At 70.2% G+C, this 224,303-nt stretch carries 219 protein-coding genes, 2 tRNA genes and 1 riboswitch (2 of these 222 running past the window's edge); of the genes, 138 read left to right on the forward strand and 83 right to left on the reverse strand.

What is annotated here, in order from left to right:
• The 33 genes from fusA to ACFVU2_RS15835 all read left to right on the forward strand — a co-directional run.
• Nucleotides 1–1,001: the final stretch of an elongation factor G gene (fusA, locus tag ACFVU2_RS15675; RefSeq protein ID WP_387876105.1), read on the forward strand. Its footprint begins 1,114 nt before the window's first position; the window shows 1,001 of its 2,115 coding nt (coding positions 1,115–2,115); its start codon lies beyond the left edge, outside the window; its stop codon occupies nt 999–1,001.
• Nucleotides 1,002–1,113: 112 nt separating this feature from the next.
• A complete protein-coding gene (tuf, locus tag ACFVU2_RS15680) occupies nt 1,114–2,307 on the forward strand; it encodes an elongation factor Tu (RefSeq protein WP_021759595.1) in 1,194 nt (397 codons plus the stop codon).
• A 464-nt stretch (nt 2,308–2,771) separates the two neighbouring features.
• Nucleotides 2,772–3,728, forward strand: coding sequence for a hypothetical protein (locus ACFVU2_RS15685; RefSeq protein WP_387876109.1), 957 nt, complete (start codon nt 2,772–2,774; stop codon nt 3,726–3,728).
• A gap of 445 nt (nt 3,729–4,173) precedes the next feature.
• Nucleotides 4,174–4,482, forward strand: coding sequence for a 30S ribosomal protein S10 (gene rpsJ, locus ACFVU2_RS15690; protein ID WP_005050520.1), 309 nt, complete (start codon nt 4,174–4,176; stop codon nt 4,480–4,482).
• Between the two features lie 11 nt (nt 4,483–4,493).
• Nucleotides 4,494–5,153 (forward strand): 50S ribosomal protein L3, encoded by a 660-nt coding sequence (rplC, locus tag ACFVU2_RS15695; RefSeq protein WP_387876111.1) that lies wholly within the window; start codon nt 4,494–4,496, stop codon nt 5,151–5,153.
• Between the two features lie 4 nt (nt 5,154–5,157).
• Nucleotides 5,158–5,811, forward strand: a complete 654-nt coding sequence (rplD, locus tag ACFVU2_RS15700) for a 50S ribosomal protein L4 (RefSeq protein ID WP_387876113.1) — start codon at nt 5,158–5,160, stop codon at nt 5,809–5,811.
• Nucleotides 5,811–6,110: a 50S ribosomal protein L23 gene (rplW, locus tag ACFVU2_RS15705; protein WP_021759587.1), complete on the forward strand. Its 300-nt coding sequence runs from the start codon at nt 5,811–5,813 to the stop codon at nt 6,108–6,110. Before rplD ends, rplW begins: the two co-directional genes overlap by 1 nt.
• 24 nt (nt 6,111–6,134) lie before the next feature.
• Nucleotides 6,135–6,974 carry a 50S ribosomal protein L2 gene (gene rplB / locus ACFVU2_RS15710; RefSeq protein WP_387876115.1) on the forward strand — a complete coding sequence of 280 codons (840 nt, stop codon included), beginning with the start codon at nt 6,135–6,137 and terminating at the stop codon, nt 6,972–6,974.
• 12 nt (nt 6,975–6,986) lie between these two features.
• Nucleotides 6,987–7,268: a 30S ribosomal protein S19 gene (gene rpsS, locus ACFVU2_RS15715; protein ID WP_018191964.1), complete on the forward strand. Its 282-nt coding sequence runs from the start codon at nt 6,987–6,989 to the stop codon at nt 7,266–7,268.
• Nucleotides 7,269–7,293: 25 nt separating this feature from the next.
• Nucleotides 7,294–7,686 carry a 50S ribosomal protein L22 gene (rplV, locus tag ACFVU2_RS15720; protein ID WP_021759582.1) on the forward strand — a complete coding sequence of 131 codons (393 nt, stop codon included), beginning with the start codon at nt 7,294–7,296 and terminating at the stop codon, nt 7,684–7,686.
• Nucleotides 7,686–8,453 (forward strand): 30S ribosomal protein S3, encoded by a 768-nt coding sequence (gene rpsC / locus ACFVU2_RS15725; RefSeq protein ID WP_387876118.1) that lies wholly within the window; start codon nt 7,686–7,688, stop codon nt 8,451–8,453. The genes rplV and rpsC overlap by 1 nt, the downstream gene beginning before the upstream one ends.
• Nucleotides 8,454–8,455: 2 nt before the next feature.
• Nucleotides 8,456–8,875 (forward strand): 50S ribosomal protein L16, encoded by a 420-nt coding sequence (rplP, locus tag ACFVU2_RS15730; RefSeq protein ID WP_387876121.1) that lies wholly within the window; start codon nt 8,456–8,458, stop codon nt 8,873–8,875.
• Nucleotides 8,875–9,213, forward strand: a complete 339-nt coding sequence (gene rpmC, locus ACFVU2_RS15735) for a 50S ribosomal protein L29 (protein ID WP_387876123.1) — start codon at nt 8,875–8,877, stop codon at nt 9,211–9,213. The genes rplP and rpmC overlap by 1 nt, the downstream gene beginning before the upstream one ends.
• Nucleotides 9,213–9,521, forward strand: coding sequence for a 30S ribosomal protein S17 (gene rpsQ, locus ACFVU2_RS15740; protein ID WP_387876125.1), 309 nt, complete (start codon nt 9,213–9,215; stop codon nt 9,519–9,521). The genes rpmC and rpsQ overlap by 1 nt, the downstream gene beginning before the upstream one ends.
• Nucleotides 9,518–9,886: a 50S ribosomal protein L14 gene (gene rplN, locus ACFVU2_RS15745; RefSeq protein ID WP_021759574.1), complete on the forward strand. Its 369-nt coding sequence runs from the start codon at nt 9,518–9,520 to the stop codon at nt 9,884–9,886. The genes rpsQ and rplN overlap by 4 nt, the downstream gene beginning before the upstream one ends.
• A 3-nt stretch (nt 9,887–9,889) precedes the next feature.
• Entirely contained in the window at nt 9,890–10,249 is a 360-nt protein-coding gene (gene rplX, locus ACFVU2_RS15750) for a 50S ribosomal protein L24 (RefSeq protein WP_021755778.1), read from the forward strand.
• The gene (gene rplE, locus ACFVU2_RS15755; protein WP_387876128.1) at nt 10,249–10,836 is read left to right on the forward strand and encodes a 50S ribosomal protein L5; all 588 of its coding nucleotides are present in this window, start codon (nt 10,249–10,251) and stop codon (nt 10,834–10,836) included. The genes rplX and rplE overlap by 1 nt, the downstream gene beginning before the upstream one ends.
• A gap of 117 nt (nt 10,837–10,953) precedes the next feature.
• Nucleotides 10,954–11,352, forward strand: a complete 399-nt coding sequence (gene rpsH / locus ACFVU2_RS15760; protein WP_021759569.1) for a 30S ribosomal protein S8 — start codon at nt 10,954–10,956, stop codon at nt 11,350–11,352.
• 6 nt (nt 11,353–11,358) lie between these two features.
• Nucleotides 11,359–11,895, forward strand: a complete 537-nt coding sequence (rplF, locus tag ACFVU2_RS15765; protein WP_387876130.1) for a 50S ribosomal protein L6 — start codon at nt 11,359–11,361, stop codon at nt 11,893–11,895.
• A gap of 2 nt (nt 11,896–11,897) precedes the next feature.
• Nucleotides 11,898–12,269 (forward strand): 50S ribosomal protein L18, encoded by a 372-nt coding sequence (gene rplR / locus ACFVU2_RS15770; RefSeq protein WP_021759565.1) that lies wholly within the window; start codon nt 11,898–11,900, stop codon nt 12,267–12,269.
• Complete coding sequence (gene rpsE, locus ACFVU2_RS15775; protein ID WP_021759563.1) at nt 12,266–12,973, forward strand: 30S ribosomal protein S5; 708 nt, start codon at nt 12,266–12,268, stop codon at nt 12,971–12,973. Before rplR ends, rpsE begins: the two co-directional genes overlap by 4 nt.
• Nucleotides 12,973–13,158, forward strand: coding sequence for a 50S ribosomal protein L30 (gene rpmD / locus ACFVU2_RS15780; RefSeq protein WP_271175700.1), 186 nt, complete (start codon nt 12,973–12,975; stop codon nt 13,156–13,158). Before rpsE ends, rpmD begins: the two co-directional genes overlap by 1 nt.
• A complete protein-coding gene (rplO, locus tag ACFVU2_RS15785) occupies nt 13,158–13,838 on the forward strand; it encodes a 50S ribosomal protein L15 (protein ID WP_387876134.1) in 681 nt (226 codons plus the stop codon). Before rpmD ends, rplO begins: the two co-directional genes overlap by 1 nt.
• A gap of 76 nt (nt 13,839–13,914) precedes the next feature.
• Entirely contained in the window at nt 13,915–15,237 is a 1,323-nt protein-coding gene (gene secY / locus ACFVU2_RS15790; protein ID WP_387876137.1) for a preprotein translocase subunit SecY, read from the forward strand.
• Entirely contained in the window at nt 15,234–15,845 is a 612-nt protein-coding gene (locus ACFVU2_RS15795; RefSeq protein ID WP_387876139.1) for an adenylate kinase, read from the forward strand. Before secY ends, ACFVU2_RS15795 begins: the two co-directional genes overlap by 4 nt.
• 7 nt (nt 15,846–15,852) lie before the next feature.
• The gene (map, locus tag ACFVU2_RS15800; protein WP_387876142.1) at nt 15,853–16,683 is read left to right on the forward strand and encodes a type I methionyl aminopeptidase; all 831 of its coding nucleotides are present in this window, start codon (nt 15,853–15,855) and stop codon (nt 16,681–16,683) included.
• 160 nt (nt 16,684–16,843) lie between these two features.
• On the forward strand, nt 16,844–17,065 hold the full coding sequence (gene infA / locus ACFVU2_RS15805) for a translation initiation factor IF-1 (RefSeq protein WP_021759551.1): 222 nt from the start codon (nt 16,844–16,846) through the stop codon (nt 17,063–17,065).
• A gap of 81 nt (nt 17,066–17,146) precedes the next feature.
• Nucleotides 17,147–17,260, forward strand: coding sequence for a 50S ribosomal protein L36 (gene rpmJ / locus ACFVU2_RS15810; protein ID WP_021759549.1), 114 nt, complete (start codon nt 17,147–17,149; stop codon nt 17,258–17,260).
• A 155-nt stretch (nt 17,261–17,415) separates the two neighbouring features.
• A complete protein-coding gene (gene rpsM, locus ACFVU2_RS15815; RefSeq protein ID WP_025156616.1) occupies nt 17,416–17,790 on the forward strand; it encodes a 30S ribosomal protein S13 in 375 nt (124 codons plus the stop codon).
• A gap of 38 nt (nt 17,791–17,828) precedes the next feature.
• Complete coding sequence (gene rpsK, locus ACFVU2_RS15820) at nt 17,829–18,227, forward strand: 30S ribosomal protein S11 (protein ID WP_018191944.1); 399 nt, start codon at nt 17,829–17,831, stop codon at nt 18,225–18,227.
• A 120-nt stretch (nt 18,228–18,347) separates the two neighbouring features.
• Nucleotides 18,348–19,343 carry a DNA-directed RNA polymerase subunit alpha gene (locus tag ACFVU2_RS15825; protein ID WP_025156617.1) on the forward strand — a complete coding sequence of 332 codons (996 nt, stop codon included), beginning with the start codon at nt 18,348–18,350 and terminating at the stop codon, nt 19,341–19,343.
• A gap of 55 nt (nt 19,344–19,398) precedes the next feature.
• Nucleotides 19,399–19,968, forward strand: coding sequence for a 50S ribosomal protein L17 (rplQ, locus tag ACFVU2_RS15830; protein ID WP_387876147.1), 570 nt, complete (start codon nt 19,399–19,401; stop codon nt 19,966–19,968).
• A gap of 73 nt (nt 19,969–20,041) precedes the next feature.
• Complete coding sequence (locus tag ACFVU2_RS15835; protein ID WP_387876150.1) at nt 20,042–21,085, forward strand: GNAT family N-acetyltransferase; 1,044 nt, start codon at nt 20,042–20,044, stop codon at nt 21,083–21,085.
• Here the strand turns inward: ACFVU2_RS15835 and ACFVU2_RS15840 are convergent.
• A complete protein-coding gene (locus ACFVU2_RS15840; protein ID WP_387876152.1) occupies nt 21,079–23,043 on the reverse strand; it encodes an acyltransferase family protein in 1,965 nt (654 codons plus the stop codon). The genes ACFVU2_RS15835 and ACFVU2_RS15840 overlap by 7 nt on opposite strands.
• 137 nt (nt 23,044–23,180) lie before the next feature.
• Between ACFVU2_RS15840 and truA the strand changes: the two genes are divergently transcribed.
• Entirely contained in the window at nt 23,181–24,047 is an 867-nt protein-coding gene (gene truA, locus ACFVU2_RS15845) for a tRNA pseudouridine(38-40) synthase TruA (RefSeq protein WP_387876154.1), read from the forward strand.
• Here the strand turns inward: truA and ACFVU2_RS15850 are convergent.
• The 5 genes from ACFVU2_RS15850 to ACFVU2_RS15870 form a co-directional block, all read right to left on the reverse strand.
• Nucleotides 23,941–25,320 carry a DUF6716 putative glycosyltransferase gene (locus ACFVU2_RS15850; RefSeq protein ID WP_387876157.1) on the reverse strand — a complete coding sequence of 460 codons (1,380 nt, stop codon included), beginning with the start codon at nt 25,318–25,320 and terminating at the stop codon, nt 23,941–23,943. The two genes, truA and ACFVU2_RS15850, sit on opposite strands and share 107 nt — an antisense overlap.
• A gap of 1 nt (nt 25,321) precedes the next feature.
• Complete coding sequence (locus tag ACFVU2_RS15855) at nt 25,322–26,194, reverse strand: N-acetylneuraminate synthase family protein (RefSeq protein ID WP_387876160.1); 873 nt, start codon at nt 26,192–26,194, stop codon at nt 25,322–25,324.
• Nucleotides 26,191–27,393 carry a cytidylyltransferase domain-containing protein gene (locus ACFVU2_RS15860; protein ID WP_387876163.1) on the reverse strand — a complete coding sequence of 401 codons (1,203 nt, stop codon included), beginning with the start codon at nt 27,391–27,393 and terminating at the stop codon, nt 26,191–26,193. The genes ACFVU2_RS15855 and ACFVU2_RS15860 overlap by 4 nt, the downstream gene beginning before the upstream one ends.
• A gap of 106 nt (nt 27,394–27,499) precedes the next feature.
• Nucleotides 27,500–28,147 carry a response regulator gene (locus tag ACFVU2_RS15865; protein WP_387876165.1) on the reverse strand — a complete coding sequence of 216 codons (648 nt, stop codon included), beginning with the start codon at nt 28,145–28,147 and terminating at the stop codon, nt 27,500–27,502.
• On the reverse strand, nt 28,144–29,364 hold the full coding sequence (locus ACFVU2_RS15870; RefSeq protein WP_387876168.1) for a sensor histidine kinase: 1,221 nt from the start codon (nt 29,362–29,364) through the stop codon (nt 28,144–28,146). The genes ACFVU2_RS15865 and ACFVU2_RS15870 overlap by 4 nt, the downstream gene beginning before the upstream one ends.
• A gap of 269 nt (nt 29,365–29,633) precedes the next feature.
• On the opposite strand from ACFVU2_RS15870, the gene rplM reads away from it, so the two are divergent.
• The 3 genes from rplM to glmM are packed head-to-tail and all read left to right on the forward strand — an operon-like array spanning nt 29,634 to nt 32,030.
• Entirely contained in the window at nt 29,634–30,080 is a 447-nt protein-coding gene (rplM, locus tag ACFVU2_RS15875; protein ID WP_387876171.1) for a 50S ribosomal protein L13, read from the forward strand.
• A 48-nt stretch (nt 30,081–30,128) separates the two neighbouring features.
• Complete coding sequence (rpsI, locus tag ACFVU2_RS15880) at nt 30,129–30,641, forward strand: 30S ribosomal protein S9 (protein WP_387876173.1); 513 nt, start codon at nt 30,129–30,131, stop codon at nt 30,639–30,641.
• Between the two features lie 27 nt (nt 30,642–30,668).
• A complete protein-coding gene (glmM, locus tag ACFVU2_RS15885) occupies nt 30,669–32,030 on the forward strand; it encodes a phosphoglucosamine mutase (protein ID WP_387876176.1) in 1,362 nt (453 codons plus the stop codon).
• 28 nt (nt 32,031–32,058) lie between these two features.
• Here glmM and ACFVU2_RS15890 read toward each other — a convergent pair whose 3' ends face one another.
• The 3 genes from ACFVU2_RS15890 to coaA form a co-directional block, all read right to left on the reverse strand.
• On the reverse strand, nt 32,059–32,367 hold the full coding sequence (locus ACFVU2_RS15890; RefSeq protein WP_387876178.1) for a helix-turn-helix domain-containing protein: 309 nt from the start codon (nt 32,365–32,367) through the stop codon (nt 32,059–32,061).
• 78 nt (nt 32,368–32,445) lie between these two features.
• Nucleotides 32,446–32,751 (reverse strand): helix-turn-helix domain-containing protein, encoded by a 306-nt coding sequence (locus ACFVU2_RS15895; RefSeq protein ID WP_387876180.1) that lies wholly within the window; start codon nt 32,749–32,751, stop codon nt 32,446–32,448.
• Nucleotides 32,752–32,840: 89 nt separating this feature from the next.
• Complete coding sequence (gene coaA / locus ACFVU2_RS15900) at nt 32,841–33,806, reverse strand: type I pantothenate kinase (RefSeq protein ID WP_387876183.1); 966 nt, start codon at nt 33,804–33,806, stop codon at nt 32,841–32,843.
• A gap of 42 nt (nt 33,807–33,848) precedes the next feature.
• Between coaA and glmS the strand changes: the two genes are divergently transcribed.
• The 8 genes from glmS to ACFVU2_RS15940 all read left to right on the forward strand — a co-directional run bounded on the left by glmS (nt 33,849) and on the right by ACFVU2_RS15940 (nt 40,737).
• The gene (gene glmS / locus ACFVU2_RS15905) at nt 33,849–35,699 is read left to right on the forward strand and encodes a glutamine--fructose-6-phosphate transaminase (isomerizing) (RefSeq protein WP_387876186.1); all 1,851 of its coding nucleotides are present in this window, start codon (nt 33,849–33,851) and stop codon (nt 35,697–35,699) included.
• Nucleotides 35,700–35,715: 16 nt separating this feature from the next.
• Nucleotides 35,716–36,072, forward strand: coding sequence for a holo-ACP synthase (locus ACFVU2_RS15910; RefSeq protein WP_387876189.1), 357 nt, complete (start codon nt 35,716–35,718; stop codon nt 36,070–36,072).
• Entirely contained in the window at nt 36,069–37,184 is a 1,116-nt protein-coding gene (gene alr / locus ACFVU2_RS15915; RefSeq protein WP_387876192.1) for an alanine racemase, read from the forward strand. Before ACFVU2_RS15910 ends, alr begins: the two co-directional genes overlap by 4 nt.
• Complete coding sequence (tsaE, locus tag ACFVU2_RS15920) at nt 37,181–37,717, forward strand: tRNA (adenosine(37)-N6)-threonylcarbamoyltransferase complex ATPase subunit type 1 TsaE (RefSeq protein WP_387876194.1); 537 nt, start codon at nt 37,181–37,183, stop codon at nt 37,715–37,717. Before alr ends, tsaE begins: the two co-directional genes overlap by 4 nt.
• A gap of 9 nt (nt 37,718–37,726) precedes the next feature.
• Nucleotides 37,727–38,347, forward strand: a complete 621-nt coding sequence (gene tsaB, locus ACFVU2_RS15925) for a tRNA (adenosine(37)-N6)-threonylcarbamoyltransferase complex dimerization subunit type 1 TsaB (RefSeq protein ID WP_387876197.1) — start codon at nt 37,727–37,729, stop codon at nt 38,345–38,347.
• Nucleotides 38,344–38,829 (forward strand): ribosomal protein S18-alanine N-acetyltransferase, encoded by a 486-nt coding sequence (gene rimI, locus ACFVU2_RS15930; RefSeq protein WP_387876200.1) that lies wholly within the window; start codon nt 38,344–38,346, stop codon nt 38,827–38,829. The genes tsaB and rimI overlap by 4 nt, the downstream gene beginning before the upstream one ends.
• Nucleotides 38,826–39,896 carry a tRNA (adenosine(37)-N6)-threonylcarbamoyltransferase complex transferase subunit TsaD gene (tsaD, locus tag ACFVU2_RS15935; RefSeq protein ID WP_387876202.1) on the forward strand — a complete coding sequence of 357 codons (1,071 nt, stop codon included), beginning with the start codon at nt 38,826–38,828 and terminating at the stop codon, nt 39,894–39,896. The genes rimI and tsaD overlap by 4 nt, the downstream gene beginning before the upstream one ends.
• Before the next feature lie 118 nt (nt 39,897–40,014).
• Entirely contained in the window at nt 40,015–40,737 is a 723-nt protein-coding gene (locus ACFVU2_RS15940; protein WP_387876204.1) for a hypothetical protein, read from the forward strand.
• 15 nt (nt 40,738–40,752) lie between these two features.
• On the opposite strand, the gene ACFVU2_RS15945 is transcribed toward ACFVU2_RS15940, so the two are convergent.
• Entirely contained in the window at nt 40,753–41,940 is a 1,188-nt protein-coding gene (locus ACFVU2_RS15945; protein ID WP_387876207.1) for an SAM-dependent methyltransferase, read from the reverse strand.
• A 136-nt stretch (nt 41,941–42,076) separates the two neighbouring features.
• Between ACFVU2_RS15945 and groES the strand changes: the two genes are divergently transcribed.
• From groES to ACFVU2_RS16000, 11 genes are all read left to right on the forward strand, one after another.
• Nucleotides 42,077–42,373 (forward strand): co-chaperone GroES, encoded by a 297-nt coding sequence (gene groES, locus ACFVU2_RS15950; protein WP_021763071.1) that lies wholly within the window; start codon nt 42,077–42,079, stop codon nt 42,371–42,373.
• Nucleotides 42,374–42,461: 88 nt separating this feature from the next.
• Nucleotides 42,462–43,388, forward strand: coding sequence for an EamA family transporter RarD (gene rarD, locus ACFVU2_RS15955; RefSeq protein ID WP_387876210.1), 927 nt, complete (start codon nt 42,462–42,464; stop codon nt 43,386–43,388).
• A gap of 4 nt (nt 43,389–43,392) precedes the next feature.
• Nucleotides 43,393–44,388: an Lrp/AsnC family transcriptional regulator gene (locus ACFVU2_RS15960; protein WP_387876213.1), complete on the forward strand. Its 996-nt coding sequence runs from the start codon at nt 43,393–43,395 to the stop codon at nt 44,386–44,388.
• 96 nt (nt 44,389–44,484) lie between these two features.
• Entirely contained in the window at nt 44,485–45,975 is a 1,491-nt protein-coding gene (locus ACFVU2_RS15965) for an aldehyde dehydrogenase family protein (protein WP_387876216.1), read from the forward strand.
• Nucleotides 45,972–46,694 carry a gamma-glutamyl-gamma-aminobutyrate hydrolase family protein gene (locus ACFVU2_RS15970; RefSeq protein WP_387876218.1) on the forward strand — a complete coding sequence of 241 codons (723 nt, stop codon included), beginning with the start codon at nt 45,972–45,974 and terminating at the stop codon, nt 46,692–46,694. The genes ACFVU2_RS15965 and ACFVU2_RS15970 overlap by 4 nt, the downstream gene beginning before the upstream one ends.
• Nucleotides 46,691–47,170, forward strand: a complete 480-nt coding sequence (locus ACFVU2_RS15975; RefSeq protein WP_387876221.1) for a DUF3830 family protein — start codon at nt 46,691–46,693, stop codon at nt 47,168–47,170. Before ACFVU2_RS15970 ends, ACFVU2_RS15975 begins: the two co-directional genes overlap by 4 nt.
• Complete coding sequence (locus tag ACFVU2_RS15980; RefSeq protein WP_387876223.1) at nt 47,167–48,066, forward strand: transporter substrate-binding domain-containing protein; 900 nt, start codon at nt 47,167–47,169, stop codon at nt 48,064–48,066. The genes ACFVU2_RS15975 and ACFVU2_RS15980 overlap by 4 nt, the downstream gene beginning before the upstream one ends.
• A gap of 10 nt (nt 48,067–48,076) precedes the next feature.
• On the forward strand, nt 48,077–49,039 hold the full coding sequence (locus ACFVU2_RS15985; protein ID WP_387876226.1) for an amino acid ABC transporter permease: 963 nt from the start codon (nt 48,077–48,079) through the stop codon (nt 49,037–49,039).
• Entirely contained in the window at nt 49,036–49,800 is a 765-nt protein-coding gene (locus tag ACFVU2_RS15990) for an amino acid ABC transporter ATP-binding protein (protein ID WP_387876227.1), read from the forward strand. Before ACFVU2_RS15985 ends, ACFVU2_RS15990 begins: the two co-directional genes overlap by 4 nt.
• An 88-nt stretch (nt 49,801–49,888) precedes the next feature.
• Nucleotides 49,889–51,391, forward strand: a complete 1,503-nt coding sequence (guaB, locus tag ACFVU2_RS15995; protein WP_387876229.1) for an IMP dehydrogenase — start codon at nt 49,889–49,891, stop codon at nt 51,389–51,391.
• 114 nt (nt 51,392–51,505) lie between these two features.
• Entirely contained in the window at nt 51,506–53,194 is a 1,689-nt protein-coding gene (locus ACFVU2_RS16000; RefSeq protein WP_387876231.1) for an ABC-F family ATP-binding cassette domain-containing protein, read from the forward strand.
• On the opposite strand, the gene ACFVU2_RS16005 is transcribed toward ACFVU2_RS16000, so the two are convergent.
• Complete coding sequence (locus ACFVU2_RS16005) at nt 53,191–54,336, reverse strand: MalY/PatB family protein (protein WP_387876234.1); 1,146 nt, start codon at nt 54,334–54,336, stop codon at nt 53,191–53,193. The two genes, ACFVU2_RS16000 and ACFVU2_RS16005, sit on opposite strands and share 4 nt — an antisense overlap.
• Nucleotides 54,337–54,414: 78 nt before the next feature.
• Here ACFVU2_RS16005 and ACFVU2_RS16010 point away from each other — a divergent pair, with 78 nt between their 5' ends.
• Both ACFVU2_RS16010 and ACFVU2_RS16015 read left to right on the forward strand, forming a co-directional pair.
• Nucleotides 54,415–55,533 carry a GuaB3 family IMP dehydrogenase-related protein gene (locus ACFVU2_RS16010; protein WP_387876833.1) on the forward strand — a complete coding sequence of 373 codons (1,119 nt, stop codon included), beginning with the start codon at nt 54,415–54,417 and terminating at the stop codon, nt 55,531–55,533.
• A 38-nt stretch (nt 55,534–55,571) separates the two neighbouring features.
• Nucleotides 55,572–57,401: a glycerol-3-phosphate dehydrogenase/oxidase gene (locus tag ACFVU2_RS16015; RefSeq protein WP_387876236.1), complete on the forward strand. Its 1,830-nt coding sequence runs from the start codon at nt 55,572–55,574 to the stop codon at nt 57,399–57,401.
• Between the two features lie 22 nt (nt 57,402–57,423).
• Here ACFVU2_RS16015 and ACFVU2_RS16020 read toward each other — a convergent pair whose 3' ends face one another.
• On the reverse strand, nt 57,424–58,743 hold the full coding sequence (locus ACFVU2_RS16020; protein ID WP_387876238.1) for a hypothetical protein: 1,320 nt from the start codon (nt 58,741–58,743) through the stop codon (nt 57,424–57,426).
• Nucleotides 58,744–58,784: 41 nt separating this feature from the next.
• Entirely contained in the window at nt 58,785–59,585 is an 801-nt protein-coding gene (locus ACFVU2_RS16025) for a metalloregulator ArsR/SmtB family transcription factor (protein ID WP_387876240.1), read from the reverse strand.
• Nucleotides 59,586–59,680: 95 nt separating this feature from the next.
• Here ACFVU2_RS16025 and ACFVU2_RS16030 point away from each other — a divergent pair, with 95 nt between their 5' ends.
• From ACFVU2_RS16030 to guaA, 6 genes are all read left to right on the forward strand, one after another.
• Complete coding sequence (locus ACFVU2_RS16030) at nt 59,681–60,142, forward strand: SRPBCC domain-containing protein (protein ID WP_387876243.1); 462 nt, start codon at nt 59,681–59,683, stop codon at nt 60,140–60,142.
• Between the two features lie 89 nt (nt 60,143–60,231).
• Complete coding sequence (locus ACFVU2_RS16035; RefSeq protein ID WP_025156655.1) at nt 60,232–60,762, forward strand: cation:proton antiporter regulatory subunit; 531 nt, start codon at nt 60,232–60,234, stop codon at nt 60,760–60,762.
• Nucleotides 60,763–60,766: 4 nt separating this feature from the next.
• Nucleotides 60,767–62,152: a cation:proton antiporter gene (locus tag ACFVU2_RS16040; protein ID WP_387876245.1), complete on the forward strand. Its 1,386-nt coding sequence runs from the start codon at nt 60,767–60,769 to the stop codon at nt 62,150–62,152.
• A 57-nt stretch (nt 62,153–62,209) separates the two neighbouring features.
• Nucleotides 62,210–63,025, forward strand: coding sequence for an SURF1 family cytochrome oxidase biogenesis protein (locus ACFVU2_RS16045; protein ID WP_387876248.1), 816 nt, complete (start codon nt 62,210–62,212; stop codon nt 63,023–63,025).
• A 4-nt stretch (nt 63,026–63,029) separates the two neighbouring features.
• On the forward strand, nt 63,030–63,479 hold the full coding sequence (locus tag ACFVU2_RS16050; protein WP_387876251.1) for a DUF3817 domain-containing protein: 450 nt from the start codon (nt 63,030–63,032) through the stop codon (nt 63,477–63,479).
• 22 nt (nt 63,480–63,501) lie between these two features.
• Nucleotides 63,502–65,103 carry a glutamine-hydrolyzing GMP synthase gene (gene guaA / locus ACFVU2_RS16055; protein WP_387876836.1) on the forward strand — a complete coding sequence of 534 codons (1,602 nt, stop codon included), beginning with the start codon at nt 63,502–63,504 and terminating at the stop codon, nt 65,101–65,103.
• 70 nt (nt 65,104–65,173) lie between these two features.
• Here guaA and ACFVU2_RS16060 read toward each other — a convergent pair whose 3' ends face one another.
• The gene (locus ACFVU2_RS16060) at nt 65,174–65,971 is read right to left on the reverse strand and encodes a Bax inhibitor-1/YccA family protein (RefSeq protein ID WP_387876253.1); all 798 of its coding nucleotides are present in this window, start codon (nt 65,969–65,971) and stop codon (nt 65,174–65,176) included.
• A 51-nt stretch (nt 65,972–66,022) separates the two neighbouring features.
• Nucleotides 66,023–66,568 (reverse strand): hypothetical protein, encoded by a 546-nt coding sequence (locus tag ACFVU2_RS16065; protein ID WP_387876255.1) that lies wholly within the window; start codon nt 66,566–66,568, stop codon nt 66,023–66,025.
• Nucleotides 66,569–66,632: 64 nt separating this feature from the next.
• Between ACFVU2_RS16065 and ACFVU2_RS16070 the strand changes: the two genes are divergently transcribed.
• The 3 genes from ACFVU2_RS16070 to ACFVU2_RS16080 are packed head-to-tail and all read left to right on the forward strand — an operon-like array spanning nt 66,633 to nt 71,300.
• The gene (locus ACFVU2_RS16070; protein ID WP_387876258.1) at nt 66,633–67,703 is read left to right on the forward strand and encodes a glycerophosphodiester phosphodiesterase family protein; all 1,071 of its coding nucleotides are present in this window, start codon (nt 66,633–66,635) and stop codon (nt 67,701–67,703) included.
• A 52-nt stretch (nt 67,704–67,755) separates the two neighbouring features.
• The gene (locus tag ACFVU2_RS16075; RefSeq protein WP_387876261.1) at nt 67,756–70,272 is read left to right on the forward strand and encodes an ATP-dependent helicase; all 2,517 of its coding nucleotides are present in this window, start codon (nt 67,756–67,758) and stop codon (nt 70,270–70,272) included.
• Nucleotides 70,269–71,300: an FUSC family protein gene (locus ACFVU2_RS16080; RefSeq protein WP_387876263.1), complete on the forward strand. Its 1,032-nt coding sequence runs from the start codon at nt 70,269–70,271 to the stop codon at nt 71,298–71,300. The genes ACFVU2_RS16075 and ACFVU2_RS16080 overlap by 4 nt, the downstream gene beginning before the upstream one ends.
• On the opposite strand, the gene ACFVU2_RS16085 is transcribed toward ACFVU2_RS16080, so the two are convergent.
• Both ACFVU2_RS16085 and ACFVU2_RS16090 read right to left on the reverse strand, forming a co-directional pair.
• A complete protein-coding gene (locus ACFVU2_RS16085) occupies nt 71,297–72,133 on the reverse strand; it encodes an oxygenase MpaB family protein (RefSeq protein WP_387876266.1) in 837 nt (278 codons plus the stop codon). The two genes, ACFVU2_RS16080 and ACFVU2_RS16085, sit on opposite strands and share 4 nt — an antisense overlap.
• A gap of 45 nt (nt 72,134–72,178) precedes the next feature.
• Complete coding sequence (locus ACFVU2_RS16090) at nt 72,179–73,663, reverse strand: hypothetical protein (RefSeq protein WP_387876269.1); 1,485 nt, start codon at nt 73,661–73,663, stop codon at nt 72,179–72,181.
• 243 nt (nt 73,664–73,906) lie between these two features.
• Between ACFVU2_RS16090 and sucC the strand changes: the two genes are divergently transcribed.
• The 11 genes from sucC to ACFVU2_RS16145 all read left to right on the forward strand — a co-directional run bounded on the left by sucC (nt 73,907) and on the right by ACFVU2_RS16145 (nt 88,818).
• Complete coding sequence (gene sucC / locus ACFVU2_RS16095; RefSeq protein ID WP_387876272.1) at nt 73,907–75,070, forward strand: ADP-forming succinate--CoA ligase subunit beta; 1,164 nt, start codon at nt 73,907–73,909, stop codon at nt 75,068–75,070.
• A 14-nt stretch (nt 75,071–75,084) separates the two neighbouring features.
• Nucleotides 75,085–75,972, forward strand: a complete 888-nt coding sequence (sucD, locus tag ACFVU2_RS16100) for a succinate--CoA ligase subunit alpha (RefSeq protein ID WP_387876273.1) — start codon at nt 75,085–75,087, stop codon at nt 75,970–75,972.
• Between the two features lie 144 nt (nt 75,973–76,116).
• Nucleotides 76,117–77,508, forward strand: coding sequence for a hypothetical protein (locus ACFVU2_RS16105; protein ID WP_387876276.1), 1,392 nt, complete (start codon nt 76,117–76,119; stop codon nt 77,506–77,508).
• A gap of 55 nt (nt 77,509–77,563) precedes the next feature.
• Nucleotides 77,564–78,814, forward strand: a complete 1,251-nt coding sequence (locus ACFVU2_RS16110) for a DUF6350 family protein (RefSeq protein ID WP_387876279.1) — start codon at nt 77,564–77,566, stop codon at nt 78,812–78,814.
• Nucleotides 78,811–80,133 carry a threonine/serine exporter ThrE family protein gene (locus ACFVU2_RS16115; RefSeq protein WP_387876282.1) on the forward strand — a complete coding sequence of 441 codons (1,323 nt, stop codon included), beginning with the start codon at nt 78,811–78,813 and terminating at the stop codon, nt 80,131–80,133. Before ACFVU2_RS16110 ends, ACFVU2_RS16115 begins: the two co-directional genes overlap by 4 nt.
• Before the next feature lie 31 nt (nt 80,134–80,164).
• Entirely contained in the window at nt 80,165–80,758 is a 594-nt protein-coding gene (gene purN, locus ACFVU2_RS16120; protein WP_387876284.1) for a phosphoribosylglycinamide formyltransferase, read from the forward strand.
• Nucleotides 80,755–82,335 carry a bifunctional phosphoribosylaminoimidazolecarboxamide formyltransferase/IMP cyclohydrolase gene (gene purH, locus ACFVU2_RS16125; RefSeq protein WP_387876286.1) on the forward strand — a complete coding sequence of 527 codons (1,581 nt, stop codon included), beginning with the start codon at nt 80,755–80,757 and terminating at the stop codon, nt 82,333–82,335. The genes purN and purH overlap by 4 nt, the downstream gene beginning before the upstream one ends.
• Nucleotides 82,336–82,422: 87 nt before the next feature.
• A complete protein-coding gene (locus ACFVU2_RS16130) occupies nt 82,423–83,502 on the forward strand; it encodes a Glu/Leu/Phe/Val dehydrogenase dimerization domain-containing protein (protein WP_387876289.1) in 1,080 nt (359 codons plus the stop codon).
• Nucleotides 83,503–83,527: 25 nt separating this feature from the next.
• Complete coding sequence (ddaH, locus tag ACFVU2_RS16135) at nt 83,528–84,751, forward strand: dimethylargininase (RefSeq protein ID WP_387876291.1); 1,224 nt, start codon at nt 83,528–83,530, stop codon at nt 84,749–84,751.
• Nucleotides 84,752–85,162: 411 nt separating this feature from the next.
• Complete coding sequence (locus ACFVU2_RS16140; RefSeq protein WP_387876293.1) at nt 85,163–87,007, forward strand: ABC transporter ATP-binding protein; 1,845 nt, start codon at nt 85,163–85,165, stop codon at nt 87,005–87,007.
• Nucleotides 87,004–88,818 carry an ABC transporter ATP-binding protein gene (locus ACFVU2_RS16145; protein ID WP_387876295.1) on the forward strand — a complete coding sequence of 605 codons (1,815 nt, stop codon included), beginning with the start codon at nt 87,004–87,006 and terminating at the stop codon, nt 88,816–88,818. The genes ACFVU2_RS16140 and ACFVU2_RS16145 overlap by 4 nt, the downstream gene beginning before the upstream one ends.
• 84 nt (nt 88,819–88,902) lie before the next feature.
• Here the strand turns inward: ACFVU2_RS16145 and ACFVU2_RS16150 are convergent, their stop codons facing one another.
• Complete coding sequence (locus ACFVU2_RS16150; protein ID WP_387876298.1) at nt 88,903–89,919, reverse strand: hypothetical protein; 1,017 nt, start codon at nt 89,917–89,919, stop codon at nt 88,903–88,905.
• A gap of 135 nt (nt 89,920–90,054) precedes the next feature.
• Between ACFVU2_RS16150 and ACFVU2_RS16155 the strand changes: the two genes are divergently transcribed.
• The 3 genes from ACFVU2_RS16155 to ACFVU2_RS16165 are packed head-to-tail and all read left to right on the forward strand — an operon-like array spanning nt 90,055 to nt 92,896.
• Nucleotides 90,055–90,402: a response regulator transcription factor gene (locus tag ACFVU2_RS16155; protein ID WP_387876300.1), complete on the forward strand. Its 348-nt coding sequence runs from the start codon at nt 90,055–90,057 to the stop codon at nt 90,400–90,402.
• 5 nt (nt 90,403–90,407) lie between these two features.
• Entirely contained in the window at nt 90,408–91,094 is a 687-nt protein-coding gene (locus ACFVU2_RS16160) for a LuxR C-terminal-related transcriptional regulator (protein ID WP_387876303.1), read from the forward strand.
• 5 nt (nt 91,095–91,099) lie between these two features.
• Nucleotides 91,100–92,896: a histidine kinase gene (locus tag ACFVU2_RS16165; protein ID WP_387876305.1), complete on the forward strand. Its 1,797-nt coding sequence runs from the start codon at nt 91,100–91,102 to the stop codon at nt 92,894–92,896.
• A 9-nt stretch (nt 92,897–92,905) separates the two neighbouring features.
• On the opposite strand, the gene ACFVU2_RS16170 is transcribed toward ACFVU2_RS16165, so the two are convergent.
• From ACFVU2_RS16170 to ACFVU2_RS16180, 3 genes are all read right to left on the reverse strand, one after another.
• A complete protein-coding gene (locus ACFVU2_RS16170) occupies nt 92,906–93,331 on the reverse strand; it encodes a hypothetical protein (RefSeq protein WP_387876307.1) in 426 nt (141 codons plus the stop codon).
• 84 nt (nt 93,332–93,415) lie between these two features.
• A complete protein-coding gene (locus ACFVU2_RS16175) occupies nt 93,416–93,784 on the reverse strand; it encodes an MGMT family protein (protein WP_387876310.1) in 369 nt (122 codons plus the stop codon).
• Nucleotides 93,768–94,220 (reverse strand): GNAT family N-acetyltransferase, encoded by a 453-nt coding sequence (locus ACFVU2_RS16180; protein ID WP_387876312.1) that lies wholly within the window; start codon nt 94,218–94,220, stop codon nt 93,768–93,770. Before ACFVU2_RS16180 ends, ACFVU2_RS16175 begins: the two co-directional genes overlap by 17 nt.
• Before the next feature lie 145 nt (nt 94,221–94,365).
• Here ACFVU2_RS16180 and ACFVU2_RS16185 point away from each other — a divergent pair, with 145 nt between their 5' ends.
• From ACFVU2_RS16185 to nrdF, 5 genes are all read left to right on the forward strand, one after another.
• The gene (locus ACFVU2_RS16185) at nt 94,366–95,580 is read left to right on the forward strand and encodes an NADP-dependent isocitrate dehydrogenase (RefSeq protein WP_387876315.1); all 1,215 of its coding nucleotides are present in this window, start codon (nt 94,366–94,368) and stop codon (nt 95,578–95,580) included.
• A gap of 205 nt (nt 95,581–95,785) precedes the next feature.
• Nucleotides 95,786–96,022: a glutaredoxin-like protein NrdH gene (gene nrdH, locus ACFVU2_RS16190; protein ID WP_387876316.1), complete on the forward strand. Its 237-nt coding sequence runs from the start codon at nt 95,786–95,788 to the stop codon at nt 96,020–96,022.
• 8 nt (nt 96,023–96,030) lie between these two features.
• Nucleotides 96,031–96,429 (forward strand): class Ib ribonucleoside-diphosphate reductase assembly flavoprotein NrdI, encoded by a 399-nt coding sequence (gene nrdI, locus ACFVU2_RS16195; RefSeq protein ID WP_387876839.1) that lies wholly within the window; start codon nt 96,031–96,033, stop codon nt 96,427–96,429.
• Nucleotides 96,417–98,573, forward strand: coding sequence for a class 1b ribonucleoside-diphosphate reductase subunit alpha (gene nrdE / locus ACFVU2_RS16200; protein WP_387876318.1), 2,157 nt, complete (start codon nt 96,417–96,419; stop codon nt 98,571–98,573). The genes nrdI and nrdE overlap by 13 nt, the downstream gene beginning before the upstream one ends.
• A 64-nt stretch (nt 98,574–98,637) precedes the next feature.
• Entirely contained in the window at nt 98,638–99,612 is a 975-nt protein-coding gene (nrdF, locus tag ACFVU2_RS16205) for a class 1b ribonucleoside-diphosphate reductase subunit beta (protein ID WP_387876320.1), read from the forward strand.
• 4 nt (nt 99,613–99,616) lie between these two features.
• On the opposite strand, the gene ACFVU2_RS16210 is transcribed toward nrdF, so the two are convergent.
• Both ACFVU2_RS16210 and ACFVU2_RS16215 read right to left on the reverse strand, forming a co-directional pair.
• Nucleotides 99,617–100,144, reverse strand: a complete 528-nt coding sequence (locus ACFVU2_RS16210) for a MarR family winged helix-turn-helix transcriptional regulator (protein WP_387876322.1) — start codon at nt 100,142–100,144, stop codon at nt 99,617–99,619.
• Nucleotides 100,141–100,488, reverse strand: a complete 348-nt coding sequence (locus ACFVU2_RS16215; protein WP_387876325.1) for a helix-turn-helix domain-containing protein — start codon at nt 100,486–100,488, stop codon at nt 100,141–100,143. Before ACFVU2_RS16215 ends, ACFVU2_RS16210 begins: the two co-directional genes overlap by 4 nt.
• A 118-nt stretch (nt 100,489–100,606) precedes the next feature.
• Here ACFVU2_RS16215 and ACFVU2_RS16220 point away from each other — a divergent pair, with 118 nt between their 5' ends.
• From ACFVU2_RS16220 to nagB, 7 genes are all read left to right on the forward strand, one after another.
• Nucleotides 100,607–101,890, forward strand: coding sequence for an ROK family protein (locus ACFVU2_RS16220; RefSeq protein ID WP_387876327.1), 1,284 nt, complete (start codon nt 100,607–100,609; stop codon nt 101,888–101,890).
• Nucleotides 101,891–101,989: 99 nt separating this feature from the next.
• Entirely contained in the window at nt 101,990–103,336 is a 1,347-nt protein-coding gene (locus tag ACFVU2_RS16225; RefSeq protein WP_387876329.1) for an extracellular solute-binding protein, read from the forward strand.
• A gap of 96 nt (nt 103,337–103,432) precedes the next feature.
• Nucleotides 103,433–104,401, forward strand: coding sequence for a carbohydrate ABC transporter permease (locus ACFVU2_RS16230; protein ID WP_387876330.1), 969 nt, complete (start codon nt 103,433–103,435; stop codon nt 104,399–104,401).
• Nucleotides 104,398–105,297: a carbohydrate ABC transporter permease gene (locus tag ACFVU2_RS16235; protein WP_387876331.1), complete on the forward strand. Its 900-nt coding sequence runs from the start codon at nt 104,398–104,400 to the stop codon at nt 105,295–105,297. The genes ACFVU2_RS16230 and ACFVU2_RS16235 overlap by 4 nt, the downstream gene beginning before the upstream one ends.
• Nucleotides 105,294–106,829 (forward strand): glycoside hydrolase family 3 protein, encoded by a 1,536-nt coding sequence (locus ACFVU2_RS16240; protein WP_387876334.1) that lies wholly within the window; start codon nt 105,294–105,296, stop codon nt 106,827–106,829. Before ACFVU2_RS16235 ends, ACFVU2_RS16240 begins: the two co-directional genes overlap by 4 nt.
• Nucleotides 106,826–107,728 (forward strand): ROK family protein, encoded by a 903-nt coding sequence (locus ACFVU2_RS16245; protein WP_387876336.1) that lies wholly within the window; start codon nt 106,826–106,828, stop codon nt 107,726–107,728. The genes ACFVU2_RS16240 and ACFVU2_RS16245 overlap by 4 nt, the downstream gene beginning before the upstream one ends.
• Nucleotides 107,721–108,506 (forward strand): glucosamine-6-phosphate deaminase, encoded by a 786-nt coding sequence (gene nagB, locus ACFVU2_RS16250; protein ID WP_387876338.1) that lies wholly within the window; start codon nt 107,721–107,723, stop codon nt 108,504–108,506. Before ACFVU2_RS16245 ends, nagB begins: the two co-directional genes overlap by 8 nt.
• Nucleotides 108,507–108,533: 27 nt before the next feature.
• On the opposite strand, the gene nagA (ACFVU2_RS16255) is transcribed toward nagB, so the two are convergent.
• From nagA (ACFVU2_RS16255) to purU, 3 genes are read right to left on the reverse strand one after another with little or no spacing between them, the layout of a single operon-like run.
• On the reverse strand, nt 108,534–109,688 hold the full coding sequence (gene nagA, locus ACFVU2_RS16255; RefSeq protein ID WP_387876340.1) for an N-acetylglucosamine-6-phosphate deacetylase: 1,155 nt from the start codon (nt 109,686–109,688) through the stop codon (nt 108,534–108,536).
• A complete protein-coding gene (locus ACFVU2_RS16260) occupies nt 109,685–110,047 on the reverse strand; it encodes a YrdB family protein (protein ID WP_387876343.1) in 363 nt (120 codons plus the stop codon). The genes nagA (ACFVU2_RS16255) and ACFVU2_RS16260 overlap by 4 nt, the downstream gene beginning before the upstream one ends.
• Nucleotides 110,048–110,069: 22 nt before the next feature.
• Entirely contained in the window at nt 110,070–110,945 is an 876-nt protein-coding gene (gene purU / locus ACFVU2_RS16265; RefSeq protein WP_387876345.1) for a formyltetrahydrofolate deformylase, read from the reverse strand.
• Nucleotides 110,946–111,045: 100 nt separating this feature from the next.
• On the opposite strand from purU, the gene ACFVU2_RS16270 reads away from it, so the two are divergent.
• From ACFVU2_RS16270 to ACFVU2_RS16280, 3 genes are all read left to right on the forward strand, one after another.
• Nucleotides 111,046–112,530: a purine-cytosine permease family protein gene (locus tag ACFVU2_RS16270; protein ID WP_387876348.1), complete on the forward strand. Its 1,485-nt coding sequence runs from the start codon at nt 111,046–111,048 to the stop codon at nt 112,528–112,530.
• The gene (locus ACFVU2_RS16275; RefSeq protein ID WP_387876350.1) at nt 112,527–113,075 is read left to right on the forward strand and encodes a cysteine hydrolase family protein; all 549 of its coding nucleotides are present in this window, start codon (nt 112,527–112,529) and stop codon (nt 113,073–113,075) included. Before ACFVU2_RS16270 ends, ACFVU2_RS16275 begins: the two co-directional genes overlap by 4 nt.
• 147 nt (nt 113,076–113,222) lie before the next feature.
• Complete coding sequence (locus ACFVU2_RS16280; RefSeq protein WP_387876353.1) at nt 113,223–114,440, forward strand: MFS transporter; 1,218 nt, start codon at nt 113,223–113,225, stop codon at nt 114,438–114,440.
• Here the strand turns inward: ACFVU2_RS16280 and ACFVU2_RS16285 are convergent.
• The 3 genes from ACFVU2_RS16285 to ACFVU2_RS16295 all read right to left on the reverse strand — a co-directional run bounded on the left by ACFVU2_RS16285 (nt 114,418) and on the right by ACFVU2_RS16295 (nt 119,042).
• Nucleotides 114,418–116,601 (reverse strand): sigma-70 family RNA polymerase sigma factor, encoded by a 2,184-nt coding sequence (locus ACFVU2_RS16285; protein WP_387876355.1) that lies wholly within the window; start codon nt 116,599–116,601, stop codon nt 114,418–114,420. The genes ACFVU2_RS16280 and ACFVU2_RS16285 overlap by 23 nt on opposite strands.
• 277 nt (nt 116,602–116,878) lie before the next feature.
• Nucleotides 116,879–118,039: an N-acetylglucosamine-6-phosphate deacetylase gene (gene nagA / locus ACFVU2_RS16290; protein ID WP_387876357.1), complete on the reverse strand. Its 1,161-nt coding sequence runs from the start codon at nt 118,037–118,039 to the stop codon at nt 116,879–116,881.
• A 31-nt stretch (nt 118,040–118,070) separates the two neighbouring features.
• Nucleotides 118,071–119,042, reverse strand: a complete 972-nt coding sequence (locus ACFVU2_RS16295) for an ROK family protein (RefSeq protein ID WP_387876359.1) — start codon at nt 119,040–119,042, stop codon at nt 118,071–118,073.
• 61 nt (nt 119,043–119,103) lie between these two features.
• Here ACFVU2_RS16295 and ACFVU2_RS16300 point away from each other — a divergent pair, with 61 nt between their 5' ends.
• The gene (locus ACFVU2_RS16300; RefSeq protein ID WP_387876362.1) at nt 119,104–120,345 is read left to right on the forward strand and encodes a hypothetical protein; all 1,242 of its coding nucleotides are present in this window, start codon (nt 119,104–119,106) and stop codon (nt 120,343–120,345) included.
• 22 nt (nt 120,346–120,367) lie between these two features.
• On the opposite strand, the gene ACFVU2_RS16305 is transcribed toward ACFVU2_RS16300, so the two are convergent.
• Nucleotides 120,368–121,879: a family 20 glycosylhydrolase gene (locus ACFVU2_RS16305; RefSeq protein WP_387876364.1), complete on the reverse strand. Its 1,512-nt coding sequence runs from the start codon at nt 121,877–121,879 to the stop codon at nt 120,368–120,370.
• Nucleotides 121,880–122,014: 135 nt separating this feature from the next.
• Nucleotides 122,015–122,113: riboswitch (ZMP/ZTP riboswitch) on the forward strand.
• Nucleotides 122,114–122,147: 34 nt separating this feature from the next.
• Between ACFVU2_RS16305 and glyA the strand changes: the two genes are divergently transcribed.
• The 3 genes from glyA (at nt 122,148) to ACFVU2_RS16320 (ending at nt 124,970) form a co-directional block, all read left to right on the forward strand.
• Nucleotides 122,148–123,488 (forward strand): serine hydroxymethyltransferase, encoded by a 1,341-nt coding sequence (gene glyA / locus ACFVU2_RS16310; RefSeq protein WP_387876366.1) that lies wholly within the window; start codon nt 122,148–122,150, stop codon nt 123,486–123,488.
• Between the two features lie 100 nt (nt 123,489–123,588).
• Entirely contained in the window at nt 123,589–124,470 is an 882-nt protein-coding gene (locus ACFVU2_RS16315; RefSeq protein WP_387876369.1) for a bifunctional methylenetetrahydrofolate dehydrogenase/methenyltetrahydrofolate cyclohydrolase, read from the forward strand.
• The gene (locus tag ACFVU2_RS16320) at nt 124,467–124,970 is read left to right on the forward strand and encodes a YbaK/EbsC family protein (RefSeq protein WP_387876371.1); all 504 of its coding nucleotides are present in this window, start codon (nt 124,467–124,469) and stop codon (nt 124,968–124,970) included. Before ACFVU2_RS16315 ends, ACFVU2_RS16320 begins: the two co-directional genes overlap by 4 nt.
• A 1-nt stretch (nt 124,971) precedes the next feature.
• On the opposite strand, the gene ACFVU2_RS16325 is transcribed toward ACFVU2_RS16320, so the two are convergent.
• The 4 genes from ACFVU2_RS16325 to galT are packed head-to-tail and all read right to left on the reverse strand — an operon-like array spanning nt 124,972 to nt 128,736.
• Nucleotides 124,972–125,484: a gamma carbonic anhydrase family protein gene (locus ACFVU2_RS16325; RefSeq protein WP_387876373.1), complete on the reverse strand. Its 513-nt coding sequence runs from the start codon at nt 125,482–125,484 to the stop codon at nt 124,972–124,974.
• Between the two features lie 9 nt (nt 125,485–125,493).
• On the reverse strand, nt 125,494–126,309 hold the full coding sequence (locus tag ACFVU2_RS16330) for an MBL fold metallo-hydrolase (protein ID WP_387876375.1): 816 nt from the start codon (nt 126,307–126,309) through the stop codon (nt 125,494–125,496).
• A 58-nt stretch (nt 126,310–126,367) separates the two neighbouring features.
• Nucleotides 126,368–127,528: a galactokinase gene (gene galK, locus ACFVU2_RS16335; RefSeq protein ID WP_387876377.1), complete on the reverse strand. Its 1,161-nt coding sequence runs from the start codon at nt 127,526–127,528 to the stop codon at nt 126,368–126,370.
• Nucleotides 127,525–128,736 carry a galactose-1-phosphate uridylyltransferase gene (galT, locus tag ACFVU2_RS16340; protein WP_387876380.1) on the reverse strand — a complete coding sequence of 404 codons (1,212 nt, stop codon included), beginning with the start codon at nt 128,734–128,736 and terminating at the stop codon, nt 127,525–127,527. The genes galK and galT overlap by 4 nt, the downstream gene beginning before the upstream one ends.
• Nucleotides 128,737–128,818: 82 nt before the next feature.
• Between galT and ACFVU2_RS16345 the strand changes: the two genes are divergently transcribed.
• Entirely contained in the window at nt 128,819–129,622 is an 804-nt protein-coding gene (locus ACFVU2_RS16345; RefSeq protein ID WP_387876382.1) for a DeoR/GlpR family DNA-binding transcription regulator, read from the forward strand.
• Nucleotides 129,623–129,631: 9 nt separating this feature from the next.
• Nucleotides 129,632–130,567, forward strand: a complete 936-nt coding sequence (locus tag ACFVU2_RS16350) for an aldose 1-epimerase family protein (RefSeq protein ID WP_387876384.1) — start codon at nt 129,632–129,634, stop codon at nt 130,565–130,567.
• On the opposite strand, the gene ACFVU2_RS16355 is transcribed toward ACFVU2_RS16350, so the two are convergent.
• Nucleotides 130,546–131,250: an SDR family oxidoreductase gene (locus tag ACFVU2_RS16355; RefSeq protein WP_387876387.1), complete on the reverse strand. Its 705-nt coding sequence runs from the start codon at nt 131,248–131,250 to the stop codon at nt 130,546–130,548. The genes ACFVU2_RS16350 and ACFVU2_RS16355 overlap by 22 nt on opposite strands.
• An 86-nt stretch (nt 131,251–131,336) precedes the next feature.
• On the opposite strand from ACFVU2_RS16355, the gene ACFVU2_RS16360 reads away from it, so the two are divergent.
• Nucleotides 131,337–131,918, forward strand: coding sequence for a TetR/AcrR family transcriptional regulator (locus ACFVU2_RS16360; protein WP_387876389.1), 582 nt, complete (start codon nt 131,337–131,339; stop codon nt 131,916–131,918).
• Between the two features lie 36 nt (nt 131,919–131,954).
• On the opposite strand, the gene ACFVU2_RS16365 is transcribed toward ACFVU2_RS16360, so the two are convergent.
• Nucleotides 131,955–133,064 carry a calcium:proton antiporter gene (locus ACFVU2_RS16365; RefSeq protein WP_387876391.1) on the reverse strand — a complete coding sequence of 370 codons (1,110 nt, stop codon included), beginning with the start codon at nt 133,062–133,064 and terminating at the stop codon, nt 131,955–131,957.
• Nucleotides 133,065–133,184: 120 nt separating this feature from the next.
• On the opposite strand from ACFVU2_RS16365, the gene ACFVU2_RS16370 reads away from it, so the two are divergent.
• The 3 genes from ACFVU2_RS16370 to ACFVU2_RS16380 all read left to right on the forward strand — a co-directional run bounded on the left by ACFVU2_RS16370 (nt 133,185) and on the right by ACFVU2_RS16380 (nt 137,207).
• The gene (locus tag ACFVU2_RS16370; RefSeq protein ID WP_387876394.1) at nt 133,185–133,817 is read left to right on the forward strand and encodes a DUF4232 domain-containing protein; all 633 of its coding nucleotides are present in this window, start codon (nt 133,185–133,187) and stop codon (nt 133,815–133,817) included.
• 22 nt (nt 133,818–133,839) lie between these two features.
• Entirely contained in the window at nt 133,840–135,117 is a 1,278-nt protein-coding gene (locus ACFVU2_RS16375) for a chloride channel protein (RefSeq protein ID WP_387876397.1), read from the forward strand.
• Nucleotides 135,118–135,182: 65 nt separating this feature from the next.
• Nucleotides 135,183–137,207 carry a beta-galactosidase gene (locus tag ACFVU2_RS16380; RefSeq protein ID WP_387876400.1) on the forward strand — a complete coding sequence of 675 codons (2,025 nt, stop codon included), beginning with the start codon at nt 135,183–135,185 and terminating at the stop codon, nt 137,205–137,207.
• Here the strand turns inward: ACFVU2_RS16380 and ACFVU2_RS16385 are convergent.
• The 3 genes from ACFVU2_RS16385 to ACFVU2_RS16395 all read right to left on the reverse strand — a co-directional run bounded on the left by ACFVU2_RS16385 (nt 137,194) and on the right by ACFVU2_RS16395 (nt 142,034).
• On the reverse strand, nt 137,194–139,254 hold the full coding sequence (locus ACFVU2_RS16385; RefSeq protein WP_387876403.1) for an HtaA domain-containing protein: 2,061 nt from the start codon (nt 139,252–139,254) through the stop codon (nt 137,194–137,196). The two genes, ACFVU2_RS16380 and ACFVU2_RS16385, sit on opposite strands and share 14 nt — an antisense overlap.
• A gap of 138 nt (nt 139,255–139,392) precedes the next feature.
• Nucleotides 139,393–140,733: a glycoside hydrolase family 30 beta sandwich domain-containing protein gene (locus ACFVU2_RS16390; RefSeq protein ID WP_387876405.1), complete on the reverse strand. Its 1,341-nt coding sequence runs from the start codon at nt 140,731–140,733 to the stop codon at nt 139,393–139,395.
• Nucleotides 140,734–140,735: 2 nt separating this feature from the next.
• Entirely contained in the window at nt 140,736–142,034 is a 1,299-nt protein-coding gene (locus ACFVU2_RS16395; RefSeq protein WP_387876408.1) for an MFS transporter, read from the reverse strand.
• A gap of 157 nt (nt 142,035–142,191) precedes the next feature.
• Between ACFVU2_RS16395 and ACFVU2_RS16400 the strand changes: the two genes are divergently transcribed.
• A complete protein-coding gene (locus ACFVU2_RS16400; protein ID WP_387876410.1) occupies nt 142,192–142,842 on the forward strand; it encodes a TetR/AcrR family transcriptional regulator in 651 nt (216 codons plus the stop codon).
• A gap of 35 nt (nt 142,843–142,877) precedes the next feature.
• Here ACFVU2_RS16400 and ACFVU2_RS16405 read toward each other — a convergent pair.
• A tRNA-Lys gene (locus tag ACFVU2_RS16405) sits at nt 142,878–142,953 on the reverse strand.
• A gap of 94 nt (nt 142,954–143,047) precedes the next feature.
• Between ACFVU2_RS16405 and ACFVU2_RS16410 the strand changes: the two genes are divergently transcribed.
• The 3 genes from ACFVU2_RS16410 (at nt 143,048) to ACFVU2_RS16420 (ending at nt 145,217) form a co-directional block, all read left to right on the forward strand.
• Complete coding sequence (locus ACFVU2_RS16410; protein WP_387876412.1) at nt 143,048–143,680, forward strand: DNA-directed RNA polymerase subunit beta; 633 nt, start codon at nt 143,048–143,050, stop codon at nt 143,678–143,680.
• A 206-nt stretch (nt 143,681–143,886) separates the two neighbouring features.
• Nucleotides 143,887–144,447: an ECF RNA polymerase sigma factor SigK gene (gene sigK, locus ACFVU2_RS16415; protein ID WP_387876414.1), complete on the forward strand. Its 561-nt coding sequence runs from the start codon at nt 143,887–143,889 to the stop codon at nt 144,445–144,447.
• A complete protein-coding gene (locus tag ACFVU2_RS16420) occupies nt 144,444–145,217 on the forward strand; it encodes an anti-sigma factor domain-containing protein (protein ID WP_387876416.1) in 774 nt (257 codons plus the stop codon). The genes sigK and ACFVU2_RS16420 overlap by 4 nt, the downstream gene beginning before the upstream one ends.
• Before the next feature lie 119 nt (nt 145,218–145,336).
• Here ACFVU2_RS16420 and pstB read toward each other — a convergent pair whose 3' ends face one another.
• The 8 genes from pstB to ACFVU2_RS16460 form a co-directional block, all read right to left on the reverse strand.
• A complete protein-coding gene (pstB, locus tag ACFVU2_RS16425) occupies nt 145,337–146,116 on the reverse strand; it encodes a phosphate ABC transporter ATP-binding protein PstB (protein WP_387876418.1) in 780 nt (259 codons plus the stop codon).
• Nucleotides 146,117–146,145: 29 nt separating this feature from the next.
• Complete coding sequence (gene pstA / locus ACFVU2_RS16430; RefSeq protein WP_387876421.1) at nt 146,146–147,243, reverse strand: phosphate ABC transporter permease PstA; 1,098 nt, start codon at nt 147,241–147,243, stop codon at nt 146,146–146,148.
• A complete protein-coding gene (gene pstC, locus ACFVU2_RS16435; RefSeq protein ID WP_387876423.1) occupies nt 147,243–148,190 on the reverse strand; it encodes a phosphate ABC transporter permease subunit PstC in 948 nt (315 codons plus the stop codon). Before pstC ends, pstA begins: the two co-directional genes overlap by 1 nt.
• A gap of 100 nt (nt 148,191–148,290) precedes the next feature.
• Nucleotides 148,291–149,385, reverse strand: coding sequence for a phosphate ABC transporter substrate-binding protein PstS (gene pstS, locus ACFVU2_RS16440; RefSeq protein WP_387876426.1), 1,095 nt, complete (start codon nt 149,383–149,385; stop codon nt 148,291–148,293).
• Nucleotides 149,386–149,530: 145 nt separating this feature from the next.
• Nucleotides 149,531–151,336, reverse strand: a complete 1,806-nt coding sequence (locus ACFVU2_RS16445) for a DEAD/DEAH box helicase (RefSeq protein WP_387876842.1) — start codon at nt 151,334–151,336, stop codon at nt 149,531–149,533.
• A 1,239-nt stretch (nt 151,337–152,575) separates the two neighbouring features.
• On the reverse strand, nt 152,576–153,514 hold the full coding sequence (locus ACFVU2_RS16450) for an NUDIX domain-containing protein (protein WP_387876429.1): 939 nt from the start codon (nt 153,512–153,514) through the stop codon (nt 152,576–152,578).
• Nucleotides 153,511–155,709, reverse strand: coding sequence for an RNA degradosome polyphosphate kinase (locus tag ACFVU2_RS16455; protein ID WP_387876432.1), 2,199 nt, complete (start codon nt 155,707–155,709; stop codon nt 153,511–153,513). The genes ACFVU2_RS16450 and ACFVU2_RS16455 overlap by 4 nt, the downstream gene beginning before the upstream one ends.
• 75 nt (nt 155,710–155,784) lie before the next feature.
• The gene (locus tag ACFVU2_RS16460; protein ID WP_387876433.1) at nt 155,785–156,477 is read right to left on the reverse strand and encodes a DNA-binding response regulator; all 693 of its coding nucleotides are present in this window, start codon (nt 156,475–156,477) and stop codon (nt 155,785–155,787) included.
• A 90-nt stretch (nt 156,478–156,567) separates the two neighbouring features.
• Here ACFVU2_RS16460 and ACFVU2_RS16465 point away from each other — a divergent pair, with 90 nt between their 5' ends.
• From ACFVU2_RS16465 to ACFVU2_RS16475, 3 genes are all read left to right on the forward strand, one after another.
• The gene (locus ACFVU2_RS16465; RefSeq protein WP_387876436.1) at nt 156,568–156,936 is read left to right on the forward strand and encodes a hypothetical protein; all 369 of its coding nucleotides are present in this window, start codon (nt 156,568–156,570) and stop codon (nt 156,934–156,936) included.
• 144 nt (nt 156,937–157,080) lie between these two features.
• On the forward strand, nt 157,081–157,677 hold the full coding sequence (locus ACFVU2_RS16470) for an FABP family protein (RefSeq protein ID WP_387876439.1): 597 nt from the start codon (nt 157,081–157,083) through the stop codon (nt 157,675–157,677).
• Nucleotides 157,677–158,810 (forward strand): YgfZ/GcvT domain-containing protein, encoded by a 1,134-nt coding sequence (locus tag ACFVU2_RS16475; protein WP_387876442.1) that lies wholly within the window; start codon nt 157,677–157,679, stop codon nt 158,808–158,810. Before ACFVU2_RS16470 ends, ACFVU2_RS16475 begins: the two co-directional genes overlap by 1 nt.
• Before the next feature lie 75 nt (nt 158,811–158,885).
• Here ACFVU2_RS16475 and ACFVU2_RS16480 read toward each other — a convergent pair whose 3' ends face one another.
• Nucleotides 158,886–159,704: a class I SAM-dependent methyltransferase gene (locus ACFVU2_RS16480; RefSeq protein WP_387876443.1), complete on the reverse strand. Its 819-nt coding sequence runs from the start codon at nt 159,702–159,704 to the stop codon at nt 158,886–158,888.
• 39 nt (nt 159,705–159,743) lie between these two features.
• Here ACFVU2_RS16480 and ACFVU2_RS16485 point away from each other — a divergent pair, with 39 nt between their 5' ends.
• Nucleotides 159,744–160,493, forward strand: a complete 750-nt coding sequence (locus ACFVU2_RS16485) for a phosphoglyceromutase (protein WP_387876446.1) — start codon at nt 159,744–159,746, stop codon at nt 160,491–160,493.
• Nucleotides 160,494–160,583: 90 nt separating this feature from the next.
• On the opposite strand, the gene phoU is transcribed toward ACFVU2_RS16485, so the two are convergent.
• Nucleotides 160,584–161,240: a phosphate signaling complex protein PhoU gene (gene phoU / locus ACFVU2_RS16490; protein WP_387876448.1), complete on the reverse strand. Its 657-nt coding sequence runs from the start codon at nt 161,238–161,240 to the stop codon at nt 160,584–160,586.
• A 193-nt stretch (nt 161,241–161,433) separates the two neighbouring features.
• Between phoU and ACFVU2_RS16495 the strand changes: the two genes are divergently transcribed.
• Together ACFVU2_RS16495 and ACFVU2_RS16500 are read left to right on the forward strand one after the other, a co-directional pair.
• Nucleotides 161,434–162,585 carry a sensor histidine kinase gene (locus ACFVU2_RS16495; RefSeq protein WP_387876449.1) on the forward strand — a complete coding sequence of 384 codons (1,152 nt, stop codon included), beginning with the start codon at nt 161,434–161,436 and terminating at the stop codon, nt 162,583–162,585.
• Nucleotides 162,582–163,265 carry a response regulator gene (locus ACFVU2_RS16500; RefSeq protein ID WP_387876451.1) on the forward strand — a complete coding sequence of 228 codons (684 nt, stop codon included), beginning with the start codon at nt 162,582–162,584 and terminating at the stop codon, nt 163,263–163,265. The genes ACFVU2_RS16495 and ACFVU2_RS16500 overlap by 4 nt, the downstream gene beginning before the upstream one ends.
• 81 nt (nt 163,266–163,346) lie before the next feature.
• Here the strand turns inward: ACFVU2_RS16500 and ACFVU2_RS16505 are convergent, their stop codons facing one another.
• Nucleotides 163,347–163,901 carry a hypothetical protein gene (locus ACFVU2_RS16505; RefSeq protein WP_387876454.1) on the reverse strand — a complete coding sequence of 185 codons (555 nt, stop codon included), beginning with the start codon at nt 163,899–163,901 and terminating at the stop codon, nt 163,347–163,349.
• Between the two features lie 179 nt (nt 163,902–164,080).
• Here ACFVU2_RS16505 and ACFVU2_RS16510 point away from each other — a divergent pair, with 179 nt between their 5' ends.
• From ACFVU2_RS16510 to rlmB, 5 genes are all read left to right on the forward strand, one after another.
• A complete protein-coding gene (locus ACFVU2_RS16510; protein ID WP_090040831.1) occupies nt 164,081–164,563 on the forward strand; it encodes a CarD family transcriptional regulator in 483 nt (160 codons plus the stop codon).
• A 212-nt stretch (nt 164,564–164,775) separates the two neighbouring features.
• Complete coding sequence (locus tag ACFVU2_RS16515) at nt 164,776–168,843, forward strand: glycoside hydrolase (protein WP_387876457.1); 4,068 nt, start codon at nt 164,776–164,778, stop codon at nt 168,841–168,843.
• A 79-nt stretch (nt 168,844–168,922) separates the two neighbouring features.
• Complete coding sequence (ispD, locus tag ACFVU2_RS16520) at nt 168,923–170,110, forward strand: 2-C-methyl-D-erythritol 4-phosphate cytidylyltransferase (protein ID WP_387876460.1); 1,188 nt, start codon at nt 168,923–168,925, stop codon at nt 170,108–170,110.
• 34 nt (nt 170,111–170,144) lie between these two features.
• Nucleotides 170,145–171,578, forward strand: coding sequence for a cysteine--tRNA ligase (cysS, locus tag ACFVU2_RS16525; protein ID WP_387876463.1), 1,434 nt, complete (start codon nt 170,145–170,147; stop codon nt 171,576–171,578).
• A complete protein-coding gene (rlmB, locus tag ACFVU2_RS16530; protein WP_387876465.1) occupies nt 171,575–172,588 on the forward strand; it encodes a 23S rRNA (guanosine(2251)-2'-O)-methyltransferase RlmB in 1,014 nt (337 codons plus the stop codon). The genes cysS and rlmB overlap by 4 nt, the downstream gene beginning before the upstream one ends.
• 79 nt (nt 172,589–172,667) lie before the next feature.
• Here the strand turns inward: rlmB and ACFVU2_RS16535 are convergent, their stop codons facing one another.
• From ACFVU2_RS16535 to ACFVU2_RS16550, 4 genes are read right to left on the reverse strand one after another with little or no spacing between them, the layout of a single operon-like run.
• Complete coding sequence (locus ACFVU2_RS16535; protein ID WP_387876468.1) at nt 172,668–173,450, reverse strand: amino acid ABC transporter ATP-binding protein; 783 nt, start codon at nt 173,448–173,450, stop codon at nt 172,668–172,670.
• Nucleotides 173,447–174,442 (reverse strand): amino acid ABC transporter permease, encoded by a 996-nt coding sequence (locus ACFVU2_RS16540; RefSeq protein WP_387876470.1) that lies wholly within the window; start codon nt 174,440–174,442, stop codon nt 173,447–173,449. Before ACFVU2_RS16540 ends, ACFVU2_RS16535 begins: the two co-directional genes overlap by 4 nt.
• Complete coding sequence (locus ACFVU2_RS16545; RefSeq protein ID WP_387876472.1) at nt 174,426–175,322, reverse strand: ABC transporter substrate-binding protein; 897 nt, start codon at nt 175,320–175,322, stop codon at nt 174,426–174,428. The genes ACFVU2_RS16540 and ACFVU2_RS16545 overlap by 17 nt, the downstream gene beginning before the upstream one ends.
• A 41-nt stretch (nt 175,323–175,363) precedes the next feature.
• A complete protein-coding gene (locus tag ACFVU2_RS16550) occupies nt 175,364–177,031 on the reverse strand; it encodes an amidohydrolase (RefSeq protein WP_387876475.1) in 1,668 nt (555 codons plus the stop codon).
• A gap of 182 nt (nt 177,032–177,213) precedes the next feature.
• Between ACFVU2_RS16550 and ACFVU2_RS16555 the strand changes: the two genes are divergently transcribed.
• A complete protein-coding gene (locus tag ACFVU2_RS16555) occupies nt 177,214–178,209 on the forward strand; it encodes a LacI family DNA-binding transcriptional regulator (protein WP_387876477.1) in 996 nt (331 codons plus the stop codon).
• Here the strand turns inward: ACFVU2_RS16555 and ACFVU2_RS16560 are convergent, their stop codons facing one another.
• Complete coding sequence (locus tag ACFVU2_RS16560) at nt 178,210–179,514, reverse strand: DUF4032 domain-containing protein (protein WP_387876480.1); 1,305 nt, start codon at nt 179,512–179,514, stop codon at nt 178,210–178,212.
• 106 nt (nt 179,515–179,620) lie between these two features.
• Nucleotides 179,621–180,715 carry an ABC transporter ATP-binding protein gene (locus ACFVU2_RS16565; protein ID WP_387876482.1) on the reverse strand — a complete coding sequence of 365 codons (1,095 nt, stop codon included), beginning with the start codon at nt 180,713–180,715 and terminating at the stop codon, nt 179,621–179,623.
• A 302-nt stretch (nt 180,716–181,017) separates the two neighbouring features.
• On the opposite strand from ACFVU2_RS16565, the gene ACFVU2_RS16570 reads away from it, so the two are divergent.
• From ACFVU2_RS16570 to ACFVU2_RS16585, 4 genes are all read left to right on the forward strand, one after another.
• A complete protein-coding gene (locus tag ACFVU2_RS16570) occupies nt 181,018–181,911 on the forward strand; it encodes a DsbA family protein (RefSeq protein WP_387876485.1) in 894 nt (297 codons plus the stop codon).
• 62 nt (nt 181,912–181,973) lie between these two features.
• Nucleotides 181,974–182,049: transfer RNA gene (locus tag ACFVU2_RS16575), tRNA-Thr, on the forward strand.
• A gap of 156 nt (nt 182,050–182,205) precedes the next feature.
• Nucleotides 182,206–184,107, forward strand: a complete 1,902-nt coding sequence (locus ACFVU2_RS16580) for an FAD-binding monooxygenase (RefSeq protein ID WP_387876487.1) — start codon at nt 182,206–182,208, stop codon at nt 184,105–184,107.
• A gap of 74 nt (nt 184,108–184,181) precedes the next feature.
• A complete protein-coding gene (locus ACFVU2_RS16585) occupies nt 184,182–184,358 on the forward strand; it encodes a hypothetical protein (protein WP_387876490.1) in 177 nt (58 codons plus the stop codon).
• On the opposite strand, the gene ACFVU2_RS16590 is transcribed toward ACFVU2_RS16585, so the two are convergent.
• Nucleotides 184,325–186,268: a cellulose binding domain-containing protein gene (locus ACFVU2_RS16590; protein WP_387876492.1), complete on the reverse strand. Its 1,944-nt coding sequence runs from the start codon at nt 186,266–186,268 to the stop codon at nt 184,325–184,327. The genes ACFVU2_RS16585 and ACFVU2_RS16590 overlap by 34 nt on opposite strands.
• A gap of 155 nt (nt 186,269–186,423) precedes the next feature.
• Here ACFVU2_RS16590 and ACFVU2_RS16595 point away from each other — a divergent pair, with 155 nt between their 5' ends.
• Nucleotides 186,424–186,957: a hypothetical protein gene (locus ACFVU2_RS16595; RefSeq protein WP_387876495.1), complete on the forward strand. Its 534-nt coding sequence runs from the start codon at nt 186,424–186,426 to the stop codon at nt 186,955–186,957.
• 93 nt (nt 186,958–187,050) lie between these two features.
• Here ACFVU2_RS16595 and ACFVU2_RS16600 read toward each other — a convergent pair whose 3' ends face one another.
• From ACFVU2_RS16600 to ACFVU2_RS16625, 6 genes are all read right to left on the reverse strand, one after another.
• Nucleotides 187,051–187,716, reverse strand: a complete 666-nt coding sequence (locus ACFVU2_RS16600) for a GntR family transcriptional regulator (protein WP_387876497.1) — start codon at nt 187,714–187,716, stop codon at nt 187,051–187,053.
• Nucleotides 187,717–187,836: 120 nt separating this feature from the next.
• Complete coding sequence (locus ACFVU2_RS16605) at nt 187,837–189,504, reverse strand: thiamine pyrophosphate-binding protein (RefSeq protein WP_387876500.1); 1,668 nt, start codon at nt 189,502–189,504, stop codon at nt 187,837–187,839.
• Nucleotides 189,505–189,635: 131 nt separating this feature from the next.
• Entirely contained in the window at nt 189,636–190,925 is a 1,290-nt protein-coding gene (locus tag ACFVU2_RS16610) for a serine hydrolase domain-containing protein (RefSeq protein WP_387876502.1), read from the reverse strand.
• Between the two features lie 82 nt (nt 190,926–191,007).
• The gene (locus ACFVU2_RS16615; RefSeq protein WP_387876844.1) at nt 191,008–191,658 is read right to left on the reverse strand and encodes a response regulator; all 651 of its coding nucleotides are present in this window, start codon (nt 191,656–191,658) and stop codon (nt 191,008–191,010) included.
• Nucleotides 191,646–192,851 (reverse strand): sensor histidine kinase, encoded by a 1,206-nt coding sequence (locus tag ACFVU2_RS16620; RefSeq protein WP_387876847.1) that lies wholly within the window; start codon nt 192,849–192,851, stop codon nt 191,646–191,648. The genes ACFVU2_RS16615 and ACFVU2_RS16620 overlap by 13 nt, the downstream gene beginning before the upstream one ends.
• A gap of 685 nt (nt 192,852–193,536) precedes the next feature.
• Nucleotides 193,537–194,592, reverse strand: coding sequence for a LacI family DNA-binding transcriptional regulator (locus ACFVU2_RS16625; RefSeq protein ID WP_387876504.1), 1,056 nt, complete (start codon nt 194,590–194,592; stop codon nt 193,537–193,539).
• A 144-nt stretch (nt 194,593–194,736) separates the two neighbouring features.
• Here ACFVU2_RS16625 and ACFVU2_RS16630 point away from each other — a divergent pair, with 144 nt between their 5' ends.
• From ACFVU2_RS16630 to ACFVU2_RS16645, 4 genes are all read left to right on the forward strand, one after another.
• On the forward strand, nt 194,737–195,669 hold the full coding sequence (locus ACFVU2_RS16630; RefSeq protein ID WP_387876507.1) for a carbohydrate ABC transporter permease: 933 nt from the start codon (nt 194,737–194,739) through the stop codon (nt 195,667–195,669).
• The gene (locus ACFVU2_RS16635; RefSeq protein WP_387876510.1) at nt 195,669–196,610 is read left to right on the forward strand and encodes a carbohydrate ABC transporter permease; all 942 of its coding nucleotides are present in this window, start codon (nt 195,669–195,671) and stop codon (nt 196,608–196,610) included. Before ACFVU2_RS16630 ends, ACFVU2_RS16635 begins: the two co-directional genes overlap by 1 nt.
• A gap of 57 nt (nt 196,611–196,667) precedes the next feature.
• Entirely contained in the window at nt 196,668–198,020 is a 1,353-nt protein-coding gene (locus ACFVU2_RS16640; RefSeq protein ID WP_387876513.1) for an ABC transporter substrate-binding protein, read from the forward strand.
• A gap of 73 nt (nt 198,021–198,093) precedes the next feature.
• Nucleotides 198,094–199,866 carry a beta-galactosidase family protein gene (locus ACFVU2_RS16645; RefSeq protein WP_387876516.1) on the forward strand — a complete coding sequence of 591 codons (1,773 nt, stop codon included), beginning with the start codon at nt 198,094–198,096 and terminating at the stop codon, nt 199,864–199,866.
• A gap of 14 nt (nt 199,867–199,880) precedes the next feature.
• Here ACFVU2_RS16645 and ACFVU2_RS16650 read toward each other — a convergent pair whose 3' ends face one another.
• Genes ACFVU2_RS16650 through ACFVU2_RS16660 form a run of 3 tightly spaced genes read right to left on the reverse strand, consistent with a single transcriptional unit; the run spans nt 199,881 to nt 202,827 of the window.
• Complete coding sequence (locus ACFVU2_RS16650; protein ID WP_387876519.1) at nt 199,881–200,816, reverse strand: hypothetical protein; 936 nt, start codon at nt 200,814–200,816, stop codon at nt 199,881–199,883.
• A gap of 24 nt (nt 200,817–200,840) precedes the next feature.
• Nucleotides 200,841–201,224: a PLD nuclease N-terminal domain-containing protein gene (locus ACFVU2_RS16655; RefSeq protein WP_387876522.1), complete on the reverse strand. Its 384-nt coding sequence runs from the start codon at nt 201,222–201,224 to the stop codon at nt 200,841–200,843.
• 49 nt (nt 201,225–201,273) lie between these two features.
• Nucleotides 201,274–202,827, reverse strand: coding sequence for a carboxylesterase/lipase family protein (locus ACFVU2_RS16660; RefSeq protein ID WP_387876525.1), 1,554 nt, complete (start codon nt 202,825–202,827; stop codon nt 201,274–201,276).
• 234 nt (nt 202,828–203,061) lie between these two features.
• Between ACFVU2_RS16660 and ACFVU2_RS16665 the strand changes: the two genes are divergently transcribed.
• On the forward strand, nt 203,062–203,913 hold the full coding sequence (locus tag ACFVU2_RS16665; RefSeq protein ID WP_387876528.1) for a DUF4190 domain-containing protein: 852 nt from the start codon (nt 203,062–203,064) through the stop codon (nt 203,911–203,913).
• Nucleotides 203,914–203,995: 82 nt separating this feature from the next.
• Here the strand turns inward: ACFVU2_RS16665 and ACFVU2_RS16670 are convergent, their stop codons facing one another.
• Nucleotides 203,996–204,325, reverse strand: a complete 330-nt coding sequence (locus tag ACFVU2_RS16670) for a YciI family protein (RefSeq protein WP_387876531.1) — start codon at nt 204,323–204,325, stop codon at nt 203,996–203,998.
• Here ACFVU2_RS16670 and ACFVU2_RS16675 point away from each other — a divergent pair.
• Entirely contained in the window at nt 204,315–204,911 is a 597-nt protein-coding gene (locus ACFVU2_RS16675) for a GbsR/MarR family transcriptional regulator (RefSeq protein ID WP_387876533.1), read from the forward strand. The two genes, ACFVU2_RS16670 and ACFVU2_RS16675, sit on opposite strands and share 11 nt — an antisense overlap.
• On the opposite strand, the gene ACFVU2_RS16680 is transcribed toward ACFVU2_RS16675, so the two are convergent.
• Genes ACFVU2_RS16680 through ACFVU2_RS16690 form a run of 3 tightly spaced genes read right to left on the reverse strand, consistent with a single transcriptional unit; the run spans nt 204,883 to nt 207,934 of the window.
• Nucleotides 204,883–205,902, reverse strand: coding sequence for an iron chelate uptake ABC transporter family permease subunit (locus ACFVU2_RS16680; protein WP_387876536.1), 1,020 nt, complete (start codon nt 205,900–205,902; stop codon nt 204,883–204,885). The genes ACFVU2_RS16675 and ACFVU2_RS16680 overlap by 29 nt on opposite strands.
• Nucleotides 205,899–206,909 (reverse strand): FecCD family ABC transporter permease, encoded by a 1,011-nt coding sequence (locus tag ACFVU2_RS16685; RefSeq protein WP_387876539.1) that lies wholly within the window; start codon nt 206,907–206,909, stop codon nt 205,899–205,901. The genes ACFVU2_RS16680 and ACFVU2_RS16685 overlap by 4 nt, the downstream gene beginning before the upstream one ends.
• The gene (locus ACFVU2_RS16690) at nt 206,906–207,934 is read right to left on the reverse strand and encodes an iron-siderophore ABC transporter substrate-binding protein (RefSeq protein ID WP_387876542.1); all 1,029 of its coding nucleotides are present in this window, start codon (nt 207,932–207,934) and stop codon (nt 206,906–206,908) included. The genes ACFVU2_RS16685 and ACFVU2_RS16690 overlap by 4 nt, the downstream gene beginning before the upstream one ends.
• A gap of 99 nt (nt 207,935–208,033) precedes the next feature.
• On the opposite strand from ACFVU2_RS16690, the gene ACFVU2_RS16695 reads away from it, so the two are divergent.
• Entirely contained in the window at nt 208,034–208,972 is a 939-nt protein-coding gene (locus ACFVU2_RS16695; protein WP_387876544.1) for a siderophore-interacting protein, read from the forward strand.
• Nucleotides 208,973–208,980: 8 nt separating this feature from the next.
• Here the strand turns inward: ACFVU2_RS16695 and lepB are convergent, their stop codons facing one another.
• Entirely contained in the window at nt 208,981–209,715 is a 735-nt protein-coding gene (lepB, locus tag ACFVU2_RS16700; RefSeq protein WP_387876547.1) for a signal peptidase I, read from the reverse strand.
• 154 nt (nt 209,716–209,869) lie between these two features.
• On the opposite strand from lepB, the gene ACFVU2_RS16705 reads away from it, so the two are divergent.
• Together ACFVU2_RS16705 and ACFVU2_RS16710 are read left to right on the forward strand one after the other, a co-directional pair.
• Nucleotides 209,870–211,285: a M23 family metallopeptidase gene (locus ACFVU2_RS16705; RefSeq protein WP_387876550.1), complete on the forward strand. Its 1,416-nt coding sequence runs from the start codon at nt 209,870–209,872 to the stop codon at nt 211,283–211,285.
• A 76-nt stretch (nt 211,286–211,361) separates the two neighbouring features.
• A complete protein-coding gene (locus ACFVU2_RS16710; protein ID WP_387876553.1) occupies nt 211,362–212,696 on the forward strand; it encodes a phosphotransferase in 1,335 nt (444 codons plus the stop codon).
• Between the two features lie 10 nt (nt 212,697–212,706).
• Here ACFVU2_RS16710 and ACFVU2_RS16715 read toward each other — a convergent pair whose 3' ends face one another.
• The 9 genes from ACFVU2_RS16715 to paaA form a co-directional block, all read right to left on the reverse strand.
• Nucleotides 212,707–213,921: an MFS transporter gene (locus ACFVU2_RS16715; RefSeq protein ID WP_387876555.1), complete on the reverse strand. Its 1,215-nt coding sequence runs from the start codon at nt 213,919–213,921 to the stop codon at nt 212,707–212,709.
• Nucleotides 213,918–214,538: a GntR family transcriptional regulator gene (locus ACFVU2_RS16720; protein ID WP_387876558.1), complete on the reverse strand. Its 621-nt coding sequence runs from the start codon at nt 214,536–214,538 to the stop codon at nt 213,918–213,920. The genes ACFVU2_RS16715 and ACFVU2_RS16720 overlap by 4 nt, the downstream gene beginning before the upstream one ends.
• 4 nt (nt 214,539–214,542) lie before the next feature.
• Entirely contained in the window at nt 214,543–215,967 is a 1,425-nt protein-coding gene (locus ACFVU2_RS16725; protein ID WP_387876560.1) for an LLM class flavin-dependent oxidoreductase, read from the reverse strand.
• Nucleotides 215,968–216,100: 133 nt separating this feature from the next.
• Nucleotides 216,101–216,871: an enoyl-CoA hydratase-related protein gene (locus ACFVU2_RS16730; protein WP_387876563.1), complete on the reverse strand. Its 771-nt coding sequence runs from the start codon at nt 216,869–216,871 to the stop codon at nt 216,101–216,103.
• 8 nt (nt 216,872–216,879) lie between these two features.
• Nucleotides 216,880–217,986: a 1,2-phenylacetyl-CoA epoxidase subunit PaaE gene (gene paaE / locus ACFVU2_RS16735; RefSeq protein ID WP_387876565.1), complete on the reverse strand. Its 1,107-nt coding sequence runs from the start codon at nt 217,984–217,986 to the stop codon at nt 216,880–216,882.
• A 10-nt stretch (nt 217,987–217,996) separates the two neighbouring features.
• On the reverse strand, nt 217,997–218,491 hold the full coding sequence (gene paaD, locus ACFVU2_RS16740; RefSeq protein WP_387876567.1) for a 1,2-phenylacetyl-CoA epoxidase subunit PaaD: 495 nt from the start codon (nt 218,489–218,491) through the stop codon (nt 217,997–217,999).
• Nucleotides 218,485–219,315, reverse strand: coding sequence for a 1,2-phenylacetyl-CoA epoxidase subunit PaaC (gene paaC / locus ACFVU2_RS16745; RefSeq protein ID WP_387876570.1), 831 nt, complete (start codon nt 219,313–219,315; stop codon nt 218,485–218,487). Before paaC ends, paaD begins: the two co-directional genes overlap by 7 nt.
• Nucleotides 219,312–219,599 carry a 1,2-phenylacetyl-CoA epoxidase subunit PaaB gene (gene paaB / locus ACFVU2_RS16750; protein ID WP_387876572.1) on the reverse strand — a complete coding sequence of 96 codons (288 nt, stop codon included), beginning with the start codon at nt 219,597–219,599 and terminating at the stop codon, nt 219,312–219,314. Before paaB ends, paaC begins: the two co-directional genes overlap by 4 nt.
• Nucleotides 219,596–220,594: a 1,2-phenylacetyl-CoA epoxidase subunit PaaA gene (gene paaA, locus ACFVU2_RS16755; RefSeq protein ID WP_387876573.1), complete on the reverse strand. Its 999-nt coding sequence runs from the start codon at nt 220,592–220,594 to the stop codon at nt 219,596–219,598. Before paaA ends, paaB begins: the two co-directional genes overlap by 4 nt.
• 89 nt (nt 220,595–220,683) lie before the next feature.
• Here paaA and ACFVU2_RS16760 point away from each other — a divergent pair, with 89 nt between their 5' ends.
• Complete coding sequence (locus ACFVU2_RS16760; protein WP_387876574.1) at nt 220,684–221,304, forward strand: TetR/AcrR family transcriptional regulator; 621 nt, start codon at nt 220,684–220,686, stop codon at nt 221,302–221,304.
• 141 nt (nt 221,305–221,445) lie between these two features.
• Here ACFVU2_RS16760 and paaZ read toward each other — a convergent pair whose 3' ends face one another.
• Nucleotides 221,446–223,509: a phenylacetic acid degradation bifunctional protein PaaZ gene (paaZ, locus tag ACFVU2_RS16765; protein WP_387876577.1), complete on the reverse strand. Its 2,064-nt coding sequence runs from the start codon at nt 223,507–223,509 to the stop codon at nt 221,446–221,448.
• A gap of 48 nt (nt 223,510–223,557) precedes the next feature.
• Between paaZ and ACFVU2_RS16770 the strand changes: the two genes are divergently transcribed.
• Nucleotides 223,558–223,971: a PaaI family thioesterase gene (locus ACFVU2_RS16770; RefSeq protein WP_387876579.1), complete on the forward strand. Its 414-nt coding sequence runs from the start codon at nt 223,558–223,560 to the stop codon at nt 223,969–223,971.
• On the opposite strand, the gene ACFVU2_RS16775 is transcribed toward ACFVU2_RS16770, so the two are convergent.
• On the reverse strand, nt 223,946–224,303 hold the end of the coding sequence (locus ACFVU2_RS16775) for a 3-hydroxyacyl-CoA dehydrogenase family protein (protein WP_387876581.1). The gene runs 572 nt beyond the window's last position; only the last 358 of its 930 coding nucleotides appear in the window; its start codon lies off the right edge, out of view; its stop codon occupies nt 223,946–223,948. The two genes, ACFVU2_RS16770 and ACFVU2_RS16775, sit on opposite strands and share 26 nt — an antisense overlap.

The raw sequence follows: 224,303 nt of genomic DNA on the forward strand, positions 1-224,303 counted from the left end.
ACCCGGTCGACTTCGTCACCGCCGGCAACATCTACGCGGTCATCGGCCTCAAGGACACCACCACCGGCGACACCCTGTGCGACCCGGACAACCAGGTCGTCCTCGAGTCGATGACGTTCCCGGAGCCGGTCATCGAGGTCGCCATCGAGCCGAAGACCAAGGCCGACCAGGAGAAGCTGGGCACCGCGATCCAGAAGCTCGCCGAAGAGGACCCGACGTTCCGCACCGAGCAGAACCAGGAGACCGGTCAGACGGTCATCAAGGGCATGGGCGAGCTCCACCTCGACATCCTCGTGGACCGCATGAAGCGCGAGTTCAACGTCGAGGCCAACGTCGGCAAGCCGCAGGTGGCCTACCGCGAGACGCTTCGTCGCACGGTCGAGAAGTACGACTACACCCACAAGAAGCAGACCGGTGGATCCGGCCAGTTCGCGAAGGTGCAGATCACTCTCGAGCCGATGGAGGTCACCCCCGAGACGTCCTACGAGTTCGTCAACGCCGTGACGGGTGGTCGCGTTCCGCGCGAGTACATCGGTTCGGTCGACGCGGGCATCCAGGACGCGATGCAGGTCGGCGTGCTCGCCGGCTTCCCGACGGTGGGCGTCAAGGCGACGCTCGTCGACGGTGCCTCGCACGACGTCGACTCCTCGGAGATGGCGTTCAAGATCGCCGGATCGATGGCCTACAAGGAGGCCGCTCGCAAGGCGAACCCCGTGCTCCTCGAGCCGCTCATGGCGGTCGAGGTGCGCACGCCCGAGGAGTACATGGGCGATGTGATCGGTGACCTCAACTCCCGTCGTGGTCAGATCCAGTCGATGGAGGAGGCGAGTGGCGTCAAGGTCATCCGCGCCAACGTCCCCCTGTCGGAGATGTTCGGATACATCGGCGACCTGCGTTCCAAGACGTCGGGCCGTGCGGTGTACTCGATGACCTTCGACAGCTACGCGGAGGTCCCGAAGGCCGTCGCCGACGAGATCGTTCAGAAGAGCAAGGGCGAGTGACCTCGGTCGCTCCCTTTCGGAACATCCCGTAACATAAGAAACCAATCCCGTAGGTCTGCCGGTCGAAATCCATCGACCGGGACATCTACACGAGAGTCCTGAGGAGGACCCAGTGGCTAAGGCCAAGTTCGAGCGGACTAAGCCGCACGTCAACATCGGAACCATCGGTCACGTCGACCACGGCAAGACGACGCTCACCGCGGCGATCTCCAAGGTGCTTGCTGACAAGTACCCGTCGGCGACCAACGTTCAGCGCGACTTCGCGTCGATCGACTCGGCTCCGGAAGAGCGTCAGCGTGGTATCACGATCAACATCTCGCACGTCGAGTACGAGACGCCGAAGCGCCACTACGCGCACGTTGACGCCCCGGGTCACGCCGACTACATCAAGAACATGATCACCGGTGCCGCTCAGATGGACGGCGCGATCCTCGTGGTCGCCGCCACCGACGGTCCGATGGCTCAGACCCGTGAGCACGTTCTGCTCGCCAAGCAGGTCGGCGTTCCGTACCTGCTCGTCGCGCTGAACAAGTCCGACATGGTCGACGACGAGGAGATCCTGGAGCTCGTCGAGCTCGAGGTCCGCGAGCTCCTCTCGAGCCAGGACTTCCCGGGTGACGACGCTCCGGTCGTCCGCGTCTCGGGCCTCAAGGCTCTCGAGGGCGACGAGAAGTGGGTCCAGTCGATCGTCGAGCTCATGGAAGCCGTCGACGAGTCCATCCCGGACCCGGTGCGCGACAAGGACAAGCCGTTCCTGATGCCGATCGAGGACGTCTTCACGATCACCGGTCGTGGAACCGTCGTCACGGGCCGCGCCGAGCGTGGCACGCTGGCCATCAACTCCGAGGTCGAGATCGTCGGCATCCGCCCGACGCAGAAGACCACCGTCACGGGTATCGAGATGTTCCACAAGCAGCTCGACGAGGCCTGGGCCGGCGAGAACTGTGGTCTGCTCCTCCGCGGCACCAAGCGCGAGGACGTCGAGCGCGGTCAGGTCGTCGTGAAGCCGGGTTCGGTCACGCCGCACACCAACTTCGAGGGCACCGCCTACATCCTCTCGAAGGAGGAGGGTGGCCGTCACAACCCCTTCTACACGAACTACCGTCCGCAGTTCTACTTCCGGACCACCGACGTCACCGGCGTCATCTCGCTGCCCGAGGGCACCGAGATGGTCATGCCCGGCGACACCACCGACATGACGGTCGAGCTGATCCAGCCGATCGCCATGGAGGAGGGCCTCGGCTTCGCCATCCGTGAGGGTGGCCGCACCGTGGGCGCCGGTACGGTGACCAAGATCATCAAGTAGTCGTTCCTTCGACTGACTCGAAAGAGGGTCGGGCCTTCGGGCCCGGCCCTCTTTCGTTAACGCGGGGTTTACCTGCGGGCGCCGGAGGCGCAGTATGGAGTCACCGTTCCAACCGGACGGATCCGTCGATGGAGGGAGACGCCTATGGCAACCACGTACCTCGCAAACCAGCCCAAGCCGCTGACCGGATCACGGACGGAGAGTTCGGACACCGCGTGAGCGGTCTTGAAACCAACTGAGCAGCGGCGCGAGGCGCTGCTGGAGCGGGGTCGGCGTATCGCCGGCCCCGCTCCCTCGTTCCCGGGCGACTGCTGCGCCTCGGTACGTCCGCCCCCGCTCGACGCAGCGCTCTCGTACCGCGACGCAGCAGTTACCGAATCGCTCCCAGGACGTCAAGCGAAGCCCCTGTCCACAGAACGCGTAAGCCGGGCCCGCGTGCCACCATCTGCCGGTAGACCGGACCGATGACGACCGACCGTACACACCTGCCTCTCGTTCTGACCCGCGAGCTGCGTGACCTGGCCGACACCCGCCACCAGCACGCACGGGCCGCCCTGTCGGGCAGTGAAGTCCGAGTCGGGAGAGGCGCGTACATCAGTCGAGGGGAGTGGGACGAACTGGGCGATCTCGATCGCTACCGCCTCCGGCTGGTCGCGTTCGCTCGGACCCGGAAACACTCGCCTCTGTTCTCGCACCAGTCGGCCGCCGTGTTGCACGGCAATCCCCTGATCGGCGCTGTCCCGGACCGCATCCATGTGACCGTCGGGAGCACGAGTGGCGGCCGCTCGGCACGCGGCGTGGTCGCGCATTCCCGCGAAGTCGGATTCGAGGACATCGTGGAGATGGACGGCCTCCGCTCCACTTCTGCCCTTCGCACGGCCATCGACCTCGCCGCAACGGCACCGCGGGCCGATGCGGTCGTAGCGGCCGACCACCTCGTCCGCAACGGTTCGCCGCGCCTGGCCTTGCTCGAAGCCTGGCTCCGCGCCCAACCGATGCGCGGTCATCGCCGGGCCCAGGAGGTGATCGCCTTCGCCGATGCGCGCGCGGAGTCGCCGCTCGAATCCGTGAGCCGAGTCAGCATGCATACCGGGGGAGTGCCGCAGCCCGCCCTCCAAGTTCCGTATTCCGACAGCGCCGGCCTGATCGGCCGCGTCGACTTCGCATGGCCGGCGCTCGGCATGGTCGGCGAGGCGGATGGCGACGCGAAGTACCTCAATGCAGATCTTCGCGGTGGCCGGTCGGCAGAGCGGGTCGTGCTCGACGAGAAGGTGGGAGAGGACCGGCTGCGAGCCCTCGGACTGCGGGTGGTGCGCTGGCGCTGGTCGACCGCGATCGACCCCACGGCCCTCGCGGGGCACCTGGCAGCTGCCGGTCTCCCGGTTGATCATCGCATCGGTTGGGGCGACTGCTGCGCCTAGGTACGATTGCCCCGCAGCGAGCGTGCGCAGACGTCCCAGAGGGCCGCAATCGACGCCGGCGGCGTGCGCGCCACGCCGTGCGACACGCCCGGGTTGCAGCATCGCTCGGGATCTGGCAAACTTGTCTAGTTCAACATTCCGGACGGCTGCGCTCACGCGCGTCTCGGCCGGATCACTGCCAGGCAGTGCATAGCCCACCGCGAGGCCTCCCAAGGCCGGCGGGCAGATGGTTAGGCCGCAGGCAGCAGGACACGCTCACATCGACCACCCTCGAGGACCAGGGGTTATCTCTGTCCTCGATTCAGGCGACACGCCCGAGCGCGGGGGTCGGAGAGTTGACAGAAGAATAGTGGCGTTCCCCAGCGATCGTCGCACCGCGTCCAATGCGAATCGGTTCCGAGAGGATCCGCCTCGTACGACGCCATAACAAGAGAGAGAGTCAGACATGGCGGGACAGAAGATCCGCATTCGGCTTAAGTCGTATGACCACGAGGTCATCGACACCTCGGCGCGCAAGATCGTCGACACGGTGACCCGTGCCGGCGCGACCGTCGTCGGCCCGGTGCCCCTTCCCACCGAGAAGAACGTGGTGTGCGTCATCCGTTCGCCCCACAAGTACAAGGACAGCCGTGAGCACTTCGAGATGCGCACGCACAAGCGGCTGATCGACATCATCGACCCGACCCCGAAGGCCGTCGACTCGCTCATGCGTCTCGACCTGCCGGCGGACGTCAACATCGAGATCAAGCTCTAAGGGGGAGTGCCATGTCCAACATCGATACCAAGACCTCCAAGGGCCTCCTCGGCAAGAAGCTCGGCATGACCCAGGTCTGGGACGAGAACAACAAGCTCATCCCCGTGACCGTCATCGAGATCACGCCGAACGTCGTGACCCAGGTCCGCACCCCCGAGGCCGACGGCTACAACGCCGTCCAGATCGCCTACGGCCAGATCGACCCCCGCAAGGTGACGAAGCCGGCCGCCGGCCACTTCGACAAGGCGGGCGTCACGCCGCGCCGTCACCTGACCGAGGTCCGCACCGCGGACGCGGCCGAGTACAGCACCGGCCAGGAGCTCACCGTCGAGGGCACGTTCGAGGCCGGCCAGTTGGTCGACGTCGTCGGCACCTCGAAGGGCAAGGGCTTCGCCGGTGTCATGAAGCGCCACAACTTCCAGGGTGTGTCTGCTTCGCACGGTGCTCACCGCAACCACCGCAAGCCGGGCTCCATCGGCGCCTCCTCGACCCCGAGCCGTGTCTTCAAGGGCATGCGCATGGCCGGTCGTATGGGTGGCGAGCGCGTCACCGTCCTGAACCTCAAGGTTCAGGCGATCGACGCCGAGAAGGGCCTGCTGCTGGTCAAGGGCGCCGTTCCCGGTGCTCGTGGCCGCATCGTTTTCGTCCGCAACGCAGTGAAGGGGGCCTAGGTTCATGGCTACCTCGATTGACGTCCTCGACCTCAACGGCAAGAAGGCCGGCTCCATCGAGCTCCCTGAGGCCCTGTTCGACGTCCAGACCAACATCCCGCTGATCCACCAGGTGGTCACCGCTCAGCTCGCCGCAGCGCGTCAGGGCACCCACAAGGTGAAGAGCCGTGGAGAGGTCTCCGGCGCCGGCCGCAAGCCGTTCAAGCAGAAGGGAACCGGTCGCGCTCGTCAGGGCTCGATCCGCGCCCCTCAGATGACCGGCGGTGGCATCGTCCACGGACCGACCCCGCGCAGCTACGCACAGCGCACCCCGAAGAAGATGATCGCCGCTGCTCTGCTCGGTGCTCTCTCGGACCGCGCCCGCGGCAGCCGCCTCCACTCCGTTCAGGCGCTCACGGCCGGCGAGACCCCCTCGACCAAGGCCGTCGTCGACCTGCTCGACGGCATCGCGACCTCGAAGCACGTCCTCGTCGTGCTCGAGCACGATGACGCCAACGGCTTCAAGAGCGTCCGCAACGTGGCCAACGTGCACGTGCTGACCTACGACCAGCTGAACGCCTACGACGTGCTGGTGAGCGACGACATCGTCTTCACCCAGGCCGCGCTCGAAGGCTTCATCGCCGCCAAGGCGCCGAAGAAGGAAGAGGTGGACGCGTAATGGCCGCCCTGAACAAGGACCCGCGCGACGTCATCATCGCCCCGGTCGTCTCTGAGAAGAGCTACGGCCTGATCGACGAGGGCAAGTACACCTTCCTCGTCGACCCGCGCTCGAACAAGACCGAGATCAAGCTCGCCATCGAGTCGATCTTCAAGGTCGAGGTCGCGTCGATCAACACCCTGAACCGTCAGGGCAAGACCCGCCGCACCAAGTTCGGTCTCGGCAAGCGCAAGGACACGAAGCGTGCGATCGTCACGCTGAAGTCCGGTTCCATCGACATCTTCACGGCCGTCGGCTGAGCGAAGGACTAGAGGAAAACAGACATGGCTATTCGCAATTACAAGCCCACGACCCCTGGTCGCCGCGGCTCCTCGGTCGCTGACTTCGCCGAGATCACCCGCTCGACGCCGGAGAAGTCCCTTCTCCGTCCCCTGTCGAAGACCGGTGGCCGTAACAACCAGGGCCGCATCACGACCCGTCACATCGGTGGTGGCCACAAGCGCCAGTACCGCGTCATCGACTTCCGTCGCAATGACAAGGACGGCGTGAACGCCAAGGTCGCTCACATCGAGTACGACCCCAACCGCACCGCTCGCATCGCACTGCTGCACTTCTTCGACGGCACCAAGCGCTACATCCTGGCGCCGCAGGGTCTGAAGCAGGGCGACGTCGTCGAGTCGGGCGCCGGTTCGGACATCAAGCCGGGCAACAACATGCCCCTTCGCAACATCCCCACCGGTACGGTCATCCACGCGATCGAGCTGAAGCCGGGCGGCGGCGCGAAGATGGCCCGTTCGGCGGGTGCCTCCGTGCGCCTCGTCGCCAAGGACGGCCCCTACGCCCAGCTGCGCCTCCCCTCGGGCGAGGTCCGCAACGTCGATGCGCGCTGCCGCGCGACCATCGGCGAGGTCGGCAACGCCGAGCAGTCGAACATCAACTGGGGCAAGGCCGGCCGCATGCGCTGGAAGGGCGTCCGCCCGACCGTCCGTGGTGTCGCGATGAACCCGATCGACCACCCGCACGGTGGTGGTGAGGGCAAGACCTCCGGTGGTCGCCACCCGGTCAGCCCGTGGGGCCAGAAGGAAGGCCGCACGCGTCACCCCAACAAGGAGAGCGACAAGCTCATCGTTCGCCGCCGCAACGCCGGCAAGAAGCGCAAGTAGGAGTTCGAGAAGATGCCACGCAGTCTCAAGAAGGGCCCCTTCGTCGACGAGCACCTGTTTCGCAAGGTGGTCGCCGCGAACGAGGCCAACAGCAAGAACGTGATCAAGACCTGGTCGCGCCGCTCGATGATCGTCCCGGCCATGCTGGGTCACACCATCGCGGTGCACGACGGTCGCAAGCACATCCCGGTGTTCGTCACCGAGACCATGGTCGGTCACAAGCTCGGCGAGTTCGCGCCGACTCGTACCTTCCGCGGTCACGTGAAGGACGACAAGAAGGGTCGCCGCCGCTAACGCGGAGGCGAAAAGGAGGAGAGAAATGGTGGAGTCGATCGCACGCGTGCGACACATCCGCGTCACCCCCATGAAGGCCCGCCGCGTCGTCAACCTGATCCGCGGCAAGCAGGCTCAGGAGGCCCTGGCCATCCTGAAGTTCGCGCCGCAGAGCGCGAGCGAGCCGGTGTACAAGCTGGTCGCCTCGGCTATCGCCAACGCGCGGGTCAAGGCCGACCAGTCGAACACCTACCTGGACGAGCAGGACCTCTACGTGAGCCGCGCCTTCGTGGACGAGGGCACCACCCTCAAGCGGTTCCAGCCGCGAGCACAGGGTCGGGCCTTCCGCATCAACAAGCGCACCAGCCACATCACGATCGTCCTCGCGACGCCGGATGAGGTCGAGGACGCCAAGGCTACGAAGAAGGCGAGCAACTAATGGGTCAGAAAGTCAACCCGTACGGCTTCCGTCTGGGAATCACCACCGACCACGTGTCGCGTTGGTTCTCCGACAGCACCAAGAAGGGTCAGCGTTACAGCGACTACCTTGCTGAGGACGTCAAGATCCGCACGCTGCTGAAGACGTCGCTCGACCGCGCCGGCGTGTCCCGCATCGAGATCGAGCGCACCCGCGACCGCGTCCGCGTCGACATCCACACCGCCCGTCCGGGCATCGTGATCGGTCGTCGTGGCGCCGAGGCCGAGCGCATCCGCGCCGACCTCGAGAAGCTCTCGGGCAAGCAGATCCAGCTGAACATCCTCGAGGTCAAGAACCCCGAGGCCGACGCTCAGCTCGTCGCTCAGGGCATCGCCGAGCAGCTCGCCGCCCGCGTGGCCTTCCGCCGCGCGATGCGCAAGGGCCTGCAGGGTGCTCAGCGCGCCGGCGCCAAGGGCGTCCGCATCCAGGTGTCGGGCCGTCTCGGTGGCGCCGAGATGAGCCGCTCCGAGTTCTACCGCGAGGGTCGTGTGCCGCTGCACACGCTCCGCGCCAACATCGACTACGGCTTCTACGAGGCCAAGACCACCTTCGGTCGCATCGGTGTCAAGGTGTGGATCTACAAGGGCGACATCACGAACAAGGAACTCGCTCGCGAGCAGGCGAACGCCAAGCCGTCGCGCGAGCGCAACGACCGTCCGCGTCGCGGTGGCCGGAGCAACGCTCCCGCCACGGAGACCGCGCCGGCCGCAGCAGGAGTTGAGGCATAACCATGTTGATCCCACGTAGAGTCAAGCACCGCAAGCAGCACCACCCCGGCCGTAGCGGCCAGGCGACCGGTGGCACGAAGGTCTCCTTCGGCGAGTTCGGCATCCAGGCCCTGACGCCCGCTTATGTGACCAACCGTCAGATCGAGTCCGCTCGTATCGCCATGACGCGTCACATCAAGCGCGGCGGCAAGGTGTGGATCAACATCTACCCCGACCGTCCGCTCACCAAGAAGCCGGCCGAGACCCGAATGGGTTCCGGTAAGGGTTCGCCCGAGTGGTGGGTCGCGAACGTCAAGCCGGGCCGCGTCCTGTTCGAGGTCTCGGGTGTTCCCGAGGACCTCGCCCGTGAGGCGATGACCCGTGCAATTCACAAGCTGCCCCTCAAGGCACGCATCATCAAGCGCGAGGAGGGCGACGCGTAATGGCGATCGGTTCCAAGGAGCTCGCCTCGAGCGAGCTCGACACTTTCGAAGACGAGCGTCTCGTCGACGAGCTGAAGAAGGCCAAGGAAGAGCTGTTCAACCTGCGCTTCCAGTCGGCGACCGGACAGCTCGAGAGCCACGGCCGCCTGCGTGCCGTGAAGCGCGACATCGCTCGCATCTACACGGTCATCCGCGAGCGCGAGCTCGGCATCCGCGCCACCCCGGCTCCGGCCGAGGTCGCTGACGCGAAGGCCACCAAGAAGAGCACAGCGAAGGCGAAGAAGGAGGCCCCCGTGGCCGCCGACACCGCCGAGAACGAGACTGAGGAGGCCAAGTAATGGCTGAGTCCGCCAAGGCCGCCAAGGCCGAGGAGACGGTGGCCGACGAGGCCCTCGTCCGCGGGTACCGCAAGGCCCGCCGTGGTTACGTCACCAGCGACAAGATGGACAAGACCATCACCGTCGAGGTCGAAGACCGCGTGAAGCACCCCCTGTACGGCAAGGTCCTCCGCCGCACCTCCAAGGTGAAGGCGCACGATGAGAACAACTCCGCCGGCATCGGCGACCTGGTCCTCATCAACGAGACCCGCCCCCTGAGCGCCAGCAAGCGGTGGCGCCTGGTTGAGATTCTGGAGAAGGCCAAGTGATTCAGCAGGAATCCCGACTCAAGGTCGCCGACAACACGGGTGCCAAGGAGCTCCTCACCATCCGTGTTCTCGGCGGTTCGAGCCGTCGCTACGCCGGCCTGGGTGACGTCATCGTCGCCACGGTCAAGGACGCGATCCCCGGCGGCAACGTCAAGAAGGGCGACGTCGTCAAGGCGGTCGTCGTCCGCGTGCGGAAGAACACCCGCCGTCCGGACGGCTCCTACATCAAGTTCGACGAGAACGCCGCCGTCATTCTGAAGAACGACGGCGACCCCCGTGGAACCCGCATCTTCGGACCGGTCGGTCGCGAACTCCGCGACAAGAAGTTCATGAAGATCATCTCGCTCGCTCCGGAGGTGCTGTAAGCCATGGCGAACATCAAGAAGGGCGACCTCGTCGAGGTCATCACGGGCCGTTCGCAGGCCCGCGGTGGCGACCGCGGCAAGCAGGGTCGTGTCATCGAGGTCCTGGTCGAGAAGAACCGCGTGATCGTCGAGGGCGTCAACTTCGTCACCAAGCACGTGCGCGTCGGCCAGACGCAGCGTGGCACGAAGACCGGCGGCATCGAGACCCACGAGGCCTCGATCCACGTCTCGAACGTGGCGCTGGTCGACCCCGAGACCAAGAAGCCGACCCGCGTCGGCTTCCGCACCGAGACCGTAACGAAGGACGGCGTCACCAAGACGGTCCGCGTCCGTTACGCCAAGAAGTCTGGTAAGGACCTGTAATGACGGACACTGCAACCGCTGCTGGCAAAATCCAGCCGCGCCTGAAGCAGAAGTACAAGAACGAGATCTCCAAGCAGCTGCTCGGCGACTTCGGTTTCACCAACGTGCACCAGGTGCCCGGTCTGGTGAAGATCGTCGTCAACATGGGTGTCGGCGAGGCGGCTCGTGACGGCAAGGTCATCGATGGTGCGGTCGCAGACCTCACCCTCATCACCGGCCAGAAGCCTCAGGTCACCAAGGCCCGCAAGTCCATCGCGCAGTTCAAGCTGCGCGAGGGTCAGCCGATCGGCGCGCACGTAACGCTGCGCGGCGACCGCATGTGGGAGTTCCTGGACCGTCTGCTCTCGCTCGCCCTGCCCCGTATCCGCGACTTCCGCGGTCTCTCGGACAAGCAGTTCGACGGCAACGGCAACTACACGTTCGGTCTCACGGAGCAGTCGATGTTCCACGAGATCAACCAGGACCGGATCGACCGCGTCCGCGGTATGGACATCACGGTCGTGACCACCGCCAAGAACGACGAGGAGGGTCGCGCGCTTCTGAAGCAGCTCGGCTTCCCCTTCCGTTCGGCCGAGACGGCGAACTAGCGAAAAGCTAGTAGCCTTGTCTCTTTGTGGGCCGGCCGTCCCGGCCGGCCCACTTCCACCACAGGTCGTCAGTCGTGTAACGGCTGAACGAAACCTGGTGTACGAAGGAAAACCGCAATGACAATGACAGATCCGGTCGCAGACATGCTGACCAGACTGCGCAACGCGAACTCGGCTCACCACGACACCGTGTCGATGCCGCACTCGAAGCTCAAGGCCCACATCGCCGAGATCCTCACCACCGAGGGCTACATCTCCGGCTGGGACATCGCTGACGCCCGCGTCGGCAAGACCCTGACCCTGCAGCTCAAGTTCGGCCCGAACCGCGAGCGTTCCATCGCCGGTATCAAGCGCGTCTCGAAGCCCGGCCTTCGCGTCTACGCGAAGTCCACTGAGCTCCCCAAGGTGCTCGGCGGGCTCGGCGTCGCCATCCTGTCCACCTCCTCCGGCCTTCTGACGGACCGCGAGGCTGAGAAGAAGGGCGTGGGTGGGGAAGTCCTCGCCTACGTGTGGTAACCCGCCATGTCGCGTATTGGAAGACTGCCCATCGACGTCCCCGCGGGCGTTGATGTGAAGATCGACGGCCAGGCCGTCACCGTCAAGGGGCCGAAGGGCGAGCTCAGCCTCACCGTCGCCACCCCGATCGAGGTCAAGCTCGAGGAGGGCCAGGTCCTGGTCACCCGTCCGGACGACGAGCGCGCTTCGCGTTCGCTCCACGGCCTGACCCGCACCCTGATCAACAACAACATCATCGGCGTCACCGAGGGTTACTCCAAGGGCCTCGAGATCGTCGGCACCGGCTACCGCGTCGCGCAGAAGGGTGCGGCGGTCGAGTTCGCGCTCGGCTTCTCGCACCCGGTGACGGTCGAGCCGCCGGTCGGCATCACGTTCACGGTCGAGGGCAACAACAAGCTCACCGTGGCCGGCATCGACAAGCAGGCCGTCGGTGAGGTCGCCGCCAACATCCGCAAGATCCGCAAGCCCGAGCCCTACAAGGGCAAGGGTGTGCGCTACGCCGGCGAGGTCGTGCGTCGCAAGGCCGGAAAGGCTGGTAAGTAATCATGGCTCTGGGTACCAGAGGAAAGAGCAAGGCGGCCGCTCGCGACCGTCGTCACACCCGCCTTCGCAAGAAGATCGAGGGTACCGCGGCTCGTCCGCGCCTGGTCGTGACGCGTTCCGCTCGCCACGTCTTCGTCCAGATCGTCGACGACGCGCAGGGTCACACCCTCGCGTCCGCGTCGACCATGGAGCAGGACCTGCGCGGCTTCGACGGCGACAAGACCGCCAAGGCCCGCAAGGTCGGTGAGCTCGTCGCCGAGCGCGCGAAGAGCGCCGGTGTCGAGGCCGTCGTGTTCGACCGTGGTGGCAGCAAGTACGCGGGTCGCGTCGCGGCTGTCGCCGAGGGAGCTCGAGAGGGTGGATTGAACCTGTGAGCGACGAAAACAACAAGGAGCAGACCGTGGCAGAGCAGGCCGTGGAGACCGCGCAGCCGGTCGAGACCGCAGCCTCGACCAAGAACTCGAACGAGCGTGAGCCTCGTCGAGGTGGCCGGGAGCGCAACCCGAACCGCGACCGCGGGAGCCGCGACGCGGACAAGAGCCAGTTCCTGGAGCGCGTTGTGACCATCAACCGCGTGTCGAAGGTCGTCAAGGGTGGTCGTCGCTTCAGCTTCACCGCTCTCGTCGTCGTCGGCGACGGGAACGGTCTGGTCGGCGTCGGCTACGGCAAGGCTCGCGAGGTTCCGCTCGCGATCTCGAAGGGTGTCGAGGAGGCGAAGAAGAACTTCTTCCGCGTCCCGCGCGTCGGCAGCACCATCCCGCACCCCGTGCAGGGTGAGGCCGCCGCTGGTGTGGTCCTCCTCCGTCCGGCCGCCGCCGGTACCGGTGTCATCGCCGGTGGTCCGGTCCGCGCCGTCCTGGAGTGCGCCGGAATCCACGACGTTCTCAGCAAGTCGCTCGGCTCGTCGAACACGATCAACATCGTCCACGCGACGGTGGAGGCCCTCAAGCAGCTCGAAGAGCCGCGTGCGGTCGCCGCGCGTCGTGGTCTGGACTACGACCGTGTCGCGCCCGAGAAGCTGCTGCAGATCGAGGCCCGTGCGGCTGAGGCCGCCGCTACCGCGAAGGCAGGTGCCTGATGGCTGCGCGTCTGAAGATCACGCAGATCAAGTCGAAAGTGAGCGAGAAGCAGTACCAGCGCGACACGCTGCGCAGTCTGGGACTGAAGCGCATCGGTGACGTCGTGGTTCGCGAGGACAACTCGCAGAACCGCGGTTACGTCAACACCGTCGCTCACCTGGTGAAGGTCGAGGAGATTGACTAATGGCTGACGACAAGCCGAAGAACGAGGCTGCCGAGAAGCCGGCCGCCAAGAAGCCCGCGACCACCAAGGCCGCGACCACCAAGGCTGCCGCCGACAAGCCGGCCGCCGCGAAGAAGGCTCCGGCCAAGGCTCCGGCGAAGGCCGCTGCCGACAAGGCCGCTGCCGCCACGAGCGACGACACCGTCGCCGCCAAGCCCGCCGCGAAGAAGGCCGTGCCCAAGAAGGATGTCGCGGCCCCCCGCGAGCAGGTCCTGAAGGTGCACCACCTCCGCCCGGCAGCCGGATCCAAGAAGGACAAGACCCGCGTCGGACGCGGTGAAGGTTCCAAGGGTAAGACGGCCGGTCGCGGTACCAAGGGTACGAAGGCCCGCTACCAGGTCCGCCCCGGATTCCAGGGTGGCCAGCTTCCGTTCCACATGCGGACGCCGAAGCTGCGCGGTTTCAAGAACCCGTTCCGCGTCGAGTACCAGGTCGTGAACCTGGAGAAGCTCGCCGAGCTCTACCCGTCGGGCGGTGACGTCACCGTCGCCGACCTGGTCGCGAAGGGTGCGGTCCGCAAGAACGAGAAGGTCAAGGTTCTCGGTAACGGGGACATTGCGGTTAAGCTGAACGTTGCGGTCGACAAGGTCTCCGGCTCTGCTGAGCAGAAGATCGTCGCCGCTGGTGGCTCCATCAAGTAACCACCCGTAAAGCAGCGCAGTCGGGTGGCCGGGAGATCGGCCACCCGACTGACTCTTACAGGAAGCAGGACGCACTTTGTTTAGCGCCGTCGCGCGGATCTTCCGCACCCCGGACCTCCGCCGGAAGATCGCTTTCACCTTGGGCATCATCGCCCTGTTCCGGCTGGGATCGTTCATCCCCGCGCCGTTCGTCGACTTCGGCAACGTGCAGACCTGCCTGAACGCGAACCAGGACACCTCGGGTCTCTACTCGCTGGTGAACCTGTTCTCCGGTGGTGCGCTCCTCCAACTCTCGGTCTTCGCGCTCGGCATCATGCCGTACATCACCGCGTCGATCATCGTGCAGCTCCTGCGCGTGGTCATCCCGCGCTTCGAGACCCTCTACAAGGAGGGTCAGGCCGGTCAGGCCAAGCTGACGCAGTACACGCGCTACCTCACGATCGCGCTGGGCGTCCTCCAGTCGACCACCCTCATCACCGTCGCCCGCTCCGGCGCACTCTTCGGCACCACCGCCGTGTCGCAGTGCACCCAGCTCATCACGGACGACTCGTGGTACGCGATCATGCTCATGGTCATCACCATGACCGCCGGCACCGGCCTCATCATGTGGATGGGCGAGCTCGTCACCGAGCGCGGCATCGGCAACGGCATGTCGCTCCTCATCTTCACCTCGATCGCCGCGCAGTTCCCGAACTCGCTCTGGGCGATCGCCCAGTCGCAGGGCGTCGAGATCCTGCTGGTCGTGCTCGCGATCGGGCTCCTGATCGTGATGGCCGTCGTGTTCGTCGAACAGTCGCAGCGGCGCATTCCCGTCCAGTACGCGAAACGCATGGTCGGCAGGCGGACGTACGGCGGCAACAACACGTACATCCCGATCAAGGTGAACATGGCCGGCGTCGTGCCCGTCATCTTCGCGTCGTCGCTGCTGTATCTGCCCGCCCTGATCGCGCAGTTCAATCAGCCGGCCGCGGGCAAGGCACCGGCGCCCTGGGTCACCTGGATCACGAACTACCTGACCAAGGGCGATCACCCGCTCTACATGCTCCTGTACTTCCTCCTCATCGTGGGCTTCACGTACTTCTACGTGGCGATCACCTTCAACCCTGAGGAGGTCGCGGACAACATGAAGAAGTACGGCGGCTTCATCCCCGGCATCCGTGCCGGGCGTCCGACCGCCGAGTACCTCGACTACGTGCTCACCCGCGTGACGCTGCCCGGCTCGATCTACCTGGGTCTGATCGCACTGATACCGCTCGCCGCATTCGCGCTGATCGGGGCGAGTCAGAACTTCATGTTCGGCGGCACGTCCATCCTGATCATCGTCGGTGTCGGTCTGGAGACGGTCAAGCAGATCGACTCGCAACTGCAGCAGCGACACTACGAAGGGCTTCTGCGTTGACCCGTCTACTGATCGTCGGACCTCCCGGAGCGGGCAAGGGCACTCAGGCCTCCCGCATCACCACCGTGTACGGGATCCCCGACATCTCGACGGGCGACATCTTCCGAGCGAACATCAAGAACGAGACGCCGCTCGGCAAGCAGGTCAAGGCCATCGTCGACGCGGGCGACTACGTTCCGGACAGCCTCACGAACCAGCTGGTCACCGACCGGCTGGCCGAGGACGACGCGGCGAACGGATTCCTCCTCGACGGATACCCGCGGACGCTGGCCCAGGTCGACTACCTGGACGAGATGCTCGCGGCGCAGGGGCAGAAGCTCGACGCGGTCATCCAGCTCGTCGCAGACCAGGACGAGATCGTCGCCCGTCTGACAAAGCGGGCACTCGAGCAGGGACGCGCCGACGACTCCGAGGAGGCGATCCGGCACCGCCAGGACGTCTACCTGCGTGAGACGTCCCCGCTGGTCGACGTGTACAGCCAGCGCGGCCTCTTGATCGAGGTCGACGGGCTGGGCGAGATCGACGAGGTCGCCGAGCGCGTGCGCACGGCTCTCGCGGCGCGCGGCATCGAGCCGGTCGTCGGCACCGCCGGCGAGTCGGTCGCGTAGCGTTCCGATGGTCTTCAAGCGGTCGATCTACAAGTCGCCCGCCCAGCTCCGCCTGATGGTGGCGCCGGGCCGGGCGACGTCCGCGTCTCTGGACGCCGTCGCCGGGGTCGTCGCGGCAGGCGTGACCACCCTCGAGCTGGACGCCGTCGCCGAGCAGGCCATCGAGGCGGCCGGCGGCAAACCCAACTTCAAGCTCGAACAGGGCTACCACCACACGATCTGCGCCTCCGTCAACGACGAGATCGTCCACGGCATCCCGGGGGCGCGCGTGCTGCAGCCCGGTGACATCGTGTCGATCGACAGCGGTGCCATCCTCGACGGGTGGAACGGCGACTCGGCACGGACGTTCGTGGTTCCGGACCCTGCGCGCCCGGAGGTCGTCGCCCAGCGGCAGACGCTCTCCGACGTGACCGAGCAGTCCCTCTGGCACGGCATCGCCCGTCTGGCGAGTGCGCGCCACTTGAACGAGGTCGGCGAGGCGGTCGAGGACTACATCATGTCGCAGGGCGACTACGGCATCCTCACCGACTACATCGGACACGGCATCGGGCGGCGCATGCACGAGGAGCCGCCGGTGTTCAACTACCGGGTGCGCGCGAAGGGCCCCGAGGTCAGGCCGGGACTGGTCGTCGCGATCGAGCCCATGGTGGTGCTCGGCGACCAGGAGACCTACGTGAAGGACGACGGCTGGACCGTCGCGACGGAGGACGGCTCGGCCGCCGCGCACTGGGAGCACAGCGTCGCCGTGCACGCCGGGGGCATCTGGGTGCTCACCGCCTCGGACGGCGGCGCAGCAGGGCTCGCGCCGTTCGGCATCACGCCGACGCCTCTCGCCTAGGATGCGTTCGCTCTCAGCGGGTGCAGATGATAGCCCAGAGTTGGCGAATCGGGTGAACATCCCATAAGATTGATCCTTGGTGTCTTGGGCACGTTTTTTGCATGCCTGACTCCATTCAACGCACGACCAGCAAACCACTACTTTTAGCGACAGTGAGGCTATGGCCAAAAAAGACGGTGTCATCGAGATCGAAGGATCTGTTGTCGAAGCGCTGCCCAACGCGATGTTCCGTGTTGAGCTGACCAACGGCCACAAGGTTCTTGCCCACATCTCCGGCAAGATGCGTCAGCACTACATCCGTATCCTCCCCGAGGACCGCGTGATCGTGGAGCTGAGCCCCTACGATCTGACCCGCGGCCGGATCGTCTACCGCTACAAGTAAAGGTCTGCTGTAAGTAACGGCCCCACCATCGGGTAGCCCCTGGTGAGGTACGAGGACAGCGAACAAAGGTAAAGAAACACTATGAAGGTCAAGCCTTCCGTCAAGAAGATCTGCGACAAGTGCAAGGTCATCCGTCGTAACGGACGGGTCATGGTCATCTGCGAGAACCCGCGCCACAAGCAGCGCCAGGGTTGATCGCAGCTCGCGCAGTCGAGCAGTGCCCATAACTGAAGAATGAACACAGGCGATCCCAGATCCTGCGCCGCACGGCGGCGCGGGGGACACCCTCGGAGGAGGCCGGGGCACCGGGATCGCTGCAGACCTCCACTCATCACAGGAGAAGCCAACACATGGCACGTCTAGCAGGCGTCGACATCCCGCGCGAGAAGCGCGTGGAGGTCGCACTCACCTACATCTACGGCGTCGGGCGCACGCGTGCGCTCAAGACGCTCGCCGAGACCGAGATCTCGGGCGACATCCGCGTCAAGGACCTGACCGACGAGCAGCTCGTCGCACTCCGCGACTACATCGAGGGCAACTTCAAGGTCGAGGGCGATCTCCGCCGCGAGGTCGCCGCCGACATCCGCCGCAAGGTCGAGATCGGCAGCTACGAGGGTATCCGCCACCGCAAGGGCCTCCCGGTCCGCGGCCAGCGCACCAAGACGAACGCTCGTACCCGCAAGGGCCCGAAGCGCACCGTGGCCGGCAAGAAGAAGGCGCGCTAAGGCCCGCGGCCCGAAGCTCTTAGGATTCAGGAGAAAAAATGGCAGCACCCAAGTCGGCCGCTCGCAAGCCGCGCAAAAAGGAAAAGAAGAACATCGCTGTGGGCCAGGCCCACATCAAGAGCACGTTCAACAACACGATCGTCTCGATCACCGACACCACCGGTGCGGTCATCAGCTGGGCCTCGTCCGGCGGCGTCGGGTTCAAGGGCTCGCGCAAGTCGACCCCGTTCGCCGCGCAGCTGGCAGCCGAGTCGGCCGCCCGCCAGGCGCAGGAGCACGGGATGAAGAAGGTCGACGTCTTCGTCAAGGGCCCGGGCTCGGGACGCGAGACGGCGATCCGCTCGCTCCAGGCCGCTGGCCTCGAGGTGGGCTCGATCAACGACGTCACCCCGCAGGCGCACAACGGTTGCCGCCCGCCCAAGCGTCGCCGCGTCTAGTTCTCTTCACGTCGCCCGTCAGGCGGCGGTCCACCCGGGCCGCCGCCTGTCGGCGTGACGAACCCCACCTCACTCAACGCAAGTGTCATATAGCGGACACTTAGCCGAAAGGAATCAACAGTGCTCATTGCACAGCGTCCTACGCTCACCGAAGAGAACATCTCCGAGTTCCGTTCGCGGTTCGTCATCGAGCCCCTGGAGCCCGGCTTCGGCTACACCCTCGGCAACTCGCTTCGCCGCACCCTGCTGTCGTCCATCCCCGGTGCCGCTGTCACCAGCATCCGCATCGACGGTGTGCTGCACGAGTTCAGCACCGTCCCGGGTGTGAAGGAAGACGTCACCGAGATCATCCTGAACATCAAGGGTCTCGTGGTGTCGAGCGAGCACGACGAGCCGATCACCGCCTACCTCCGCAAGACGGGCGCCGGTCAGGTCACCGCGGCCGACATCTCGGCTCCGGCGGGCGTGGAGATCCACAACCCCGAGCTGGTCATCGCGACACTCAACGACAAGGCGAAGTTCGAGGTCGAGCTCACCATCGAGCGCGGCCGCGGCTACGTGTCGGCCCAGCAGAACCGCAACGAGTACAGCGAGGCGGGCCAGATCCCGATCGACTCGATCTACTCCCCGGTCCTGAAGGTCACCTACCGCGTCGAGGCCACCCGCGCCGGCGAGCGCACCGACTTCGACCGCCTCGTGGTCGACGTCGAGAGCAAGCCCGCGATCACCCCGCGCGACGCGATCGCATCGGCCGGCCGCACGCTGGTCGAGCTGTTCGGTCTGGCGCGCGAGCTCAACAGCGCCGCCGAGGGCATCGAGATCGGCCCCGCGCCGGTCGACCAGGTCCTCAGCTCCGAGCTCTCCATGCCGATCGAGGACCTCGACCTGTCGGTCCGTTCGTACAACTGCCTCAAGCGCGAGGGCATCAACACCGTGAGCGAGCTGGTCTCGCTGTCGGAGACGCAGCTCATGAACATCCGCAACTTCGGTCAGAAGTCGGTGGATGAGGTCAAGGACAAGCTGACGGAGATGGGCCTGTCGCTGAAGGACTCGGTTCCCGGGTTCGACGGTGCCCACTTCTACAGCGGGTACGAAGAGGACGAGACCACCATCTGAGGCCTCGTCGTTCCCGACAAGCCTTTCGACTTTTCACAACTGGAGATAACCGATCATGCCTAAGCCCACCAAGGGCCCCCGCCTCGGAGGCGGTCCCGCGCACGAGCGCCTCATGCTCGCCAACCTGGCTGCCGCGCTGTTCACGCACAAGAGCATCAAGACCACCGAGACCAAGGCCAAGCGCCTGCGTCCCTACGCCGAGCGTCTCATCACGTTCGCGAAGCGCGGCGACCTGCACGCGCGTCGTCGCGTGCTCGCCGTGATCGGCGACAAGTCCGTGGTCCACGAGCTCTTCACCGAGATCGCGCCGCTGGTCGCCGAGCGTGAGGGCGGCTACACCCGCATCACGAAGCTCGGTTACCGCAAGGGTGACAACGCGCCCATGGCGCAGATCGAGCTCGTGCTCGAGCCCGTCACCCCCAAGGCGAAGCCGGCCAAGGCTGCGAAGACCGCTGCTCCCAAGGCCGCTCCGGCCGAGGAGGAGGCCCCGGTCGAGGAGACCGCGGCTGACGCCGCCGCCGAGGAGACCGCGGCCGCTGAGGCCGAGGTCGTCGAGGAGACGACCGGCGACGCCGAGGTCAGCGCCGAGGACACCACCGCCGAGGCGGAGGCCGAGAAGGCGTAAGTCTCTCGCATCCTGTACGGAAGACCCCGCATCCCTCTGGGAGGCGGGGTCTTCCGCTTTGTAGGCTGACGGAATGCAGCAGAACGAGCAGTCCCTGCCTCCGCTGAGCGAACGCGTGTCCGCTCCGCCGACGTATTCGCCGCGGCATCCCCTGATCGCCCGCTGGCGCCCGGCGACGCTCGACGACGTCGACGCGGTCTGGGAGGTCATGAAGGCGATCGACGCCCTCGATCACCCGAACTACATCACCACGCGCGAGGAGGTCGCCGAAGACCTCGGTTACAGCTTCGTCGACCTCAAGCGGGATTCGCTGGTCGGCGTGGCGGAGGACGGCCGCCTCGCGGCGGTGGGGCTCGTGGTCGAACCTCCGAGGAAGCAGACGCTGGTGCGCGAGTTCTTGAACGGCGGCGTCCACCCGGACTTCGCGGGGCGGGGGATCGGGCGAGAGCTGCTCGCCTGGCAGATCTCGCGCGGCGAGCAGAAGCTGGCCGACTCGAGCGAGCGTCTCCCGGGGTGGTTGGTCGGATACGCGGACGAGCGAGCGCCGCGGCGGGAGCAGCTGCTGCGGGCGGGCGGCCTCGAACCTGTCCGCTACTTCCTCGGTCTCGAGCGCGATCTCGCGCAGCCCGTGCCGACGGTGGAGCCGGCGGAGGGCGTGCGCATCCAGCCATACACGCCCGATCTGTCGGAGGCGGTGCACCGGGCTCGTGACGCCTCCTTCGCCGACCACTGGGGCAGTCAGCCCATGAGCGACGAGCAGTGGGAGGCGTTCCTCGACGGGACGTTCCGTGCAGACCTGTCGTTCGTCGCGCTCGCGCCGGGGGACGAGGGCGTCGAGGTCGCCGGGTTCGTCCTGAGCCAGGTCAACGAGGAGGACTGGACGAGCCAGGGCTTCACGGGCGCGTACGTGGCGGCCCTCGGCACGGTCCGCGCTCACCGAGGCCGCCGGATCGCACCCGCGCTCCTCTCCGCGACACTCGCCGCCTGTGTCGGTTACGGCTGGGAGAAGGTCACCCTCGACGTGGACGCGGAGAATCCGACGGGCGCACTCGGCCTCTACACGCGCCTCGGCTTCGAGACGGCGACGCGGGAGACGGGTCTGGTCCGGGCCTACTGAGGGCGCGGGCCGGCCTGGTCCCACGGGTTCGCGGGCCGGACCGTGGAGTGCTCGGCGAGGGTGTGCAGAGCATCGCCGAGCGCTTGCGCGTAGAGGAGTCCTCCACGATGCCCGGGATGGATCTGGTCGTCGGCGAGCAGGTCGAGATGCCCGGAGATCGTCCGCTTCCAGTCGGCGACGACGACGCGGCCGGGATGGGCGGTCGCGAAGGCGTCGAGCGTGCCGTTGACCCCGTCCGTCCAGCTGCGCGGCGCCTGGACGTTCACGAGCACGAGCTGCCGCCGTGGACCGATCGCATCCAGCACGCCCTCGAGCGTGTCGCGCGAGATCGAGCCGTTGGTGCCGAGGCCGAGGACCACGACGTCGCGCAGCCCGCCGGCGGCGACCGCCCCGGCGATCATCTCCGGCGCCTTGCTCATCTGCCGGGAGACCACCGCGTCGACGGCGATGCCGGGGTAGGTCTCCTGAAGCGCGGGCGCGGAGGCGAGCATCACCGAGTCGCCGAAGGCCGAGATGTCGGGGCCCGTGGCGATCGGGTGCGGGTCGGGCGGGATGCGCAGCGGTGACGAAGACGACGGAGGCGCCGTGGGTGTGCCGCCCTGCGCGGAGCCGTTCAGCGAGGCGGCCCCCTGTTCGATGAGCCGCTGGGCACCGGTCGCAACAGGGGCCACGATCATCGCGGCCACGGTCGCGGCGGTGAGAAGCCCGGCGATCGTCGCGCCCGTGATCCCGGCGATGCGGAGAGGCTGCGAGGCGCGCATCCGGACGCGGGCACGGCGCAGCGCGCCCAGGAGTCCGTGCGTGCGGATCGGCTGTTCCAGATAGCGGTACGACAGGAACGCCGCCGCCGCGGTGACCGCGAGGGAGCCGGCGCCCACGAGGAGGGCGGCGACCGGTTCGTTCTCGTCCGGGACGAACGCGCAGGCGAGGACGAACACCGGCCAGTGCCAGAGGTAGAGTCCGTACGACCGGGCGCCGATGAAGCGCAACGGTCCCAGGTCGAGGGTGCGGCCGAGGGAGGAGCGGGGGACGATCGCCGCCCAGATCGCGACGGCGCTGAGCAGGCTGACGACCACGAGGCCGCCGCGATAGGTGAAGGCGGCGTCGGCGTCCATGGCGTAGGCGCACACGACCAGGCCCAGGACGGCGAGAGCGCCGAGGGAGGGAAGAGCGCGCCGCACGAACGCCTGGAGCGCGCTCTCGCCGGCGTCGAGATCCAGGGGACGCATCCGCACCGCGAGGAGGGCGAGGGCCGCTCCGAGAGCCAGGCCGAAGCTGTGGGTGTCCGAGCCGAAGTAGACCCGCGTCGGGTCCTCGCCGGGGACGTAGAGGACGGCCATCCAGATGGCCGACGCGGCGGCGGAGGCCAGGACGATGGCGAATCGCGCCCACCACGGGCGGAGGAACGCGAGTGCGAGCAGGATCAGCGGCCAGACCAGGTAGAACTGCTCTTCGACCGCGAGCGACCAGAGATTGCGGAAGAGTTCCGGCGCGCCTTGCGCGAAGTAGCTGGAGTCCGCCGCGATCGAGAGCCAGTTGGCGCTGAAGGTGAAGGCGCCGAGGATCTGCCGCGGGAGACCGACCAGCACGTCGCCGCCGAGGACCAGGGCGACGCTCGAGCACACGATGACGAGCACGGCGATGGCGGGGAGGAGTCGCCTGGCTCTCCGGATCCAGAACCGTCGCAGATCGATGCGCCCGCTCCCGCGCCGTTCGCGCACCAGCAGGCTCGTGATCAGGAAGCCGCTGATCACGAAGAACACGTCGACGCCGATGAATCCGCCGGGCAGCACACCGGGGAACAGGTGGTAGACGAGCACCACGGCGACCGCGAACGCGCGCAGGCCGTCCAGTCCGGCATAGCGGACCGGGGCCGAACCGGAACGGCCGGAGACGGGCGCCGCTGTGGGCTGGACGACCACGGCGGGCTGGACGGTGAGGAGAGGCAAGGCGATCACAGAGGCGGTCGAGAGGCGGGTGCGGGTGAGTCCGTGCCGGTGCAGGCACGGAAGCGCCCACGATAGCAATCGCGCCTGACAGTCGGCTCATGCGGGCGGGCGCGCCGCGTGGCCGGTCGGCTCCTTAGAATCGAAGGATGACCGACCTGGTGACGCGCTTCAGGCTCGACATCGCCTATCAGGGCACCGAGTTCAACGGGTGGGGCCGGCAGCCCGGCCTCCGGACCGTCCAAGGGGTTCTCGAGGAGGCGCTGGCGACGATCTTCCGCCGGGCAGGGACGGCTCCCTCCCTCACGGTCGCCGGTCGTACCGATGCCGGAGTCCATGCGATGGGCCAGGTCGCGCACGTCGATCTCGCGCCGGACCAGGTCGCCCTCTTGCGGAAGCCGCACGGGAAGCGTCCGCCTCTCGCCCCCCACGAGGCGTTGGCCCGCCGCCTGAACGGCGTGCTCGGTCCGGTGGCGGATGTGATCGTGACGCGCGCGACGGAGGCGCTGCCCGGCTTCGACGCCCGGTTCTCGGCCGTGTGGCGCCGCTACGAGTACCGGGTCGCCGACCGCACGTCGTTCCGCGACCCGTTGCAGCGGCACCGGATCGCCTGGGTGTCGTCGGAGCTCGACGAGACGCGGATGGACATGGCCGCCCACGGGTTGCTCGGGCTCCATGACTTCGCGAGCTATTGCAAGGCGCGCGAGGGCGCGACGACGATCCGCACCCTGCAGGCCTTCTCGTGGCGGCGCGAGGACGACGGGGTCCTCGTGGGGCATGTGGTCGCCGATGCGTTCTGCCACAGCATGGTGCGGGCGCTCGTGGGCGGTTGCGTCGAAGTGGGCGAAGGGAAGCTCGAACCGGGCGACCTCGTCGACCTCCGCGACGGGCAGCGCCGTACGAACGCGTTCAAAGTGATGCCGGCGCGCGGTCTGACCCTGCTGGAGGTCGGCTACCCCGAACCGGCGCAGCTGTCCCTGCGGGCGGAGCAGACACGGGCGATGCGCTCGCTCTGAGGCGGCGGATCCGTCGGACGACACGCTTCGACGACCGGATCGGGAGGCCGATGGCCAGCGCGACGCCGCCCAGAAGGCTGCGGTCGAAGGGCCCGAGTGCGATCTTGCGCTCCCACGCGCGCCGGAGTGCCCCTCCCCGGCTCCGGCGGACGGCCGGACGGTCGAGGAGGAGGCCGGCGTCGCGCGCAGTCATCAAGGTCTCGGTGCGTTCGGCCCAGTCGTCGTCGGCGCGGGGATGGAAGTAGTTGTCGTCGCGCCAGTCCGCTCGCACCGTGCCGAAACGCCCGGCGATCAGGTCCTCCGACGAACCCTCTGTGCCGCTGCCGACGAAGACCTCGTTGATGAGGCCGCGGGAGACCCCGAAGTCGGTGAGGGTCAAGGCGGGGACGCCGCGCCCCAGGGCCTCGATCATCGCGGTCGAGCTGACGGTGACGAGGGCGACGGCACGGTCGAGGTGCGCGTCCATCGGACCCGTCTCCACCGTCAGGTTGGCGGGTGCGCTCGGCGGGAGCAGTTCGGCGTACGGGAAGGCCTCGCGGTGCGTCTGCTGCTCGCCCCGCACCGCACGCGTCTTGATGACGACGCGCCACTCCGGATGCGCGACGGCGGTGTCGGACAGCCAGCCGACCAGCGCACGGCGGTCCTCCTCGGTGGCCGGGACGCTGGGCTGAGCCGCGAAGACGATCGCGTCGCGGCGGGTCGCACTCGACGACTCGGCGGCGCCCCGCTCGGCGGCGCCGCGGTCTGCGGCGCCGCGGTCCGCCCGGAGGAAGGGCAGCGTCGCGAGCGCGAAGTGCGGGGCGACTCCTCCCTCCTCGGCCAATGCGGCGTACTCCCGCACCTCGCGGCGGCTGTGGAGGACGAAGACATCGGCCCGGGCGCGCAGGAAGAGCCCCTTCCACTTCGCCGGGTACGAGATCCCGGGGAGCCCGGTGATGATGACCGGCCGTCGTCGCACCCGCCGGTGGAGCTGATCGATGAGCAGTTCCGCGACCGGGCCGAGGGTGGCGACGAGCACGGCATCCGGCGGATCGGCTCGCACCGCCTCGACGACGGCGTCGACGGTGACGGCGGCCGGCGGGTCGGCGGCCACCGCGGCGAGGCGTCGATCGATGCCGTGGAACGCCGAGCGCAGCTGCTCGGGGCTGGCGGCCGTCGGCGTCGCGATCGTCACGAGGTCGAGCTGCCACTCCGCAGGCGCGGCGGAGAGCAGGTGGGCGCCCCACTTGGCGAACGAGTCCGTGTCGACGACGCCCAGGACGCGCCGGGTCACCTCACGCACCCACCCGGCGCAGCTTCGACAGCGGGGCCAGCTCGCCGGGGAAGACGCGCTTCACGCCGTCGCCGAGCGCGGTCTCGATGATCCGGATGTCGCGGGCGAGGGTCTGCACGCCGTGCGGCTCGAGAGACGCCGCGTGATCGGAGCCCCACATCGTCCGGTCGAGGGTGATGTGCCGTTCGACGGCCGTTGCACCGAGGGCGATCGCGGCCAGCGAGATCTGTAGCCCGGGCTCGTGACCGGAGTACCCGATCGGCACGCCGGGGTAGCGCGCCGCCAGAGTCCCGATCGTCCGGAGGTTGGCCTCCTCGGCCGGCAGCGGGTAGGTGGAGGTCGCGTGCAGGATGACGAGCCGGTCGGTTCCGAGGGTCTCGACGGCGCGGTCGACATGCTCCAGAGTCGACATCCCGGTCGACAGGATCACCGGCTTTCCGGTGCCGGCGACGGCGGACAGGAGCCCGAGGTCGGTCACCGACGCGGACGCGATCTTGTACGCCACGACGTTGAGATCTTCGAGGAACTCGACTGCGGGCTCGTCCCACGGGGAGGCGAACCAGTCCAGGCCGCGCATGGTCGCGTAGTCGCCCACCTCGATGTACTGGTCGCGGTCGAACTCGACCCGGTAGCGGTACTCGAGGTAGGTCATGTCGCCCCACGGCGTGCTACGCGGCACGGCCTTCATGTGCTCGGGGGTGGAGATCTCCGGGGTGCGCTTCTGGAACTTCACCGCCTGCATGCCGGCGTCGGCGGCCACATCGATGAGCTGCTTGGCGATCTCGACGTCGCCGTTGTGGTTGAGCCCGATCTCGCCGATCAGGTAGGCGGGGTTGCCGTCGCCGATGTGCGAGCGGCCGATGTGCACGGTCATGATGCTCCGTTCCGTTGGGTGAGGACGAGGTCTGCGAGCTCGCGCACGGCGCCGTCCCCGCCGCGGCGGGCGAGGACGTGGCGGGCTGCGGCGAGCACGGCGGGATGGGCGTCTGCGACGGCGATGGGCCAGCCGACCGCTCCGAGTGCGCCGAGGTCGTTGACGTCGTTGCCGAGGTAGGCGACGCGGTCGAGCGGGATGCCGGTCGTCTCCGACCAGGCCCGCAGCGCCGCGGCCTTGTCGTCGATGCCGTGGAGCACGTCGACCCGCAGCTTCGCCGCGCGGGCGGCGACGACGGGATTGGTCTCGGTCGAGAGGATCAGCAGGGGCACGCCGGCCTCCCGGAGCAGGCGAACGCCCATCCCGTCGCGCCGGTTCACGACCACGCTCTCCGTGCCGTCGGTGCTGACGGTCGCCCGGTCGTCCGTGTGGACGCCGTCGAAGTCGGTGACCACGGCGTCCACGTCGATCGCCACGGCGTCATCCAGCAGCGGGTCAGCCTGCAGCGATACGTCCAAAAGCGGAGCGACGGCCTCGGCGGCGACGAGGTCGGCCGGGTCGTCGATGTCGATCGCGCCCCGCGGGTCGACCTCGGCGAGCTCGATGCGCCCGTAGAAGCGGTGCCCGGCTGCGCGGAACCCGTCGGCGCGCAGCGCGTAGAAGGCGCCGGTCTCGCGGTATTCGGCTGCACGGTCCTGGCGGCGGGGACGAACCGTCGCATCGTGGTTGACTGCTGCAGCCGTGCCGTCAGGCGCCACCCGCCAGAGGAACGCGTGCGAGGCGGTCGCCGCGAAGACCACGTCGGCGCCACCGGAGAGCACCCGCGACACGGCCGCGTCGAGATCGGCCGGGTCGACGAACGGGGACGTCGCCTGCATGAAGAGGAGCACCTCCGGGCGCACCCCGCGCTCGGCGAGCGTGTCGAGAGCATGCAGCAGGGCGGCTTCCGAGGAGGCCTCGTCTCCCGACAGCGCAGCGGGCCGCTCGATCGTCTCCGCTCCGGCCTGGACGGCGGCAGCTGCGATCGCGGCCCCATCGGTGCTGACGTAGACCGCGTCGACGAGTTCCGCGGCGACGGCCGCGTGAACGGCACGCGCGACCAGGCTGCGTCCGGCGACCGGCGTCAGGTTCTTGCCGGGGATTCCTTTGGAGCCGGCGCGGGCCGGGATCACCGCGACCACGCGGACGGGGGAGTGCATGCCGGCACGCTACGGAGACGGCGTGACCGGGCGGGGGACGGGACGCGAACGCGCGCCGTCCGGCTGTGGAACCGTTCAGGAACGTTCGAGGACGCTCAGGCGGGTGTCAGCGCACGAGACCGTTCTCATACGCGAACGCCACCAGCTGAACGCGCGAGGCGAGACCGAGTTTCTGCAGGATGCTGCGCATGTGGCTCTTGACGGTCGTCTCCGAGATGAAGGCGACCTGACCGGCCTCGGCGTTGCTGAGGCCTCGGGCGGCCAGGAGGAACACCTCCTTCTCCCGGGCCGAGAGGGCGGCGATCGCCTCGGTGCGCGGGGGCCGCACGCGCTCGCCGCCGAAGAGCGCGGCCGTCTCCTTCGGTGCGATCACGGAGTGGCCGGCATGGACCGTGCGGATGGCGGCGAGCAGGAAGTCGGGCGTCGTGTCCTTCATCACGAAGCCGTCCGCCCCGGCGCGCATCGCCCGGGCGACCGCCTCGTCGCGTTCGAAGGTGGTGAGGATGACGATGCGGGGCGCGTCCTCGCCCGTGACCGTCTCGCGGATGCGCGCCGTCGCGTGGATGCCGTCGAGCAGGGGCATGCGCAGATCCATGAGCACGACGTCGGGGCGGTCGCGCACGACCAGCGCGACACCCGCCTCGCCGTCGTGCGCGGATCCGGCGAACTCCAGATCGGGCTGCGCCTCCAGGAGCATGCCGATGCCGGAGCAGAACAGCGGCTGGTCGTCGACCACGGCGACGCGGATGCTCACGCGCTCACCGCCTGCACGCGGGGGATGAAGGCCGTGACGAGATAGCCGTGCCCGTCGTCGCTACCATCACCGTCATCCGGCCCCGCCTCGAGCCACCCTCCCGCGAGCCGTGCCCGCTCCCGCATCCCGTGGAGGCCGCGGCCGCCGTCCGCCGTCCCTCCGGCGTCCGGAGGAGCGGCGGCGCACGACGACGCGACGGAGATCGTCATGCCACCGCCGCGCGCGTCGAGCACCACCCGCGCGGTCGCATCGGCACCGCCGTGCTTCAGCGCGTTCGTCAGCCCCTCCTGCACGATCCGGTAGACGGCGAGCTCCTGCACGGCGGTCAGGCCGTCCGGTTCTCCGTACCGCTCGACGGAGACGGACAGCCCGGCATCGCGCATCCGGTCGATGAGCGGTTCGAGGTCGTCGACGGCCGGCGTCGATCCGCCGTCCGGCTCCGCGACGAGCGTCTCGATCAGCATGCGCACCTCGGTGAGCGAGGTGCGGGCCGCGACGGCGATGGTCTCGAGCGACTGCGACATCGCCTGAGGCCGTTCGCCGGCCAGAGCGCGTGCGCCGTCCGCCTGCGCCAGGATCACCGAGAGGGAGTGGGCCATGATGTCGTGGACGTCCTGAGCGATCCGCTCGCGCTCCTCCGCGATGATCGTCTCGCTCTCCGCCACCCGGAGTTCGGCCGTCGCACGGGCGAGCTCGTGCTCGCCGTCGCGCTTCCTTCCCCAGACCCCGATGAGCGTGCCGATGAGCCACGCGACCGCTCCCGCGGCGGCGCAGAGGACGAAGAACGAGGCCCGGGCAGACCCATCCGCCCGCCCGACCCCCAGCCACCAGGCGAGCAGACCGGCGATCGAGAGCCCGGCACCGACGGCGAAGACCAACGCGCCGACCCGCATCCTCCCCTCGACCGTCGCGGAGACGACCAGGATGACGACGGCGTAGCCGAGATAGGCGAGCGGCTCGTCGAAGATCCCGGCGGGGAAGAGCAGCTGGCCGAACAGCACGGCCGTCGCGACGGCCATCGCGACGATCGGCTGGAGTCGTGAGAGACCGATGGCGACGGCGACGAGCAGAAGAGCCGTCCAGAAGGGCACCGTGGTGCGGAGTGTGCCCGGGCCCAGCTGGTGCCTGCCCACTTCGGCCATCGCCCAGAACGTGAAGTAGACCACGGCGATGACGGGCTCGAGCAGCCAGCGGCTTCGGAGGAGGAACGATCTCATACCGGTCACGCTAGGGGGAGGCCGGCGCCCGAACGGCCGAATCGCACCGAAATCCTCCCCAGGGCGGAGACGCCCCGCCCGCGGGGAGCACCGGTTTGACCGGCCCCGGGCGTGTCGCGTAGTATTGACCCTTGGTGTCCGCGCCTCCTGCGGCGCGGCATGCGAACGTGAGCCCTCCACCGGCACGGTTCCCGCCTCATCGAGACGAGAACCCCCATCGGAGTGGGATTCACGAACTCCTCCGTTCGATACAGAAAGCAGCCACTACTGTGACGCGCACTTATTCCCCGAAGGCAGACGAGATCCAGCGCGACTGGGTCGTCATCGACGCGACCGACGTCGTGCTCGGCCGTCTGGCCAGCCACACCGCCGCCCTCCTGCGCGGCAAGCACAAGGCGACGTTCGTCCCCCACCTGGACTCGGGCGACTTCGTCATCATCATCAACGCGGAGAAGGTCGCCCTGACCGGTCAGAAGGCCGTTCAGAAGAAGGCCTACCGTCACTCGGGCTACCCGGGCGGGCTCAAGGCGACCACCTACGCCGAGCTCCTCGAGAAGAACCCGATCCGCGCCGTCGAGAAGGCCGTCCGCGGCATGCTCCCGAAGAACTCCATCGGTCGCGCCCAGCTTCGCAAGCTGAAGGTCTACACCGGAAACGAGCACCCCCACGCCGCCCAGCAGCCGAAGCAGTACACGCTCGGCCAGGTCGCCCAGTAGGCGATTCCAGACCTTCACGACTGACAGAGACAAAGGATTATCACCATCGTGGCGAAGATCGCAGACAGCATCGACTCGGCTCAGGCCGAGAACGTCCAGGCCGAGAACGTCGAGTCCTACTCGACCGAGACCCCGGCCACCGAGGCCCCGGCCGCCCCGCGCGCCGTCCTCTCCGTTTCCGGCGGAGCCGTCGGCCGCCGCAAGGAGGCCATCGCGCGTGCGCGCCTGGTCCCCGGCTCCGGCACCATCACGGTCAACGGCCGTGAGTTCGCCGACTACTTCCCGAACAAGCTGCACCAGCAGCTGATCAACGACCCGTTCAAGGTGCTCGACCTGCTCGGCTCCTACGACGTCGTCGCCCGCATCACCGGTGGCGGCCCCTCGGGTCAGGCCGGCGCCCTGCGTCTGGCCATCGCGCGCGCTCTGAACGAGATCGACCGCGACAACAACCGCCCGTCCCTCAAGAAGGCCGGCTTCCTCACTCGCGACGCCCGCGTCACCGAGCGCAAGAAGGCCGGACTCAAGAAGGCCCGCAAGGCGTCGCAGTTCTCCAAGCGCTAACGACTCCGAGCGTTTAGGCTGCCGATCATGCCACGTCTTTTCGGAACCGATGGAGTCCGCGGACTCGCCAACGGTAGCCTCACCGCCGACCTCGCGCTCGGCCTCGCTCAGGCAGCTGCTGCTGTCCTGACGCGAGGCCGCAGCGCGGAGGCGCGGCGTGCCGCCGGCAAACGGCCGACGGCGATCGTCGCCCGCGACCCACGCGTCTCGGGCGAATTCCTGTCTGCGGCCGTCGCCGCGGGCCTCGCCAGTTCCGGAATCGACGTGTTCGACGCGGGAGTCATCCCGACGCCGGCGACCGCCTTCCTCATCGCCGACTTCGACGCCGACTTCGGCGTCATGGTCTCGGCCTCGCACAACCCGGCCCCGGACAACGGCATCAAGATCTTCGCCCGCGGCGGCACGAAGCTCCCCGACCAGGTGGAGAACCGCATCGAGGAGCACCTGGGCCTCGACAAGCTGACCCCCACCGGCGGGGATGTCGGACGCATCCGCCGCTTCGCCGACGCGGAGGACCGCTACGTCGTGCACCTGCTCGGCAGCCTCCCGCACCGCCTCGACGGCATCCACGTCGTCCTCGACTGCGCCCACGGCGCCGCCGCCGGCATCTCGCCCGAGGTCTTCACCGACGCGGGCGCCCGCGTCACCGTCATCGGGGACTCCCCGGACGGCATGAACATCAACGACGGAGTGGGCTCGACCCACCTCGACAACCTCGCGAAGGCCGTCCTGGCCGCCGGCGCCGACGTCGGGATCGCCCACGACGGCGATGCCGACCGCTGCCTCGCCATCGACGCCGACGGCAACGTGGTCGACGGCGATCAGATCATGGCGATCCTCGCGCTCGGCATGAAGGAGCGCGGCAAGCTCAAGGACGACACGCTCGTCGCGACCGTCATGAGCAACCTCGGGCTGAAGCTCGCCATGCGCGACGCCGGGATCCGCATCGTCGAGACGTCGGTCGGCGACCGCTACGTGCTCGAAGAGATGAACAAGAACGGCTACTCCCTCGGTGGGGAGCAGTCCGGCCACGTCATCATGAGCGAGTTTGCCACGACGGGCGACGGGATCCTCACGGGCCTGCACCTCCTCAGCGAGATGGCCCGTCAGAACAAGCCGCTGTCCGAGCTCGCGAAGGCGATGACGATCTACCCGCAGGTGATGGTCAACGTCAAGGGCGTGGACCACCACGCGGTGCACACCGACGAGGAGCTGCAGGCGGCCGTCGCGTCCGTGGAGAAGACGCTCGGGGACAGCGGACGGGTGCTCCTGCGCCCCTCCGGCACCGAGCCTCTGGTGCGCGTGATGGTCGAGGCGGCGGACCAGCCGACGGCCGAGCGCCTGGCCCAGGAGCTCGCCGACGTCGTGCGCGATCGACTGACGGTCTGATCCGCCGAGCGGTTCGCGGCGTTCCGCGTCAGCGGCCTTCTTGCTGCCGGCGTGCCGCGATGTAGTCGAGCGCCGAGTACGGTCGCTCGGTCTCCGGGAGCATGCCCGCGTCGGCGAGCCCGGACATCAGGGTGCCGACATCGAGCGAGAGCGTCATCGCGAGCTGGACGATCGTCGTCAGGGTCGGATTGCCCGCCCCGCGCTCGAGGCGGCCGTAGTTCGCCAGATCCACACCGCTGAGGTGGGCGATGTCGTATTGGGAGCACCCGAGTTCGATGCGGCGTGCGCGCAAGCGCTCCCCGAAGACGCGGGAGGCCTCGGAGCGTTGGCGCGACATGCTCTCAGCATCCGCTCCCCGGATCTATCAGGCCAGTGGGTGAGGGCGTCAGGCATCAGAGCATGAGGTGCACATGCCTCATGACTCCTGCGCCCGCCGGGCCGCGATGAAGTCGGCGACGGAGTAGGCGCGCTCGCGCTCCGGAAGCATCGTCTCTCCGTAGAGGCCGGCGAGGAGCCGTGCGGGATCCGTGTCGAGCGCAGTCGCGAGACGGACGATCGTGTGCAGCTCGGAGTTCGCCTCGCCGCGCTCGATGCGACCGTAGTTCGTCACGTGCATGTCGGCGAGGTTCGCGATGTCCTCCTGGCTGACGCCCAGGGCGATGCGCGCCGCCCGAACCCGTTCGCCGAACAGTCGTGCGGCCTTCGATCGCGGTGTAGCCATGCCTCATGACTACGGGAGTGACGATTCGCAGACCAGAGTCCCGGCACGTGAGCCGCACGCGCCAGAGGCATGAGTGCCTCAGGATCGCCTCAGAGCTTGCGCAGCAGGACCGAGCTCACCGTGTGGTCGGCGTCCTTGCGGAGGACCAGCTTCGCTCGCGAGCGGGTCGGCCGGATGTTCTGGAGCAGATTGGGCTCGTTGATGCGCGACCAGATCGAACCGGCACGCTCCCTCGCCTCCTCCTCCGTGAGGTCGGCGAAGCGGTGGAAGTAGGACTGCGGGTTGGCGAATGCTCCGCGCTGGAGCTTCAAGAACCGCTCCTGGTACCAGCGGGCGATGTCCTTGGTCCGGGCGTCGACGTAGACGCTGAAGTCGAAGAGATCGCTCACGGCGAGACGGTTGCCCCCGCCGGCCGGCTGGAGGACGTTGAGGCCTTCGACGATCAGCACGTCCGGCCGCCGCACCACGACCTCCGCGTCGGGCACGATGTCGTAGCTGAGGTGCGAATAGAACGGTGCGCGCACCTCGGGTGCGCCGCTCTTGATCGCCGTCACGAACCGCAGCAGGGAGCGCCGGTCGTACGACTCGGGGAACCCCTTGCGCTCCATCAGGCCGCGTCTCTCGAGCTCGGCGTTCGGGAGTAGGAATCCGTCCGTCGTGACGAGTTCGACCCGGGGGGTGTCGTCCCAGCGGGACAGCAGCTCCCGCAGGAGTCGGGCGATCGTCGACTTGCCCACGGCGACCGATCCGGCGACACCGATGACGAAGGGGGTGCGCTCGGCTCGCTCGCCGAGGAAGTCGCTCGTCACCCGGTGCAGCTGCCGTGCCCCGCCGACGTAGAGGTTGAGCAGGCGGCTAAGCGGAAGGTAGACCTGCTCGACCTCGCGCATGTCGAGCGGGTCGCCCAGACCGCGCAGCTGCACGATCTCGGTCTCCTTCAACGGCAGTTGCGTGTTCTGCGCGAGTTCGGCCCAATCCGCCCGGTCCAGCTCGACGAAAGGAGTGCTGGAGTCGCCGCCTGTGGGTTCGCCGCGACCGGCGCCGTTGTCACGCATAGGCGACAAGTCTAGGCGGTGCCCCAGGTTAGAATCGGGTCCATGTGTGGAATCGTGGGGTACGTCGGTACCGATAAGAGCGTCGAGGTCCTTCTCGGTGGGCTGAAGCGCCTGGAGTACCGCGGGTACGACTCCGCCGGCATCGCCGTGATCGGTCCGGACGGACGTCTCGGCACCGCGAAGAAGGCGGGCAAGCTCGCTGCTCTGACCGGCGAGCTGGAGGCCAACCCCATCCCCAACGGGAGCACCGGGATCGGGCACACCCGCTGGGCGACCCACGGCGGACCGACCGATCGGAACGCGCACCCGCACCTCGGCGACGACGGCAAGCTCGCCGTCATCCACAACGGCATCATCGAGAACTTCGCGACGCTCAAGGACGAGCTGCTCGCCGACGGTTTCGAGTTCGAGTCCGAGACGGACACCGAGGTGGCCGCCGTGCTGCTCGGCCGCGAGTACCGCACCACCGGCGACCTCGGAGAGGCGTTCCAGCGCGTCGTCTCGCGGCTCGAGGGCGCCTTCACCCTCCTCGCCCTCCACAAGGACCAGCCGCACGTCGTCGTCGGCGCGCGCCGCAACTCCCCGCTGGTGATCGGCCTCGGCGAGGGCGAGAACTTCCTCGGCTCCGACGTCGCGGCCTTCGTCGAGCACACCCGCCGCGCGATGGCGATCGGGCAGGACCAGATCGTGACCATCACGCCCGACGCCGTCACCGTCACCGACTTCGCCGGCGCACCGGTGGAGGTCGAGCCCTTCGAGGTCGCCTGGGACGCCTCCGCGGCCGAGAAGGGCGGCTGGTCGTCGTTCATGGCGAAGGAGATCGCCGAGGAGCCCGACGCCGTGGCGAACACCCTGCGGGGCCGGGTCGCGGACGGCGAGGTGCACATCCCGGAGCTCGAGGCCCTGGGCGATGCGTTCTTCACCGGCATCGACCGGATCACGGTCGTCGCCTGCGGCACCGCGGCGTACGCAGGCCTCGTCGGTTCGTACGCGATCGAGAAGTGGGCGCGCGTTCCCGTCACGGTCGAGCTCAGCCACGAGTTCCGCTACCGCGAGCCGGTCATCACGGACGGCGCGCTCGTGATCTCGATCAGCCAGTCCGGCGAGACGATGGACACCCTCATGGCCGTGAAGTACGCCCGTGATGCAGGGGCCAAGGCGATCTCGGTCTGCAACACGCAGGGTGCGACCATCCCGCGCGAGTCCGATGCCGCGCTGTACACGCACGCCGGCCCGGAGGTCGCCGTCGCCTCGACGAAGGCGTTCGTGGCGCAGATCACCGCCCTGTACCTCTTCGGACTGCACCTGGCCCGCGTGCGCGGTACCCTCTCGGACGCGCAGCAGCGCGACGCGGTGGAGGAGCTGGCCGCCGTCCCCGAGAAGATCGCCGCCGTGCTGGAGTCGCACGAGACCATCGCCCAGCTGGCCCGCTGGATGTCGGACACCCGATCGGTGCTGTTCCTCGGCCGTCATGTCGGCTACCCGATCGCGCTCGAAGGCGCGCTCAAGCTCAAGGAGCTCGCGTACATCCACGCCGAAGGGTTCGCCGCCGGCGAGCTGAAGCACGGCCCGATCGCCCTGATCGAGCCGGGTCAGCCGGTCTTCGTGGTCGTGCCCAGCCCGCGCTGGTCGGACGAGCTGCACAAGAAGGTCGTCTCGAACATCCAGGAGATCCGCGCGCGCGGCGCCCGCGTGATCGCGATCGCCGAGGCGGGCGACGCTGCCGTCCTGCCGTTCGCCGACGAGGTCATCCGCATCCCGCTGGCCGCGCCGCTCTTCGAGCCGCTGCTCGCCGTCGTGCCGCTGCAGATCTTCGCGATGGAGCTGTCGGCCGCCAAGGGCCTGGACGTCGACCAGCCGCGCAACCTCGCCAAGTCCGTCACCGTCGAGTAGCAGAAGGCGTCGCGACGTGATCGCTGGCATCGGCGTCGACGTGGTGGACCTGGCGCGGTTCGCCCGGTCGCTGGAGCGGACGCCGAAGCTGCGCGAGCGGCTCTTCACCGCGGCCGAGCGCGGCCTGCCGGTGCATTCGCTCGCAGCGCGCTTCGCGGCGAAGGAGGCGCTGATCAAGGCGCTGGGAGGCTCCGAGGGCGTGCGCTGGCACGACATGGAGATCGTCCCCGATGAGGAGAGGAACCCGGGTTTTGTGCTGCACAACGTGGTCGAACGTCAGGTGCGCGAGCGCGGCATCGCGCACATCCACGTCTCGATGTCGCACGACGCCGGGATCGCGACCGCGTTCGTGATAGCGGAGACCGCCCCGTGAGCGCCTTCCGCGAGCTCGAGGTCGATCTGGATGCGCTCGCCTCCAACGTCGAGCGGATGCGCGCCCTCGTCGGCACGCCGCACGTCATGGCCGTCGTCAAGGCGAACGCCTACGGCCATGGCGCCGTCGCTGCGGCGCGCGCCGCGCTGGCGGGCGGCGCCGACTGGCTGGGCGTCGCCGACCTCGACGAGGCGATGCAGCTGCGCCGGGCCGGCATCGACGCTCCGGTGCTGGCCTGGCTGCACTCCCCGGACGAGGACTTCCGGCTGGCGGCCGAGGCCGGCGTGGACGTCGGGATCTCCTCCCTGGCGCAGCTGGAGGCCGCGGCCCGTGCGGCACGCACCGTCACGCCGCTCGCCGTGCACATCAAGGTCGAGACCGGGTTGAGCCGCAACGGCGTCGCCGAGGAGGACTGGGATACGGTCTTCGGCCGGGCCCGTGAGCTCCAGGACGACGGGACGATCCGCGTCCGCGGCATCTTCAGCCATCTCTCCAACGCGTCGGACGACGACGATCGCGCGGCGATCGAGGTCTTCGAACGCGGGCTCGCCCGTGCAGCGTCGGCCGGTATCGAGCCCGAGTTGCGGCACATCGCGGCCAGCGCCGCCGCCATCGCGCTCCCCGAGTCGCGCTACGACCTGGTGCGGCTCGGCCTGTCGATCTACGGGCTCTCGCCGTACGGCGCCGATTCCGCGCGCGAGATCGGCCTGCGCCCGGTCATGACCGTCCGTGGTCGTGTCGCAGCCGTGCGCCGCGTACCCGCGGGCAAGGGCGTCTCGTACGACTACACGTACCGCACCGATCGGGAGACCACTCTGGCGCTCGTGCCGCTCGGGTACGCGGAAGGCGTTCCGCGGAGCGCCTCGAATACGGCGCCCGTCTCGATCGGGGGCCGCACCTTCCGCATCTCCGGTCGGGTGGCGATGGACCAGTTCGTGGTCGACGTCGGCGACCACGAGGTGGCCGTGGGCGACGAAGTCGTGCTCTTCGGGGATCCCGACTCCGGGGTCCCGTCGGCGTACGACTGGGCCGAAGCGTGCGGGACGATCAGCTGGGAGATCGTGACCCGGCTCGACGGACGCGTGGAGCGGACGTTCCGAGGGGAACGATGAGCGGCATGCCACCCCTCGTGCCGCCGATCACGCGGACCGTCGCCACGCGGGAGGACATGCACGTCTTGGGAGTCGAGCTGGCCGCGATCCTGCGCCCGGGCGACCTCCTGGTGCTGTCCGGACCGCTCGGTGCGGGCAAGACCACTCTCACCCGGGGGATCGGCGAGGGTCTCGGCGTCCGCGGACCGGTCACGAGCCCGACCTTCGTCCTGGCGCGCACCCACCCGAGCCTGGTCGGCGGCGCCCCACTCGTCCACGTGGACGCCTACCGTCTGTCGAGCGCGCTCGAGCTCGACGACCTCGACATCGACTACGCCCGCTCGGTCGTCGTCGTGGAGTGGGGCAGCGGGATGCTCGACGGCGTCGCCGAATCCTGGCTGGAGGTCGCGATCGAGCGTCCGACGGGGGCGGACGCGTCCGCCGGAGCCGACCTGGGGAGCGGCGACGAACACGACGACGAGCTCGACGCGGACGAGCCCCGCACCGTCGCGATCACGGGCTTCGGGCCGCGCTGGACGGCTCGACCCGCCTAGGCTGGAGACATGCTTCTCGCCATCGACACCTCCTCCGGGACGAGCGTCGCCGTGGTCGACCGGGACGCCGGTGTGCTGTCCGAGGTCGTCGAGGCCGACACGATGCGCCACGCCGAGGTGATCGGGACGCTCATCCGCGAAGCCCTCGACCTCGCGGGGGTCCCGGTGTCCGCGCTCTCGGGCGTCGTCGCGGGCATGGGCCCGGGGCCGTTCACCGGACTCCGCGTCGGCATCGCCGCGGCGAAGGCCTTCGCGATCGGTGCCGGGCGGCCGCTCGTCCCCGTGGTCAGCCACGACGCGATCGCCGCCGGGCACTATCGCACGGGGGCCGGAGGGCCGCTTCTCGTGGTGACCGACGCGCGCCGGCGCGAGCGCTACTGGACGGCGTACTCCGGCATCGATGAGCTGGGTCTGCCGATCAGGTCGGACGGACCCGGTCTCGGCCGGCCGGACGAGCTCCCGCATCCGGGGATCGCTCGTGTCGACGCGACGGTGGTCGATGCCGGGCTGCTCGGGATGATCGCCGAGATCCGTTTCGCCAACAAGCGTCCGTTCGACCCGGACGAGCCCCTCTATCTGCGTTCTCCCGATGTGACGCTGTCGGCCGGCCCGAAGCGGGTGACCGCGTGACCGCCTGGGAGTTCCGGCGCGCTGCGGACGCCGACGTGCCGGCGATCATGGAGCTCGAGCACGCCCTGTTCGTCAACGACGCCTGGTCCGAGCGGTCGATGCGCTCCGAGGTCACCGGCCAGCACGGTTACTACCTCGTCGCCTTCCCTCCGGGCGAGCCGGAGAGGATCGATGCCTACGCCGGTCTCCTCGCGCCGCAGGGCGCGGGCGAGGGCGACATCCAGACCATCGCGGTCGCGCCGCATGCACGCAGGCAGGGGCTCGCGCGCGCACTCATGAACGCGCTCATCGGGGAGGCCCGCTCGCGCGGGGCGCGCGAGATCTTCCTCGAAGTGCGTGCGGACAACCCGGGTGCGCAGGCCCTGTACGTCTCCCTCGGCTTCGAGGAGATCGGCGTGCGTCCCCACTACTACCAGCCGGACGGAGTCGATGCCATCGTGATGCGGCTGACCGTCCCGACCCCGGAGACGACGATCGCATGAACCGCGACGAACCCCTGGTCCTCGGTATCGAGACGTCCTGCGACGAGACGGGTGTCGGGATCGTGCGTGGCACCACCCTGCTCGCGAACACGATCGCCTCCTCGATGGAGGAGCATGCGCGGTACGGCGGCGTCGTGCCCGAGGTCGCCGCGAGGGCGCACCTGGAGGCCCTCGCCCCGACCCTGCGCACCGCGGTCGCCGACGCGGGGATCGACCTGTCGGACGTGGACGCGATCGCCGTGACCAGCGGACCCGGCCTCTCCGGCGCCCTGATGGTGGGGGTCGGTGCTGCGAAGGCGCTCGCGGTCTCCCTCGGCAAGCCGCTCTACGCCGTCAACCACCTGGTGGGCCACGTCGGCGCCGACCTCCTCGACGCGTCGGGAGGCCCGGGCCACCCCGTGGAGCTGCCGACGATCGCCCTCCTCGTCTCGGGCGGTCACACGTCGCTGCTCCTCGTGCGCGATCTCGTCTCCGACGTGGAGCTGCTCGGCGAGACGATCGACGATGCGGCCGGGGAGGCGTTCGACAAGGTCGCGCGAGTGCTGGGCCTGCCCTACCCCGGCGGCCCGCAGATCGACCGGGTGGCCGTCGACGGCGATCCGCGGGCGATCCGATTCCCGCGCGGGCTGACGAAGCCGAAGGATCTGGAGCGTCATCGCTACGACTTCTCGTTCTCGGGGCTGAAGACGGCGGTGGCCCGCTGGGTCGAGCAGAGGCAGGACGCCGGCGAGGAGGTGCCCGTCGCCGACGTCGCCGCCTCCTTCCGCGAGGCCGTGGTGGACGTGCTGCTGACGAAGGCGGTCGCCGCGTGCCGCGACCACGACGTGCCGCGGCTGCTGCTCGGCGGCGGAGTCGTCGCGAACGCGCGCGTGCGCCAGCTGGCCGCCGAACGCACGCGCGATGCAGGAATCGAGCTGCGCATCCCGGCGCTGTCGCTCTGCACCGACAACGGCGCGATGATCGCGGCCCTCGGCGCGCAGCTGGTGATGGCGGGGCACGAGCCCAGCGAGCTCACCTTCGCCGCCGATTCGACGCTTCCCGTCACCGAGATCCAGGTGGCCCGCTAGCCGCCGACCGCTGTGTCGTCGCGGGCGCTGCGTCGTTGACACCCCGCAGCGGCGCTGGGACGATGGGATGGCCCAGGGAGTTCCCAGAAACTCCCGTAGCTAGAAGGAGATGCGGAACATGACCGATCCGAACGCGCCCGCCGGCCCCACGGACCCCGACGCCCAGAACGGAGCGGTCCCGCCCGCGGAGCCCGTCGTCCCGGCCGCGCAGGAGCCCGCTGCGCCCCCTGTTCCCCCCGCCGCTCCGGCTCCTGCCGCTCCCGCCGCTCCGGCGCCCGACGCCGGCGCCGTGCCGCCGGTGGCGCCTCCCGCGCCGCCCGCCGCTCCCGTCTACGGCCAGCAGCCTCCTGCGCCCTACGGCCAGCAGCCCCAGGCTCCGTACGGCCAGCAGCCGCAGGCGCCCTACGGTCAGCAGCCGCAGGCGCCGTACGGTCAGCAGCCGCAGGCGCCGTACGGTCAGCAGCCGCAGGCGCCGTACGGCCAGGCTCCCTACGGCCAGCAGCCCGCGGCGCCGGGATACGGCGCGCCCGCCTACGGTCAGCCGGCGCCGGGGTACGCGCAGCCGTACGCGGCTCCCGCCAAGTCGCCGATCCTGAGCATCCTGTCCCTCATCGGCGGCATCCTGGGCATCGTGCTCAACATCGCCTGGGGCGTCGGCGTGCTGTTCGGCATCGCGGCCGTCGTCCTCGGATTCCTCGGGCGCAGCAAGGAGCCGCAGGCGAAGGGCTTCTGGCTCACCGGACTCATCCTCGGCTTCGTGAGCATCGCGATCGCCATCATCGTGTGGATCGGCCTGGCGATTCTGTTCGCGAGCTTCAGCGCCAGCTACAACACGTACTGACGTTCCCCGGCGGCCTCAGAGCCGCTCGGCCAGCAGCGCGGTGTGCCGGCCGGCGATCCTGGTGAGGATCAGGGTCGCCGACCGGTGCCCGCTGAGCGCGAGGCGCTTGCGGAGCGCGGCAGGGTCCACGTCGACGCCGCGCTTCTTGATCTCCAGAGTCCCGATGCCGCGTTCCCGCAGCGCGCGCTTCAGGTCGCGTTCGCCGTACGGCAGCGCCTCGAGCACGCGGAAGCCCGACGCGAAGGGCGTCTCGACGGCGGTGTCCGCTGTGATGTATGCGATCCCATCCGCGACCATGCGGCCCCCGAGTCCGCGGGCGAGATCTCCGATCAGGCGGGCGCGGATGACCGCGCCGTCCGGTTCGTAGACGAATTCGCCGAGCTCGCCCGTCTCGGCGTCCTCGCTGTCGGCGTCGGCCGTCAGCTCGTGCGACTCGTCGCCGCGGAGCACGAGGGCCGCACGGCGCACGCCCGGTCGTGCCAGGGCGCCGAACCACAGGCCGAGCTCGACCACCTGGCCGTCCGACGAGATCCACTGGGCCTCGGCGGTGGACGGGATGAGGTCCCGGTCGAACCCGGGACCGAGCTTCAGGCCGACCGATCTTCCCGTCGCGATCTCGTAGGCGAAGCCGAGCGACGGCGTGTAGTCGTCGGGGTCCGTGAGCCGTTCCGTCTGCGCGTGCCCGGCCGTGCGGCGGGCCGGATCGAGGAAGACCCCGTCGACGTTGCGGAGGTCGGTCTGCTCGGCGCGGCCGTGGACCACCTCTGCGGTGGGGAACGGGGCGAGGTTGTACGCGGCGATCGCAGCGGTGACCTCGTCGGCCTCGACCGCGGTGACCTCGAGGTCGATCGCGGCGAACGCCAGCGCATCGCCGCCGATCCCGCAGCCGAGGTCGGCGACGCGGGTCAGGCCTGCGTTCCGGAAGCGGCCGGCGTGCCGTGCGGCGACGGCCAGCCGGGTCGCCTGCTCGAGGCCGGCCTCCGTGAAGAGCATCCGGGAGGCGAAATCGCCGAACTTGGCCACGGCCTTGCGGCGGAGCTTCGACTGGGTCAGGACGGCGGCGACGAGGCCGGGGGAGTGCCCCTTCTTGCGCAGATCGGCGACGAGGCGCACGATGTCCTTCTCGGTCCGATACGGGGGCAGGGAATCGAGCAGCCGGAGCCCTTCCGGGCTCAGCAGTTCGACGAATTCGGACCGTTCCATGACCCTCACGCTACCTCTTGGCACTCACGTTGCGGGACTGCTAACGCACCCTCTAGACTCTCGTTAGCACTCGCAGTGCGAGGCTGCTAACTCACGTCTTCTGTCAAGACACCGTTCGTCAAGGAAAGGGGTCAACGTGTCGGTCTCCATCAAGCCGCTCGAGGATCGCATCGTCATCAAGCAGGTCGAGGCTGAGCAGACCACTGCGTCCGGTCTGGTCATCCCCGACACCGCCAAGGAGAAGCCGCAGGAGGGCGAGGTCGTCGCCGTGGGCCCCGGCCGCATCGACGACAACGGCAACCGCATCCCGCTCGACGTCGCCGTCGGCGACAAGGTCATCTACTCCAAGTACGGTGGCACCGAGGTCAAGTTCGGCGGCGAGGACCTCCTCGTCCTCTCGGCCCGCGACGTGCTCGCGGTCGTCGTCCGCTGACGCACCCCGCTTCACTTTCGGCCCGGTCGCCTGATGGCGACCGGGCCGAAAGTCTTTTACGTCGCACCCAGTGGCTAGAGTCGGTCGGGTGGCACCCCATCCCCCCTCGACCGACCAGCGCTCTTCCGGGCTGATCTTCGCCCTCTCCGCGCATGTGCTGTGGGGAGTGCTCACCCTCTACTTCATCGCGCTGGCTCCGACCACGGCGTGGGAGATCGTCGCCTGGCGGGTCGTGTTCTCGCTGGTGTTCTGCGCCGTGCTGCTGACAGTCACCCGGGCCTGGCGTCCCTTCGTCGGCCTGCTCCGCACGCCGCGTGTCCTGTTCACGATGGCGCTCGCCGGAGCGCTGATCTACGTCAACTGGCAGACGTACGTGCTCGCCACCGTCACCGGCCATGTCGTCGAGGCGGCCCTGGGTTACTTCATCAACCCCATCGTGACGATCCTGCTGGGAGTGCTGGTGCAACGGGAGCGCCTGCGTCCCGCCCAGTGGGTCGCGGTGGGCCTGAGCGCCGTGGCCGTGATCGTGCTGGCGGTCGGGTACGGCGCCTTCCCGTGGATCGCGCTCGTGCTGGCCTTCTCGTTCGGGTTCTACGGGCTCATCAAGAAGCGGGTCGGCCCCACCGTCGACGCCGTCTCCGGCCTCACCCTCGAAACCATGTGGCTCACGCCCGTCGCCGTCGTCCAGCTCGTCGTCGTCGGCATGACGACCGGGATCACCCTCGGCGAGTACGGGGTGTGGCACACGGTCGCGCTCGCCGGAGCGGGAGTGGTCACCGCGGTGCCGCTGCTGTTCTTCGCCGCGGCGTCGCGCCGGCTGCCGCTGGTCTACATGGGGTTCGTGCAGTACATCACCCCGCTCATCCAGTTCCTGGTCGGCGTGTTCGTGCTCCACGAGGCCATGCCGCCCGAGCGCTGGCTCGGGTTCGGGATCGTCTGGCTCGCACTGATCGTGCTCAGTACCGACATGATCGCCTCAGCGCGCGCCACGCGGCGGGATGCGCGGCTAGCGTAGGGCCGTGGCCATCTCCACCGACTTCGACGAACTCGACTCCCGTATCGCGGCGGCGCTCCAAGCGAACGGCCGGGCGAGCTGGGGGCTCATCGCCAAGGTGCTCGACGCACCCGTCCGCACGATCGCGCGCCGCGGTCAGCGGCTGCTCGACGGCGGAGCCGTGCGCGTCTCGACCTACCTGGACACCACGATGGTGGGGGATGCGCGACCGCTCGTCATCCAGATCGGGACGCGGCCCGGCCACGCCCTGGCCGTCGCGCGTGCGCTCGCCTCCCGCCCGGACGCGTCGAGCGTCTCGGTGCTCGAGAGCGGCGCGGATGTGATCTGCCAGCTCATGCCGCGCACCCCGGAGGACAGCGCCCGATTGGTCGTCGAGGACCTCCCCGAGCTCGACCACCTCGTGTCGGTGCGGGTCGGCACGGTGCTCAAGTTCTTCCGATCCGGGTTCGACTGGACGGCCATCCCGCTGCCTCCCGCCGTGCTCGCGCAGCTGCGCAACGGCGACGAGGAGGTGCCGCGAGCCAGTGGCCGGGTGACCCTCTCGGCCGACGACGACCGTCTCGTGGCCGTCCTGGCGGAGGACGGCCGGGCCACGGCCAGCGATGTCGCCGAGCGGATCGGCGTCACGCCGCCGACCGTGAAGCGTCGGCTGGATGCGCTGCTCGCAGCTGGGGTGCTGCATGTGCGCACGGAGATCAGCCCTGCTCTCCACGGGCTTCGGGTGGAGGCGCTCACCTGGCTGCAGGTCTCGCCGGACAGGGTCGAGGAGGTGGGGGAGGCGCTCGGCAGGCACCCGTCCGTCCGCTTCTGCGCAGCCTGCACGGGAGCCACGCAGGTGCTGGTGGACTGCGTCGTCGAGGACGAGCACGCCCTGTACCGCTTCCTCACGGAGGACGTCGCGGCGCTCGGCGTGACACAGGCGCAGACCTCGGTCGTCTTGCAGCCCGTCCGACGCGGTCCGATGCTCGTCGCCGAGTTAGCGAATGTGGCTGATTTGTAAACATCTTGTTGCAGAAGTGGCCGAAACCTTAATTTGTGATTGCGATAGTGGCCGTTAACGCATAACCTCACTTCAACCAATGGAGAGAGGGCGGACATGCGAGACACCTGGCAGCACGAGGCGGAGGACCTGGACTGGGACACGGCGCCGCTCGTCGGCGGGCGCCGTCTCCTCTCCGACGCCGCGGCCGGGTTCGACCTCGTCAGTCCTCGCGACGGAGCCGTCCTCGCGGTCGTCGCCGACGGGACCGCATCCGACATCGATGCCGCCGTCCGTTCGGCACGATCCGCCTTCGACAGCGGCGTCTGGTCCCGCCGATCCGCCATCGAGCGCGGGCGCACGATGATCCGCTTCGGCGACCTCGTCGAGGCCAACGCCCGGGAGCTCGCCCTGCGCATCTCGCTCGAGATGGGGAAGCCCGTCCAGGACGCCCTCGGCGTCGAGCTGCGCGCCGTCGCGCAGTGCCTGCGCTGGTACGGCCAGCTCGCCGACAAGCTCCCGGACGAAGCCCCGCAGGCGACCCAGGACGCCCTCGCCCTCGTCACGCGCGAACCGGCCGGAGTGGTCGGAGCGGTCGTGCCGTGGAACTTCCCCCTGACGATGACCGCATGGAAGCTCGGCCCGGCGCTCACCGCGGGAAACAGCGTCGTGCTCAAGCCGGCCGAGCAGACCACCGTGTCCGCGCTCCGGCTCGGCGAGCTCGCACTCGAGGCCGGGCTCCCCGCGGGCGTCCTCAACGTGGTCCCCGGTCGTGGCGACACCGTCGGCGAAGCGCTCGGCCGGCACCCGGGCGTCGATGTGCTGACCTTCACCGGCTCCGTCGGCGTCGGCCGCCGCTTCCTCGTCTACTCGGCCGAGTCGAACGGCAAGCGCGTCTGGCCGGAGCTCGGCGGCAAGTCGGCCTCGGTCGTCCTGAGCGACGCCGACATCCCGGCGGCCGGGCGCACGAGCGCCTGGGGCGCCTTCTACAACCAGGGCCAGATGTGCAGCGCATCGTCGCGGATGGTCGTGCTGCGCGACGTGCACGACCAGGCGGTGGAGGCCGCGGTCGCCCAGGCCGCCGCGATGGCGCCCGCGGACCCGTTGAGCGGCGACGCACCGAGCGGCGCGGTGGTGAGCGAGCGGCAGCTCCAGCGCATCCTGGGGTTCGTCGAGCGTGCACTGGCCGACGGGGCCGTGCTCGCGGCCGGGTCGGCATCCCGCTACGACATCGGCACCGGGCGCGGCAGCTACGTCGCGCCGATCGTGCTCACGGATGTGCGCCCGGAGATGGAGATCGCCCAGGTCGAGGTGTTCGGCCCGGTGCTCTCCGTGCTCGCGGTCGACAGCGTCGACGAGGCGGTCTCCGTCGCCAACGGCACGCCCTTCGGCCTCGGAGCCGGGCTCTGGACGCGTGATCTCTCCACCGCGCACCGCGTCTCGCGGCGGCTTCGAGCGGGCACCGTCTGGGTCAACTGCTACGAGGAGGGCGACATGTCCATGCCCTTCGGCGGCGTGGGCGACAGCGGGTTCGGACGCGACAAGGGTGCGCACGCGATCGACAAGTACACCGACGTGAAGAGCACGTGGATCGAGCTGGGCGCATGACCGGCCCGATCATCGCCGTCACCGTCTGGCGCCGCGCACTCGCGACCGGGCTCGGTGCGCAGACGGACCTCTACACGCTGGGCGGCGAATACGCCGACAGCGTGCAGGCCGCCGGCGGCATCCCCCTGCTCGTCCCCGACGTCGTCGAACCGGATGCGGCCGCCCTCCTCGGGCGGGTCGACGGGCTGCTCCTCTCGGGCGGCCAGGATGTGGCGCAGGGCGCACGCGACTCGACCGAACGCGCCCTCCTCGCCGAGGCCCAGCGCATCGGGATGCCTGTCTTCGGCATCTGCCGGGGCCTCCAGATCGTCAACGTCCACCGCGGCGGCACGCTCGTCGACGACCTCCCGCACACCCAGGACCACCCCGCTGTCGGGAACGGGGAGGAGCGGCTCAGCCGGCATCGGATCGTGGACGCTGCCGGCTGGGTCGCGGATTCCCTCCCCGCCGACGGCATCGTCAACTCGATCCACCACCAGGCGATCGACCGGCTCGGAGCCGGCCTCGCCGTCGCGGCGCGTGCCGATGACGGCACGATCGAGGCCGTGGCCGGCACGGACACCTCACGCTTCCTCCGGGCGGTGCAGTGGCACCCGGAGAAGATGCCCGGCGTCGACGGGCGCGCCCACGCGACGCGTCTGCTCGCGCCCTTCATCGCGGCCGCCGACGCCTATCGTCGGCGCACCGCATCCATCCCACCCAGAAAGGAGTTCGTGTGAGCACGACCCCCAAGCGCATCTTCCTCGAGTTCGAGGGAGGTCCGCGCGCCGAGGCCACCCTGCTGCTCGACGCCGCCCCGAAGACCGCCGAGGCGATCTGGAGCGCCCTCGAGTCGCCCGTGAGCGACGACGTGATGCACGCGATGTACGCCGGTCCCGAGATCATGTTCGGGCTGCCGCAGAGCGCGCAGACGTTCGACCCGACCGCCCTCCCCGCCGAGAACCAGCAGGTCATCCCGGCAGCGGGCGACCTGGTCTGGTTCTTCCAGCCCAAGGAGCTCATGGCCGGGCTGGACTTCGAGCTGTGGGAGGTCGGCATCTTCTACGGCAAGGGCGGCCGGATCTTCGGCCCGCTCGGCTGGACACCCTGCACCATCTGGGCGTCGATCACCAGCGGACTCGAGGAGTTCGCCGCGGCGTGCCAGGAGACCCGCACCATCGGATTGAAGCGACTCACCATCGGGAGAATCGAATGACGATCACACGTTCACGGCTTCGCGGCCCCCTCGCCGCGGGCATCGGCATCGCGGCCGTCACGGCCGCCGTGCTCACCGGATGCAGCAGCACCCCCGCCTCTTCGTCGGACTCCGCATCCTCGACCCCTTCGAAGGCGACGGTCCAGCTGCCGTCGTCCTTCGCGGGCAAGGACCTGGTGGCGCCGGCCGTCACCGGCTACCCGCCGTACGCCTACCTCGACGGAAGCAAGATCGTCGGCATCAGCACCGACCTCGCCACCGCCGTCGGAGGCCCCTGGGGCACCACGGTGACCCTCAAGCAGGATTCGTTCGAGAACGCCCTCCTCGGCGTCAACAGCGGGACCTACTTCGGCGCCTTCGGGGCCGACGTCACCGCGGAGCGCGAGAAGACGTTCGACCAGGTCTCGTTCCTCGAGGACCACTACCAGTTCATGGGCCTCAAGGGCGCCGACCTCGGGTCGAGCCTGGACGACCTGTGCGGTCTGAAGATCTCGGTGGTCGCCGCCGACAGCGCCATCCCGGTGCTCCAGGCGCAGTCCGCGAAGTGCACGGCCGCGGGCAAGAAGGAGATCAGCGTGCAGACGTTCGCCGACCAGGGCGCCGCGACGCTCGCGGTCAGCAGCAAGCAGGTCGACGCGACCACCGCGACCCTGACCAACCTCGGGTACATTTCGAAGCAGTCCTCCGGCCAGTTCACGATCGGCGGCCCGAAGTACCAGTTCGTCCTCATCGGCATCGCCACGAAGAAGGGCAACGGGATGGCGCAGGCGCTCGCCGACTCCATCAACGAGCTCATCGCCAACGGCGAGTACAAGAAGATCCTCGAGAAGTACGGGGTCGAGGGCGACGCCATCGACAAGGCAGAAGTCAACCCGGACCCCAACGTCGGAGAGTAACAGTCCCATCATGCCCGAACACGAACAGGGATCGGCGGCCCTCGCGCCGCACATCCCCAACCGCCATATCGCGCGCTGGGTGGTCGCCGCCCTGCTCGTGCTCCTCCTGCTCGGCTGGCTCCAGGGCCTGGCGTTCAACCAGGCCCTGGACTGGCCGACCATCGGGCAGTACTTCCTGAACTACGACGTGCTGGCCGGTCTCGGCCGCACGCTGCTCATCACCGCGGTCTCGATCGTCGTCGCCGTCGTCCTGGGGGCGCTGCTGGCCACCATGCGGCTCTCCGACAACCCGGTGCTGCGCGGGCTCGCGTGGCTGTACGTCTGGTTCTTCCGGTCGATCCCGCTGCTGGTGCTGCTGGTGCTGACCTTCAACCTGTCCCTGCTGTGGCCGACGATCGACATCGGCATCCCGTACGGGCCGGTGTTCTTCTCGATCAACACGCAGGAGCTCATCAACCCGATGGTCGCCGCCATCGTGACGTTCTCCCTGCAGCAGGCGGCGTACACATCGGAGGTGCTGCGGGCCTCCATCCAGTCGGTTCCCACGGGACAGCGCGAGGCGGCCGTCGCCCTCGGGATGACGCGCACCCGGACCATGATGAAGATCGTGTTCCCGCAGGCGTTCCGGGTCGCCCTCCCGCCGATCGCCAACGACACCATCAACCTGCTGAAGTCGACGTCGCTCGTCGCCTTCATCGCCGTGCCGGACCTCATGTACTCGGTCCAGCAGATCTACTCGTCCAACTTCCGCATCGTCCCGCTGCTGATCGTCGCGACCCTCTGGTACATGATCGTCGTCTCGATCCTGTCGGTCGGGCAGTTCTTCATCGAGCGCGCCCTCCGTTCGTCGCCGTCGCGCGTCGGCCGGCGCGCGATCGACGTCGACCCGATCCTCCCGGACTCCGCCACCCCGGACGACACCGCCGCCGAGAGCGCGCAACCCGACACGACGACGAAGGAGAACCGCGCATGAGCCCCTTCCTGCAGGTGACCGACGTCACCAAGCGATACGACGACGTGAGCGTCATCGACGATGTGAGTCTGGAGGTCGAGCGGGGGGAGACCGTCGTCCTCCTCGGCCCGTCCGGCGCGGGCAAGAGCACCCTCCTGCGCTGCATGAACATGCTCGAGCGGATCGACCGCGGGCGCATCGTGCTCGACGGCGAGGAGCTCGGCTGGAAGCCGCGCAAGGGCGTCATGCGCGAGCTCTCCGGTCGTGCGGAGGCCCGCCAGCGTCAGGACATCGGCATGGTGTTCCAGAGCTTCAACCTCTTCGCCCACCTCACGGTGCTGCAGAACGTGATCGAGGCGCCGGTCGGGGTCCTGAAGCGCTCGAAGGCGGATGCGCTCGCCGAGGCGCACGACCTGCTCCGCCAGGTCGGGCTCGACCACAAGGCAGACGCCTACCCGGCGCAGCTCTCGGGCGGTCAGCAGCAGCGTGTCGCCATCGCCCGCGCCCTGGCCATGCACCCGAAGCTCATGCTCTTCGACGAGCCGACCAGTGCGCTCGACCCCGAGCTGGTGAGCGAGGTCCTTGACGTGATCAAGGGGCTCGCGACGACCGGCATGACCCTGGTGATCGTCACGCACGAGGTCGGTTTCGCGCGGGAGGTGTGCGACCGATTCGTGTTCATGGAGAACGGGCGCATCGTCGAGACGGGCGCCTCGGACCGGCTCACGGTCGACGGCGCCACCAACGCGCGCACGCGCGACTTCCTGTCCCGCGTGCTCTGACGGCCGACGTCCAGCCGATTCGGAATAGAGCGCCAGGCTGAGCCGTTACCATGGGACATCCACATACGCGCATCTTGATAGGGGTGAAATGGACCAGGCGGATCCGTTCGGATTCATCGGTTTGACCTACGACGACGTCATGCTGCTCCCCGGGCACACCGACGTCATCCCGAGCGAGGCTGACACCTCGACGCGCCTGACCAAGCGCATCTCACTGGCCGCCCCGCTGCTCTCGAGCGCGATGGACACCGTCACCGAGTCCCGCATGGCGGTCGCGATGGCACGTCAGGGCGGCATCGGCATCATCCACCGCAACCTCTCGATCGAGGACCAGGCGGCGCATGTCGACAAGGTGAAGCGCTCCGAGTCGGGCATGATCACCAACCCGGTGACCACCACTCCGGACGCCACCGTCGAAGAGGTCGACCTGCTGTGCGGTCAGTTCCGCGTGAGCGGTCTGCCCGTGATCGAGAGCGACGGCTCCCTCGTCGGCATCATCACCAACCGCGACATGCGGTTCGTGTCGCCGTTCGAGCGCTCGACGACGCTGGTGCGCGACGTCATGACGCGCCAGCCGCTCATCACGGCGCCGGTCGGGATCGACCCGGACTCCGCGGTCGCGATCTTCGCCGAGCACAAGATCGAGAAGCTGCCGCTGGTGGACGCCGACGGCAAGCTCCGCGGTCTCATCACCGTGAAGGACTTCGACAAGAGCGAGAAGTACCCGTTCGCCACGAAGGACGACGAGGGCCGGCTGCGCGTCGGCGCCGCGATCGGGTTCTTCGGCGACGGCTGGGATCGGGCGATGACGTTGATCGACGCGGGGGTGGACGTCATCGTCGTCGACACCGCGAACGGCGACAGCCGCGGCGTGCTCGACATCATCAGCCGACTCAAGCACGAGCCTCGCGCCTCGCACGTCGACGTGATCGGCGGCCAGGCCGCGACCCGCTCGGGCGCCCAGGCACTGATCGACGCGGGGGCGGACGCGATCAAGGTCGGCGTCGGCCCCGGCTCCATCTGCACCACCCGCGTCGTCGCCGGCGTCGGCGTGCCGCAGGTCACGGCCGTCTACGAGTCGTCGCTCGCCGCCCGCCCCGCCGGTGTTCCGCTGATCGCCGACGGCGGGCTCCAGTACTCCGGCGACATCGCGAAGGCGCTCGTCGCCGGCGCGGACAGCGTGATGCTCGGCTCCCTGCTGGCCGGCACCACCGAGTCGCCCGGCGACCTGGTCTTCGTCAACGGCAAGCAGTACAAGAACTACCGGGGGATGGGATCGCTCGGTGCGATGCAGACCCGCGGCAAGAAGACCTCGTATTCCCGCGACCGGTACTTCCAGGCGGACGTGCCGAGCGACGAGCAGCTGATCGCCGAGGGCATCGAGGGTCAGGTGCCGTACCGTGGCCCGCTCTCCGCCGTCGCGTACCAGCTCCTCGGCGGGCTGCGCCAGTCGATGTTCTACGTCGGTGCGCGCACCATCCCCGAGCTCAAGGAGAAGGGGAAGTTCGTCCGCATCACGCCCGCCGGCCTGAAGGAGTCGCACCCGCACGACATCCAGATGGTCTCGGAGGCGCCGAACTACCGCCGCTAGACCGAGCACTTCGAAGCCGCCGCCTGCCCTCGACGCAGGCGGCGGCTTCGTCTATCCTGGAAGGCTTTGCCCACCGGCGAGGCGTATCGCCACCAGTCCTCCAGGAGTTCCACCGTGGGTCACATCGACGTCTCCGGCGTCTCGTACACGCTCGCAGACGGCCGTCCGCTGCTCGACGACGTCTCGTTCCGCGTCGGCGACGGCACCGTCTCCGCTCTGATCGGTGCGAACGGCGCCGGCAAGTCCACCCTCCTGCGCATCATCCGCGGCGAGGTCCGCCCCGAGTCGGGCGGCGTCGTGATCGACGGCGGGCTGGGTGTGATGGATCAGTTCGTCGGCCACGTGCGCGACGACCGCACGGTGCGCGACCTGCTCGTCGGCGTCGCGCCTGCCGCCGTGCGCCGCGCGGCCGAATCGCTCGACGCCGCCGAAGAGGCCATCATCGAGCGGGACGAGACCGACACCCAGCTGCGCTACGCCAACGCCCTCGCCGAATACGCCGACGCAGGCGGGTACGAGCAGGAGGTCGTCTGGGACAACTGCACGGTGACGGCGCTAGGACTGCCCTTCGAGCGGGCCCAATACCGTTCCGTCCGAACGCTCTCGGGCGGCGAGCAGAAGCGCCTCGTGCTAGAGGCCCTGCTGCGCGGCCCGGAGCAGGTGCTCCTACTGGACGAGCCGGACAACTACCTCGACGTGCCGGCGAAGCGCTGGCTGGAGGAGCAGTTGCGGGCGACCCCGAAGACGGTCCTTCTCGTCTCGCACGACCGCGAGCTGCTCGCCAACGCGGCCGATCGCATCGTGACCCTGGAGCTCGGGGCAGCGGGCAACAGCACCTGGACCCACGGCGGCGGCTTCGGCGGCTACCACCAGGCACGGGAGGAGCGCATGGCGCGCCTCGAGGAGCTGCGCCGGCGCTGGGACGAGGAGCACGTCAAGCTGAAGGCGCTCGTGCTGCGGTTCAAAGAGAAGGCGAAATACAACTCCGACCTCGCGAACGCGTACCAGGCGGCTCAGACCCGTCTGGCGAAGTTCGAAGCCGCAGGTCCGCCCGAGGCGCGCTCGCGCGAGCAGAACGTGCGGATGCGCCTGACCGGCGCGCGCACCGGCCGCCGGGTCGCCGAGTTGCACCGCCTGGAGCTGACCGGGCTCATGCGGCCGTTCGACGGCGAGATCTGGTTCGGCGAGCGGGTCGCGGTACTCGGCTCCAACGGCTCCGGCAAGTCGCACTTCCTCCGCCTCCTCGCCGCGGGCGGCACCGATCCGGATCCCGGGGCCGGCCATCTCGCCTCCGCCGAGCACGCGGGCGCGCGGGTCCCGCACACCGGCGTGGCGAAGCTCGGCGCACGCGTGGCCCCCGGGCTCTTCGCCCAGGCCCACGAGCATCCCGAGCTCGTCGGTCGAACGCTGCTCGATATCCTGCATCGCGGTGACGACCGCCGCGACGGGATGCCGCGGGAGGCGGCCAGTCGGGTGCTCGACCGGTACGGCCTCGCTGCGTCGGCCGAGCAGAATTTCGAGTCGCTCTCGGGTGGCCAGCAGGCGCGCCTTCAGATCCTGCTCCTCGAACTGTCGGGCGCGACGTTGCTGCTGCTCGACGAGCCGACCGACAACCTCGACCTCGTGTCGGCGGAGGCGCTCGAGGAGGGCCTCGCCGAGTACGAGGGCACCGTCATCGCCGTGACGCACGACCGTTGGTTCGCGCGCGGCTTCGACCGGTTCCTGGTGTTCGGCGCCGACGGCGAGGTCTACGAGGCGGACGAGCCCGTCTGGGACGAGGCCCGGGTCGCGCGGGCGCGCTAGTCGCGCATCCGCCCGATCCGGGTCACGGCCTCGGTCAACACCTCGGGGGAGCACGCCAGGTTGACCCGTGCGTGCCCGATGCCCGGCCGGCCGAACGCCGGGCCGTTGCCGAGCGCCACCTTCGTCTCGGCGAGGATCCGCTGGGCCGGATCGTCGCCCCAGCCGAGTGCACGGAGGTCGACCCAGGCGAGGTAGCTGGCGCGCGGTTCGCGGTAGCGCGCCTCGGGGACGTGCTCGGCGAGCAGGGCAGTGAGGAGGCGGCGGTTGCCCTCGATCGCGTCGAGCGCGCCGTCGAGCCAGGGCAGCCCCTCGCGATAGGCGGCCTCGGTCGCGATCCGGCCGAACAAGCTCGTGCGCTCCTCGATCTCGATGGGGAGGTCGCGGACGAGTGTTGCCATCTCGTCGCCGGCGGTCACGAAGAAGGCGCATTTCAGTCCCGCGAGGTTCCAGGCCTTGCTGGCCGAGTGGGCAGCGATGCCGACACGGCGCGCGGCGTCCGACACGCTCAGGAACGGGGTGAATGCCGCGTCCCCGTGCGTCAGCGAGGCATGCACCTCGTCGCTCACGACATGGACACCGTAGCGGCTCGCGAGGTCGGCGACCGCGACGAGGTCCTCCCGCGGGTGCACCAGGCCGAGCGGGTTGTGCGGGTTGCAGAGGAGGAGCGCACGCGCCCCCTCCGCGAATGCCCGTTCCAGCCCCGGCAGGTCGAGCGACCACGTGGCGCCGTCGTCGACGAGCGGGACCTCTTCGACGACCCCTCCCGCCTCCGGCACGTAGGCGAAGAACGGTGGATAGACCGGAGGCGTGATGACGACCCGGTCGCCGGGGGCGATGAGCCGGCGCAGTGCCTCCACGACGACCACGCCGATGTCGGTGGACGTGCGCACTTGTGCCTGAGCGACATTCCAGCCCCAGCGCTCGCGCGCGTGCTCGGCGAACGCGGACTCCATGCCGCGCTCCGGTCCGACGTATCCCGTGTCGGAGCGGTCGACGGCCGCGTGGAGCGCCGCGGCGATCGGCTCGGCCAACGGGTAGTCCATCTCGGCGACGAACAGCGGCAGGACGTCGGCCGGATACGCGCGCCACTTCTCGCTGGTGCGCTGGCGGAGGCGGTCCAGGGGCTCGGCGTCGACACTCATCCCTCCACTCTGCCAGGCCTGTCCCGGAGGCGACAGGTGGGCCGGTCGAGGGGCGGGCCATAGACTGGGCTGGTGAGCATGGAGATTGAGATCGGGCGCGCCAAGCGCGCCCGCCGCGTGTACGCCTTCGACGACATCGCGGTGGTGCCCAGCCGGCGCACCCGCGACCCCGAGGACGTCTCGGTGTCCTGGGGCATCGACGCATACCAGTTCTCGATCCCGTTCCTCGCGGCCCCGATGGACTCGGTCGTCTCGCCCACCACGGCGATCATGATGGGCCAGCTCGGCGGTCTGGGCGTGCTCGACCTCGAAGGCCTCTGGACCCGCTACGAGGACCCGGAGCCCCTGCTCGCAGAGATCCGCGAGCTCCCGGCCGCGAAGGCGACCGCCCGCATGCAGGAGATCTACGCCGAGCCGATCAAGCCCGAGCTCGTCACCCGCCGCCTCGCCGAGATCCGGGAGGCGGGGGTCACCGTCGCGGGCGCCCTGTCGCCGCAGCGCACCCAGGACCTCTACGAAACCGTCGTCGCGGCCGGCGTCGACCTCTTCGTCATCCGCGGCACGACCGTCTCGGCCGAGCACGTGTCGAAGAACGTCGAGCCCCTGAACCTCAAGAAGTTCATCTACGAGCTGGACGTGCCGGTCATCGTCGGCGGTGCCGCCACCTACACGGCCGCCCTGCACCTGATGCGCACCGGCGCGGCCGGCGTCCTCGTCGGCTTCGGCGGCGGTGCGGCCTCCACGACGCGCTCGACGCTCGGCATCCACGCACCGATGGCGACCGCGGTGGCGGACGTCGCCGGCGCGCGCCGCGACTACATGGACGAGTCGGGCGGCCGTTATGTGCACGTCATCGCCGACGGCGGCCTCGGCAGCTCCGGCGACATCGTCAAGGCGATCGCGTGCGGCGCCGACGCGGTGATGCTCGGCTCCACGCTCGCTCGCGCGACGGACGCGCCGGGCGGCGGCTGGCACTGGGGCGCCGAGGCGCACCACCCGCACCTCCCGCGCGGCAACCGCGTGCACGTCGGCCAGGTCGCTCCCCTGGAGGAGATCCTGTACGGCCCGGCACCTGTGGCCGAGGGGACTGCGAATCTGGTGGGAGCCTTGCGCCGCAGCATGGCGACGACGGGATACTCGGACTTGAAGGAGTTCCAGCGCGTCGAGGTGGTCGTCGCACCGTACCAAGCGCACTAGACCCGCGGCCGATGGCGGCCGAGGAGAGGGAGGCAACGATGGTTGAATCACGATCCACGTCCGACCCCGCTGTGGCATACCCGTCACGGCTCGGACCGGCCGAACGAGCCGCGGCGATCGCCGCGCTGAAGGAGACCGAACTCGACATCCTCGTGGTCGGCGGGGGCATCGTCGGCACGGGGAGTGCGGTCGACGCGGTCACCCGGGGGCTCTCGGTCGGGCTGGTGGAGGCGCGCGACTTCGCTTCCGGCACCTCCAGTCGTTCCTCGAAGCTGGTGCACGGCGGCATCCGCTACCTCGAGCAGCTCGATTTCCGCCTGGTGCGGGAGGCCCTCATCGAGCGCGGCCTGCTGCTGCAGCGCGTCGCCCCGCACCTGGTGAAGCCGGTGCGGTTCCTGTACCCGCTGCACAAGCGCGTGTACGAGCGGCTCTACATCGGTGCCGGCATGATGCTCTACGACATCTTCTCCTACACGGGCCTGCGCCCGCCGGGCGTCCCGCACCACCGCCACCTGAGCCGGCGCCAGGTGCTCAAGGCCATCCCGAGCATCGCGCCCGACGCGCTCGTCGGAGGCATCACCTACTACGACGCGCAGGTCGACGACGCCCGGTACGTGGCGAACCTCGCCCGCACGGCAGCGCACTACGGGGCTCACGTGGCCCCCCGGGTGCGCGTCGAAGGGTTCCTGAAGGTCGGCGAGCGCGTCGTCGGCGTGCAGGCGCGCGACCTCGAGACCGACGAGCGGTTCGAGATCCACGCCAAGCAGGTGGTCAACGCGACAGGAGTCTGGACCGACGACACCCAGTCGATGGTGGGGGAGCGGGGCCAGTTCAAGGTCCGGGCGTCCAAGGGCATCCACCTCGTCGTGCCGCGCGATCGCTTCCAGTCGAAGATGGGCCTGCTGCTGCGCACGGAGAAGAGCGTGCTCTTCGTCATCCCGTGGGGCCGCCATTGGCTGATCGGAACGACGGACACCGACTGGCACCTCGACAAGGCGCACCCGGCGGCGACCGCGGCTGACATCGACTACCTGCTCGCGCACGTCAACGAGGTGCTGAACGTGCCGTTGACCCGGGAGGATGTGGAGGGCGTCTACGCCGGTCTGCGCCCGCTGCTCGCCGGCGAGTCCGAGCAGACCTCCAAGCTCTCGCGCGAGCACCTCGTGGCCCACTCCGTTCCGGGCCTCGTCGTCATCGCGGGCGGCAAGTGGACGACCTACCGCATCATGGCCAAGGACGCGATCGACGCTGCGGTCGATGCTCTCGACGGCAAGATCCCGGAGAGCACCACGGACGAGATCGCTCTCGTCGGCGCCGAGGGGTATCAGGCGGCGTGGAACCGTCGCGGCCGGATCGCCGCCGACAACGGCCTCCACATCGCGCGGGTCGAGCACTTCCTCAACCGGTACGGGACGATGACCGAGGACATCCTCGCCCTCATCCGGGACGACCGCTCCCTGGCGGAGCCGTTGCCCGGTGCGGACGACTATGTCGGTGCCGAGGTCGTCTATGCGGCGACTCACGAGGGCGCGCTCCACCTGGAGGACGTGCTCGCCCGCCGCACCCGCATCTCCATCGAGGCCTGGGACCGCGGGGTCTCGGCCGCGCCGGTCGCGGCCTCCCTCATGGCGGGGGTCCTCGGCTGGGACGCGGCGCGCGAGGAGCGCGAGGTGCAGACCTATCTCAAGCGGGTGATCGCGGAGCGCGAGAGTCAGCTGCAGCCGGACGACCAGTCGGCGGACCGGGTGCGGCTGGAGGCGCCCGACATCGTCGACGTCGACATGGCCGCCCTCGCCGCGACCGCTGCGGCTCCCGCTCCGAAGGCGCCGCGGACGCGAGCGCCGAAGGCGACGCCGACGGAGAGCTGACCAGCGCGGTCGGATAGTCGGGTCACCGCCGGTTCGGCGAACGGCCGAACCGGCGGAACACCCCACCGATGCGCGGCATCGGTTCGGGAGGAGCGACAGGCGGGAGCCCGATCGCCGATCGCAGGTCGGACTCCCTACGCGCTGCCAGGCCGTGGGTCCCGAGCGCCAGGAGCTCGCTCGCCCGGGCGACCTCCTTCGGCTCGAGGTGCAGGTAGGAGCGCGGAAGGTCGACTTCCACGAAGGTGCGCAGGTCGTCGCGCGCCCGATCGCCCAGGAGTGGGTCGCCGGTCACGGCGAGGTCGGTGAGGAGCCGGGTGACATGGTCGCGCGCGACGAGCAGGCGGAGCGCCGCCCGGCGCGTCGGATCGGGGCGGGATGCGTCGAGCAGTGCGTGCAAGTCCCGTGTCTCGAGTTCGCGTGCCCGCGGTCGGAGGAGGCGTGCGGAACAGGAGACGACGCTCGGTGACGGGTCGGTCAAAAAGGCCGACAGGGTGCCTGCGTCGGCGGCGCCCAAGGCGACGAGGCAGCGGAGCGCAGCCGATCTGACGCGCGGAGTGGGATGTGTGAGGAATCGCCGCACGAGAGGCGCGTCGTCAGGCGAGCCGGTCTCTCCCACACCGGTGATCGCCTCGGGAAGCGCGACGCGGCCCTGCAAAGCGACCCGGTAGCACGGGGCCGGTGACTCGCCGGCCCTTCTCAGCGCCACTCGTGCACTGTTGCGGACCACGTTCGTGCGGTCCAGGAGCGCGGCGCGGGCGGCGTCGAGTTCGCCGACCTCTGCGAGCGCTGTGACTGCACGTGAGCGCAGGCCACCCGCGCGACTGCGGAGGAGCCAGCGCGCATCGTGAGCGCTCGGGAGTCGATCGAAGACGCCCGATGCCGCGCCTTCCCGCACCCGCGAGTCGGGATCGCGCTCGGCCAGGAAGACGAGGTCATCCCCTTCGAGGCGTCCCGTGTCGACGACGATCGAGACGACGAACCGACGGAAGGACGTATCGACACTTGCCAGGGCTCTGCGCAGGCCGGCGTCGTCGAGCTGCGGCACCGACGCGGTCACGCGATCGACCAGCCAATCGCCTCGCGCCCGTGCGGAGAGCGCCATCGCCGCTGGTCCGGCGATCAACACGGTTTCGGCATCGCGCTCGAACCGCGCCGTGAGAGCCTCGCGTGCCAGGATCCTGACCTCGGGGACCCAGTCGGCCGTCCGCTCGGCGAGCGCGGGCACGGCGACATCGTCCGGCATCGTCATCAGGTGCCGCACGGCCGCCTCGCGGGTGTACCCGGATGCCGCTCGGGCGGCGCGCAGCACATCGGCTATCGGGATGGCGGCGGCGTCGGACATAGCCGATCAGTATGACACCTTCGTGGGCGGTTTCGCCGCCCCTATGCGCGACCGACCAACGCGACGAGCCGGTCCAGGAGCTGATCCCAACCGGGTCGGAGCCCGGCGACGGCGGGCGCTGCCGCGTCGGTGATCCCGGTGACGTCGATGTCGAAGACGAGGAGAGTGGCCGCGCCATCGGATGCGGGTGCGAGTCCTACGGTGTGGACCGCACGGAACAGGGGAGTGCCGGCGGCGTCGATCGGCGCGAGCTCGAAGACGAACCGGGCGGGGGCGGCCGCCTCGACGACGTGCCCGGTCGAGGTGTACTCCGCGCCCCCGCCCTCGCGGAGGACCAGTCGCACGTCGGCACCCGGGGTCGGGGCGACGCGCGTCTCGACGACCTCGAAGTGCCGGGGCGCCCACCAGGTCGCCGCCACGGCAGGATCGGTCCACGCCGTCCAGACCCGGTCAGGCGCAGCGGGCAGCAGCCGCTCGAATCGGACGCGATGCTCCGTGGCATCCGTGCCCTCCTCCGTCGTGATCGCCCGCTCGTAGTCGGTGAGCGTCGCGTCGTCGGTGCGGGTCGCGGTGGTCGCCTGGGCGAGGGCGTGCAGGTGCGCGGCGAGCTGCGCGAGGGCGTCGCGGTCGAGGCGGGCGACGCGGCGGCGGCCGAGCCGGTGGATGCGCACCACACCCGCGGCCTCCAGCGCCTGCAGGTGCTTGGTCGTCTGCGGTTGGAGCGCGCCGAGCTGCTCCGCGACCTCGCCGACGGTGCGGGGCGCCTCCGCGAGCAGCAGGACGATGCGGTAGCGCGTCGGCTCGCCGATGACCGCGAGGGCCTGCTGCACATCCATCGTCATGCCTCCAGAATAGTGGTTGACACATTCGTCTAGACGAATATAACGTGTGGATATCCGCACCGTTGCGGTGCACACGTATTCAGAAGGAGACGATCGTGGAGACCATCGAACGAACCATCAGCGCCGACCCGGCCCGCGTCTGGGAGCTCTGGACCACCGCCGAGGGCATCTCGTCGTGGTGGGCTCCGGACGGCTTCCGGACGGACGTCACCCAGCTCGACCTCCGCCCGGGAGGCGACCTCGTCTACACGATGACCGCGGTCGCCCCCGAACAGATCGCGTTCCTGGAGCAGTACGGGATGCCGCTTGCGACGGAGTCCCGCAAGGTGTTCACCGAGCTCGACGCGCGTCGGAGGATCGCGTACCGTTCGCTCGTGGACTTCGTGCCCGACCACGCGCCGTACGAGCAGCTCACGATCGTCGATCTCGAGCCGGTCGAGGGCGGCACCCGAGTGATCATGCGGGTGGAGCCGATGCACGATGCCGTATGGACCGAGCGGCTGCTCGCGGGACGCGGCAACGAGCTGGACAATCTGGAGGCCCTCGTCGCCGGCTGAACCGGCGTTCGCTCTCCGCGACCTCGGGCGGCCGCGCCGGAAGCCTCCGGTAGGCTGGAAACATCGCCTCAGACGGATGGAGACGGACGATGGTAGACGTTCGACGGGTCAAGTTGCCCGGGGTCGGGGTGCTCCACACCTTCGTGACCGACGACGGCGGCAAAGTCGGCGTCATCGCTCACCGCTCGGGGCACAGCGACCTCATCACGTTCTCGGACGACGAGGACGGCGCGGACGTCACCAAGGTGTCCCTCCGCCTCAACGAGGACGAAGCGCACACGCTCGCGGAGCTGCTCGGCGGCACGCAGATCACCGAGTCGCTCACCGCACTCGACCAGATCCCGGGCCTCAGCATCGACTGGTTCACGGTCGACTACGAGGACCACATCGCCGGCCAGCAGCTCGGCGCGCCCGGCGACCGCGGCTTCGTCGGTCTCACCGTCGTCGCCGTCGTGCGCGGGGACTCCGCCAACCCGGCACCCGCCCCCGACTTCAAGGTCTTCCCGGGCGACACCCTCGTCGTGGCGGGGACTCCCGAGAAGGTGGCGAAGGCGTTCGCGTTCTTCCGCACCGGCGAGATGCCCGTCCGCGTGACCGCCGACGCTCCGCCGGGAGGCTGATCCGATGCATCTCGGCGAAGACCTCATCGTTCTCGGCCTCCTCCTGCTCGTCGCGTACGTGCTGGGTCGCCTCGGCAAGCTGGTGGGTCTCCCCGCGATCCCCATCTACATGATCGTCGGGCTGCTGGCCAGCCCGCACACCGGATGGTTCCCGCTCGACTTCGAGAGCCACTACATCGAGCTGATCGCCGTATTCGGGCTCATCCTCCTGCTGTTCAACCTGGGACTCGAGTTCGACCAGGACGAGTTCTTCGGCAACTTCGGCAAGCTGATCATCTCCGGCGGTTCGTACATCCTCATCAACATGGGAGTCGGGCTCGCGTTCGGCTTCTGGGTCGGCTGGGGCACCCGCGAAGCCCTGATCATCGCGGGGATCACCGCCACCTCCTCGTCGGCGATCGTCACCAAGCTGCTCATCGAGCTGCGGCGACTGCCGAACACCGAGACGCCGATGATCCTCGGCGTGACGGTCGTCGAAGACATCTTCATCGCGATCTACCTCGCGATCGTCTCGGTGGTGCTGAGCGGCGAGACGGACTTCTGGCCGGTGGTCGCCAAGCTCGCGATCGCCTTCACCTTCCTCGTGGTGATGTTCACGCTCGCCCGATGGGGCGGCAAATACGTCTCGCGACTGTTCCGGACCAAAGACGACGAGCTCTTCACCATCCTGTTCTTCGGGCTCGCGGTCCTGTTCGCCGGTGTGGGCGAGATCCTCGGCGTGACCGACGCGATCGGCGCATTCCTCATCGGCCTGGTGCTCGGCGCGACGAAGTACCGCAACAAGATCGAGCACATCGCCATCCCGCTCCGGGACGTGTTCGCGGCGTTCTTCTTCCTCAACTTCGGCCTCGAGCTGGACCCGGCGAAGTTCCCCTCGGTGCTCGGGCCCGTGCTGATCGCGGTCGCGATGACGATCGTGCTGAACGTGCTCGCGGGCCAGTTCGTCGCCCGCATCAACGGGATGGGCGCGCAGGCCGGCATCAACACCACCGTGATCCTGCAGAACCGCGGCGAGTTCGCGCTCATCCTCGCGACCCTGTCGCTCAGCGCGGGCCTCGATGCGCGCATCCAGCCGTTCGCCGGCCTCTACGTGCTCATCATGGCCGTGCTCGGCCCCATCCTCGCAGCGAACTCCGAGCGGATCGGTGCGATGATCCTACGGACCGGGAAGAAGTCGAAGCGACGCGACCGGAAGAAGAAGCGCGATCCCATGCTCGACGAGGAGATCGCGCTCGTGGAGGCGGCCACCGCCGACCTCGACTCCGACACGCGACGCGACGACACGAGCGCGGGACACACCCGCGCCGCTGTCGACCGGATCGTCGAGCAGGCCATGCAGCAGCAGGCCATGGGACAAGAAGACACGAGCGGCGACCGAAAGCGGGACTGACCCATAGACACGACCCCCGGCCGCCCGTCGACGACGGGCGAGACCACGCTGTTCCGGATGATGCTCCGACCCCGCTGGATCGGTGCGCTCGTCTTCGCCCTCGCACTCGCCGCAGGCTTCGCCGCGCTCGGCCAGTGGCAGCTCGAGCGCGCCCTCGAATCGGGCAAGGCCGTCGAGGCGCCGAGCGAGACGGTCCTCCCGCTCGCCGACATCGCGAAGCCCGGCGGCCCCATCACAGACAAGGCCGTCGGACAGCTCGTCGAGTTCACGGGCACCTTCGTCCCCGGCGACTACCAGATCCTCGACGGCCGGCTGAACGAGGGCAAGACCGGCTGGTGGGTCATCGGCCACGTGAACCTCGAGGAGCCGGACGGCACCGAGGTCGCGATGGCGGTCGCCCGCGGCTGGGCGCCCGACGAGGCCACGGCGAAGTCGGCCGTCGCACGCCTCTCGGCCGAGCCCGAGAGCGCCGCCGGCATCGTGGGCCGCATCCTCCCGGACGAGCAGCCCGAGGTCCCGCAGGACAAGAGCGACCCCACGCAGATGCGCACCGTCGGCATCGGCGCCCTCTACAACCTCTGGACCGGCGTCGACGGGATGGACGTCTACTCCGCGTACGTCGTGCAGCGCGGCGGGGTGGACGGCCTCGACGCGATCTATTCGCCGCCGCCCATCGCGGAGACGGAGCTCAACTGGCTCAACATCTTCTACGCCGCCGAGTGGATCATCTTCGCCGGGTTCGCGATCTTCCTCTGGTACCGGCTGGTGAAGGACGCCAAGCAGCGTGAGGACGAGCTCCGCGAGCTCGCGGAGGAGGAGGCCGCAGCCTCCGCATCGGCCGGGTCGGCAGCCGTCACGGGCAAAGTAGAATAGCCCCATGCCCCTCGCTCCCAAGCTCGAAGACTTCCCGAAGATCCGGGGGGCCCTTCGGTTCTACCAGGTGTTCGCGTACGTCACCGGCATCATGCTCCTGCTGCTGTGCGCCGAGATGATCGTCAAGTACGGTCTCGGCTACGAGCTCTTCGCCTTCAGCAACTACGGCGTGCTCACCTTCGTCCCGGTGAAGACGGCGGTCGCCCCGACGGGCGTCGACCTCAGCACCGGCATCCTCATCGCGCACGGCTGGCTGTACGTGGTGTATCTCTTCTCCGACTTCCGCCTGTGGAGTCTGATGCGCTGGTCCTTCACGAAGTTCGTCATGATCGCCCTCGGTGGCGTCGTGCCGTTCCTCTCGTTCTTCGTGGAGACCCGCATCACCAAGCAGGTCAAGACCTATCTGGCCGGCCGTGAGGCCGAGGCCGCGAACCTCGTGGAGGCGACAAATTAGCACCGACGCACCATTCACCGATCTGCTCGGAGCGGCCGACGCCGCGAACCCGACCGGTCCCGTCCTCGTCGTCGACTTCGGTGCGCAGTACGCGCAGCTGATCGCGCGCCGCGTGCGCGAGGCGAACGTCTACTCCGAGATCGTGCCGCACACGGTCACGGCCGCCGAGATCGCGGCCAAGCGCCCTGCCGGCATCGTCCTCTCGGGCGGTCCGTCGAGCGTCTACGAAGAGGGCGCCCCGCGCCTCGACGAGGAGATCCTCGAGCTCGGCGTCCCCGTGCTCGGCATCTGCTACGGCTTCCAGGTGATGGCCACGGCGCTCGGCGGCGAGGTCGCGAAGACCGGCCGCCGCGAGTACGGCTCCACCGCGGTGCGCGTCTTCGACGGCGCGGCGGAGCAGGCGAACGGCCTGCTCTCGGGCCAGCCCGACGAGCAGACCGCGTGGATGAGCCACGGCGACTCCGTCGCCCGCGCCCCCGAGGGCTTCGAGGTGCTCGCCTCGACCGACGACACCCCGGTCGCGGCGTTCGCGAACGAAGAACGCAAGCTGTACGGCGTGCAGTGGCACCCCGAGGTCAAGCACTCCCAGCACGGCCAAGCCGTGATCGAGAACTTCCTGCACCGCGCCGCCGGCATCCCGGCCGATTGGAACAGCGGCAACGTGATCGCCGACCAGGTGGCCGCGATCCGCGCCCAGGTCGGCACCGGCCGCGTGCTCTGCGCGCTCTCCGGCGGCGTCGACTCCGCGGTCGCCGCGGCACTCGTCCACAAGGCCATCGGCGACCAGCTCGTCTGCGTGTTCGTCGACCACGGCCTCCTGCGCAAGGACGAAGCGAAGCAGGTCGAGGTCGACTACGTCGCCTCGACCGGAGTCCGCCTCGTCACCGTGAACGCGCAGAAGCAGTTCCTCGACGCGCTCTCCGGCGTCAGCGACCCCGAGACCAAGCGCAAGATCATCGGCCGCGAGTTCATCCGCGTCTTCGAGCAGGCGCAGGCCGACCTGATCGCCGAGGCCGCGGGCGAAGGCGACCCCATCCGCTTCCTCGTGCAGGGCACGCTCTACCCTGATGTGGTGGAGTCGGGCGGCGGCACGGGCACCGCGAACATCAAGAGCCACCACAACGTCGGCGGCCTCCCGGAAGACCTGCAGTTCGAGCTCGTCGAGCCGCTGCGCACCCTCTTCAAGGACGAGGTGCGCGCCATCGGGCGCGAGCTGGGCCTGCCCGAGGTCATCGTCGGCCGCCAGCCCTTCCCCGGCCCGGGCCTCGGCATCCGCATCGTCGGCGAGGTCACCCAGGAGCGTCTCGACCTGCTGCGCGACGCCGACGCGATCGTCCGCGCCGAGCTCACCGCGGCCGGCCTCGACGCCGAGATCTGGCAGTGCCCCGTGGTGCTGCTGGCCGACGTCCGCTCGGTCGGCGTGCAGGGCGACGGCCGCACCTACGGTCACCCGATCGTGCTGCGCCCCGTCTCCAGCGAGGACGCCATGACCGCCGACTGGACGCGCCTGCCGTACGACGTGCTCTCCAAGATCTCCAACCGCATCACCAACGAGGTGGACGGTGTCAACCGTGTGGTGCTCGACGTCACGTCGAAGCCGCCGGGAACCATCGAGTGGGAGTGATCCCCGCGACATGAGAAGAGCCCGGGATGCTGTCGCATCCCGGGCTCTCTCGTTGTCGCGAGGGTGTGGGTCAGTCGCGGCTGATGGCGAGGAGGCGCAGGATCTCGAGGTACAGCCAGATGACCGTGACCATGATGCCGAACGCGCCGGACCAGCCGAAGATCCGCGGGGCGCGGTTCTTGACGCCGCGCTGCACGAAGTCGAAGTCGAGGACCAGCGAGTAGGCGCCCATGATGACGACCAGCACGCCGATGAAGACGCCGAGGGGGATGCCGAAGATCTTGACGTCGCTGCTGAGACCGAAGCCGCTGCTCGTGACGCCGGTCCAGACCAGGATGACGTTGACGATCGAGTACGCGAGGTAGCCGAACATCGCGATGAGGAAGATCTTGGTGGCCTTCTTCGAGGCGCGGATCTTGCCGGATGCGAAGAGCGCGAGCGTCACGCCCACGACGGCCAGCGTGCCGATGACCGCCTGCAGAACGATGCCGGGCCAGCTCGCCTCGAACACCATCGAGATGGCACCGACGAAGACGCCCTGCACGGCGGAGTAGCTGAGGATCAGCGCCGGACTCGGCTGCTTCTTGAAGATGTTGACGAGTGCCAGCACGAAACCGATGATTCCGGCCGGAAGGGCGAGCGCCGGGACGATCCAGCCCACGACGGCACCGGCGACGAGGAGCGCGAAGCAGATCGCCGTCTTGTTGATCGTGTCTTCGACGGTCATGCGGTCGGTGTGGGTCGACGTCGCTGACGGCGCGTCGTACATCTGCTCGAGGTTCTCAGCGCTCAGGGTCGCGGCCGTCTGGGCCTGGCCGTTTTCCTTGAACGCCGGGTTCGTCGAGAACGCCGGGTTGGTGAGTGCCATGGGGTTCCTCGCTTGATCGGGGAGTGGGGCGAAGATCGCCGTCCATCTAATCTAGTCGGTGGATTTTCTGAGAGTTCTGACAGATTGCCATGAATCCCATCCGACGGCGATGCCTCGGGCGGCCCAGGCGCCGGCGACGACCGCCGCCGTGCTGACCAACACCGTGATCCAACCCTGCTCGTAGGTGGTCACGAAGAGCGGGATCACGATGCTCGACGCGATCGGCAGCAGCAGGGCGGCGAAGCTCACCAGGGGGCGCATCCGGACGAGGAGCCAGGCGGTGAGGGTCACCGCGTAGCACCAGGCGAACCCGGAGCCGCCGAGCATCAGCCAGGTGAAGCCGAGCACGGGGACGGCCACGGCGACACGACGGCCGATCGTCGACGGGAGGACGGCCCAGGCCGCGGGCTGCAGGAGCGAGCCGAGCAGGAGGAAGGGCAGGCTGTACGCGGTCGTGATGAGGATGCAGCCCGTACCGACGAACAGCATGGCGAGCCCGGCGACCACGCGGGGGCGGTACGAGCCCCAGCGCAGCGGGAGCAGGGAGGCGGGCTCGCGCCAGACGGCGGTTCGGGGAGCGCTCTCGGCAGCGGGCACCCGACGATTCTGTCATCCGCAGTGGGGTCGCGGGCAGCCCCCGACCGCGGGCTAGGATCGCTCCATGCGTGCTCGTCCCGCCCCACTCGTCATCGGACATCGGGGAGCGCCCGGGTACCGTCCGGAGCACACGCGTGCGGCGTACGAGCTCGCTTTCGCCCTCGGCGCCGATGCGGTCGAGCCGGATCTGGTCGCCACGAAGGACGGCGTCCTGGTGGTGCGTCACGAGAACGAGATCTCGGGCACCACCGATGTCGCCGACCGTGCCGAGTTCGCCGGGCGCCGCACGACGCGGGAGGTCGACGGTGCCGCTCTCACAGGATGGTTCACCGAGGACTTCACCTGGGCCGAGCTCTCCACCCTGCACGCGCGTGAGCGCCTGCCGCAGCTTCGGCAGGCGAGCGCCACCTTCGACGATCGGTATCCGATCCTCCGGTTCCGCGACCTGCTCGACCTGGTCGATCGCGCCTCCGACGATGCCGGCCGGCCGCTCGGGGTCGTCGCCGAGGTCAAGCACGCGACGCACCTGGCGGCTGCCGGCCTGCCGCTCGACGAACTCCTGGTGGCCGAGCTCGCTGAGGCGGGCTGGAGCGATCGGCGAGGGCTCGTCGTGGAGAGCTTCGAGCCCACCGTGCTGCGTCAGCTCCACGACCGCGGCTACGCGGGCAAGCGGGTCTACCTGCTCGAAGACGTCGGCGCTCCCGCGGATCGCGTCGCCAGCGCAGGGGCGGAGGCCGCGGGCTACGACACCGATCTCACACTCCGGGGTCTCTACGCCCTCGGGTCGGGAGCGGCGTCCGATGCTGCCCGCGTCGACGGGATCAGCGTGGAGACCGGGCTCGTCCTCTCGTCCGGGTCGGTCTCCGTCTCGCTCTTCGACGAGGACGACGGGAGCATCGACATCGGCGCGGTGACGTCCGACCTGGTCGACCTCGCGCACTCGGCGGGCCTCGGCGTCTACACGTGGACTCTTCGGCCGGAGAACGCCATGCTCCCCCCGCAGTTCCGCAGCGACGGTCGGGAGGACGAGTGGGGGGACTGGCGCCGGCTCTTCTCGATCCTGCTCCATTCCGGGGTCGACGGGGTCTTCGCCGATCATCCGGATCTGGCCGTCGCGGTCCGCGACGGCCTCTGAGGGCCATCGGCCGCTGCGGATGACGGTGGCGGCGGCTAAAATCGATGAAGACATGACGAGCCTTCCCGAAGCCCACGCCGGCACCACCTCCTCCGTGCCGATCATCCTCGACGGCTGGGAGGGAGACGACCGCTCCGGCGGCGCTCGCAGCGGCGCGGGCGGCACCGCGAACGGCGGCCCGTCTACAGCTGACGACCGCCTGTTCGCGGGGCTGAACCCGCAGCAGCGCGAGGCTGCGGAGTACCGCGGCCCCGCCCTCCTGATCCTTGCCGGGGCCGGCTCCGGCAAGACGAGCGTGCTCACCCGCCGCATCGCGGGGCTGATCGAGAGCCGCGAGGCGTGGCCGAGCCAGATCCTGGCGATCACGTTCACCAACAAGGCGGCGAACGAGATGCGCGAGCGCGTCGAGGGGCTGCTCGGCGGTCGTGCGCAGGGCATGTGGATCTCGACCTTCCACTCCGCGTGCGTGCGCATCCTGCGCCGCGAGGCCGAGACCATCGGCAAGACGCAGAGCTTCACGATCTACGACTCGGGCGACTCGCGTGCTCTGCTGAAGCGGATCATCAAGGAGCTGTCCGCGGACACGCTGGGCTTCACGGTCGCGGGAGCGGCGGGACGCATCTCCAAGCTCAAGAACGAACTGACCGACATCGAGGCGTACGCCCGCTCGGCCAACCTGAGCGACCCGCAGGAAGTCATGTTCCTCGAGATCTTCCGGCAGTACACCCGCGCGCTCCGCACGGCGAACGCCTTCGACTTCGACGATCTGATCGCCGAGACGGTGTTCCTGTTCCGCGCCTTCCCGAAGGTCGCCGCGCTGTACCAGCGGCGCTTCCGCCACCTCCTGGTCGACGAGTACCAGGACACGAACCACGCGCAGTACTCGCTCATCCGCGAGCTGACGATGCCGATCGCCCCGGACATCGCCGACGAGCTGGAGGCGCAGGGTCACCACGTCGAGCGCATGCGCGACGCGGTCGGCGTCATCCCGGGTGCCTCCCTGACCGTCGTCGGCGACTCCGACCAGTCCATCTACGCGTTCCGTGGCGCGGACATCCGCAACATCGTGGAGTTCGAGCGCGACTTCCCCGGTGCGAAGGTCATCCTGCTCGAACAGAACTACCGCTCGACGCAGAACATCCTGAGCGCTGCCAACGCCGTCATCGCGAACAACTTCGACCGCAAGGACAAGAACCTGTGGACCGCGGTCGGCGACGGCGAGAAGATCGTCGGCTACACGGGCTACTCCGGGCACGACGAGGCCCAGTTCGTCGCCGACGAGATCGAGAAGCTCCACGGCGCCGGCATGGACTACAAAGACATCGCGGTCTTCTACCGGACCAACGCTCAGACCCGGGCGCTGGAGGAGATCTTCATCCGGTCGGCGCTGCCGTACAAGGTGATGGGCGGCACGAAGTTCTACGAGCGTGCGGAGATCAAGGACGCGATGGCGTACCTCGTCACCGCGGCCAACCCGCACGACACGCTCGCACTGCGCCGCGTTCTGAACACGCCCAAGCGCGGCATCGGCCCGGCGACGGAGACGCAGCTCGCGAGCTACGCCGAGGACAACGGGATGACGTTCCGGGATGCCATGCGCGACGCGGGCTCCCTCGGCCTCGGCCCGAAGGTGACCGCGGCCATCCTGCAGCTCTCCACGCTGCTCGACGAGGCGGCCGCGAAGACCGACCCCGAGAACCCGGCCGGAGTCTCGCCGGTGGCGGACGTGCTCACGTTCCTGCTCGACGGCAGCGGGCTGCTGGAGGTGCTGCGCAACAGCCGGGACCCGCAGGACGAGGCGCGTGCGGAGAACGTGGAGGAGCTGGTCGCGGTGACGCGCGAGTTCGCGCGCAACAACCCGGACGGAACCCTGATCGACTTTCTCACCGAGGTGTCGTTGGTGGCGGCGGCGGACGAGATCGACGATTCGAGCGGTTCCGTCTCGCTCATGACGCTGCACACGGCCAAGGGGCTCGAATACGACGCGGTCTTCCTGACCGGAGTGGAGGAGGACCTCCTGCCGCACCGGATGTCGGCCAATGAGCCGGGCGGCCCCGCCGAGGAGCGTCGCCTCTTCTACGTCGGGATCACCCGTGCGAAGAAGCGCCTCTTCCTCTCGCTGGCGATGACGAGGGCGCAGTTCGGCGAGACCGCTGTGGCCATGCCGAGTCGTTACCTGCAAGAGATCCCCGCCGATCTGGTCGATTGGCGGCAGTCGCCCGGCACGGCGAACGGTCGCGGGGGCACGCAGTCCCGTGCGCTCAACGCGCGCAAGCCGGGTCTGGGCTCGGGCTCGGGCGGTGGACGCTGGAACGAGAGCTTCGGTTCCGGCGGGTTCTCGGCGCCGGAGCGTCCGAAGGCGGAATGGCCCAACCGCGTGACCGGCAAGGTGCGCGACAACGGAGACCTGGAGCTGGCACCCGGTGACCGGATCAACCACGCCGACTTCGGTGAGGGACGCGTGACGGCCGTCACCGGCGAGGGCGCCAAGCGGGTCGCCCATGTCCAGTTCGAGAAGGTGGGCGCGAAGAAGCTCCTCATCAAGATCGCGCCGATCGACAAACTGTGAAGCCCTCGCGGCTCGCCTCGGTGAGCGTCGAGGTCGGGTTCCGGGCGGCGGCAGCCGTCGCGTTTCCGCTGCTGATCCTGTGGTGGGTGGGACGGCTGGACCTGGCGGCCTATGCCACCTTCGGCGCGTTCACCGCGCTCTACGGTCGCAACGAGCCGTATCGGCTGCGCCTCCGCAGCGTCTCTGCCGCCGCCGTCGCGCTGCTCGCGAGCATCGCTCTCGGCGTGTGGCTGGCCGTGCTCGGCGAGCCGCTGGCGCTCGTGGCCGTCGCCCTCGTGATCGTCGTGGCGGGCGGCACGATGTTCGTCACCTCCCTCCAGCTCCTGCCGTCGCAGCCGCTCTTCTTCGTGTTCGCCCTCCTCGTCTGCGCGAATGTCCCGACGACCGTGGCGGACGCGTGGCCCCGGATCGGTCTCGCAGCGCTCGTCGCCGTCTTCTCCTGGCTGCTGACGATGTCCGGCTGGTTGGTGCGCCGCCTGGCGCGTGACCGGACGTCGCCGTTGCTGAAGGAACTGCGCAGGCGTCCGATGGTCGACAGGACCGCCATCGGCGATCCTCGCGTCTGGCTCACGGTCGCGCAGAACGTCGTCGGCGTGCTGCTCGCCGGCGGCGTCGCCCTGCTCTTCGGACTCGGTCACGCGTATTGGGCCGTCGTCAGCCTTGTGGCTGTCATCCCACCCGCTCGGGCGGCGCACTCCATCTCGCGCTCGTTGCACCGCATCTTCGGCACGGTCGCCGGGGTGGTCGTCGCCGCTGCGGTGCTGGTCTGGTCCCCGCTGTCGCTCGTCGTCATCCTGGTCATCGTCGTCTGCCAGTTCTTCGCGGAGATGCTCGTCGGTCGCCACTACGGTTCGGCGCTCGTGTTCATCACTCCGATGGCGCTCGCGGTCTCGCATCTCGCGAGTCCCGCACCGATCGGCGTGCTGGTGGTGGATCGGGTGCTCGAGACCGTGCTGGGCGCGGGGATCGGCATCGTGCTCGTGCTTCTCGCCCGGGGTGTCGAGCGTGCGCGCGGCATCACCGCTTAGCGGTTCGCGCCTGCTTCCTCCCGCACCAGGCGCCGGACGCGTCGCAGGTACGCGTCGCGCGGCGCGTGCCGGAGCCGGCGCGGCATTCGGGGGTACCACCGCGCGAGGCGTCGCATCCACCGGTCGTACTGCCGCTGCTGCCGCTCGCCCCAGGGCAGGCGGTACTGCTCGCGCACCGCGGTCGGCAGCAGCCCGGCCGTGACCAGTCGTGCATCCGGGAGCAGCAGGCGGACCCAGCCCGGGACGTTCCTCGGGTAGAGGATCTGCTTCGCGAGTGTTCGCGTCGCGTTGCCGACCCTCAGCCGCTCCAGCATCGACTCCCAGTACGCGTCGAAGGCCTCCCTGCTCGCGGGCCAGCTCGACGGGGGCACCTGGAGATTCGCGCCCAGCCGGGTGTACTCCTGGTACACACCCTCCTGCTCCGCGGGGGAGAGGGGGCCGAAGACCGTCTCGTGGAGGTCGGTCATCGTTCGGTACAGCGTCGCCGCCACCCAGAGCTGCAGCTCGGGGTCGTAGGCGTTGTACGCGGGTGCGGCCGCGGTCGCCTCCGCTCGCACCGGGGCGTGCGCCCGATTCACCCGACGCCGGACGACCGCGAACTCCTCCGGTGTCGCGAACACGGCCGCGCACATGAAGGTCATGGTCGCGTGCAGGCGGTCCATCGCCCGCTCGGCGAAATCGCTGTGCTCGACGACGCCACGCCCGACGGACGGGAAGGCGACCTGCAGGAGCAGTGCGCGTCCGCCCCCTACCAGCGGAAGCGCCTCCGCCGCCACCGTCCGCAGGTCGACGGGCGGACGCACCACGCGATCCCTCCGTGTTCTCTTCGCCACGACGACATCCTGCCGGGTCTGCCTGCGAGGGAGCGGGGGAGGCACTCATGCGCCGGGAAGCTCGCGGCCGGCGCGATGCAGGGGTGCCGGGCGTCGCGTCCGGCGCGGCCCCAGGAGTGCGACGAGTCCGAACCCCACGGCGGCGAGACCCGCAGCACCCCACCCGAGGAGGACGCCGGAGTCGGCACCGGTCGCGGCGAGGGTCGTGGCGGCGGATGCCGGAGCGACCACGGGCATCGCCCGGGTGATCTCGGAGGCGACACCGAAGCTCGAGTGCCAGGGCCGCATTCTCGTCCCGCCGAGTTCCGGGCTGAGGCGCTCGGGATCGATCTGCTCGATCCACACGTAGTAGCCGGGCTCGGACAAGACGCACGAGGGGGTCTCGTACTCACCGACCCCGGTCACGACGGTCTCGACCGTGCACACCACGGGCGCATCCGCCGGCGCGGATTCGGCCGGCTCGATGGGCTCCGCGAACGGTCCGAGCAGGCTGCTCTCCACTACCGCCTCGACAGGGAGGAACCCCTCGTCGGACGCGTGGACGCCCCAGGTGGGCAGCAGCCCCTCCCCGCCGTCGACCGACACCCGGAGGCGATCCGAGATCCGGTCGCCGACGGTGACGACGGGAGCGCTGGTGACGGTCTCGACCCGTGGCTGGAACGGCAACGGCGACGGCCCGGAGGTACTGGCCCCCGCGCTGGCCGTCGTGCTCGCGGGGACGGCCATGAGCAGCGATTGCGCGTCCCCGTGCGGGACGGCGATCCGCAGACCGGTGCCGTACGGGAGGCCGTCCAACGTCGCCGTCGCCAGCACGGCGACGCTGGACTCCTCGCCGCTCGGGATGATCGGGACGTCGCGGCCCGTCTCGATCGTCGCGGTCGTGGTGCCGTCCGAGAAGCTGGCGCCGTCGAGGGCGACGGTGGCGGAGTGGGCGGCCGCCGGCAGCAGCTCGCTCCCCGTCAGGCGTTCGGCCGTCACCTCGACGCGCACCCGCCCCGGCCCCGTGGTGGCGAGCTCGACGACGGCTTCCGCCCGAACGGCGGTCGACGCCAGGCGCGCGGACTCGTCGGCCATCGAGTGGGCCAGCGCCAGGACGGCGCCGGCGTCGCTGCCGGCGCGGGCCGCATAGCTCTCGGGAGTGCGGCCGCCCAGTCCGGCGACCATCCACGTGGCGATCTGGCCGGCGGCCGCCGTCAGACGATCGTCGGTGCCGGCCCAGGTGCGCGAGATGTACGCGAGGCGGGCCGCCTGGTCCGCCGAGAACCAGCCCAGAGCGTCGCCGTCGGCGTACTCGAGCGTGTGGCCCGTCGGGCTCGGCCTGCCCGCGTGCAGGCAGAAACCCTGGGCGCCGTCGTCGAGACGGTACGTGCCGAGCCACCAGCCGTCCTGGGACAAGTAGCCCGGTCCGTGCCCGATGCCGCTGAGTGCCTGCGCGCTCGCGGCCGGGACGAGCGCCTGAAGGACGCCGATGAAGACGGCGAGGCCGGTCAAGGCCATCGCGGTCATGAAATGCGTGATCCGGTGTGTCATGGCCCCACCCTCGCCGTGGCGCGGCGTCGACGAGGCCGTTCTCCGGGACCGGTGGAAAGAGGAGCTCCGTCAGCGGTTGGGGAGAACCCGACGCCTCCCGTTTACGGGACGCACAGTCGGAGGCGCTAAGGTTTTCACTGGCGAATTTATCTCGGCGTCGAGCTATTCTCTCGCGTCGACCGCCCAGCAGATGACAACCGGAATCGCCACAGCGAGCCCGGCCCAGCAGCGGATTGGATAACCGTGGATCTATACGAGTACCAGGCCAGAGACCTGTTTGAGAAGTACGGGGTCCCGGTCCTTCCGGGCATCGTCGCGGACACACCGGAGGAGGTGCGCGCGGCCTCGGAGAAGCTCGGCGGGGTGACCGTCGTGAAGGCTCAGGTGAAGGTCGGCGGCCGCGGCAAGGCCGGCGGCGTCAAGGTCGCCAAGAACCCGGACGAGGCCGAAGCAGCGGCTCAGGCGATCCTGGGCCTCGACATCAAGGGCCACGTGGTCCGTCGTGTGATGGTCGCCGGCGGCGCCCGCATCGCACGCGAGTTCTACTTCTCCGTGCTCCTCGACCGGGCCAACCGCTCCTACCTGTCGCTCACGAGCGTCGAGGGCGGCATGGAGATCGAGCAGCTCGCCGTCGAGAAGCCCGAGGCGCTCGCGCGCATCGAGGTCGACCCGGGTGCAGGGCTCGACACCGCGAAGGCCACCGAGATCGCGAAGGCCGCCGGGTTCCCGGACGAGCTGGTCGCGAAGGTCGCCGACGTGTTCGTCAAGCTGTACGCGGTCTACACCGGCGAGGACGCGACCCTCGTCGAGGTCAACCCGCTGGTCCTCACCGAGGAGGGCGACATCATCGCCCTCGACGGCAAGGTCACCCTCGACGAGAACGCCGCGTTCCGCCACCCCGAGCACGAGGCGCTCGAGGACAAGGACGCCGCCGACCCGCTCGAGGCCAAGGCCAAGGCGTCCGACCTCAACTACGTCAAGCTCGACGGCGAGGTCGGCATCATCGGCAACGGCGCAGGTCTGGTCATGTCGACCCTCGACGTCGTCGCCTACGCCGGTGAGAACCACAAGGGCGTCAAGCCCGCCAACTTCCTCGACATCGGCGGCGGCGCCTCGGCCGAGGTCATGGCCGCCGGCCTGGACGTCATCCTCAACGACCCGCAGGTCAAGAGCGTGTTCGTGAACGTCTTCGGCGGCATCACCGCCTGCGACGCCGTCGCGAACGGCATCGTCAAAGCCCTCGAGATCCTGGGCGACGAGGCCAACAAGCCGCTGGTCGTCCGTCTCGACGGCAACAACGTCGAGGAGGGCCGCCGCATCCTCGCCGAGGCGAACCACCCGCTGGTCACCCTCGCACTCACCATGGACGAAGGCGCCGACAAGGCCGCCGAGCTGGCTGCGAAGTAAGGGCGCGATACAGAATGTCTATCTTCCTCAACAAGGACTCCAAGGTCATCGTCCAGGGCATCACCGGCGGCGAGGGCACCAAGCACACCGCGCTCATGCTGAAGGCGGGCACCAACGTGGTCGGCGGCGTGAACGCCCGCAAGGCGGGCACCACGGTCACGCACGGCGACGTCGAGCTGCCGGTCTTCGGCACCGTCGTCGAGGCGATCGAGAAGACCGGCGCCGACGTGTCGATCATCTTCGTGCCCCCGGCGTTCGCGAAGGACGCCATGGTCGAGGCCATCGACGCCGAGGTCCCGCTGCTCGTCGTGATCACCGAGGGCATCCCGGTGCAGGACGCGGCCGAGGCCTGGGCCTACGCCAAGGAGAAGGGCAACACGACCCGGATCATCGGCCCGAACTGCCCCGGCATCATCACCCCGGGCGAATCGCTCGTCGGGATCACCCCGGCGACGATCACAGGCAAGGGCCCGATCGGTCTCGTCTCCAAGTCGGGCACGCTCACCTACCAGATGATGTACGAGCTCCGCGATCTGGGCTTCTCCACCGCCATCGGCATCGGCGGCGACCCGATCATCGGTACGACCCACATCGACGCGCTCGCCGCGTTCGAGGCCGACCCGGAGACCAAGGCGATCGTCATGATCGGCGAGATCGGCGGCGACGCCGAGGAGCGCGCAGCCGACTTCATCAAGGCCAACGTCACCAAGCCGGTCGTCGGCTACGTGGCGGGCTTCACCGCGCCCGAGGGCAAGACGATGGGCCACGCCGGCGCGATCGTCTCGGGCTCGGCCGGCACCGCGCAGGCCAAGAAGGAGGCCCTCGAGGCCGCCGGCGTCAAGGTCGGCAAGACGCCGTCCGAGACCGCGGCACTGCTGCGCGAGGTCTACGCCGCGCTGTAAGCGACGACGCACGACGCAGGAGGCCGGATCCCGACGGGATCCGGCCTCCTGCCGTCTCGGAGCGAAACGGCCTCTGACGCCGGGCGCGCCCCGACGCTACAGTGAGCAGCATTCGAGCTGTACCTGAGCGCACAAGGGGACCTCATGCCGCGATCGACCAACGCCGAGCTGCTGGAGCGCATCGCCGCGCTCGAGGCCGAGAACGCCGCGCTCCGCGACGGGCTCGGCGACGCTGCGACGGGGGCCTCGGACTCGAACGCGCCGGTGCCGGCTCCGGCGCGTAAGCACACGCGCAGCTGGGCATGGACCCTCCTCGCGACGGTCCTCATCGTGATCGGTGCGATCCTCGCTCCTGTCGCCGTGGTCGCCTCCTGGGCGAAGGTGCAGCTGACGGACACGCAGAGCTTCGTCGACACCTACGCCCCTTTGGCGAGCAATCCGTCCGTCCAGGCGTACGTCACGGACCAGGCCGTCACGATCATCCAGGAGAACGTCGACATCCCCGAGGTCACCTCGCAGGTCGTGGACGGGATCACGGAGCTCGGAACCGGGCCGGTGGCGACGAAGGCGCTCGAAGCGCTGAAGGGGCCGCTCGCCCAGGGCATCGTCTCGCTCATCCACACGACGGTGGGCAACTTCGTCTCGTCCGACGCCTTCGCCCAGGTGTGGCAGGAGGCATTGCGTGCCACGCACACCCAGCTCGTCGCGACGATGCAGAACGATCCGAAGGCCGCGGTCGCGATCGGCGCAGACGGGTCCGTCGGCATCCAGCTCGCCCCCATCATCGAGCGGGTCAAGCAGCTGCTCGTGGATCAGGGGCTCACGTTCGCCTCGCAGATCCCGACGATCGACCGGACGATCACGATCGCGCAGAACTCCTCGATCCCGACGATCCAGCTGTTCTACGGGGTCGCCGTCGCCGCGGGCGCGTGGCTGCAGTGGATCGCGCTGGCCTTCCTCGTCCTCGGCGTGGTCGTGGCGCGACGCCGGTCGCTCGCCCTCGTGTGGGCGTCGGTCGCCCTCGCCCTGTCGATGGTGGTCGTCGTCGCGGGGATCGGGATCGGGCGCCTGGTCTTCGTCGGATCCGTGTCGCCGTCGCTGCTGCCCGCCGGGGTCGCGAACACCCTCTACGCCACGCTGACGACGGCGATGCAGAACACGGGGGTCGCCGTCCTCGTCCTGGCGATCGTCGTGGCCGTCGTCGGGTGGTACGCCGGACCGTTCGCGGTGCCGCGCAAGCTGCGCGGGTTCTTCGGCGCCGGCGTCACCTGGATCCGGGAGTCGGCGGAACGGCACGGAATCAGCACGGGCCGGACCGGCGAGTGGATCTATGCCCAGCGCGTGCTGCTCCGCGCCCTCGTTGCCGTGATCGCCGCGGCGCTGGTGCTCTTCGTGCGTCCACTCACCACCCCGCTGATCGTCTGGACGCTCGTGGTCGCCGCTCTCGTGATCGCGGTGCTGGAGCTCGTGCAGCGCCCGGTCATCACGGTGCCCGAGAACGCGGACGAGGACACGCCGGTGATGACCGTCTCCTGACCGCCGAAGTGTCGCGACGGGGCGGCGACGCGCGCCCGGTAGGCTCCATCCGGTCATGAATCGCACAACCGTCGCCCTGCTCGCCGCGCTGGAGGCGGTCATCGTGGCCGCGATCGGGCTCGGGATCGCCGTCGTCCCTCTGACCATCCTCTGGGCTGCGCAGTATCAGCTCGGCGCCGATTGGCTGGTCGTCTGGCGTGCCGCGGCGGACATCTGGCTGGTCGGGCATGGCACCAACCTCACCGTGACGCTCGATCCGCAGACGGTCGCGACCCTCGGGCTGCCGGGAGCGGCCGCACCGTTCCAGGTGACCATCGCGCTCCTCGGCTTCGCCGTGCTGACCGCCGGACTCGGTGTGCGCACGGGATCGCGGGCCGCCGAGACCCCCTACCGACTGACGGGAGCGCTGAGCGCTCTCGCGGCCTTCGCCGCGATCGCGATCATCGTGACGCTGACCGCCGGAAGCGCCCCGGTGCGGCCGTCGGTGTGGCAGGGGATCCTGCTCCCGCCCTTCGTCTACGCCGTCGGGATCGCCGTCGGCTTCGGTTTCGCGGCGCTGCGTTCGGCCCGGCCGGCATCCGGCGACGACGCGGGCGCACCCCTTCCTGCGGCGGTTCCCGCGGTGGTGGCGGCCGTACGCGACCGCTTCCGGTCCGTGCCCGACGCGGTGCGCTCCGGAGCTCTGGCCGCGGCCAGGGCAGGATCGGCGGCGACCGCGGTCGTCATCGGCGGCGCGGCGCTGATCCTCGCGCTCCTCATCTTCGGCAACTACGGCACGATCATCACGATGTACGAGCAGCTCCAGGCGGGCGCGCTGGGAGGCGTCGCGCTCACGCTGGGCCAGCTGGCCTTCCTGCCCAACCTCGTCATCTGGATGGCCTCCTGGCTCGTCGGCCCCGGCTTCGCCATCGGCACCGGATCGTCCGTGACCCCGATCGGCACCGAGCTCGGTCCGCTGCCGGCGCTGCCGCTGTTCGGCGTCATCCCGCCGGGCGGCTTCGCGTTCGGTCTGGTGGGCGTGGTGGTCCCTCTCCTCGCCGGGTTCCTCGCCGCGGTGCTGCTGCGCTCCCGCGTCCGGTTGCGGCTTCCCGAGGGAGTGCTTCCGCTCTTCCTGACGGCGGTCGGGATCGGTATCGTTGCGGGCATCGAGCTCGGACTCCTGGCCTGGTGGTCCTCCGGAGCACTCGGCCCCGGCCGGTTGCACGACGTGGGACCGAACCCGTGGCTGGTCGGCGCGGTCGCGGCGGCGGAGGTCGCGGTGTCAGCGGCCATCGGGCTCCTGACGGGAGGGCGGGCGCGCAGATGAGCTCGTGGCTGACGCGCTTGCACCTGCCGAAGGTCACCCTCCGCCGACGGTCGATCGACGCGCACCAGCTCGTCGAGACGCCGTCCGCCCAGCTCCAGGAGTTCCTGGTGCTGCTCGGCAGTGCACTGCTCGCCATCGGAACGGCGTCGACCGACATCCAGCACACCCTCACCCGTGTCGCCGTCGCCCTCGGATCGCCGAAGGCCAGCCTCATCGTCTTCCCGACCCTGATCTTCGTCGGCATGCCGGGGGAGTCGCAGACCCGGTTCGAGGTGGCGATGCCCACCGGAGGAGAGGTGCGGTTCGACCGCGCCGCGCGCATCTACGGCATCGTGGATCTCGCGCTGGAGGGCAAGATCACCGCAGCGGACGGCATCGCGGCGGTGAAGGAGGTCATCGCGACGAAGCCCCGCTTCAACCGGCTCGTGCGGGTGGCAGGGCACGGCGTCGCCGCGGCCGGGGTCGCTCTCGTGCTGCTCGGCGCCGAGACGACGAGCATGCTCTACGCACTCGTGCTCGGGATGCTGGTCGGCGCGGCGAAGCTGCTCGTCCGGCCGGGCACCTATGCCGCGATCCTGCTCCCGGTCGCGACAGCATTCGCCCTCGCGCTCCTGGTCTTCGCCCTGGGCAACACCGTCGTCGTCGGCGAACCGCTGCAGGTGCTCATCCCGCCGCTGGTCACCCTGCTGCCGGGTGCCCTGCTGACGACGGGCATCCAGGAGCTGGCCGCCGGAGACATGGTGGCCGGCTCCAGCCGACTCGTGTCCGGGATCGCGCAGCTCGGCTTCCTGGCCATCGGGATACTGGCGGCGCTCACCATCACGGGCGTCCCCGCCTCCGCAGCGCTGCTGAGCACGCAGCCTCCGCTCGGGGCTTTCCAGCCGTGGATCGGGGTGCTGCTGTTCTCGGTCGGGATCTTCCTCTACTACTGCGGCCCGCGGCGCTCGGTGTACTTCCTGACCCTGGTGCTGCTGGTCGCCTACGGCGCGCAGCTGGTCGGCGCCCTCCTGATGGGCAACGTGTTCAGCGGCTTCTTCGGTGCGTTCGCCCTCACGGTGGTCGCCTACCTCGTGCAGTCGGTGCCCGGCGCCCCTCCGGCCGTCGTCTGCTTCCTGCCCGCCTTCTGGCTGCTCGTGCCGGGCGCCACCGGGCTCATCCGTCTCACGCAGAGCGCCAGCGGCGTCGACTTCGACGCCAGCAGCGTCCCGAACCTGCTCGGCTCGATCGTGTCGATCGCGCTCGGCGTGCTCGTCGGGACGGCCGTGTTCCGCCAGATCTACACGATCGCTCCCGCCAAGTGGAGGCTGCGGCTGGTCTGACTGCTCATCCGAGCGCCGGTAGGCTGGTCGCGTGCTCTCGATTGTCGTGCTGATCTCCGGTGGAGGATCGAACCTCCGCGCACTGCTCGACGCGTCCCAGGACGCGGAGTTCCCCGCCCGGGTCGTCGCCGTCGGGGCCGACCGCGACGCGGACGGGCTCGCCCACGCCGAGGAGTTCGGCATCCCGTCGTTCACGGTGCCGTTCTCGTCGTTCGACGACCGCGAGGACTGGGGCGACGAACTGCTCGCCCAGATCCGGCAGTGGGAGCCCGACCTGGTGATCCTGTCGGGCTTCATGCGCCTCGTGCCGCCGCGTGTGGTGGAGGCATTCTCGCCGAACCTCATCAACACCCACCCCGCCTACCTGCCGGAGTTCCCCGGCGCGCACGGCGTCCGCGACGCCCTCGCCGCCGGTGCGACGCAGACCGGGGCGAGCCTCATCGTCGTCGACGACGGTGTGGATGCCGGGCCCATCATCAGCCAGGAGCGCGTGCCGATCCTGCCGGGCGACACCGAGGCCGCCCTGCACGAACGCATCAAACCCGTGGAGCGACGGCTTCTCATCGACGCCGTCCTCGACATCGCCAACGGACACATCGATCTCAAGGAGCTTTCCCGAGCATGAGCGGACCCCGCCACGACGCCAGCCTCTACCGCGAACGGGACGTCGTCCCCATCCGTCGCGCGCTGATCTCGGTCAGCGACAAGACCGGGCTCCTCGACCTCGCGAAGACGCTCGCCGACGCGGGCGTGGAGATCGTCTCGACGGGATCCACCGCCCAGACGATCCGGGATGCCGGGCACACCGTCACCGATGTCGCGAGCGTCACCGGCTTCCCCGAGTCGCTCGACGGCCGCGTGAAGACCCTGCACCCGGCCATCCACTCCGGCCTGCTCGCCGATCTGCGTCTCGCGTCGCACGAGGAGCAGCTGAAGGATCTCGGCATCGAGCCCTTCGAGCTCGTCGTCGTCAACCTCTACCCGTTCGTGGAGACGGTCGCCTCGGGCGCCGTCGCCAACGACGTGGTCGAGCAGATCGACATCGGCGGACCCGCGATGGTCCGCGCGTCCGCCAAGAACCACGCCAACGTCGCGATCGTCGTGTCGCCCGCGGACTACGCGGGCATCGCCGACGCGATCGCCGCCGGAGGGACGTCGTTCGAGCAGCGCCGGGCGCTCGCGGCGCAGGCGTTCGCGCACACGGCGTCGTACGACGGCGCGGTCGCCGCCTGGTTCGCCGGCGAGGCGCCGAGCACGGACGACTTCGCGGAGCGCTTCGAGGTGCGCGCCGAGCTGGCGCACACCCTGCGGTACGGCGAGAACTCCCACCAGGCCGCGGCGATCTACACCGACCCCACCGGCCGCGGAATCGCGCAGGCCACCCAGCTCGGCGGCAAGGAGATGTCGTACAACAACTACGTCGACGCCGACGCTGCACTCCGCAGCGCCTACGACTTCGCCGAGCCCGCCGTCGCGATCATCAAGCACGCCAACCCGTGCGGCATCGCCGTCGCCGGCGACATCGCCGACGCACACCGCAAGGCGCACGAGTGCGACCCGGTCTCGGCGTACGGCGGCGTGATCGCGGCCAACCGCACCGTGACCCTCGCGATGGCCGAGACCGTCAAGGGCATCTTCACCGAGGTGCTCATCGCCCCGGGCTACGAGCCGGCGGCGCTGGAACTGCTGCAGACGAAGAAGAACCTCCGCATCCTCCAGCTGCCCGAGGCCTACACCCGTGCGACCACCGAGTTCCGCCAGATCTCGGGCGGCGTGCTGGTGCAGGATGCGGACCGCTTCGACGCGTTCGACTCGGCCGGCTGGACGCTCGTCTCGGGCGAGGAGGCCGATGCGGCCACCCGCGCGGACCTCGAGTTCGCCTGGAAGGCCTGCCGTGCCGTCAAGTCCAACGCCATCCTGCTCGCGAACGACGGCGCCTCGGTCGGCGTCGGCATGGGTCAGGTGAACCGGGTCGACTCGTGCCACCTGGCCGTGAGCCGTGCAGGGGAGCGCGCCTCCGGATCGGTTGCCGCGTCCGACGCGTTCTTCCCGTTCGCCGACGGCCCCGAGATCCTGATCGCCGCCGGCGTGCGGGCGATCGTGCAGCCGGGCGGTTCGATCCGCGACGAGGACGTGATCGCGGCGGCGACGGCGGCCGGCGTCACGATGTACTTCACCGGAGAGCGTCACTTCTTCCACTGACGTTGCGCCCCTCGTGGGGTCACGGGAGAATGGTTGGCGGTCCACAAGACCGCACAGATTCCACCGCGATCCCACGAGGAGACATCGATGTCCGTCCTGCCCGCCGCCCTGGTCGAAACCACCGGAACCGACCTGCCGCACGAAACACTGCACGTGGTGAAGGGGAGGCGGAGCGGTCTCACGATCAGCATCGCGGTCCACTCCACCGTGCTCGGCCCCGCCCTCGGCGGGTGCCGGGTGTGGACGTACGACTCCTGGCTCGACGCCGTCGCGGACTCCCTGCGCCTCGCCGAGGGGATGACGCTCAAGAACGCAGCCGCGGGACTGAACCGCGGCGGTGGCAAGACCGTCGTCTACGTGCCGCGCGACGTCGAGCTGACCCCGACGCTCCGGTACCAGGCCATGCTCGACCTCGGCGACGCGATCGAGAGCCTGGGCGGCAGCTACATGACGGCGGAGGACGTCGGAACCAGCGCCGAGGACATGGCGGTCGTGGCCACGCGCACGGCGCACGTCTGCGGGCTCCCGTCGGCCGACGGCGGCGTGGGCGAGCCGAGTGACGCGACCGCCGCCGGGGTCTATGCCGGTCTGCTGGCGACCCTCGAGCGTGCTGTCGGGACGCGGTCGGTCGCCGGACGCCGCATCACGGTGCTCGGCCTGGGCCACGTCGGATCGCTCCTGGCGATGCGGCTGGCGAGCGAGGGCGCCGTGCTCACCGTCACGGACGTGAACCCGGCGAAGCGCGCGCTCGCCGACGCGCTCGGCGCGACGTGGGTGGAGCCCGCGGAGGCGCACCGTGTCGAGGGCGACCTGTTCGTGCCCGCCGGCGTCGGCGGGGTGCTCACCGACGCCGTCATCGACGAGCTGCGGGTGAAGGCCGTCGTCGGACCGGCGAACAACCAGCTGGCGAGCCGGTCGGGTGCGGGGAGGCTCGCGAGCCGCGGCATCCTCTGGGCGCCCGACTTCGTCGTCAACGCCGGCGGGGTGATCTTCCTCGCCATGATGAACGGGGAGCACCCGTCCGCAGAGGCGACCGCCCAGCGAGTGGAGCGGATCGGCGACATCGTCGCCGAGGTCTTCGCCGTCGCCGACGAGCGCGGGATCACCACGCTCGAGGCGGCCGACGAGCTCGCTCTCGCCCGCCTGCGCGAACCAGCCAACGCATAGAAACGCTCCGATAGGGTTGGTTCCCATGACGTCTTCGTGGGGCCGCCGGCTCATCGCATCCCTTGTCGCCGCCTTCGTGGTGGCCCTCGTCGTGCACGCGGCGATGATCGCCGCGTTCTACGTGGGGAGTCTCGCCGGGTCGTCGGCCCCATCGGGGGCGTTGATCGTCGCCGTCAGCAACTACTTCTCGCTGACGAGCGTGATCGCATTCGTGCTGCTCTTCGTCGCGGGCGCCGTCGGCGCCTACGACCGCTGGTGGACGGCGCTGATCGCGGGCGTCGTGGCCGCCGTGCTGTCGCCGACGCTCGGGACCTTCGTCACGGCGATCTCGGCCGGCCAGCCGTTCAGCTGGCCGTTCGTCAGCGCCGTGCTCGGCACGCTGCTCGGCATCAACCTGCTCTACGCCATCGCGATCGCCGCCCTGACCCCGACTTTCGGCCGCTGGCTGTTCCGCATCCTCGAGGGCGTCCGCAGCCGCTTCGAGTCCGAGCGCAAGGTGGCGCTCGTCCGCATCCCGGCCAAGAACCTCCAGGACGGCCTCGTCACCCACCTCGAGCGGTCCTCGGTGGACGCGGAGCTCGCGGACACCCAGTGGGACGGCTACGTGAACGCTCTCTCGCAGGCCGGCTGGCAGACCGTCGAGGTCGCCTCGGCGGACACTCTCGCCGACTCCGTCTTCGTGGAGGACACGGCCGTCGTCTTCGGCGACACCGCCGTCATCACCCGCCCGGGAGCGGACTCCCGTAAGCCCGAGGTCACCGGAACCGAGGCCGCCCTGCGTGCCCAGGGCCTCCGGCTCGAGCGCATCGAGGAGCCCGGCACGCTCGAAGGCGGGGACGTCCTCAAGATCGGCTCGACCGTCTACGTCGGCCGTGGCGGCCGCACCAACGGCGAGGGCATCCGCCAGCTGCGCGCGATCGTCGCGCCGCTCGGCTACACCGTCGTCGGGGTGCCCGTCACGAAGGCGCTGCACCTGAAGACCGCGGTCACCGCTCTGCCGGACGGCACCGTCATCGGCTACGAGCCCCTCGTCGACGAGCCGCGCCTGTTCGAGCGCTTCCTGCCCGTCCCCGAGGCGCACGGCACCGCCGTCGTCGTCCTCGACGACGAGACCCTGCTCATCTCGTCCGCGGCGCCGCAGACCGCCGCCCTCCTCGAGGACCTCGGCTACACAACGATCCCGGTCGACATCTCCGAGTTCGAGAAGCTCGAGGGCTGCGTCACCTGCCTGTCGATCCGGATCCGCTGAGGCACGTCCGCTCGAGCCGACTCGTGCCGAGGGGTGCATCCATGCGCTCGAATGAATGCTTGCGGATCACGCGAGGCTGGCAATAAGCTGTAGGGCTGCCTTGTCGCGGCACAACGTGAACGCATCGAGGCCGGGAGGACGCAATGAAAAAGACTGGATACGCACGAATCGTGACGGTGTTCGGGCTTGTCGCGCGCACGTCCTCCGAGCCGGCTCTTCCCTGGTAGGTCCCAGGAAGGATCGCGTCTCCGGCTGACTGTCGCCGGCCGTCCTCTGACGGCACTGTTCCCGAGGGTCGAGCACACATCGGTGTGCCTTCGGCGACCCTCGGCGGCGACCTCTCAGCACTGTTCCCCGGGTCTACGGTGACCCGTCGCAGAAGTCGGAAAATCACAAGAAATCGGAAGTCTCATGTCTGTCGCTGAAACGCATCAGCATCCCCCTCAAAGAGAAACCACGAAGCGCGCGGGCACCATCCGCACGCTGCTGCGCATCCTGCCGTTCGCCAAATCGGCGGCACCGCGCATCGTGCTCGGCATGGTCGCGGCACTGCTGGCCAGCCTCGTGGCGCTGAGCATCCCGCAGGTGCTCGGGTGGCTGGTCGACGGTCCGCTGTCGACCGGCGACCCCGCAGCCGTCTGGCCGGCGGCCCTGCTCGTCGTCGGGCTCGGCGCCGCCGAGGCCGTGTTCATCTCGCTCCGCCGCTGGTTCGTGCTCACCCCGGGCACGCACGTGGAGGCGCGCATGCGCAACAGCCTGTACGCCAAGCTCCAGGACCTGCCCGTCGCCTTCCACGACCGTTGGCCGAGCGGACAGCTGCTGTCGCGCGCGGTCAGCGACCTCGGGCTGATCCGCCGCTGGCTGTCGTTCGGCATCGTGCTGCTCGTCGTCAACATCGTGACGATCGTCGTCGGCTTCGCGATCCTGATCAGCTGGAACTGGATCCTCGGCCTCATCTTCCTGGTCTGCTCCATCCCGCTGTGGATCTACGGGTTCGTGTTCGAGGCGAAGTACTCGATCATCGCCCGCCGCAGCCAGGACCAGGCCGGCGACCTCGCGACGGCCGTGGAGGAGTCGGTGCACGGCATCCGCGTGCTCAAGGCGTTCGGCCGGGGCAAGCACGCCCTCAAGAACTTCGAGTCGCAGGCGGAACAGCTGCGCGGCACCGAGATCGAGAAGGCGAAGGCCATCGCGGGCATCTGGCTCTGGCTGCTGCTCATCCCCGACGTGGCGTTCGGCATCAGCCTCGTGGTCGGCGTGTGGCTGGCCTCGCAAGGGCAGCTGTCCGTCGGCGAGCTGGTCGCGTTCTTCGCGACTGCCACGGTGCTGCGGTTCCCGATCGAGTCGATCGGCTTCCTGCTCTCGATGACGTTCGACACGCGCACCGCGGCCGACCGCTTCTTCGAGGTGATGGACGAGGTCAACGCGATCACCGACCCGGCCGAACCCAAGCGGATCACCGATCCGCGCGGCGAGCTCGTCTTCGACGACGTGCACTTCCGCTACCAGGACTCGCCCGAGCGGTTCCCGGACCTGCTCGACGGCGTCCGCCTGACGGTGGAGCCGGGGGAGACCATGGCGCTCGTCGGACTGACGGGCAGCGGCAAGTCCACGCTGACCGCGCTCACCACGCGCCTGTACGACGTGACCGGCGGCGCCGTGCGCGTCGACGGCGTCGACGTGCGCGAGCTCACCCGGTACGACCTGCGCAAGGCGATCGCGATGGCGTTCGAGGATGCGACGCTGTTCTCGGCGTCCGTCCGCGACAACGTGCTGCTCGGCCGCGACGACCTCGACCCCGCTTCCCCGGAGGCGGAGCGTGTGCTCACCGAGGCGCTCGAGATCGCACAGGCCGGCTTCGTGTACGACCTGCCCGACGGACTGGAGACGAAGGTCGGCGAGGAGGGGCTGAGCCTCTCCGGCGGACAGCGGCAACGACTCGCGCTCGCGCGTGCCGTCGCCGCGGCGCCCAGCGTGCTCGTCCTCGACGACCCGCTGTCGGCACTCGATGTCGACACGGAGGCGCTCGTCGAAGCCGCGCTGCGGCGCGTCCTCGCCTCGACCACGGCGCTGATCGTCGCGCATCGCCCGTCGACGGTGACGCTCGCCGACCGGGTGGCACTCCTCGAGGAGGGGCGCATCACCGCCGTCGGGACCCACCACGACCTGCTCGCCTCGAGCGAGCACTACCGATTCGTCATCTCCAGCCTGGAGGACGGCGAGAACGAAGAGATCCTGCAGGAGGTGAACCTGTGAGCACCGCAACCGTCCTGGGTGTCGAAGGCGAAGAGCGCAACGACCTCACCAAGGAGGAGAGCCGTCAGGTCCGGCGGCGTTCGCTGCGCCTGCTGGGCTCCCTGATGCAGCCCCTGCGCGTCCGGCTGATCCTGACGGCGATCGTCGTCGTGGTCAGCACGGCCGGGCAGGTGGCGGGACCGGCGATCATCGCGTTCGGCATCGACAACGGCATCACCGCCCTGAAGTCTCAGGACTGGATGCCTGTCGCTGCCGCCGGCGTCGCCTACCTGCTGACCGGCATCATCGGGGCGATCCTGATCGCCTGGTACACGATCCTGAGCGCGCGGATCAGCCAGGCCATCCTGATCGACCTGCGCAAGCGGGTGTTCCTGCACACGCAGAAGCTCTCCCTCGAGTTCCACGAGTCGTACACGTCGGGCCGCATCATCTCGCGGCAGACGAGCGACCTGGACTCGATCCGCGAGCTCCTGGATTCCGGCATCAACCAGCTCGTGCAGGGCTTCCTGTACATGCTGTTCATCGCGATCGCCCTGTTCGTCATGGACTGGGTGAGCGGTGTCGTGCTGCTGGTGTCCCTGGTGCCGCTGTACCTGCTCACGCGCTGGTTCCAGAAGCGGTCGCAGGTGCTGTTCCGGATCTCGCGGGTGGCGTCGGCCAAGCTGATCGTGCAGTTCGTGGAGACCATGACCGGTATCCGCGCGGTGAAGGCGTTCCGCAAGGAGAAGCGCAACGAGAAGGAGTTCGGCGACCTCGTCGAGGACTACCGCGACGTGAACGCGCGGGTCATCCAGCTGTTCGGGATCTTCGACCCCGGACTCGTGATGATCGGCAACCTCACCGTCGGCATCGTGCTCCTCGTCGGAGGCTTCCGCGTCGCCGAGGGCCAGCTCGCGATCGGTGTGCTGCTGGCCGCCCTGCTCTACACGCGGCGCTTCTTCGACCCGATGGAGGAGATGGCGATGTTCTACAACTCCTACCAGTCGGCCGCGGCCGCGCTCGAGAAGATCTCGGGTGTGCTGGAGGAGGAGCCGAGCGTGCCCGATCCGGTGAAGCCGGTCGACCTCTGGACGGCCGAAGGGCACGTGCGGTTCGACGACGTCACCTTCGCCTACAAGGAGGACCGCGTCATCCTGCCGGAGTTCAGTCTGGACATCCCGGCGGGGCAGACGATCGCCCTCGTCGGCTCGACGGGTGCGGGCAAGTCGACCCTGGCCAAGCTGATCTCGCGGTTCTACGACCCGAGCGACGGCGAGGTCTCGATCGACGGCGTCGACCTGCGCGATCTGCACCCGAAGGATCTGCGCCGGGCGATCGTGATGGTCACGCAGGAGGCGTACCTCTTCAGCGGATCCGTCGCGGACAACATCGCACTCGGCAAGCCCGAGGCGTCGCGCGAGGAGATCGTCGCGGCGGCGAAGGCCGTCGGGGCGCACGAGTTCATCGAGGGTCTGCCGGGCGGGTACGACACCGACGTGAACAAGCGCGGCGGCCGGGTGTCCGCCGGTCAGCGTCAGCTGATCTCGTTCGCCCGTGCGTTCCTCGCGAACCCCGCCGTGCTGATCCTCGACGAGGCGACCAGCTCGCTCGACATCCCGAGCGAGCGCCTGGTGCAGGAGGCCCTGCAGACGCTGCTGGCCGACCGCACCGCGGTGATCATCGCCCACCGCCTCTCGACCGTCGCCATCGCGGACCGCGTGCTCGTGATGGAGCACGGCCGGGTGGTCGAGGACGGGACCCCCGACGATCTGATCGCCGGGACGGGCCGGTTCGCCCAGCTCCATGCCGCGTGGCGGGATTCGCTGGTCTAGCCGGGGCGGCTGGTGATGTTCCGGAGGGGCGGCGCGTATCGGTACGCGTCGCCCCTCCGCCGTGATCCCCCGCGGTAGGGGTTGTCAGCCCGCGGGTGACCAGGTCGTGCGTGCGCGGCGCGGGCGGAGGACGCGATGTCCCCGCTCGGCTCCGCCACGGAAGAAGGAGAGGCGCTCCCGGAGACCGGGGCGCAGGTCGTGCGTGAGTACGAGGACGTCGGCGCCGGCGTCGATGCACTCGCTGGCGTACGCGGGCTCGGCCTCGTGCTCGGTCGTGCCCGTGACGACGCTCAGACAGCCGGCGGTCACCGCCCGCGAGGCGGCGGCGACGATGGAGACGTGCGAGGTGGCCGGGGCCACGATCGCCCGGATCGCCCGGGCGAGCTCCGCCTGCTCCGCCGCCCGTGCGGCCGCACGTCCCGGGAACCCCGCACCGAGGTCGAGCAGGTCGAACCGCACCCCGGTCGCGGCGCGGACATCGGCCGTGATCGCTGCGGCGTGGACGATCTCAGCGACGTATGCGGCGGGGGACGAGTGCGCCGGCGGCTGGAGGGACAACCCGCCGACGCACACGCCCAGGGCCGACGCCGCGCGCACCGCGCGGACGACGTCGACGGGGAGGAGACCGCGCGGCGCGCGGTCCGTGGATGGCGCTCCGCCGAGCGGTCGTACCCGCAGGAGCAGGCGGACATCGTCCGGAGCGCCGGCGAACGCCTCCAGCTCCTCACCGCCGTCGACCACGAAGCGGCGGACCCCCGCGCGGTACGCGGCCGCCACATCGCGGGATTGCGTGATCGGAGCCGTGTGGAGGAGCCTCGGGCGCCCCTCCCGGGCGACGATCGCGTCGAGTGCCGGCGGCAGCGCGATCTCGAACGCCCCCTGGGCGACGGCGATCGCGTCGAGCAGCGCGGGGTGCGACAGCGCGCTCACGTCGTAGTGCACGTCCACCCACGGGAACGCCGTGCGGAGGTCGAGGTAGCGGCCGACGGCTCGTTCCACGTCGATGACGACGAGCGGGAGCTCGAGGAGGTCGCCCGCCGTCTCCGCCGCCGGCGCCGCAGCGGCGCCGGTCGGGTCGGCGGTTCGGGTGACGGCGGGCATCGGGTTCTCCTCGGTTTGTTGAGCTTGCCTCAGATCATCCTCGGGGGTTCATGCACCCCGCATCCGGGGGGCCACTCGAACCGATTGCGTGCGTCCACGGATGAAGTACGGGACGCGCCGGGTGAGGATTGACGCATGTACCTCCGCGTTGTGATCGTCGACGACCACGCGCGCTTCCGTGCACAGGCGGCGGAGCTGCTGCAGTTGGAGCGGTTCGCCGTCGTCGGCGACGCCGACACCGGAGCCCGCGGCGTCGAACTGAGCAGACGGCTCGCGCCGGACGTCGTCCTGCTCGATGTCGGGCTGCCCGACGCGAGCGGATTCGACCTCGTCGCGGACATGCACGCCACCGGCGCCGCCGTGGTGCTCACCTCCAGTCGATCCTTCCGCGATTACGGCCGCCGGGTGGCCGACAGCGGAGCAGAGGGATTCATCACGAAAGGCGACCTGACCGGCCCGGCGATCCGCAGTCTGCTACGGTAAGCCCCGTGGTAGCGGGAGAGAGTGCTTCGGTTTCCCGCCCGCTACGGGTCGCGATCGCCGACGACGCGGTCCTGCTCCGCGAAGGCATCGGTCAGATCCTGCGCGCGGGCGGTGTGGATGTCGTCGCCTCCGTCGACACAGCCGAGGAGGTCCTCGACGTGGTGGCGGGCGACAACGCGATCGACGCTGTCGTGCTCGACATCAAGATGCCGCCCACACACACTGATGAGGGTCTCCGCGCGCTCGAGGCGCTCCGGGCCGAGGGCTCCACGGTCGGGGTCCTGCTGCTGTCGATGTACACCACGGCGACCTATGCGATCCGGGCGATGACGGCCGGGAGCGGCACCGGCTACCTCCTCAAGGAACGTGTCGCCGACGGCGAATCCCTGGTGAACGCGGTGCGCACCGTCGCTTCGGGCGGCTCGGTCGTCGATCCGGAGGTCGTGCAGCTCCTGGTCTCGTCCCGTGCGTCCGAGCACACGGTGGAGGCGCTCTCGGCTCGCGAGCGGGACGTGCTGAGCCGGATGGCCGAGGGCAAGTCGAACGTCGGCATCGCCTCCGAACTGCATCTCAGCCTCCGGACGGTCGAGTCGCACATCGGGCACATCATGGCCAAACTCGGCGTCGAGGACTCCGCAGAAGGGCACCGCCGGGTGCTCGCCGTGCTGCGCTTCCTCGGCAAGGACGGCTGAACGCCGTGAGGGTCGCGCGCACCTGGCTCCGTGCGCTCGCGGTGACGGTCACGATCGCGTCGAACGTCCTCGCCCAGGTGATCAGCGGGGTGACCGGCGATTACGGCCCGAGGCCGGAGGGGCTGGGCTGGGCGATCGTCTTCATCGCCGTCGCCCTCGTCTACGTGGTGTGCGCCGTCGTCGCCTGGCGGGTGGTGCGCAGCCCCGTGCCGGGCTGGCTGATGGTCGGCGCGGCGCTGTTCTGGTCCGCGGGAGCCTGGTATCCGCTGGCTCGCGGCATCGGCTGGCTGTGGCCGCCGCTGGCGGGAGTCACGGATCTGTGGGCGATCTTCGTCGGCGCCGTCGTGCTGTGCTATCCGACCGGGCGGTTCTCCCGGTTCGATCGGGTCGTGCTCCTCGCCGGCAGCGCCGCCTTCCTGGTCCGCTTCATCGGCACGCTGCTGTTCACGTCGCCGTCCCCCGCGGAGTGCGGCTGCGTGCAGAGCGCGTATGCGGTGCTTCCCAGCGACGACGTCGACTTCTGGCTCGGCGTCGCCTGGCGCGCTGCAGGGCTCGCCCTGATGCTGACGATCGCCGTCCGTCTGGCCGTGCGCTGGTTCACCAGCTCCCTGCCCGCCCGCCGCGTCTCGTTCGTGATGCCGCTGGCCATCGTCCTGTGGTGCTACGGAACGGTGCAGGACTCCCTGAGCTTCACCCTCGGGTGGGATGGCGGCTGGCTGCAGTTCATCCCGCCGTTCGCGATCGCGCTGATCCCGCCGGCGTTCATCGGCGGCGTCTTCTATGCGCGCGGGCTGCGCTCCCGCGTCGCCGACCTGGTGATCGTCGCCCGGGACAAGGTGGACAGGGCGCTGTGGGAGTCGAGCCTCGCGCGCACGCTCCACGACAGCTCCGTGCGCGTGTACTGGTGGGACGAACAGGGCGGCGGATTCCTCACCAGCGACGGGGAACGCATCGACGCTGACGGCGAGACCGAGCGGCCCGGCCGGTCCACCCTGGCGATCGACTCCGACCAGGGCCCGATCGCCCTCATCGAGCACGACATCGCCCTCAGCCAGGACGACCGCCTGCTCGACGCCGTCTCCTCCGCCCTCCTGCTCTCGGTCGACAACGATCGCCTGCGTGATCGGCTGGAGCGCACCATCCAGGAGCTCCGCCAGTCGCGTCTGCGCATCGTCGAAGAGGGGTACCTCGCCCGCAGGCGACTCGAACGCGATCTGCACGACGGCTCGCAGCAGCAGCTCGTCTCTCTCGCGATCAGTCTGCGGATCGCCACGGCGAAGGCGGAGGCGGCCGGTGCCGTGGAGGTCGCCGGCGACCTCGAGCGCGCGTCGACGCAGCTGGCGGACGCGCTGCGCGAACTGCGGGAGCTGGCGCGTGGCATCCACCCGACGGTCCTGACCGACGGCGACCTGACATCGGCGCTGGAGGAGCTCGGGCAGCGCAGCCACCTCCTGGTCGAGGTCCACGTCGAGACGACCGACCGGTTCGCCAACGTGATCGAGGAGACGATCTACTACTCGGTCTCCGAGTGCCTGGCCAATGCGGCCAAGCACGCCGGCGCCCGCAACTGCGCGGTGCTCGTGACCCGCCGCGACGACACGGTCTCGGTCGTGGTCAAGGACGACGGGAAGGGCGGCGCCCGGTTCGAGCCGGGCGGCGGGCTCGAGGGGATCCGCGACCGGGTCGAAGCGGTCAACGGCCGCGCGGAGCTGCGTTCGGTGGACGGGCTCGGCACGATCCTCGAGCTGACGATCCCCGTGCCTCACGCCGACGCGGCGATGGCGGAGGAGCCCGCTTCCTGAGGGAGTGCTCTACTTGCTCTTCGCGGGGAGTGCGGCATACACCTGCTGGCCGATGGCGAACGCGGACCAACCGCCCGGGCACTTCGAGGACTTCTCGGGGAGGCCGTCGACCGGCCACCAGCTGTCCTGGATCGCAGGCTTGGGCGTCGTCGTCTCGCCGGAGCAGACGTCCTTCGCGAGAAGGGTGGGGGAGGCGTACGTCAGGATCGCCGCACCGCTCTGAGTGTCGTAGTCGACACGGATGATCGTCGCGTCGTCGGGCACGAACGCCGGAGAGCCGAACGCGGCGGTCTTCACGGCCTTGAACTCCTTCGCGGAGTCGTAGATCTGCGCGTCGACGTGCGGCGAGAAGGCTTCGACGACCGAGCAGCCGGACAGGGCGAGGGCGGCAGCGGACGCCGCGACGACGAGGCCGACGGTTCGGGAACGGGGCACGGAGAGCTCCTGGGGCTGTGACGAATGCGATCCGAGCCAGTCAACACCATCAAGCTGGGCGCTTCATCGGCCGGAAGGATGATGTTAGCGCGCCTCGTGCCGCGCGGCGCGCAGATCCACGCGGTAGCTCGTGGCCGAGCCGTCCGCGCGCGGACCGCCGAGCAGCGGAGTCCCCTCGGCCCGATAGTGCTGGAGCGCGATGTGCTCGTGGTCGGCGGCCGGATGACCGCTCGCCCGCACGACGCGCCACCAGGGGACGGTCGAGCCGTAGTACGCCATGACCTGTCCGACCATGCGAGCCGCCCGTGACCCGAGCACGGCCGCCACGTCGCCGTAGGTCATCACCCGGCCTGGCGGGATGGAGTCCACGACGGCGAGCACCCGTTCCACGAAGGAGTCGGCGCCGTCGCGCGCCTCATCGTCCGCGGAGGCCCCCTCAGAGCGCGAGGGCACCGATCGTCTCGCCGTACTGCGTCTCGCCGGTCGGCTGGAAGCCGCTGCGCAGGAAGAACTGCTCGGGACCGAGCTCGCCCGACTCCCAGATCACGTAGAGGCGGTCATGACCACGCAGCCGGGCCTCGTCGGCCAGGCTGCGCACGGCGAACGTTCCGATGCCGCGGCCCTGGTCGTCCGCGTCGACGTTGATACGCCAGAGGATCGCTTTGAACTCGTCGTGCTCCGACTCCGGGTTGAAGTCGCCCATGATGAATCCGACGACCTCGTCGCCGTCGAGCACGACGCGCTGCCAGGACGTGCTGGGATCGGCGACGGCAGCCGCGGCCGAGTAGGAGACCGGAGCGATGAACTGCTCCTGCCCCGGCTTCAACGTGAGTGCGTTCGCCGCGACGACGGTGCGCGCACTCAACTCTTCCAGTCTCAACTCAGCCATAACGAAAGGGTAACGTGCGCGGGCGACAGGGCATAGTCGCTCGTAGCGGACATCGCCGCACCGGCAAAGTGTCTCGATGTCAAGATAGTTACCGGGCTCAGGTAAGCTGTATCCGGCTGAAAACGGCAGAGAAGCAGGAGAACCAGTGGACAAGATCAAGGTTGAAGGAACGGTCGTCGAACTCGACGGCGACGAGATGACCCGCATCATCTGGAAGGCGATCAAGGACTCGCTCATCCACCCCTACCTCGACGTGGACCTCGAGTACTACGACCTGGGCATCCAGAAGCGCGACGAGACCGACGACCAGATCACGATCGACGCGGCCCACGCCATCCAGAAGCACGGCGTCGGCGTCAAGTGCGCGACGATCACACCCGACGAGGCGCGCGTCGAGGAGTTCGGGCTGAAGAAGATGTGGCGGAGCCCGAACGGCACCATCCGCAACATCCTCGGCGGCGTGGTCTTCCGCGAGCCGATCATCATCTCGAACATCCCGCGCCTGGTCCCGGGCTGGAACAAGCCGATCATCATCGGCCGTCACGCGTTCGGCGACCAGTACCGCGCCACCGACTTCACGTTCGACGGCCCGGGCACGCTGACCCTCAGCTTCCAGCCGAACGACGGCGGCGAGGCGAAGAGCTTCGAGGTCTACCAGGCTCCGGGCGCCGGCGTCGCGCTCGCGATGTACAACCAGGACGAGTCCATCCGCGACTTCGCCCGTGCGTCGTTCAACTACGGCCTCGACCGCAACTACCCGGTGTACCTCTCCACCAAGAACACCATCCTGAAGGCCTACGACGGCCGCTTCAAGGACCTGTTCCAGGAGGTCTTCGACACCGAGTACAAGGGCAAGTTCGACGCGGCCGGGCTCACCTACGAGCACCGGCTCATCGACGACATGGTCGCCTCCAGCCTCAAGTGGGAGGGCGGCTACGTCTGGGCCTGCAAGAACTACGACGGCGACGTGCAGTCCGACACCGTCGCGCAGGGCTTCGGCTCGCTGGGCCTGATGACCTCGGTGCTGACCACGCCGGACGGCAAGGTCGTCGAGGCGGAGGCCGCGCACGGCACCGTCACGCGCCACTACCGCCAGCACCAGCAGGGCAAGCCGACCTCCACCAACCCGATCGCCTCGATCTTCGCCTGGACGCGCGGTCTCGCGCACCGCGGCAAGCTCGACGGCAACCAGGAGCTCATCGACTTCACGCACACCGTCGAGGACGTCGTCGTGAAGACCGTCGAGGAGGGCAAGATGACCAAGGACCTCGCGCTCCTGGTCGGCCCGGAGCAGTCCTACCTGACGACCGAGGAGTTCCTCGAGGCGATCAGCGACAACCTGAAGGCGCGCATGGCGTAGCCTGCACGTCGCTCCCGGGGAGGCCCGGCGGACTTCGGTCCGCCGGGCCTCTCTGCGTTCCCGGGCCGGTTCCGCGCGCCCGATGTTGCCGATCTGCGCACATCCACGCCGGAAATAACCACATCATCTAGTGCTCGGCGTGTCGCCATGCCCCTATATGTAGTGTTAACGCTCCGGCATCCCATTGACCTGAAAGGCGGAGGACATGAGCATCGTCGTCTACAGCAAGCCCGCGTGCGTGCAGTGCACGGCCACGTACACCGCGCTGGATCGGAAGGGCCTCGACTACCGGGTCGTCGATGTCACGACCGACGTCGAAGCGCTCGAACGCGTGCGGGCCCTGGGGTATGCGCAAGCCCCCGTCGTCGTGGCCGACGACGAGCACTGGTCCGGATTCCGCCCGGACCTGATCGGACGGGTCGCGACGAAGCTCGGGAAGTGACCAGGGCCGTGAGCCGCCTGATCTACTTCTCGTCCGTGTCGGAGAACACGCACCGCTTCGTGACGAAGCTCGGCGTGCCGGCGCAGCGCATTCCGCTCCGGGGTCGGGATCCCGAACTGCGTGCCACGGAGCCGTTCGTGCTCGTGCTTCCCACCTACGGCGGGGGAGAGGATCGCGCGGCCGTGCCCAAGCAGGTCATCCGCTTCCTCAACGACGCCGGCAACCGCCGTCTCCTGCGCGGAGTCATCGGCGCAGGCAACACCAACTTCGGGGCCGCCTACGGGATCGCCGGCGACATCGTCGCGGCGAAATGCGGCGTGCCCCATCACTACCGCTTCGAGCTCTTCGGCACCGCTGAGGATGTCGCGGCGGTCCAGAACGGATTGGAGACACTGTGGCGACACTGACCGCCGACCACGCGACCGAGGTCGCCCGCCAGGCACAGCCCGACTATCACGCCCTCAACGCGATGCTGAACCTCTACGACGAGGACGGCCGCATCCAGTTCGAACGCGATCGGGAGGCGGCGCGCGAGTACTTCCGCCAGCACGTCCTGCCGAACAGTCCGCGATTCGGCTCCCGGGCGGAACGGCTCGCCTTCCTCGTGGAGAACGACTACTACGACCCCGAAGTCCTGGGCAGGTACTCCAGCGACGCGATCGAGCGCCTCACCGAGCGGGCGGAGAGCCACGGCTTCCGGTTCCCGACCTTCCTCGGCGCGTTCAAGTTCCACACCTCGTACGCGCTCAAGAGCTTCGACGGCGACGCGTATCTCGAACGGTTCGAGGACCGCGTCGTCATGGTGGCCCTGACACTCGCCGCCGGCGACGAGTCGTTCGCCGGTCGCCTGGTGGACGAGATGATCACGGGCCGGTTCCAGCCGGCGACCCCGACCTTCCTCAACGCGGGCAAAGCTCAGCGCGGGGAGCTGGTCTCCTGCTTCCTGCTGCGCATGGAGGACAACATGGAGTCCATCGGCCGCGGGATCACCTCGGCGCTGCAGCTCTCCAAGCGCGGCGGCGGCGTCGCGCTGCTGCTCTCCAACATCCGCGAGGCCGGAGCACCGATCAAGCGCGTTCGCAACCAGTCCTCGGGTGTCATCCCGGTGATGAAGCTGCTGGAGGACTCGTTCAGCTACGCCAACCAGCTCGGTGCGCGACAGGGTGCCGGAGCGGTCTACCTCAGCGCCCACCACCCCGACATCCTGCGCTTCCTCGACACCAAGCGGGAGAACGCCGACGAGAAGATCCGCATCAAGACGCTGTCGCTCGGGGTCGTGGTGCCCGACATCACCTTCGAGCTGGCGCGTGACAACCGCCCGATGCACCTGTTCAGCCCCTACGACGTCGAGCGCGTCTACGGGGTGCCGTTCGGCGACATCCCGGTGAGCGAGAAGTACGACGAGCTGGTCGCCGATCCGCGCATCCGGAAGACCACGATCGACGCGCGCGCGTTCTTCCAGACGCTCGCCGAGATCCAGTTCGAGTCGGGATACCCCTACATCGTCTTCGAAGACACGGTGAACCGTGCGAACCCCATCGCCGGGCGCATCAACATGTCGAACCTGTGCTCCGAGATCCTGCAGGTGAACAGCGCGAGCACCTACTCCGACGATCTCTCGTACCAGCACGTGGGCACCGACATCTCGTGCAACCTCGGCTCCCTGAACATCGCGATGGCGATGGACTCGCCCGACTTCGGCCGCACAGTGGAGACGGCGGTGCGGGCGCTCTCGGCGGTCTCCGACCAGAGCCGGCTCTCGGCCGTCCCCTCGGTCGAGCGTGGGAACTCCGGAGCCCACGCCATCGGCCTCGGCCAGATGAACCTGCACGGCTATCTGGCGCGCGAGCGCATCCACTACGGCAGCGAGGAGGGGATCGACTTCACGAACATCTACTTCTGCACAGTGCTCTTCCACGCGCTCCGCGCATCCAACCGGATCGCGGCCGAGCGCGGTGAGACGTTCCGCGGCTTCGCGGACTCGGCGTACGCTTCCGGCGCCTTCTTCGAGAAGTACACCGACCGGGCGTGGGAACCGGCCACGGACCGGGTCCGTGGACTCTTCGCGGAGGCGGGCGTCGACATCCCGACGATCGCGGAGTGGGAGGCGCTTCGGGAGAGCGTGCGCGAGCACGGTCTCTACAACCAGAACCTGCAGGCGGTGCCGCCCACCGGATCCATCTCGTACATCAACAACGCGACATCGTCGATCCACCCGATCGCGTCGAAGATCGAGATCCGCAAGGAGGGGAAGCTCGGCCGGGTCTACTACCCCGCGCCGTTCCTCACGAACGACAACCTCGAGTACTACCGCGACGCGTATGAGATCGGCCCCGAGAAGATCATCGACACCTATGCCGCGGCCACCCAGCACGTCGATCAGGGGCTGTCGCTCACGTTGTTCTTCCCGGACACCGCGACGACCCGCGACGTGAACCGCGCGCAGATCCACGCCTGGCGCTCGGGACTGAAGTCCATCTACTACGTGCGCATCCGCCAGCTCGCCCTGGAGGGCACCGAGGTCGAGGGCTGCGTCAGCTGCATGCTCTGAGCCGCCGGCCGGAGCACCCGAATCGCACGAAGCATACGAAACACCAGAAGCAGCGAGGAGAACCATGACAGAGAAGGTCGCGCTCATCCGGCGCGTCGACGCGATCAACTGGAACCGTGTGGAGGACGAGAAGGACGTGGAGGTGTGGAACCGGCTGACGGCGAACTTCTGGCTGCCCGAGAAGGTCCCGCTGTCCGGGGACGTGCAATCGTGGGCCGCGCTCTCGCCGGAGCAGCAGACCCTGACGATGCGGGTGTTCACGGGGTTGACCCTGCTCGACACGATCCAGGGCACGGTCGGCGCGGTCTCGCTCATCCCGGACTCACTGACGCCGCACGAGGAGGCCGTCTACACGAACATCGCGTTCATGGAGTCGGTGCACGCCAAGAGCTACTCGTCGATCTTCTCGACCCTGGCCTCCACTCCCGAGATCGATGCCGCGTTCGACTGGTCGACCGAGAACACGGCGCTCCAGAAGAAGGCCCGGATCGTGCTCGACTACTACACCGGCGACGACCCGCTGAGGCGCAAGGTCGCCTCGACCCTGCTGGAGTCGTTCCTGTTCTACTCCGGCTTCTACCTGCCGATGTACTTCTCGAGCCGGGCGACGCTCACCAACACGGCGGACCTGATCCGCCTGATCATCCGGGACGAAGCGGTGCACGGCTACTACATCGGCTACAAGTACCAGCGCGGGCTGGAACGGGTGGAGGAGCGCAAGCGGCAGGAGTTGAAGGACTACACGTACTCGCTGCTGCAGGACCTCTACGAGAACGAGCTCGAGTACACCGCCGACCTCTACGACGGCGTCGGGCTCACGGAGGACGTCACGAAGTTCCTGGCCTACAACGCGAACAAGGCGCTGATGAACCTGGGGTACGAGGCGCTGTTCCCGGCTGCTGCGACGGCCGTGAATCCGGCCATCCTGTCCGCCCTCTCGCCGAACGCCGACGAGAACCACGACTTCTTCTCCGGCTCGGGATCGTCGTACGTCATCGGCACCGCCGTCGAGACGGAGGACGAGGACTGGGCGTTCTGAGGTGTCAGTCCTCGCCGGCGAGCGTGCGCAGGAGGCCGATCAGCCGGGGGCGATCGGCCTCCGGCAGCGGCCGTACACCCTCGTGCTCGGCGTCGAAGAAGGCGTCCAGGAAGTCTTCGACGAGTCGCCGGCCGGCCGGGGTGAGGCGGATGAGCAGCCGCCGTGCGTCGGCGGAGTCGACCGAGCGGGAGATGACCTGCCGTTCGAACAGGCCGTCGAGCCGCTTCTTCATGCCGGGAGGGCTGACCATCATGCTCTGGGCGAGCTGCGCCTGGGTGATGCCCGCATCGCCGGCCGGTGCCCGGTGCAGGGCGGCGAGCACGTCGAACTGGCCGCGGGAGAGGCCGTGGTCCTCCAGGACGCGGTCCGGGCCGGCAGTCGTCGCCACCACCGCGCGGCGCAGGAGGGTCACCAGCTCGATCGACACGGGATCGCGACCGGCCTCGGCCCAGCGCGCGGCCAGAACGCGGGCGGTCGGGGCTGCGGGCCGGTCGGTCGGCGCTGCAGCGTCGTCGGTCGTCTCGTCCGTCATCGCTGGAACTGTATCCCACCGACGATGCGCCGGTACGCCGTCGGCAGCATCCCCCAGTGCCGATGGAAGCGTTTGGTCGCATTGCCCGGGTCCGTCCAGCCGACCCGGGCACCGGCCGCCCGGACGGACAGCGAGGTCGTGCGCAGCAGTTCCGCCATGCGCTCGGCGCGAAGCTCGTGCAGCCGGACGAGGGGCGTGCGGCCGGTGTCGGCCACGAAGACGCGGTTGAGCTGCGACGGGGAGAGGTGGACGAGAGCGGCCAGCCCGGCGAGCGTCCAGTCCCCGGCGACGTCCGCCTCGAGCAGTGCGAGGACCGTGCGGGTCGCGGGGGCGAGAGCGGACATGGCAATCAGTTAACCGGGTTAACTGATTGCAGGCAAGTTCGAGGGCGAGAGAACGGCACGTGAATTCCGTCGGAAGAACTGCTTGCAATTCTTTTGTTCGTAAGCTTTACTAACAAACATGACCACGACGAAGACGCAGGGAATGGAAGCCGCTACCGCCGCTCCCATCGCCGCCGATGCGACCGTGGTCCCGAGCGTCGTGGCCGTGCACGGTGCGACCGTCGCCGGCACCGCGACCGGCGCGACCGGTGCCGGCGTCACCGGCGCGGCGCTCGTCCCCGGGCGGGCGCTCCGACCGCGTGCCAAGGTCCTGCCGGAGCACGCCCGCAGCCACAACCGATCGCTCGTCCTGCAGACCCTGTACCGCTCGGGGGAGCTCAGCCGCGCCGACATCGCCCGCGAGACCGGCCTCACACGCGTGACGGTGTCTGACCTGGTCGCCGAGCTGATCGGCGAAGGGCTCGTCGTCGAACTCGGCCAGCGCGAGTCCGCGCGACCGGGCAAGCCCGCGGTGCTCCTCGACATCAACCGGACCGCGCATCAGATCGTCGGGGTGGACCTCAGCGACCACGACCGCTTCCGGGGGGCTGTGATGGACCTCGACGGCGCCATCCTCGCGTCCGCGGAGGTTCCTCTGGAAGGAGCCGTCGGAGAGGCCGCCACCGCGAAGGTGCAGCAGCTCGTCGACGACCTCGTCCGCCTCGCGTCCGCGCCGATCCTCGGCATCGGCGTCGGATCGCCCGGCGTCGTCGACCTCGCGGGCACCATCCTCACCGCGCCGAACCTCGGCTGGAACGGGCTGCGACTCCAGGAAGAGCTCCAGGCCCGCACCGGCCTCCCCGTGATCGTCGCCAACGACGCCAACGCCGCCGTCCTCGCCGAGCACAGCTACGGCGGTGCGGCAGGCGACCTCATGCTCATCCGCATCGGCCACGGCATCGGCGCCGGATTGATCGTCGCAGGCGCCCTCGTCTACGGCAGCCATTTCGCCGCGGGCGAGATCGGTCAGGTCATGGTCGGGACGGACCTCGGCCTCGAGGCCACCTACAGCCGCGACCAGGTGCTCGAACACTGGCTCAGCGTCCCGCAACTGCGCAACGGCATCGCCGAAGCCCAGGCCTCCGGTGCGGACGTCACGCCGGCCCTCCGCGAGGCCGGCCAGCGGCTCGGCATCGCCCTCGCCCCCGTCGTGGGCGCCCTCAACCTGTCGGAGATCGTGCTCAGCGGTCCGACGGACCTTCTCGATGGCCCCCTCGCCGAGGCGACCATCCACACGCTCCGGAGCCGGACGATGGCCGAGAACCATGCCGACCTCGCGCTCCGGATGACCACGCAGGGGCAGGACATCGTCCTGCGCGGCGCGGCCGTACTCGTCCTCTCCGGACGGCTCGGGGTCTCGTAACACAGCACTTTCGTCACCCATCGACCCCTGCACCACGGTGTGGCAACCGCACACACTGACCACCTGAACAAAGCCCGATCATTATGAAAGGACAGTGCAATGAAGAGAAAGCTCGTCGGCCTCGCCGCTGTGGCTACAGCTTCCGCTCTCGTGCTCGCGGGATGCGCCTCCGGCGGATCATCGGCGCCCAGCACCGACGGGAAGGGCAAGACGGTCACCCTGTGGCTCGTCGGCTCGGACACCCCTGATGCGCTGCGCACCTATCTCAAGACCGAGTTCAACAAGGAGACCGGCGCGACGCTCAAGATCGAGCAGCAGGACTGGGGCGACATCGTCACCAAGCTCACCACGTCGCTCCCGGACGCCAACAACACGCCCGACGTGACGGAGATGGGCAACACCCAGTCGCCGACCTTCACCAACGTGGGCGCCTTCCTCGACGTCTCCGACATGTACAAGGACCTCGGCGGCGACAAGCTGCTGCAGTCGTTCGTGGACGCCGGGAAGGTCGACGGCAAGAACTACACGCTGCCGTACTACTTCGGCTCGCGCTACATGTTCTACCGCAAGGACGTCTACGCGGCCGCCGGTGCGACCGTCCCGACGACGCTGGACCAGTTCAACACCACCGTCGCCGACATCACCGCCAAGAACCCGAAGGCGATCCCGAACTTCTCCGGCTTCTTCCTCGGCGGTCAGGACTGGCGCGACGGCATCTCCTGGATCTTCGCCAACGGCGGTGACATCGCCAAGAAGCAGGGCGACAAGTGGGTCGCGACCCTGGACTCCGAGGGTTCGCTGAAGGGTCTGCAGCAGCTTCAGGACATCTACAAGAACGCATCCAAGGCGCCGAACGACGCCAAGGACTCGAACCAGTACATCTACCTGAACGACAGCGACCAGACGCTCGACGCCGACGGCAACAAGTCGGGCGACACGTCGCTCGCCGCGGCGACGATCATGGCTCCGGGCTGGGCGCACTGGTCGATCGGCGACCTGTCCCAGAAGGACGGCAAGCCGGTCCGCACCTGGAACGACCAGACCTTCGGCACCTTCGTCCTGCCGGGCAACGACGGCAAGCCCGCTCCGGTCTTCGCCGGCGGCTCGAACATCGGCATCTCGGCCAAGACGAAGAACCCGGGCCTGTCCAAGACCCTCCTGAAGATCATCTTCTCGAAGGAGTACCAGGAGATGCTCGGCAAGAACGGCCTGGGCCCGGCGAACTCGGACTACATGTCCTCGCTCGGCGACGACCAGTTCGCGAAGGCGCTCATCGAGTCCGCATCCAACTCGAAGCTCACCCCGGCGGCGCCGGGCTGGGCCAAGGTCGAGGCGGCGAACGTCATGGAGGAGTTCTTCTCCAAGATCCGCGACGCGTCCGACCTGAAGGCTCTCGCCCAGGAGTACAACACCAAGATCGACGCTCTCCTCAACGAGAAGAACTAGTCGTTCACCCTCGCAACACCTAGCAGGTGAGGGCGCGGAAGGCACCCCTTCCGCGCCCTCGCTCCTGCCCCCATGATTCTCGGAAGGAGGACCGACGTGACCACCACCCAGCAGACCCCCGCTGCGACCGGCCGCCCGGCCCGTCCGGCGCGCCCCCCGAAGCCGGGCGCACCCCGCCCCCGCAAGCGCCAGCTCGCGCCCTACATGCTCCTGCTGCCGGCCATCGCCATCCTGCTGCTCGCCCTCGGCTACCCGATCGTGTGGCAGATCATCACCTCGATGCAGCACTTCGGCCTCGCGCAGCAGTTCGGCCAGCCCGCCCCGTTCGTCTGGTTCGAGAACTACGTCACCCTGTTCTCCGACCCCTACATGTGGATCGTCGTCGGCCGTTCGATCGCGTTCTGCCTCGTCACCGCCGCCGTGACCGTGATCATCGGCGTCGGACTCGCCCTGCTGATGACCGGCGTGCACGCGGTCGTGCGCGTCATCCTCCAGATCGCCCTCCTGCTCGCCTGGGCCATGCCCGTCGTCGCCGCCATGACCGTCTGGAACTGGCTCTTCGACTGGCGGCGCGGCCTCGTCAACAACGTCTTGAGCTCCTGGGGCCTCGACTTCCAGGGCCACAACTGGCTGCAGAACCCGCTCTCGTTCTTCTTCGTCGCCATGATCATCGTGGTCTGGATGAGCGTCCCGTTCGTCGCCTTCTCCGTCTACGCCGGCCTGACCCAGGTCTCCGGCGAGGTGCTGGAGGCCGCCCAGATGGACGGGGCCCGCGGCTTCCAGCGCCTGCGCTACATCATCCTGCCGATGATCCGTCCCGTGCTCGGGATCGTGCTGCTGCTGCAGATCATCTGGGACCTGCGCGTCTTCACCCAGATCAAGCTCCTGCAGGACAAAGGCTCCATCGCCAGCGAGACCAACCTGCTCGGCACCTACATCTACCAGCTCGGCGTCGGGTCGAGCGACTTCGCGATGGCCAGCGCCGTCTCGGTGTTCGTCCTCATCCTGACCGTCGCCCTCAGCTGGTTCTACGTCCGCTCGCTGATCAAGGAGGACGAGTCGTGACCACCGCATCCACCGCATCCGCCACCGCCGCCCCCGCGGCACCCGCCCGCAAGCTGCGCCAGACGGTGCGCCCCTCCCGCGTCGTGCTCGGCGTCGTCGCCGTCGTCCTGGCGCTGATCTGGGTGTTCCCGGTCTACTGGATGGTCAACTCGTCCCTCCTGCCGAACGTGGTGCTGCAGAACAGCAACCCGACCTGGCTGCCCTTCGGCGGATCCTTCGACAACTTCACGGCCGTGATCGACGGCGGGACGTTCTTCCCGGCGCTCGGGATGAGCCTCACGATCGCCCTGATCACGGTCGTCGTGTGCCTCGCCTTCGCGTTCCTGGCCGCCCTCGCGATCAGCCGGTTCCGGTTCCGCGGCCGCACCTCGTTCGTGCTCGCCGTGCTGCTCATCCAGATGCTGCCCGCCGAAGGGCTCTTCATCGCCCAGTACAAGCTGATGGGGAGCCTCGGCCTGCTCAACTCGGTGATCGGCGTCAGCATCCTCTACATCGCCGCCGTCGTGCCCTTCACGATCTGGATGCTGCGCGGCTTCGTCGCCGGCATCCCGGCGGACCTCGAAGAGGCGGCGATGGTCGACGGTCTGAGCCGCACCCAGGCGTTCCTGCGGATCACCTTCCCGCTGCTCGCCCCGGGACTCGTCGCCTCCGGCGTCTACGCGTTCCTCCAGGCGTGGAACGAGTTCACGGTGGCCCTCGTCATCCTGCAGGAGAACAGCAGCCAGACGCTGCCGCTGTGGCTGCGCGGATTCATCCAGCAGTCGGCCTCCCGCGCGACCGACTGGGGCCAGGTCATGGCGGCGTCGACGCTCGTCGCCGTCCCGGTGATCATCTTCTTCCTCATCGTGCAGGGACGGATGACCAGCGGACTCGTCAGCGGGGCGGTGAAGGGGTGACCGGCACGGCCGCCGCCGAACCCCGCCTCATCGACCCCCGCCTCTCCCGCAGCATCGCCGCGACCCTGCTCCCCGGGTTCGTCGGCACCACGCTGCCGGACTGGCTGGCACGGCGGCTGCGTGACGGGCTGGGCGGCGTGTGCGTGTTCGGGCCGAACATCGTCTCGGCCGAGCAGCTGCGCGCGCTGACGGACGCGATCTACGCGGCCAACCCCGATGCGATCGTCGCGATCGACGAGGAGGGCGGTGACGTCACCCGGCTGCACTACGCGACGGGCTCGCCCTACCCGGGCAACGCAGTGCTCGGGCGACTCGGCGACGCCGGGCGCACCGAGAGCGTCGCACGCCGCGTCGGGACCGAACTGCGCGCCGTCGGGGTGAACCTCGATTTCGCACCGGACGTCGACATCAACTCCAACCCCGACAACCCGGTGATCGGCGTGCGCAGCTTCGGCACCGCGCCGGAGGTGGTGGCCGAGCACGGGGCCGCCTGGGTGCGAGGACTCCAGTCGGCCGGCGTCGCCGCGTGTGCGAAGCACTTCCCCGGACACGGGGACACGGCCCAGGACTCGCACCTCGCGCTTCCCGTGGTCGACTCGTCCGTCGCCGAGTTGCGCCGCCGTGAGCTGCTGCCCTTCCAGGCGGCCGTCGCAGCGGGCACACGATCGGTGATGACCTCGCACATCCTCCTGCCGCAGCTCGACGCGGCCCTTCCCGCGACCTTCAGCGCCCCGATCATCGAGGGGATGCTGCGCGGAGAGCTCGGGTTCGACGGCGTCGTCGTCACCGATGCGCTCGACATGCTCGGCGCGAGCGGCGAGCGGGGCATCCCGGAGGCCGCCGTGCTCGCGCTCGCCGCCGGCTGCGACCTGCTGTGCCTCGGCACGGAGAACACCGACCAGCAGCTGACGGACATCGTGGCCGCCGTGGCGTGCGCGATCGACGCCGGCCGGCTCGACGCGACGCGCGTCGAGGAAGCGGCGGCCCGCGTCCTGCGGCTCGCCGCGGACGTGCGCGCAGAATCGTCACCGGACACCGCCGGTGCGCGTGTGCCGGACGCCCTCGCGCCGCTCGACGCGGACGAAGCCGACTCCGTCATCCCCGCCTTCGAGATGACTCCGGCCGCGCGTGAGTGGCTTCGATCGGGTCAGCCGGACGCCGCCGTCGTCCGGCTCGACACCGTCGCGAACATCGCCGTCGGCACCGCTCCCTGGGGACCGTTCGCCGAGATCGCCACGGGCGCGACCGACGATGCCGCCGCGACCTTCCGCGCGCGCCCGGCCGTCGTCCTCACCGAAGCCGACTCCCCGGCGGAACTGCCCGCCGGTCCCGTGATCGTGATCGGCAAGGACAACCACCGGCACGCGTTCGCGCGCACGGCGATCGACCGGCTCCGTGCCGCGGGCGGCGACGTGCTCGTCGTCGACATGGGCTGGCCCGGCGACGACCGCCGCTACGCCGACGTCGCGACGTTCGGCGCCTCCCGGCTGCTCGGGCGCGCCCTCCTCGACCTCTTCCTCCGCGGCTCATGAGACTCGGGATCGACATCGGCGGAACCAAGACCGACGCGGTCGCCGTCGACGACACGGGAGTCCTCGCTCACCGCATCCGCCTGGCAACGGGGTTCGGCCGCGAGGCCGTGGTCGAGACGGCGCTCACGGCCGTCTCGCGCATCGGCGAGCTCACGGGCATCGCGGCGCCCGGGTTCGCATCGATCGGCATCGGGATCCCCGGCCTCGTCGATCCGGCGTCGGGAGAGGTCGCGCATGCCGTCAACCTCGGCGTCGACCGGCTGCCGCTCGGCGGCGAGCTCGCCGACCGCCTCGGAGTCACTGTGCGCGTCGAGAACGACGTCAAGGCCGCCGCCCTCGGCGCCTACGACGTGCTCGGACTCGACGGGACGATGGCCTACCTCAACCTCGGCACCGGGATGGCCGCCGGCATCGTGGTCGACGGCCGGCTCTGGCGCGGATCCTCCGGGATCGCCGGCGAGATCGGGCACATCCCGATCGACCCCTCCGGTGCGGTCTGCGCGTGCGGGCAGCGCGGCTGCCTTGAGACGGTCGCCAGCGGATCGGGCATCGCGCGCCAGTGGCGCACCGACGACCCGCTGCCGGCACGCTCCCTCTTCGCGGCCGCGGCGGCGGGCGACTCCGGAGCGCAGGCGATCACGGCTAGGCTGGCCGAGGGCATCGCTGCCGCAGTGCGCGTCCTGGTGCTGACCGTCGACGTCGACACCGTGGTGATCGGTGGCGGCCTGAGTCACCTGGGCGAGCGGCTGCTGGGCGATGTCCACGAGGTGCTCGAGGTCTGGGGGCGGACATCCCCGTTCCTGGCCTCGCTCGCGCTGCCGAAGCGCGTGCGCCTCGTCCCACCAGGATCACCCATCGCCGCCCTCGGGGCCGCGATCGTAGGAGGAACGAATGGCTGAAGTCGTCGTCGTCAAGGATCAGGCCGCCGCGGGCGCCCTGGCCGCGCAGAGCATCGTCGACCTGATCTCCGGCAAGCCGGACGCGGTGCTGGGACTCGCGACCGGCTCGACCCCGCTGCCCGTCTACCGGGCGCTCGCCGCACTGATCCCGGAGCGCGGCGTGGACGTCTCGCACGTGCGCGGCTACGCGCTCGACGAGTACGTCGGCCTGCCGGCCGGTCACCCGGAGTCGTACCGCTCCGTCATCCACCGCGAGGTCGTCGAGCCGCTCGGCCTCACGCCGTCGCTCATCCACGTGCCCAACGGGGCGCGGGAGACGATCGAGCACGCCGGTGCGGACTACGAGAAGGCGATCACCGAATCGGGCGGGGTCGACGTGCAGATCCTCGGGATCGGCACGGACGGGCACATCGGCTTCAACGAGCCGGGCTCCTCCTTCGCCTCGATCACGCGCGTGAAGACGCTGACCGAGCAGACCCGCAAGGACAACGCCCGCTTCTTCGACTCCGAGGACGACGTGCCCATGCACTGCATCACGCAGGGGCTCTCCACGATCCTCAAGGCACGGCACCTGCTCCTCCTGGCCTTCGGCGAGGGCAAGGCGGAGGCCCTGGCCGGTGCGGTGGAGGGTCCCGTTTCGGCCTCGAACCCGGGCTCGGCCATCCAGCTCCACCCGCACGTGACGGTCCTGGTCGACGAAGCGGCGGCCTCGGGCCTGCGCAACCTCGACTACTACCGCTACGCCTACGCGAACAAGCCCGCCTGGCAGACGCTGTAGGGCCCGAGGAGGCCTCGTCCCGACCGGTCAGCTCAGGAGGCGGCCGTCGGCGACGACGGTGCGCACGTGCCATTCGTGGTCGAGTACGACCGCGTCCGCGGCGTATCCGGGGCGCAGGCGCCCGAGGCGGTGGTCCTCGCCGAGGACCTTCGCGGGCGTGTGCGTGAGCGCGGTGACCGCGTGCACGGGGTCGAGGCCCACCTGGGCGACGGCGATGCGAAGCGCGGCGTCCTGCGTCAGGGTCGAGCCGGCGATGGTCGACGTGCCCGACAGCACGGCGAGCCCGTCCCGGACGGTCACGTTCAGACCGCCGAGGCGGTAGTCGCCGTCGGAGGCTCCCGCTGCGGCCATCGCGTCGGTCACCAGCGCGACGCGTCCCGGGGCGGTGGTGAACAGCAGACGGGCGACGGACGGATGCACGTGGAGGCCGTCGAGGATGAGCTCCAGGGTCACCTCGGGGTTGTCGATGGCCGCCATCACCGGACCCGGGGCGCGGTGGTGGATGCCGTTCATGGCATTGAACGCATGCGTGAGCAGGCGCGCGCCGACCTCGAACGCACGCGCCGCCTGGTCGTAGTCGGCGGCGGTGTGGCCGACGCCGACCACGACGCCCGCCTCGATCAGCACGCCGATCGACTCGAGGGCGTTCGGAAGCTCCGGGGCGATGGTGGCCGTGCGGAGCGTCCCCCGCGCGGCACCGATGAGCTCCTCCACGGCCGCAGGCCCCGGCTCGCGCAGGAACGCGGCGTCGTGCGCGCCCCGACGCTCCACGGCGAGGAACGGGCCCTCGAGATGCGAGCCGAGCACGAGAGGGTCCGCGTGCGCGAGATCGGCGACGATCGACAGGCTCTCGCGCAGCGAGGCCAGCGGGTTCGCGACATGCGAGACGAGGGAGCGCGTCGTGCCGTGCGCGCGATGCGTCGCGAGCGCGGCCAGCATCTCCTCCGGCCCGTCGTCGTACGGGTGCCCGCCGCCGCCGTGGCAGTGCAGGTCGATGAAGCCGGGGGTCAGCCAGTGCCCGCCTGCGTCGATCGCCGTCGCGCCCGGCGCCCGGGCCGCCTCGTGCCACCCGGTGCCGGAGCCGGTCGCGACGATCGTGCCGCCCTCGGCGACCAGCCAGAACTCGTCGACCAGCCCGTCCGCATCGATCTTGCGGGCGTCGTGGACGACGAGCGTGCTCACGAGAACTCGCGTCGTCCGTTGATCACGCCGCTGACGGTCGCGATCACGGCGAAGACGATGGCCACGACCGGCTGACCGAGATCCCACCAGGCGAACGCCGCCGCACCCATCACGAGCACCTCGACCAGGGCCTTCACGAAGGCGTCGACGTGCAGGACGGCCTTGGGGGAGCGGAAGAGCGCCCAGAGCAGGATGGCGACGGCCGGCGTCGCGATGCCGAACACGATGTTCCACGGCAGCGGCCAGGCGAGGAACCCCCAGATGCCGAGCGTGACGACGGCGAACAGCTCGAGGACGAACCGGAGGATGTCGTTGGGTCCGATCCGGAGGGCGGCCTGCTGGTCTTGCACGGGAGTCACCGCGCCATTCTACCGACCGGCGTCAGCGGAAGATGATGGTCCGGGCGCCGTCGAGCAGCACGCGGTCCTCGGCGAACCATTTGACCGCCTGGGTGAGCGTGCGGCTCTCCTCGTCCTGACCGATCGCGACGAGCTGCTGGACGGTCTGGGCGTGGTCGACGCGCACGACGTTCTGCTCGATGATCGGCCCTTCGTCGAGGTCGCTGGTCACGAAGTGCGCGGTCGCACCGATGAGCTTGACCCCGCGCGCGTGCGCCTGCCGGTAGGGGTTGGCGCCCTTGAAGCCGGGAAGGAAGGAATGGTGGATGTTGATGGCGCGACCGCTGAGCGCCTCGCACAGTCCGGGCGAGAGGATCTGCATGTAGCGGGCCAGGACGACGAGTTCGATGTCGTGCTCCTCGACGGCGGCGAGCACGCGCTCCTCGAACGCCGCCTTCGACGCCGCATCGGTCACCGGCTGCGATTCGAACGGGACGCCGTAGAAGCCCGCGAGGTCGCGCAGTGTGCCGTGATTGGAGAGGACGAGCGGGATCTCGACGGGGAGCTGCCCCGCGCGCTGCCGGAAGAGGAGGTCGTTGAGGCAGTGCGCGGCCGTCGAGGCGAGCACGAGGGTGCGCAAGGGGCGGCCGACGTAGTCGACGCGGTGGGTCATCCCGAACCGCTCGACGACGGGCGCGAGGGCGCTCTCGAACTCGTCACGGCTCGCGCCCGACTCCACCTGGAGCCGCATGAAGAAGCGGCCGGTGTCGAGGCTCGCGAACTGCTGGCTCTCGGTGATGTTGCCCCGGGCGGACACGATCGCCCCGCTGACGGCGTGCACGATCCCCGGTCGGTCGGCGCAGCTGAAGGTCAGCACCCAGTGGTTGGCCTGGCCGGGGGTCTCGGGGGTCGCGGTCATCGGCTCAGGATATCGTCCTGCGGGAGCGCCGTCGTCCGCCGGGCGTCCGCGACGCCCCGGGAGTGTTGACGGGCCGCGGCGCGTGCACTTGGATCGGTGCATGACCAGCACCGGCGAGGACGCGCCCGAGACGGCGCCCGCCTCCCCTCCCGCACCCGCTTCGACGTTCGGCGTCGAGCTCAACGGGCTGAACACGATCGACGAGAGCGAGCGGAAAGGGCGCGCGAGCGGTCTCTTCTGGCCGTGGTTCGGAGCGAACGTCTCCGTCTTCGGACTCAGCTACGGCTCGTTCCTGCTGGGCTTCGCCATCTCGTTCTGGCAGGCGACCCTCGTCGGGGTGGTGGGGATCATCGCCTCCTTCCTGCTCTGCGGCGTGATCGCGCTCGCCGGGAAACGCGGCTCGGCGCCCACGATGGTCCTCAGCCGGGCCGTCTTCGGAGTGCGCGGCAACCGCGTCCCCTCGCTGCTCTCCTGGCTGCTCACCGTCGGCTGGGAGACCGTGCTCACGGCGCTGGCGGTGCTCGCGACGGCGACCGTGTTCGAGCGGCTCGGCTGGGAGGGCGGCGTCGCTACGAAGATCGTGGCGCTCATCGTGGTCGTCGCCCTCGTCGTCGTGGGCGGCGTGATCGGGTTCCACCTGATCATGCGCATGCAGATGGTCATCACGATCGTCACGGGAGTGCTGACGCTCTTCTACATCGCGCTTGTGCTCGGGCACATCGACCTCCGCGCGGTCGGCGCGCTCCCCGCCGGCGATGTGCCGCACGTGGTCGGCGGCTTCGTCTTCATGCTGACGGGGTTCGGCCTCGGCTGGGTGAACGCGGCGGCGGACTACTCGCGGTACCTGCCCCGCTCCACGCGCAGCGGCGGGGTCGTGGGATGGACCACGTTCGGCTCGTCGTTGGCCCCGGTGATCCTGCTGGTCTTCGGGATCCTGCTGGCCGGCTCGTCGCCGTCGCTGTCCGAGAAGATCGCAGCGGACCCGATCGGCGCGCTCGCGTCGCTCCTGCCCACGTGGTTCCTGGTGCCGTTCGTGATCGTGGCCGTGCTGGGCCTGGTGGGCGGGGCGGTGCTCGACATCTACTCCTCCGGTCTCGCGCTCCTGAGCGTCGGGGTGCGCGTCCCCCGGTACGTCGCGGCCGGGATCGACGGGGTGATCATGACGGCGGGTGCGATCTACGTCGTGTTCTTCGCCGGCGACTTCCTGGTGCCGTTCCAGGGCTTCCTGATCACGCTCGGCGTCCCGATCGCCGCCTGGTGCGGCATCTTCGTCGCCGACATCGCGCTGCGCCGCCGGGACTACACGGAGGCCGACCTCTACGATCCGCGCGGCCAGTACGGCTCCGTCCGCTGGCTGCCGATCGCGCTCATCGTCGTGGGCACCGGCGTCGGGTGGGGCCTCGTGACGAACAGCGCGGCCCCCTGGCTGGGCTGGCAGGGCTATCTGCTCGGTCCCCTCGGCCTCGGCGGGACGCAGGGCGACTGGGCGTTCGCCAACCTCGGGGTCCTGGTCGCGCTGGTCGTCGGGTTCGCCGGCACGGCGCTCTTCTCCCGCCGGTCGATCCGGGCGCAGGAGGAGAGGTGACGGCTCCCGTGCTGGTCGCGATCGACCTGCAGCAGGTGTTCGCGGATCCGGCGAGCGGCTGGTGCGCGCCGCGGTTCGCCGATGCGGAGACGGGTGTCGCGAGGTTGCTGCAGGCCTTCGGCGAGCGTGCGGTCTTCACCCGGTTCACGGCGCCCGCGCGGCCGGACGGCGCCTGGGTCCGCTACTACGAGGAGTGGCCGTTCGCCCTCGTGCCGCCGGACGACGCGCTCTACGACCTCGTGCCCGCCTTCCGGGACACCGGTCATCGGGTGGTCACCGAGACGACGTTCGGCAAATGGGGGCCGGGGCTCCGGGAGGCGATCGGCGACGCCGACGAGATCGTGCTCGCCGGCGTCTCCACCGACTGCTGCGTGCTCTCGACGGCCCTGCCGGCCGCCGATGCGGGCATCCGGGTGCGGGTGGCGTCCGACGCCTGCGCCGGGGCATCCGACACGGACCACCGCCGTGCCCTCGACGCCATGGCCCTCTACGCGCCGCTCATCGAGATCGAGACCACCGAGGCGATCCTCGCCTCGCTCCGGTAGACTCGTCCGCGGTCGGCGGTTCCCGCGCGGCCCTGGGCGCGCACATCAGCGCGTAGTCGACCCGCTCGTCCTCCAGCGAGGATCGCCCTCATCGCCGCTCGACCGGCCGGACTGGGCGGGGAACGCCGTTCGTTGGACAGCACCGTCATGACTGCCTCTTCAACGTCGCCTCTGGCAACCGTTCCGAAGTTCCCCTGGGTGGGCCTCCTGGCCCTCGCCGCCGCCGTGTTCCTCTCGGTCACGAGCGAGATGATCCCGACCGGGCTCCTGCCCGACATGAGCGCCTCCCTCGGCGTGAGCGAGGCGCAGATCGGCCTCCTCGTCACCGTCTTCGCCTTCACCGTCGTCGTCACCAGCACCCCGCTCACCGCGCTCACCAAGCGCTGGCCGCGGCACGGGATGATCGTCGGCGTGCTCGTGGTGCTCGGGCTCTCGAACCTGCTCACCGCTTTCTCGCCCGACTACGCCTGGGTGGTCGCGTCCCGCATCCTCGGCGGCATCGCCCACGGCATGTTCTGGTCGATCGTCGGCGCGTACGCGGGCCATCTCGTTCCCAAGGAGCAGATCGGCCGCGCCGTCTCGATCACCCTCGGCGGCGGGACGCTCGCGTTCGTGTTCGGCGTGCCCCTCGGCACCTTCGCCGGGCACGTCTTCGGCTGGCGTCTCTCGTTCGGGATCCTCGCGGGGCTGATGTTCGTCGGCGCCCTGCTGGTCTGGCGGCTGCTGCCCTCCGTCGAGCGCGACGAGGACACCGGCGGACGCCGGGACCGCAGCGTCCCCCGCCCCCGGGACCGCACGATCTCGGCGGTGATCATGGTGTGCCTCATCGCCGCTGTGACGATGATCGGGCACTACTCGTTCTACACGTTCGTCGTGCCCTTCCTCACCGGGCCCATGGGCGTCGCCGCGGGGGATGTGGGCGCGCTGCTCTTCATCTACGGGATCGCGGGAGCGGTCGGCCTGGTGCTGGCGGGATCGGTCCTCGGCCCGCGACCGCAGTTCGGCCTCCTGCTCGCCCTCGTCGTGACCGGGGCGGCGGTGGCGGGTCTCGCGGCCTTCGCCGGGCAGCCGGTGCTCGCGATGATCGCCTTCGTGCTGTGGGGGCTGGCCTTCGGAGCCCTGCCGCCGCTGCTGCAGACCCGACTGCTGCACACGTCGTCCGCGGCCTTCCGCGACACGGCCAGCGCCCTGTACACGACCTCGTTCAACATCGGGATCGGCGGCGGCGCCCTGCTCGGCTCGCTGGTGTTCGACGCCGGCGGGCTGATGCTGCTGCCGGTGCTCTACATCGTGCTGCTGGCGGTCTCGCTCGTGCTCGTGCTGATCGTCGGGCGGATGTCCGTCACAGCAGACCCGGCAGCGTGACGGGGGCGTCCATCACGATCCCGTGACGGGCGCCGAAGTCGTAGCCGAAGCCGAGGCGGTGCACTCCGGGCGCACCGGTCCAGAGGTACGTCTGCGCGGCGGTGCCGTCCGCCGCCGTGTCCAGCCACTGGTCCGTCGTCTGACCGTCCATGTAGAGGAGAAGGCGTGAGCCGGGCCGGCCGTACGCGGTCATCGCGATGGTCATGACCGACGACGTGGCGGTCACGGAGGGCGCCAGGACGGTTCCCGATACGGCGGCGGACGGTTCCGAGACGTTGCCCAGTGCGTCCGTCTGGCGGGCGCTGAGTGCGAACGAACGCCCGGCGGACACCAGTTCGGAAGTGGTCCACGATCCGTCGGCGGCGGCCGTGACGGTCGTCAGCAGCCGGTCGCCGTCGGAGACGTCGACCGAAGCACCCGGCTCCGCCGTGCCGGAGGTGATGGGTGCCGCGTAGCCCGCGATCTCTCCGGATCCGGTGTCGACGGTGTCGATGACAGGGGGGAGTGCGGTGCGGTCGACGAGCAGCGTGCGCGTGACCGGGTCCGACGTCCCGTCCGCCGTGGTCTGCGCGAACGACACCGCCCAGCTCCCATCGGCGAGTGCGGCCAGGTCGAGCGCCAGACCCCACGAGCCGGTCCGGTCCACCGTCGCGGCTCCGAGCGAGACCGTCACGGCAGGGGATGCCAGGCGGCCCGAGGTGCCGGACGGGGCCGCCGTCACGGCGAGGGAGGCGCCGGGGGCTCCGGTGCCCGAGGCGTCCAGCGCCAGGGCGTTGGTGGTGAAGCCGTCGGCGGGGAAGGCGCCCGAGAGGACGGGGGCCTGCGGCCGTGGTGCGGTCGGCGTCGTGGGGTCGGTCGGCGTGATGGGCTCGGTCGGCGTCGTGGGCTCGGTCGGCGTCGTGGGTGCGTCCGCTCGCGGTGCCGTGGGGGCTGTCGCGTTCGGGGTGGCCGGTGGCGCGTCCGATGCCGGCGGAGACGGGGGAACGGGCGGTGCGGCAGCAGGCGGTGCGGCGGGCGCGGACGGAGCCGCCGGCGTGGCCGCCCCCGGCGCGAGCGGCGTCGACGGGTCGGCGACGGCGGCGCTGGTCGGAGCCGGAGTGGGCGCGAACAGTGCGGGGCCGAGGACGAAGGCGGCGGCGACCGCGGCGGCCACGAGCACTCCGCCGACCGCGATGGAGACGACGGTGGCGGCACTCGCGCCCGCGCCGCCCGCCGATCCGCCACCCGCCGATCCGCCGGAAGCCGCGCCGGAACCTGCGGAGCCGGCAGCGCCCGATCCCGCTGCACCCGTTGCTCCCACGACCGTCGTTCCCGCACCGCTCGTCGCGGCCGCCGGCATCGCCGCGCCCGCGGCGCCCAACGCGTAGGGAACCGTGTGCGCGCCATCCTGCATCCACGCGGTGTAGGCGGTGGCGCCGCCCACCCCGGCGACGAGGGGGAGGAGCACCAGGGCGATCCGCGACCCGACGTCCTTCGCCTCGGCGGCGACGATGGTGCAGCGTGCGCAGTCGAGCAGGTGCGCCTCGACCTTCGCGGTCTCGCGTTTGCCGAGTCCGTTGCGCGCGTACGAGCCCAGCCGCTCGGTGGTCCACCGGCAGTCGGAGCCCTCCGGCACCGCGGCCAGATGTGCCTGGATCCACGCCTGACGCAGACCTTCGCGCGCGCGATAGGCGAGCGCGGCGACAGCGTTCGCCGACATCCCGAGCAAGGGTGCGACGTCGGCCGGCTTCATCCGCTCGACCTCGCAGTACCAGAGCACCTCCTGCCAGCGCGTGGGAAGGCTGCGGAAGGCGTTCGCCGTGAGGGAGCGGTCCAGAGCCTCGAGCCCGGCGGCCTCGCTCGACGCCGGATCCTCCAGCGCGTCGGCATCGTCGATGGGGGACTCCCGCGAGCGGCGGCCCCACGAGGCCGCAACGCTGCGCACCGTGGTGAAGAGGTAGGCGCGGAACCCGGAGGTCGGGCCGTGGCCGTTCGCGATCGCCTGGTAGATCTTGGCGTAGGCCTCGGCCACCAGGTCGTCGGCGTCGAGGTCGCTGTGCGCCCGAGCGACGGTCAGGCCGGCGCGGGCGTGCCGCCGCCAGAGCTCGGCGAAGGCGTCCCGGTCGCCCGCGCGCGTCGCCTCGACGAGGTCGATGTCGGAGAGGGCGGAGGCGTCGGACATCCCATGATTCTCTCGTATGCCGCCCGCAAAACCGCTGTGGAGGCGCCCTCCGCGAGGACGTCGAAAAAATTCCGGCGAACCCGCGTCATGGAATCGGGGAGACGCGGTCTCTCAAGACGTGGCCGCCGCACAGGGGGCGTACCGCCACGCCCGTGCCGGACCCGAACCGGCACGACACGAGGACGACCGACGACCCGAACGCCGATCGACCTCGTCGAGGGGATCCTCGAGGGCCGGATCCGTACCCACGGATCCGGCCCCGGGACACCGGCTGAGCTCAGCGCTCGACGGGCACGCCCTCCGCGAAGACCTGCAGGATGCGGAGGTCGTCGTCGAGCAGGACCGCGTCCGCGGCGTATCCCGGCGCGAGCCGACCCAGATCGTGGCCGCGACCCACGGCCGCCGCCGGACTCTCGGTGAGCGCCCGCACGGCGTCCTCCACGGTGACGCCGACGTCCTGGACCGCGCGGCGGAGAGCGTCGTCGAGGGTCAGCGTGGAGCCGGCGATCGACCCTCCCTCGGCGAGGCGGGCCACGCCGTCGCGCACCTGGACGGCGAGCGAGCCGAGCAGGTAGTCGCCGTCGTCGGCACCCGCCGCGGCCATCGCATCGGTGATCAGCGCGATGCGTCCCGGAGCCGCGGCGAACAGCATGCGGACGACCTCGGGATGCACATGCACCCCGTCGTTGATGACTTCCAGCGTCACCCCGGGGGTCCTGGTCGCGGCCGCGACCGGGCCGGGAGCGCGATGGTGCACGCCGTCCATCCCGTTGTACGCGTGGGTGAGGATGCTCGCCCCGGCCGCGAACGCCTCCATCGTCTGGGCGTAGTCGGCGGCCGTGTGACCGACGGCGACCGCGACTCCGGCGTCGCTGAACGCGCGCACCGCGTCCATCCCGCCCGGCAGCTCCGGAGCGAGGGTGATCTGCCGCAGCGTTCCCGCGGCGGCCTCCAGCAGCAGGTCGATGTCATCGCGCGTCGCCGGGCGCAGCAGGCCCGGTTCGTGCGCACCCTTGTGCCCGACGTCGAGGAACGGGCCCTCGAGGTGCGAGCCGAGCACCCGGGCGTCCGTGCGGGTGAGCGCAGCGATCTCCCGGACGCTCGCGGCGAGCCGCCCGACCGGAGCCGTGACCAGCGAGACGACCGCGCGGGTCGTGCCGTGCCGCAGATGCAGGTCGAGTGCGCGGCGGATGCTCTCGGCACCGTCGTCGAAGCTGGCGGTGGCGCCGCCGTGGCCGTGGATGTCGACGAAGCCCGGCGTGAGCCACGCGCCGTCGGCGTCGGTGATCGGCACCTGATCGCTGCCGGCGACCCCGGCACGCCAGTCCTCGCCGGTCCCGGTCGCGGCGATCGTTCCGCCCTCGAACCGGACCCAGGCGTTGTGGGCGACGCGGCCGTCGCTGACGAGACGGGCCGAATGGATCACATGCGCGGTCATCCCATCGACGATACCGTCGTCCGCCCTCTCGTCAGGCCACGGGCTGCGGCACCGCCGCGTCGAGCAGATCCCGCGCACGGAGAGCCGCGCCGATGACCCCCGCGTTCTCTCCGATGCTGGCCGGCAGGAGCGCGGGGCGGCGCTGGAAGGTGAGGATGCCCTCGAGGCGTTCCGCGAGCGGGACGAACAGCGCGTCGCCCGCCTGGGAGAGTCCGCCGCCGATCACGACGGCCTCGGGCGACAGCAGCGCCACCGTGTGCGAGATGTCGAGCGCGAGGGCGTCGAGGGCGCTCTCCCACACGGCGACGGCAGCGGGGTCTCTCGCCTCCGCGCGCTCGAGCACCTCGCGCGCTCCGGGCACCGTCGCGCCGGTGGACGCGTTGTACCGGCGCGCGATGGACGCGGCGGAGGCCACCGCCTCCAGGCAGCCGAGGCCGCCGCAGGCACAGAGCGGGCCGTCCGCCACGCGGGAGTGGCCCATCTCGCCGACCAGGCCGCCGCCGACGAGGAGCCGGCCGTCCAGGAAGACGGCACCGGCGATCCCCGTGCCGATCGCCATGAACACGACGTCCCGGTACGGGGCGGCCGCGCCCAGCCGCTTCTCCGCCTGCCCGGCGCCGCGCACATCGTGGCTGAACGACACCGGCACCCCGAGCGCTGCCGCTGCACGGTCGCGGAAGGGGTACTCGCGCCAGCCGAGGTTCTCGGCGAAGACCCCCACGCCGCGCTCGTCGTCCACATGCCCGGGCACCAGGAGCCCGAGCGCCGCCGGGGAGGTCCCCGGGTGGGCCGTGCGGAATCCGTCGGCGATCGCGACGACCGCGTCGACGACCGCGTCCGCCGTGCGGTCGCCTGCGTGCGGGGTCGGCCGGCGCACGATCTCGACGATCCGGCCCTCCGCATCGATCAGGGCGGCCTTCATGTCCGTGCCGCCGACGTCGACGGCGAGCACCGGCGCTCCGGGGCCCAGCGGAGCGGAGGAGGGGTCGGTGAGTAGGTTCACATGTACAGGATCCCATCCCTCGGACCCGGACAGGATCACCCGGAGTAGGATCCGGCTGAGCATGTCAGCGGGAATCACGACCACAGCGCCCACGCCGGGAGCCGGGACGCGCGTACGCGGAGACCGGGTGCGGCTGGCCGGCCGCGACCTCCCGTGGTGGGGCGCGACCCTGATCGTCTACGCCTCCTCGCGGATCCTCACGACGGTCTTCATGCTGTCCCTCTACGTCGCGGCCACGGTCGGGCACTGGTCGTTCGCCAGCTCCCGGCACGATCCGACCTTCTTCACCTTCTCGTCGTCGTGGGACGGCTCGTTCTACCAGCGGATCGCCACCGGCGGGTATCCCACGACGCTTCCGGTCGACGGCGGCGGAGACGTGCAGCAGAACCCGTGGGCCTTCCTGCCGCTCTACCCGGTCGTCGTCCGCGGGCTGATGGCGGTGACCGGCCTCCCGTTCGCTCCGGCCGGCGTCGCCGTCGCGACGCTGTTCGGTGCCGCAGCGGCTCTCGTCCTGTTCCGCATCGTGCACGCCAGGGGCGGCACGGTCTCCGCGTTGTGGGCCACGGTCTTCTTCTGCTTCGGCCCGCTCTCGTTCGTGCTGCAGATCACCTACGCCGAGAGCATGTTCTTCTTCCTGATGTTCGCGGCGCTCCTCGCGATGATCCGGCGGCGCTACTGGCTGGTGATCCCCTTCACCGTCGCCGCGGCGTTCGCGAAACCGGGCGCGCTGGCGATCCCGCTCGCCCTGGCGGTCGTCTTCGTCGTCCGCCTGATCCAGAACAGGAGGGGCACGGACGTCTTCGGCCTCCGCGAGCGCATCGCCGTCCTCGCCGCCGGAGCGATCACCGCCGTGGCCGGGCTGGCCTGGCCGCTCGTCGCCTCGCAGGCGACCGGGACGCCCGACGCCTACGTCTCGACCGAGCTCTCCTGGTGGACCGGATTCGTGGGGCACGTGTCGTTCGTGCCGCTGACGCCCTGGTTCCTCTTCACCTGGAAGTACGCCGGCGTCGCCGGGGTCCTCCTGGTGGTCGCCGCCATCGCCGGGTTCGTCTGGCTGCTGCGGCGTCCCGGCGTGCGCGCACTGGGCACGGAGGTCGTGGCGTACTCGGCGAGCTACGGGCTCTACCTCGTCGCCGTCTTCCTGCCGCAGCAGAGCCTGTTCCGGCTCCTGCTGCCGCTCGCGCCGCTCGGAGGCGCCCGCGGGCTCACCCACAGCCCGCGCGCCCGGACCATCGTGTTCGCCGTGGGGGTCGCGTTGCAGCCGGTCGCGCTGATCCTGCTGTGGTTCCTCGGCTACCCGTGAGCGGCGCCCTCGGACGGGCGCGTCAGCGTGAGGCGTTCTCCGGCCAGGGGACCTCGGCCGTCCGGCGGTAGACGGTCCCGGAGGCGTCCCAGTGCTCCGCCAGCGCCGCGAGACGGCCGGCGAACTCCGGGAAGTCGCGTACGGCCTCCACCGGCTCGGTGTCGGCGGGCGCGGGCGACCACCCGATCTCCGCGATCGCCGCGAGCCGGGGGAACACCATCTCCTCGGCCTCCTCGATCGTCGTCACCGTCTCCGTCCAGAGCGGGGCCTCGACGCCGAGGATGTGCGCGTCGCCGAGCCCGGGGACGATGCGGGCCGGGTCCCAGGACAGGGCGTCCACGACGGTCGTGGGGCCGTCCGCCCAGTCCTGGCCGATCGGCTCGCCCTTCTCGTACACGATGTCGAGATACGTGACATCGGCAGGGGACAGGATGGCCGCGCCGCCCTGGCGCACGAAGGAGAGGATGTCCTCCGCCGCGGTGCCGCGCGGTCGGCGGAAGTCCCAGTACTGCCCGACGGAGCCCTCCGGAAGCGTGTCGCACGCACCCATCTCGTGCCAGCCGACGGGGATCTTGCCCGCATCGGCGACCAGGCGCGCCGCGTGCGCGATGAAGGCCAGGAAGTCCTCGCGCGATGTGCTGAGGCATTCGTCCCCGCCGATGTGCAGGAACGGCCCGGGCGTCAGCGCGGCGACCTCGCCGATGACGTCCGCGAGGAAGCGCTCCGTCGTCGCGTGCCCGGTGAGAAGGGTGCTGAACCCGACAGTCGTTCCCGTGTACAGGGCCGGCGCGACGCCACCGGGATTCAGCTCGGGATACGACGCGAGCGCTGCGTTGGTGTGCCCCGGCATGTCGATCTCGGGGACGATGGTGATGTGCCGTTCGGCCGCGTACGCGACGATGCCGCGGTACTCGTCCTGCGTGTAGAAGCCGCCGGCGCCGCCTCCCGCCGCGGTCGAGCCGCCGATGCCCGTCAGCTCCGGCCACGAGGCGATCTCGATGCGCCAGCCCTGGTCGTCGGTGAGGTGCAGGTGCAGGTGGTTGATCTTCAGCAGCGCGATCGCGTCGATGAACCGCTCGACGTCGCGCACGGGGAAGAAGTGGCGGGCGACATCCAGCATCGCCCCGCGGTAGGAGTACCGGGGGTGGTCGCGCACCCGCACGGCCTCGATGGTCAGCGGATCGTCGGAGCAGGAGGCCGGGACCAGCTGGCGGAGCGTCTGGACGCCGCGGAAGGCGCCGGCGGCGGTGGCGGCGCCGATGCGCACGCCCTCGGGAGCCACATCGAGCGAGTAGCCCTCCGCGTGATGCCCGTCCGGCCCTTCGTGGTCCGCGACGACGATGGCGATGTCGCCGTACTCCGGCGGTTCGATGACGACGACGAGCTCGCGGTGGCAGTCGCTGCGCAAGGCGTCGCGGAGGAGCGCGGCGACGCCTTCCGCCCCGGCGCCGGCGACGCTGATCCGGGCGGTCGGCCCGAGGATGAAGGGCGCATCGGTCGTGCTCTCGAGCTCGACAGGGCGGGGTACGACCACGGAGGCTCCTAACGCGGCTGGGGACTGCTCGGGCGGCGGCCGCATCCGTCCACCCCGCCGGGCGGCCATCAGCGAGTATCGCAGCCCTCCTAACTAATGGGCAAGGGCACGCCCCTCAGTCGCCTTTGCTATGCTTGCCCACGTCGCGACTGGCGCTCAGATGGTCACCATCGGGGAGCGACGACGGTACCTCGAAAGCATGGGTGGATTCGGCCGCGCGCCTGGGTCGATACGTACGAATGTCCATCCCTGTCCGAAGGAGACCGTTGTGACCGACACCCTGCCCTCGACCGCCTTTCCCTCTACGTTTGGCGCACCGCTCGCGGAGGTCGACCCCGAGATCGCCGAAGTGCTGCAGCTCGAGCTGGGCCGCCAGCGCGACTACCTCGAGATGATCGCCTCCGAGAACTTCGTGCCGCGCGCGGTGCTGGAGTCCGTCGGCTCCGTCCTCACGAACAAGTACGCCGAGGGATACCCGGGCCGTCGCTACTACGGCGGCTGCGAGTACGTGGACATCGCGGAGCAGCTGGCGATCGACCGGGCGAAGAGCCTGTTCGGCGCTGAGTACGCCAACGTCCAGCCGCACTCCGGTGCCTCCGCCAACGCGGCCGTCCTCTCCGCGATCGCGACCCCGGGCGACACCATCCTGGGTCTCGAGCTCGCCCACGGCGGTCACCTCACCCACGGCATGAAGCTCAACTTCTCGGGCAAGCTCTACAACGCCGTCTCGTACGGCGTCGACCCCGAGACCTTCCTCGTCGACATGAACGTCGTCCGCGACAAGGCGCTCGAGCACAAGCCGCAGGTCATCATCGCCGGCTGGTCTGCCTATCCCCGCCACCTCGACTTCGCCGCCTTCCGCGCCATCGCGGACGAGGTCGGCGCCAAGCTCTGGGTCGACATGGCCCACTTCGCCGGGCTCGTCGCCGCAGGCCTCCACCCGTCGCCGGTCCCGTTCGCCGACGTGGTCAGCTCGACGGTGCACAAGACCATCGGCGGTCCGCGCTCCGGCTTCATCGTGAGCCGCGACACCGAGCTCGCCAAGAAGCTCAACTCCAACGTGTTCCCCGGCCAGCAGGGCGGCCCGCTCATGCACGTGATCGCCGCCAAGGCGACCGCGTTCAAGCTCGCCGCGACCGACGAGTTCAAGGACCGCCAGGCCCGCACCATCCGCGGAGCCCAGATCCTCGCCTCGCGCCTGACCGCCGACGACTCGCGTGCTGCGGGCGTGGACGTGCTCACCGGCGGCACCGACGTGCACCTGGTGCTCGCCGACCTCCGCAACTCGGAGCTCGACGGCCAGCAGGCGGAGGACGTGCTGCACGCGGCCGGCATCACGGTCAACCGCAACGCCGTGCCGTTCGACCCGCGCCCGCCGATGGTGACCTCCGGTCTGCGCATCGGCACCCCGGCGCTCGCGACCCGCGGCTTCGGCGACACCGAGTTCGTCGAGGTGGCCGACATCATCGCTGCGGCGCTCGTGCCCGGAGCCGACACCGCAGCCCTGCGCACCCGCGTCGACGCGCTGACGGCGGCCTTCCCGCTCTACCCGGGCCTCACGCCGTCCGGCCAGGACGCCTTCCCGGTCGAGCTGCCCTCCTCCATCTGACCCCTCCCCGCACCATCGAGTCCGGACTTGTGCACGCGACACGCCGTCGGCGGGCGTGCATAAGTCCGGAGGCGATGGCTTCATCACGTAAGGAGCGCAGATGAGCGCACAGATTCTGGATGGCAAGGCGACGGCCGCGTCGATCAAGAAGGAACTGACCGAGCGTGTGGCACGCCTGCGCGAGCAGGGCGTCGTCCCGGGTCTCGGCACCATCCTGGTCGGCGACGACCCCGGATCGCAGTGGTACGTCGCCGGCAAGCACCGCGACTGCGCAGAGGTGGGCATCGCCTCCATCCGCCGGGACCTCCCGGCCGACATCTCGCAGGCCGAGCTGGAGGCCGTGATCGAGGAGCTGAACGCCGACCCCGACTGCACCGGGTTCATCGTCCAGCTGCCGCTGCCGCCGCACCTCGACACCGACGCCATCCTGGAGCTCGTCGACCCCGCAAAGGACGCCGACGGTCTGCACCCGACGAATCTCGGCCGTCTGGTGCTCAACGTCAGCCGGCCCATCACCACGCCGCTGCCCTGCACGCCGCGCGGCGTGATCGAACTGATGGAGCGGCACGGCATCGAGCTGAACGGCAAGCACGTCGTGGTCGTCGGCCGCGGGGTCACCGTCGGTCGGCCGATCGGCTCGCTGCTGACGCGTCGCGAGTACAACGCGACGGTGACGCTGACGCACACCGGCACCGTCGATCTCGACGAGCACCTGAAGCGGGCCGACGTGATCGTCGCCGCAGCCGGCGTCGCCGGGCTCGTGTCCGCCGACAATGTGAAGCCCGGTGCGATCGTGCTCGACGTCGGCGTGAGCCGTGTCGAGGACCCGATCACCGGCAAGAGCGTCGTCGCGGGCGATGTCGCGGCCGATGTCGCGGAGGTCGCGGCCTGGGTCTCCCCCAACCCGGGTGGAGTCGGCCCGATGACCCGCGCGCTGCTCCTGCAGAACGTCGTCGAGTCCGCGGAGCGGGCTCTGGCATGAGCGACGAGCGCGCCGACCGCACCCATCCCGCCGTGGAGCGGGTCGAGGCGGCGCTGCTCGCCGCCGGCGTGGAGCCGCGGGTCCGCTGGTTCGAGGCGGCGACGCCGACGGCCGTCTCCGCCGCAGCGGAGCTGGGCATCGAGGTGGGCGCCATCGCCAACTCGCTGGTCTTCACCATCGACGGCGAGCCACTGCTCGTCATGACCTCCGGTGCACACCGCGTCGACACCGCCTACCTCGGGGAGCGGCTGGGCGGGCGCATCCGCCGTGCCGATGCCGAAACGGTGAAGGCGGCGACGGGTCAGACCATCGGCGGCGTCGCGCCGGTCGGTCACCCCGCCCCGCTGCGCACGGTGGTGGATGTGTCGCTGGCGGGCTACCCGGAGGTCTGGGCGGCTGCCGGGCACCCGCACACGGTGTTCCCGACCACCTTCGCCGAGCTGGTGCTCCTGACCGGCGGAGAGCCCGCGAACGTCGAGCCCGGCGCCGTCGAGAGCTGACTCAGCCCCGTGGATGGGCCTCGGCGAGCCGCAGGTAGGCGGCCGAGTTCGCGACGAGACCGGACCGTTCCTCGGCGCTGAGCTCGCGGCGCACCTTTCCCGGGACCCCGGCGACCAGGGAACCCGGAGGGACGATCGTGCCCTCGAGCACGACGGTACCGGCCGCCACGAGCGATCCCGCCCCGACCACCGCGCCGTTGAGGACGGTGGCGTGCATCCCGATCAGCGCGCCGTCTTCCACCGTGCAGCCGTGCAGCACGGCGTTGTGGCCGACGGAGACGTCCGTGCCGATCGTCAGCGGGAAGCCGGCGTCGACATGGCAGGACACGTTGTCCTGGATGTTGCTGCGTTCGCCGAGCACGATGTCCTCCGCCTCGGCGCGGAGCACGGCATTGTACCAGACGCTGGAGCCGGCGGCCAGGCGCACGCGGCCGGCGAGGACGGCCCCGGCCGCGACGAAGGCGTCCGGGGAGACCTGGGGTGCGGAGCCGTCGGAGAGGGTGACGAGGGTCATCCCGTCAGCTTAGCCAGCGCGCGTGGCCCGATCCCGGCTCTCGTCGACGACGATGAAGCGCTTGCGGACCACGCGACCGTCCGGTGATTCGGCGAGGTCGTCCAGCGCCGCGCGGACGCGGTTGAGGATGCGCGGAGGCAGCTCGAGCGGAGGCTCGTCCGGCTGGTCGAGAGTGCCGGGCGGGTAGGCGACGCCGGGCTCCTGCGACATCTCGATGTGGGCGCCGCGCAGTTCGCGCACCCGCGTGGGGGCGGTGTCGCGGAAGCGGACCAGCCGGTCGATGGTCGCGGTGTACTGCGCACGATCCCGGATGTAGAGATGCGCGGGCAGCACCGTGTCGCCGGTGAACAGGATCCCCGTGGCGCGGTCGAAGAACACGACGGCGGACGGCTCGTGGCCCGGGCCGCCGATCACATCGACAGTCCGCTGGCCCAGATCGAACTCGACGGTCTCATCCGGCCAGGATCGGAAGCCGAAGAACGAGATCACCTGGGCCCCCGTGGTGCCGACCACGGTCGTCGCGGGGCGCGCCGCCAGCAGCGGGTCCCCCGCGATGTGGTCGCGATGGGCGTGCGTGTGCGCGACGACCAGCGGGTAGGGGCGCAGGAACACCGCCGGGTTGCGTCGCAGCCACACATCGGTGAGGCGGTCGACGGTCGCTCGCAGGGGGAAGACGGACTCGTCTGCGGTGGCACCGGTGTCGAGCAGGAGCGCGCGCCGCCGGCCGAACAGCAGGAAGAGGAACGGCGCCTCCCAATGCGACGACTTCGGCTGCCGGAGCTGCACGGTGTCGGCGTCCAGCCAGGTGATCTCGGGGTCCGTCATCCCCACCATCTTCCTCCCGGGGGGTTGCCGGGAGGTTAACGGCGGGGATGCGGGCTGCTCAGCTCTCGCGGCGCGAGCCTTCGGACGGGACGACGGTGAAGAGGTTCGGCTGGCCGAAACCGTGCTCGGCGAAGGCGCCGTCGAGGGCGACCAGCACACGGCTGACCGCGTGCGACGGCACGAGGGCGATCGCCGAGCCGCCGAAGCCGCCGCCGGTCATGCGGGCGCCGATGGCGCCGTTGGCCTGCGCGGTCTCGACGGCGAGGTCGAGTTCGGGCACGGAGATCTCGAAGTCGTCGCGCATGGAGGCATGGGAGGCGTCGAGCAGTTCGCCGATCGCGGTCGGGCCCTGCTCGCGCAGGGTGCGGACGGTGTCGAGCACCCGCTGGTCCTCGGTGACGACGTGGCGCACGCGGCGGAACGTCACGTCGTCGAGGAGCGTGCGCGCGCGGTCGAGGTCGGCCACGGAGACGTCCCGCAGCGACTCCACTCCGAGTGCGGCGGCGCCGGCCTCGCAGGAGGCCCGGCGCTCGGCGTAGCCGCCGGTCGCGTGGGCGTGCTCCACCTGGGTGTCGATGACGACGATCTCGAGGCCGGCCTCGGCGAGACCCAGCGGGACGATCTCGGAGTGCAGCGTGCGGCAGTCCAGGAAGACGGCCGCATCCGGCTCGCCGAGCAGCGATGCCGACTGGTCCATGATCCCGGTGGGCGCGCCGACGGCGACGTTCTCGGAGCGCTGGCCGACGCGGGCGAGGGTTTTGCGGTCGAGGCCGAGCTGCCAGACGTCGTTCAGCGCGAGCGCGACCGCGCCCTCGATGGCGGCCGACGACGACAGCCCGGCGCCGACGGGGACGTTCGAGTCGATCAGGAGGTCGAAACCGGGCACGGCGGCCAGGTCGGCGCCGAATTCGCCGAGCGCCCAGGTGACGCCGAGCGGATATGCGGACCAGCCGGAGAGGGCATCGGGCGTGAGGGCGTCGAGGTCGATCTCCACGAGCTCGTCGGCGAAGGTGCTGCCGACGCGCACGGTGCGGTCGTCGCGGAGGCCCAGGGCGGCGACCGTGCGACGGTTGATGGCGAACGGGAGCACGAAGCCCTCGTTGTAGTCGGTGTGCTCGCCGATGAGGTTGACACGGCCGGGGGAGGACCACACGCCGTCCGGCTGGCGGCCGAACACCTCGGCGAAGTCGTCGCGGACGCCGGAGCGCAGGTCTGTCATCGGTCGGCCTTTCGGGCGGAAGGGGCGGGGCGGTCGGAGGGGACGGGCGGGGCTGTGACGAGGCCGGAGATGCCGGAGGGGAGCTCCCCGACCGGGTTCTCGCGGTCGGCACGGGCGACCGCCTCGCGGAGGGCTTCAGCCGCCTTCTCGGGTGGGACGTCGCCGATCCAGGCTCCCATCGCGGCTTCGGAGCCGGCCAGGAACTTCAGCTTATCCGCGGCGCGGCGCGGCGACGTGATCTGCAGCATGAGCCGGATCTCGTCGCGGCGCACATCGACCGGCGCCTGGTGCCAGGCGGCGATGTAGGGGGTGGGGGAGTCGTACAGCGCATCCACTCCGCGCAGCACCCGCAGGTAGAGGGTGGCGAGCTCGTCGCGTTCGGCCTCGTTCGTCTCGGCGAAGTCGGCGACGTGGCGGTGCGGGAGCATGTGGATCTCGATCGGCCAGCGCGCTGCGAACGGCACGAAGGCCGTCCAGTGCTCCCCGGCCAGGACGACGCGCTCGGAGGCGCGCTCGCGCTCCAGGATGTCGGCGAACAGGGTCGGACCGTAGGAGCCCAGCGAGCGCAGGAGCGCATTCGTACGCGGGGTGATGTACGGGTACGAGTAGATCTGACCGTGCGGGTGGTGCAGGGTGACGCCGATCGCCTCCCCGCGGTTCTCGAACGGGAACACCTGGCGGACGCCGGGAAGGGCCGAGAGCACGGCGGTGCGGTCGGCCCACGCCTCGATGACGGTGCGGGCGCGGGACGGGGTGAGGCTGCCGAAGGAGCCGCTCGTCGCGGGGCTGAAGCACACGACCTCGCACCGGCCGACGGAGGTGCGGGTGCGGCCGAGGCCGACCTCCGCCAGGTCGTCGAGGCCGCGGGGGGCGTTTGCGTCCTCCAGCAGAGGGCCGAACGACGGTGACTTGTTCTCGAAGACCGCGACGTCGTAGACGCTGGGGATCTCGGAGGGGTTGCTGGGCGTGGCGGGCGCGAGCGGATCCAGCTCGGCCGGAGGCAGCATGACGCGGTTCTGGCGTGCGGCCGCGATCGAGACCCACTCGCCGGTCAGCGGATCCTGCCGCATGGTCGCCGTCGCCGGGCGCGGAGCGGCCTCGCGGAGGTCGGGGGCGCGGTCCGGGGCGAGCGTCGTGTCGGCGTCGTCGTAGTAGATGAGGTCCCGGCCGTCGGAGAGGACGTGCGGGCGCTTGGTGATGGAAGCCATGCCAGCCTTTCGTTTCCGAAAGCAAATCTACTCAAATGCTTTCGTATTGACAAGCAAACGCAAGCGGAACACGATGGGGCGTATGAGCGAACCGCTGCGCGAACCGCTGCCCGTCGCCCTCCGGCGCGACCGGATGCTCGAGCTGATCGGTCGTGCCGGTTTCGTGCGGGTCAGCGAGCTGAGCGAAGAGTTCCAGGTCTCCGACGTCACGGTGCGCAGCGACCTCGACGCCCTGGACGAGCGGCAGGCCATCCGGCGCGTGCACGGCGGCGCGGTGCTGCGGGGGACGGGCATGCGCGAGGCGAGCTTCGAAGAGGCCCTCGAGGCCTCGGCGGACGAGAAGCGGGCGATCGGGCTCGCCGCTGCGACCCTCGTCGTCTCGGGGAGCAGTGTCCTGCTCGACGTGGGAACGACGACGGCCGCGATCGCTCGCGCCCTCGCCGACCGCGACGACCTGACCGACGTCACGGTGATCACGAACGGATTGACCATCGCCCTCGAACTCGAGCGGGCCATCCCGCGCTTCCAAGTGGTCGTCACCGGAGGCACCCTGCGACCGCTGCAGCATTCGCTCGTCGAGCCGCTGGCCTCCAACCTGCTCGAACGGGTCCACGCCGACCTCGCCTTCATCGGCTGCACGGGCGTGCACACGACCGGCGGCGTCACCAACGTGAACCTCCCGGAAGCCGACCTGAAGCGCGCGATGGTGACCACCGCAGAGCGCGCGGTGGTCGTCGCAGACGGCTCCAAGCTCGGTCGCACCCACCTCGGCCGGATCGCCGGCATCGACGAGGTCTCGGCGCTGATCACCGGCGCCTCCGCCCCCGCGGACGAGCTGGCCGCACTGCGCGAAACCGGTCTGCCGGTCACCGTCGCCGGGGCCTAGGCTGTCGCCATGCGAGCACCCACCGGCGACCAGTACGACCTCGAATTCGGCGACCTGAGCGCGACCATCACCCAGGTCGCGGCCGGGATCCGCACCCTGCGCTACGCGGGAGTCGACCTGACCGAGCCCTTCGCGGAGGACGCCACCCCGCCCTCCGCCGACGGTATCGTGCTCGTCCCGTGGCCCAACCGCGTCAAGGACGGGCGGTGGGAGCTCGACGGCGCCCCTCAGCAGCTCGCCCTGACGGAGCCGCAGCTCGGGAACGCCAGCCACGGGTTGCTGCGCTTCCAGCCGTACACGCTGGTCGCCCGCACGGACTCGTCGGTCACGCAGGCCGCGAGCATCTACCCGCAGGCGGGCTATCCCTTCCTGCTCGACACCACGGTGGAGCATGAGCTCGACACCGAGGGGCTCACGGTGACCCACACGATCGTCAACCGGGGCGGTCTCCGTGCCCCGGTGGCGGTCGGAGCCCACCCCTACCTCCGGATCGGGGACGTCCCCGCCGAACAGCTCACGCTGACGGTCTCCGCGCGCACGCGCTTCGAGACCGACGACCGGCTCAACGTCACCGGGGAGACGCCGGTCGCAAGCACCCGCTACGACCTCTCCGCGGGTGCCCGCGTCAGCGACCTCGACGTCAACGACGGGTTCGGCGGTCTCGCCGAGCGTCCCGAGCATGTGCTCTCGGCCGACGACGGACGCCGTGTGGTGCTCTGGAGCGATCCGGCCTTCGCCTATGTGCAGCTGTTCACCCATCGCTCGTTCGCGACGAAGCCGGCGGGCGAGGTCGCGCTCGCGGTCGAGCCCATGACCGCCCCGGCCAACGCCCTCAACAGCGGGCAGGGCCTCCGGTGGCTGGAGCCCGGCGACGAGTGGACTGTGCGCTGGGGCATCCGCCCGGAAGGCTTCGCCGCCTCGTCCTACCTGGCCAGCTGGGGGTAGAGGGCGCGCACGTCCTCGTGGAGCTTCGACTTCACGTGGCGGGCGACGTCGCCGACGATCGCCTCGGCGTCTCCGGCTGTGACGGCGTCGAGCGCTTCGGCGACGACCTGCGCGGGCGGCACCTTCACGCCGTCGGCTCCCGCCGCCATCTCGGTGTCGACGTAGCCGACGTGCACGCCGACGACCTGGATGCCCTGCGGCGCCAGTTCGACGCGCGCCGAATTGCTCGCGGACCAGAGCGCGGCCTTGGTCGCGCTGTACGAGCCGAGGGCGAGCCAGCTCAGGGCCGAGTGCATGTTGACGACCGCTCCTCCGCCGCTCTGCGCGATCGCGGGAGCGAAGGCGCGGGTGACGAGCACCGGCCCCCAGAAGTTGGTGTCGAACTCCCGATGGATCTCGTCGAGGTCCCCGGAGACCAGGGACTGGTTCACTGCGATACCCGCGTTGTTGACGAGGACGGTGACGTCGGAGGCGATCTCGGCGGCACGGCGAATGCTTTCGGCGTCGGTCACGTCGAGAGCCAGCGGAACGACCCGCGGGTCGTCGATCATGACGGTCTCAGGGCGGCGGGCGGCGGCGTAGACCGTGGCGACGCCGCGCTCGAGCAGGCCGCGGACGAAGGCGGCGCCCAGTCCGCGGTTGGCTCCGGTGACGAGGGCGGTGCGCCCGGTGAGGTCGGTCATGGTTCCTCCAAAAGTAAACAGATCGGTGTACTCGCAATGTACACAGATCGGTTTACTTTGTCCACCGCCGGCCCTAGAATCGACCAATGACCACAACTCCTGTCGAGCCCCGGCCCAAGCCGCGTGAGCGCGTGCTCGCCGCCGCTGCCCGGCTCTTCATCGGGGAGGGCGTCAACGCCGTCGGGGTCGACCGCATCGCCCAGGAGGCGGCGGTATCGAAGCGCTCGATCTACCAGCACTTCGACGGTAAGGACGCCATCGTCGCCGAGATGCTCCGCGAGTACGGCCCTCGCGTCGTCGCCGGCTACTTCACCGAGAGCGACGACAGCACCCCGCGGGAGCGGGTGCTCCACGTCTACGACGCCCTGCATGCCGCGGCGCAGGCGAGTGACTTCTACGGGTGCCCGTTCGTCAACGTCGCCACCGAGCTGCGCGACCGCGAGCATCCCGCGGCCCGGGTGGCGCAGCACTTCAAGAACGAGCTCACCGGCTTCTTCGAGCGGCAGGCGGTGGCCGCCGGTGCAGCCGACCCCCACGTGCTGGCCGTGCAGCTCACGTTGCTCTTCGACGGTGCCTCCGCCAGTGCCGCGCTCTGCGGGGGCACCCCGCTCGCCGCGCGTCTCGCGGCCGAGCAGCTCTTCGACGCGGCGGTCGCCGCCGGCCGGTGATCGCTCGCAGGCCTCCCGCGCGGCCGGGCGTTCCGGTTACGGCGCGATCGACAGGAAGATGAAGGCCGCGAACAGGATCAGGTGGATGCCGCCCTGCATCCGCACCGCACGCCCCGGCATCAGCGTCAGGATGCTGACGGCGACGGTGAGCGCCAGCAGCACGATCTGACTCGCGCCCAGACCCAGGTGCAGCGCGCCGGGCAGCCAGATGGACGCGACGGCGATCACGGGGATGGTGAGGCCGATGCTGGCGATGGCCGAGCCGAGCGCGAGATTGAGGCTCGTCTGCATGCGATTGAGCTTCGCCGCCTTCGCCGCCGCGATGCCTTCGGGCAGCAGCACCAGTAGCGCGATGATCACGCCGACGAACGACTGCGGCAGGCCGGCCCCGGTGACCGCGCGCTCGATCGGCGTCGACTCGAGCTTGGCCAGTCCGACCACCGCGACCAGCGCGACGAGCAGCAGGCCGACGCTGATCAGCGCGGTGCGGGTTGACGGCCGTTCGGCGTGCGTCTCCTCGTCGTCGCTGTTGCCGTTGCCCTCGTTCGCCTTCTGAGCCACGGGGAGGAAGAAGTCGCGATGCGCGAAGGTCTGCGTGAACACGAACATCGCGTAGAGGGAGATGGAGGCGAGCGCCGCGAAGACGAGCTGGCTCGGCGAGAACTGCGGGCCGGGCGTCTCGGTGAAGGTCGGCACCACCATCGTCAGGGTCGCCATGGCCGTCACGGTCGCGAGGGCAGCGCTGCTGCCTTTGGCATTGAACGACGTCATGGTTCCGCGGCCGGAGCTGAGGAGGAGCGAGAGGCCCACGATTCCGTTCATCGTGATCATCACCGCGGAGAAGACGGTGTCCCGGGCGAGCGTCTCGGAGTCCTTGCCCGTCGTCATCAACGTGACGATCAGCGCGACCTCGATGACGGTGACGGCGACCGCGAGCACCAACGAGCCGAACGGCTCGCCCACTCGGTGAGCGACGACCTCCGCGTGCTGGACAGCGGCGAGAACGGTCCCGCCGAGCACCAGTGCGATCAGGACGACCGCCCACGGCTGAAGCTCGACCGTCCAGAACGCGACGAGCGCGATGACCCCGATGACCGGGACGACGACCGCCCAATAGTGAACGAGCCAGGATGCGATCGGTTTCATGGGTCCATCCTGCCAGCCATGGTCTCCGCATCACATGGGCGCTTTCGGGTCGGCGGCCGATCCGCGCGACATCCGGCGCGCTGCCACGCCGGCGGCCGCCGGTGCTGGTGGGATGGGGTGATGGCCCGTTCACGGATTCGCTCGTCCCGCTTCGTCGCCTCCCGCGTGGCCGCTGCCGCGCTCGCCGCAGGCGCTCTGGTGCTCGCGGTCGCCGGCTGCGCCGCCGGCGGCTCGCCGACGTCGAGCCCCGTCTCCTCCACGTCCACGTCGACAGCCACCTCCACTCCGCGGCCCACCGGCACGAGCACGTCGACGCCGATCGACGGGCAGTGCGACACGGGATCGCTCACGGGCAGCATCCAGCCCGGTGAGGGCGGTGCCGCCGGCAGCGTGGAGGTCACCCTCGTGCTGACGAACGGCGGCAGCTCGGAGTGCTCCCTGCAGGGCTGGCCCGGCGTCTCCTTCGTCGGCGACGGCAACGGCACGCAGCTGGGTGCCGCGGCCGACCTCGACCGGAGCTCGCCCCACCCGACCGTGACCCTGCAGCCGGGCGGCAGCGCGCAGGCGCCGCTGAAGATCGTGCAGGCGATGAACTACTCGGAGTCGGACTGCAACCCGAAGCAGGCGGACGGCTTCCGCGTCTACCCGCCGGGGTCGACGGAGTCCCTCTTCGTCAAGGACGCCGACGTGACCGCCTGCCAGTCGACCTCCGTCTCGCTGCTCACCGTGAAGGCGCTCGTTCCGGCCTCCTGACCTGCTCCGTTACGCTGGGGGCGTGCCTTACGCCCGAGCCGCGAGCCGTCCCGGCGCCCCGTCCTGGGTGATCCGCCTCATCGTCGTCACCGCCCTCGTCGGCATCGGCGGCGGCATCGGCGGCGCGCTCGTCTATCTCGCCCTGCATGCGATCCAGCACCTGGCGTTCGGCTATTCGGAGGGCTCCTTCCTCGAGGGCCTGCTGGAGGCTCCGCCGGTCAGCAGGGTCGTCGCGCTCGTCGTCGCCGGAGTCATCGGCGGCGTCGGCTGGTGGCTGCTGCGGCTGTGGGGGCGGCGGCGCCCCGATCACGCCGTGGTGTCGGTGGAGGCCTCCGTCGGAGGCCGGCGGATGCCCGGAGTGGTGACTCTCGTGAACGCGGGTCTGCAGATCGTGATCGTCGGGCTCGGCGCCTCGATCGGCCGCGAGGTCGCGCCGCGGGAGGTCGCGGCGCTCTGGGCCGGCTGGCTCTCCGATCGGGCGGGGGTCACCGCGCGCGAACGTCGGATCCTGGTCGCCTGCGGCGCCGGCGCCGGTCTCGCAGCGGTGTACAACGTGCCCCTCGGCGGTGCCGTCTTCGCCGTCGAGATCCTGCTCGCCGAGGTGAGCTTCGCGACCGTGCTCCCCGCGCTCGCGACCTCGGCCATCGCCGCCCTGGTCGCCCGGGTCGTCGTGCCGGCCAACCCGCTGTACGCGGTCGAGCAGGTGCCGCTCACGCCGACGATCGTGCTGTGGTCGGTGCTGGCGGGCCCGGTGCTGGGTGTGGCCGCCGTCGGGTTCGTGAAGCTCGTGGGGTTCGCTCAGCGGCACCGGCCGAGGTCGTGGGGCATCCTGATCGTGATGCCCGTCGTGTTCGCCGCCGTCGGGGTGGTGTCGCTCTGGCTGCCGGCGATTCTGGGCAACGGCCGCTCGCTCGGCCAGCTCGCGTTCACCGCGGCCCTGCCGGTGCTGCTGATCTTCGCGATCACGTTGGTCAAGACGGCGTCGACCGTCGGCACGATCGGCGCGGGAGCGGCCGGCGGGACCCTCACCCCGTCGCTCGCCATCGGTGCCGGGCTGGGACTGGCTGTCGGCGCCCTCTGGGACGTCGTCTGGCCGGGCGCTCCGCTGGCAGGATTCGCCCTCATCGGCGCCGCGGCCTTCCTCGCCGTCACGATGCGGGCGCCTTTCACCGCGCTGGTCCTGGTGCTGGAGTTCACCAACCAGGGCCTCCAGATCCTCGCCCCTCTCATGCTCTGCATCGCCGGGGCGGTCGCGGTCGGCTACCTGATCGAGCGCGGGCGCGTGACGGGTGTCGCGTAGGCGGCCGGACCACTATCTAGTAACCATTAGGTAAGCTGGGGTCACCGACGACGAAGGGGTGGCCCGTGGACAAGCTGCTGTACGGATCCGCGTATTACGACGAGTACATGCCGGTGGACCGGATCGATGAGGACGTCGCGATGATGACGGCGGCCGGGCACACGGTCGTCCGCATCGCGGAATCCACGTGGAGCACGCTGGAGCCGCAACCGGGGGTCTTCGACTTCCGCCACGTCGATCGCGCGCTCGACGCGATGGAGGCGGCGGGGATCGACGTGATCATCGGCACCCCCACCTACGCGGTGCCGTCGTGGCTCGTGCAGTCGCACCCCGACGTGCTCGCGGAGACGCGCAGCGGTCCGGGGCACTACGGCGCACGACAGATCATGGACATCGCCAATCCCGCCTACCGCTTCTACGCCGAGCGCGTCATCCGCCGGCTCCTGGAGCACACGGCCGGCCGGCCCGCGGTCATCGGCTTCCAGATCGACAACGAGACCAAGTACCACGAGACCGTTTCGCCCGCTGTCCAGCGCGGATTCGTCAAGCACCTGCGGGCGCGCTTCGGAGACGACCTCGACGCCCTCAACCGGGCGTTCGGGCTCGACTACTGGTCCAACCGCATCGACGCCTGGGAGGACTTCCCGGATGTGCGCGCCACCATCAACGGATCGCTGGGGTCGGCGTTCGACGGCTACCGGCGGTCGCTGGTCGAGGAGTTCCTCGGCTGGCAGGCGGGGATCGTGCGCGAATACGCCCGCACCGACCAGTTCGTCACCCAGAACTTCGACTTCGACTGGGGCCCGGGATGGTCGTACGGCATGCAGCCCTCGGTCGACCACTTCTCGGCGGCGACGACCGTCGACATCGCCGGCGTCGACATCTACCACCCCACCCAGTCGAAGCTGACCGGCACCGAGATCGCCTTCGGCGGCGACATGATGCGCTCGGTGAAGGGCGGGGCGAACTACCTCGTGCTCGAGACGCAGGCGCAGGGTCAGCTGGGCTGGCTGCCGTACCCCGGTCAGTTGCGGCTGCAGGCCTACAGCCATCTCGCCAGCGGCGCCGACGGCGTCATGTACTGGCACTGGCATTCCATCCACCACTCCTTCGAGACCTACTGGAAGGGCCTGCTCTCGCACGACCTGGAGCCGAATCCGACCTACGAGGAGTCGGGGACGGTCGGCCGCGAGTGGGCCGAGCACGGCGCCTCCCTGCTGCACCTGCGCAAGCGGAACCGGGTCGCGATCATGGTCTCGAACGAGGCCCTCACCGCGCTGAAGTGGTTCGCCCTCGAGACCGGGTTCATCGACGGCGTCTTCCGGCCCTCCATCGGGTACAACGACGTGCTGCGCTGGGTGTACGACGCGCTGTTCGCGCTCAACGTCGAGGTGGACTTCGTCCACGCCGAGAGCGAGGACCTCGACCGGTACGCACTCATCGTCGCCCCCGCCCTCTACAGTGCTCCGGAGTCGACTCTCGGCCGTCTGCGCGCGTACGTGGCCGGGGGCGGCCGGCTCTTCTCCACGTTCCGCACCGCGGTCGCCGACGAGAACCTCGAGGTGTGGCACGACCGGGCGCCGCACCTGCTGACCGAGGTGTTCGGGGTCACCTACAACCAGTTCTCCACCCCCGACGGCGCCCGGGTCGCCTTCGCCGCCGACGACATCCCGGACTCCCCGGCCGAGGCCGTCCTCGAGCTGCTGCGACCGCTCGGCGCGGAGGTACTGGCGGCGTACGACCACCGGGCGTGGTCCGGGTATGCGGCGGTCACGCGCAACGCCTTCGGCGACGGCGAGGCGACCTATCTGGCCACGAGGGTCGGGTCCGAGGCGGTGCGCGCCCTCCTCGCCGATGCCGTGCGCCGGGCCGGGCTCTGGTCGTGGCCGCAGGAGCTCGCCGGAACGATCACCGTTCGCCGCGGCACCAACGGTCGTGGCCGCCCCGTGGTCTACCTCCTCAACTACACGGATGCCGAGGTGATCATCGACGCGCCCGTGTCGGGCGACCTCGTGCTGCGCGGTGCGTCCGTCGTCGCGGGCGACACCGTGACCGTCGAGCCCTGGGGCGTGGAGGTCATCGAGAGTTGACCGCGGCGGCCCGCGACCGACGGCGCACGGCCCCGATCGTCGCAGCGGTGAGGCCGCCGAGGAGCAGGACGCCCGCGCCGGTCAGCGGCAGGGCGACGCTCGAGCCCGTGCTGGCGAGCGAGCCCGCGGAGACCGTCGAGGCTCCGGCGGATGCGGCCGCCGTGCCGTCGCCCGCGTCGTCGCCACCGGTCGCCGGGTCGCCGGATCCCGGAGCGCTGCCGCCGTCGCCGCCGGTCCCTGGCTGGCCGATCGCCGCGGAGCGGAACGCGACGGTGAAGGGGGAGGGCGCCTTCTTCGCGTCCATGCTCGCACCGGTCGAGTACCACCACGAGCGCATCGACGGGTCGAACCAGTCGATGAACTCGGCCGGGAAGGACGCGGTACCGGCGCCGTATGAGCGGCCGGCGTAGTCCGGCGCCACGGTGAGGGTGACGTCGCCGCCGCTGCGGGCCACGGAGACGCCCGAGAAGGTCGCGACCGTCAGACGGCGGTATCCGTCGCTTGCGGTGTCCGCCGAGACCGACCAGGCGACATCCATCGTCAACGTCCCGGTGCCGTCGGGCGCCACCGTGAGGACGGGGTTGCCGAGCGTCGAGACGACCTCGGGTGCGAGCGCCGCATAGTGGCGGAAGCGGAAGCCGTCGCCCCACGCGACGGATGCCGCACCCGTCGCGGGATCCGTCCAGCCCGTGCCGCCGGTGAACGTGAAGTCGTCGCCGTCGAGGCTCACGCCGCCGAGGCCCTCACGGGTCCAGGCCTTGGCATACTCGTTGAACGACCAGGCGAAGCGGGCGGAGTCGATCGCCGTCGCTCTGGAGGGAGCGGCTGTGGCACTGCTTGTGGCCGGCCCCGCCCACGGGTCGTTGGCCGGCGTCTCCGGAGGGGTCGTGTCGTCCTGGCCGGGCGTGACCGGCTGCGCGGTCACGGCGGGCGCGGCGCCGGTGCGGGAGATCACACTCATGCGCGCCTGGCCGTAGGGGTGGGTCGCGTACAGCGTCGTGCCGTCGCCGCTCACACCCAGTGCCCAGACGTTCGCGTTCGCGGTGCCGGTGCCGGAGGTGACGCCGAGCGCGGTGAAGTCGAGGGTGTGCGACACCTGCCAGGTGTCGGGGCTGATCACGGAGAGGGTGTTCGAGAAGCCGTTCAGCGTGTAGACCTCGTGCGTGACCGGGTTGACCTCGACCGAGCGTGCCGTCTCGCCGACGACGATGGGGGAGCCGAGACGCTTCGTGGTCTTCGTGTCGATCGCCACGACGCGGTCCTCGTCCCAGCTGTCCGTGAGCGTCGACTGGACCACGACGTAGAGGGTGGAGAGCTGCTCGTCGACGGCGAGCAGGGCCGGCCGGCCGCCGAGCGGGCTGCCGTCGTAGGCGAAGGAGCTGATCGGGATGCCGAGCGTGTCGATCCAGCGCCCGGAGACGGTGCTGAAGCCGGTGACGACCTTCGCGCGCCCTTCTGCGATCCAGATCATCCGGTTGGTGGAGTCGTACACCGCGTCTTTGAGGAGTGGGTACGCCTGGGTCGAGATCCGGATCTCGGCGCCGACCGTCCCCGTCGTCGGGTCCACGGGCGTCAGACCGTCGTCGAGGACGTAGAGCATGCCGCTGTCGGTGTCCTGGACCAGGCCGCCGGCGTAGGCGGGGAGTCCAGTGATCGTGCGTGTGACGGCACCGCTGGCAGCGTCGAGGACGGAGAGGGTGCCGTTGCCGTAGTGGAGGACGTAGAGGGTCGATCCGTCGCGGCTCAGCACGACGTTCTCGGGGCTGGCCGTGCCGAGCGGGTATGCGTCCGCGGCGGCGGTGCGGGTGGAGCTGTCGAGCCACGTGACGGCTCCGGGATCGCTCGAGACGGGCACGTAGACGCGACCGCGCTGGTCGTCGACCGCGAGGTCGCGCGTGGTGGTGCCGACCGGGACGGTCGTCTCGAGCGTGTAGGTTCCGGGGTCCGCCGAGGCGGCCGTCGCGGCGGTGGCGCCGGCGAGTGCGCCGGCAGCTGCGATTCCGAGTGCCGCGACGGCGGCGCTCCACAGACGGGTGGTTCGTGACATGGGGATGGTGAGCTCTCGCTTAGGGATGGAGGGCCGGGTTCGGCCCGACTAAGAACTTAGGTAAGCCTAAGTATGGTTAGCCTATCCTTAACAAAACGAGTTCGTCCATGCCTCGGCCCGCTGGGCCGGCGGCCTCCCTCAGCGCGGTGCGACGGTGAAGGAGTTCAAGGAGCGCGGTTCCAGGGTCGCCGTGAACGCGTCGTAGCGGCCGGCCGGGTCGCTGAAACTGAACCGTTCCGGCCGGTCGAGGGCGTTCTGGACCACGATCGCCAGCGTGCCGTCGGTGTTCTCGTACGCCGACCCCTGTGCGCTGAACCGTCCGGTGACATCCAGGCGGGTGGCATCCCGCCGTACCACCGCCGAGTAGTGCTTGAGCACGTAGTACTCCGGGTTGCGCGTGACCGTGCTCGCATCGGGGTCGATCGTGAACAGCGAGTTCTGCGGCCAGCCCCAGGTGCTGAGACCGCCCGGACGCAGTGCCATGTTCCAGTAGGTGTAGCCGGTCGCGCCGTGCTGCAGGTAGTGGCGGACGAGGTGGAACACGTACTCGGCGTCGTCCCACGAGTTGGAGCCGAAGCCGCACTCCGACTCGGTCTGCATGATCTCCAGCTCCGGCCAGGCCTCGCGGGTGCGCGCGATGGCGTGCTGACCGGCCCATTGGTACCCGATCCCGGCGATGTGCTTGCGTGCTTCGTCGTCGAACAGGATGTGGTCGACGAACCGGGCGTAGTTCGTCAGGGTCTGGCCGGCGGCGGTGAACGCCATGTCCTCCGGGCCGTTGAGCGTCCCGAGGAAGATGCGCGTCGTGAGCCCCGCCGCCTCGACCGCCGGGCCGAGGTGGTCGCGGATGAAGACGCGCAGCTGCTCGGCGCTCCACACGCACGACGGGAACTTCTGGTCGGCGAAGACCTCGTTCTGCACGTGGATCTGATCCACCCGGATGCCCCGTGCGGCGTACTCCTGGACGAAGCGCACGAAGTACTGCGCGTAGGCGTCGAGGTTCTCCCGCTTCATGACGATCCGGCCGTTGTTGTACGCGGGCGGGTCCTTCATCCAGGTCGGCGGGCTCCAGGGGGAGCTGTGCAGGATCATGTCGTCCTGATAGCGCTGCGCCTGGCGGATGTACGGGATGACCGCCTCCTCGTCGCGCGCGACCGAGAAGTGCTCGAGCGCGTAGTCGCCCGGGGTCTCGTCGTAGCTGTACCAGGAGGAGGCGAAGTCGTTGGCTCCGATCGCCGAGCGGTTCACCCGCAGGTCGAGCTCGTCGGGATGGAACAGCTCACGGTAGACCGTCCCCTGTTCCGCCTCGGGCAGGCCGGAGATGGCGAGCTGCCCCAGTTCGTTGAACGTGCCGCCGAAACCGTGGATGCGCTGGCCGCGCCCGCCCGTCAGTGCGAGCCCGCGGTCGTGCTTCGCGCCGGGCTCGGTCGCACCGCCGTCGATCCAGCGCGATGCGGCGGTGGAGACTTTCCAGCTCATGGTCACTTCACCTTCTTGATGAACAGGATGAAGACCGAGCCGAGCACGGCGGCCACGATCGAGACGAGGAAGACGAGCGAGTAGCCGCCAGTGGCGACGACGATCGCGGAGGTGATCAGCGGGCCGAGCGTCTGTCCGGCGGTCGTCGAGAGGTTGAGGATGCCGAGGTCTTTGCCGAACTCCTTCTCGTTGGGCAGGACGTCGACGTTCAGGGCCTGATCGACGGAGGTGTAGACGCCGTAGCCGAAGCCGGCGATGCCCGCGTAGAGGAACATGCCCATCGGCGTCGGCCAGATCCACGGCATCGCGACACCGACCGCGAAGAGGATGCTCGCTGCGACGACCGGCACCTTGCGCCGCCCGATCAGGTCGGAGATCGGGCCGGAGACGACCGAGCCGATCAGGGAGACGACGAGCAGGATGACGGACATCGTCGCGATCGTCGCCGCCGTCTGGCCCTCGTCGAGGCCGATGTGGTCCTGGACGATGTAGAGCTGGTAGGCCATGACCATCTGGTAGCTGACGAGCATGAACAGGCGGCCGGCGAAGGCGAGGTAGAAGTCGGGGGCCTTGCGCGGCGGACGGAACGAGCGGAGCAGGTCTGCGATCCCTGCGGCGACCGGGGGGAGGTCGCGGGCCGAGCGCTCGCGCGGCCAGACCAGCAGCGCGACGATACCGCCGGCGATCATCAACGCCCCGCCCAGCACGAAACCCGGTGCCGAGGTGGTGAGGAAGGCGGCGCCGATCAGGCTGCCGAGAGGTGCGCCGGCAGCGAGGCCGCCGCCGTAGAAGGCGGACATCGTGCCGCGGAGGCGCTGCGGCACCCGGTCGGCCAGGACGGCGACCGCCGGCGCGAGCATCATGTTGAGGCCGACCATCGAGAGGCAGTAGACGACGGTGATGGTGAACGGATCGGCGACGAAGCCGATGGCCGTCAGGGTGACGCCCGCGATGATCGCGCCTGCCAGGATCCACGGCGCCCGGCGTCCGAACCGGCTGCGCGAGCGGTCCGAGAGGGTGCCGAAGACCAGGTTCGAGACGAGCGAGACGATGGCGGTGACCGCGCTGATGGTGCCGAGCAGCGACTCGGGCGAGGCGACGCCGATGTCCTTGAGGCGCTGGGGGAGGAGCACGGCCGCGACGATCTGGAGGCCGACGATCCAGAGCAGGCCGAAGGCGAGGAATCCTGCTCCGAAGCGGACGGTGCGCGCCGTGCTGAACGGTGCACCGGTGTCGGGGGCGATGTTCGGGTCGGAGACCGTCTCGGCCTCCCGGGTGACTGCGATGTCGGGCGATGCCATCTGTAACCTTCCTTGGTCGTTCACGCCGCCGGTGAGCCGGACGGCCAGGCGCCCGAGCCCGAGTTATCTACTACTTAGTAACCACTAGGTACGGAGACTAGCCGGAACCTCCCCGAACGGCAAAACCGGTCGCGCCGGGTGCTGTACCGTGGGGCGGATGGACGACGACGCGACGATCGAGGCGGTGCCCCGCAAGCGGATCCGCCTCTCCCGCGAGGAGCGCCTGGCGAGCATCCTCGAGGTCGCCGCCCGTCAGGTCGCAGCGCGCGGGTACTTCGGGCTCTCCCTCCAGGGCGTCGCCGACGAGGTCGGCATCACCCAGCCGGGCCTGCTGCACTACATCGGCAGCAAGGAGGGGCTGCTGCGCCTCCTCGTCGAGCAGCGGTACGACCGCCGGTTCGACCCGGACGGGTTCCTCGCCTCTGGCGCGCCGGGCTCCAGCGAGCCGCACGGGCCGTCGTTCCCCGCCTACCTGCGCTACCTCGTCGAGAACAACGCGAAGGATCCCGAGCTCATCCGCCTCTACATGGTGCTGGGCACCGAGGCCAGTTCACCGGGTCATCCCGCACACGACTACTTCGACGTGCGACCGGACCACGTCTGGCAGCTGTACTCGCAGACGCCCTGGCGGATCCCCCCGCAGCTCGGCGGGTGGGAGATCATGCGCGACCTCGTCGAGCTGAGCATCGAGGCGATGGACGGCGTCCAGATCCGGTTCTTCCGCAGCCCCGGCATCGACATGGTCGACGAGTGGGCGAAGTTCGAACGCGTGCTCTTCCCGTCGCCGCTGTGGGACGACTACCGCTAGCTCCGGCGCGGCCGCGGCACGAAGTCGAGGAACGATGGTGGGCCCGGTGGGGCTCGAACCCACGACCCGCGGATTAAAAGTCCGATGCTCTGCCAACTGAGCTACAGGCCCGATCGCTGACTAATCTACCGTGCTCGCGAGGTCGTCGAGGACGACGGCCCGGGCGGCACACCGATCATGCCCGGGCGCGGGGGAGAATGGGGTAATGGCTGAACGACACCACAAGCCGGTCACCGTCCCCGGGGCGATGTTCGAGGCGTTCATGGGCGGCGAGGATCCGGCGCAGATCAGTCGCGTCGCACACGAGACCGCGCGGGCGCTGCTCGCCCGGGTGCGCGAGAATCCCGACCCCGAGGTCGTCGACCGGCTCATCGCCTATACCGACGCGAACGGGATCGACGCGCTCGCCGAACTCTGGTCGCGCTCCAACCCGAAGAGCCTGCCCGGTGCACTCTGGCGCATCTACCTGCTGCGGCTGTTGATCCGTCAGGATGCCGAGGGCACGGCGCTGCTCTACCAGCGGGGCACCGAGGTGCTGACGTCGATCGACCCGGTCGTCGCCGGCGCGCCGACGCCCGCGGGGCCGGCCGAGATCACCGAGCTCGCCGACCGCATCCTCCGCGGACTGTTCGAGGGCGACTTCGCGGGAGCGCTGGACCGGGCTGCCGCGTTCTGCCGCGTCACCGCGGCCGGTGCGGCTGCGGTCGCCGACGACCGCGACGTGGTGCTCGACACCGAACGCGCCGCCGAGCTGACGACCCGGGCACTGCGATTCACGACGACGGCGGAGGAGTTGACGGCGTGCGCGCGTCTCTGGCGGTCCGACTCCCTCGACTGACAGCATCCACTCAGCGAACTCACCGTTCTCGGGCCGCGAACGCCACGCCGTAGAGCTCCGCCGAGCCTTGTGTACTATTGGTGGAGCCGGGCCGCAGTAACCCCGGGCTCCAAAACTTGCCGCTCCGAGCGGCCTCGCGCCGAGAGGCGTTCTGCGGCCCGGCACTACTGTCCCCCCGACCGGGCAGCCGAAAGAGCGGAGACGACGTGGACGACGCCGCGGCGCCGGATCTGGACGCCCTCCTCGCCCGCACCGCCACGGGCGACCAGCAGGCGTTCTCCACCTTCTACGACCAGACCGCATCGCGCGTCCTCGGCCTGATCCGCCGCGTCCTCATCGACTCCGCGCAGTCCGAAGAGGTCGCGCAGGAAGTCTTTCTCGAGGCATGGCAATCCGCTTCGCGTTTCGATCCGAACAAGGGTCGAGCGATGACGTGGATCATGACGATGGCCCACCGACGCGCGATCGACCGGATCCGGGCGTCCCAGGCGTCCCGTGACCGGGACACCGCTGTGGGCATCCGAGATCTTCCCACGGCATACGACCAAGTGGCCGAGACGGTCGAGGTCCGAGTGGAGCACGAAAGGGTGGAGGTGGCCATGGCGACGCTGAGCGAAGCGCAGCGGCAGGCGATCGCGCTCGCCTACTACGGCGGCCTCAGCCAGAGCGAAGTCGCGGCCGAGCTGGGCATTCCACTGGGCACAGCCAAGACACGGCTGCGCGATGCGATGATACGGCTGCGAGAGGAACTGGGGGTGACACGATGACCGACGAGACCCGACGCGGTCCCGCGCGCCTCGGCACCGAACTGGGTGCCCAGGACGAGCAGGAGGCCCGCGACTTCGAAGAGGTCGCCGCCCAGCTCGGACTCGCCGCCGAACCGGTCGCACCGCGGCCGGAGCTGAAGGCTGCACTGTTCGCGGCCATCCAGACGACCCCGCAGCTGCCTCCCGCCCCCCGTGCGGTCGAGACGCCTGCACCGGCAGCGACCCCTGCGCCGGTCGAGACCACCGCGCCCGCCGCCGTCCCTGCGGCCGAGCCGGTGACGTCCGCCGAGCGGAAGGCCCAGCGCCGCTGGTTCGCGCGACCGGCGACCATCGCCGCGTCGGCTGCGGCAGCGGTCGTGCTCTTCTTCGGCGGAGCCGTCGTCGGCGGTGCGCTCGCCGGCCACGACTCGACCCAGCAGCAGCAGGCGTCCGCGCTCGCCTCCATCAACGCGGCCCCCGACGCACAGCGGGCGACGGCGGCCGTGACCGGGGGAGGGACGGCGACACTCGTCTGGTCGGCGCAGCTCGGCACATCCGCGCTGATCGCCAGCGACCTCCCGAACCTGCCGAACGACAAGACCTACGAGCTCTGGTACATCCGCGACGGACAGGCCACTCCGGCTGGCACGATGAACGCATCCGGCGCCGGTTCGACGTGGAAGGTGCTCGCGGGCACCATGAAGGCGGGCGACACGGTCGGCGTGACGGTCGAGCCCAGCGGCGGCTCGCCCAAGCCGACGACCGACCCGATCGTCGCCATCCCCTCCTGACGCCAGCGTCGCCAGCAGTCTCCCGCGGCCTCCCGCAGACACGAAAAAGTGCGCCGATTCCCCTCGAATCGGCGCACTTCTCGCATGCGCGGCGGCCGGTCAGCCGGCCGGGCGACGGATCAACCGAACCGGCCCGAGACGTAGTCCTCGGTGGCCTGCACGCTCGGGTTGGAGAAGATCTGGTTGGTGTCGTTGTACTCGATGAGCTTGCCCGGCTTGCCGGTTCCCGCGATGTTGAAGAAGGCGGTGCGGTCAGAGACGCGCGAGGCCTGCTGCATGTTGTGGGTCACGATGACGATCGTGTAGTCGTTCTTCAGCTCCTCGATGAGGTCCTCGATGGCGAGCGTCGAGATCGGGTCGAGCGCCGAGCACGGCTCGTCCATCAGCAGCACGTCGGGGGAGACGGCGATCGCGCGGGCGATGCACAGGCGCTGCTGCTGGCCGCCGGAGAGCCCGGAGCCCGGAAGGTTCAGGCGGTCCTTGACCTCGTTCCAGAGGTTCGCACCCTGCAGCGACTTCTCGACGAGGTCGTCGGACTCGCTCTTCGACATGCGGCGGTTGTTGAGCTTGACGCCGGCCAGCACGTTCTCGCGGATGCTCATCGTCGGGAACGGGTTGGGACGCTGGAAGACCATGCCCACCTGGCGGCGCACGAGCACCGGGTCGACGCCCGCGCCGTAGAGGTTGTTGCCGTCGATGAGCACGTCGCCCTCGACATAGGCGCCGGGGATCACCTCGTGCATGCGGTTCAGCGTGCGGAGGAAGGTCGACTTGCCGCAGCCGGAGGGGCCGATGAAGGCGGTGACCGTCCGCGGTTCGATGGTGAGGGAGACATCCTCGACGGCGTGGAACTTGCCGTAGAAGACGTTGAGGTCGTTGACTTCGATGCGCTTGGACACGTGTATGTTCCTTGTCTCGGGTAACCGGATCAGCGGCCGTACTTGGGGGCGAAGACCTTGGCGATGATGCGACCGACGAGGTTCAGCAGCATCACGATGATGATGAGCGCGAGGGCGCCCGTCCAGGCCCGGTCGATCGAGTCCTGCGCGTGCAGTCCGGCGGCCTGGGTGTACTGGGTGTAGACGAACACCGGAAGGGTCATCATCCGGTCGCTGAACAGGTCGTAGTTCATGCTGGTGGTGAAGCCGGCGACGATGAGCAGCGGTGCCGTCTCGCCGATCACGCGGGCGATGGCGAGCATGACGCCGGTGACCAGGCCGGCGAGCGACGTCGGCAGCACCACCTTCAGGACGGTGAGCCACTTCGGCACACCGAGGGCGAGGGAGGCCTCGCGCAGCTCGTTCGGGACGATCCGGAGGATCTCCTCGCTCGAGCGCACGACCACCGGGATCATCAGCACCGAGAGGGCGATCGAGCCCATGAAGCCGTTGCGCACGGCCGGGCCGAAGATCAGGGCGAAGAGGGCGTAGGCGAACAGGCCGGCGACGATCGAGGGGATGCCTGTCATCACGTCGACGAAGAAGGTGATGCCGCGCGCCAGCATCCCGCGGCCGTACTCGACCAGGTAGATCGAGGTCAGGAGGCCGATCGGCACCGAGATGACCGCGGCCATCGCCGTGATGAGCAGCGTGCCGATGATGGCGTGCAGGGCACCGCCGCCCGCGCCGATGACGTTGCGCATCGACTCGGAGAAGAACTGGATGTCGAAGCGGGCGAGGCCCTGCGCGATGACGGTCCAGCCGAGCGAGATCAGCGGGAGCAGCGCGATGATGAACGCCGTGGCCACGAGCGAGGTGACCAGGCGGTCCTTCGCCTTGCGGTTGCCCTCGACGAGGAGCGAGGTGACGTAGATCGCGACGTCGAAGAGCACGGTTCCGAAGAACACGGCCCCGACGATGTTGAAGTCCTTGGTGGCGCCGCTGGCCGCGAGGATCGCGAAGATCGCGACGAAGACGACCCAGGAGCCGATGAGCATCGCCCACGGACTCCATCCGGGCAGCTTGCCGGCTGTGTAGCTGTTCGCCAGCGGGCGCGGCCCCGCGGCGGTGGCGGTGGTGGCGGCCATCAGTTCGCTCCCGAGAAAGCCTTGCGGCGGTTGACGATGTAGCGGGCGAGCATGTTGATCAAGAGGGTCACGACGAAGAGCACGAGGCCCGAGGCGACGAGCGCGTTGACGCCGACGCCGGTGGCCTCCGGGAACTGGAGGGCGATGTTCGCGGCGATCGTGTTGGGGCTCTGCGCCTGGAGGACCGCGAACTTGACGACGAGGGCGGGCGAGAGCACCATCGCGATCGCCAGCGTCTCGCCGAGCGCACGGCCGAGGCCGAGCATGATCGCGGAGATGATCCCGCTGCGTGCGAAGGGAAGGACCGACATGCGGACCATCTCCCACTTCGTGGCACCGAGGGCGAGCGCCGCCTCTTCGTGCAGGCGCGGGGTCTGGAGGAAGATCTCGCGGCAGATAGCCGTCATGATCGGGATGACCATGACCGCGAGCACGAGGGCGGCGGTGAGGATGGTGCGGCCCGTACCGGAGACCGGCGGAGCGAAGAACGGGATCCAGCCGAGGTACTCGCCCAGCCAGACGTAGAACGGCTGGACGAAGGAGGCCAGCGTCGCGATGCCCCAGAGGCCGAAGACGACGGAGGGGACCGCGGCGAGCAGGTCGATGATGTAGCCCAGCGTCTGCGCAACGCGGCGGGGCGCGTAGTGCGAGATGAAGAGGGCGATGCCGATCGACAGGGGCGTGGCGATGAGGAGCGCGATGACGGCGGCCCAGATGGTGCCGAACACGAGCGGCCAGACCCACGCCCAGAAGTTCGAGGCGTTGTTGGGCAGCTCGCCGGCGCCGGCGAAGAGCGCCGGGATGCTCTGGATGATGAGGAAGAGGGCCACGGCGGCGAGCGTGGCGAGGATGAGCGATCCCGCGACGACGGTGCTCGTGGAGAAGACGCGGTCGCCGAGGCGGGTCTTCGCCCTCGGCCTGATTGCTCCTGCGGTTCCGGCGGTCATTCGTCGCTTTCTCTCATCGGGTTTCCCGTGGGTGCGGGTGAGGGGAGACGTACCGCTCGGCCCGGGCTGCAGCTGCAGCCCGGGCCGAGCGGCCGGGGTGTTACTTGATGGTGGCGGCGGCCTTGCTCACCTTGGCGGCGAGGTCGGTCGCGAGCGGAGCGGAGCCGGCCTGCTCGGCGGCGGCCTTCTGCGCGTCCGCGCTGACGATGTAGTCGACGTAGCCCTTCACCAGGTCGGCCTTGGCGGAGTCCTTGTACTCCTGGCAGGCGATGATGTAGGAGACGAGGACCAGCGGCCAGTCGCCCTTCTTGTCGGCCTTGCGGTCGATCGCGATGGCGAGGTCGTTGGCCTCACGGCTGTCGGCGATCGGCGAGGCGGCGACGACCGCGGCAGCACCGTCGGCGCTCAGCTTGGTGTAGGTGTCGCCCACCTTGAGCTGCGCGATGGAGAGACCGGCCGAGCCCGACTCGTCGATGTACGTGATCGAGTTCTTGGCGTTCTTCGTGGCGTCCGCGACACCCGAGGTGCCCTTGGCGGCGTCACCGACCTGGAAGGGGAACGTCTGGGAGGCGGGAGCCGTCCAGACGTCGGCAGCGTTCGCCGCGAGGTACTCGGTGAAGTTCTGGGTGGTGCCCGAGTCGTCGGAGCGGTGCACGACGGTGATCGGAGCAGACGGGAGCGTGGCGCCCGAGTTCTGGTCCTTGATCTTCGCGTCGTCCCACGTGGTGATCTTGCCCGAGAAGATGCCGGCGATCGTGGCGGCGTCGAGCTTGAGGTCCTTCACGCCGTCGACGTTGTACGCGATGGCGATCGGGGAGATGTAGACGGGGAGGTCGATGCCCTTGCTGCCCGCGGCGCAGCCCGCGAAGTCGGAGGCGAGTTCCTCGGTCTTGAGCGCGGCGTCGGAGCCGGCGAAGTCGGCAGCGCCCGAGATGAAGGACTTGCGTCCGGCGCCGGAGCCCTGCGGGTCGTAGTTCACGGTGACCTTGGGGTTGGCCTCCTGGAAGCCGGCTGCCCAGACGGTCTGTGCGGCGCCCTGAGCGGACGAGCCGATGCCGTTCAACGTGCCGGAGAGGTTCGAAGGCGCGGCCGACGTGGTCGACGGGGTGCTGCCCTCGTTCGACGCGCACGCGGTCAGAGAGATGGCGGCAGCGGCCAGGATGGCCAGAGGAGCGCCAAGACGCTTCAGTTTCACAGTTGTCCCTTCCGGGGATCAGTAACAACAGGACGGGGTCGGTGCGACCCGCGTGAGACGCTATTCCCGGTGTCTGACCAGCGTCCCCCGCAACGGTAAACGGAAGGTGAACGAGGGGTGTTGTCTTGGATGCTGCGGGGACCGATCAGGCGAGGAGCCCGCGGATGTCCTCCGCAGTCAGCGCCGCGTCGAATCCGGATTCGCCGTCGAGCACCGCCCCGAACAGCCGTGCCTTCTCGGCCTTCAGAGCCATCACCTTCTCCTCGATGGTGTCGGCGGCGACCAGCCGGTACACCATCACCGGCGAGGTCTGGCCGATCCGGTGCGTGCGGTCGATGGCCTGCTGCTCGACCGCGGGATTCCACCACGGGTCGAGCAGGAACACGTAGTCGGCCTCGGTCAGGTTCAGGCCGAACCCACCCGCGCGGAGGCTGATCAGGAAGACCGGGGCGGACCCTGCGCGGAAGCCGTCGATGACCTCCGCACGGCGCCGCGTGGCCCCGTCGAGCATCGCGAACGGGATGCCCGCCGCGGTCAGCCGCTCGGCCGCTTTCGCGAGGTAGCTGGTGAACTGGCTGAACACCAGCGCGCGGTGGCCCTCGGCGAGGACGTCTGCGAGCTGCTCCAGCAGGGCGTCCAGCTTGGCCGACGGGATGTCGTCGAACTCCCCGTGCGGGTCGTCCGGGGCGTCGATCAGGGAGGCGTCGAGGCTCAGCCGCCGCAGCAGCGTGAGCGAGCGGAGGACGTTGAACCGCTGGCGGTCGAGGTCGTCCACCAGGTCGAGGATCTTCTGGCGCTCGCGCTGCAGGTAGGCGTCGTAGACGCGGCGGTGGCTGGGGGAGAGCTCGACCGTCAGCACCTGCTCCTGCCGCGCGGGCAGCTCGGGTGCGACCTGCTCCTTGGTGCGGCGGAGCAGGAGCGGGCGCACGCGGCGCCGCAGCGTCTCCAGCCGCGCGGCAGCGACGTCGTCCCTCGCCGCGATCGGCTGGGCGTAGTGCTGGGTGAACCGGTGCGCCGGCGGAAGCAGTCCGGGCGCCACGATCGCGAAGAGCGCCCACAGCTCCAGGAGGTCGTTCTCGAGCGGCGTCCCCGTGATCGCGAGTTTGAACGGGACGGGGAAGTCGCGGGCGCAGCGGTGCACGAGGGACTGCCGGTTCTTCACGACCTGCGCCTCGTCGAGCACGAGGCCCGCCCAGGCCAGCTCCGTGTACCGGTCGGCGTCGAGGCGGAAGAGGGCGTACGAGGTGACGACCAGGTCTGCGTCCGCCACCGCCTCCCGCAATCGCGACGTGCTCCGCACACCGGCGGTGAGGGTGACGACCTTCAGGCCGGGCGTGAATCGACCGGCCTCAGCGCCCCAGTTCGAGACGACGGAGGCGGGCGCGACGACCAGGAACGGCGGGGCGGGCTCGCCTTCGGTGCCGGCGGCGACCGCGTCGGCGATGAGGCTGAGCGTCTGCACCGTCTTGCCGAGCCCCATGTCGTCGGCGAGGATCCCGCCGAGCCCGTGACGCCAGAGGAAGTGCAGCCAGCGCCGGCCGTGCTCCTGGTACGGCCTCAACGTGGCGGTCGTGGCGGGCGCGGGAGGCGGCGCATCGCCGAGCGGGTCCGCGCCGTCGGCCAGGGCCAGCAGCCCCGCGACCGTCTCGCGCCAGGCGTCGTCCTGCTCGGTGTCGTCGGCGAGCTCGTCGAGCTCCTCCCAGACCGCGGCCTGATGGCGGTTGAGCCGCAGCACGCCGGTCTCCCATTCGGGGAAGGTCGAGGCGTCCTGGATGATCTCGCGCAACCGGTCGAACACCGGTGTGTCGAGGGGAAGGTACGTGCGGTCGATGAGGAGCAGCTTCTTCGCGCCGCGGCTCAGCGCTGCGAAGAGCGGGGTGAACGGGATGTCACGGCCGTCGACGCGGACGATCACGCCCAGGTCGAACCAGTCCGGCTCCGCGCTGGGCATCGCCGTGATGGTCAGCTCGGGGGCGTCGGTGATCGCCCGGAACGCCGGGCGCTCACCCACCTCCCGGATGCGGAGATCGCCGCGGCCCGCCAGCCGGGGGAGCGTCTCCTCCACGAACTCGAGCGCGTCGAGGCCGCGCAGCGCCAGTGGGACCCCGGCGACGAGGGAGCCGGGGAGCGGGTTCCGGCCGATGAGGGCCAGTCGCTGTGCTTCGGCCTCCGGATCGCTGTACTGACCGGGCGCGGGATCGAGGTCGGTCGGCCGCCGGGTGCGAGCGGATCCGACGTGGTAGAGCCACTCCCAGTGCAGCTCGACCGACTCGCTCGGACGGTGCTCGACCACGAGTGCGAGGACCGGCGGTTCGATGCGCGGGAAGGTGACGCTGTCGTCCGCGCTCACGATCGAGATCGCCTGGCGCAGCAACGGGTAGGCATCGTGCAGGAAGTCGTCGGACTCCGCCGCGGGTACGCGGGGAAGCGGGTGCTCGAGCACCGACCGCTGCTCGGATGTCAGCGGCGCAGTACTGGGCGCGAGCAGGATGCGCGGCGCCGGAGACCAGTGCACCGCGTAGAGGCCGTGGTCGCCGATGCGGCCCACCGACTCGGGAGGGTGTCGCTCGCCGTCGAACAGCACGACCGTCTCCAGCTCGAGCCCGTCGTCGCCGGCGCTCGCGTCGAGCAGCACCTCGGCGACCTGACCGATCTGCACCGACCCGTCCGCGGCGCCGGTGACCAGACTCACCCCGGCGTCGCCGGCCTGAGCGAGCAGCTCCCAGAGCAGAGGGCTCTCGTAGTCGTCGAGGAGGATGCGGTCGGGGTCGTCGCCGAGAGGGACGGGCGTCGAGCGCTGCAGTGCCGACACCTGGTGGAACCAGCGGATCTGGCGGCGTGAGAGGGACAGGCGGTGCACATGGTGCTGGATGGTGGCCCAGCTGATGCCGGAGGTCTTCCAGCGTCCCGACGGGCCGAGCACTGCCGGGCGCACGGCCAGGACGACGGGGGCGCCCGACCCCGGCTCGGCCGGGACGGTGCGGGAGCTCGGTCGCTGCCACCGATCCGTCGGCCGCCGTTCGAGCTGCCGCACCTCGAAGTGGAGGGCGGTCGTCGCCTCGCCCGCGGCCTCCTCGGTGGTCGGGCGCGACAGGCGGGCGACCGCGTCCCGCCAGGGCGAGCGCGGGGCAGGATCGGCGGGAGTCATCGCGTCACGTTCTCACGGACCTGCGACACCGGGCGGGTGCCGTCACGCCACAGCGGGTGCGTACGTCTCGATGGAGATGATCCCGGATGCGGGATTCGATGCCGAGAGATGCACCACCGAGAACCCGCCCGTGTCGAGGTCGGCAGCGTCGGTGAGGTAGGAGCCGGGCATCGTGCCGGTCGCGAGGGCGATCTCGCGGAGGATCTCGGGCAGGACGGGCCCGTGGCTGCAGAGCACGGCGTTCTTGCCGGCGCGTACGCGTTTGCCGACGACCGTGCGGACGTCGCCGCGGCCCTCCTCGTACGCCTCCTGGCTGATGTCGTGGGTGCGGTGCGGCTGGATCCCGGTCGCGGCCGCGAGCGGTGCGACGGTCGCGACGCAGCGGACCGCGTCGCTCGTCACGATGCGCTTGGGCCGCCAGGCGACCAGGGACGGCACGTCGCCCGCCGCCTGCTTCACGCCGCGGTCGGTCAGCGGGCGGGAGGCGTCGGATCCGTTCCACCCTCCGCGCGGCTCCGCCTTGCCGTGACGCAGAGCGATGAGCGAGAACGTCGACGTGATGCCCTGGCGCACGAACCCGTCGAACGCGTCGAGGATCTCGACATCGCGCTCGTAGGTCAGATAGCCGCGCGCCTTCTTGATGGTCACCCACTCGACCGCGGCGATCTCGTTGTTCGGGACGAAGGTCGATTGCGCGATCGCGCGCGCGGACACCTCCGCCGCCCAGTAGTGCACGATCTTCTCGCGCCCGCTGCTCAGGGGGTAGGTGGAGACGCCGAGGGGGAGGCCGAGTCCGATCTTGAGCCCGGTCTCCTCCTGGATCTCGCGCACCGCGGTCTGGGGGAGCGTCTCGCCCGGATCGACCTTGCCCTTGGGGATGGTGACGTCGCCGTACTTCGTGCGATGCACGACGAGCACGACAATACGGTCGTCCACCACCCGCCAGCACAGGGCCCCGGCGGCGTAGATGGCCTGACTCACCGCCTGCTTCCCGTGCGCTGGCTCCGCGGCCGGTGACTGATCTGCTGCATGAGTTTATTCTGCAGGTCGATCAGCGGCTTGCCGTCATCGTCCAGGTGGTGGCGCGTCCAATCGCCGTCCTCACCGAGCGCCCAGGCCGCGGTCCGCGGGTCGAACGCGAGGTCGAAGAGGTCGTCGAGCTCGGTCAGGTGATCGGGCGAGGTCAGGCGCACGAGCGCCTCGACGCGCCGGTCGAGGTTGCGGTGCATCATGTCGGCGCTGCCGATGTAGACCTGGGGGTCGCCGTCGTTCACGAAGGAGAACACGCGGGAGTGCTCGAGGTAGCGGCCGAGCACCGACCGCACGCGGATGTTCTCGGAGAGCCCCTCGCGCCCGGGGACGAGGCCGCAGATGCCGCGCACCCACAGGTCGATCGGCACACCCGCCTGGCTCGCACGGTAGAGGGCGTCGATGATCGCCTCGTCGACGATCGAGTTGAGCTTGATCCGGATGCCCGACGGCTTGCCCGCAGCCGCGTTCGCGCGCTCGGTGTCGATGCGCTTCAGCAGGCCCTTGCGCAGGTGGAGGGGCGCGACGAGCAGTCGCTTGAACTTCTTCTCGATCGCGTAGCCCGAGAGCTCATTGAAGAGACGGGTGAGGTCTTTGCCGACCTGGTCGTCGGCGGTCAGCAGGCCGAGGTCCTCGTAGATGCGCGACGTCTTCGGGTTGTAGTTGCCCGTCCCGATGTGGCTGTAGTGCTTGAGCACGCCCTTCTCCTCGCGGATGACGAGCGCGAGCTTGCAGTGCGTCTTGAGCCCGACGAGGCCGTAGACGACGTGCACACCCGCCTTCTCGAGCTTGCGGGCCCACGAGATGTTGTTCTGCTCGTCGAAGCGCGCCTTGATCTCCACGAGGGCGAGGACCTGCTTGCCGGCCTCGGCGGCGTCGATCAGGGCCTCGACGATCGGGCTGTCGCCCGACGTGCGGTAGAGCGTCTGCTTGATGGCGAGCACGTGCGGGTCGGCGGCGGCCTGCTCGAGGAACGCCTGGACGCTCGTCGCGAAGGACTCGTAGGGGTGGTGGAGCAGGATGTCGCCGCGCGACACCGCCGCGAACACGTTCGGCGTGGCGTTCGGCTCGCTCGGCATGAGCTGCGCTGCCGTGGTGGGGACGTGGTTGGGGTAGTGCAGATCGGGCCGGTCGATGCGGGCCAGGTCGAAGAGTCCGCCGAGGTCGAGCGGCGCGGGCAGACGGTAGACCTCCTGCTCGGTGACGTCGAGCTCGCGCACGAGCAGCCCGAGCGTCACGTCGTCCATGTCGTCGGTGACTTCGAGGCGGATGGGAGGGCCGAACCGGCGGCGCAGCAGCTCGCGTTCGAGCGCCTGGATCAGGTTCTCGGTCTCGTCCTCGTCGACCTCGACGTCTTCGTTGCGGGTGACGCGGAACACATGGTGGTCGAGGATCTCCATGCCCGGGAACAGGTCGCCGAGGTGGTTGGCGATGAGGTCTTCGAGGGGGATGAAGCGCACCTCGCCGAGTCCCTCACGCTGATCGATGCGCACGAAGCGCGGAAGCATCTGCGGGACCTTGAGGCGGGCGAACTGCTCCTTGCCGGTGCGGGAGTTGCGCACGCGCACGGAGAGGTTGAGCGAGAGCCCCGAGATGTAGGGGAACGGGTGCGCCGGGTCGACGGCGAGCGGCATCAGGACCGGGAAGATCTGCAGCGAGAACACCTCCCGCATCTGCGCCCGGTCGGCTTCGTCGAGCTGGTCCCACGGGACGACGGAGATGCCGGCGGCGTCGAGGTCCGGCTCGACCAGCTCGCGATAGGCACGGGCGTGCCGCTCCTGCAGCTCGTGGGCCTTGAGGGAGATGTCGGCGAGGACGTCCTGCGGGGCGCGGCCGACATTCGTCGGCACGGCGAGCCCGGTCGCGATGCGCCGCTTGAGGCCGGCCACGCGGACCATGAAGAACTCATCCAGGTTGCTCGCGAAGATGGCGAGGAAGTTCGCCCGCTCGAGGACCGGGAGCAGCGGATCCTCCGCGAGCTCCAGCACGCGCTGATTGAACGCCAGCCAGCTGATCTCGCGGTCGAGATACCGGTCGTCGGGCAGATCGGGGTCGGGCTCGTAGATGAAAGGCGCGAAGTCGTCGTCGAAGTCGCTGCCCAGGCTTCCGGTCAGCCCGCTGTCGAGGAGGATGTCATCGGCGTCCATCCCCCCATCTTGGCACTCGCCCGCGACGTCGGGGACGGAGCCGGGTTAACGGTGGATAAACGCGTACCCCACACCTCAGCTGTGGACGCTGGAGGGCACCCGGTCGTTGTCGTCGTCGTAGACGTTGAAGCGGTAGCCCACGTTGCGGACCGTGCCGATCAGCGACTCCAGGTCGCCGAGCTTGGCCCGCAGCCGCCGCACGTGCACGTCGACCGTGCGCGTGCCGCCGAAGTAGTCGTAGCCCCACACCTCGCTGAGCAGCTGCTCGCGGGTGAAGACCCGCGACGGGTGGGTGGCGAAGAAGCGGAGGAGCTCGAACTCCTTGAAGGTGAGGTCGAGCTGGCGGCCGTGCGCCTTGGCCGAGTAGCTGGCCTCGTCGATGGTGATCCCGGAGGCCTGGATCTTGCTCTGCGAGTGCTCCTGCGTCTGGCGCCCGATCGCGAGCCGGATCCGGGCGTCGATCTCGGCGGGCCCGGCGTTGTCGAGCACGACGTCGCTGGCGCCCCAGTCCGCGCTCACGGCGGTGAGGCCGCCTTCGGTGAGGACGAGCAGAAGCGGCACGGTCACACCGGTGGTGGTGAGGATCTTGCACAGGGATTTCGCGCTGGCCAGGTCGCGCCGCGCGTCGACGAAGATCAGGTCGCAGCTCGGAGCGTTGACGAGAGCCGCCGGCTCGGCCGGGATCTGGCGCGTGCGGTGGCTGAGGAGGGCGAGCGACGGGAGCACCTCCGCGTCGGGCGCAGAGGTGAGGATCAACAGCTGCGCCACCCAGGTCCTCCACCCTCTCGGTGCCGCAATGCTACCCGAAATGCATGCGCCGGCCGTCCGCGGGTCCCTTCCGCAGGGCACAATGGGTCCATGAGCGACATCGCCAACGGCGCGCCCGGGCCGGATCTGCCGGGGCCCGGTCCGCACCCGCAGGGCCCCGCCGCGGCCGCCGAGCCGCCGGAGCCCATGCCCCGAGCCGTGCTCTACGGAAGCGTCGGATCGGTCTGGGCCGTCTCGATCGTGCTCGCCGTGCTGATCGGCGCGCTCTCCCCGCACTCCGCGTACGCGTCGTGGCTCTCCCTCGCGCTCGGTGTGAGCGTGCTGCTGGCCTTCGCCGCCCAGCTGGCGACCCAGCGCAAGGACGGCTTCGTCAACCGGCTCGCGGCGACGCTGACCGGCAGCTTCGTCATCCTCGGCATCACCGGCGCGGTCCTTGCCCTCGTCGCGGCCGCGAGCTGACATAGACTCTGTACATGCTCGTCGCTCTCGAACTCTTCTTCGTCGGCCTGCTGGGCCTGGCCACGCTCGCGATCCTCGGCGTCTCCGGACTGGTCGTCTACAACCTCTTCCGCGGCCAGCGCTAGGCGGGGGAGCGGTCACGTCATGATCGAGATCCCGACCGACCTCCCCTCCGAGCTCGTTCCGCTCTCCTGGCTCATCGGCGTCTGGGAGGGCACCGGCGTGCTCGACTACGCCATCGAGGACGAGCACACCGAGCTCGAGTTCGGGCAGTGCGTGAGCTTCAGCCACGACGGGCAGGCGTACCTCAACTACTCGTCGACCTCGTGGATCCTCGACGAGGAGAAGACGCCGCTCGCCGCCGAGACGGGCTACTGGCGGCTGAGCCGCAAGCTCATCGAGGGCGACCAGGGGCCGGCGATGCTCCCAGGCACGGGACCGCGCCCGTTCGGCACCGCGCAGGCGGTCGAGACGCTGCGCAACGCCAACGGCGCCTTCGACATCGACGTCTCCGTCATCCACCCGGACGGCGTCAGCGAGCTGTACCTGGGCCAGGTGAAGGGCCCGCGCATCGACCTCGCGACCGACGCCGTGCTCCGCACCGCGGGGGCCAAGGAGTACACCGCCGCGACGCGTCTCTACGGCCTGGTCGAGAACCACCTCCTCTGGGCGTGGGACATCGCCGCCCTCGGGCAGGAGCTGCGCACGCACGCCTCCGCCCGCCTCGCCAAGGCGGAATGATGACCTCCTCCCCGTTCCTCCGGCTTCCGGGGGCCGTCGATGCGGCGGCCGTCCCCACCGTGACGGCCGAGCCCGGCGTGCCCGCCCACTACGGCAACCCGCTCGGCGAGCAGCGCGCCCTCGCCGAGGGCCGGGCCATCGTCGACCTCTCGGACCGCGCCGTCCTCACCGTCACCGGCCCCGACCGGCTCAGCTGGCTCAACTCGATCACCAGCCAGGCGCTGGGCCGTCTGCAGCCAGGAGAGTCGTCCGAGACCCTGCTGCTGGATGTCACGGGCCGCGTCGAGCACGCGGTGCGGCTCCTCGACGACGGCGAGACGCTCTGGCTGCTGGTCGACCGCCCCGAGGCCGAGGGGCTGCTCTCGTGGCTCGACCGGATGCGCTTCATGCTCCGCGTGGAACTGGCGGACCGGACCGACGACCTCGCCACGATCGGCACCCTCGGCGACCCGCCGCTGCCGATCGCCGCCCCGAACGGCGTCCCCCTCGTCTGGCACGACCCCTGGCGGTCGGTGACGGCCGGAGGCCACCAGTACGCGCAGGGCGAGCATCCCGGAGCCGGCTGGACCTGGAGCGAGCGGCTCGTGCCGCGCGACGCGCTCGACTCGATCGTCGCCCGCGTCGAGAGCGGCGAGCTCGTCGCCGCCGGAGCCGCCGCGGCCGACGCGCTGCGCATCGCCGCCTGGCGCCCGCGGTTCGCGACGGAGGTCGACGAGCGGACCATCCCGCACGAGCTCGACTGGCTGCGCAGCGCCGTCCACCTCGACAAGGGGTGCTACCGCGGGCAGGAGACGGTGGCCAAGGTCCACAACCTCGGTCATCCGCCGCGCCGCCTCGTGATGCTCCACCTCGACGGCTCCGAGGGCGCGCATCCCGCGCGCGGCGCCTCGGTGACGCTCGGCGAGAAGGAGGTCGGAACCGTGACCTCCACGGCTCTGCACTACGAGCTCGGCCCGATCGCGCTCGCCGTGGTGAAGCGCAGCACCGCACCCGACGCCACGCTCACGGTCGACGCCGACGGCACTCCCGTCGCGGCCGCGCAGGAGGTCGTCGTGCCTCCTGGAGCCGGCGCCGAAGCGCAGGTCCCGCATCTGCCGCGACTTGGTGCCGTCACCCGCCGTCCCCGCGCCTGACGCGCGCGACATTCGTGCCGAATGTCGCGAACACGGCGTCCGAAGTCGACATTCGGCACGAATGCGCGAGGCAGGCTACGCGGGAGAGACGGCGTCCCAGTCGACGGTGAGCTCGCCGAGACGCCAGCGCGTACGGCCGCCGCGCACCGGCCAGCCCGCGTCGCGCATGCCCTGCGCGACGGCGATCCAGCGCTGCGACGGCCCGTAGGCGGCCAGCGGCGAGTGGATGCGCCACAGGCGATCCAGGTCCGCGAGGAAGGCATGCACACGCTCGCCCGGCACGTTGCGGTGGATGAGGGCCTTCGGCAGCCGCTCGGCGACGACCGACGGCGCGTCCAGCCCGCGCAGCCGCAGGGACACCGTGAGCGAGAGCGGCCCGTCCGGATCGAGGGCGACCCAGCTGGCGATCCGGCCGATCTCGTCGCAGGTGCCCTCGACCAGCAGCCCGCCGGGCTGCAGGCGCGAGCGCATCCGCTCCCAGGCGGCGGGGACCTGCGACTCGTCGTACTGGCGCAGGACGTTGAACGCGCGGATGACCGCAGCCCGCCGACCGTCGGGGAGGGGGACCTCGAACCCGCCGACGGCGAAGCGGATGCGGGCGTCGGCGGCGAAGCCGGTCCGCCCCGCCCGGACGGCGACGAGCTGCTCCTCGGCCGTGCGGACCCGGGCGGGCTCGATCTCGAGGCCGACGACCTCGACGTCCGGCCGTGCCTTCGCCAGGCGCTGCTGCAGTTCGAGCGCGGTCACCCCGCTCGCGCCGTAGCCGAGGTCGACGACGAGGGGGTCCGTGGTGCGGCGGAGGACCGGCTGGGCCGCGACCCAGCGGTCGATGCGGCGCAGCCGGTTGGTGTTGGTCGTGCCACGCGTCACCGTGCCGATCGCACCGGAAGCCATCGCTCCAGTCTGCCGTACCCGGCACGGTAGATTAGGAGCATGTCCGCGCCCTACACTTTGATCCTCCTCCGCCACGGCAACAGCGAGTGGAACCAGAAGAACCTGTTCACCGGCTGGGTGGACGTCCGGCTCAGCGAGCAGGGCGTCACCGAGGCCAAGCGTGCCGGCGAGCTGCTCGCCGAGTCCGGCCTGCAGCCCGACATCCTCTACACCTCCGTGCTCACGCGGGCGATCCAGACCGCGAACTACGCGCTCGACGTCTCGGACCGCCTCTGGATCGACGTGAAGCGCTCCTGGCGCCTCAACGAGCGCCACTACGGTGCCCTCCAGGGCCTCGACAAGGCCGAGACGCTCGAGAAGTACGGTCCCGAGCAGTTCCAGCTGTGGCGCCGGTCGTTCGACGTCCCGCCGCCCCTGCTGGACGACGACAGCGAGTTCTCGCAGGCGCACGACCCGCGCTATGCCGGTCTGGGCGCCGACCTCCCGCGCACGGAGTGCCTGAAGGACGTCATCGACCGGATGCTGCCCTACTGGGAGTCCGACATCACGGCGAGCCTCGTCGAGGGCAAGACGGTGCTGGTGACCGCGCACGGCAACTCGCTGCGCGCCCTGGTGAAGCACCTCGACGGCATCTCGGACGACGACATCGCCGAGCTCAACATCCCGACCGGCATCCCGCTCGTCTACAAGCTCGACGCGGACTTCCGCCCGGTCGAGCCCGCGTACTACCTCGACCCGGAGGCCGCGGCCGCCGGCGCCGCCGCGGTCGCCGCCCAGGGCAAGAAGTAGCCCCGAGAAGGCACGAAGCACACGAAAAACCGCCGAGCGGGCAGATCATTCGCCCGCTCGGCGGTTTTTCGTGTCAGGGGTGACCCGGGATCAGGAGGCGAGCTCCGGGGCCCAGTCGCCGGTCGCGAGGTACTGGACCTTCTTGGCGATCGAGACCGCGTGGTCCGCGAAGCGCTCGTGGTACCGGGAGGCGAGGGTCGCGTCGACGGTGTCGACGGCCTGGCCCTTCCACGTCTCGCCGAGGACCTTGTCGAACACGCTGGCGTGCAGCTCGTCCACGTCGTCGTCATCGTTGCGGATCTCGTCGGCGAGCCTGATGTCCTGCGTGCGGAGCAGCTCGGCGAGCTTCTCCGCGATGGCGACGTCGAGACGGCCCATCTCGGCGAAGGTGGAGCGCAGACCCTTCGGCACGACCTTGTCCGGGAACCGGTAGCGGGCGAGCTGGGCGATGTGCTCGGCCATGTCGCCCATCCGCTCGAGGGAGGCGCTGATGCGCAGCGCGCTGACGACGATGCGGAGGTCACGCGCGACAGGCTGCTGCCGGGCGAGGATCTGGATGGAGAGCTCGTCGAGGACGACCGTGAGCTCGTCGATCTTGTGGTCGTTGGCGATGACGTCCTCGGCGAGCGAGACGTCGGACTCGTTGAACGCCCGTGTCGCCTGCTGGATGGAGTGGACGACGAGCTCGGCGATCTCGACGAGTCGGTCCTGGACGTCGGCCAGCTCCTGCTGGAACACTTCGCGCATGGGGTGGGATCCTTCCTGGGCGTGCGCGGGCACGCGGGATGCGGGGGTCATCTGACCCCGTTCTCGATGTTCGCCGCATCAGGTTAACAGTCGGTGCCCGCAGCCTGAACACTGTTTAACGTACCCGCGAAAACACGCGCCGAAACGGGGCACGCGGCAGAGCGTGTGTTCCACCATCCCATACGCTTGCGACATGGACTCCGCCTGGTTGGTGCTGCTCTCGCTGGGCCTCGGCCTCGCCGTCGGCGCCGGTTTCGTGTGGATCCTGCACATCGCCGCCCGTCGGGGCGACCATGCGGCCGCGGTGGTGAACCCCGCGGTACCGGACGGTGTCGATCAGGTGCTCGACGCGATGGAGTCGGCGGGAGTCGTGCTCGACCCCTCGAACAACGTCATCAAGGCCTCTCCGGGCGCCCACGCCATCGGCCTGGTCTGGAGCGGGACGCTCGTCCACCCGCACCTCATCGCGCTCGTCGACCGCGTGCGCCGCTCCGGCGAGCCGGTCACGGAGGACTGCGAGCTGGCGCGCGGCCCCTTCGGCGATGCGAACATCCACCTCAGCGTGCGCGTAGCCCGTCTCGGCTCGCGGTACATCCTGCTGCTCGCGGAGGACCGCACCGAATCCTTCCGGCTCGATTCCGTACGCCGCGACTTCGTCGCGAACATCAGCCACGAGCTGAAGACGCCGATCGGCGCCGTCGGCCTCCTGGCGGAAGCGCTCGACGGCGCGTCCGACGATCCCGAGCAGGTGCGCCGCTTCGCGCACCGGCTGTCGGAGGAGGCGGAGCGGCTCGCCCGCATCACCCGCGACATCATCGAGTTGAGCAGGCTCCAGGCCACGGATGCCCTGGGGGATGCCCACACGCTCTCCGCCGCCAAGATCGTGAAGTCCGCCATCGACCAGAACCGGGTGGCGGCCGAAGCGCGCGGCATCGAGATCGCCATGCGCGGCGAGAAGTCGGCCGAGGTGCTCGGCAACGAGAAGCTGCTCGTCACGGCCGTCGACAACCTCATCTCGAACGCCATCCAGTACTCTCCCGACGAGTCCCGGGTTGGGATCGGCGTGCGCACCCTCGACGGCGTCGTCGAGATCGCCGTCACCGACCAGGGCGAGGGGATCCCCGAGGACGACCTGGATCGCGTGTTCGAGCGGTTCTTCCGCGTCGACCAGGCCCGGTCGCGCAACACCGGCGGCACCGGACTCGGCCTCTCGATCGTCAAGCACGCCGTGCAGAACCACGGCGGCGAGGTCCGCGTCTGGTCGCAGCCGGGGCGCGGCTCCACCTTCACCATCCGACTGCCAGAAGCTTCCACCGTTCGCCCCCCGATAGGAGAGAACAAGTGACATCCATCCTGCTCGTCGAGGATGAGGCCGCGCTCAGCGAGCCGCTCGCGTACCTGCTCGGCCGAGAGGGCTACGAGGTGACGGTCGCCGAAGACGGCCCCACCGCGCTGGCCGAGTTCGACAAGGACGGCTCGGATCTCGTGCTGCTCGACCTGATGCTCCCGGGCATCCCGGGCACCGAGGTCTGCCGCGAGATCCGCTCGCGCTCGAACGTGCCGATCATCATGCTGACCGCCAAGGACTCCGAGGTGGACATCGTGGTCGGGCTCGAGCTCGGCGCCGACGACTACGTGACCAAGCCGTACTCGTCGCGCGAGCTGCTCGCTCGCATCCGCGCCGTCCTGCGCCGCCGGGTCGAAGCGGACGAGATCGAGGACGACGGCATCCTGGAGGCCGGCACCGTGCGGATGGATGTGGACCGCCACACCGTCGCCGTCAACGGCTCCGAGATCTCCATGCCGCTGAAGGAATTCGAGCTGCTGGAGCTGCTGCTCCGCAACGCCGGGCGCGTGCTGACCCGCGGTCAGCTGATCGACCGCGTGTGGGGGAGCGACTACTTCGGCGACACGAAGACGCTCGACGTGCACATCAAGCGCATCCGTTCGCGCATCGAGGAGAGCCCGTCGGAACCGCAGATGCTCGTGACGGTTCGCGGGCTGGGCTACCGCTTCAACGCCTGACCGCCGCCGGCCGACCGCCGCATACGACGAAGCCGCCCCTCGCGATGAGGGGCGGCTTCGTCGTTGCGTGCGGGGTCCGGACTACGGAGCCGGGGTCTCCGTCGGGACCGGGGTCTCGGAGATCGCCGGAGTCGGCGTCGGAGTCGGGAGCGCCGTCGGCGGCACGAGGTCCTTGTACTCGGTGAGACCGCCGTCGAGGACGGGGACCTGCAGCTGGACGCCGGTCTGGTCGCCGTACTGGAAGTAGACGGGGTACAGGCTGCCCGGGAGGGCGGAGAACGGGGTGAAGAAGACGTTGCCGGAGGTCGACTCGGGGTCGGTGCCGACCTTCTTGGTCTGGCCGGCGTCGACGGTGACGTAGGCGGCCTCGCCGCTCTTGTCGCCGCCGGTGACGGCGACCTTCTGCGCGGTCGAGCCGGTGTTCACGAGGGTCACGACCAGGCTGCCGACCGTGCCGCCCGAGGCGTCGGTCACGAGGATGGCGTTGCGCACGTCGATGGTGCCGACGCTCCCGCTGACCCCGTCGCTCGCGTCGTAGTGCTTCGTGGTGGCCTGCGGGGCGATGAGCCCGCAACCCGCGGTGCCGAACGCAACCGTCAGGGCGAGGACGACGGACGCCGCGACTCGAGCTTTCACTGGATGACCCTCCTGATCGTTCCGCTCGACGGCGCGGTGCAGCCCTGTCAGGAAGCGGAGATTCGAGTCGAGTTTAGCGTATGCGCGAGGGCGTCCCGGGGCCCGCGGGAGGTGCGAGGGCGAACCTTAGCATGTGGCTCGTGTGGTATCCTATTCTTTGCTGAAGGGACAACATATCTATGCTTTTCGAGGTTGGCGAAACCGTCGTTTACCCCCATCACGGTGCTGCAACGATCACCGAGGTCAAGAAAAGAATCATCAAGGGTGAAGAGAAGCTGTACCTCAAGCTCAACGTGACGCAGGGCGATCTGACCATCGAGGTCCCCGCCGAGAACGTCGACCTCGTCGGAGTGCGCGACGTGATCGGCAAGGAGGGGCTGGACCGCGTGTTCGAGGTCCTGCGCGCCCCGTTCACCGAGGAGCCCACCAACTGGTCGCGCCGGTACAAGGCGAACCTGGAGAAGCTGGCGTCGGGCGACGTCATCAAGGTCTCGGAGGTCGTCCGCGACCTCTGGCGCCGCGATCAGGACCGCGGCCTGTCGGCCGGCGAGAAGCGCATGCTGGCGAAGGCTCGTCAGATCCTGATCTCCGAGCTCGCGCTGGCCGAGAAGACCGATGACGAGAAGGCCTCCACCCTTCTCGACGAGGTCCTCGCCTCCTAGGCTGCTCACCTTCGTTCTCACGGCCCCGCGACCTTCTGGTCGCGGGGCCGTATACGTTTCACCGGGCATGCCTGCGGCGGAATGGATGCCGTCGAAGCGGAGACCCCGTCGGCACTGATCGTTGACTTTTGTTCACGGGTTAGGCCAGACTCGGCCATGTTGACGTAAACATGTTGACGTCAACATCACCAGAATCGAAAGGTCACCTGACAGTGTCGTCACGTCTTCGACGGCTGCTGCTCGCCTCCTTCGCCGTCGGCTCCCTCGCCGCGGCCGGGAGCATCACGAGCATCCCCGGCAGCCCGAGCACCGCTGCAGCCGCGACCGCCTCCGCGGTCACGATCAACCCCAACCCCGCCTATCAGAACGCCGCCTTCGAAGGCTGGGGCACCAGCCTCGCCTGGTTCGCCAACGCGACCGGAGGCTACCCCGAGGCCGTTCGCCAGGACCTGTTCGACAAGGTCTTCGGCAGCGACGGACTCAACCTCAACATCGCCCGCTACAACATCGGCGGCGGCAACGCCACCGACGTGCCGCCCTACCTGCGCGCCGGCGGCGCCGTGGAGGGCTGGTGGAACCCCGATGTCACGGCCACGGACGCCCAGGGCGCCATCACGAGCACCTACGCCGACCGCAACCGGCTCGGCGCCGCGTGGGATGCGGACGACCCCGCCTCCTACGACTTCACGGCCGACGCGACCCAGCGCTGGTGGATCGACGCGCTGAAGGACAGGATCACGAAGTGGGAGGCGTTCAGCAACTCGCCGCCGTACTTCATGACCAACAGCGGCTACGTCTCAGGCAACTTCACCGCGGCCAACGACCAGCTGAAGACGTCGAGCATCGCTGACTACGTCACCTACCTGAAGGCGGTCGTCCAGCACATCGAGCAGACGAGCGGGATCGCCTTCGACAGCATCGACCCGTTCAACGAGCCCAACACGAACTACTGGGGCACGAACATCGACTCGAGCACCGGCTGGCCCAAGAAGGGCGGCCAGGAGGGCGCCCACATGGGCCCGGCGCTGCAGGACACCGTGATCAAGGCCCTGCAGGCGGAGCTCGCGAAGGCGGGGACCACGACGGGCGCGCACATCTCCGCGATGGACGAGACCAACCCCTCCATCTTCATGACCGACTGGAACGGCTGGTCGCAGCAGTCCAAGGCCGCCGTCGACCAGCTCAACGTGCACACGTACGGCACGAGCGGCCGCACCCAGGTGCGCGACGTCGCGAAGGCCAACGGCAAGGACCTCTGGATGAGCGAGGTCGAGGGCGACTGGGACGGCACCGGCGTCAACAACCAGACGAACATCAACAACGGCATCGGCATGGCCACCCGCATCACCGACGACCTGCGCGAGCTCGAGCCGAGCGCCTGGGTCTTCTGGCAGCCGGTGGAGGACTACTACAACATGCAGAAGGTCGAGAAGCTCAACTGGGGCAGCATCGACATCGACTTCGACTGCAACGCCGACGGCAACTCGGTGCGGCGCCTCGCCGACGGCGACGCCGACCCGTCGTGCAAGGTCGTGACCAACGCGAAGTACAACACGGTGCGCAACTTCACCCACTACATCCGCCCGGGCGATCACATCATCCCCTCGACCAACACGGCGACCACCACGGCGCTCGGCGCCGACGGGACTTCCGTCACCCTGGTCCACACGAACGCCGGCACCGCGCCGGAGGACCTCACCCTCGACCTCGCCAAGTTCGGCGCGATCGACGCCGGTGCGACCGTGACGCCGATCGTCACCACGGAGTCGCCCGCGAGCGACCCCACCGCGAACGCGCTCGTTCAGAAGGCGGCCGTCCCGGTGGATGCCGCGGCCAAGACCGCCCGCGTCGCGGTGCCCGCCAAGTCGGTGACGACCCTCGTCGTCCGCGGAGTGCACGGGGTGGCCGACACGGCCGTGCCGCTGCAGGACGGGCAGACCTACCAGCTCCGCGGCGTGCAGAGCGGCAAGAACCTGACCGGGAGCACTGCCGGAACCGCGACGATCACGTCGTCCGCGACCACCGCGTCCGCCGCCTCCACCCAGGCGTGGACCGTGCGCAAGCTGACCCAGGGAGCGGCCAACACGGAGCGCTACACGCTGCAGGACGGCTCCGGCCGGTACCTCACGGCCACCACCGCCGGAACCGCGGTGAAGGCGCTCGCACCCGACGCGGCCGCCGCCGACCCCGCGGCCCAATGGATGCTGTCCACCGTCGACGGCGCCCGCTACAGCCTCCTGAGCGTCGCCGCCGGCTCGGTGCTCGACGTCGGCGGCCAGTCGACGGCCGAGAACGCGCCCGTGGGGGTCTACGGCTCGAACACTGGCACGAACCAGCTCTGGACCATCCAGGACACCGCTCTCGTCTCGGTGCAGCCGGTGACCGTCGCCACCCTCGCGGGAACGGCGCCCGCCCTGCCCGCGACCGTCGTCCCGGTGTACCGCAGCGGGGCCGGCTCGCCCGTCCCGGTGACGTGGGACACGGCAGGAGCCGACTGGAGCGTCCCCGGCTCGATCACGATCCATGGCGCGGGAACCGATCTCTTCGGCCACGCGTTCGACTCCGCCATCGCGACCGTCGACGTCGGCGGATACAGCAGGACCGACCCGGTCTCGCTCACCACGTTCGCCGGCGTCTCCGCCGCAGCGGTGCGTGCGAGCGCCCCCGCGACGGTTCCGGCGCACGTCGGCGCGAGCGGCGCGACGCACGACGCGGCCGTCACCTGGGACTGGAGCTCCGTCACCGACGCGTCGCTCGCCGCCGTCGGGGTCGTCACCGTCCCGGGCACCGCGGTCTCGAACGATCCGGCCGCTCCGTCGCTCCCGGCGACGCTGTCGCTGATCGTCACGAGCCCGTCGGAGCGGAATGTCGCGACGGACGCCGCGGTGAAGGCGAGCGCGACCTCCACCGAGAGCGGCTACTCGGCCGACAACACCCGGAACGGCAACCTCGCCGACAAGGGCTGGTCGAACTGGGTGTCGACGAACAAGCCGACCTCCAGCACCCTCACCTACGACCTCGGCAGCACGCAGACCGTGAACCATCTCACGCTCTACGCCTACAAGGACGGATCGACGACGAGCTGGCCCAGCCAGATCACCGTCCAGTACGCCGACGACTCGGGTGCATGGATCGACGCGCCGGGCTCACCGGTCGCCGTGCCGATCCCCTCCGACGGGACGGCGCCGATCGTCGACGTCGTGCTCGGCGGGGTCAACACCTCGAAGGTCCGCGTCGTCATGACCGCGTACGCCAACACCCACATGACGATCGCCGAGGTCCAGATCTACGCGCGCACCGCCGGCACGGGCACCGTCTCAGGACTCGCCGCGCTGACCGTCGACGGTGAACCGGTCGCCGGCTTCGCGACGGGGACGACCGCGTACACCGTGAACACACGAGGAGCGGCCGTGCCCCGGCTCTCCGCCGTCCCCGTGGACGGGAAGGCCGCGGTCGCCGTGGTCCAGCCCTCCGGGGCGAACGGGTTCGTGGGCTCGGTCACCGTCACCAGCGAGGACGGCGCATCGAGCACCGCCTACACCGTGACGCTGACGCGACAGATCGCGCTCGCGGTGGCCGACCTCGGCGGCGCGCGCGTCGCCGAGCCGGTGACGGCGAAGCCCACCTCGGATCCGGCCGACGCGACCCTCCGCTACACCTGGCTGGTCGACGGGGTCGCGGTCGTGACCGAGTCGGCCGCCGCGTCGTACACACCGCAGGCCGCGGACGAGGGCCTTCCGCTGAGCGTCTCAGTCACGGCCTCCGCCGATGGATACGAGACGGCGACCGCCGACTCCGGTTCCGTCGTCGTCGGGGCTGCGGCTCCCGAGCCCGCCGCGGCCGTCACCGGAGCGGTGGACGCCTCCGGGCGTGCCCTGACTGACGGCGCCACGCTGAAGCCCGGGGACGCGGTGACGATCACGGTCGACCCGACCGTGGTCGGCACGGAGTACGCGCTCGAGTTCCACTCGACGCCGGTCACCATCGCGTCGGCGGTCGGCGACGGTCGCGCGGTCACCCTTCTCGGCACCATCCCCGTCGATGCCGCGGCCGGTGCGCACCGGCTCGTGGTCCGGACGGCGGCGGGAGAGCTCTGGAGCGTCGGTGTCGTGATCGCAGCGTCCGCCGCCACCGGTGGGGCAGGAGCCGTCGGCGGCCTCGCCGACACGGGAAGCACGCTGCCCGTCACGGCCGCGGTGCTGGCGCTGCTCCTCCTCGGAGGCGGAGCGACGGCCCTCCTGGCCCGGGGAGGCCGGAGCCGCCGGCGCCGCTCGGCCTGACCTGCTCCGCCCGCACCGCACGCGCCCCTGCCGCCCGGCCCACCGCCGGGCGGCAGGGGTGTCCCGGTAGTCTCGTGGGGTGAGCAGCAGCATCCCGGACCCCCGCGTGGCCGTCGTCGTCGTCGCCGCGGGAAGCGGCACGCGTCTGGGCGCCGCGCTCCCTAAAGCGTTCGTCGCCCTCGCCGGCCGCACCCTGCTCGAGCGATCGCTCGACGCGGTGCACGGGATGGCCGAACCCGCGCAGACGATCGTCGTCGCCCCCGCCGAGCGGGTCCCCGAGGCGCAGGCACTCGCCGACGCCGCTCTCGGCGGATCGGCCCGCCTCGACGTCGTGGCCGGAGGCGACACCCGTCAGCGCTCCGTCGCCGCCGGTCTGGCGGTGCTCGCTCCGACGGTGGAGGTCGTGCTCGTCCACGACGCGGCCCGCGCGCTCACCCCCTCCTCCCTTTTCGACGCGGTCGTCTCAGCGGTCCGTGCGGCCGGGCACGGGGTGATCCCCGGCCTGCCCGTGAGCGACACGATCAAGCGGGTGTCGCGCGACGGCGCGGTGCACGAGACCGTCGACCGGTCGGAGCTCTCGGCGATCCAGACACCGCAGGGGTTCCCCCGCGACCAGCTGCTGGCCGCCTACGCGGCCGCCGAGCGCGACGAGACCGACGACGCCGGGCTCGTCGCCGCCGCCGGGCATCCCGTCGCCGTCGTGCCGGGCGACGCGCACGCGTTCAAGATCACCACGCCGTGGGACCTGCGCCGGGCGGAGGAGCTGCTCGGAGCCCCCGGAGCCTCCGCAGCCTCCGGAGCGCCCCGCATCGGGTTCGGGAGCGACACGCACGCCTTCGACGCCGGCGCCGAGCTCTGGCTCGCCGGCCTGCACTGGCCGGGGGAGAAGGGCCTCGCGGGTCACAGCGACGGCGACGCGGTCGCGCACGCCATCGTCGACGCGCTGCTCTCGGCCGCGGGCCTCGGCGACATCGGCAGCGTCTTCGGCACCGGCGACCCGCGCTTCGCGGACGCCCGCGGTGCGGTCTTCCTCGCCGAGACCCGGCGGCTGGTGGAGGCCGCCGGCTATCGCATCGGCAACGTCTCGGTGCAGATCATCGGCAACCGGCCGATCTTCTCGCCGCGGCGGGCGGAGGCGCAGGAGGCCCTGTCGGCGGTCCTCGGAGCGCCCGTTTCGGTCAGTGCGACCACCACGGACCGCCTCGGCTTCACCGGCCGCGGGGAGGGCGTCGCCGCTCTCGCGACCGGCCTGCTGCTCCCGCGCTGAGCGCAGGGAGCGCGCGGCCCGTAGGCTGTATGCCGTGACTCTGCGACTCTACGACACGAAGGCCGGCGCCCTGCGCGACTTCGTCCCCCTCCGCCCCGGCGAAGCAGGGATGTACGTCTGCGGCCCGACCGTCCAGTCGTCGCCGCACATCGGGCACCTGCGCTCGGCCCTGGTCTACGACCAGCTGCGCCGGTGGCTGACCTACCGCGGCCTCGAGGTGACCCTCGTGCGCAACGTCACCGACATCGACGACAAGATCCTCCTCAACGCCGAAGCGGCCCGCGCGGAGGGCAGCAGCGAGGAGTGGTGGGCGCTCGCCTACCGCTACGAGCTCGAGTTCACCGCGGGTTACACGGCGCTCGGCGTGCAGCCGCCGACCTACGAGCCGCGGGCGACCGCCAGCATCCCGCAGATGCAGCAGATCATCGAGCGCCTGATCGAGCGCGGTCACGCGTACGCGGCGGCGGACGGCTCGGGCGACGTCTACTTCGACGTGACGAGCTGGCTGACTTACGGGGCGCTCACCCGGCAGAGCATCGACAACATGGAGGCGGCCGCCGACGCCGACCCGCGCGACAAGCGCGACCCCCGCGACTTCGCGCTCTGGAAAGGCCGCAAGGCCGACGAGCCCGCGTCGGCGGCGTTCCCGTCCCCCTGGGGCGACGGCCGCCCGGGCTGGCACATCGAGTGCTCCGCGATGTCGCGGCGCTATCTCGGCCCGCAGTTCGACATCCACGGCGGCGGTCTCGACCTGCGCTTCCCGCACCACGAGAACGAACTGGCCCAGTCCACTGCCGCGGGCGACGCGTTCGCCAACTACTGGGTGCACAACGGCCTCGTGCACGTGAACGGCCAGAAGATGAGCAAGTCGCTCGGCAACTCGGTCTACGCCGCCGATCTGCTCGGCGCCGCGCGTCCCCTGGTCGTGCGCTACTACCTCGGCTCGGCGCACTACCGTTCGACCATCGACTTCCACGACGGCTCGCTCGCCGAGGCGGAGGCGGCCCTCGACCGCATCGCCGGATTCTTCGACCGCGTGGACCGGCGGTTGGCCGGCACCCGGTTCGCCGGCAGCGGCGCGGAAGTCGTGCCCGACGCGTTCGCCGCGGCGATGGACGACGACCTCGCCGTGCCGCAGGCGCTCGCCGTGCTGCACGACACCGTGCGTTCAGGCAACGCCGCACTTGATGCGGAAGACTTGGAGGCCGCCGCCACCGCGCGCGGTCAGGCCCTCGCGATGACCGAGGTCCTGGGCATCAACCCGTTGTCCCCGCAGTGGAGCCGATCCGGCTCGTCCGCCGCCGACGCGGCGCTCGGCCAGCTCGTCTCGCGACTGCTCGACGACCGTCAGGCCGCCCGGCAGGCGCGCGATTTCGCCTCTGCCGACCGCATCCGCGACGAGCTGATCGGCGCGGGCATCACCATCGAAGACACCCCGACGGGGTCGCATTGGAGTATCGAAGCATGAAGAGTTCGGGTGGCAAGTCCCGCGGCGGCGCCGTGAGGAAGGGGCGCAAGGGCGCCCAGGTCGGCAGCGGAGGCAACGGGCGCAGAGCGCTCGAAGGCAAGGGGCCGACGCCGAAGGCGGAGGATCGCGAGTACCACGTCGCGCACAAGGCCAAGGTGCTGCGCGAGCGCGCAGCGGCCAAGCAGGCGGGCCGGGGCGGCCGCGACGCCGCGCCGCGTGGCGCATCCGGTGCCGCCCGTCGCGCGAAGAGCGGGGACGAGAGCGAGATCGTCACGGGTCGCAACTCGGTGCTCGAGGCCCTGCGCGCGCGCATCCCGGCCACGACGCTCTACATCGCCGCCCGGGTGGAGATGGACGACCGCATGAAGGAGATCCTCTCCATCGCGACGGGCCGCGGCATCCCGGTGCTCGAGATCATGCGCCCGGAGCTCGACCGGCTCGCCGGCCGCGACGCGGTGCACCAGGGGATCGCCCTCAAGGTGCCGCCGTACGAGTACGCGCACCCCGGAGAGCTGCTCGACGCCACCCTCCGCACGGACCAGACGCCGCTCTTCGTCGCCCTCGACGGCATCACCGACCCGCGCAACCTGGGGGCGATCATCCGCTCCACCGCTGCGTTCGGCGGGCAGGGTGTCATCATCCCGCAGCGCCGCTCGGTGGGCATGACCGCCTCGGCGTGGAAGACCTCGGCCGGGGCGGCGGCGCGCACGCCCGTCGCGATGGCCGCGAACCTGACCCAGACGCTGAAGGCGTTCAAGCAGGCCGGCGTCTTCGTGCTCGGTCTCGACGGCGGCGGCGACATCGCGCTCCCCGGCCTGTCGTTCGCCGACCGCCCGGTCGTCATCGTTGTCGGCAGCGAGGGCAAGGGGCTGTCGCGGCTCGTCACCGAGACCTGCGACGCCGTTGTCTCCATCCCGATCAGCGCCGCCACCGAGTCCCTCAACGCCGGCATCGCCGTGAGCGTCACGCTCTACGAGATCGCGAAGCTGCGCGCCGAGTCCGCCTCCTGACGCGTCGCCATCCGTTCCGGACTCGTGCACGCGACACGCCGTGCGTGAGCGTACAGAAGTCCGGAACGGATGGTGGAGGTCAGAGCACGTGGGAGAGGAACGCGCGGGTGCGCTGGTGCTGCGGGTCGGCGATCATCGCGCGCGGGTCGCCGGACTCGACCACGACGCCGCCGTCCATGAACACCAGGGTGTCGCCGACCTCGCGGGCGAAGCCGATCTCGTGCGTGACGACGACCATGGTCATGCCCGACTGGGCCAGGCCCTTCATCACGTCGAGCACTTCGCCGACGAGCTCGGGGTCGAGCGCCGAGGTGGGCTCGTCGAACAGCATCAGCTTCGGTTCCATCGCGAGAGCACGCGCGATGGCGACCCGCTGCTGCTGGCCGCCGGAGAGCTGACCCGGGTAGGCGTTCGCCTTGGCGCCGAGGCCGACCCGGTCGAGCAGCTCGCGGGCGCGCGCCGCCGCCTTGTCGGGCTTCTGGCCGCCGACCATGATCGGCGCGGTCGTCACGTTCTCCAGCACCGACAGATGCGGGAACAGGTTGAAGCGCTGGAACACCATCCCGATGTCGCGGCGCTGCGCCGCGGCCTCCTTCGGGCCCAGATCGTGCAGCCGGTCGCCGGCCTGACGGTACCCGATGAGGGAGCCGTCGACCAGGATGCGGCCGCCGTCGATGCTCTCGAGGTGGTTGATGCACCGGAGGAAGGTGGACTTGCCCGATCCGGACGGCCCGATCACGCAGACGACCTCGCCCTGCTGCACATCGAGCGAGACGCCCTTGAGCACGTGGTGGTTGCCGTACGCCTTGTGGACCTCTTCGGCCCGGACCATCGGCCGCAGGCCCGTCGCGGTGCCGGTCATCGTCCCGCTCCTTCCGTCTGAGTGGGGGGAGTGGGCGGAGCGGACGGATCCGCGTCGCCCGCGCCGAAGGGCGCCGTCTCGGGCATCGGCTCCGGGATGTGCTCCCCGCCGCGCTGGTCGAAGCCGCGCGCGAAGCGCCGCTCGAGGAAGTGCTGGCCGATCATCATGAGCGAGGTGAACGCCAGATACCAGACCGAGGCCACCAGGAGCAGCGGGATCGGGTTCAGCGTCTCCGCCGAGATGTCCCGCGAGCGCGTGTAGAGGTCGAGGCTGAACGGCACCGCCGTGACGAGGGAGGTGGTCTTCAGCATCGAGATGACCTCGTTGCCGGTCGGCGGGATGATCACGCGCATCGCCTGCGGCAGCACGATCTTGCGCATGGTCTGGGCGCGGGTGAGCCCCAGAGCCGTGGAGGCCTCCTTCTGTCCCAGATCGACCGACAGCAGGCCGGCGCGCACGATCTCGGCCATGTAGGCGGCCTCGTTGAGCGCGAGGCCGAACACGGCGATCCAGAACACGTCGAACAGGTCGATGCTCTCGAACACCAGCCACGGCTGCTGGAACGGGATGCCGATCTCGATCGTGCGGTAGATCGTCGACAGCAGGCCCCAGAAGACCAGCTGCACGTAGACCGGGGTGCCGCGGAAGATCCAGATGAACACGCCCGACGCCCAGCGCAGGATCGGGTTCGGGCTCTGCCGCATCACGGCCAGGAGCACACCGAGCACGACGGCGATGATCATCGAGAGCACGGTGAGGAGCAGGGTGACGCCGGCGGCCTGCACGATGCGAGGGTCGAAGAGGTACTCCGCGAACGCGGCCCAGTCGTAGGCCTCCCGTCGACCGGCGTCGATGACGAACAGGACGATGGCGAGGATGATCACGACGCCGGCGACGGCCCGCCACGGATGGCGGACCGGCGTCGAGCGGATCGCAGGGGCGCCGGTCACCGGGTGGAGACCGGCGCCGGAGGCGCTATTCGGTCGCGCCATTGATCTGCATGGTGTCGAGCGCGCCGTTCTCGACGCCCCAGAAGGTGAGGATCTTGGTGTAGCTGCCGTCCTTCTGCAGGTCCTCCAGCGCGGCGAGGATGGCCTGGGCGAACTCGCCGCGGTCCTTCTTCACCGGGGTGCCCGAGAGCAGCGAGTCGTAGATCGGCGACGTGACGAGCTTGCCCTTGCTGAGCTTGGCCGCGTAACCGATGACGGGGGAGTCGGCGACCATGGCATCCGCTCGGCCCAGCGTCACGGCAGCGGTGGCGTCGTCCTGCGTGTCGTAGCCGAGCTGCGTGACCTTCTGCTTGCCCGCCGCCTCGCACTTCTTGTCCACCTCGGGCAGGTAGACGAGCGGCGCGGAGCCGCCGTTCTGCACGGCGACCTTCAGGCCGCAGACGTCGAGCTCGTCGGTGATCGGCTTCGCCGAGGGGGACGCGAACTGGTTGCCCGCGGTGAAGAAGTCGACCATGTCGAGCGTCTCCTCGCGTTTCTTCGTGTCGTAGTAGCCGCCGAGGCCCATGTCGTACTTCTCGCCCAGGATGCTCGGGACGATGTTGTCGAACTTGGCGACCCGGTAGTCGGTCTTCACGCCGAGCTTGGCGGCGACGGCGTCGATCAGGTCGATCTCCCAGCCGATCGGGTCGCCGTTCTTGTCCTTGAACTCGTTGGGGGCGTACGTCGGGTCGACGCCGATGACGAGCTTGCCGGCCTTCTGGATGTCGGCGGGCAGCAGGTCCGCCGCGGCGCTGCTCTTCGCGATCTTCAGGTCGGTCAGAGCCGTCTGCCGGTCCGCGCTGCCCGCGGCGCCGCTCGAGCAGCCGGTGAGCACGGCGGTGACGGCGGCCACGGCGAGGACGGTGAGGGTGCGATTTCTCATGGTGCTGTCTCCTTGGGGGTGTGCTGTGCGGGGCGCGACCGTCAGATCGCTGCGGGGAGGGCCGCGTAGACGGACTCCCCGGCGACGAAGGTCTCGATGGTGCGGGTGTCGGCGATGGTGTCCGCCGGGTGGGCGAACGGGTCGCGATCGACGACGGCCAGGTCGGCCCAGTTGCCCACCGCGATGGACCCGGTGAGGTCGTCGCGGCCGTTGATGCGTGCGGCGCCGTGGGTGTAGGCGCGCAGGGCGGCGGCGAGAGACAGGCTCTCGCTCGGGAGGAAGGCCTCGGGATTGTGGTCCGGGTGCCACGACGGCACCCGGCGGTTGACCGCCACGTGGATGCCGAGCCAGGGGTCCGGGCTCGTGACCGGCCAGTCCGACCCGGCGCAGAGGTGCGCGCCGGCGGCCAGGAGGGAGGCGAACGGGTACTGGGTGGTGGTGCGCTCGGCGCCGAGCAGCGGCACGTTCAGCTCGACCATCTGCGGGTCGTAGCAGGCCCAGAGGGGCTGGATGTTCGCGGCGACCCCGAGGGCGGCGAACCGGGCGCGGTCGTCGGGGTGCACCACCTGCAGGTGCGCGATGTGGTGGGTGACCCCGCTGTCGCCGTTGGCATGACGGGCCGCGGACACCGCATCCAGCGACTCCCGCACGCCGCGGTCGCCGATGGCGTGGAAATGCACCTGGAAGCCGAGGGAGTCGAGGCGCGACACATACCGGGCCAGGAGGTCGGGATCGACGAACGAGATCCCGTCGTCGTGGGTCTCACCGGGCCCGCAGCGGTGCAGGTACGGCTCGATCATCGCCGCCGTGCGGTTCTCGACGATGCCGTCCTGCATGACCTTGACGGTGGTGATGCGGAAGCGCTCGTCCTGGAACCGCTCCCGGAGCGCCTGGATGCGGGCGATCTGCTCCTCGCCGAGCTCGCGCTCCCACCAGATCGCACCGTTGACCCGGGCGTGGAGCACACCCTCGTCCATGGCGCGCTGGTAGGCGTCGACGATGGCGGCGGAGTGGTTGCCGTAGTCCCCGATGAGGGCGTCCTGCCAGCCGGTGATCCCGAACGAGTGCAGGTAGCGCTGGGCCTCGAGCAGGCCTTCGTACTGCTCGTCCGCGGTCGGAGCGGGTGCGAGGCGCAGGGCGAGCATCCGGGCGCCCTCGTGCAGGGTGCCGGTCGGCTCGCCGTCGGCGTCGCGCTCGATGCGGCCGTCGACGGGGTCGGGGGTGTCGCGGTCGATGCCCGCCCGACGGAGCGCCTCGGAGTTGACCCAGGCGCTGTGGTGGTCGCGGTTGGAGATGACCATCGGCCGGTCGGGGCAGATCGCGTCGAGGTCGGCGGCGAGCGGCGCACCGCCTTCGAACGCGGCCTGCTGCCAGCCTCCCCCGACGATCCACTCGCGATCGGGGTTCGCGGCGGCGTACTCGCCGATGATGCGCAGGTAGTCCTCGCGGGTCCAGCCCGCGGAGAGGTCGCAGTGGAGCCGCTCGACGCCGGCCTCCACCGGGTGCACGTGCGCGTCGATCAGCCCGGGGAGCAGCAGGCGGCCGGTCAGGTCGACCACGCGGGTGCGATCGGTGATGCCCTCCGCCACGTCGGGTCCGAGCGCGGCGATCCGTCCACCGGCCACGCCGACGTCGAGCCGCCGAGGGGCGTCCGAGACGCCGTCGAAGACCATGCCGTCGACGAACGCGAGGTCGAGCTCCACTGCCACGTGCCACCCATCTCTTCATCGCCGCAGCTGTGCGGCGAAGGAGGAAAACGTTCGGGAAATCCGAACTGAATCGATTAAGAACTTGATCGATTAATCTCGGACTATACAATGCGATGGAGCCGCGATGCAATCGCGGCCGGAGCCTCCTCCCACGAGGTGCTCGGCGAGCGAGAGGAGCGACGATGCCGACGACGACGCTGGCCGACATCGCCGAGCGCGCCGGCATCTCCGCCGCCGCGGTCTCCCTCGCCCTCAACGGCAAGAAGGGCGTCTCGGAGGAGACGCGCGCTCGGGTGCTCGCCATCGCCAAGCAGTCCGGGTACCGCATCAACCGGCTCGGCCGCGCGCTTCGCCAGTCCCGCGCGGGAGCTGTGGGACTCTACCTGCCCGAGTCGGCCGTCCACTTCGGCTACTACACCGAGACGACTCTCGGACTGACCGAGCGACTGCACGAGGCCGACCTCTCCCTGCTGATCGTCCCGAGCACGCCGACCAGCCCGCGGATCGAGTCCTTCCCGCCCGTCGACGGCTTCATCCTGATCGAGCCGCACTCGGACGACGAGGGCGCCGCGATGATCCTGGCCCAGGACCTGCCGGTGGTCACCGGGGACTCCCCGCCGCCCGGCTTCCCCGATCCCTGGGGCATCGTCGAATCGCCCAACACCCGCACGACGCGGGAGGTCCTCGACCGGTTCGTCGCTCACGGCTCCCGCCAGCCGGGCCTGCTCCTGGTGGAGCAGGTCTCGGCGTGGGCGCAGGAGCTCGAGGCCGCCTACCGCACGTGGTGCGCCGAGCGCCGGCTCGAGCCGCAGGTGCTGCTGACGACGATCCACGAGGAGAACGGCACGCTCGCGCGGCGGCTCGCCGAGTGGACCGCCGAGAACGGGGTGGACGGGGTGGACGCCATCCTGGTCGGCGCGGACGGCGTCGCGGTGCGTGTGGCCGGGCTGCTGCGCACCCTCGGCCTGCGGCCGGGCGCCGACATCAGGCTGGTCTCCGGAGTGGACAGCCTGATCATGGAGTTCCACACCCCGCCGATCACGTCCGTCGACCTCCAGCCGCGCGAGTTCGGCCGTGCCTGCGGTGAACTCCTGCTGGAGCTGATGGAGGGGGACAGGCCCGCCGAGACGGTGCGGCGCGGCCTCGACGCGGTGCTGCGGGTGCGCGACTCGGGCTAGTCAGACCTTCGAGCGCCAGTCGTCGGCGTCGTCCTCGTCGTCGTCGAGACCGGCCGCGCGGCGGATGGTCGGGATGCTCATCGTGTCGGTCGCCGGGGCGATCACGGTGGCCTCGTCGCGGCGGTGACGCAGCACGTCGTTGATGTACGACGTGAGCGCCTCGGCCAGCGGGACGTCGCGGCCCTCGTTCTGCGACATGAACCAGCGGTGCTCGAGCAGCTGGTGGAACACCTCGGCCGGCTCCAGCTTGCCCTTCAGATCGGCCGGGATGGCGCGGACCACGGGCTCGAACACGCGCAGCAGCCACTCGTGCGCCATGGCCTCCTCGTCGAGACCCTGCTTGCCGAGGGTCGCCGCATAGGAGTCGAGGTCGTTGAGCAGGCGACGGGCCTGGTTCTCGCCGGTGTCGAGCCCGGTGAGGCGCAGCAGACGGCGCTGGTGGTGGCCGGCGTCGACGACCTTCGGCTGGATGCGCACCGTCGTGCCCTCGTCCGAGGTCTTGATCGCCAGCTCCTCGATGTCGAAGCCCAGCTCGTTGAGGCGCTCGACCCGCTGGCTGATCCGCCAGCGCTCGGACGACGAGAAGGACTCGCTGCCGGTCAGCTCCTTCCAGAGCGAACGGTAGGCGGCGACGATGCCGTTGGAGACGCTGATCGGGTCGAGCTCCTCGTCGATGCGGCCGCCGGCCTCCAGGTCCATGAGCTCGCCCGCGATGTTGACCCGCGCGATCTCGAGGTCGTTCTCGCGCTGGCCGTTGGAGAGGCCGTCGTACAGCTGTCCGGTCTCGGCATCGACGAGATACGCGGCGAACGAGCCGGCGTCACGGCGGAACAGGGTGTTCGAGAGCGAGACGTCGCCCCAGAAGAACCCGACGATGTGCAGCCGCACGAGCAGCACGGCCAGCGCATCCACGAGTCGTGTGGCCGTGTCGGGCCGCAGCGTCTGCGAGAACAGCGCGCGATAGGGGAGGGAGAATTTGAGGTGTCGCGTGACGAGCGCGGCATTCAACTCGTTGCCGTCGTCGTCGGTGCGGTTCTTGATGACCGCCACCGGATCCACGCACGGCACGTCCATGCGCTGCAGGGTGCGCAGCATGTCGTACTCGCGCTGGGCCATCTCCGCCGTCGTCTCCTTGATGGCGATGACGTAGCCCGAGAGGTTCGCGAAGCGCACGAGGTGCCGGCTGATGCCCTTCGGCAGGAGGGCGATGTGCTCGGCCGACCACTGGTCCAGCGGGATGTTCCACGGCAGGTCGAGCAGAGCGGGGTCGACGGTCGCTGCGGTGATGTTGACGGAGCCGGCCATGAGGTTGCCTTCCGGAGTCGGTGCTGAGGGGGAAAGCACTCTGCCGCAGCCCGGGAACCGGACTGCGGCAGAGTGTGATTCCTGTTGGAGCCTAGTGCGTACGACCTCAGTCGACGACGGCGCCGCCGAGGCGCTCGCCCGACTCCGCGTGGAACGCGTGCACGTGACCCGGCTTCGGGGTGATGAACACGGTGTCGCCCGCGTTCGGGTGCACGCGGCCGTCGACGCGGCCGACGATGTCGGTGCGCTTGCCGTCGACCTCGGAGTGGCCGTACAGGTAGCCGTCGGCGCCGAGCTCCTCGACGAGGTCGACCGTCACCTTGAGACCATTGCCCTCGGCGGACGACACGACGACGTCCTCCGGGCGCACGCCGATGGTCACAGCGGAGCCGGCGGCGGCGAGGATGTCGCGCTCGACGGGGACGATCGTGTTGCCGAACTTGATGCCGCCGTCGGTGACGTCGGCCGTGAACAGGTTCATGGCCGGGCTGCCGATGAAGCCGGCGACGAAGACGTTCTTCGGCTGTGCGTACAGGTCGCGCGGGGTGCCGACCTGCTGCAGCACGCCGTCCTTGAGGACCGCGATGCGGTCGCCCATGGTGAGCGCCTCGGTCTGGTCGTGGGTGACGTAGACCGTGGTGACGCCGAGACGGCGCGTCAGCGACGCGATCTGCGTACGGGTCTGGACGCGGAGCTTGGCGTCGAGGTTCGACAGCGGCTCGTCCATGAGGAACACCTGGGGGGAGCGGACGATCGCGCGGCCCATGGCGACGCGCTGACGCTGACCACCCGAGAGGGCCTTGGGCTTGCGGCCGAGGTACGGCTCCAGGTCGAGCAGCTTGGCGGCCTCGAGGACGCGCTGGGCGCGCTCCTCCTTGCCGACGCCGGCGATCTTGAGCGCGAAGCCCATGTTCTCGGCCACGGTCATGTGCGGGTACAGCGCGTAGTTCTGGAACACCATCGCGATGTCGCGGTCCTTCGGCGGGACGTCGGTGACGTTGCGCTCGCCGATGAAGATGTTGCCGTCGTTGACCTCTTCGAGCCCCGCGAGCATGCGGAGGGAGGTCGACTTGCCGCAGCCCGACGGGCCGACGAGGACGAGGAATTCGCCGTCCGCGATGTCCAGGTCGAGCGCGTCCACGGCGGGACGGTTGGAACCCGGGTAGAGCCGGGTCGCCTTGTCATAGGTGACAGTCGCCATTTTCTCTTTATTCTCCTTCACCGGCAGGTACGTGCCGGACGATCCGTTGTGATGGATGAACGTGGCGTCGACGTCCGTAGGGCATCGGCGCCGCAATCACCCATAATATGGCATCGGCGACGATGTCGACGACCGCCCCCAGGGTCGAGGCGTCGACGTCGTGCCCCGCGCGTCCAGCGACCGTCTGGTCTATTCCCAGACAGCCGGAATACGATCGACCGGTTGCGTGCGTCCCGGCGTGCGACGACGCCGCTGCGTCCCCCTGCGCAGCCCCGATCGACCCCGAGAGTGTGATTCCCCCTATGACCGACCCCGACGAGAGCGGCGACGTCCGCGCAGCCGCCCGGGAGAAAGCCCGGCAGCTCCGCACGTCCCAGCAGCGCAAGGACCGCCGAAACCGGACCCTCATCGGCGGCGGCATCGCCGTCGGCGTCCTCGCCGTCATCGCGATCGTCGCCGTCGTCATCGTCGGCGCGATCCGCCCGACGGTCCCCGGCCCGAAGAACATGGCCAGCGACGGCGTCGTGGTCGGAGCCGGCCTGAAGGTCGCCACGACCCCGGCACTCGCCGCCGACTCGAAGCCGGTCGCCAGCACGCCGGACCCGAACGGCGCCGCCGTCGACATCCGCATCTACGCGGACTACCTCTGCGACCTCTGCGGGGACTTCCAGCGCACCAACCTCTCGCAGCTCGAGCCCCTGGTGAAGGACGGCGCGGTCACCGTCGAGATGCACCCCGTCGCGATCTACACCAGCCATTCGGCGGGGACGAAGTACTCGCTCCGGGCCGCGAACGCCGCGGCCTGCGTGGCGAACTACTCGCCCGCCGCCTTCTGGGCGTTCAACGCGTCGCTCTTCGAGAAGCAGCCCAAGGAGGGCAGCCCGGGACTCAGCGACCAGCAGCTCAAGGCCCGCGTCGCCGACGCCAAGGCGAGCAGCGCGTCCAGCATCGACTCGTGCATCGACGACGGTCGCTTCAAGACCTGGGTGACCACCGCCAGCGACCGCGCACTGAGCGGTCCGCTGCCGAACTCCGACGTCAAGAAGATGACGAACGCGCTGCTTGTGCTGGTCAACGGCAAGCCCTACACGGGGTCGCTCACCAGCGCGGACGACTTCAAGGCGTTCATCCTGCAGGCGCAGGGCGACGAGTACTCGTCGACCGCGACGCCCACACCGACGCCGTCCGCGGGCTGATACCCGAGGACGACCTCCACACCCCATCCTCTAGGATGGTGGGCGACGGGCCAGCCGTCGTCGCCGGCTTAGCTCAGTTGGTAGAGCACTCGCCTTGTAAGCGAGCGGTCGCGGGTTCGAATCCCGCAGCCGGCTCCATTTCCCCACCCCTTTCTCCCTCTCTCCGTCGCGCCTCCTTCGTCGCGCTCTTGTCGCGCTGTCGTCGTATGCCTATGATCGGTGTGCGATATCAGAACCTGTTGTTCGATAATCGAACACAACAGTGAACACCCCACAGCGAAGTGAGGAGAACCCGTGCAGTTCCACCACCACGGTTACGTGTCGGGAGACCCCCGTGTCCAGCCCGCCGCCGGCACCGGGATCGACCGTCCGGACGAGCTGCCCGACGAGGTCGACGTGCTCATCGTCGGGACCGGGCCCGCCGGCATGATCACCGCGGCACAGCTCTCCCAGTTCTCCGGCGTCACCACCCGCATCGTCGAGCGCCGCCCCGGCCGGCTCGCGATCGGTCAGGCGGACGGCATCCAGGCGCGCAGCGTCGAGACGTTCGACGCCTTCGGCTTCGCGGAACGCATCATCGCCGAGGCCTACCGCATCACCGAGATGGCGTTCTGGAAGCCAGACCCCGCCGACCCCGCCCGCATCGTGCGCGCCGCGCGCGCGGTCGACGATCCGACCGGCATCAGCGAGTGGCCGCACCTCATCGTCAACCAGGCGCGTGTGCTCGACTACTTCGCCGAGTACATGGCGAACGCCCCCGCGCGCCTCCGCCCCGACTACGGGTACGAGTTCGCCGGGCTCACCGTCGACGACGCGGCGGAGCATCCCGTGACCGTGCGCCTGGTGCGCACCGCGGGCGAGCACGAGGGGGAGGAGCGGATCGTCCGGGCGAAGTACGTGCTCGGCGCGGACGGCGCACGCAGCGCGGTGCGGGAGTCGATCGGCTGCACGCTCGCCGGCGACCAGGCCAACCATGCCTGGGGCGTGATGGACGTGCTCGCGGTCACGGACTTCCCGGACATCCGCACCAAGTGCTCGATCCAGTCGGAGGCGGGCAACATCCTGCTCATCCCGCGCGAGGGCGGCCACCTCTTCCGCATGTACGTCGACCTCGGCGAGGTGCGGGAGCACGACAACGGTGCCGTGCGCTCGACGACGATCGAGACGATCATCGCGAAGGCCAACGACATCCTGCACCCGTACGTGCTCGACGTGAAGAACGTCGCCTGGCACAGCGTGTACGAGGTGGGTCACCGGCTGACGGATCGCTTCGACGACGTGATCGCCGAGCAGCGGGGCACCCGCACTCCGCGCGTGTTCATCGCCGGGGACGCCTGCCACACGCACAGCGCGAAGGCCGGCCAGGGGATGAACGTCTCGATGCAGGACGGCTTCAACCTCGGCTGGAAGCTGGGTCACGTGCTCGACGGACGCAGCCCGGAGGAGCTGCTCGCCACGTATTCGGCGGAGCGTCAGGTGATCGCCCAGAACCTCATCGACTTCGACCGCGAGTGGTCGTCGCTGATGGCCGCCAAGCCGGAGGAGCTCGGCGACCCGACCGAGCTCGAGGACTTCTACGTGCGCACAGCGGAGTTCCCGGCCGGCTTCATGACGCAGTACCCGCCGAGCCTCCTCGTGGGAGAGGGCGGCAGCCAGGGCCTCGCGACCGGATTCCCCCTCGGCAAGCGCTTCAAGTCGCCGCACGCGACACGCGTCTGCGACGGCAACCCGGTGCACCTCGGGCACCACGCCAAGGCGGACGGACGCTGGCGGATCTACGTCTTCGCCGACGAGGCGCGCCCGGGGGAGTCCGAGGCGGTGGCGGAGTTCGCCGACTGGCTCGAGCACGCACCCGATTCGCCGGTCGTCGTCTCCACTCCCGCCGGCGCCGATCTCGACGCGCACTTCGACGTGAAGGTCGTGTACCAGCAGCCCCACATCGAGGTGGATTCCGGTGTGGTGCCGTCCGTCTTCCGGCCCCGGGTGGGTCCGTTCGGGCTGATCGATCACGAGAAGGTGTACGCGGCGGATCCGGAGCACGACGTGTTCGAGGAGCGTGGTGTGGACCGTGGCGGTGCGATCGTCGTCGTGCGACCGGACCAGTACGTCGCGCACGTGCTCCCGCTCGCCGACACGGCCGGGCTCGCGGCGTTCTTCGCTCCGATCCTGTCGTCGCGCACGGTGGCCGTCGCGTAGGCCGGGCGGTCGTTTTACGAAACCGACCGTTCTCCCCGTAGGGTGGACACCGTTGTCCACCCGGGGGAGGGTTCGTGAATCACAAGCGTGCGACCGTCGCGATCGCCATCATCCTGGCACTCGTCGCGCTCGCGCTCGTCGGATTCGGCTCCTGGGCGGTGCTCAACGGCGAGACCGGTGCCGGACAGGGCACCGGTCCCACCGGGAGCGGGACGGGTCAGCGGGTGGCCGCGACGAACGCCTTCGAGTAGGCCCAGCGCGCTGCTGACGTCCCGGTGCACATGTACGCCGGGATGCCGCCGGTACAAGGCTGATCGCGCGTGAGCTCCCACCAGCCCAGCCCGGCGAGCCCGTTCGCCTTCGCGTACGCGGCCACCGTCGTCGCGTGCGCGAGCGTGAAGACCTCTCCGGTGTCGTTGACGCCGATCATCGGGGTGACCGCGACGAGGGCGCGGCGCTGTGCGTCGGAGAGGGCGGCATACGTGCTCACGGTCTTCAGCTGGGCCGCGGTCGCGGTGGCCGCGTCGATCGCCGCTTTCGCCATGTCGGTGACGCCGGTGCCGTAATCCATCGTCATGAGGTTCACGGCCGAGAGTTGGACGCCCGCGGCGGTGAACTCACGGATCGTGCGCAGCCCGCTGTCGAGCAGACCGTTCGGCATGACCGGAAGGGTCAGCGACACCTCGAGGGGGTGCCCGGCGGCGGCACGCTGCTTCTGCAGCGCCGCCACGGCCGTCGCGCGGCGCTGGTTCGCCGCCGAGTCGGAGACGTCGGCGCCCTCGATGTCGAAGTCGACGCGGTCGAGGCCGAACCGGGCGACGACCTTCGAGTACGCGGCGAGCACCTTCGCCGGGTCGGTGCAGACCCGGGCGAGCTCGTCGTTCACCGCTCCACCGAACGAGGCCACGACGCGTCCACCGGCGGCCTGGAAGGCGGCGATGTTCGATTGGAAGTCCTGCCCGCCACCGATCGCGTAAGCGGTGTAACCGGCCCAGGTGGGGGAGCAGGCGCTGCTGCGGTCGGCCACGACGAATGCGGCGGTCACCGCCGAGACGCCGCTCGATCGGCTGAACGCCGTGAGGTCGGCGGTCGGCCAGAGACCCAGATCGACGTACGGAGCCACCAGCAGGGAGCCCGACGGGGCGGGGATGGTCGGGGTCGGGGTCGGGGTCGGGGTCGGAGTGGGCGTCGGCGTCGGCTCTGGTGTGCTGATCGTGCCGTTGATCGTGCACGGCAGGTTCGCGCCGACAACGCGGCACGCGGTCGGGACGAGACCGGCGCCGGTCGCCTTGTTCGACGTCAGCCCGAACGACGCTTCACCCCCGGCGGCGAGGGCTTTTGCATACGAGGGCGCGGTCACCGTGAAGCCGTCTGCCGCCGCCCCGGCCGTGCCGTCCCACAGGCTCACGACCGTCGTGGCGGTCGTGAACGAGAGCTGCCAGGGGCTGAGGGTGGTACCGGAGGTGTTGCGGACACGCACGGCGGACTGGAAGCCCGCCGTCCACTCGGAGGTCGTGCTCCAGCTGACCTCGAGCCCTCCGGACGTGGGCGTCGGTGTCGGAGTCGGGGTCGGCGTGGGTGTGGGAGTCGGAGTCGGAGTTGGAGTCGGCGTGACGGTCGGGGTCGTGGTCGGGGTCGCTGTCGGGGTCGGCGTGGGCGTCGCTGTCGGGGTGCTCGTCGCCCCGCCGCCGACCGGTCCGCCGTTCACCGAGCAGGGCACCGATGCTCCCGCAAGCAGCCCGACGATCGTGCAGCCGGTCGGCACGAGTGCCGCCGAGCCCGCCCTCGTCGCGGTGAGGCCGAAGTTCGTCTTCGCCCCCGAAGCCAGCGTGGTCGCCCAGGCCGGAGCCGCGACGGTCAGGGTGCCGGCCTCGGACGGCTGCTGCACGGCCGACCAGATGCTCACCAGGGTGTGCGGGAAGGTGAAGCGCACCTGCCAGGGCGCGAGCTTCGTCGTCGAGCCGTTGGCGACATCCACCGACGCCTGGAAGCCGGTCGTCCACGAGTTGCTGATCGTCCACGTCACGTCGACGCGATCGGCGGCGGCGCTCGCGCTCGTCGACGCGACGGCGCCGCCGACGACGAGTGCGCCGGTGAGGATCGCGGCCGCGAGCGCGGAGCGCCGGCGACGGGGGGAGTCGGTGCGGGGGGAGTCGGTCACGGGGTACCTCCACTCGATGACGACCGGTGCCGTCGCCCGGGACTATCGGCGGGGCCGCCCGGATGGTCAGTGCCCGAAGCTGCACTGCGGTGTCGAGGAGGCATCGGGACGAGCCGCTGGCCCAGCGGAGTCGGAGCGAGGCGCAGAATGGACCAATGGAATGCGTCTTCCTCAACGGGACGGTCGGAGTCGGCAAGACCACGGTGGCCGAGGCGATCAGTGCCCTGGAACCCGGGCCGCACGCGGTCGTCGACCTCGACCAGGTGCGCCGGCTGCATCCCGCACCGGCCACCGACGTCTTCAACCACGAACTGGAGCTCCGCAACCTCCACGCTCTCGCGACGAACTACCGTGCGGCCGGCGCGCGGCGATTCATCCTCGCCGGAGTGCTCGAGGAATCCGGCGAGGTGGGGCGATACCTGGACGCGTTGAGGACGGAGAGAATGCTGATCTGCCGGCTGGTCGCCGCACCCTCCGTCGTCGAGGGTCGACTGCGGCTGCGGCATGCCGACGATCCGGACGGGCTCGCGTGGCATCTGCGCCGGGCCGGCGAGCTGGACGCGGTGCTGGCCGAAGCGGCGATCGACGACCTCGTCGTCGACACGAGCGACCTCCGACCGCGTGAGATCGCTCGCCACGTCCGCGCCGCCGCGGGATGGGACGCCCCGGCTGAGCGAGGCGGCGAATAGTCCGCCTTCTCGGCCGAAAAGCGTGCACTTCGTGCCGCCTCGACGGCGACCCGGCGCGCGGCGGGCGGGCGTGTGAGCGGGTGAGCGCGTGGGTCAGTGCGCGGAGTGTTCGTGCTCCAGATAGGCGTCGAGGGTGGCGGCACGGTGACGGCGCGCGGCCGACTCGATCTCGTCGACCGGGGCGCCCGTCTCGATGAGGGCGACGATGCCCTCGTGCTCGCGCACCGACTCCTGCGCGCGACCCGGGACGAACGCGAACGTCGAGTTGCGGAGGTTGCCGAGCCGGCTCCACTCGGCGTTCACGAGATCGAGGAGGCGGGCATTCGGGCACGGGCCGTAGAGGGTCTCGTGGAACTCGTGGTTGAGGGCTGTGAATGCGCCGGGGTCGAAGTGGTCGAGGCTCGCGACCATCCGCTCGTTGATCTCGCGGGCGCGCCGGAGATCCTCCGCCGTCAGGGCGCGAGCCGCGAGTGCGGTGGCCGCGCCTTCGAGGACGGCGAGCGTCTGCATGCTGAACGCGTACTGCGACTCGTCGACCATCGAGACCCGGGCGCCCACGTTGCGCTCGAAGGTGACGAGGCCTTCGGCCTCCAGCTGGCGGAGCGCCTCGCGCACCGGCACGACGCTCATTCCGAGGTCGGCCGCGATCGATCCGAGCACCAGCCGGTAGCCGGGGGTGTACTCGCGTCGAGCGATCCTCGCCTTGACCCAGTCGTAAGCGGCCCGCGATTTGCTCTGCGTCTTCTCGTCCGTCGCCATCGAAAGGCGATCCTATCCGGCGGACGCCCTCCCGGCTGCGATCGAGGTTCACGTCGTGGCGCCCATTCCGCCCGGAATGACCGCCACGACGTGAACCTCGGCGTAATGGAAGAGAGGGGGTTAGGAGTTCACCCGGATGATCTCGTGCTGGTAGGGCGCGACGACCGTGGGCGAGATGCGCAGGTCGAGCAGGAGGAACGGCCGCTCTCCGGCCGGGCGGGACACCCAGTCGGCGAGCACGGCGAGGTCGTCGAGCGTGCGGACGATCGCGGCCTCGGCACCGACCGCGCGGGCCAGTCCGGCGAAATCGACGGTGGGGATGAGCATCGGCGCCTCGGCGAGGCCTTTGCGGCCGTAGAGGTGCACCTCGGCCCCATAGGCGGCGTCGTTCCACACGACGGCGAGACCGCGGCCTCCCGCGACACGCACCGCGGACTCCAGGTCGGCGAGAGCCATCAGGCCGCCCCCGTCGCCCGTGGTCAGCACGACCGTCGACTCGGGGTGCGCGACCGCGGCGCCGGCGACGCTCGGGAACCCCAGCCCGATCGACTGGTACGCCGTGCCGACCATGATCATCCGGTCCGGGGAGGCCACCGGCCAGTACATGTTCGCCCAGCCGATGAAGTGCCCGCCGTCCGAGACCACGACCCGGTCCTTGGGCAGCAGCTCCCCGATGCGCGCGGCGGCGGCGCGCGGGTCGAGCAGGCCGTCCTCGGCCAGACCGCCCGACGCCCCGGACGCCCCGGTGTCGTATGCGCGCCGGCCGGCGAGGTCGACGGATTCCCGCCACCCGGAGGAGCGGGTCGCGCCCGCCTCCAGCTCGGCGACCAAGGCCTCGGCCACGATGTGCGCGTCGCCGCGCAGATAGGTGCCGACGTGCGGGTGGGTCGCCGAGGAGGCGACATCCACCTGGACGACACGGGTGCCCGGCGCGAACAGCTCCCCGAACCGCATCGTGAACTGGTTGAGCGAGGCGCCGAAGACGACGACGGTGTCCGCCTCCCGGATCAGCTCCATCGCCCCCTCGGCCCCGAAGCCGCCGGTCACGCCGAGGTCGTAGCGGTCGTCGGGGAACACTCCGCGGCCGAGGGCGCTCGTCGCGGTGAGGGCGCCGGTCGCCTCGGCCAGAGTGCCGAGGGCGGAGCTCGCGCCCGCGATCCATGCGCCACGACCGGCCAGGAGCAGAGGCCGCTCGGCAGCGGCGAGGGCCTCCGCGGCGGCGGAGACGGCGCTCGCCGCGAACGGCCCGACGGGAGCGAGCGGCGCGGGCAGCACCGGCTGCGGCGCGACCGGGATCGGCCCCGCCTCCCGAGTCGCGATGTCGTACGGGATGGCCAGCACCGTCGGCACGCGATACGTCAATGCGTGCTCGACGGCGATCATCGTCGTGGCCGCGGCGTCTGCGCGGCCCACGGTGTAGGTGCGCGCACCGACGGCCGACGCGAGCGCGATCTGGTCGACGCCCCACGGCCGCGGACCCGAGGTGGGCTCGTCGCCGACCAGCAGGATGAGCGGGATGCGCGCCTGGACGGCCTCCGCCAACCCGGTCAGCGTGTTCGTGAACCCGGCACCGTACGTCGCGGTCGCCGCCGCGAGCTCGCCCGAGGCACGGTGGAACGCGTCGGCGGCGACCACGGCGCCCCCCTCGTGTCGCATCGCGGTGTACGGGACGGCGCCCTGACGCTCGAGCGCGTCGAGCACATAGGCGTTGCCGTTGCCCATCACCCCGAACACGTGCTGGACATGGGCGGCGAGGGTAGCGGCGACGTGAGCGGACACGGAGGGCATGGCAAAGCCTTTCGAGACGGGACGGAGGTGCGCATTCCGTATGTGTCGCGCGCGCGCATCTCCGCGCACGCCTCGTGCCCATTTTTCGAGCATCGGCGGGTGGCCCGCCGGACATGCGCAGTCTACCCGGCTCAGCTCGCCGGGTTGGCGGCGAACGGGTGGCCGAGGGCCTCCGCGACCGCGACGAAGACCCGGGTGGCCGGTGCCATGCAGGGGGCCGACGTCGGGTTGTCGGGCAGCGTCTTCGATTCGGTGCAGGCGCCGGACATGATGTCGCTGTTGGCGAAGACGATCACCGTCGTGTCGGTCGTGGTGTCGTAGAAGACGGAGGTGTTGTAGCCGGGGATCTCGCCGGTGTGGCCGATCCAGCCGTCGATGCAGCCGATCGCGTCGCCGTAGCCGCCGGCGGCGGGCATCGATTCCAGCCGGTCGAGCTGCGTTGTGCGGTCGAGCACGTCGTGGCCGGTGCCGAGCACGCGGCCCCAGGTGAGCATGTCGCCGATGGTGGAGATCATCTGGCCGGCCGTCCACGCGAAAGTCGGGTTCCACTCGGTGGCGTTCACCGGGGTCGTGTCGCCGTCTGCGGTGCCCTGGAGGCTGGACCCGTCGGCGTGCGGGTCGGGCAGAGGCGCGTCTCCCGCGGGCATGGCGGTGTGCGTCAGGCCGAGCGGGGTGAGGATGCGCTCCTGGAGCACCGTCGCATACGACTCGCCCGTGACCCGCTGGATCACCTCGCCGAGCAGGATGAAGTTGGTGTTGGAGTAGTTGAACTTCGCACCGGGGGCGAAGATCGGTTCGAGGGCGAAGCTGGCGTGGAGCAGCTGGGCGGGCGTCCACGGTTCGGTGGGGTCGGCGAACCACTCGTTCTGAAGGTCGGTGTTGAGCGTGTAGCTGGCGAGTCCGCTCTTCATCGTGAGCAGGTCGTCCAGCGTGATCTCCGCGCCGTTCGGCACGCCGTCGACGTATCGGTCGATCGTGTCGTCGAGCGAGATCCGCCCCTCCTGGACCAGCTGCAGGATGAGGGTTCCGGTGAAGGTCTTCGTCACGGAGCCGATGCGCTGCACGTCGTCGACGGTCATGGCCCGGCCGGTGACGGGGTCGGCGACGCCGAAGGCCCGCATCCAGCGCCCCTGCGGCGTCTGGACGGCGACGATCGCTCCCGGGGAGGAGATCTCGGCGCGGCCGCTCTCCGACGCCGCCACCAGCTTGGCGGCGAGAGTGGAGGAGACGGGGGTCGAGGGCAGCGTCGCCGGAAGGGAGGCGGTCTTCGCCGGGTCGGCGACGCAGGACGCCGCCGTGGTGGCGGTCGCGGCTCCGGGATCCGTCGCCGGCGCGGGAGCTGCGGTGCAGCCGGTGAGGGCGAGCGCCGCAACGGCGAGGACGGCGCCGGCGGCGAGGAGGAGGGAGCGATGCGGTTTCACAGGAGGCCCTTCGGACGGGACGAACACGGTCGGGACGAGCAGGGACGGTACGGGGGAGGTATGCGGCGCGCGCCGCGGCGCATCAGGTGCGGTTGAGGTAGCGCAGCACGGCGAGCACGCGGCGGTGCGCGTCGGAGTCGACCGGGAGCCCGAGTGCGTCGTAGATGCGGGACGTGTGCTGCACGACCGCCTTCTCGGTCAGGACGAGCTCGGCGGCGATCCACGCGTTGCTGCGGCCCTCGGCGACGAGGCCGAGCACCTCCTGCTGCCGCGGGGTGAGCGATCCGACGGCCGAGTCCGACCTGCTCGCGCGGGCCACCATGACGGCGACCACATCCGGGTCGAGTGCGGTGCCGCCGGCCGCGACGCGGCGCAGGTCGTCGAGGAAGGTGTCGACATCCGCGATGCGCTGTTTGAGCAGATAGCCGACCTTGCCGCTCCGCTCGGCGAGCAGTTCGACGGCGTAGCTGCGCTGCACGTGCTGGGACAGCACCATGACGGCGGTGCCGGGATGCGCCGAGCGGATGCGGATGGCGGCGACCAGCCCCTCGTCGGTGTGGGTGGGCGGCATGCGGATGTCGGTCACCACCAGGTCGGGCCGCTGCTGGGCGACGGCCGCCTCCAGCGCGCCGGCGTCCGCGGCGGTGGCGACGACATCGAAACCGCCCTGTTCGAGGACGAGCTGCAGACCGTGGCGCAGCAGCGCCTCGTCCTCGCCGATCACGACTCGCATGGGACCTCCACGTGGATCCTGGTGCCCTGTCCGGGCGGGCTGTCGACGGTCATCCGGCCGCCGAGCACGTCGACGCGGTCGGCGATGCCGCGCAGACCCGCGCCGGTGTTCGCGGCCGCTCCTCCCGCGCCGTCGTCGGCGACGCTGACGTGCAGGAGGCCGCCGTCGCGCGCGATGCGCACGGCGATGCTGCGGGCGCCCGAGTGTTTGACGGCGTTGGCGAGGGCCTCGGACACGACGAGGTAGGCGGTGCTCTCGACCGCGTGGGGGAGCGGCCCGGGCTGAAGGTCGACCTCGGTCGGGATCGGCAGGCGGTCGGCGAGGTCCTCGACGGCGGCGGCGAGGCCGCGTTCGACGAGGGCGGCGGGCATGACCGCGTGCACGATCTGGCGCAGCTCCGCGGCAGCGGTGTCGATGCCCTTGCGCAGGGCGGTCGCCCGCTCGGCCAGTGCGGGGTCGGCGCCCCGCGTGTTCGCGAGCTGCTGCGCCTCGAGGGCCAGCAGGACGAGCTGCATCTGGAGGCTGTCGTGGAGGTCCTGGGCGATGCGCCGCCGCTCGACGTCGGCGGCGTCGACGAGCCGCTCGCGCGAGATGCGGAGCGCGCGCCGACTGGCGAGCAGCTCGGCGGTGAGGCGTTCGCGGTCGAGTGCGATCGCCACCACCTGGCCGGCGGTGCGGACCAGCTCGGGCTCGCCGATCAGACCGGCGTCGTAGACGATCGCGCCGATCCGCCGCCCCTCGAGCTCCACCACCTCCACCCCGCGGGAGGCGGACGACATCGGCTCGACGACCGGTGCGCCGTGCATGTCGACGTAGGCCCCGCGCTCGGGGACCCAGAACCACACCTCGAGCGAGGGGTCGCCCAGCGCGCCGCCGAGAGCGGAGGTGAGGGCGGGACGCTCGGCTCCCGTCGCCCCCAGCCAGCTGCCCAGCTCCTCCAGTTCGCCCGTGCGGGCGAATCCGCCGCGCAGCACCGCGAGCGCGAACGCGATCGGGATGAGCCCGAGCGCCACCAGCTGGACGCCGCCGACCACGGTGATCGACCAGCCGAAGGCGGGCGCGAGCACGCGGGTGCTCAGGGGGATGAACAGCACGGTGACGATGCCGTAGCCGTACAGCGGCAGGAGCGTGCCGCGCTGCTCGGGAGTCGCCGCGGCGAGCCGGCGGATCAGGACGGCGGCGGTCGCCAGCATCACGGCGGCGCCGACGACGGCCTGCAGGGTGGCACCCAGGGCGACTCCGGCCGGCCAGTCGGCCGCACTGAGCCCGGGCGCGGGGCCGGCCGGATCGAACAGATAGCGCGGCGCGCCGAGCAGGAGCGCGGTCGCGTAGGCCGTGATCACCGTCGCTCGCGGCACGCCGCCGCGCACCCTGCCGGACGGGAACGCGTGCAGCAGGTGCACGACGGCGGCCAGAGGGAGCGTCGCCGCGATCGTCCCGACCTCCACGAAGAGCGGGATGTCGATGTTGAAGATCGCGCTGAGGAAGACGGCGAGGCCTGCGGACAGGATGAGCGCGCCGATCCGGTTGCTGGGGCGCCGATACCAGGCGAGCAGGCCGGCGCACAGGTAGACGAGCAAGTCGATCGGGAAGAGCACGAGCACCGGTCCGGCCGGGGTCGCGAACGGCAGCAGCGCGAACTGCAGGAGCGCGAAGAGTGCGCCGGCGACGAGCAGGGCCAGCAGAGCGCGGTCGAGGGAGCGGGCCACGTTGGAGCGCATGACGGCAGGATGCAGCGCGGTCCAACGGCGGGGCTCCATTATCGTCCTTCCGAGGGCGCGCCGACGGCGCCTCCCTCAGTCTGTCGGGGGAGGAGCCGCCCGCGCTATGGACCTGGGTCCCCAGTCGGAGTGCCGATGCGGCGCAGGGCCGCCGACGTCAGAGCGGCGCGGGTCCGGTGCTGGAGCGCACGACGAGGCGGGTCGGGACGACCGTGGAGGTGACCGGCTCGGGGCGTCCCTCGATCTCGGCGATGAGCAGTTCGACCGCGCGGCGGCCGGTGGCCTCGAACTCCTGGTGGATGGTCGTCAGCGGCGGCCAGAACGAGTCCGACTCGGCCATGTCGTCGAAGCCGACCACGCTGACGTCTTCCGGGACGCGACGGCCGGCCTCGTGGAGGGCGCGCAGCACGCCGAGCGCCATGCGGTCGTTCGCGGCGAAGACGGCGGTGATCTCGGGGCGCGCGGCGATGGCGAGGCCGTGCTCGTAGCCGGTCTGCGTGGACCAGTCGCCGTGGAGCACCTCCGGCACGGGGGCGCCCGCCGCCTCCAGCGTCTCGCGCCAGGCGGCCTCGCGGCGCGTGGCGGAGTACGACTCGGTCGGGCCCGAGATGTGCCAGACCGTCTCGTGGCCCAGCGACAGGAGGTGCTCGGTCGCCAGCCGCGCGCCGAGGGCCTGGTCGTTGTCGACCTGCGGATAGTCGGGGCGCTGGGTGGAGTCGATGACGACGACGGAGAGGCCCTCGGGCAGCTCGACGTCGGCGCCGTCGACGATGTGCGCCTCGATGACGATGACGATGCCGTCCACCGCCTGCTCGAGCAGGCGTGAGAACGCGACGCTGACGTCCTTCTGCGTGGGCCGCTCCACGGGGACCACCGTGATGGAGTACCCGGCGGTGGCCGCGTTGACTGCGATCGCGTCGAGCGTGCGCATGTTGCCGTACGACGAGAGCGTGAACATCACGACGCCGAGGTTGCGGAAGCGGCCGGAACGCAGGGCGCGCGCGGCGTGGTTCGGGCGGTAGCCGAGGGCGTGCATGGAGGCCAGGACGCGCTCGCGGGTCGCCGCCTCCACGTTGGTGAGGCCGTTCGCGACGCGGGACACCGTCTGGGTCGAGACGCCCGCATGCGCGGCGACATCGCCGAGGGAGGGGCCACGCTTGCGACCGGCCCGCGGCGCGGCGACGGGCGCGGGATCGGCGATCGACTCGGTCATAGCTCCTCATTCTGCTGAATTCCGCGCCGCCAGTACGTAAACGACAAACGGGCTTGCGCGATGTTGACGTCAACATGTTAGGGTATGCCAGCAGATGTTGACGTAAACATCTGTGTGTCGCCCCCGAACCATCCAAGGAAGGCCATGACAACGACGTCCCTCACGCCGCCGGCCAGCCGGCAGGCCGTCTCCCCGAAGCCCCGCAAGCGCCGCGCCCGTCGCGATTGGCGCGGATGGGCATTCGTCGCACCGTTCATGGTCGTGTTCGCCGCGATGATCATCGCGCCGGTGCTCTACGCCATCTACCTCAGCCTGTTCCGCGAGCAGCTCATCGGCGGCAACGTGTTCGCCGGGCTCGGCAACTACATCGCCGTGTTCCAGGACCCGAAGTTCTGGGAGTCGCTCGGCCGCGTCTCGATCTTCCTGGTCGTGCAGGTGCCGATCATGCTCGTGCTCTCGCTCGTCGCGGCGCTCGCCCTCGACAGCGCACGTCTGCACGGCGCCGGCTTCTTCCGCATCGCGCTCTTCCTCCCCTACGCCGTCCCCGGCGTCGTCGCCGCCCTGATCTGGGGCTTCATCTACGGCGACCAGTTCGGCCTCACCGCCAGCGTGAACCAGCTCTTCGGCACGGACCTCGCCCCGCTCAGCGGGTCGTGGATCCTCGGCTCGATCGGCAACATCGTCACCTGGGAGTTCATGGGCTACAACATGCTCATCTTCTACGCGGCCCTCCGTGTCATCCCGGGCGAGCTCTACGAGGCGGCCGAGATCGACGGCGCCGGCGCCTTCCGCCAGATCTGGAGCATCAAGGTCCCCGCCGTGCGCGGCGCCATCGTGATCGCCACCATCTTCTCGATCATCGGCAGCTTCCAGCTCTTCAACGAGCCCAACCTGCTCAAGCAGATCGCCCCCAACGCGATCAGCAGCTACTTCACCCCGAACATGTACGCCTACAACCTGTCCTTCGCCGGACAGCAGTTCAACTACGCGGCGACGGTCGCGATCGTGATGGGAGTGTTCACCGCGGTGATCGCCTACGTGGTCCAGCTCCGCGGCTCCCGTAAGGAGGTCCGCTGATGGCCACGCTCACCGACATCGCCCCCACCCGCGCCGACCGCGTGGCCCTCCGCAAGGCCGAGCGCCGAGCCGAGAAGTCGTTCTCCACCGGAGGCCGCCGCCCGCGCCGCTCGATCGTCCTGACCATCGTCATGGTGCTGTTCACGATCTACTCGGTCGTGCCGCTCGTCTGGCTGATCGTCAACGCGACGAAGACGCAGCCCGACCTCTTCTCGTCGTTCGGGCTCTGGTTCGGCAAGGACTTCAACCTCTTCCAGAACATCGCCGACACGCTCACCTATCGCGACGGCATCTTCCTCAAGTGGCTGGGGAACACCCTCCTGTACGTGGTCGTCGGCGCCGGTGGCGCGACGCTGCTCGCCACCGTCGCGGGCTACGGCCTGGCGAAGTTCAACTTCCCGGGCAAGCGCGCCGTCTTCGCGATCGTGCTCGGCGCGATCGCGGTGCCCGGCACGGCCCTCGCCGTCCCGACCTTCCTCATGTTCAGCCAGGTCGGCCTGACGAACACCCCCTGGTCCGTCATCCTCCCGTCGCTGATCAGCCCGTTCGGCCTCTACCTGATCTGGACCTACGCCACCGAGGCCATCCCGACCGAGCTGCTCGAGGCGGCGCGGATGGACGGCGCCAGCGAGTTCCGCACCTTCTTCACCATCTCGCTCCGCCTGCTGGCGCCCGGCGTCGTCACGGTCGCGCTGTTCGCGATCGTGGCCACCTGGAACAACTACTTCCTGCCGCTCATCATGCTGAGCGATCCGACCTGGTACCCCCTCACGGTCGGCCTCAGCCAATGGAGCGCGCAGGCGACCGGGGTAGCGGCACAACCGATCTACAACCTGGTCATCACCGGATCGCTGCTCACGATCGTCCCGATCGTCATCGCGTTCCTCTTCCTGCAGCGCTTCTGGCAGTCGGGTCTGGCCGCCGGCAGCGTCAAGCAGTGACCCACAGCTCCACCCCTCGCACCATCACATCCCAATGAAGTGAAAGGAACACCACTGATGAAGCGCATCCTGCGTTCACGGTCGCTCCGTCGCGTCGCCACGGCGATCGTCGCCACGGCCGTCGTCGGCGCCTCCCTCGCCGCGTGCTCGTCTGGGTCGGGATCCGACTCGGCCAGCGGCTCCAGCTCCGACGTCGACGCGGCCCTCAAGGCCGGCGGCGAGATCACGTACTGGTCGTGGACCCCCTCCGCCGAGGCCCAGGTCGCCGCGTTCGAGAAGGCGTACCCGAAGGTCAAGGTCAACCTGGTCAACGCCGGCACCAACACCACCGAGTACACCAAGCTGCAGAACGCGATCAAGGCCGGCTCCGGCGCCCCCGACGTCGCCCAGGTCGAGTACTACGCGATCCCGCAGTTCGCCCTCTCCGACTCGCTCGTCGACCTGACGCAGTTCGGCTTCGACAAGCTCAAGGACGACTACACGGCCGGCCCGTGGAGCTCGGTCAACGTCGGCGGCAAGCTCGTCGGCCTGCCGCAGGACTCGGGCCCCATGGCGATGTTCTACAACAAGACCGTCTTCGACAAGTACGGCATCGCCGTGCCGACCACCTGGGACGAGTACGTGGCCGCAGCACAGACGCTGCACGCCGCCGACCCGAACGCCTACATCACCAGCGACTCGGGCGACTCCGGCTTCACCACCAGCATGATCTGGCAGGCCGGCGGCCGTCCGTTCAGCGTCGACGGCACCAAGGTGACCGTCAACCTGCAGGATGCGGGCACCAAGAAGTGGACCTCCACCTGGAACAAGCTGGTCGAGGGCAAGCTGCTCTCCTCCGTCCCCGGCTGGAGCGACGAGTGGTACAAGGCTCTCGGCAACGGCTCGATCGCGACCCTGATCACCGGCGCCTGGATGCCCGGCACGCTCGAGTCGTCGGTCACCGAGGCCTCCGGCCAGTGGCGCGTCGCCCCCATCCCGACCTATGACGGCAAGCCCGCCAACGCCGAGAACGGCGGCGGCGGCCAGGTCGTGCTGAAGCAGAGCAAGAACCAGGCCCTCGCGGCCGGCTTCCTCAAGTGGCTGAACAACGACCCGGAGAGCATCTCCGTGTTCCTGAAGTCGGGCGGCTTCCCGTCGACCACCAAGGACCTCAGCTCCGACGCGTTCCTCGCCGACGCCCCCGAGTACTTCGGCGGCCAGAAGATCAACCAGGTCCTCGCCGACGGCGCCAAGAACGTGTCGACCGGATGGCAGTACCTGCCCTTCCAGGTCTACGCGAACAGCATCTACGCCGACTCCGTCGGTCAGTCCTACGCGTCGAACAGCGACCTCAACACGGGCCTGCAGGCCTGGCAGAAGTCGATCGTCGACTACGGCAACAAGCAGGGCTTCAGCGTCACCAGCAAGTGACCGCCCCGCGTGGCCGGTCGCTCATCGCGGCCGGCCACGCGTCTGCACCGATCCACCAGGAGAGACCCACCTCATGACCACCTTCGAGATCGCGGGCGACGACTTCGTCCTCGACGGCGAGCCGTACCGCATCCTCTCGGGAGCCCTGCACTACTTCCGCGTGCACCCGGACGACTGGGCGGACCGCATCCGCAAGGCCCGGCTCATGGGGCTCAACACCATCGAGACCTACGTCCCGTGGAACGCGCACGAGCCGCGCCCGGGCGAGTGGACGGCCGAGGGCGGACTCGACCTCGCCCGCTTCCTGCGCACCATTCAGGAGGAGGGGATGCACGCCATCGTGCGCCCCGGCCCCTACATCTGCGCCGAGTGGGACAACGGCGGCCTCCCGGCCTGGCTCTTCACCGACCCGACGGTCGGCATCCGCCGCTCCGAGCCGACGTTCGTCGCAGCCGTCAGCGCCTTCATGGAGCGCGTGCTCGCCATCGTCAAGCCCTTCCAGATCCACGAGGGCGGACCCGTCCTGCTCGTGCAGGTCGAGAACGAGTACGGCGCCTACGGCGACGACAAGGACTACCTGCGCCACCTCGTCGACGTCTTCCGCGACGCCGGCATCACGGTGCCGCTGACCACGGTCGACCAGCCGCAGCCCGACATGCTCGAGAACGGCTCGCTGCCGGAGCTGCTCAAGACCGCCTCGTTCGGCTCCCGGTCGAAGGAGCGCCTCGCCACACTGCGCGAGCACCAGCCGACCGGGCCGCTGATGTGCTCGGAGTTCTGGGACGGCTGGTTCGACCACTGGGGCGCGCACCACCACACGACGCCCGTGGAGCAGTCCGCCGCCGACCTGGACGACCTGCTCGCCCTCGGCGCGTCGGTCAACATCTACATGTTCCACGGCGGCACGAACTTCGGATTCACCAACGGAGCGAACGACAAGGGCGTCTACCAGCCCATCGTCACGAGCTACGACTACGACGCACCGCTCGACGAGGCCGGCGAGCCGACCGAGAAGTTCTGGGCGTTCCGCGAGGTCATCGCCAAGCACGCCGCGGTCCCGGCGGAGGAGCCCGTCGTCGCCGCTGCCGCGCCGACCCTCGCGCAGACCTTCGAGTCGGCCGTGCCGCTCTTCGCCGTCGCCGACCGGCTGGGCGCGTGGGAGCACACCGACGAGGTGCCCACCTTCGACGAGCTCGGCCACTACACCGGGTTCGGCCTGTACCGCACCGAGATCGACACGCACGAGCCGGCGGTGCTGGAGTTCGGCGAGGTGCGCGACCGCGCGTACGTCTTCGTCGGATCGACCCGCGTCGGCGTGCTCGCCCGCGACCACCACGACCGCGCGATCACCCTCTCGCCCAGCCGCGGGACCCTGACCGTGCTGGTCGAGGACCAGGGGCGGGTCGACTACGGCCCGCGCATCGGCGAGTCCAAGGGCCTGATCGGGCCCGTGCACCTGAACGGCGAGGAGCTGCAGCGCTGGAGCGTGCTGCCGCTGCGCCTCCCGTCGCTCGCCGCCGTGCGGGAGGCCCTGGACGCCTCGGCGGCGGCCGGCGACGCCGCGCCCGAGAGACTCGCCGGGCCGGTCTTCGCCCGCGCCTACTTCGAGGTGGAGGAGCCGGGGACGCTGTTCCTCGACACCACCGGCTTCGGCAAGGGCGTCGCGTGGATCAACGGCTTCAACCTCGGCCGGTACTGGACGCGCGGCCCGCAGGAGACCCTCCACGTGCCCGGCCCGGTCGTCCGCGCCGGCCGCAACGAGCTCGTGATCCTGGAGCTCGAGTCCGCGGCGGACGCGACGGCGGAGTTCGTGGCCGAGCCGCGACTGGGTCACACCGACTTCTGAGCCTGCCGGGAGCGTCAGCGCAGTTCGATGCGTCCCACGGTCCCGCCGGTCTTGTTGGTGAACCACAGCGCTCCGTCGGCGCCCGGCTTGATGTCGAACGGGCCGGACACCTCCGGAGCCGCCCCGGTGGACGACCACGCGCCGGTCGCCGGGTCGTACCGCACCACGGCGTCCGCGGCGGAGTCGACCAGCCACAGCGCGCCGTCGGGCCCGACGCACACACCGTCGGGCTCGACGAGCCCGGGCTCGACGAGTTGGGGGTCTTTCGCGCCGCGTACGGTGCTGCCGGGATCGGCGGGGTCGAACGAGAGCAGGCCCGCGGGCTCGCGGGTGGTCAGCCACAACCGACCGTCGGCGGTCTCGGCCCAGGCGCGGGGCGAGCCGAGACCCGGCCACGGGCCGTGCTCGACGATCGAGCCGGTCGCCGGATCGAGCTCGCCGATGCTTGCCGTGTCGCCGTTCACCCAGCGGATGCGACCGTCGGCCGCCACGAACAGGGCTCCGGGACCGGCGATCGACGGATCGGAGTGCACGTCGAGCGTCCGCTCGGGATCGGCCGGGTCGGCGGACGCGACGGCGTTCGCCCCCCGCAGGGTGAACCACAGCCGGCCGTCCGCGGCGGACTTGAGCGCGACTGGGCGGCTCCCGGCCGGGAGCGCGTAGGTCGTGATCGTGTCGCCGGGCCGCTCGGCGGCGGGGTCGATCGCGCCGAGCCGGTCGGTGCCGAGGGAGGTGAACCACACCCGTCCGTCCGCGCCGGGGAAGATGTTGGCCGGCAAGCGCACCTGGCCGGCCGGGTCACGGAAGACCTCGACGGTCCCGTCCTCGCGCACCCGCCCGATGGCTGCATCGGCGATCGCGGTGAACCAGATCTCACCGGCAGCGGCGATGATCCCGGAGGGGGCGGCGGCCGGTCCGCCCGGGACCGCGAACGTCGTGATGTCGTGCACGACGCCAGCGTATCGGGCGCCGGTTCAGGCGGGTTCGCCGTCGCCGTCCGCGCGACGACGGCGCAGTTCGGCCTCCAGCTCCGCGATGTGGCGGGAGCGGCGGTCCTCTTCGATCTCGCGCTCGAGCGCGGCCAGCTGCTCCTCGGTGCTCAGCGGCCGATTCGGGTCGCGCACCGGGGCCGGCTGCGCGGACGGCGCGGCCTCGCGGACCACGATCGTGCGTGCCTCGGCCTTGGGCGCGGCGCGACGGCCGATCAGGAACCAGAGGGCGCTCCCGATGAGGGGGAACACGATCACGACGATCGCCCAGAGCGGCTTGGGCAGACGCACGAGTGCCGGATCGCGCGACAGGATGTCGAAGAGCGCCATCGCCATGATGACGAGCATCGCGAGGAACATCAGCACCATGCCCCGAGTCTAGGGGGAGGCTGTGTATGGGCTCCGGGGCGGGATGCGCTCAGCGGAACGAGAGCACGACGTCGCCCCAGGCCGCCCGGAGCGGTCCGTCGAGGTCGGGCACGACGCGATCCTGCTTGTCGATGACGAGGGTGGCGCGGTCGTCGACGGAGTACGCCGGCCAGTCGTCGCCCGGGACGCCCGTGCGGGCGAACGCCGTCCACCGCTCGAGCAGGCGCCCCGAGAGGGCTTCGCCGGCGCGCCGGCCGCCGAGCTTGAACGTCGGGTCCTTCGGGCCGCCCAGCACGCCCCACACGTAGGGCAGCTCCGTTCCGTGCGCGGCGCGGATGCCGATGAGGCGCAGCGCGAGGGTCGTGAAGTCGAACCGGTACAGGTAGGTCGGGGCGACGCGGGCATGCCCGGCGGCGATCCACACGGCGGGCATCCGGAAACCGATGTCGGTGGCGATGTCGAGGCCGCGCGCCTTCGCCCGCACGCCCGCGTAGGCGGCGAGCACCTGGTCGCGACCGGGCGCGACCAGCCCCGGGTTGTCCTCCAGCATGAGGGTGAACATCCGCTCGATGGCGTCCCGCGTGATCGGGATCAGCGGCGACTTCATGTATTTGAACAATGTCGCTTCGTCGCGGTTCGTCCCGATGAGCAGCGGGACGGGCAGCCCGCGCCCGTCGCTCAGGACGGCGATCGGGTGCTCCGGCACGAGGTCGCCGTCGACGACCGGTGCGAAGGCGAGGGTGCCGGGGACGCTGCTCGGCACGTCGTTGTACACCTCGGTCGCGGCGGCGACGATGCGGTCGACGGGCAGGCGGCGCAGTGCGGTGGCGGCGTCGTCGGCCTCCACGCCGGCGGCGGCGAGGAACCGGTCGGCGACCGCCCGTGCCCGCTCGGGTCCGTACATCGAGCTGGCCGGGGAGCTCTCCGCGATCGCGGCGTGGAAGAGCCCGGCCGCCGACGGCGTCGCCAGCAGGGTCGTCACGAGACCGCCGCCGGCGGACTCCCCGAACACGGTCACCCGGGCCGGGTCGCCCCCGAAGGCGGCGACGTTGTCGCGCACCCAGGTCAGGGCGAGCAGCACGTCCCGCAGCGCGAGATTGGAGTCGAAGACCTGCTCGGCGGTCGAGAACGAGGAGAGGTCGAGGAAGCCGAGCGCCCCGATGCGGTAGTTGATGGTCACCACGACGGCGTCGCCGGTCGTCGCCAGCTCCACGGCGTCGAAGAGCGGCTGGCTCGATGAGCCGTAGGTGTAGGCGCCGCCGTGGATCCACACCATGACGGGCTTGCTCGCGCTGCCATCGTTCGGCCGCCACACGTTGAGGAAGAGGCAGTCCTCGTCGAGCTCGGGATCCGGGCCGAGGGAGATCGCTGGGACGACCTGCTGCGGGGCCGCCGCGCCGAAGGCCGTCGCGTCGGCGACGCCGTCCCACGGCTCGGCCGCGACGGGAGCGCGCCAGCGCCGCGCACCGGTCGGGGGCTGGGCGTACCGGATGCCCTTCCAGGTCGACGCGCGCTCACCGGCGACGCCGCGCACGGCGCCCGTCGTAATGCGGACGACCGCCTCCGCGTGCCTGTCCGTGCTGGTGGTCTCGTGACTGCTCATCTGTCCTTCTCCAACGGCGATGACGTCCATCATGACGCACCCCCGCCCGACGCTACGCAGCCGGGGTGAACGCGCGTGGGCCGCTTACGGCGGCTACGACACGGCCGCTCCTGCGCCGGCGCACGGCCCGGCGCTTGGGGATGGCCGCCGTCATCCGTAGACTCGCAGGAGCCGTGCCGGGGGTCACGTCATCCCGGGCGGTCCGTTCGACCCCTCACCAGAAGCGAGACTCCCTTGACGACGACCCCTCCCGAACCGAACGACGCCCAGCCGAATCCGGTGCCCGAAGCCCAGCCTGCGCCCGACGCCCAGCCTGCGCCCGACGCCCAGCCGGCGCCCGAAGCGCCGCAGGTGCCTGCGTACGCCGCCTCGCCGGCTCCCGGCTACGCCGCCGCACCGCCCGCACCGCCCGCCGCGGGTGGACCGGGCGTCCCGCCGTACCAGCCCTACCAGGCTCCGGCGCCGGCGAGCGGAACGACCAATGTGCTCGCCATCGTCGCGTTCGTCGCCTCGTTCTTCGTGAACATCGTCGGCGTCATCTGCGGCCATATCGCGCTCAGCCAGATCAAGCGCACCGGTGAGAAGGGTCGCGGCTTCGCCCTGGCCGGCCTCATCATCGGCTACGTCAGCATCGCGATCACGCTCGTCAGCATCGCAATCCTGATCATCGTCTCGGTCGCCAGCGGCCTCGCCGTGGCCAACGCCGTGCGCAGCCTGCCGACGGAGCTGCCCAGCGACTCCTCCGGCGACGTCGCGCTGACGGTCGACTGCGCGCGCCTCTCCGCCGCCGCCGACGGCCTCATCCCGGTGCTCAACGACCAGATCCCGAACCTCGCCACCGATCCGACGACGGCGCAGGCGCAGATCGTCGCCGCGTTCGACGCGTTCAGCGCGGCGACGTCCGGCCTGACGGACCCGGATCTGTCGAGCGAGGTCGACTCGTTCAACGCCGACGTCGAGACCTTCAAGGCGGACCTGAACACCTACATCGCGACGCCGGAGGCCGACCGCGACTCGACCCAGCTCGAGGACGACGTCAACGCCATCAGCGACCAGTTCGACACGCTCGGCTCGTACTGCGGCTGAGCCGCTCAGAGGAGCGTGCCACCGACTGAGGAGGGCCGCAGCGTCGTCATGACGCTGCGGCCCTCCGTCGTCCGGGAGGGCGTCACTCCCAGGTCATGAACGGGCGCAGCTCCAGCTGACCGTTGCGTGCCATCGGGTGGCGGGCGGCGACCTCGACCGCTTCGTCCATCGAGTCGCACTCGAGGATGTCGAAGCCGCAGATCCACTCCTTCGACTCGGCGAACGGGCCGTCGGTCACGTAGCGCTTGCCGCCGCGCACCCGGACGACCCGGGAGGCCGACGGCGGTTCGAGCGCGTCGCCGGTCACCCGTGCGCCTGACCCGTCGAACTCGTCCACCCACAGCTCCACATCGGAGTCGTCCGCCGGGCTGTCTGGGGTGGCCGAGGTCACCACGAACATCATGTACTTCATCGTCCTGTCCTTTCGATCGGGGACGTTCACCCGGAGGTCGAACGGGCGTCGGCTCCGTCGACATTCTGCCGTTACGATTCCAGGAGCGGGAGAGGAGACGACGATCGACAACGGGATCCCCGACGAGTTCCGCACCTGGTTCGTGGAGCGGTTCGCCGCGTACTGGCAGTCCAGAGGGGCGCCGCACATCGAGGGCCGCATCGCCGGCTATCTGCTGCTGGACGACTCCGGCGGCGTCTCCGCCGAGGAGCTCTCCACCGTGCTCGACGCGAGCCGCGGCTCCGTCTCGACCTACACCCGCCGCCTCGTCGACGCCGGCTTCGTGCAGCGCGTGCGCCGCGAAGGCGAACGCACCCACTACTTCGTGATGGACCTCGACGTGTGGGGCGGCTTCCTGCGCGCCGAACAGGACTACCTGCGTGATCAGCGCGCCCTCGCCGAGCGTGCGCTCGCCGTCGTGCCCGCGCACGGCCGCGCGCACGAACGCCTGCGGAACATGCGCGACTACATGGGCTGGATCGTGGAGGACGGGGTGCTCCCGGAGCGCTGGGAGGCGTTCAAAGCCGCCCGCGACGCAGCCGGCTGACGAGCAGCACGCCCAGATAGCCGCCGCCGACGGCCGCCGTCAGCACGCCGACGGGGAGGCCGCTCAGCACCGACACCTGCTGGACGGCGAGATCGGCGAGCACGAGGACGAGCGCCCCGGCCAGAGCGGACACCGTGAGCTCCGCGCCGCTGCGCCGGGTCAGCATCCGGGCGATGGGAGGCGCGGTCAGGGCGACGAACGCGATCGGGCCGGCCACGGCGACGGCACCGGAGGCGGCGACGAGCGAGACGACGATTGCCCCGGTGCGGGTGCGGGCGGCGGCCGCGCCCAGAGCGTCGGCGACATCGTCCCCGAGCTCCAGGACGGCGATGCGGTGGCGCAGCACGGCGGCGGCGGGGACGACGACCGCCAGGGTCAGCGCGATCACGGCGACGTCGGCGACGCCGGTGCTGTTGAGCGAGCCGACGAGGTAGGCGGCGAGCTGCGAGCCCTGGTCGCGGAGCGCGACGCTGACGGCGTATTGCGTGACCGCGGCCGCCATCGCGGTCACGCCGATGCCCGCCACTAGCACGCGGCCGGGGGAGGCGAACCCGCGACCGGTGGCGATCCAGACGATCCCGAGCGCCACCGCACCGCCCGCCACCGCTCCCACGGACGGGGGCACCGCGGGCGCGAACAGCGTGCAGAGCGCCACGCCCGCGCCGGCGCCGGAGGCGAGGCCGACCATGTCCGGGCTGCCCAGCGGGTTGCGGGTCACCGTCTGGAACAGCGCACCGGCGAGCCCGAGCGCGGCTCCCACTCCGGCCGCCGCCAGAAGCCGCGGCCCGCGGAGCCGTTCGAGCACGAAGGCGGTCTTGCCGGTGGATCCGGTCAGCAGCGCCGAGGGGAGGTCGGCGAGGGGGATGCCCAGCCGCCCGAGGGTGAGCGTCGCCGCGGCCGCGACGAGGAGGACGGCGATCAGGGCGACGATCACGAGACGGGGGCGCGCGGCCGGTCGGCGCGCCGCACGCACCGCGGCGAGGCCGGTCACGTCAGGGCCTTTCCGCGCCGTACGGCGACGAGCAGGAACGGCGCGCCGACGAACGCCGTGACGATGCCGACCATGAGCTCGCCGGGGCGCGCCACGACGCGGGCGACGATATCGGCGGCCAGCAGCATCCCCGCTCCGAGCAGCAGGGCGGTGGGGAGCTGCCAGCGATGGTCGGACCCGACGAGGGCGCGTGCCACATGCGGCACGGCGAGCCCGACGAAGGCGATGGGCCCCACGGCTGCGGTCGCGGCGGCGCACAGCAGGGCCGCGGCCCCGATGCCGCCCCAGCGCACCCGACGTACGTTCACGCCCTGGGCGGCGGCGACGTCGTCGCCGAGTGCCAAGGAGTTCAGCCCCGGCGTCAGGAGCACCGCGAGGAGGAACCCCAGCACCAGCAGTGGGGCGATCTGCGCGGCCGTGTCGAGCCCGCGGCCCGCGAGGGAGCCGACCACCCAGTGCCGGAACGAGTCGAACACCTTCGGCTGCAGCAGCGTCATGGCCTGGATGTACGCGCCGAGCACCGCGCTCAGCGCCGCGCCCGCGAGGATGAGCGTCACCATGCCACGGGATCGCGCCCCGATCGCCACGACCAGCAGTGCCGCCAGCAGGGCGCCGGGCAGCGCGGCGAACACGAGTGCACCGCCCGTCGCGCCGACGAGCGCGACCGCGGTGACCACGGCGGCGGAGGCGCCGACGGTCACGCCCAGGAGCCCCGGGTCGCCGAGCGGGTTGCGCGTGACGCCCTGCACGATGACGCCGGAGACCGCGAGGGCGCCGCCGACGAGCATCCCGAGCACGGTGCGCGGGATGCGCGCCGCCACGACCTCCCGGGTGAACGCGTCGCCTCCGCCGCCCAGTGCGGTGAGCACGTCGCCGACGTCCGTCGCCTTGCTGCCGGCGAAGAGGCTGACCACGCCGACGACGACGAGCGCGGCCGCCGCCACCACGAGGACGGTTCCCCGCAGCGACGCCGGCCGCGTGCGACGCGCGCTCGCGGCGGCCGTCACCGGCCGGCGCGGGCGAGCGCCTCGTCGATCATCGGCACGTAGCGCTCCAGCGCCCACGGCACGGTGAGGGGGTTGATGATCGAGGACCCCGTGACGAACGGCTGGTCCGTCGGGGCGACGACCGCTCCGCGCGAGACGGCCGGGATCGCCTGGTAGAGCGGCTGCGCCTCCACCTCGGCGCGGTTCGCCTCGTCGGAGTAGAAGGTGAAGATCAGATCGGAGTCCTTCAGCTTGTCCGCGTTCTCGAGTCCGATCACGGCGGAGTCGGTGCCCTCGGTCTCGTCGAACGTCGTGACGACCGGGTCGACGGTGAGGCCGAGCGCGCGCACCATCGCCACGCGCTGCTCGTCCGGGAAGAACACGCCGAGGGTGCCCGGGCCGGTGTTGTAGACGTACGAGAACGTCACGCCGGCGTACTCCGGGTGGTCGGCGGTCGCGGCGGCGAACTGCTTCTCGATGCCGTCGATCAGGCCCTGCGCCTTGCCGGGCTCGCCCATCGCCTTCGCGATCGTGGTGATCTGGTCCTCCCACGTGATCGTCCAGGGCAGCTCCGGGTACGCGACGGTCGGGGCGATGTCCTTCAGCACGTCGTACTGCTCCTGCGTCACGCCGGACCACGGGGCGAGGATGAGGTCGGGCTCGAGGTCGACGATGGATTCGACGTCGAGCTCGGTGCCGCCGGTGAACTGCTCCGGGAGCTTCTCGCCCGACTTCTCGACCGCATCGTGGATCCAGGGCAGGTAGCCCGTCGCATCGCTGCCCCAGGCGTACTCCTCGACGCCCACCGGCACGGTCCCGAGGGCGATGGCGGTCTCGGCCGAGCCCATCCCGAGCGTGACGATCCTGGTCGGCTTGTGGTCGATGACGGCCGATCCGAGAGCGTGGGTGATGGTCACCGGCTCGAAGTCGGCGTCGGCGGTGGAAGCACCCGTGGTGCCCGTCGAGCAGGCGCTGACGAGGAGGGCGGTGGCGGCGATCCCCGCGGCTGCGAGGGCAGTCCGGAGGCGTCGTGAGGGGCGGGGCATGGGGTCCTTTCGGTCGCGCGGGGCGAAACGATTGGTTAGTGTAGCCTTACCTTAGTTTAATTTTCAATCCTGCTGAAAGTTCGAGAGGACCCGCACCGCGTGCCCACCACAGCCCCGACCCGGACGGACCGCCCGGCCTACCGCCCGTACCGTGCCCGTGTCTCCGCCGTCCGCCGGCTCACCCCGCACTTCACGCGTGTGAGCTTCCGCAGCGACGACTTCGAGCACTTCGGCACGGAAGGCCTCGACCAGCGGATCAAGCTGCTCTTCCCGCTCGCGGACGGATCGTTCTCGGACCTCGGCTTCGACGAGGAGCCGGCCGAGGCGGGCGACTGGTACGAGCGCTGGCGCGCACTGCCGGAGCACCTGCGCAACCCGTTCCGCACGTACACGGTGCGCGTGTCCGACCCGGCGGACCGCCGCGTCGACATCGACTTCGTCTCGCACGGCGACGGCGGACCCGCTGCACGCTGGCTGCTCGCAGCGGAGCCGGGCGACGAGCTCGTCATCGTCGGGCCGGATGCCCGGAGCACGACGACCGGCGTCGGGATCGACTGGCATCCGGGAGGCTGCACCGACCTCCTCATCGTGGGCGACGAGACGGCGGCCCCGGCGATCGCGGCCATCCTCGCGTCGCGCCCGGACGACTGCACCGCGCACGTGTTCGTGGAGGTCCCCTCCGCCGACGACGCTCTGACGCTCGACGCACCGGCCGGAGTCACCATCACCTGGCTCGCCCGCGGCGACGCCGAGAACGGCAGCGCGCTGGTGCCCGCCGTGGAGCGGTGGCTCGGCGATCACCCGGAGGTCGTCGCGCGCGCGGCGGCCGATGGCCGGCAGCGCCTGGCCGACGTGGACGTCGACCGCGACGTGCTGTGGGAGCTGGCGGAGCAGACCGAGAAGGGTTTCTACGCGTGGATCGCCGGAGAGTCGGCCGCCGTGAAGACGCTGCGCCGGCTGCTGGTGCGCGGGCACGGCATCGACCGGCACCGCGTGGCCTTCATGGGCTACTGGCGCCTGGGCCGCGCCGAGAACTGAGCGGTCGCCTACTTCTTCTCGGGGTCCTCGACGCCGGCGAAGGTCTCGGGATAGTCGCTGAGCCACGTCCAGTGGCTGAGCGGCCAGCTGATCACGAAGGCCTTGCCGACCACGTCGTCGAGCGGCACGAAACCGCCGCCCGGATCGTCCATGTGGTAGCGGGAATCGGCCGAGTTGTAGCGGTTGTCGCCCATCACCCACACTTTGCCGGCGGGCACGGTCACGGTGAACGGCTTGCCGGAGACCTGCTGCACGCCGGCCGGGAGGAGCACGTACGGCTCCTTCAGCGGCACGCCGTTGACGCTCATCTGGCCGAGAGCGTTGCAGCAGGTGATCGTGTCGCCGGGCAGGCCGATGAGACGTTTGACGAGGTGCTGGTCGCTGTCGGAGGCGCCGAGGCCCACGAAGTCCAGCACGGCGCCGACGCCCTGCTGGAGGGCGTTGCCGGTGCTCGGCGCCGGCGCGGGCAGCCAGCCGCCCGGATCCTTGAACACGACGACATCGCCGCGCTGCAACGGGAACACCTTCGGCTGCAGCTCGTTGACGATGATGCGGTCGTTGATCTGCAGGGTGTTCTCCATCGACCCCGACGGGATGTAGAACGAGCGCGCGACGAACGTCTTGATGAGGAACGACACCAGCACCGCGACGACGAAGATGACGACGACATCCCGCAGCAGCGACTTCCACCCGGACTTGCGAGAGGAGCGGCGCGGGCGGGTCGTGGCGGGGCTGTCGGTCACAATGCCTCACCGTACCGTGCGGAGGCTGTGAGCCGCATCCGACCTGGCCGCCGAGCCTTGTCGCGGGGCCGCCGCGGTGAGAGCATCGGAACACGGGAGCGCGTCGCGATCGGCGTGGGCCCGCGTGATCATGCAGAACGCGCAGCGGGCTCGGGTGAGGTCACGACGCGGGGGGCCGCGCCGCGCAGGTCGACTGCGGGCTGCGCCCGTTCTCGCCCTCACCGTCGCCCTTGCTCTGGGGAGCCTCGGCCTCGTCGCCGGGCCGGCCTCGGCCGCCTCGGCCGCCTCGGCGGAAGGCTGCACGGCGGCGGGATGTCCGTCTCCCACACCCTCGCCCACGTCACGCGAGGACGGCACCCCGACCCCCGATCCGACGACACCCGACCCGACGCCGACCCCTGATCCCACGGGGACGCCGACGCCGACGCCGACGCCCACCCCGACCCCGACGCCGACGCCCACCCCGACGCCGACGCCGACTCCCACGACCACGCCGACGCCCACCGCGACCCCGACCCCGTCGTCCACTCCGGCTCCGACGCCGACGGACGACATCCCGCTGGCGGTTCCCGACCTGGGTTCGGGACCGGTCGTCGACGCCGCCGAGGTCACGCAGGCGTCGCAGCTCGCGAGCGACCTCGCCGCCGCGCAGGAGGCCCTGGCGACCGCCTCCGAGCAGTCGCGCGACGCCGAGCGTCAGCAGGAGCAGGCACAGTCGGTCGCCGACGCGCTCACGACGCAGGCCGAAGCGGCGTCGAAGCGTGCCGCGGCGTCCGCGGCGGCTGCTGCTGCGCTCGTGCGCTCGGCCGTCTCGCGCGGGCCGAGAGCCGATCCGCTGGCCGCCGTGCTGAGCGGTCGCGGCGATCTGCTCGAGAAGCTGGGCGCCGTCGATCGCCTGACCCGGCTGTCGGCCGACGGCGAACGGACGATCCGTGCCGCGAGCGCCGACGCCCGCGCCGCGGCATCGGCGCGCGCCCGCGCCGACAAGGCGGTGCACGCCGTCGCCGCGGTCGACGTCGCGGCCACGGAGCAGACCGTGGCCGATGCGCAGTCCCGCGTCGACCTCGCTGTCGCCGCGCTCGCCCAGGTGCCGACAGTGCTGTCGGCCGACGCGGGGTGGCAGACGCTGACCGTCGATCCGTCCCTCATCCCGGACGGCTGGACCCTCCCCGTCCATGGTCCCCTGACCGACGGTTTCGGACCGCGCCCCTCGCGCCCCGCCGGCACCGCGCTCTTCCACCCGGGCGACGACATCGGGGCGGCGTGCGGGACCACGATCGTGGCCGCCGCCGCCGGGACGGTCGTCGACGCCGGCCCGAACGGGTCGTACGGCAACTTCGTGCTGATCGACCACGGTGGCGGCGTCGAGACCGCGTACGGGCACATCCGCGACGACGGCATCGGGGTGACGGTCGGTCAGGTGGTCGCTGCGGGCCAGGCGATCGCACAGGTCGGCTCGACGGGCGCCTCCACCGGCTGCCACCTGCATCTGGAGGTGCGGGTGAACGGCCTGCAGATCGATCCGATGCCGTTCTTCGCCGCCCGGGGCGTGCGGATCGGCACCCGCTGAGGGCGGCCGCGCATCGATCCTGCACGTTCGCCGGTTGTTCTCGGGGAAGCCGCCGGGTGGGCGTAGCGTGCAGGTCATGACCGAACTCACGGAGCTCGTCGGGTCATGGATGCGGCGCCAACGGTGGTATTCGACCAAGAGCGTCGAGCCGCGCTTGCGCCTCCTCGCCTCGTTCGAGATCGAACCCCCCGAACCCGGGTTGCGCATCGTGACGCACTTCTTCTGCGACGACGCCCCGCGGACCCCGCGCGTCTACCAGGTGCCGGTCGTCGCACGCCCCGGGCGCGACGGCGACGCCGCAGCGCTGATCGGTGAGGCGGGTGGGCGCTATCTCTACGACGGACCGACCGAGGAGGCGTACGTCGCCGCGCTGATCGGGCTGATGACCGGTGCCGAGCACACCGAGGGCCGCGATGCGCACGCGCAGGGGCACACGCTCGGGGAGCGGATCGAGGTGCGCTCCTCACGCCGCCTCACGGGCGAGCAGTCCAACACCTCCATCGTCGCCGAGCTCGCCGGAGACCGCCTCGCGCTGGTCAAGGTGTTCCGCGTCGTCCAGGACGGCGAGAACCCGGACGTCTCGACCCTGGCGGCGCTCACCGCCGGAGGATCCTCGCGCACGCCCGCGCTGCTCGGCTGGCTGACCGGCGAGTGGCCGTCGGCGGCCGGTGGCCGAGCCGGGGGAGAGCTGGCGCTCATGCAGGACTTCGTCCTCGGCGCCGAGGACGGCTGGGAGCTCGCCGTCACGGCGGCCGAGCACTCCGAGGACTTCGCCGAGCGGGCGTTCGACCTGGGTCGTGGCACCGCCGAGCTGCACCGCCAGCTCGCACGGGAGCTGCCCACCCGGGCCGCCGGGCCGGACGACGTGCGTCTCGCCCTCGACGCGATGTTCCGGCGGCTCACGACGACGACGACCGAGGTGCCGGACGTGGAGCGCCTGCGCGCCGGCATCGCCGCCGTGTACGAGGAGGCCGCCGCGGCTCCACTGCCGGTGCTGCAGCGCATCCACGGTGACCTGCACCTGGGGCAGGTGCTCCACGCGCCCGATCGCGGCTGGCAGTTCATCGACTTCGAGGGCGAACCCCTGCGGCCGCTGGCCGAGCGCAGCCTCCCCGACTCGACGATGCGGGACGTGGCGGGGATGCTCCGCTCGTTCGACTACGTCGCCGGGTCGTTGGCGCAGCGCAGACCGCCGGTCGACGCCGGCGCCTGGTCCGCGCGGGCCCGGGAGGCGTACCTGACGGGATACGCGTCGGTGGCCGGCGCCGAGCTGGAGGAGCACCACGCCCTGCTCGACGCGTTCGAGCTCGACAAGGCGGTCTACGAGATCGCGTACGAGGCGCGCCACCGCCCGGCGTGGATCCCCATCCCGCTGCAGGCGGTCGAGCGGATGCTCGCGACGCGGGTCTGAGCGCTGCGGCTCAGGCCTCCGCGGCGCGCGGCAGGTGCTTCGTGTACGAGGCCAGCAGGGCGACCGAGGAGAGCGCGGCCAGCACGATCAGGGCCAGGAACAGTCCCACGGTCGACAGCGGCGGGGTGAGCGCCGCCATGATCGTCGGCACCAGGAACCCCGCGTACGCGACGGCGTAGAACACGCCCGTCAGCCCGGCCAGGTCGCGCGGCGTCGCGATGCGCTGGACCTCCAGCAGGCCCGAGACCAGGGCGATGCCCATCCCGGCCCCGAGGATCACGGCGGCGACGACACCGAGGGCCAGCGAACGGGTGACCACGGCGCCGGTGAGCACGATGAGTCCGGCCCCGATCGTCACCAGGGCGGCGACGAGCCCCCGCGCGCTCGACACGGAGTGCAGCCGCTTCGCGATCGGCTGCACGAGGGAGGCGACGCCGAGCGCGATCACCGTCAGGATCGTCGCGTAGCCGAGACCCCAGTCGCCGGTCTCGGCACTCAGGAGCACCGGGAGGTAGCCGTAGGCGAGGGCGGCGGCGGCGAAGATCCAGGGCGCCGCGACGAGCACCACCCGGCGGAACCGCTTGTGTCCGGCGGCCGGGATGCGCAGCTGGGCGAGCAGCGGGCCGCGCTCGCCTCCGGTGGTCGCGGTCTCGGGGATCCGCAGGACGACCCAGGCGAGCGGCAGCGTGAGCGCGATGTGCACGAGGAACGGCAGCTCTTCGCCGAACGCGGTGAACTGGGCGATGCCTCCGGCCACCAGTGCGCCTGCGGCCGACCCGAGCGTGAAGGCGAGGGAGGCCCGGCGCGCGCCGGCGGCGGCATCCACCCCGGGTTCGAACCGCGGCGACGACACCTCTTTCATCCAGCTGGTGCCGACCGCCATCGCGATGCCGACGGTGATGCCCGAGAGCAGCCGGCCCACGTAGATCGGCACCGGGCCGACGGAGCCGAGGGCGAGAGCCGCGCTGGCGAGCATCGCCGCGATCACCCCCGCGAACATCAGCGGACGCCGGCCGTGCCGGTCGGAGAGGGCGCCGGCGACGAGGAGGGCCGGGGCGAGCCCGAGCACGTACACGCCGAGGAACATGTTGACGGTGAGCTCGGAGTAGTGCTGCACGTCCTTGTACATCAGCAGCAGCGGGCTGAACTGGTTGCCGCACCACGAGCAGACGAACATGACGGCGAACACGCCGCGCCAGGGTGCTCCCGAGACGCGGCGGCTCACAGGGCGCCCTGGTTGCGCGCGATGTGCGTGCGCAGCAGCCCGGGGTAGTCACCGCCGCTGCGGAGCGCGTCGAGCAGGGCCTCGTGGTCGGCGAGCGAGTCGCCGAGAGTCTCCGGGCGCACCCGGAACAACTGGTGCCGGATGCGCTGCTGGCGGTCGCGCAGCAGGCCGTAGAAGTGCCCGGCCAGATCGTTGCCCGAGGCGTCGACGACCGCGGCGTGGAACCACTGATCGGCCTCGACGAACCGCTCCACGTCGCCCGCGGCGATGGCGGCGCGCTGCTCGGCCAGGGCCTCCTCCAGGGCGGCGCGCAGCGCGTCGTCGGCGCCGCCTCCGTCGTGCACCCGGGCGGCGGCCGTGGCCTCGATCGCCTCGCGGAGGTCGAGCACGTTCTGGGCCTCCCGCGGCGACATCGGCACGACCACGGCACCGCGTCGCGGCTCCAGCGTCAGCAGCCCCTCGGCGGCGAGCCGCAGGAACGCCTCGTGCACCGGCGTGCGGCTGACCCCGATCTCCGCGCCGAGCTGGGCCTCGCTGAGCAGCGCGCCACCCGGTGCCTCGCCCGACAGGATGAGGCGTTTGGTGTGGCTGTAGGCGTGCTCGGCGGCGGGGATCATGCCTTCAGTGTACGCCTTGCATGCAAGCTTGCGTGCAAGGCGTGCGACTCAGGCCTGCGGCGACGCCCACCCGGTACTTCGCCGCGCGGTGCGTGTCGGCCACGCGGTCGCCCGCACCGTGCAGCTTGTTGCGGAGCGAGCCGGGGGCGTAGTCGGTCGGGTAGGCGCCGCGCTTCTGCAGCTCGGGGACGACGAACTCGACGATGTCCTCGAACGTGCCGGGCGTGATCGCATACGCGAGGTTGAAGCCGTCCACGTCGGTCTCCTCCACCCACTCCTGCAGCTGGTCGGCGATCTCCGCGCCCGAGCCGACGATGAACGGCCCGAGGCCGCCGATCGCGCCGTTGCGCCCGATGTCGCGCACGGTCCACTCGCCGCCGTCTTCGTTCGGGCGCTGGAAGTTCGCCACCGCCGACTGGATGGCGTTGCTCTGCACGTGGCCGATCGGCTCGTCGAGGTCGTACTGCGACAGGTCGACGCCCATCCACCCGGACATGAACACCAGGGCGCCCTCGTCGCTGGTGTACTGCAAGAAGTCCTGGAACTTGGCCTGCGCCTTCTCGGGCGTCGCGTCGGTGATGACGGTGAGGAGCGTGTAGATGCGGGCCGAGTAGCGGTCGCGGCCGGCCGCCTCCAGCGCGTCGCGGAGCTTGGCGACGGTCTCCTTCAGTCCCTCCTTGGTGGAGGCGGCGACGAAGATCGCCTCGGCGTTCTCGGCCGCGAAGCCGATGCCCCGCCTGGACGCGCCCGCCTGGTAGATGACCGGGGTGCGCTGCAGGCTCGGCTCGGAGAGGTGGATGCCCGGCACGGTGAAGTGCTTGCCGCTGTGCCCGATCTCGTGCACCTTGGCCGGGTCGGTGAAGACGCCCGCCTCGCGGTCGCGGACCACGGCGTCGTCCTCCCACGACCCCTCCCACAGCTTGTAGAGCACCTCGAGGTACTCGTCGGCGTGGTCGTAGCGGTCGTCGTGCTCCAGCTGGTCGTCGTGACCCATGTTGCGCGCGGCCGACGGCAGGTAGCCGGTGACGACGTTCCAGCCCACACGGCCGTTCGTCAAGTGGTCGAGCGTCGACATGCGGCGCGCGAACGGGTACGGGTGCTCGTAGGCGGTGCCCGCGGTGATGCCGAATCCGAGGTTCTCCGTCACCAGCGCCATCGCCGAGACCAGCAGGATCGGGTCGTTGACCGGCACCTGCGCGCCGTGCCGGATGGCCGCCTCGTTGTCGCCGCCGAACACGTCGTAGGTGCCGAGCACGTCGGCGATGAAGATCCCGTCGAACTTGCCGCGCTCGAGCAGCTTCGCCAGCTCGGTCCAGTACGTGAGGTCCTTGTACCGCCACGCCTGGTCGTCGGGGTGGCGCCACATCCCGGAGGCCTGGTGGGCGACGCAGTTCATGTCGAAGGCATTGAAGCGGATCTGACGGGTCATGCGGTCCAGGATGCGGGAAGCGGGACGGCGCTGCACCCCCGCCGTCATCTGCCGTAACGCACCTCGCAATCGCTCCCGGAGTTATGCGCACCTCCGCACGGCGTGTTGCGTGCAGAACTCAGGAAGGGACGGCTCAGCGGCCGGTGAAGCGCGGGCGGCGCTTCTGCTGGAACGCGGCGAAGCCCTCCCGGTAGTCGGCGGTGTCGCGCAGTGCGGCCTGCGCGGCGTTCTCGGCGGCGACCGACTCCCACAGGCCGAGCGTGCCGTCGCGGAGCCCGGCGACGATGCGCTTGCTCGCGAGGTAGGCCTGGGTGGCGCCGGTCGCGGCCGCCGTGGCCGCCGCCTCCACCGCGCCCTGCAGCTCGGCGGCGGGCATCGCCCGGCTGAACAGGCCGCCCGCCACCGCCTCCGCGCCCGAGAGCAGCCGCCCCGAGTAGATCAGATCGAGGGCGCGATGCGGGCCGAGACGCGAGACGAGCAGCCAGTGGCCGCCCGAGTCGAGGGAGGCGCCGAGCGCGGTGAACGGCGAACCGATCTTCGCGTCGTCGGCGACGTGGACGACGTCGGTCGCGAGCAGGAGGCCGAGACCGACGCCGAGGGAGGCGCCCTGCGCGGCGGCGAAGGTCGGCGCGGGGAAGGCGCTCATGCGCCGCAGCAGCGGAGTCACCAGACCGTCGAGATAGCCGCCGACGTCGTCGGTGGCGGGGTCGACCCCGGCGATGTCGCGACCGGCGCAGAACGCCCGGCCCTCGCCGCGCAGCACGAGCGCCCGCACCCCGGCGGCCTCGGCGGCGGCGTACGCCTCGTCGAGTGCGCGGAGGTCGTCCGGGCCGAGCGCGTTCAGGCGCTCCGGGGCGTTCAGGGTGACGCGGGCCACCCCGTCGGCGATGCTCAGTTCGATCATGGCGCTCCTCACACGTCGTAGTCGACGACCACGCGGTCGGTCAGGGGATGGGACTGGCACGTCAGCACGTAGCCGCGCTCGATCTCCTCGGGCTCGAGGGCGTAGTTCTCGGTCATACGCACCTCCCCGTCGAGCAGCCGTGCCCGGCAGGTGCCGCACACCCCTCCGGTGCAGGCGAACGGCACATCGGCCCGCACCCGCAGGGCGGCGTTCAGGACGGATTCGTTGGCATCCACCGGAGTCGTGACCGTCGAGCTGGTGCCGTCGAGGGTGAACTCGATCTCGGCGGTACGCTCGCCGTCGTGCACGACCACGGGATGTCCCACGTCGCCGCGCACCTCGCCCGGCTCGCCGGTCGTGAACAGCTCGAAATGCACCGAGGAGCGGGGTACGTCGAAGGTATCCAGCACATCCCGGCACAGCTGCACGAGCTCGAACGGCCCGCAGAGGAACCACTCGTCGACCGTGTCCGGCGGCAGCAGCGTGTCGAGCATCCGGCGCAGCCGCTCCTCGTCGATGCGGCCCGAGAGCAGGGGAGCCGAGCGCTGCTCCCGGGACAGGACGTGGTGCAGTGCGAGGCGTGCCGGGAAGCGGTCCTTGAGGTCGGCGAGCTCTTCGAGGAACATCACGTCGATCGCCGTGCGGTTCGTGTAGACGAGCGTGAACTGGGAGGAGGGGGAGGCGGTGAGCACGCTCGTCGCGAGCGCCATGAGCGGGGTGATGCCCGAGCCGGCGGCGATGCCGGCGACGTGGCGCCCGTCCATCGCGCCCAGGTCCACGGTGAACGTGCCCTGCGGGCTCATCACGTCGATCCGGTCGCCCGGCTTCAGCTCGCTCGTCGCCCAGGTCGAGAACGCACCCCCGAGGTCGCGTTTGATCGCGACGCTGATCCGCCCGTCCCGCTCCGGGGCGGCGGCGAGCGGCGGACGGCAGATCGAGTAGCTGCGCCGCAGCTCCCGGCCGTCGACCTCGGCGCGCAGCGCGACGTGTTGGCCGGGCAGGTAGTCGTACTCGTCGCGCAGCTCGGGGGGCACGGCGAAGGTGACCTCGACGCTCGCGGCCGTCAGCGGTCGCACGTCGGCGACCGCGAGCGTGTGGAAGCGCGCCCGGGCCATCAGCCGGCCCTCACAGCGCCTTGAAGTGGTCGAACGGCTCGCCGCATCCCTCGCACACGTAGAGCGCCTTGCACGAGGTGGAGCCGAACCGCGAGAGCTGCCGGGTGTTCAGCGAACCGCACTGCGGGCACTTCACGGCGAGGGTGAGCCGCACCGGTCCCGTCGCCGCGGCGACTCCCGTCGGCGGGGCGATCCCGAACTCCTCCAGCGCCGCGCGCCCGCCCGCGCTGATCCAGTCCGTCGTCCAGGCCGGGGAGAGCTCGAGGCGCACCCGCACCGCGTCGAATCCCGCGTGCGCGAGGGCGCGCACCACGTCCTCCCGGATCGTCTCCATCGCCGGGCAGCCGGAGTACGTGGGCGTCATCACGACCTCGACGCCGTCGTCGGTGACGGTCACGGCGCGCAGGATCCCGAGGTCGTCGATCGTCAGCACGGGCACCTCCGGGTCGAGGACGGCCGCGGCCGCGTCCCACGCCCGGTCGGCCTCGGCGAAGTGGCTCACCATGTCGCCCCCGGATGCTGTCGGGCGAGCACCTGCAGTTCCGCCAGCAGGGGCCCCAGGTATTCGGAGTGGCGTCCGCGACGCCCTCCGCCGGCCGCGGCGAACGTGTCCGGCAGCTCCAGTCCCGTCTCGTCGAGCACGGGTCTCAGGCTGTCGTCGAAGGCGGGGCGCAGAGTGGAGGGGCGCACGGCGACGTTTTCGAGACGGTCGAGGAGCGGGTCGAGGAGCGGGTCGTCGTCGAACAGCTCGGCGACGCTCGGCCAGACGTCGTCGAGGGCCGTGACGGTGCGCCGACGCGATTCGTCCGTGCCGAGTGCGAGGCGGCGCATCCACTGGTCGGCGTGGTCGCGGTGGTAGTCGACCTCCTTGACCGCCTTCGCTGCCACCCCGGCGAGCACCGGGTCGGCGGAGGCGCGCAACCGGTCGTAGAGCTCGGCGAAGTAGTGGGAGGCCGCGAACTGCCGCACGATCGTGTGCGCGAAGTCGCCGTTCGGCAGCTCGAACAGGTGCGCCGAGCGGAACGCGTGCTCGTCGCGCCAGTAGGCGAGGTCGTCCTCGCTCCGGCCGGAGGCGGTGCCCGCGTAGCGCAGCAGGGAGCGGGCGTGGCCCAGGAGGTCGAGGGCGATGTTCGCGAGGGCGACGTCCTCCTCCAGCTCGGGCGCCCGAGAGATCCAGCCGCCGAGCCGCTGCGCCAGCACGAGCGCGTCGTCGCCCAGCCAGAGCGCGTACTCCGCGACGTCGGGGGAGGCGGGAGCGTCGGTCGAGACGAACTCGGCCGACAGCGTCACCGTGCTCAGCTCGACATGGCCGTGCGGGTCGGCGCTCACAGGTGCTTCACCCCTTCGCTCTCCGTGTAGTAGGTGGCGTGCCGGTAGTTCTTGCCCTCCGGCGAGGTGAAGAAGGCGTCCTTGGCGTCGGGGTCGCTCGCGGTGATCGCGTCGGAGCGCACCACCCAGATCGAGACGCCCTCGCCGCGACGCGTGTAGAGGTCGCGGGCGTTGCGCACCGCCATCTCCTCGTCGGGGGCGTGCAGCGAGCCCACATGCACATGACTGAGGCCGCGGGATGCGCGCACGAACACCTCCCACAGGGGCCAGACCTCGGCGCTCACGCGGCGGCCTCCCCGCTGGTGTGCGGGGCGGTGGGCACAGCGGCAGCCGCCCGCTTGGCCGCATAGGCGGCTGCGGCCTCCCGCACCCAGGCGCCGTCCTCGTGGGCCTCGCGGCGGCGCTGCATGCGCTGGGCGTTGCAGGGGCCGCGCCCGGCGATCACGTCGTGCAGCTCGCTCCAGTCGATCGGGCCGATCTCGTACGCCTGGCGCTCCTCGTCCCACCGGAGCAGCGGATCGGGCAGCGTGACGCCGAGCGCCTCCGCCTGCGGAACCAGCATCCCGACGAACCGCTGACGCAGGTCGTCGTTCGAGAAGCGCTTGATCTTCCATCCCATCGATCGTGCGGAGTTGGGCGACTCCCCGTCCGGCGGCCCGAACATCATCAGCGACGGCCAGTACCAGCGGTCGACCGCGTCCTGGGCCATCCGCCGCTGCTCGGGGGTGCCGCGCATGAGCGTGAGGAGGATCTCGAACCCCTGCCGCTGATGGAACGACTCCTCCTTGCAGATGCGGACCATCGCGCGACCGTAGGGCGCGTACGAGCAGCGGCACAGCGGCACCTGGTTGCAGATCGCTGCGCCGTCGACCAGCCAGCCGATCGCTCCGATGTCGGCCCAGCTGAGGGTCGGGTAGTTGAAGATCGACGAGTACTTGGCCGTGCCGGCGATGAGCTGCTCGGTCATCTCGTCGCGGGTGATGCCGAGGGTCTGCGCGGCCGAGTAGAGGTAGAGTCCGTGACCCGCCTCGTCCTGCACCTTCGCCATCAGGATGGCCTTGCGCTTGAGGCTCGGAGCGCGCGTGATCCAGTTGGCCTCCGGCTGCATGCCGATGATCTCGGAGTGCGCGTGCTGCGACATCTGCCGCACGAGGGTGCGCCGGTAGGCCTCGGGCATCCAGTCGCGCGGCTCGATGCGCGCGTCCGACGCGATGAGCTCGTCGAAGCGGGCCTGCTCCGCGCTCGTGTCGGGCTCCACCGGTGTGCCGATGCTGGTCATCAGTCCCTCCGTCTCCGTCGACGCTCATTACTGACTGATCGTTCGTTCAGTATATCCTCGCGGCCGCGAGTCGTGCCACACTGGGGCGCATGACCGAGACGCTGCCGACCGACGCCGTGGGCGGCGACGCCGTGCGCGGCGACGGTCTGCGCCGCGGACGCCCCGGTTACGACCAGCGCGGCATCCTCGAGGTCGCGGTCGCCGCCTTCAACGAGCACGGCTACGACGCGACCTCGATCGGGATGCTGGCGGCGAGGCTCGGGCTCTCGAAATCCGCGATCTACCACCACGTCGCCTCCAAGGACGAATTGCTCGCGTTGGCCCTCGACGAAGCGCTCGATGGGCTGGAAGGTGTGCTGCGCTCGTCGGAGGCGACCGAGGGACCGGCTGCGACGCGCCTCGCGGCGGTGCTGCGCGGGGCCGTGCACGTGCTCGCCGAGCGGAAGCCGTACGTTACCCTTCTGCTGCGGGTGCGCGGCAACACCGAGGTCGAGCGCGCCGCACTCGCGCGCCGCCGTGCCTTCGACCGGGCCGTCGCCGACCTCGTCGCCGAGGCCCAGGCGGAGGGCGCGCTCCGCACGGACGCGGACCCGGTCGTCGTGGCTCGCCTCCTCTTCGGCACGATCAACTCGCTCACCGAGTGGTACGACCCGTCCGGCCCGGTCGCGCCCGACACCCTCGCCGACGTCATCCTGGCCTTCGCCCTCTGAGCCCCGCTCCACCTCCGCACCGCTACCACGCCGCCGCCTCCCCGCCGCCTCCCGCCACCGCATCGCCGAAGTTCACGTAGTGGCGGTCATCCGGGCCGGAATGAGCGCCACGACGTGAACTTCGGCGACGGGCTCGGGGGGCTACTTCGCGACGAGCGTCAGCACGTCGTAGCTGGCGACCAGCTCGTCGCGCTGGTTGCGGATGCGCGCATCCCAGCGCACCTCGCCGTAGTCGTCGGTCTCGCGCGGCGTGATCTGCTTGGCCGTCAGGGTCACGCGGATGCTGTCGCCGGGCACGACCGGGGTCACGAACCGCAGATCCTCCAGACCGTAGTTGGCCAGCACGGGGCCGGGGGCCGGGTCCACGAAGAGACCCGCAGCCCACGAGACGAGCAGGTAGCCGTGGGCCACCCGGCCGGGGAAGAAGGGGTTCGCGGCCGCGGCCTCCTCGTCCATGTGGGCGTAGAACGTGTCGCCCGTGAAGGTCGCGAACGCCTCGATGTCGTCGAGCGTCACCCGGCGGGCGGGCGACGCGACCTGGTCGCCGATGCGCAGGGTCGCGAGCGCCTTGCGGAAGGGATGGAGCCCCTCCGCCGAGGCGGCCGCGCCCTCGTGCCAGACGCCCGTGACGGCGGTCAGCATGTCGGGTGAGCCCTGGATCGCGGTGCGCTGCATGTGGTGCAGCACGGCACGGATGCCGCCCAGCTCCTCACCGCCTCCCGCGCGCCCCGGTCCGCCGTGCACCAGATGCGGCATCGGCGAGCCGTGGCCGGTCGAGGTGCGGGCGTCGTCGCGGTCGAGCAGCAGGATGCGGCCGTTGTACGCGGCGGAGGCGAGCACGAGGTCGCGGGCGAACCCGGCATCGTGCGTCGCCGCGCTCGTCACGAGCGATCCGCCGCCGAGCGCCACGAGCTCGGCGGCGTCGGCAGGGGAGGTGTACGACAGGATGCTGGCGACCGGGCCGAAGGCCTCGACCGTGTGCGCCGCCGGGGTGTGGGCATCCACGAACCGCAGGAGCAGCGGGCCGACGAACGCACCGTGCGGAGCGGCTCCGTCGCTGCCGTCGGCGAGCCGCACCGCGGGGTCGCCGAGCTCGCCGACCACGATCTCGCCGCCGGCCTCGAGCAGGCGCCCGACCTGCCGGAGCACCTCGTCGCGCTGCGCCCGGGAGGCCAGCGGACCCATCGTGACCCCTTCGGCCCGCGGGTCGCCGACGACGACCCGCTCCGCGATGCGGGCGCGGACGGCGTCGGCGACGGCCTCCTCCGTGCCGGCGGGGACGATCGCCCGGCGGATCGCCGTGCACTTCTGGCCCGCCTTGGCGGTCAGCTCCACGACGAGCTGTTTGATGTAGGCGTCGAACTCGGGGGTGCCCGGTGCCGCGTCGGGGCCGAGCACCGACGCGTTGATCGAGTCGGTCTCGCCCGTGAAGCGCACACCCCCGGTCTGCACGGCGGGATGCACACGCAGCGACTCCGCCGTCGACGCCGACCCGGTGAACGCCACCAGGTCGCCGAGCTGGAGCGCGTCGAACAGCCCGGGCACCGCACCGCAGACCAGCTGCAGCGATCCCTCCGGCAGCAGCCCGCTCTCGACCAGGATCCGCACCATCGCCTCCGCGACGTACGCGGTCGGCGTCGCCGGCTTGGCGAGGGTGGGCATCCCGGCGAGGAACGAGGGGGCCAGCTTCTCGAGCAGTCCCCAGACCGGGAAGTTGAAGGCGTTGATCTGCACGGCGACGCCGGGGAGCCGGGTGTAGATGTGCTGACCGGAGAACGACCCGTCCTTCGACAGGGGCTCGGGAGGCCCGTCCACCACGACCTGCGCATTCGGCAGCTCGCGGCGCCCCTTCGACCCGTAGGTGAAGAGGGCGCCGATGCCGCCGTCCACATCGATCCACGCGTCCGTCCGGGTCGCTCCGGCGCGGGCCGACGCGTCGTACAGCTCCTGCTTGCGCTCGGTGAGCGCCTGCGCGAACGCCTTCAGCAGCAGCGCGCGCTGGTGGAACGTGAGTGCTCCGAGCGACGCCTGCCCGACGGTGCGGGCGTGGTCGAGCGCGGCGGCGAGGTCGAGCCCGGCCGTGCTCACCCGGGTCACGAGCTCCCCGGTGGAGGCGTCGAGCACGTCGGCCGCGGCGGTGCCGTCGGCGGGCGTCCACCATTCACCGCGTACGAAGCTGGGCAGCACGTCGCTGGGTGGCGTCATCGGGTTCCTCCTCGGGGAGCGGGCCTGGGCGGCACGTATGCTGGCCGCATGGTCGACGACGACGCGGGCAGCGGATGGACGATCGAGCTCGGCGAGCTCGACGCGAAGATGGGTGTGCGCATCCTGGAGCAGTCGGCGCAGCGCGTCGTCGCGACGATGCCGGTCGAGGGCAACCGCCAGTCGTTCGGCCTGCTGCACGGCGGCGCGTCCGTCGCCTTCGCGGAGGCGCTCGGCTCGTGGGCGGCGGTGATCCATGCGGGCCCGGGGCGCAGCGCCGTCGGAGTCGACATCAACGCGACACACCACAAGTCGGCGAGCTCGGGGCTGGTGACCGGGGTCGCGACCGCCATCCGGCTCGGCCGGACGATCGCGTCGCACGAGATCGTCGTGACGGACGAGAACGGCGACCGGCTCTGCACCGCGCGCATCACGAACCTCATCGTGGACGCACCGGGCCGCTAGCCGTGGAAGCGCCGGAGGACGTTCCGTCCGCCGCGGGCCACGTGTAGAAGCCGCGCCCGGTCTTGCGCCCGAGCATCCCGTCCGCGACCATCCGGCGCAGCAGCTCCGGCGGCTCGAAGCGCGGGCCGAGCTCGCCCGCCAGGTACTCCGCGATGTCGAGGCGCACGTCGAGACCGACCAGGTCGGTGAGCCGCAGCGGCCCGACCGGGTGCCGGTAGCCCAGCTCGAGAGCGCGGTCGATGTCCTCGGGCGAGCCGACGCCCTCCTCGATCATCCGGATGGCCTCCAGGCCCAGCAGCACGCCGAGGCGCGAGGAGGCGAAGCCGGGGGAG

This window comes from Leifsonia sp. NPDC058194 (genome assembly GCF_042883605.1).
Taxonomy (GTDB): domain Bacteria; phylum Actinomycetota; class Actinomycetes; order Actinomycetales; family Microbacteriaceae; genus Leifsonia.

Coding starts and splice junctions, on each gene's coding strand:
- ACFVU2_RS16385 (WP_387876403.1), bottom strand. CDS start 139,254: ATGTCACGAACCACCCGTCTGTGGAGCGCCGCCGTCGCGGCACTCGGA.
- rplV (WP_021759582.1), top strand. CDS start 7,294: ATGGTGGAGTCGATCGCACGCGTGCGACACATCCGCGTCACCCCCATG.
- ACFVU2_RS16495 (WP_387876449.1), top strand. CDS start 161,434: ATGGACTCCGCCTGGTTGGTGCTGCTCTCGCTGGGCCTCGGCCTCGCC.
- ACFVU2_RS15855 (WP_387876160.1), bottom strand. CDS start 26,194: ATGACCGTGCACATCGGCCGCTCGCACATCGGCGACGGCAACCCCGCC.
- ACFVU2_RS16640 (WP_387876513.1), top strand. CDS start 196,668: ATGAAGCGCATCCTGCGTTCACGGTCGCTCCGTCGCGTCGCCACGGCG.
- ACFVU2_RS15940 (WP_387876204.1), top strand. CDS start 40,015: ATGACCGATCCGAACGCGCCCGCCGGCCCCACGGACCCCGACGCCCAG.
- ACFVU2_RS16565 (WP_387876482.1), bottom strand. CDS start 180,715: ATGGCGACTGTCACCTATGACAAGGCGACCCGGCTCTACCCGGGTTCC.
- ACFVU2_RS16225 (WP_387876329.1), top strand. CDS start 101,990: ATGAAGAGAAAGCTCGTCGGCCTCGCCGCTGTGGCTACAGCTTCCGCT.
- ACFVU2_RS15980 (WP_387876223.1), top strand. CDS start 47,167: ATGACGATCACACGTTCACGGCTTCGCGGCCCCCTCGCCGCGGGCATC.
- ACFVU2_RS15895 (WP_387876180.1), bottom strand. CDS start 32,751: ATGGCTACACCGCGATCGAAGGCCGCACGACTGTTCGGCGAACGGGTT.
- ACFVU2_RS16110 (WP_387876279.1), top strand. CDS start 77,564: ATGAATCGCACAACCGTCGCCCTGCTCGCCGCGCTGGAGGCGGTCATC.
- ACFVU2_RS16605 (WP_387876500.1), bottom strand. CDS start 189,504: ATGCCCTCCGTGTCCGCTCACGTCGCCGCTACCCTCGCCGCCCATGTC.
- purH (WP_387876286.1), top strand. CDS start 80,755: ATGAGCGGACCCCGCCACGACGCCAGCCTCTACCGCGAACGGGACGTC.
- rpsK (WP_018191944.1), top strand. CDS start 17,829: ATGGCAGCACCCAAGTCGGCCGCTCGCAAGCCGCGCAAAAAGGAAAAG.
- ACFVU2_RS16015 (WP_387876236.1), top strand. CDS start 55,572: ATGGTTGAATCACGATCCACGTCCGACCCCGCTGTGGCATACCCGTCA.
- ACFVU2_RS16315 (WP_387876369.1), top strand. CDS start 123,589: ATGAGCGCACAGATTCTGGATGGCAAGGCGACGGCCGCGTCGATCAAG.
- ACFVU2_RS16645 (WP_387876516.1), top strand. CDS start 198,094: ATGACCACCTTCGAGATCGCGGGCGACGACTTCGTCCTCGACGGCGAG.
- ACFVU2_RS16690 (WP_387876542.1), bottom strand. CDS start 207,934: ATGCCCCGCCCCTCACGACGCCTCCGGACTGCCCTCGCAGCCGCGGGG.
- ACFVU2_RS16020 (WP_387876238.1), bottom strand. CDS start 58,743: ATGTCCGACGCCGCCGCCATCCCGATAGCCGATGTGCTGCGCGCCGCC.
- ACFVU2_RS16760 (WP_387876574.1), top strand. CDS start 220,684: ATGACCGAGACGCTGCCGACCGACGCCGTGGGCGGCGACGCCGTGCGC.
- ACFVU2_RS16060 (WP_387876253.1), bottom strand. CDS start 65,971: ATGGCACTCACCAACCCGGCGTTCTCGACGAACCCGGCGTTCAAGGAA.
- ACFVU2_RS16370 (WP_387876394.1), top strand. CDS start 133,185: ATGGCCCGTTCACGGATTCGCTCGTCCCGCTTCGTCGCCTCCCGCGTG.
- ACFVU2_RS16720 (WP_387876558.1), bottom strand. CDS start 214,538: ATGATCCCCGCCGCCGAGCACGCCTACAGCCACACCAAACGCCTCATC.
- ACFVU2_RS16360 (WP_387876389.1), top strand. CDS start 131,337: ATGACCACAACTCCTGTCGAGCCCCGGCCCAAGCCGCGTGAGCGCGTG.
- ACFVU2_RS16630 (WP_387876507.1), top strand. CDS start 194,737: ATGACAACGACGTCCCTCACGCCGCCGGCCAGCCGGCAGGCCGTCTCC.
- ACFVU2_RS16560 (WP_387876480.1), bottom strand. CDS start 179,514: ATGGCCGGCTCCGTCAACATCACCGCAGCGACCGTCGACCCCGCTCTG.
- ACFVU2_RS16045 (WP_387876248.1), top strand. CDS start 62,210: ATGATGCTCCGACCCCGCTGGATCGGTGCGCTCGTCTTCGCCCTCGCA.
- rplE (WP_387876128.1), top strand. CDS start 10,249: ATGACGGACACTGCAACCGCTGCTGGCAAAATCCAGCCGCGCCTGAAG.
- ACFVU2_RS16345 (WP_387876382.1), top strand. CDS start 128,819: ATGAGCGAACCGCTGCGCGAACCGCTGCCCGTCGCCCTCCGGCGCGAC.
- ACFVU2_RS16485 (WP_387876446.1), top strand. CDS start 159,744: ATGTCCGCGCCCTACACTTTGATCCTCCTCCGCCACGGCAACAGCGAG.
- ACFVU2_RS16330 (WP_387876375.1), bottom strand. CDS start 126,309: ATGACGGACCCCGAGATCACCTGGCTGGACGCCGACACCGTGCAGCTC.
- ACFVU2_RS16075 (WP_387876261.1), top strand. CDS start 67,756: ATGACGAGCCTTCCCGAAGCCCACGCCGGCACCACCTCCTCCGTGCCG.
- ACFVU2_RS16670 (WP_387876531.1), bottom strand. CDS start 204,325: ATGAAGTACATGATGTTCGTGGTGACCTCGGCCACCCCAGACAGCCCG.
- ACFVU2_RS16140 (WP_387876293.1), top strand. CDS start 85,163: ATGTCTGTCGCTGAAACGCATCAGCATCCCCCTCAAAGAGAAACCACG.
- rpsM (WP_025156616.1), top strand. CDS start 17,416: ATGGCACGTCTAGCAGGCGTCGACATCCCGCGCGAGAAGCGCGTGGAG.
- rplP (WP_387876121.1), top strand. CDS start 8,456: ATGTTGATCCCACGTAGAGTCAAGCACCGCAAGCAGCACCACCCCGGC.
- ACFVU2_RS15685 (WP_387876109.1), top strand. CDS start 2,772: ATGACGACCGACCGTACACACCTGCCTCTCGTTCTGACCCGCGAGCTG.
- ACFVU2_RS16270 (WP_387876348.1), top strand. CDS start 111,046: ATGACCAGCACCGGCGAGGACGCGCCCGAGACGGCGCCCGCCTCCCCT.
- ACFVU2_RS16710 (WP_387876553.1), top strand. CDS start 211,362: ATGACCGAACTCACGGAGCTCGTCGGGTCATGGATGCGGCGCCAACGG.
- ACFVU2_RS16005 (WP_387876234.1), bottom strand. CDS start 54,336: ATGAGTGTCGACGCCGAGCCCCTGGACCGCCTCCGCCAGCGCACCAGC.
- rplX (WP_021755778.1), top strand. CDS start 9,890: ATGGCGAACATCAAGAAGGGCGACCTCGTCGAGGTCATCACGGGCCGT.
- ACFVU2_RS15890 (WP_387876178.1), bottom strand. CDS start 32,367: ATGTCGCGCCAACGCTCCGAGGCCTCCCGCGTCTTCGGGGAGCGCTTG.
- ACFVU2_RS16675 (WP_387876533.1), top strand. CDS start 204,315: ATGTACTTCATCGTCCTGTCCTTTCGATCGGGGACGTTCACCCGGAGG.
- ACFVU2_RS16350 (WP_387876384.1), top strand. CDS start 129,632: ATGCGAGCACCCACCGGCGACCAGTACGACCTCGAATTCGGCGACCTG.
- paaD (WP_387876567.1), bottom strand. CDS start 218,491: ATGGTGAGCCACTTCGCCGAGGCCGACCGGGCGTGGGACGCGGCCGCG.
- ACFVU2_RS16025 (WP_387876240.1), bottom strand. CDS start 59,585: ATGACGATGGATGTGCAGCAGGCCCTCGCGGTCATCGGCGAGCCGACG.
- rpmD (WP_271175700.1), top strand. CDS start 12,973: ATGGCTGCGCGTCTGAAGATCACGCAGATCAAGTCGAAAGTGAGCGAG.
- paaE (WP_387876565.1), bottom strand. CDS start 217,986: ATGGCCCGGGCGCGCTTCCACACGCTCGCGGTCGCCGACGTGCGACCG.
- glmM (WP_387876176.1), top strand. CDS start 30,669: ATGCCACGTCTTTTCGGAACCGATGGAGTCCGCGGACTCGCCAACGGT.
- ACFVU2_RS16355 (WP_387876387.1), bottom strand. CDS start 131,250: ATGACCGACCTCACCGGGCGCACCGCCCTCGTCACCGGAGCCAACCGC.
- ACFVU2_RS16010 (WP_387876833.1), top strand. CDS start 54,415: ATGGAGATTGAGATCGGGCGCGCCAAGCGCGCCCGCCGCGTGTACGCC.
- ACFVU2_RS16395 (WP_387876408.1), bottom strand. CDS start 142,034: ATGGCATCGCCCGACATCGCAGTCACCCGGGAGGCCGAGACGGTCTCC.
- ACFVU2_RS16210 (WP_387876322.1), bottom strand. CDS start 100,144: ATGACGGACGAGACGACCGACGACGCTGCAGCGCCGACCGACCGGCCC.
- ACFVU2_RS15970 (WP_387876218.1), top strand. CDS start 45,972: ATGACCGGCCCGATCATCGCCGTCACCGTCTGGCGCCGCGCACTCGCG.
- ACFVU2_RS16035 (WP_025156655.1), top strand. CDS start 60,232: ATGGTAGACGTTCGACGGGTCAAGTTGCCCGGGGTCGGGGTGCTCCAC.
- ACFVU2_RS16545 (WP_387876472.1), bottom strand. CDS start 175,322: ATGAGAAATCGCACCCTCACCGTCCTCGCCGTGGCCGCCGTCACCGCC.
- ACFVU2_RS16215 (WP_387876325.1), bottom strand. CDS start 100,488: ATGTCCGCTCTCGCCCCCGCGACCCGCACGGTCCTCGCACTGCTCGAG.
- rpsS (WP_018191964.1), top strand. CDS start 6,987: ATGCCACGCAGTCTCAAGAAGGGCCCCTTCGTCGACGAGCACCTGTTT.
- ACFVU2_RS16635 (WP_387876510.1), top strand. CDS start 195,669: ATGGCCACGCTCACCGACATCGCCCCCACCCGCGCCGACCGCGTGGCC.
- rlmB (WP_387876465.1), top strand. CDS start 171,575: ATGAAGAGTTCGGGTGGCAAGTCCCGCGGCGGCGCCGTGAGGAAGGGG.
- rplR (WP_021759565.1), top strand. CDS start 11,898: ATGGCTCTGGGTACCAGAGGAAAGAGCAAGGCGGCCGCTCGCGACCGT.
- ACFVU2_RS16245 (WP_387876336.1), top strand. CDS start 106,826: ATGAGACTCGGGATCGACATCGGCGGAACCAAGACCGACGCGGTCGCC.
- ACFVU2_RS16655 (WP_387876522.1), bottom strand. CDS start 201,224: ATGGTGCTGATGTTCCTCGCGATGCTCGTCATCATGGCGATGGCGCTC.
- infA (WP_021759551.1), top strand. CDS start 16,844: ATGGCCAAAAAAGACGGTGTCATCGAGATCGAAGGATCTGTTGTCGAA.
- ACFVU2_RS15985 (WP_387876226.1), top strand. CDS start 48,077: ATGCCCGAACACGAACAGGGATCGGCGGCCCTCGCGCCGCACATCCCC.
- ACFVU2_RS16615 (WP_387876844.1), bottom strand. CDS start 191,658: ATGCGAGTCGTGATCGGCGAGGACGAGGCGCTGCTGCGCCACGGTCTG.
- tsaD (WP_387876202.1), top strand. CDS start 38,826: ATGAACCGCGACGAACCCCTGGTCCTCGGTATCGAGACGTCCTGCGAC.
- rplW (WP_021759587.1), top strand. CDS start 5,811: ATGGCCGCCCTGAACAAGGACCCGCGCGACGTCATCATCGCCCCGGTC.
- ACFVU2_RS16050 (WP_387876251.1), top strand. CDS start 63,030: ATGCCCCTCGCTCCCAAGCTCGAAGACTTCCCGAAGATCCGGGGGGCC.
- pstC (WP_387876423.1), bottom strand. CDS start 148,190: ATGACCGCCGGAACCGCAGGAGCAATCAGGCCGAGGGCGAAGACCCGC.
- ACFVU2_RS16445 (WP_387876842.1), bottom strand. CDS start 151,336: ATGCCCAGCGCGGAGCCGGACTGGTTCGACCTGGGCGTGATCGTCCGC.
- rplO (WP_387876134.1), top strand. CDS start 13,158: ATGGCTGACGACAAGCCGAAGAACGAGGCTGCCGAGAAGCCGGCCGCC.
- ACFVU2_RS16410 (WP_387876412.1), top strand. CDS start 143,048: ATGGCTGAACGACACCACAAGCCGGTCACCGTCCCCGGGGCGATGTTC.
- ACFVU2_RS15990 (WP_387876227.1), top strand. CDS start 49,036: ATGAGCCCCTTCCTGCAGGTGACCGACGTCACCAAGCGATACGACGAC.
- ACFVU2_RS16420 (WP_387876416.1), top strand. CDS start 144,444: ATGACCGACGAGACCCGACGCGGTCCCGCGCGCCTCGGCACCGAACTG.
- nrdH (WP_387876316.1), top strand. CDS start 95,786: ATGAGCATCGTCGTCTACAGCAAGCCCGCGTGCGTGCAGTGCACGGCC.
- ACFVU2_RS16150 (WP_387876298.1), bottom strand. CDS start 89,919: ATGCCCGCCGTCACCCGAACCGCCGACCCGACCGGCGCCGCTGCGGCG.
- ACFVU2_RS16285 (WP_387876355.1), bottom strand. CDS start 116,601: ATGTCCGACGCCTCCGCCCTCTCCGACATCGACCTCGTCGAGGCGACG.
- ACFVU2_RS16555 (WP_387876477.1), top strand. CDS start 177,214: ATGCCGACGACGACGCTGGCCGACATCGCCGAGCGCGCCGGCATCTCC.
- rplB (WP_387876115.1), top strand. CDS start 6,135: ATGGCTATTCGCAATTACAAGCCCACGACCCCTGGTCGCCGCGGCTCC.
- rpsC (WP_387876118.1), top strand. CDS start 7,686: ATGGGTCAGAAAGTCAACCCGTACGGCTTCCGTCTGGGAATCACCACC.
- ACFVU2_RS16180 (WP_387876312.1), bottom strand. CDS start 94,220: ATGGCTGAGTTGAGACTGGAAGAGTTGAGTGCGCGCACCGTCGTCGCG.
- nrdF (WP_387876320.1), top strand. CDS start 98,638: ATGACAGAGAAGGTCGCGCTCATCCGGCGCGTCGACGCGATCAACTGG.
- ACFVU2_RS16570 (WP_387876485.1), top strand. CDS start 181,018: ATGACCGACCCCGACGAGAGCGGCGACGTCCGCGCAGCCGCCCGGGAG.
- rplD (WP_387876113.1), top strand. CDS start 5,158: ATGGCTACCTCGATTGACGTCCTCGACCTCAACGGCAAGAAGGCCGGC.
- ACFVU2_RS16540 (WP_387876470.1), bottom strand. CDS start 174,442: ATGGCGCGACCGAATAGCGCCTCCGGCGCCGGTCTCCACCCGGTGACC.
- ACFVU2_RS16155 (WP_387876300.1), top strand. CDS start 90,055: ATGTACCTCCGCGTTGTGATCGTCGACGACCACGCGCGCTTCCGTGCA.
- ACFVU2_RS16770 (WP_387876579.1), top strand. CDS start 223,558: ATGGTCGACGACGACGCGGGCAGCGGATGGACGATCGAGCTCGGCGAG.
- glmS (WP_387876186.1), top strand. CDS start 33,849: ATGTGTGGAATCGTGGGGTACGTCGGTACCGATAAGAGCGTCGAGGTC.
- rplC (WP_387876111.1), top strand. CDS start 4,494: ATGTCCAACATCGATACCAAGACCTCCAAGGGCCTCCTCGGCAAGAAG.
- paaA (WP_387876573.1), bottom strand. CDS start 220,594: ATGACCAGCATCGGCACACCGGTGGAGCCCGACACGAGCGCGGAGCAG.
- ACFVU2_RS16300 (WP_387876362.1), top strand. CDS start 119,104: ATGTCAGCGGGAATCACGACCACAGCGCCCACGCCGGGAGCCGGGACG.
- ACFVU2_RS16620 (WP_387876847.1), bottom strand. CDS start 192,851: ATGCTGGCGACCGCCGCCGTCCTGATCCGCCGGCTCGCCGCGGCGACT.
- ACFVU2_RS16625 (WP_387876504.1), bottom strand. CDS start 194,592: ATGACCGAGTCGATCGCCGATCCCGCGCCCGTCGCCGCGCCGCGGGCC.
- truA (WP_387876154.1), top strand. CDS start 23,181: ATGACCGACCTGGTGACGCGCTTCAGGCTCGACATCGCCTATCAGGGC.
- guaB (WP_387876229.1), top strand. CDS start 49,889: ATGGACCAGGCGGATCCGTTCGGATTCATCGGTTTGACCTACGACGAC.
- tsaB (WP_387876197.1), top strand. CDS start 37,727: ATGCTTCTCGCCATCGACACCTCCTCCGGGACGAGCGTCGCCGTGGTC.
- ACFVU2_RS16280 (WP_387876353.1), top strand. CDS start 113,223: ATGACTGCCTCTTCAACGTCGCCTCTGGCAACCGTTCCGAAGTTCCCC.
- ACFVU2_RS16130 (WP_387876289.1), top strand. CDS start 82,423: ATGTCCGTCCTGCCCGCCGCCCTGGTCGAAACCACCGGAACCGACCTG.
- phoU (WP_387876448.1), bottom strand. CDS start 161,240: ATGCGCGAAGTGTTCCAGCAGGAGCTGGCCGACGTCCAGGACCGACTC.
- rplF (WP_387876130.1), top strand. CDS start 11,359: ATGTCGCGTATTGGAAGACTGCCCATCGACGTCCCCGCGGGCGTTGAT.
- ACFVU2_RS16600 (WP_387876497.1), bottom strand. CDS start 187,716: ATGGCGACGGACGAGAAGACGCAGAGCAAATCGCGGGCCGCTTACGAC.
- ACFVU2_RS16660 (WP_387876525.1), bottom strand. CDS start 202,827: ATGAGCAGTCACGAGACCACCAGCACGGACAGGCACGCGGAGGCGGTC.
- ACFVU2_RS16510 (WP_090040831.1), top strand. CDS start 164,081: ATGCTTTTCGAGGTTGGCGAAACCGTCGTTTACCCCCATCACGGTGCT.
- ACFVU2_RS16070 (WP_387876258.1), top strand. CDS start 66,633: ATGCGTGCTCGTCCCGCCCCACTCGTCATCGGACATCGGGGAGCGCCC.
- ACFVU2_RS15870 (WP_387876168.1), bottom strand. CDS start 29,364: ATGAGATCGTTCCTCCTCCGAAGCCGCTGGCTGCTCGAGCCCGTCATC.
- paaZ (WP_387876577.1), bottom strand. CDS start 223,509: ATGACGCCACCCAGCGACGTGCTGCCCAGCTTCGTACGCGGTGAATGG.
- ACFVU2_RS16470 (WP_387876439.1), top strand. CDS start 157,081: ATGATCGAGATCCCGACCGACCTCCCCTCCGAGCTCGTTCCGCTCTCC.
- ACFVU2_RS16475 (WP_387876442.1), top strand. CDS start 157,677: ATGACCTCCTCCCCGTTCCTCCGGCTTCCGGGGGCCGTCGATGCGGCG.
- galK (WP_387876377.1), bottom strand. CDS start 127,528: ATGACAGACCTGCGCTCCGGCGTCCGCGACGACTTCGCCGAGGTGTTC.
- ACFVU2_RS16535 (WP_387876468.1), bottom strand. CDS start 173,450: ATGACCGGCACCGCGACGGGCCTGCGGCCGATGGTCCGGGCCGAAGAG.
- ACFVU2_RS16320 (WP_387876371.1), top strand. CDS start 124,467: ATGAGCGACGAGCGCGCCGACCGCACCCATCCCGCCGTGGAGCGGGTC.
- rpmC (WP_387876123.1), top strand. CDS start 8,875: ATGGCGATCGGTTCCAAGGAGCTCGCCTCGAGCGAGCTCGACACTTTC.
- ACFVU2_RS16325 (WP_387876373.1), bottom strand. CDS start 125,484: ATGACCCTCGTCACCCTCTCCGACGGCTCCGCACCCCAGGTCTCCCCG.
- ACFVU2_RS16090 (WP_387876269.1), bottom strand. CDS start 73,663: ATGACACACCGGATCACGCATTTCATGACCGCGATGGCCTTGACCGGC.
- ACFVU2_RS16040 (WP_387876245.1), top strand. CDS start 60,767: ATGCATCTCGGCGAAGACCTCATCGTTCTCGGCCTCCTCCTGCTCGTC.
- pstA (WP_387876421.1), bottom strand. CDS start 147,243: ATGGCCGCCACCACCGCCACCGCCGCGGGGCCGCGCCCGCTGGCGAAC.
- nagA (WP_387876357.1), bottom strand. CDS start 118,039: ATGACCGCGCATGTGATCCATTCGGCCCGTCTCGTCAGCGACGGCCGC.
- ACFVU2_RS16400 (WP_387876410.1), top strand. CDS start 142,192: ATGGACGACGACGCGACGATCGAGGCGGTGCCCCGCAAGCGGATCCGC.
- rpsH (WP_021759569.1), top strand. CDS start 10,954: ATGACAATGACAGATCCGGTCGCAGACATGCTGACCAGACTGCGCAAC.
- ACFVU2_RS16220 (WP_387876327.1), top strand. CDS start 100,607: ATGACCACGACGAAGACGCAGGGAATGGAAGCCGCTACCGCCGCTCCC.
- ACFVU2_RS16725 (WP_387876560.1), bottom strand. CDS start 215,967: ATGACCCGTCAGATCCGCTTCAATGCCTTCGACATGAACTGCGTCGCC.
- galT (WP_387876380.1), bottom strand. CDS start 128,736: ATGGCTTCCATCACCAAGCGCCCGCACGTCCTCTCCGACGGCCGGGAC.
- ACFVU2_RS15965 (WP_387876216.1), top strand. CDS start 44,485: ATGCGAGACACCTGGCAGCACGAGGCGGAGGACCTGGACTGGGACACG.
- ACFVU2_RS16595 (WP_387876495.1), top strand. CDS start 186,424: ATGGAATGCGTCTTCCTCAACGGGACGGTCGGAGTCGGCAAGACCACG.
- ACFVU2_RS16480 (WP_387876443.1), bottom strand. CDS start 159,704: ATGGCTTCCGGTGCGATCGGCACGGTGACGCGTGGCACGACCAACACC.
- ACFVU2_RS15945 (WP_387876207.1), bottom strand. CDS start 41,940: ATGGAACGGTCCGAATTCGTCGAACTGCTGAGCCCGGAAGGGCTCCGG.
- rpsQ (WP_387876125.1), top strand. CDS start 9,213: ATGGCTGAGTCCGCCAAGGCCGCCAAGGCCGAGGAGACGGTGGCCGAC.
- ACFVU2_RS16390 (WP_387876405.1), bottom strand. CDS start 140,733: ATGAGCTGGAAAGTCTCCACCGCCGCATCGCGCTGGATCGACGGCGGT.
- purU (WP_387876345.1), bottom strand. CDS start 110,945: ATGACCGCGACCCCCGAGACCCCCGGCCAGGCCAACCACTGGGTGCTG.
- ACFVU2_RS15835 (WP_387876150.1), top strand. CDS start 20,042: ATGCAGCAGAACGAGCAGTCCCTGCCTCCGCTGAGCGAACGCGTGTCC.
- rpmJ (WP_021759549.1), top strand. CDS start 17,147: ATGAAGGTCAAGCCTTCCGTCAAGAAGATCTGCGACAAGTGCAAGGTC.
- sucD (WP_387876273.1), top strand. CDS start 75,085: ATGTCTATCTTCCTCAACAAGGACTCCAAGGTCATCGTCCAGGGCATC.
- ACFVU2_RS16105 (WP_387876276.1), top strand. CDS start 76,117: ATGCCGCGATCGACCAACGCCGAGCTGCTGGAGCGCATCGCCGCGCTC.
- ddaH (WP_387876291.1), top strand. CDS start 83,528: ATGACGTCTTCGTGGGGCCGCCGGCTCATCGCATCCCTTGTCGCCGCC.
- ACFVU2_RS16730 (WP_387876563.1), bottom strand. CDS start 216,871: ATGATCGAACTGAGCATCGCCGACGGGGTGGCCCGCGTCACCCTGAAC.
- ACFVU2_RS16365 (WP_387876391.1), bottom strand. CDS start 133,064: ATGAAACCGATCGCATCCTGGCTCGTTCACTATTGGGCGGTCGTCGTC.
- map (WP_387876142.1), top strand. CDS start 15,853: ATGGTCTTCAAGCGGTCGATCTACAAGTCGCCCGCCCAGCTCCGCCTG.
- rpsJ (WP_005050520.1), top strand. CDS start 4,174: ATGGCGGGACAGAAGATCCGCATTCGGCTTAAGTCGTATGACCACGAG.
- ACFVU2_RS15860 (WP_387876163.1), bottom strand. CDS start 27,393: ATGCACTCCCCCGTCCGCGTGGTCGCGGTGATCCCGGCCCGCGCCGGC.
- ACFVU2_RS16465 (WP_387876436.1), top strand. CDS start 156,568: ATGAGCGACATCGCCAACGGCGCGCCCGGGCCGGATCTGCCGGGGCCC.
- tsaE (WP_387876194.1), top strand. CDS start 37,181: ATGAGCGGCATGCCACCCCTCGTGCCGCCGATCACGCGGACCGTCGCC.
- nagB (WP_387876338.1), top strand. CDS start 107,721: ATGGCTGAAGTCGTCGTCGTCAAGGATCAGGCCGCCGCGGGCGCCCTG.
- ACFVU2_RS16115 (WP_387876282.1), top strand. CDS start 78,811: ATGAGCTCGTGGCTGACGCGCTTGCACCTGCCGAAGGTCACCCTCCGC.
- rplQ (WP_387876147.1), top strand. CDS start 19,399: ATGCCTAAGCCCACCAAGGGCCCCCGCCTCGGAGGCGGTCCCGCGCAC.
- coaA (WP_387876183.1), bottom strand. CDS start 33,806: ATGCGTGACAACGGCGCCGGTCGCGGCGAACCCACAGGCGGCGACTCC.
- ACFVU2_RS16455 (WP_387876432.1), bottom strand. CDS start 155,709: ATGGACGCCGATGACATCCTCCTCGACAGCGGGCTGACCGGAAGCCTG.